The organism is Streptomyces sp. NBC_01306, from assembly GCF_026340465.1.
In the GTDB taxonomy this organism is placed as follows: domain Bacteria; phylum Actinomycetota; class Actinomycetes; order Streptomycetales; family Streptomycetaceae; genus Streptomyces.
In genome coordinates, this window is record NZ_JAPEPC010000001.1 from 5114442 (window position 1) to 5345127 (window position 230686).

The window sequence follows — 230686 nt, forward strand, 5'->3', positions numbered from 1 at the left end:
CTGGTTCTTCAAGACCGCCCACGAGTTCGGGCTCGGCAAGAAGACCGGTATCGACCTGCCCGACGAGCTGGCCGGCCGGGTCCCGGACCGCGAGTGGAAGAAGGCCTACTGGGAGGCCAACAAGGACGTCTGGTGCAAGCAGGGCAAGAAGAACGGCACCTACGTCGAGCAGATCGAGTACGAGAACTGCACCGACGGCAAGCAGGTCCGTGCCGGTGACTCCGTCAACTACGCCATCGGCCAGGGCGACACGCTCCTCACCCCGGTCCAGGAGGCGATGATCTACTCGGCCCTCGCCAACGGCGGCACGATGTACCAGCCGAGCGTCGGCAAGGCGATCGTCAGCGCCGACGGCAAGACGGTGCAGCCGATCAAGCCGAAGCGCGTCGGCAGGCTCCCCGACAGCAAGTCGACCGTCTCGTACATCAACAAGGCCCTGGAGGGCGTGGTCACCAGCGGTACGGCGGCCTGGCAGTTCGGCGGCTGGCCGCAGAACAAGATCCCCCTGCACGCCAAGACCGGCACCGCGGAGGTCGCGGGCAAGCAGACCACGGGGTGGCTGTCCACGTACACCAAGGACTACGCGATCGTGATGACGATCTCCCAGGGCGGTACCGGGTCCGGCGCCGCCGGACCCGCGGTCCGCAAGATCTACGAGGCCATGTACGGCATCGGCAAGGACGGCAAGCAGGACCCCAAGAAGGCCCTCCTGCCCCATCCGCAGACGAGCCTGCCGAAGATCAACAAGGACGGTGCGATCATCTCGCCCAAGATCACGCCGGCCAAGCCCGACCCGTCGCCGCCGGCGCCCTCGCCGTCGTCATCGGGCGGACAGCAGATCGCGGCCGGACCGGGCAGGAAGGACTAGGACATGGGCGGTTTCTCCGTAGCGCGGTACGCCCCGGAACAGGGCACCTGGTCCAAGCTGACCGCTCGCGACTCGCTGATGCGCAGGCTGGACTGGCCGCTGCTGATGTCGTCGCTCGCGCTGTCGTTCATCGGCATGCTGCTGGTGTACTCGGCCACCCGCGGGCGCACCTCCCTCACCCACGGCGACCCGTACTACTTCCTGCTGCGCCACGCCATGAACACCGGCATCGGCGTCGGCCTGATGATCGGCACCATCTGGCTCGGCCACCGGACCCTGCGCGGCGCGGTCCCGATCCTGTTCGGCATCTCCGTACTCATGATCCTCGCGGTCCTCTCGCCGCTCGGGCAGACCGTGAACGGCGCGCACGCCTGGATCGTCATCGGCGGCGGATTCTCGCTCCAGCCGTCCGAGTTCACCAAGATCACGATCATTCTGGGGATGGCGATGATCCTCGCCTCCCGGGTGGACGCGGGTGACCAGGACCATCCCGACCACCGCACGGTCGCCAAGGCGCTCGGGGTGGCCGCCATCCCGATCTTCATCATCATGCTGATGCCGGACCTCGGCTCGGTCATGGTGATCGCGATGATCGTCCTCGGCATCCTGCTGGCCTCCGGCGCCTCCAACCGCTGGGTGGTCGGGCTCATCGGCACCGGAGTGGTCGGTGCCATCGGGGTCTGGAAGGCCGGGCTGCTCGACGAATACCAGATCGCCCGCTTCGCCGCCTTCGCCAACCCCGCGCTCGACCCGGCGGGCGTCGGCTACAACACCAACCAGGCGCGGATCGCGATCGGTTCGGGCGGCCTGCACGGAACCGGCCTCTTCCACGGCTCCCAGACCACCGGGCAGTTCGTCCCCGAGCAGCAGACCGACTTCGTCTTCACCGTCGCCGGTGAGGAACTCGGCTTCGTGGGCGCCGGACTGATCCTGGTCCTGCTCGGCATCGTGCTCTGGCGCGCCTGCCGGATCGCCCGGGAGACGACCGAGCTGTACGGCACGATCGTCGCGGCCGGGATCATCGCCTGGTTCGCCTTCCAGGCGTTCGAGAACATCGGGATGACGCTCGGCATCATGCCGGTGGCAGGGCTTCCACTGCCGTTCGTCTCGTACGGAGGGTCCTCGATGTTCGCCGTGTGGGTCGCGATCGGGCTGCTCCAGTCGATCCGGGTGCAGCGGCCCATGTCGGCCTGACCCCCGGCGGATTCCCGGGCGGGCGGCGGAGGCCGGCCGCCGGGGTACGCTGGATGGTCATCCCTGCCCGCTCATGAGAGACACCACCATGCCTGTCGAGTCGGTCGAGTCGGTCTTCCCGCGACTGGAAGCGCTTCTCCCGCACGTCCAGAAGCCCATCCAGTACGTGGGCGGAGAGCTGAACTCCACCGTCAAGCCGTGGGAGAGCTGCGACGTCCGCTGGGCGCTGATGTACCCGGACGCATACGAGGTCGGACTGCCCAACCAGGGCGTCATGATCCTCTACGAGGTGCTCAACGAGCGCGAGGGTGTGCTCGCCGAGCGCACCTACAGCGTCTGGCCGGACCTCGAAGAGCTGATGCGCGAGCACAAGGTGCCGCAGTTCACGGTCGACGCGCACCGCCCGGTGAAGGCGTTCGACGTCTTCGGGCTGAGCTTCTCCACCGAGCTCGGCTACACCAACATGCTCACCGCCCTGGATCTCGCGGACATCCCGCTGGACGCCAAGGACCGGACCCTCGACGACCCGATCGTGCTCGCGGGCGGCCATGCGGCGTTCAACCCCGAGCCGATCGCCGACTTCATCGACTGCGCGGTCATCGGCGACGGTGAGCAGGCGGTCCTGGAGATCACCGAGATCGTCCGCGCCTGGAAGGCCGAAGGGCGTCCCGGCGGCCGCGACGAGGTGCTCTTCCGGCTCTCGAAGACCGGCGGTGTCTACGTCCCGCGCTTCTACGACGTCGAGTACCTGCCCGACGGACGTATCGGCCGTGTCGTTCCCAACAAGTCGGGCGTGCCGTGGCGGGTCTCCAAGCACACCGTCATGGACCTCGACGAGTGGCCCTACCCGAAGCAGCCGCTCGTCCCGCTCGCCGAGACCGTCCACGAGCGGATGTCCGTCGAGATCTTCCGCGGCTGCACCCGCGGCTGCCGTTTCTGCCAGGCCGGCATGATCACGCGCCCCGTGCGGGAGCGAAGCATCACCGGCATCGGCGACATGGTGGAGAAGGGTCTCAAGGCGACCGGCTTCGAAGAGGTCGGCCTCTTGTCGCTGTCGTCCGCGGACCACAGCGAGATCGGTGACATCGCCAAGGGCCTCGCCGACCGCTACACCGAGGACAAGGTCGGCCTCTCGCTGCCGTCGACCCGGGTGGACGCGTTCAACATCGACCTGGCCAACGAGCTCACCAGGAACGGCCGCAGGTCCGGCCTGACCTTCGCCCCCGAGGGCGGCTCCGAGCGCATCCGCAAGGTCATCAACAAGATGGTCTCGGAGGAGGACCTGATCCGTACGGTCTCCACCGCGTACGGCAACGGCTGGCGCCAGGTGAAGCTGTACTTCATGTGCGGCCTGCCCACCGAGACGGACGAGGACGTCCTCCAGATCGGCGACATGGCGGTCAACGTCATCGCCGAGGGGCGCCGCGTCTCCGGCCAGAACGACATCCGCTGCACCGTCTCCATCGGCGGTTTCGTGCCCAAGCCGCACACCCCGTTCCAGTGGGCGCCGCAGCTCTCCGCCGAGGACACCGACGCCCGGCTCACCAAGCTGCGCGACAAGATCCGCGGTGACAAGAAGTACGGCCGCTCGATCGGCTTCCGCTACCACGACGGCAAGCCCGGCATCGTCGAGGGCCTGCTCTCGCGCGGTGACCGCCGGGTCGGCTCGGTCATCCGCGCGGTGTACGAGGGCGGCGGCCGGTTCGACGGCTGGCGCGAGTACTTCAGCTACGACCGCTGGATGAAGGCGGCCGAGCAGACGCTCCCCGGCTTCGGCGTGGACGTCGACTGGTACACGACCCGTGAGCGCACGTACGAGGAGGTCCTGCCCTGGGACCACCTGGACTCCGGTCTCGACAAGGACTGGCTCTGGGAGGACTGGCAGGACTCGCTCGACGAGACCGAGGTCGAGGACTGCCGCTGGACGCCGTGCTTCGACTGCGGGGTGTGCCCCCAGCTCGACCTCGACATCCAGATCGGGCCGACCGGCAAGAAACTCCTGCCGCTGACCGTCGTCAACAAATAGCCCGTGCGTGTGTGTGGAGGCCCTGCCCCGAGGCAGGGCCTCCACGGCGTTCCGGGGCTGCTTCCGCGGCTTCGGGCCGATGTCCGGGAACCTGTCGTGCTCCGTGCGCGTACTCTGGGTGGTAGTACATCGACTGTCCCCGAAGCGGCAGCCGGACCAGAGATCTCCCAGCACGGCGCATACTCCGCCGGACTGGGGTGAGCCGACCGGATGCCCCGGGAACCCCGCCGTAGGGCGGCGCGCCCCCCGCGCCAGCCCCGCACCGAGGAGAAGAACCACTGGGCAAGCGACAGCCCGAAGGCCCGCCGCCCGCACCGGCAGTGCAGCGCATCCGACTGCGCTACACCAAGCGCGGCCGCCTCCGGTTCACCAGCCACCGTGACTTCCAGCGTGCCTTCGAGCGTGCGCTGCGCAGAGCCGAGGTGCCGATGGCGTACTCGGCGGGCTTCACGCCGCATCCGAAGGTGTCGTACGCCAATGCCGCACCCACCGGCACCGGCAGCGAGGCCGAGTTCCTGGAGATCGCCCTCACCGAGGCGCGTGACCCCGGGATGCTGCGGAAGCTGCTCGACGAGTCCCTCCCGGACGGGCTCGACATCACCGACGCGGTCGAGGCCCACACCTCGGGCCTCGCCGACCGGCTGACCGCCTCCGTATGGGAACTGCGCCTGGACGGCGTGGAGTTCGAGGAGGCGGAGAAGGCCGTTGCCGCGTTCAACGCCGCCGGGGAGGTCGAGGTCCAGCGCCGCACCAAGAACGGCGTACGGACCTTCGACGCCCGCAGCGCCGTGGCCGGTCTGGAGGCCGTCCGCCACGAGCCCGGCACGGACGCCGCAGCCGGCGGAGCCGACGGCACCGAGCCGGTCAATAGGCCGGGAGGTGAGCGCTGTGCGATACTGCGGCTGGTTGTTCGGCACGTGACACCTGCTGTGCGACCCGACGACGTCCTGTCCGGTCTCCGCGTTGTGGCCGACCTCGCGCCGCCGGTCCCCGCAGCGGTGACCAGGCTGGCGCAGGGGCTCTTCGACGAGGAGTCCGGCACGGTGACCGACCCGCTTTCGCCCGACCGCGAGGCAGCCCCGGCCGCTCCACCCACGGCCGCCGGAACCGCCACCCACCGGCTTCCCGCCGACGGGACACCCGCGACGGTGTGAGACGGACCTCTCGGGCCCCCGGGCCCCGGAGGCGGTCCCGCCGCGTAAGGACCAGTCGTTGTAGCGCAGCCCTCGTATCCGGGAGCCACCTGGGTCGGGCAGCGCACTGACCAGAAGACTTTCGCCAGGCCGTACGTACATCGCGTAGGGAACCGGCGAGCCAGACATCAGCTCCCGTGCGGCGCCCGCGCCCCGGACGAGCGGGACCGTGCATCTGACGCGGACCGTGCCGGACCGGACACAGACGCGGCGCCCGGGAGCGTGACGGGAGAACCGCCCGCAATGCTTGAGTCGAACGATTCCGGTACCACCGGAGCGAACGAAGAGACCAGTCCCAGCGACACGCTGCCCCCGCGCCGTCGGCGCAGGGCCGCGTCGCGCCCCGCAGGCCCCCCGGCCGGCGCGCAGAACGGCGCCGCCGAAGAGGCCGCAGTGGTGACGCCGGCCATACCGGCCGCGGAGGCCACCGAGGCCGACTCCGGCGCAGGTGAGACAGCGGCGCCGCCCGCCCGCCGCCGCGCCACCCGTAAGGCGACCGTTGCCCGAGCTCTCGACGACGCTCGACCAGGGGAGACCCCCATCGCGGGTCCCGCCACGGACGCCGCGCCCGCCGAAGCGGTGAGCGAGGAGCCCGCCGCCGAAGCGCCGCGCGGCCGTGCCCGCCGCCGTGCCTCCGCCCCTGCGGGCGCACCGCAGCCCGGTTCGGACGGTGCCACCGCAGTATCCGCCGTGGAAGCCGCAGAACCGTCAGGGCCGTCCGAAACGGCGGCGCCCACGAGGTCCCGCCGCCGCGCCACCCGGTCCACCGGCGCGCCCGTGGACGAGCCGCAGACCACCCAGGCCGTCGTGGCCGCTGCTGAGCCGGAGCCCGTTGTGGCCGATGAGACTGTGCGGAACACCGAGTCGTCCGAGTCCGCCGAGGCGCAGGACGCCGCCCCGGCGCGTACCCGCCGCCGTGCCACCCGTAAGGCCACCGCGCCCGCCGGCGCACCGAAGAGCTCCGAGGCCGCGGACCGGGCGAGCACCACGACTGAGACTGCCGGTGCGGCGGAGACCGCCCCGTCCGCCGGTTCCGATGAGCCGGCCGAGTCCGCCGTGACGCAGGACGCCGCTCCGGCGCGTACCCGCCGCCGTGCCACCCGTAAGGCCACCGCGCCCGCCGCGGCCGAGCAGCCCGCCGCCGAGCAGGCCGCCGAGCCCGCCGCCGAGGCCCCCGCCGCCGAAGCGCCGCGCGGCCGCGGCCGCCGCCGTGCCACCTCGCCCGCCGCCAGCCCGCAGTCCGGTCGGCAGTCCGATGCCGGCCAGCCCGAGGCCGCAGGCGAGAGCCTGCCCGAGGCCGTGGCCGAGGCGCTCGCCGAGGAGACCGAGGCCGCGCCGCGCGGACGCAAGCGCCGCAGGGCCGAGTCCCCGCAGTTCACCGCTGTCGGCGAGAAGGAGAAGGCGCAGCGCCCCGCGGAGCCCGCCGAGGCCGCGGAGCCCGGTCGCGGCTCGCGCCGCCGTGCGCAGCGCCCCGCCGTGGCCGTCTTCCAGGCCCCTGTCTTCGCCGAGCCGATGTTCCAGACGCCGGAGACCGCTGCCGCCGCTGCCGCCGCCCGGCCCGCCCAGTCCGCGGAAGAGGTCGAGGAGGACGAGGCGGCGGTCGAGGAGACCGCCAAGGCGCCCGAGCCCGCCGAGTCCGCGCCGCAGGGCGGCACGCGCGGCCGTCGCCGCCGTCGCCGTGGCGAGCCCGCGGAAGCCGAGAAGGCTCCGGAGCCGGTGGCCGCGCCCGTCGCCGAGCAGCCCGCGGCCGATGAGGCTGAGGCCGACGAGCAGTCCGCCGATGACGCGCAGCACGGCGACGAGTCCGACGAGTACGGTGACCGGCCCTCGCGCCGCCGTCGCCGGGGTGGCCGCCGCCGCCGTCGTGGCGAGTCCGGAGACACGGACGACAACGACAGCAACGACCGTGACGACCGCAGCGACCGCCGCGACTCCAGTGACACCGAGGCGGAGGGTCCGGACGAGGAGGAGGACGGCCACGCGGCCTCCGCCACGGGCACGGACGAGGAGGACGACGACCACGCGGCCTCCGGGTCCAGCAGCAGCCGGCGTCGCCGTCGCCGTCGCCGTCGCAGCGGTGACACCGGCACCGACGCCGACGCCGTGGCCGACGACCCGGAGCGCACGGTCGTCAAGGTCCGTGAGCCGCGCAAGAAGGAAGCAGCCGAGCGCGAGCCCGGCACCGGCTTCGACGAGGTCCAGTCCATCAAGGGCTCGACCCGGATGGAGGCGAAGAAGCAGCGCCGCCGCGAGGGGCGCGAGCAGGGCCGCCGTCGCGTCCCGATCATCACGGAGGCCGAGTTCCTGGCCCGCCGTGAGGCCGTCGAGCGGGTGATGGTCGTCCGCCAGCACGGCGAGCGCACCCAGATCGGTGTCCTTGAGGACAACGTGCTGGTCGAGCACTACGTCAACAAGGAGCAGGCCACCAGCTACGTCGGCAACGTCTACCTGGGCAAGGTCCAGAACGTGCTGCCGTCGATGGAGGCCGCGTTCGTCGACATCGGCAAGGGCCGCAACGCCGTCCTGTACGCCGGTGAGGTCAACTTCGAGGCGCTCGGCATGGCCCACGGGCCGCGCCGTATCGAGACCGCGCTCAAGTCGGGCCAGTCGGTCCTGGTCCAGGTGACCAAGGACCCGATCGGCCACAAGGGCGCCCGCCTGACCAGCCAGGTCTCGCTGCCCGGCCGCTACCTGGTCTACGTGCCCGAGGGCTCGATGACCGGCATCAGCCGCAAGCTGCCCGACACCGAGCGGTCCCGGCTGAAGACCATCCTCAAGAAGATCGTTCCCGAGGACGCGGGCGTCATCGTGCGTACCGCTGCCGAGGGCGCCAGCGAGGACGAGCTGCGCCGTGACGTCGAGCGGCTCCAGGCGCAGTGGGAGGACATCGAGAAGAAGGCGAAGAGCGGCGGCAGCAGCAATGCCCCGACGCTGCTCTACGGCGAGCCGGACATGACCGTCCGGGTCGTGCGCGACATCTTCAACGAGGACTTCTCGAAGGTCATCGTCAGCGGCAACGAAGCCTGGGACACGATCCACGGTTACGTCGCCCATGTCGCCCCCGACCTGGCCGACCGGCTCTCGCGCTGGACGTCCGAGGTCGACGTCTTCGCGACGTACCGCATCGACGAGCAGCTGATGAAGGCGCTGGACCGCAAGGTCTATCTGCCCAGCGGCGGGTCGCTGGTGATCGACAAGACCGAGGCGATGGTCGTGGTCGACGTCAACACCGGCAAGTTCACCGGCCAGGGCGGCAACCTCGAAGAGACGGTGACCAAGAACAACCTGGAGGCGGCCGAGGAGATCGTCCGCCAGCTGCGGCTGCGCGACCTCGGCGGCATCGTCGTCGTGGACTTCATCGACATGGTGCTGGAGTCCAACCGGGACCTGGTGCTGCGGCGTCTGCTGGAGTGCCTGGGCCGGGACCGTACGAAGCACCAGGTCGCCGAGGTCACCTCGCTCGGCCTGGTCCAGATGACCCGTAAGCGGGTCGGCCAGGGCCTCCTTGAGTCCTTCTCCGAGACCTGCGTCCACTGCAACGGGCGCGGCGTGATCGTGCACATGGAGCAGCCGACGTCGGCCGGTGGCGGCGGTGGCAAGCGCTCCAAGAAGCGCGGCCGCGGCGCGGGCGGCGACCACGAGCACACGGCTGACCACGAGCACACGTCGGACCAGGGTCACGACGAGGCACACGACCACGAGGCGGACACCGAGTACGTCGATGTGGTCCCCGTGGCGGACGAGCCGGAGAGCTTCGTACCGGACGAGGAGCTGTACAGCAGCCCCGCCGAGGCGGAGGCGGCCGCCACGCGCAGCCGCGGCCGCCGCAGGGCGACCCGCAAGGTGTCGGCCCCGGCCGGCGCCCCGAAGGGTTCGCAGCCCGAGCCCGAGCCCGAGCCGGTTGTCTCCGAACCGGCCGTCTCCGAGCCCGTGAGCGAGCAGCCCGCCGCTCCCGAGCCGGTCGCCGAGCAGCCCGCCGCCCAGCAGCCGGCCGCCGAGCCGGTCGCCGAGCCCGAGCCCGCCCAGGAGGCCGCTCCGGCCCGTGGGCGCCGTCGGGCGACCCGTAAGGCCACGGCCCCGGCCGGTGCGCCCAAGGCAGCCGACGAGACCGCGGAGATCGTGGTCGAGGAGGCCCCGGCCCCCGTGGCCGAGGAGCCGCAGGCCCCCGCCGAGCCGGCCGCCGAAGCCGCACCGCCGCGGGCCCGCCGCCGGGCGACCCGTAAGGCCACCGCCCCCGCGGGCGCGGCCGATGCGTCCGTCGTCGTGGTCGAGTCCCCGTCGGACGAGGCCCCCGCGTCTGCGGAGACCGAGGCACCGGCCAAGAAGACGGCCGCGCGCAAGACGGCCAAGAAGGCGCCCGCGAAGAAGGCGGCCGCCAAGAAGACCGCGGCGAAGAAGACCACCGCGGCCAAGAAGACGACGGCCAAGAAGGCGACCAAGAAGACGGTCGCCGCCGAGGAGCAGTCGGCGCCCGGAGTCACGGCCTCCACCGAGGACTGACCCGCGCCGGCCCGTCAGACGAAAGGTGCGGCCCTCCTCCGGGAGGGCCGCACCTGGCTGTCCGGCCGTCCTGCCCGGACCCCGTCAGGGGCCGGTTTGACCCCCCGGACCCCGCCCCGTAGCCTTACCCCTCGGCGTGTTTCCTTGCGCCACACCTCTGAGCAACTCCCTCCTGGCTCCGCCGGGAGAGGCCGCTCGTCCATTCCGGATCGTCGCGGGTCCCCGGACCCGTGTGAGCGGCTGGCATCAGAGGGCCGATTCCGAGCGAAAGAGAGATCCGCGTGTACGCCATCGTGCGCAGCGGTGGTCGTCAGCACAAGGTTGCTGTCGACGACATCGTTGAGGTTGACAAGATTCCCACCGCCAAGGTTGGCGACACGGTCGAGCTCTCGACCCTGCTCGTGGTCGACGGTGACGCGGTCACCAGCGACCCGTGGGTGCTTGCCGGTATCAAGGTCCAGGCCGAGGTCGTGGATCACCACAAGGGTGCGAAGATCGACATCCTTCGCTACAAGAACAAGACCGGCTACCGCCGTCGCCAGGGTCACCGCCAGCAGTACACGGCGATCAAGGTCACCGGTATCCCCGCGGCTGCGAAGTAAGGGACTGAGACATGGCACACAAGAAGGGCGCATCGTCCACTCGGAACGGGCGCGATTCCAATGCTCAGCGGCTCGGCGTGAAGCGCTTCGGCGGTCAGGTCGTCAACGCCGGTGAGATCCTGGTCCGCCAGCGCGGCACCCACTTCCACCCGGGCACCGGCGTCGGCCGTGGCGGCGACGACACGCTGTTCGCGCTGAACCCCGGTTCGGTCGAGTTCGGCACGCACCGCGGCCGCAAGGTCGTGAACATCGTTCCGGTCGCCTGATCTTTAGGCTGCCGTAGAGCGATCTGTCGAGGGCGGACCAGGTTTCCCGTTGCTTACGGGAAGCCGGTCCGCCTTTCGCGTGTTACAGGTAAGACCGGCCGGCAAATGGGGGGCGGGACAAGGAGCGGGGTGTGGTGAGTGCAGCTGCAAGGCGGAGGATTGAACCATGGCGGAGCCATGGTGATTGACGACAACGCCGCAGATGCGCGCACCACACCCCGTGACGCCGCCCCCCATTTGCCGGCCGGTCTAAGACAATTCCGTACGTTTCTGGAGGCACACCCATGACCACCTTCGTGGACCGCGTCGAGCTGCATGCCGCCGCGGGTAGCGGGGGCCACGGCTGCGCCTCCGTACACCGTGAGAAGTTCAAGCCGCTCGGCGGACCCGACGGCGGCAACGGCGGGCGGGGCGGCGACGTCATCCTCGTCGTGGAGCAGGCCGTGACCACGCTGCTCGACTACCACCACAGCCCGCACCGCAAGGCCACCAACGGCCAGCCCGGCGCCGGTGACAACCGCTCCGGCAAGGACGGGCACGACCTCGTGCTGCCCGTGCCGGACGGCACCGTCGTGCTGGACAAGGACGGGAACGTCCTGGCCGACCTGGTCGGTCAGGGCACCACCTTCGTCGCGGGCCAGGGCGGCCGCGGCGGCCTCGGGAACCACGCGCTGGCCTCGGCCCGCCGCAAGGCGCCCGGGTTCGCGCTCCTCGGCGAGCCGGGGGAGTCCCGCGACATCGTCCTGGAGCTCAAGACCGTCGCCGACGTGGCGCTCGTCGGCTACCCGAGCGCCGGCAAGTCCTCGCTGATCTCGGTGCTGAGCGCGGCCAAGCCGAAGATCGCGGACTACCCGTTCACCACGCTCGTCCCCAACCTCGGTGTGGTGACGGCCGGTTCGACCGTCTACACCATCGCGGACGTCCCCGGTCTCATCCCCGGCGCCAGCCAGGGCAAGGGCCTCGGCCTGGAGTTCCTGCGGCACGTCGAGCGCTGCTCGGTGCTCGTGCACGTGCTGGACACGGCGACGCTGGAGTCCGACCGTGACCCGGTCTCCGACCTCGACATGATCGAGGAGGAGCTCAAGCTGTACGGCGGCCTGGAGAACCGGCCCCGTATCGTCGCCCTCAACAAGGTCGACATCCCCGACGGCCAGGACCTCGCCGACATGATCCGCCCGGATCTGGAGGCGCGCGGCTACCAGGTCTTCGAGGTGTCCGCCGTGGCCCATCTGGGGCTGAAGGAGCTGTCCTTCGCGCTGGCCGGCATCATCGCCGAGGCGCGCGCGGCGAAGCCGGCCGAGGAGGCCACCCGGGTCGTCATCCGCCCGAAGGCCGTCGACGACGCGGGCTTCACGGTCAGCTTCGAGGAGGAGGAAGGCGTCTACCGCGTCCGCGGCGAGAAGCCCGAACGCTGGGTCCGCCAGACCGACTTCAGCAACGACGAGGCCGTCGGCTACCTCGCCGACCGGCTCAGCCGCCTCGGTGTCGAGGACCAGCTGATGAAGGCCGGTGCCCGTGCGGGTGACGGCGTGGCCATCGGCGCCGAGGACAACGCCGTGGTCTTCGACTGGGAGCCGACGATGATGGCGGGCGCCGAGATGCTCGGCCGCCGTGGCGAGGACCACCGCCTCGAAGCGCCCCGGCCCGCCGAGCAGAAGCGCCGGGACCGCCAGGCCGAACGGGACGAGTCGGACAAGGAGTACGACGAGTTCAAGCCGTTCTAGCAGAACCGCACACGTTCTGACGGAACCACCCAACAGCCCGGAGGCCCGGGAACGCCGACGCGTTCCCGGGCCTCCGGGCTGTTGCGCCGACTGTTCCGGGCCACCGCGCAGTCCGTTCCCGCGGCCGCTTCACAGAAATGCACAACCGATGGTTGCCAACAGGTGTCTTGTAAGCGGGTGGATGACCAACCACCCGTGAACGCGGGCCTGCGATGTCATGGCGGGGGTTGTGCACCGGCCCGGAGTAGCGGAAGCGGAGTTACGGGGCAGATGAAGATCTCCTTCCTCATCCACACGGTCTACGGGATCGGCGGCACGATCAAGACCACACTGAACCTGGCCGAAGAGCTCGCCGACCGGCACGAGGTCGAGATCGTCTCGGTCTTCCGGCACCGGGAGGTCCCGCTGTTCCGGATCGACCCCCGGATCACCGTCGTACCCCTGGTCGACACCGATCCCGCCTCGATGGCCAATGAACTGGAGCATCCGCTCCAGCAGCAGCCCTCGCAGTGCCTGCCGGCGGCCGAGGCGCGTTTCAAGGAGTACAGCAAGCTCTCCGACCAGCGGGTGCGCAAGCACTACGCCGCATCGGACGCGGACGTCGTCATCGGTACCCGGCCCGGTCTGGTGGCGTACGTCGCCCAGTTCGCCCCGGCCGGTGCGGTGCTCATCGGCCAGGAGCACATGACGCACAACCACCACAAGCAGGCCCTGCGCTCCCAGCTGTACGAGCACCTGGCCGCACTCGACGCCTTCGTGACCGTCTCCGAGGGCGACGCCGCGGTGTACCGCGAGAAGATGCCGCTGCCCGCGACCCGGGTGCTCGCGATCCCCAACAGCGTTCCCGAACCGCCCGTCGCGCCGTCCGACGGCAGCGGCACCACCGTGGTCGCCGCCGGACGGCTGGCGCCCGAGAAGCAGTACCAGGTACTGATCGACGCCTTCGCGGAGGTGGCCGCCGAACGCCCGGACTGGACCCTGCGGATCTACGGCGGGGGTTCCGAACGCCCGAAACTCCGGGAGCGCATCGAGACCAGGGGCCTGCACAACCGGGTCCATCTCATGGGCCCCCACTCGCCCATCGAGCCCGAGTGGGCCAAGGGCGCCATCGCCGTGTCCACCTCCCGCCACGAGTCCTTCGGCATGACGCTGGTCGAGGCGATGCGCTGCGGGCTGCCGGTCGTCTCCACGGACTGCGACTACGGCCCCCGCGAGATCATCGAGGACGGCGTGGACGGGCTGCTCGTGCCCGTCGGCGACAGCGCCGCGGTCGCCGCCGCGCTCCTGAAGCTCATCGACGACGAGGAACTGCGGCGCCGGATGAGCTCGGCGGCGCTCGCCAACGCCCGCCGCTTCGACCCCGGTCAGGTCACCGAGCAGTACGAGAAGCTCTTCACCGCACTGCGCCCGCAGGCCGCGAGCCGCGCCGGCCGGCAGGCTTTCGCACCGGAGGCGGACTGTGTGGTGCGTCCGGACGGCGAGCTGACCGTCACCCTCGTACCGGGCCCCGAGGGCCCCGAGGACTCCGATGCCCCCGCGCACCCGTCGGCGCACGACGGGCAGCGGCTGCTCTGCTCGCGCGCCGACGACCGGACCGACCAGCGCTCGTACCCCTTCGACGCGGACGGTGTCGCGGTCGTCCCGGCCGGCGAGGAGTTCGCCGAGGGGGTCTGGGACTTCTACGCCGAGGCGGCCGGCTCCGGACGGCGGGTACGGATCGCCGCCCGCTCCGTCGACCAGCGCGGCCCGCTGCGCGCCGCGCGGAACGACGGGGTGCGCAACCAGGTCGCCCACCGGCTCAAGGACAAGGGCTTCCTGACCATGCGCAGCTGGAACAGACCCGTGCACGCCGAAGCCGGGGACATCGGCGTCGACGGGACTCAACTCACCGTGTCGGGAACTCTGTTGGGGGCGGCCGCGCTCGCCGGGGACCCGGTCCTGCTGCTGCGCCGCCGCGGCGGTACGAGCGAGGAACTGGCCTTCCCCGGCAGCCGCGAGGGCACGGACGGCTTCCGGGTCACCTTCCCCGCGGCCGGCCCGGCCGCCCGTCTGCTCACCGGCAACGACTACTGGGACATATGGCTGCGGTACGCACCGCAGGCGCGGCCGGTGAAGATCGGCCGCATCCTCGACGACGTGGTGGACAAGAAGGCCGTCTACTCCTGTCCGCCGGCCCTGGTGCGCAAGAAGCGGCCCTGGGGGGCGCTGCGCAAGGCCGTACGGAAGGTCCGCGGCAGGCCGCAGCAGTGGGTCAGGGTGCGTCCGTACTACACCGTCAGCAATGACCTGGCCCTCGCCGTGGCCGAGGTCAAGCCATGAGTTACCCTCGCACCCTGTGGTGTCGGTCACTCACAGTGGCTGGGGGGATCCGAGTCACTTTCCTGCCCTTAGGGTGAACACGCGGTATCGCAAGGGTTGTGGAGGCTTGGCGTCCACCTTGCGAGACGGTCACGGAGAGTGCGACCATCACACCGTTCCCTCGTCATCGCAAGGTAGGTCGTCTGTGTCTGTGCAGCACAAAGCAACCAAGCCCCGGACTACAGCAGTCGTTCTCGCCGGTGGTACCGGCCAGCGCGTGGGTCTGTCGATCCCCAAGCAACTGCTGAAGATCGCCGGGAAGGCTGTGATCGAGCACACCCTGACGATTTTCCAGCAGGCCGATTCCATCGACGACGTGATCGTGCTGATGGCCCCGGGCTACGTACCGGACATCGAGAAGATCGTCGCCAAGTCCGGTCTCACCAAGGTCACCCGGATCATCGAGGGCGGTTCCACCCGCAACGAGACCACCGAGCGCGCCATCGCCGCACTCGGCGAAGGGCTGGCCGAGGGTGAGGACCGCAACGTCCTCTTCCACGACGCCGTGCGCCCGCTGCTCTCGCAGCGCGTGATCAAGGACTGTGTGGACGCGCTGGAGCGCTACCAGGCCGTCGACGTCGCCATCCCGTCCGCGGACACGATCATCGTGACCCGCACCCACGGCGAGGACGGCGAGTTCATCACCGAGGTCCCGGACCGCTCCCGGCTGCGCCGCGGGCAGACCCCGCAGGCCTTCAAGCTCTCCACGATCCGCCGGGCGTACGACGTCGCAGCGGGCGACCCGAACTTCCAGGCCACCGACGACTGCTCGGTCGTACTCAAGTACCTGCCCGACGTGCCGATCTACGTGGTCGCGGGCGACGAGTACAACATGAAGGTCACCCAGCCCGTCGATGTCTTCATCACCGACAAGCTGTTCCAGCTGGCCTCCACCGCGGCCCCGCGCCAGGCCGACGAGGCCGCCTACCGCGAGCTGCTGACCGACAAGACCCTGGTGGTCTTCGGCGGTTCGTACGGCATCGGCGCCGACATCGCCGCCATCGCCGAGTCCTACGGCGCGAAGGTGTACGCGCTGGGCCGCTCCACCACCGGTACGCACGTCGAGAACCCGGAGCACGTCGACGACGCGCTCTCCAAGGCGTACTCGGAGACGGGCCGGATCGACTACGTCATCAACACCGCGGGCGTGCTGCGCATCGGCAAGCTGGCCGAGACGGACAACACCACCATTCAGGAAGCGCTGAACGTCAACTACCTGGCGCCGGTGCAGATCGCGCGCGCCTCGTACAAGTACCTGGCGGAGACCAAGGGCCAGCTGCTGCTCTACACCTCCAGCAGCTACACGCGGGGTCGCGCCGAATACAGCCTGTACTCGTCCACCAAGGCGGCCATGGTGAATCTCACCCAGGCCCTCTCGGACGAGTGGGCCGGTGACGGTGTCCGGGTCAACTGCGTCAACCCGGAGCGCACGGCGACCCCGATGCGCACCAAGGCGTTCGGCCAGGAGCCCGAGGGCAGCCTGCTCTCTTCGGAGGCCGTGGCCCGTACCTCGCTGGACGTGCTGCTCTCCGAGCTGACCGGCCACGTCATCGACGTACGCCAGCAGGACCCGACGCGCGACGCCAGCGCGGAGGCGTCAGGGTTCGAGCAGGCGCTGGCCTCAGTACTGGACCGTCAGGAAGATGTGTAATACTTCCCCGGTATAAGTAGACGTTTCTTTTCGGGCCTCTGTGATCGCGTCGCGCGAATCGCAGAGGCCCGAATGCGTGAAGCCTCGCCTTCACAATTTCCCCAAATAAGTATCCGGAGAAATCCCGCGAAATCCCCGGATCGCACCCGATCGAATCAATCCCCCCAGAATAAAACCGGCACCCCCTGGAGCAGGTTCTTCGTGATTTCGACCGCCATTCGACTGGCGCGCGTAGGCAGCCGGTCCGAGCTGATCGCCGCAGCCTTCATGGGGCTCAGCTACCCGTGCGTGATGATCGCAGCGCTGATCCCCAATATCTGGTTCTTCGCCGCTGCCACCCTCGTGACCTATGTGTCCGACTGGTTCCTGCACCAGCGCCGCAGCTACCTCATCAACCGGCTGGCCAAGGTCCGCGCCGGCCTGTCGATCCGTTTCCTCCTGCGCGAACTGCTGCTTATTCTGCTGCTCGCCCGCCTTCAGCTCGCCGAGCAGCGGGTCTACTACGCCGCCGTCGCCTGTTTCCTGCTCTTCTACGGTCTCCAGGCCGCGCACGGCACGCTGACCACCCTCATCCGGCTGCGCCGCGTCATGCCGGTGGTCACCCGCAACGTCGACCTCGGCGCCATCCCGATTCCCGGGCCCCCGCCGCGCCGGCTGCTGAACCGTGCCGCCGAGAAGATGCTCCACCTGGACGTCTTCGCGATGGTCGGCCTGGTGATCGCGGCCAAGACCGGCACCGACGACTACGGCTACTTCGGCATCTTCATCACGCTGGGCCTCGCCGTCCTCTACATCGCCGCGCTGGTCCCGTACATCCTCAAGGGCCGCCGCGTCCCCTCCGCCGCCACGGTGCTCGCAGGGCTCGACGACTGGCTGCGCGAGTACCGGCCGACCGTCGCCCTCTACTTCTCGGGCTCCAGGGACTCCGCCTATCAGGTGAACATGTGGCTGGAGACGATGGCCCAGACCGAGGGGCGCCCGCTGATCATCCTGCGTGAGCGCGCCATCGTGTCCCAGCTCGCATCGACCACGGTGCCCGTGGTGTGCGTGCCCGGTGGTGTGCACCTGATGAACATGGACCTCTCCACCGTGCGCGTCGCGCTGTACGCGGCGAACGTCGGCAAGAACATCCACATGCTCCGCGTCCCGACCATCAAGCACGTCTTCATCGGGCACGGTGACAGCGACAAGCTCGCCAGCGTCAACCCGTACAGTAAGGCGTACGACGAGGTGTGGACCGCGGGCCGAGCCGGCCGGGACCGTTACGCGCTGGCCGACGTCGGCGTGCGCGACGAGGACATCGTAGAGGTGGGCCGCCCCCAGCTGGCCCCCATCGAGAGCTGGACCGGCACCCCGAAGCAGCAGATCCCGACCGTGCTGTACGCCCCCACCTGGGAGGGCTGGGACGACAACCCGGGCAACACCTCGCTGCTGCTGGCCGGGGAGAACATCGTCAAGCGGCTGCTCGGCGCCAAGCAGCCGGTCCGGGTGCTCTACAAGCCGCACCCCTTCACCGGCACCCGCAGCGCGAAGGCCAAGGCGGCCCACCTGCGGATCACGGCCATGGTCGAGAAGGCCGCAGCCGACCGCGCGGCCGAGCCCCGCTGGACCGAGCAGGCCGCGGCCGGTGCCGCCGACCGGGCCGCAGCGCAGGCCGAGCTGACCCGCATCGAGGCCAGGCTGGACGAGCTGGCGCAGGGCGGCCCGGCGGACGCCGACGAGTCCGAGGAGTCGCGGGCCTCGCTGGCCGACCCGGCGCGCGAGGACGAGACGACCACCCTGCGCTCCCAGTGGAACCGCACCTACTGGCGGACCTTCGGTTACTGGGAGCACCGCGTCATCACCGGCGGCCAGCCCCACCTGTACGACTGCTTCAACGAGTCGGACGGAATGGTCTCGGACATCTCCAGCGTCGTCTCGGACTTCATCGCGAGCGGCAAGCCCTACGCCGTCACCGACTCGGCCGAACTGGGCGCGGAGGAATTCAAGCGGCAGAACACCGCAGTACGTGCTGCCGTGATCCTCTCCAACTCCGCCAAGGAGATCGACCGGCTGCTCACGGCGATCACCGAGTCCTCGGCCGACCCGCTGGCCGACGACCGCCGGGAGCTGAAGGAGTATCTGCTCGGCCCCGACGAGCCCACCTCGATGGAGCAGTTCAACGCTGCTGTACGGGCGCTCACGGCCAAGGCCGACGCCCGCAACGCGGCCGTCGCGCAGCGCACGGGCGCCGCCGAACCGGAGGGCGCACCCGGCCTGAACGACTCGGACGCCACCCCCGTCGACTCGGCGGTCGGCGACTGACAGCGGCTCGGTCCGATCCCTTCGTACCGAACCTTTCGTACGGCCGTTCGCGCACCTCGCGCGGCGGCCGTACTGCATTTGTACTTACGGCTTCGCGACATGAGGATGGATAAAATCCCACAGGACGGATCAAGCCAGACCGACTGCTCGCAAGGGACCACAACGTGAAGGCTCTCGTCCTTTCCGGCGGTGCGGGCACGCGCCTGCGCCCCATCACACACACCTCCGCGAAACAGCTCGTGCCGGTCGCCAACAAGCCGGTGCTGTTCTACGGGCTCGAAGCGATCGCCGACGCGGGCATCACCGACGTCGGCATCGTCGTGGGTGACACCGCCGAGGAGATCCGTGCGGCCGTCGGGGACGGATCCCGCTTCGGCATCGAGGTCACCTACATCCCGCAGGAGGCACCGCGTGGCCTGGCCCACGCCGTGCTCATCTCCCGCGACTTCCTCGGCGACGAGGACTTCGTCATGTACCTCGGTGACAACTTCATCGTCGGGGGCATCACCGGCCTGGTCGACGGCTTCCGGGCCGCCCGCCCCGACGCCCAGATCCTGCTCACCAAGGTCCCCGATCCGACGGCGTTCGGCGTGGCCGAACTCGACGGTGAGGGCCGCGTCGTCGCGCTGGAGGAGAAGCCGGAGGTCCCCAAGAGCGATCTCGCGCTCGTCGGCGTCTATCTCTTCACCCCGGCCGTGCACGAGGCGGTCCGCTCCATCGGGCCCTCCCGGCGCGGCGAGCTGGAGATCACGCACGCCATCCAGTGGCTGATCGACCAGCAGCAGGACGTGCACTCCACGACGATCTCCGGCTACTGGAAGGACACCGGCAACGTCACCGACATGCTGGAGGTCAACCGCGCGGTCCTGGAGACCGTCGAGCCCTGCGAGGACGGCACGGCCGACGAGGCCAGCGAGATCATCGGACGCGTCAGGATCGAGAAGGGCGCCCAGGTCACCCGCAGCCGTATCGTGGGGCCCGCGATCATCGGCGCGTCCACGGTGATCAGCGACGCGTACATCGGTCCGTACACCTCGGTCTCCGAGGGGTGCCGGATCGAGGACAGCGAGATCGAGTACTCCATCGTCCTGCGCGACTCGTCGATCACCGGGGTCCGCAGGATCGCGGCCTCGCTGATCGGCCGGGGCGTCGAGGTGACACCCTCGCCCCGCAGCCCAGCAGCCCACCGACTCGTCCTCGGCGACCACAGCAAGGTGCAGATCTCTTCATGACGAACAGGATTCTGGTGACCGGCGGCGCCGGCTTCATCGGCTCGCACTACGTCCGCACGGTCCTCGGCCCCCAGGGCCCGGGCGACATCACGGTCACCGTGCTCGACAAGCTCACCTACGCGGGCAACCCTGCCAACCTCGACGAGGTCCGGGACCACCCCGGATTCTCCTTCGTACAGGGCGACATCTGCGATCCCGCGCTGGTCGGCAAGCTGATGGCGGAGCATGACCAGGTGGTGCACTTCGCCGCCGAGTCCCATGTCGACCGGTCGATCGACGGCGGCGCCGAATTCGTGCGGACCAATGTGCTCGGCACCCACACCCTGGTCGACGCGGCGCACCGGGCCGGCATCGGCACGTTCGTGCACATCTCGACCGACGAGGTGTACGGCTCGATCGACGAGGGCTCCTGGCCCGAGACCCACCCGCTCGAACCCAACTCGCCCTACTCGTCGGCCAAGGCGTCCAGCGATCTGATCGCGCTCTCCTACCACCGCACCCACGGCCTGGACGTGCGGGTGACCCGCTGCTCCAACAACTACGGGCACCACCACTTCCCGGAGAAGGTCATCCCGCTCTTCATCACCAACCTGCTGGACGGCAAGTCCGTCCCGCTGTACGGCGACGGGGCCAACGTCCGCGACTGGCTGCACATCGACGACCATGTGCAGGGCATCGAGCTGGTCCGTACGAAGGGCCGCGCGGGCGAGGTGTACAACATCGGCGGCGGCACCGAGCTCTCCAACAAGGAGCTCACCGGGCTGCTGCTCAAGGCCTGCGGGGCCGACTGGGACACCAGCGTCGAGTACGTCGCCGACCGCAAGGGCCACGACCGGCGGTACTCGGTGGACTGCGCCAAGATCCGTACGGAACTCGGGTACCGGCCGCGCAAGGACTTCGCGGACGGGCTCGCGGAGACCGTGCAGTGGTACCGCGACAACCGCGCCTGGTGGGAGCCGCTGAAGGAGCGCGCGGCACTCGCCTGACGCGGGCCGTCGGTCGTACGGCGGCCGGGGCGGCTGCCTCTGCGTACCACCGCGCGTACAACCAACTGCCCCTCCCGCCGGTCATGGTGAGCAACCATGGGAAAGCCGTCGGAAGGCTGCTCGCGATGAACGCACCCCGTCTGCGCTCCATACTCCTGACCGTGCCGGGGATCGCCGCCGCGCTGGCCGTCGGAGCTCCGGCCGGTCCTCCCGCGGCGGTGGCCGCGGCCCCGGCCACCGCCGCACACCAGGACTTCAACGGCGACGGCTACCAGGACCTGGTGGTCGGCGCGCCGGGCGGTACGGTCGGCGGCCGGGCCGGGGCCGGGTACATCACTGTCCTGTACGGCTCCGCGCACGGCGTCTCGGCCGCGTCCCACCTCACGGTCAGCCGCGCCACCGCCGGCGTCCCGGGCGACGCCACCGCGGGTCAGGGCTTCGGCGCCGACACCGCGGCGGCCGACCTGGACGGCGACGGCTACACCGACCTGGTCGCCGGCGGACCGCACAACGCCGACGCGGTCATCGTCTGGGGCGGCCCGGTCGGCCTGACCGGCGGCACCCCGGTCCCCGGCCACGGCAATCTGGTGCAGACCGGGGACTACAACGGTGACGGCCACCCCGACCTGGTGGCGCTCCGCACCGGAATCCCGGCCGGCGACGACCCGTCCGGCTCCGAGGGGCTGGTCTGGAACGGCCCGGTCAGCCGCACCGGGGTGCCGGCCACCACCTCGCTCTTCACCGGTGAGCAGTACCACGACCTGTACGGGGCGGCGTCCGGCGATGTGAACGGGGACGGGCGCGACGACCTCGCGTTCACCGAGTACACCGGCGACGGCGGGTTCGGCACCGCGCTGTTCCTCGGCGGCGCGGGCGGGCCGGGGGACCGGGGCACCCCCGTGAAGGCGGCAGCCGACTCGCACGCGGCCGTCACCATCGGCGACGTCAACGGCGACGGCCTGGGCGACCTCGTCCTCGGGAACACCGGCGGCGACGCGGGTGAGGTGACGGTCGCCTACGGCGCGCACACCGGGCTCAGCCCGGAGGCGGACTGGACCACGATCACCCAGGACACCCCGGGTGTTCCGGGCAGCGCCGAGCCGGGCGACGGTTTCGGTGCGGCCCTGTCGGCCGGGGACGTGGACGGTGACGGCATCGACGACATCGCGGTCGGCGCCCCGTACGAGGACCTGGGCACCGTCCGGGACGCCGGTTACGTCACCCTGCTGCGCGGCAGCGCCGCAGGCCTGACCGGGAGTGGTGCGCAGGCCTTCAGCCAGGACACCGCGAACGTCCCCGGCACGGCCGAGACTGACGACCGGTTCAGCAGCGCGGTCCGGCTGCTCGACATCAACGGCAACGGCTACGCCGACCTGGCGTCCGCCGCCGTGAACGAGGACGGCGGGAACGGCGCGGTCTGGGTGCTGCGGGGCCGCCCCGATGGGCTGGTCACGGACGCCGCGGTGGTGGCCGGACCGATCGGCGCCGGAGCACCGGCTGCGAAAGCCGCGTTCGGGCAGCACCTCGGGTAGCGTCGGCCGGGATCGGAAAGACGACGCGCCGGACGCAGAGAACAGGTGAGACATGAGCGGCAGTTGGCTGGTCACCGGAGCCGGCGGGATGCTCGCCCGGGACCTCCTCGCACGACTGGCGGACGACGGCACCCCCGCGGCCGGCCTGGACCGTGCGGCGCTCGACATCACCGACCCGGGGGCCGTACGCGGCGCGCTGGCGGAGCACCGCCCGGCGGTCGTCGTCAACTGCGCGGCCTGGACCGCGGTCGACGACGCCGAGTCCAAGGAGGACCAGGCGCTCGCCGTCAACGGCACGGGCCCCCGGGTCCTGGCCGAGGCGTGCCGGGAGACCGGCGCCGTGCTGCTCCAGATCTCCACGGACTACGTGTTCGCCGGTGACGGCACCCGGCCGTACGCCGAGGACGCCCCGGTGGCCCCGCGCAGCGCGTACGGCCGCACCAAGCTGGCCGGGGAGCAGGCCGTGCTGAGCGTGCTGCCCGAGCGCGGGTACGTGGTGCGCACGGCCTGGCTGTACGGGGCGGGGGGCGGCAACTTCGTCCGGACGATGGTCCGGCTTGAGGGCGTCAAGGACACCCTGGACGTGGTGGACGACCAGCGCGGCCAGCCCACCTGGACCGCCGATCTGGCGGATCTGCTGGTGCGGCTCGGCACGGGCGCCCTCGCCGGTACCGCGCCCGCGGGCGTCTACCACGGCACCAGCGCCGGTGCGACGACCTGGTTCGGGCTCACCCGGGAGATCTTCCGGCTGCTGGACGCCGACCCGGCGCGGGTGCTGCCCACCACCAGCGAGGCCTTCGTGCGGCCCGCGCCGCGCCCCGCGTACAGCGTGCTCGGGCACGACCGCTGGGCGGCCGCCGGCATCGAACCGCTCCGTGACTGGCGGCTCGCGCTGGCCGACGCGTTCCCCGCGGTGGTCGCCGCCGAGCGCTCCTGATCCGCCGGCTCGGCCCGGCAGGAGGAGAGCGTGCGGAGATTCCGTAGATATTCTGCCGCCTTCCGGGGTGACCCGGTCGGTGGATGTTTACATCAGCGCCGACGCTTTCACGGCCCGGCACTCATGATGTAGCTTCGCCGGGGATCGGACCAGTCGTTATTTTCGACGAAGGGCGCTCCCCGTGAACCGTCATGAATTCCTGCGCGGAATCCATCGCATATACCGTCCCCGCACGTATCTGGAGATCGGCGTCAATGACGGGCGCAGTCTGGCGCTTTCCCGGGTGCCTTCCATCGCTGTCGACCCCGCATTCAAGGTCGTGACATCGATCAGCTGCGACGTGCATCTGGTCAAGCAGACGAGCGACGCGTTCTTCGCCCGCAAGGACCCGCTGCTGCACCTGCGGCCCGGACGCAACCCCTTCCGGGCCCTCGCCCGCCGGGATCCGCTGGGGCTCCTGGGCGCCGACCCCCGCCTGGAGCTGTCGTTCATCGACGGCATGCACCTCTTCGAGTTCGCCCTGCGCGACTTCATGAACGTCGAGAAGCACGCCCGCTGGAACAGCGTGATCGTGCTGGACGACATGCTGCCGCGCAACGTCGACGAGGCGGCCCGCGACCGGCACACCGGGGCGTGGACGGGCGATGTCTACAAGGTCGCCGAAGTGCTGCGCCGGTTCCGCCCCGACCTGCTGGTGGTCGAGGTGGACACCAAGCCGACCGGAGTGGTCGCCGTCTTCGGCGCCGACCCGTCGAGCACCGTACTGAAGGACAACTACGACGCCATCCTCGCGGAGTACATCACCGAGGACCCGCAGGACGTCCCGGAGGCGGTGCTGAGCCGCAAGCGCGCGGTGGCCCCCGAGGCACTGCTCGGCGCGGGGTTCTGGCCCGGTCTCATCCGCGCCCGCAACCTCAACCGCCCGCGCTCGGCCTTCACCGGTCTGCGCAGGCAGATCGAGCGCGTCACCGGCTGACCACGCGGGACCGGACGGCCGCGCACCCCGTCAGGGGCGTGGCCGCCGTCCCGCGCCGGGTTCAGCCGCGCAGCTTCTCGGCGTACGCGACGCAGTCCGCGTACGAGGGCAGCAGCCCCTGGGCCTCGGCCTCGGCGAGCGTGGGAGCCGCCGCGTCCTTGTCGGAGAGCAGCGGGGTGACGTCCGCCGGCCAGTCGATGGCCAGGTCCGGGTCGAGCGGGTGGATGCCGTGCTCGCGCTGCGGGGCGTACCCGGTGGAGCAGAGGTAGACCACGGTGGCGTCGTCCGTCAGCGCCAGCAGCGCGTGGCCGAGCCCTTCGGAGAGGTAGACGGAGTGGTGGTCCACGTCGTCGAGCCGTACGGCCTCCCACTTCCGGTACGTGGGTGAGCCGACCCGGATGTCCACGACGACGTCGAGAATGGCGCCGCGCACGCACTTGACGTACTTGGCCTGGCTCGGCGGTACGTCGGCGAAGTGGATCCCGCGCAGCGTGCCCTTGCGGGACACCGAGCAGTTGGCCTGGGCCAGCCGCAGGCTGTGGCCTGCCGCCTCGGACAGATCGGGCTCCTTGAACCACTCGTGGAAGCTGCCGCGGCTGTCCGGGAAGACCTTCGGCTCATGGACCCAGGCTCCCTCGATGGCGAGCTGCCGCATCAGATCACGTCCTTGTCTGCAATTTCCGCTGCTGGGACATCAGGAATCTTTGGGGGGTTTCCACAGTGACCGGACGGGGGGAATTCCCACGGGACCGTAATTCGCCGCCCGCCTCTCGCCGCGCCCCTCGGCGCGCTTCGTGCCGTGCCGCTTCGTGCTGTCGGAGAGCCGTCCGCCGGGCGGTGACTATATCGGGTGCGGAGTGGTTCCCTCCGGCTGCCCCCGCCGTATGGGGAATATAAAATTCCGGAAGTGAGGGTGGGGGACACCGCCGCCGATGGGGTGTGATACCGCCACACGCGGCTCGAACTTGGCGAATATCAGTACGGCCTGTGAGGCAACCATGTGCCGTATCCACCGGTCTTGCTGTTGTGATGAGCACAAGTGAGCCCGATGTGACCGTTGTCGTCGGTGCCTATGAAGCAATGCCGTACCTCGTGAAGTGCCTTGAGTCCGTGGAGGCCCAGTCCCTGGGCGCGGACCGGATCGAGATCGTCGCCGTCGACGACGGATCGACGGACGGCACGGGGGAGTACCTGGAGGAGTTCGCCGCCCGATCGAAGATACGCACCACAGTGGTGCGGCAGAAGAACTCCGGGGGCCCCAGCGGACCGCGCAACGTCGGTCTCGGACTCGCTCGCGGCCGCTATGTGTTCTTCCTCGACGCGGACGACTACTTCGGCGATGAGGCCCTCGAACGCATGGTCGCGATGGGCGACCGCGCAGGTACGGACGTGGTGCTCGGGAAGGTCGTCGGCGTCAACCGCGGCGCCCCCAAGTCCATGTGGAGGGAGACCGTCGAGCGCGCGGACGTCTTCGACTCGCAGATCAAGTTCACCCTGAGCGCCCAGAAACTCTTCCGGCGCGCGCTGCTCGAACGCCTCGGGATCACCTTCGACGAGGGCCTCAAGACGGGCGAGGACGCTCTCTTCACCCTGGAGACCTATCTGCGCGGCGACGGGGTGTCCGTCATCTCCGACTACACCTGCTACTACCTGGTCGGACGCGACGACGGCAAACACGTGACGAAGAGCGGCAGTTACCTGCTGCGGTTCGACTCGGCGCGGGCCCTGATGGGGCTGATAGCCGAGTGCGTACCGCCGGGCACACAGCGCGACAAGCTCATGGTGCGTCCCTTCGTGGTCACCCTGCTCCCGCAGTTCGCCGCCGGCTTCCTCAAGCAGTCCGCCGCTGTGCAGCAGAAGCGCATGGAACTCGCGGCGCCGCTGATGGCCGCGTACTGGAACCCGGGCGTGGCCAGGAGACTCAAGCCGGCCGAGAGACTGCGGCTGCACTGCGTCGCGCTCGGCCGGACCGACCTCCTCACCGGTGTGCTCACCCAGCTCAAGCAGAACAAGCAGCCCGAGCGCGTCGGCCGGGGCCTCAACGGCACGTACTACCTCGACCTCCCGTACTTCAGGGATCCCTCCGCCGGAATTCCGGACCACATCTACGCCATGCCCTGCCCCCCGGTCTGGCGCCGGCTGCCCGCGGCCGGGCGGACCCGGCTGCGCAGGCTCCGCAAGTGGGCCGCCGCCAACCCTGTCCAGCGCGTGGAATCCCCGCGCACCGGCGAACAGGGCTGACGTAGATTCGGCCGTGTGACACAGGCAAGGCAACTCGTAACGGAAGCCCGCAGGATCGTCGTGAAGGTCGGATCCTCCTCCCTCACGACCGCGGCCGGCGGCCTCGACGCGGACCGGGTGGACGCCCTGGTCGACGTACTGGCCAAGGTCAGGAGCGGCGGCGAGAAGGAGATCGTGCTCGTCTCCAGCGGCGCCATCGCCGCGGGACTCGCGCCGCTGGGCCTGGCCCGCCGGCCCAAGGACCTGGCCAGGCAGCAGGCCGCCGCCAGTGTCGGCCAGGGGCTGCTCGTCGCCCGGTACACCGCGTCGTTCGCGCGCTACGGCGTCCGGGTCGGCCAGGTGCTGCTGACCTCCGACGACACCAGCCGCCGGGCGCACTACCGCAACGCCTACCGGACCCTGGACCAGCTCCTGACCATGGGCGCCCTGCCGGTCGTCAACGAGAACGACACGGTGGCCACGGACGAGATCCGCTTCGGTGACAACGACCGTCTTGCCGCTCTCGTGGCCCATCTCGTCCGGGCCGACCTGCTCGTCCTGCTCTCGGACGTCGACGGCCTGTACGACGGGGACCCGGCCACTCCGGGCGCCCGCCGGATCGCGGAGGTGGCGGGGCCCGGAGACATCGCGCACGTCTCCATCGGCTCGGCGGGCAAGGCCGGCGTGGGCACCGGCGGCATGGTCACCAAGGTCGAGGCGGCCAGGATCGCCGCCGCGGCCTCCGTCCCGGTGGTGCTGACCTCGGCATCGCGCGCCGCCGACGCCCTCGCGGGCCGGGACACCGGTACGTACTTCCACAGCACCGGCCGCCGTTCGGCCGACCGGCTGCTCTGGCTCCAGCACGCGTCGACCCCACGCGGTGCGCTCACCCTGGACGACGGCGCGGTACGGGCGGTCGTGGAGCGGAACTCCTCGCTGCTGCCCGCCGGAATCGCCGCCGTCGAGGGCGAGTTCAGCGCCGGGGACCCGGTGGAGCTGCGGGACACCGCGGGCCGCACCGTCGCCCGCGGTCTGGTGAACTTCGACGCCAAGGAGCTCCCCCAGCTGCTCGGCCGCTCCACCCGGGACCTGGCCCGGGAACTCGGTCCTGCCTACGAGCGGGAAGTCGTACACAGGGACGATCTCGTTGTCATGGCCCCCTGAAACGGCTGAAACACCAGCCTTTCAGCAGGGACCTTCCGGAAAACCGTCACGCGCCGGGCGCCGGGCTGGTCAACTTTGTCCCGGGAGCCCGCTCCCGACCGCTGCCCGGCCCGTCGCCGCGGGGCAGACGCCGCAACGCACACAGGAGGCCGCCGGTGAGACGAGCCCGTCCCGGGGCACCGCCCCGAGGAACCGGGGAGCGGACCCTGACGAGTGTCGGCGCGGGGGCCGGCTTCGAGGAACGCCCGGAAGCGGACGCGGACGGGGAACAGCGGCCCCAGCAGCCCCCGGAGGAAACCGCGCTGTCCAAGCTGTGGCACATCACCCTGAGCGTGTCGGGCCGTCCCGCCCCGCTCAAGGAGGTCAGACGCGGTCTCGAACAGCTCGCGCACGACCACCCCTTCCTGCTGACCAGCCGGTACGCCGACGACCACGCCGAGATCCGCTACTGGGAGGAGGCGCGGGACCTGCACGACGCCGCCGCGGTGGCCCTGCGGCTCTGGGGCGAGCACCGCTCGACGTCGCAGCTGCCGCCGTGGGAGATCGTGGGCCTGGAGGTCATCGACCGCGAGACCTACCACCTGCGGATAGCCGAGGGATACGGCCCGCCGCCCGCGGCGCCCGTCGGGGTGCACCCGTACTGACCACCCCCTGCCGGCACGCCCCCGCCGGCACGCCCCCGGGGAGCGGCCCGTACGGTCCCCGCCGGTCCCCGCTGTCTCGGAGCGTGGGATAGCGGACGGACGCCCGCAGACCGCGCATTAGTCTGCGGGCATGACCTCGCTCTCCCCGCTCTCCGACCAGTCCCCGGTCATCCAGGCCGCCTACCGGTCCCGCGCCGCCGCGGCCGACCTCGCGCCACTGCCGCGCGCGGCCAAGGACGACGCGCTGCTGGCCATCGCCGACGCGCTCGAAGTGCGTTCGTCCGAGATCGTCGAGGCCAACGCCGAGGACGTCGCGAAGGCCAGGGCCGCCGGTACCGCCGAGACGGTCATCGACCGCCTCACCCTCACCCCCGAGCGCATCCGCGCGATCGCCGGTGACGTACGGGACGTCGCGGCGCTGCCCGACCCGGTCGGCGAGGTCGTACGGGGCTCGACGCTGCCCAACGGAATCGACCTGCGCCAGGTGCGGGTGCCGCTCGGCGTCGTCGGGATCATCTACGAGGCCAGGCCCAATGTGACGGTGGACGCCGCCGCGCTCTGCCTGAAGTCGGGCAACGCTGTGCTGCTGCGCGGCTCCGCCTCCGCGTACGCCTCCAACACCGCGCTCGTACGGGTGCTGCGCGACGCCGTCGGGGGCTCCGGGCTGCCGGCCGACGCCATCCAGCTCGTGCCGGGGGAGTCCCGCGAGTCCGTACGGGAGCTGATGCGCGCCCGCGGCATGGTCGACGTGCTGATCCCGCGCGGCGGCGCGTCCCTGATCCGTACCGTCGTCGAGCAGTCCACCGTGCCGGTCATCGAGACCGGCACCGGCAACTGCCACGTGTACGTGGACGCGCAGGCCGACATCGACATGGCCGTCGCCATCCTCGTCAACTCCAAGGCCCAGCGGCCCTCCGTCTGCAACGCGGCCGAGACGCTCCTGGTCCACCGGGACATCGCGGACGCGTTCCTGCCGAAGGCGCTCGACGCGCTCGGCGAGGCGGGCGTGACCGTGCACGGCGACGAGCGGGTGCTCGGGTACGCCGACGGGACGAAGGCGACCGTCGTCGAGGCGACCGCGGACGACTGGGAGGCCGAGTACCTCTCGTACGACATCGCGGCCGCCGTCGTCGACTCGCTGGACGCGGCCGTCGCGCACATCAGGCTGTGGACATCCGGCCACACCGAGGCGATCGTCACCACCTCGCAGGCCGCGGCCCGCCGTTTCACCCAGCTGGTCGATTCCACGACGGTGGCTGTCAACGCGTCCACCCGGTTCACCGACGGAGGTCAGTTCGGATTCGGCGCCGAGATCGGCATCTCCACCCAGAAGCTGCACGCCCGGGGGCCGATGGGACTGCCCGAGCTGACCTCGACCAAGTACATCGTGACGGGAGACGGTCACATTCGGTGACTCCCTGACCGGTCGACTTCGCACTCTCCCTGCCCAAATCCACCCACCGGGTCTACTCTGATTCCGTGCCGGACGACGTGGGGGGCAGGCCGTTCCAGGACGGCTGGGAGCCTGACGACGACCGCGGAGGAGCGGACGAGGAATTCGCCTCCGTGGTCTTCGGCGAGGACTTCGTCAGGGCCGCCACCATCCACGAACCGACCGCGGTCGAACGGCTGCTGGCCGCCGCGGAGGCGCGCGCGGAGGCCGAGGCCGCCAGAGCGCGCGCGGGCGGCTCCGGCGGCGATGACTTCGACGAGTACGACGAGTTCCTCCGCGAGAACGCCGCGGACTACGGCCTGCTGTACGGGCCGGGCGACGCCGGGGAGTACGGCGTGGGCCCCGACGGCGCCGAGAGCGGCCCCTACGGGCCGCACGGCGGTGTGCTGCGCCCGTACCGCGGCCGGGCGCGCTGGCACCGGCCGGTGGCCTGGCTGCTGGCCCTCGTCATGGGGATCGGCATGGTGGCCCTGGCCTTCGCCGCGGTCTACCGGGGAGCGTCGGCCAGCCGGCAGGACCAGGTGCCCGCGCCGGTGACGACCGGGGTCGGCGCCGTGCCGGGCGGCACGGGCGTCACCGGGCCGTCCCCGGCGGAATCGGTTCCGGCGGGCCACGCGGCCGGCCGCTCGCTCGGCCATTCGGCCCCACCGGCCGCCGCGCTTCCGCGCACGCCCTGACCGCGGCAGCCGACCGCCCGGACCCGCCCCGGCCATGGCTGCCGCGCCGCCACGCGCGGACGGTGTGCCGGCGGCTCGGAAGTTGGCCCGTACCGGGGCGTTTACGCAGCCCCGCCGCGACCTACTCTCAAGGTATGGCGGGGCGCGATGAGCCACCCGAGGGGTCACCCGAGGGCCTGCCCAGCGGTGGCGAGGACGAGTACCGGTCCGTCGTCTTCGACGAATCGTTCATCAAGGCTGCCCGGCTCCAGGAGTTCTCCGCGCAGGAGCGGATGGGCCGGCACGCCCGGGCCGTCCGCAGCCGCTCCGGATGGCCCGGCAGAGGCCCTGTGCGCCTGCTCGTCGCACTGGCGCTGCTGGTGCTGGCCTTCGGCACCGCGGTCTTCATGGGCATCCACCACCCGTACCGGCCGCCGCAGGTCAGCCGCGCCGAACCGCTGCACACCACGGTGATTCCGCTCGCGCCGCGAGGCGCGGTGCCGGGCGGGACACCCGCTGAGCTCTTCGCGCACAGTCCGGCCGCCGAGTTCCGTACCGGCATCTCCGGAGTGAACCCGCCCGGGGCCCGGAGCACCGCGCACTTCGCGTACAGCGACGTACTGGCAGCACTGAAGATCGCCAAGGAGTACGTCGTGGAGTCCTCGCTGGACCCCACGGTGCTGATGGGCGGCTCTGCTGAGAAGGTCAGGGACCTGATCGCCCCGGACCAGTACCCGCAGTTCGACCAGAGCCTGACAGCGCCATCGGCGGACGGCCGTCACGCCGCGACCGGCTGGCTGGTTCGCTTCGACCCCGCACAGGTGGCGCTGGCCGGCTCCGATGTGCGGGTGGCGGGCGTCCTGCGGTACGCGGAGGCCACGGACCGGACGCTGGAGGTGACCGCGGACCACACCTTCGTCTACGCGCTCAGGCCGGCCGCCCCCCGGGGCACGAAGGCCGGACCCGCGAAGCCGGACGGCGCCTCGCTGTTCACCGTCCGCCGCGAGGTGCACTTCCGCTTCGGCGCGGAGGACCTGCGGCTGCACCAGGCGCAGGTGACCTTCGCCGATGTGCAGGCCGGGCCGCAGAGCTGCACGGCCGACGCGGCGAACCGGCTGCGCCCGCTGCTCGCCGGGCAGCACGCGGCCGACGGCGGTCCGGCCGGGACCGATCCGTACGCCACCGGCCCGGCCACCGCACTGTGCGGGACGCTCGCGGCCAAGGCCCTGGGATCGGATTAGGCCAGATCCCAGGGGCCCGGCACGATCCGGACGAGCGGCCCCGGGCCCGGACCCGGTGCCGCGGCTCTAGTCCGCAAGCGGTCCTTCCGTACCGGTGGCAGGGCCGTCGTCGGTGCTGCCGTCCGTGCCGCGCCCGCCCTTCCCGGCGTCGCCCCTGGCGCCGCCCGCTCCGCCACCGGTGAACTTCCCGCGCAGCTTTCCGCCCAGGTCGCCCGCACCGCCCGCGATATCGCCCACCAGCTTCATCAGCGGGTCCTTGCTGGTACGCACCGTGTCGGCGTAGTGCGATGCGGACTCCCGGAAGGACTCGCCGACCGACGCGTCCTTGTCCTCGTCGCGCCGGGGGTAGTGCCCGTCCATGATCCGCTGGAAGTCCCGGCTCTCCGCCCACTTCTTCAGCTCGGCTGCGCGCACGGTGGTGAACGGGTGGCTGCGCGGCAGCACGTTCATGATCTTGAGCACCGAGTCGCGCAGGTCGCCGCCCGCCTCGTACTCCTCGGCCTGCTCCAGGAACGCGTCCACGTTCATCTCGTGCAGATGGTTGCCACCGGCGATCTTCATCAGACCGCGCATCGACGCCCGGAGGTCCTGGCCCACGAGCAGCCCCGCCCGGTCCGCGGACAGCTCCGACTTGCGGAACCACTCGCGCAGCCCCGTCACCAGCGCCATGATCGCCACATTGCCCAGCGGGATCCAGGCGACCTTCAGCGCGATGCTCGTGAGGAAGAGCAGGATCGTGCGGTACACCGCGTGGCCGGAGAGCGCGTGGCCCGTCTCATGGCCGACGACGGCGCGCATCTCCTCCTCGTCGAGGAGCTCGACCAGCCCCGTGGTGACCACGATGATCGGCTCGTCCAGACCGATGCACATGGCGTTGGGCTGGGGATTCTGCGTGACGTACATGGCGGGGACCTTCTCCAGGTCCAGGATGTAGCAGGCGTCGCGCAGCATGACGTGGAGGTGCGCGAACTGGGCGTCGCTCACCCGCACCGAGTCGGAGAGGAAGAGCAGGCGCAGGCTCCGCTCGGGCAGCAGCCCGCTGAGCGCCTTGAGGACGGTGTCGAAACCGGTGAGCTTGCGCAGCGCCACCAGGGCCGACCGGTCCGCCGGATGCTCGTACGCCCGTGAGGAGATCCCCTCGAAGCGCCGGCGCTTCCTTCCCGGCACGTTCTCGTGACTGTTCTCGTGACCGCTGTCTGTCATGAATGTCCCCCTGCCTTCTGTCTTCGAGCCCTGCTCGTCCCCCTGGCGGGCCCCAGCGTATGCGGTGGGGCTACCGTGTGGCGGGGGTCCTACACCGAGAAGGAGCGCACCCGTCATGCCGGACGCGACCACACTGCTCGCCGCTGCCTCGAACCAGCAGGGGCCGGGCGACACCTTGCGGGTCCTGCTGGTCGTCCTGCTTGTCGGGGCTGTCCTGCTCGCCTGGTTTCTCCTGCGCGGATATCGCGACAACGACTGAGTCGGCGTGAGCGTGCCCAGCGGGCCCGCATACGATGTCCGCGAAGCCCCCGCTCCGACTCCCGGATAGGTCCTGCTGACCATGAGCCTCCACAGCACCGCTGCCAGCCTCGCCACTCTCGCCTCCGAGAGCGGACACGGCGGTAACCACCCCAGCCTCAGCCCCTACCTCACCGGTGGCGGTGCGTTCGTCGCGCTCCTGCTGCTGCTGTGGATCACCACCCGCTTCAACCGCGACCGCTGACCCGGGGCGCAGACGGGTAGGTGGCGGCCCAGTAGGGTCTGCACGCATGGGAGAGCAGAAGAGGCGTCTCGGCGTGATGGGCGGGACATTCGACCCGATCCATCATGGACACCTGGTGGCCGCCAGTGAGGTGGCCTCTCAGTTCCAGCTGGACGAGGTCGTGTTCGTGCCGACCGGGCAGCCGTGGCAGAAGAGCCACAAGGTCGTCTCCCCGGCCGAGGACCGCTACCTGATGACGGTCATCGCGACCGCGTCGAACCCGCAGTTCTCGGTCAGCCGCATCGACATCGACCGCGGCGGGCCGACGTACACCATCGACACCCTGCGGGATCTGCGCGGCCTCAACACCGATGCGGATCTCTTCTTCATCACCGGGGCCGACGCGCTCTCCCAGATCCTCACCTGGCGGAACGCCGAAGAGCTGTTCGCGCTCTCCCACTTCATCGGCGTGACCAGGCCGGGCCATGTCCTGACGGACGACGGCCTGCCGGAGGGCGGTGTCTCCCTGGTGGAGGTGCCCGCCCTGGCGATCTCGTCGACCGACTGCCGCGCCCGGGTCGAGCAGGGGGACCCGGTCTGGTATCTGGTTCCGGACGGTGTGGTGCGCTACATCGACAAGCGCCAGCTGTACCGCGGCGAATGAGCCGTGAGAGGGGCACCGTTGAACGACCGACAGAACCCGTACGTTCAGTACGACCAGTACGGGCAGCCGATGCAGCTCGTCGGGTACGACGAATACGGGCAGCCGGTGTACCAGCAGGTGCAGCCGCAGCAGCAGGATCAGCAGCAGTACGACCCGTACGGCCGGCAGCACGAGCAGGCTCCGGGGTACGGATACGACCCGTACGCGCAGCAGCAGCCCCCGCCCGCGCCGTACCAGGGGCAGAGCCAGGGCTACGACTACGACACCGGGCAGGCCGGGCAGACCGGGCAGCAGCCCGCGGTGGACACGGCCCAGCAGTGGATCCCGCAGCAGAGCCAGGCACCGCAGGCGCAGCCCCCTCGGACACAGCCCCCGCAGGCGGCCCAGCCCCATCAGCCGCAGCCCTCCGAGACTCAGGCGCCGCGGCAGCCCGGGCAGCCGCAGCGGGCCGTTCCCGGCCAGCGCCGGCCCGCCGCCCCGGGTGACGGCGAGTACAAGACCGAGCAGTTCTCCTTCATCGAGGAGCCCGACGAGGACTCCGAAGACGTCATCGACTGGCTGAAGTTCACCGAGAGCCGCACCGAGCGGCGCGAGGAGGCGAGGCGCCGGGGACGTACCCGCGTCGTTTCGCTGGTCGTCGTGCTGGCGCTCGTCGTCGCGGGCGGTGTCGGCTATCTCTGGTACGCGGGCAAGCTGCCCGGGATCTCCGGAGCGGGCGACGGCAGCGCCACGGCCTCCGGCGCGCAGCAGCGCAACGCGATCGTGGTCCATCTGCACAACACGAAGAGCGGCGGCACATCGACCGCGCTGCTCGTCGACAACGTCACCACCGGCAAGGGCACCACGCTCCTGCTGCCCAACTCCCTTGCCGTGTCGAACGATGACGGCACGGCGACCACGCTCGGCAAGTCCGTGGACGACGACGGCTCGGACGGCACCAGGGACGCGCTGGACACCCTCCTCGGAGCCAAGATCGGCGGCACCTGGCGGCTCGACACCCCGTATCTGGAGAACCTGGTCGAGATGGTCGGCAATATCGACATCGACACCGACGTCGACGTGCCGGACACCAAGAAGGGCGCCGAGCCGCTGGTGCACCGGGGCAAGGACCAGACGCTCAGCGGTCAGATGGCGGTCGCGTACTCCACCTACCGAGCGCCCGGCGAGCCCGAGGCGAAGCAGCTGGAGCGGTTCGGGCAGGTCATGCAGGGCGTCCTGAAGAAGATCTCGGACGATCCGCAGGCCGCGACGGCCACCGTGAAGAACCTGGCGCAGATCCTGGACCCGTCCCTGACCGACAAGGACCTGGGCGCGTCCCTGGCCAAACTCGCCGCACACGCGAAGAAGGGCGACTACAGCACGCAGCTGCTGTCCGTGCGGAGCGACGGCACGATCAGCCCGCAGGCGAGCGCCAGTGTGGTCAAGAACGTACTCGGCGGTTCGGTGAAGGCGCCCGACCAGGGCGATGCGGTGAGCGTGGCGATCAGCAACGCCAGCGGCCGGACGGCCGCGACGGAGAGCGCCAGGATCGCCCTCGTCAACGGCGGCTACTCGGTCGCGGTCGGCGGAACCGCAAGCGCCACCGCGTCGTCGCAGGTCAGCTATGGCGACCCGGCGCAGAAGGCCAAGGCGGAGGAAGTGGCGAAGACGCTGGGGCTGCCGGCCGGATCGGTCCACAAGGGCAAGGCCGCCGCGAACGCGGACGTCACCGTGGTGCTGGGGCAGGACTACAAGGTCACCTGAGTGCTGGGGGCCGTCCGGAGGCTGCCGGCCGCCGGGCGGTCATAAGAATTGCAGGACCGTCGGCGGTCCGTGAGACCCTTGGGTACTCCACGACCGCCGACGAAAGCCTGCCAGTGACCGCCACGGACCGTTCCATCGAGCTCATCAACGCCGCCGCTCAGGCGGCCGCCGACCGGCTCGCGCACGACATCACCGCGTACGACGTCAGCGATGTGCTGTCGATCACCGACGCCTTCCTGCTCGCATCGGCGCCCAACGACCGCCAGGTCAAGTCGATCGTCGACGAGATCGAGGAGCGGCTGAACAAGCAGCTCGGCGCCAAGCCGGTGCGCCGGGAGGGCGACCGCGACGCCCGCTGGATCCTCCTCGACTACGTCGACATCGTCGTCCACGTCCAGCACAGCGAGGAGCGGGTCTACTACGCGCTGGAGCGCCTCTGGAAGGACTGCCCCGAGATCGCCCTGCCCGAGGACGCCGTCAAGACCCGCGGCAAGGCCGAGGAGCACGCCAGGCTCAACGGCATCGAGGGCCCCGACGCCGACCTGGACGCCGACCTGGACGGTGAGCTGCACTGAACGGCACCAAGGGCGGCCGTGGCCGCCGCATCGTTCTCTGGCGGCACGGCCAGACCGCCTGGAACCTGGAGCGCCGCTTCCAGGGCTCCACGGACATCGAGCTGACCGAGACCGGTATCGGCCAGGCGCGCCGGGCGGCCCGGCTGCTCGCCTCGATGAAGCCCGACGCGATCGTGGCGTCCGACCTCAGCCGGGCGGCGACCACCGCCCGTGAGCTCGGGGCCGTGACCGGCCAGGACATCACGTACGACGCCGCCCTGCGCGAGACGTACGCGGGCAGCTGGCAGGGGCTCACGCACGACGAGATCATGGCGAGCTTCGGCGAGCAGTACGCGGCGTGGAAGCGCGGCGAGCCCGTGCGGCGCGGCGGCGGCGAACTGGAGTCCGAGGTCGCCGACCGGGCCGCCCCGGTGGTCCTCGCCCATGCCGACGCGCTGCCCGACGACGGGACGCTCGTCGTCGTCAGCCACGGCGGCACCATCCGCACCACCATCGGCCGGCTCCTCGGTCTGGAGTCGCGCCACTGGGAGAGCCTGGGCGGGCTCTCCAACTGCTGCTGGTCGGTACTGGGCGAGGGCGCCCGCGGCTGGCGGCTGCTTGAGCACAACGCCGGGACCCTCCCCGAGCCGGTGCTCGGCGACGACGACTGAGCACCCCGTGAGGGGCGTCCGGGCGGATTTCACTTTCCGGCTGGTCGCAGGCTAAAGTTCTTCTTGTTCGCGCCGCAGGACGCAGAGAATGCAGCGAGCGAAGCGAACAGCGGGGCTATAGCTCAGTTGGTAGAGCGCCTGCATGGCATGCAGGAGGTCAGGAGTTCAATTCTCCTTAGCTCCACAGTCGGAAGCTCCGGATTCGGAGCAAGGAGAAATCCCGTCCCCATCAGGGGGCGGGATTTTTCGTCCGCCCGTCCGCCCCCGGCTTGTCCGTCCGCCCGAACGCCGCTGCCCCTCTTGCGGGGCCATGGCAGAATCGGAGCGCCGGAGGGACGCCGGCCCGGAGGGAGGGGAGAGCGCGATGCCCGCGAGCATGCTCGATCGCGTTCACGCCCTGGCCAACGAGGCGAAGACCCGCACTCGCCCCCGCCACCGGGACCCGCTCAACTGCCCCTCGCTGTCCGTCCGTCCGGCCTTTCCCGAGCGCCCGCCCCGCGGCCACAGCTGGAGCTGACTGATGGGTGCACACAGGAGGAAATGCGACTGGTGCGGCAGTGGTACGCCCATCGTCAGGGACATGGATCCGGTCAACGCGGACTACCAGTACTGGTGCGAGGAGTGCGCGCGGGCGCTGATCATAAAGGGCGACCCGATCGAGACCTACCGTGAGCTGGAGGGGGAGCCGATCTACGGCCGGCTCCTGGAGGAGCACTGCACGCTCAAGCGGTTCTACTCCTTCGCCACCGCCTGACCGCGGAACGGATTTGGCGGAGCAACGGGGGACCGGTAATGTTGGCGGAGCCGAGGGGGCAACCCCGCAGAACGGCCGACAGTACGGGGCTATAGCTCAGTTGGTAGAGCGCCTGCATGGCATGCAGGAGGTCAGGAGTTCAATTCTCCTTAGCTCCACAGTGAGACCTCAGGTGAGGTCGACAGAAGCGGGTCATCCGAATCGGATGGCCCGCTTCTGTGTGTGCGGCCACCTTCCGCGTGTGCGCGGCCCGCTCCGTGCCGCCGCCGCAGCCAGGTGTCCGCGCGGGCCGTACGGTGCCTGCGGTACCCTGACGCCATGCGTGCCGTACGCCTCCTGCTTAGTGAGCCGCGCTGATCAGTCCCGACCGATGAAGTGTCCCCGGTCGGCATCAGCGCGGCGTCCCCTCCTGTGCGAGGGGCTTTTTCGTTTGGTGCCACAGGCACCACAGCCATGAGGATCGCGGGCAGAGACGACCGATGGAGCTTTGAGGATCATGACCGAGACGAATTCTTCCCCCGCTGCCGCAAGCGCGGGAGGGCCCTCATCCGAGGTGGCCGCAGCGCACCGATACACCGCTGCCATGGCCGCCGACATCGAGGCACGCTGGCAGGACTTCTGGGACGCCGACGGCACGTACGACGCACCGAACCCGACGGGTGAGCTGGCGGACGACCCGGTCATGGCGGCCAGGCCCAAGAAGTTCATCATGGACATGTTCCCGTACCCCTCCGGCACCGGCCTGCATGTCGGCCACCCGCTGGGCTACATCGCCACGGACGTCTACGCCAGGCACCAGCGCATGACCGGCCACAACGTCCTGCACACCCTGGGCTTCGACGCCTTCGGCCTGCCGGCCGAGCAGTTCGCCGTACAGACCGGCACCCATCCGCGGGCCTCCACCGAGGCCAACATGGAGAACATGAAGTCCCAGCTGCGCAGGCTGGGACTGGGCCACGACAAGCGCAGGTCGTTCGCGACGATCGACCCCGAGTACTACAAGTGGACCCAGTGGATCTTCCTGCAGATCTTCAACTCCTGGTACGACCAGGACGCGCAGCAGGCCCGCCCGATCGCCGAACTGGCCGCCCAGTTCGAGAGCGGTGAGCGCCCTGTCCCCGGCGGCCGTGCGTGGAGCGCGCTGGACGCGGTGGCCCGTGCCGACCTGCTGAGTGAGTACCGGCTGGCGTACGCGTCGGACGCCCCGGTCAACTGGTGTCCCGGCCTGGGCACCGTCCTGGCGAACGAGGAAGTGACCGCCGACGGCCGCTCCGAGCGCGGCAACTTCCCCGTCTTCAAGGCGAAGCTGCGCCAGTGGAACATGCGCATCACCGCGTACGCGGACCGGCTGCTGTCCGACCTGGACGCGCTGGACTGGCCCGAAGCGATCAAGCTGCAGCAGCGGAACTGGATCGGCCGCTCCGAGGGCGCCCGCGTGGACTTCGCGGTCGGCGGGGACTCCCGTCCGATCACGGTCTTCACCACCCGCCAGGACACGCTGTTCGGCGCGACCTACATGGTGCTGGCGCCCGAGCACGAGCTGATCTCCGGCGAGAAGCCGATTGTCCCGGACGCCTGGCCCGAGGGCACGCACGACGTGTGGACCGGCGGCCACGCGACCCCCGGCGAGGCCGTCGCCGCCTACCGGGCCTTCGCCGCGTCGAAGTCCGACGTCGAGCGGCAGGCCGACGCGAAGGAGAAGACCGGCGTCTTCACCGGTGTGTACGCGGTCAACCCGGTCAGCGGCGACCAGGTCCCCGTCTTCATCGCCGACTACGTCCTGATGGGGTACGGCACCGGCGCGATCATGGCTGTCCCGGCGCACGACAGCCGTGACTTCGCTTTTGCGCGCGCCTTCGAGCTGCCGATGCGCTGTGTCGTCGAACCGTCCGACGACCGCGGCACCGACCCCTCCACCTGGGACGACGCCTTCGCCTCGTACGACGCGAAGCTGGTCAACTCCACCCACGACGGCATCTCCCTGGACGGCCTGGGCGTCGCCGATGCCAAGGAGCGGATCACCGAGTGGCTGGCCGCGCGCGGCGCCGGTGAGGGCACGGTCAACTTCCGGCTGCGCGACTGGCTGTTCAGCCGCCAGCGCTACTGGGGCGAGCCCTTCCCGATCGTCTACGACGAGGACGGCATCGCGCACCCGCTGCCCGAGTCGATGCTGCCGCTGGAACTGCCCGAGGTGGACGACTACTCGCCGCGCACCTTCGAGCCGGACGATGCGGACACCTCTCCCGAGACCCCGCTGTCCCGCAACGAGGACTGGGTCAACGTCGAGCTGGACCTGGGTCTGGGCGACGGTGTCAGGAAGTACCGCCGCGAGACCAACACCATGCCGAACTGGGCCGGTTCCTGCTGGTACGAGCTGCGCTATCTGGACCCGCACAACAGCGAGAAGCTGGTCGACCCGGCCATCGAGCAGTACTGGATGGGCCCGCGCGACGGCCAGCCGCACGGTGGCGTCGACCTGTACGTCGGCGGCGCCGAGCACGCCGTACTGCACCTGCTGTACGCGCGGTTCTGGTCCAAGGTGCTGTTCGACCTGGGGCACATCTCGTCGGTCGAGCCGTTCCACAAGCTGTACAACCAGGGCATGATCCAGGCGTTCGTCTACCGCGACAGCCGTGGGATCGCGGTGCCCGCCGCCGAGGTCGAGGAGCGGGACGGCGCGTTCTGGTTCGAGGGCGAGAAGGTCAGCCGCGTCCTGGGCAAGATGGGCAAGTCCCTGAAGAACGCGGTCACTCCGGACGAGATCTGCGCGGAGTACGGCGCGGACACCCTGCGCCTGTACGAGATGGCCATGGGCCCGCTGGACGTGTCACGGCCGTGGGACACCCGCGCGGTGGTCGGCCAGTACCGGCTGCTGCAGCGGCTGTGGCGCAACGTCGTGGACGAGGAGACCGGCGAGGCCGGTGTCACCGACAGCGAGCCCGGTGAGGAGACGCTGCGCGCGCTGCACAAGGCGATCGACGGCGTCGGCCACGACATGGCGGGGCTGCGGTTCAACACCGCCATCGCCAAGGTCACCGAGCTGAACAACTACCTGACCAAGGCGGGCGGCCCGGTGCCGCGCACGGTGGCCGAGCAGCTGGTCCTGCTGGTCGCGCCGCTGGCGCCGCACATCGCCGAGGAGCTGTGGCGCAGGCTGGGGCACACCGAGTCCGTGGTGCACCAGGACTTCCCGGTGGCGGACCCGGCGTATGTCGTGGACGAGACCGTGACGTGTGTCGTCCAGGTCAAGGGCAAGGTGAAGGCGCGGCTGGAGATCTCCCCGTCGATCTCGGACGAGGACCTGGAGAAGCTGGCGCTGACCGACCCGGGTGTGGTCGCGGCGCTGGGCGGGGCCGGGATCCGCAAGGTGATCGTGCGGGCGCCGAAGCTGGTGAACATCGTTCCGGCCTGATCGGAGCTGATCCGGGCTGGTCCGGGCTGATCTGGGCTGATCTGGCTTGTTGTCGGTCCGATCAGGCCTGGTCCGGTCTGATCGAGGCTGGTCTGGTCTGATCGAGGCTGGTCTGGTCTGATCAAGGCTGGTCCAGTCTGATCGGGGCTGGTCCGGCCTGATCGGCGCGGGAAGCCCCGGGGTTTCCCCTACGGGCAGGTTGGGGGTTCTGATGGAACCCTCAGCCTGCCCTTTCCGTTTACCGTGGAGGTATCGAGTCCGACAACCGAGGGACGCTCCATGGAAGCCGTGATCCTGATCCTGGTGCTGCTGTTCCTCGTCTTCGTCGGCGTGGGGGCGTACGCGGCGGTCAAGGTGGTGGGAGCCGCGAGGCGGAGCGTGGACCGGACGATTTCGCAGGCCCGGCGCACCGTCGAGGACACCACGCTGCGGGCGAAGAGCTACGGCCAGCCGGGCGCCGCGGGAGAGGTGGCGCAGCTGAGGCTCTCGCTGCGCACGTCGATGCGGGCCACTCAGGACGCCCTGCACGCGGGCGTGGCCGAGGACGAGTCGCTGCGCGAGACGCTGGGCCTCTTCGAGCGGCTCAGCGCGCACGGCCTGGAGCTGGATGCTGAGCTGCGGCGGCTGGAGCGGGAGCCGGACAAGACCGGGCTCAGGCAGCGGCTGCCGGCCCTCCGGGAACGCACGGAGCAGATCACGCACTCGGCGGATGCGCTGCGCTGGGCGGCCCGGGACCGGGCGCGGAAGTTCGCCGACGACGATCTGATCGCGCTGAACGAGCAGATCGATGTGGAGGCGGGGGCGCTGCGGCACTGGACGACACCGGCGGCCGACGGGCATCCGCAGGGGCGGGCAGAGAGGGCCGGTTCCGGTTCCGATTCCGGTTCGCCGGCCGACTCGGGGTCCTGGTCCTCGGCCGGTGAAGGGGCCGCCGGTGCGAGCGACGCCGGACACCGGGCCGCGCCCGACGCGATCACCGGCAGGGACCCGAACCGACAGCAGCGCTACCCGTGGCAGAAAGCTGCGCGCCCGGAGAGCACCACCTGAGTGACCGTCGAAAGCACCTCAGGCACGGGGACAGGCGCGGGTACGGGCACCGGCGCGGGTACGAGTACCGGCACAGGCACGGATTCCGCCGGCTCTTCCGGTTCCGCTGGTTCCGCTGACGAGTCCGCCGGTTCCGCTGACGAGGGGTCGCACTGCCGGGCCGCCGCACCTGCGGGTAATCTCCGGCTCATGTCCCGCCATGTCGCGATCGTGACCGATTCCACGGCCTACCTGCCGCAGCAGACCCTGGCGCGGCACAACATCACAGCGGTGCCGCTGACGGTGGTCCTCGGAGACCGGGCCCTGGAGGACGGTACGGAGACCTCGGCCCGCGCCCTGGCGCTGGCGCTGCAGAAGCGGCGTTCGGTGACCACGTCCCGGCCCGGCCCTGAGGTGTTCGCCGCCACCTACCGGGCGGCAGCCGACGCGGGTGCGAGCGGAATCGTCTCGCTCCATCTGTCGTCCGAGTTCTCCGGTACGTACGACGCCGCGGTGCTGGCGGCGCGGGACGCCCCCGTCCCGGTCCGCGTGGTCGACACCGGCATGGTCGCCATGGCCCTCGGCTTCTGCGCGCTCTCCGCGGCCGGGACGGCCGGGTCGGGCGGTTCGCTGGACGAGGCGGTGGCGGCCGCGGAGAAGTGCGCCGGGGGGATGTCCGCGTACTTCTACGTGGACACGCTGGACTATCTGCGCCGCGGAGGCCGGATCGGCGCCGCACAGGCACTGCTCGGCTCGGCTCTCGCGGTGAAGCCGTTGCTGCAACTCGACGGTGGCCGTATCGAGATGCTGGAGAAGGTACGGACGGCCTCGAAGGCGATTGCCCGGCTGGAGGAGATTGCCGCCGACCGGGCGGGGGACGGCCAGGTGGACATCGCGGTGCACCATCTGGCGGCACCCGAGAGGGCGGCCGCACTCGCGGAGCGACTGCGGGAACGGGTGCCGGGGCTTGTGGACCTGCACGTCAGCGAGGTCGGCGCGGTCATCGGCGCACATACGGGCCCTGGGCTGCTCGGGGTTGTGGTCTCGCCCCGCTGAGTGGATCTCTCGGCCGGATCCGCTGAGTTGATCTGCTGTGTTGATCTGGCTGGGTCGATCTATTGGGCGGATCTGCTGAGTGGATCTGCGAGTTGATCTGCTGGGCGGACCGGAGGCGCTCGTTCGGGTGGCCGTGTTATCCACAAGTTCCGGTGTTTCCACCGTAATTGACCTTGATCAGCAAGGTTGTGCCGATCTCTCTACTGTCTCGTGGCATGACTTCCCGCACGCTCACGTCACGTTCCGCGACCAGCGGTCCCGGCCGGGCTCCGGCATCGGACGGCCGCACCCGTCACACCGGCTCGCGCCGCCGTATCCGGCTCAGGTATGCGCGGACGGTGCCGGACGCGGCGCTGCGCCTCCGCGCGGATGCGCTCCTTCCCGCGCGGTCGGCTGCTTCGGTCGCTCCGGTGGATGTGACGGCCCGATCCAGTAGGCCAGTTGCAGCGGACCAGGTGGGCGAGGCCGGCCGACCGGGTGGTGGGGTGCCTGGTGGTGATGAGCGGGACCGTGGGGTGCCGGGTGGTGGCGTGCCCGGTGGTGATGAGCGGGAACGTGGGGTGCCGGGTGGTGGCGTGCCCGGTGATGGTGTGCCGAATGGTGATGTGCCGCTTGGTGGTGCGCCCGGCAGTGGTGCCCCGGCTCCCGGCCGCATGGGCGCGGCGGTGGCCCGGGTGGGGGAGGCCCTGCGGGAGCGGCTGCCGCTCTGGGTACAGGCGCGCTGCGGGCTGACGCCCCGGACGCTCGCCGCTCTCGCGGTCGTGCTCGTCGTGGCAGCGGCTCTCGCCGCCCAGCACTTCTGGGCCGGGCGCCCGCGTTCCGTTCCGGCGCCCGCCGTGGTCAGCGCGGGTCTGCCCGCCGCCGGACCACGGCCCGCCGGGGAGCAGCCGCCGTCCGGGCCGCACCCGTCCCCGGAACCGCCGCCGTCCGGACCGCTGCCGCCCGGGACGGGGCCCACGCACCCCGGGGCGGCCGCCGCGCGGATCGTCGTCGATGTGAGCGGCAAGGTCCGGCGCCCGGGAATCCAGCGGCTGCCCGCCGGATCGAGGGTGACCGACGCGTTACGGGCGGCGGGCGGGGTGAAGGACGGTACGGACACGTCGGGGCTCAACCAGGCCCGGGTGCTCACGGACGGCGAACAGGTGGTGGTCGGCGGCCCGCCCGTTCCGTCGGACACGGCAGCGGGAGGCACCGGCAGCGGTGCGGGTGGCCCCGGTGTCCCCGCCGCGTCCACCACGGGACCGGTCAGCCTCAGCAGCGCCACCGTCGAGCAGCTGGACACCCTGCCCGGTGTCGGCCCGGTACTGGCGCAGCACATCATCGACTACCGCACGGAGCACGGCGGGTTCACATCCGTCGATGAGCTCCGGCAGGTCACCGGCATCGGCGACCGGCGCTACTCCGACCTCCAGCCCCTCGTACGGCCATGACGCGCGCGGCTGTTCACGCGGCATCCGGCCATCGGCTCGGCGCGGCCGATCCCCGGCAGGAGGGCCCTGCCGACCTGCGGCTGGTGGCGCCCGCCCTGGCCGCCTGGGCCGCGGCGGCCCTGTCCCTCGCGGTACCGGGACGGTGGTCCCTCTGCGCCACTGCGGTCTGTCTCTGCGCAGCGGCGGCGCTGATGGCAGTGGCATCGGCGCGGGGGCGCGGGGGTGGTGTCGACGGAGGGGTTGCCGGCCGGCCGGGGCGGCGGCTGAACGCGACAGCGGTGGCCGCCGCCCTGCTGTGCGGCGCAGCCGGGGCCGCGTCCGGCGGGCTGTACGCAGCCGACGTCCGGCGCGGGCCCGTGCCCGAGCTGGCGCGTGAATCGGCCCGGGTCACGGTGGAGTTGACCGTCACATCAGATCCCCGTCCGACGCGCCCCCGGATTCGTGGCGATCACGCGACCCGCGCATCCGTCGTCCTCGACGCCGATGTGACCCGGGTGCGGGCCCCGGACGGTACGACGTCCACGGTCCGCACGCCGGTCCTGGTGATCGCCCACACGCCCGAGTGGCAACGGCTGCTGCCGACCACCCGGCTGCGGTTGAGTGCCCGTCCGCAACCGCCGCTCCCCGGCGACCACCGCATCGCGGCCGTGCTCAGCGCGGAAGGCAGCCGGCCGCCCCAGATCATCGGTGCGCCGACCGGAGTGCAGCGTCTGGCGGGGCACCTGCGCGCCGGACTGCGCGAAGCAAGCGAAGGGCTCGCCCCGGACGCACGGGCGCTGCTCCCCGGGCTGGTGGTGGGCGACACCTCCCGGATCACGCCCGACCTCTCCGACGCCTTCAGGACCACCGATCTCACCCACCTGCTCGCGGTGTCCGGCAGCAACCTCACCCTGGTCCTTGCTCTGCTCATCGGCCCGCCGGGCACCGCACTGCGGGCGGAGAGGGGCGGACTCGCGCCACGGCTCGGGATCCCGCTGCGGACGACGGCCGTGCTGGGCGGGGCTCTCACTCTGGCCTTCGTGATCGTGTGCCGACCGGACCCGAGCGTGCTGCGTGCTGCCGCCTGCGGGCTGGTCACCCTGCTCGCGATCGGCACCGGCCGCCGGAGATCGCTGGTCCCCGCACTGGCCGCCGCGGTCCTGCTGCTGGTGCTGTACGACCCCTGGCTGGCCCGCAGTTACGGCTTTCTGCTCTCCGTCCTCGCCACCGGCGCCCTGCTCACGGTCGGCCCGCGCTGGAGCGCCGCACTGCGGCGGCGTGGAATGCCGCCGAGGCTCGCCGAGGTCGTCGCTGCCGCAGCCGCCGCGCAGGCGATGTGCGCGCCCGCGATCGTTCTGCTGGCGTCCCGTGTCGGGCTGGTGGCCATCCCCTGCAACCTCCTCGCCGAGCTAGCGGTGGGACCCGCGACGGTTCTCGGTTTCGCCGCCCTCGTCGTGGCTCCGCTGTGGGGCGCGGCCGCCACCGTGCTGGCCCACTGCGCCGGGTGGCCGGCCGGCTGGATCGCGGCCGTCGCCCGGCGGGGCGCCGCACTGCCCGGTGCGGAGATCGACTGGCCCGGCGGATGGCCCGGCGCGCTGCTGCTCGCAGCGGTCACCGTCGTCCTCGCAGCGGCTGCCCGCGGAGTGCGGCGCCACCCATGGGTCAGCGCGGCCTGCGTCCTCCTGCTGCTGCTCGCGGTCGTCCGGCCCGCTCCGCTCACCCGGGTCGTCACGGGCTGGCCGCCGCCCGGATGGAAGTACGCGATGTGTGACGTGGGACAGGGCGACGCGACGGTGCTCTCCACCGGTGCGGGGACGGCGGTCGTGATCGACACGGGCCCCGACCCCCGCCTCGTCGACCGCTGTCTCCGGGCCCTCGGAGTGACCCGCGTCCCGCTGCTCCTCCTCACCCACTTCCATGCCGATCACGTAGCCGGTCTGCCCGGTGTGCTGCGCGGCCGGACGGTCGGTGCGATCGAGACGACGAACCTCCAGGACCCACCGGACCAGAGCGCGTCCGTACGACGGGAGGCAGCGGCGGCGCGGATCCCTCTCGTCCGGGCGGGACCGGGGGAGCAGCGCCGTGTCGGGCAGCTGAGCTGGCAGGTGCTGTGGCCGCCCGCGGCACCGGCGCCCGTCGCCGACGGGCCGAACGACGCCAGTGTCACCCTGCTGGTCCGCACCGCGGGCCTGACCCTACTGCTGCCGGGCGATCTCGAACCGCCCGCCCAGCAGGCGCTGTTGCGGGCCTACCCGGCGCTCCCGCCGGTGGACGTGCTCAAGGTGGCGCACCACGGCTCGGCCTACCAGGACCCGGCACTGCTGCGTGCGCTGCGCCCCCGGCTCGCCCTGATCTCCTGCGGCGAGGACAACCCGTACGGCCATCCGGCACCGCGTACGGTCGCGTCGCTCCGGGCGGGCGGTGCCACGGTGCTGCGCACGGACACGGACGGCTCCGTCGCGGTGACGGGGACGGGGCCCGCGCTGCGGGCGATACCGGCGGGCCGGTGACACCGGGCCCACCGCCGTGCCCAGGACGGCGCGGGCGCGCGCGGTCCATGCCCAGGCCGGCGCGGGCGCGCGGAGCTCGTGCCCAGGACGGCGTGGACGCCCGTTCCGCCGTTCAGGGCAGCTCGGGGCGGGTGTGGTGTTCAGTCGAGCCAGGTGCCGTCGCGCATCAGGTCGCGCCCGGCGATCTCGTTCACCTCGCGCCAGGCCTGGACCACCCTCGGGGTGATGCGCAGATACACGTACCCTTTCTCGGCGCGCGGGTCCCAGGTGAGCTTCGCGGCGAAGGCGTCGGCTGCCGTGGTGCGGCTGTCGTCCGTCAGCAGTTCGCCCTCGCCCTCGATGAGTACCACGTCCCTGGTGCTGCCGAGCGTGACCCTGACGCGTCCGTCGCGCACCAGGTTGGCCCCGGTCGGGTTGGTGCGCCGGGTGCAGACCACCACGCCGTCCTCGTGCCACACGAACGACAGGGGTACGAGGCATGGTTCGCCGTCCGCGGCGGCCGTGGCCACCCAGCAGTCGACGTCCTGTTCCAGCCGGCCGAGGGTGTCCTGCCGTCGTTGCTGCCGGCTGCGCGCCGGTTGCGTGTTGGTCATGGCCGACCACGCTAGTGGTGACCGGCCGCCGGGGGATCGTGCTGCGGTCCTAGGCGTCAGGGCCTAGGCCGTCTCAGGTCTCGGGGAGGGCTCCGGGCAGCTCTCCGGGCAGGCCTCCGGTCAGCTCTGCTTGCTTTGGCGCGAGTCCGTACGCGGAGCGAGACTGCCTCCATGGACCGACAGCTGGAGACCCCGGGGGAGGACCCGCCCGGGACCCCGCCCGAGACTCCTCCCGGGACTCCATCCGAGACTCCTCCCGGGACCCCGCCCGGGGCCTCGCCGGAGCCCGCCTGGGTGGCCGCGTACCTCCGGCGCATCGGGTGCCGCCGTCCGGCCGTGCCGGACTCGGCGGCGCTCCGTGAGTTGCAGCTGCGGCATCTGCGGACAGTGCCGTTCGAGAACCTCTCCATCCACATCGGCGCGGCCATCGTGCTCGCCGACGCCCCGCTCATCGACAAGATCGTCGGTGCCCGGCGCGGTGGTATCTGCTACGAACTCAACGGCGCCTTCGCGGCGTTGCTGCGGGCTCTGGGCTTCCAGGTGACGCTGCTCCAGGCCCGGGTGCACAGTGCCGACGGTGGTTTCGGCATCCCGTACGACCATCTCGCCCTGCGGGTCGGGACGGCCGACGGTACCGGGCCCTGGCTCGCCGACGTCGGGTTCGGCGATCACAGCCACCACCCGCTGGTGTTCGGTGCGCGAAGCGGCCAGCAGGACCCCGGAGGCACGTTCCGGATCGCGAGCGCGGCCGGCGGCGACCTCGATGTCGTACGCGGCGGAAAGCCGCAGTACCGGCTGGAGCAGCGCCCCCGCGAGCTGGCCGACTTCGAGGCGGGAGCCTGGTACCACCAGACGTCGCCCGCCTCCCACTTCACCCGGTCGCTCGTCTGCACGCGGCTCAGCGACCACGGCCGGATCACGCTCAGCGGCAGCAAGCTCATCACCACCGTGCACGGCGAGCGGCACGAGCAGAACCTCGGAAGCGACCCCGCCGTTCTCGCCGCCTACCGCGACCACTTCGGGCTGGAATTCGACCAGGTGCCGACAGTAAAGGACCTTACTAAGGACATTACTTCGGAGTAAGTACAACTCGTGACACCTGCTCGCCAACCCCCACGACCAGCGCCGTTTGCCCAGAACGTGCCAACAGTGATCGAATGCATATTCGTCAGCGGGTCGCCGCCCCGGCAATGACGTCCGAGCGTGCGTGCGACCGAAGGCCGGCGTGATGCGCGGGGGGTTCTGCAGAAGTGTTCAGACGTTGGTTCGGTAACCGGTCGAAGGCCGGAGCAGGACGCAGTGGCGGCCCCCTCGGCGGACTGACATTGCCGGCTCATGCGGGAGTGCTGAGCTGCCGGGTGCTCGACCCCGTCAACGGGCCCGTACAGCAGGCCGAGTTCGTCCTCACGGACACCATGGGCCGCAGAACCGTCGGTGGCGAGGCCGATCCGTACGGCTCCGTTTTCGCCACTGTCCCGCCGGGCGAGTACCGACTGGCCGTCACCGCCGAGGGTTTCACCCCTTTCCACGGCAGTGCCACCGTCACCGAGGGCGGCCACTCCGGTCTGGGAGACGTCACGCTCCAGGTCGCCCAGCCCCCCTCGCTGCCGGAACCGGGCGAGTGGGAGATCGAGCCGATGCACTCGCAGATCAGCTTCACCGCCCGCCATATCGGACTGGCCCGTATCCACGGCCGGTTCAACACCTTCGCCGGTGCGGTCAGGATCGCGGACCACATGGAGAATTCCGCGATGCACGTCATCATCGACGCCGCGTCCATCGACACCAATGTCCAGATGCGCGACGACCATCTGCGCTCGGGGGACTTCCTCGATGTGGCGCGCTTCCCGGTCATGGAGTTCTACAGCGAGCGCTTCGTGCACCGCGGCGGCAGCCGCTGGGGCGTGACCGGCGCGCTCACCCTGCACGGCGTCAGCCGCACCGTCACGCTCGACACGCAGTACCTGGGCATCGGCAACGGCATGGAGGGCGAGGTGCGCGCCGCCTGCCGCGCCACCACCGAACTGCACCGTGACGACTTCACCATGCGCTGGCAGACCATGCTGGCCCGCGGTATCGCGGCGGTCGGCAACAGCATCACCATCGACCTGGACGTCCAGATCGTGAAGAAGCAGGACGGCTGAGCAGGGCCCGACTTGGGGGCCAGAACCTAAGGCGCCTCCAGCCACCCGTCGTACTCGGCGGCGAATGCGTCCAGCGCCCCGGGATCCAGCCGCTCCTGCGGGTCCTCGACGACGACCAGCCACTGCGCGTCCTCGGCGTCGTCCTCCCCGGCCAGCGCGTCCCGGACGAGCTGGGGCTCATCGGCCACCCCGAAACGGTCGGCGATCTCTCCGGCCACCTCATCGGCGGCATCGCGGTCGGGCAGCACCAGTACGTGTCTCACATCGCTCACCCGGCCATTCTCCGGCACCGCCCGGGGCTGTCAGTGCCGCGTGGGATGCTGGACCGCGATGATCCGGAAACAGAGTCAGCAGAACTCCGCAGACAACCCTCTCGTGCCGCTCACCCTCGCCGTGGGTCAGGAGGACCTGCTGCTCGACCGTGCCGTCCAGCAGGTGGTCGCCGCCGCCCGCGCGGCCGACGCCGACACCGACGTCCGCGATCTCACGTCCGACCAGCTCCAGCCGGGCACGCTCGCCGAGCTGACCAGCCCCTCGCTCTTCGCGGAGCGCAAGGTCGTCATCGTGCGGAACGCACAGGACCTCTCCGCCGACACGATCAAGGACGTCAAGAGCTACCTCGGCACCCCGGCCGACGAGATCACCCTGGTGCTCCTCCACGCCGGAGGCGCCAAGGGCAAGGGGCTGCTGGACGCCGCACGCAAGGCCGGCGCCCGCGAGGTCGCCTGCCCGAAGACGACCAAACCGGCCGAGCGGCTCTCCTTCGTACGGTCGGAGTTCCGGGCCCTGGGCCGTTCCGCGACCCCCGAGGCGTGCCAGGCGCTGGTCGACTCCATCGGCAGCGATCTGCGGGAGCTCGCGAGTGCGGTCTCCCAGCTCGTCGCGGACGTCGAGGGCACGATCGACGAAGCGATCGTCGGGCGGTACTACACGGGACGCGCCGAGGCCTCCAGCTTCACCATCGCCGACCGTGCCGTCGAAGGCCGCGCGGCCGACGCGCTGGAGGCGCTGCGCTGGTCGCTGTCGACCGGGGTCGCCCCCGTACTGATCACCAGCGCCCTGGCGCAGGGCGTCCGGGCCATCGGCAAGCTCTCGTCGGCCCGCGGCGGGCGCCCCGCCGATCTCGCCCGTGAGCTGGGTATGCCGCCGTGGAAGATCGACCGGGTACGGCAGCAGATGCGCGGCTGGACACCGGACGGGGTGGCGGTCGCGCTGCGCGCCGTCGCGGAGGCGGACGCCGGGGTCAAAGGGGGCGGCGACGACCCGGAGTACGAGCTGGAGCGCGCCGTGGTCACGGTGGCACGGGCGGCCCGGATGCGCCGCTGACGGCTGTTCCGCCGGTCCGCACTCCCGACGTAACGGGTCCCGACCCCTGCCCCCACGCGCCCACATGGGCGACCCCGGACATGCCGAAAGCCCCGCCTCCGTCCTGGGGAAGGACAGGGGCAGGGCCTCGGCTCAAGCGTTGGTGCGCCGCACCCGCGTGGCGAACGCAGGCCGTGTGCGGCGCGGGGTGTCGTACCGGAGCGGTAGAGGGGCCGCTGGGCCCGGGACGACGGGGTGGGGCTGGGGCTCGTGGAGAGCCCCGTAGGTCGAAGTCACGCGAAAGAAGTCACGCGAATACGGTCAGCCACGAGGGCGGACCGGTTCGGTCAGCTTCAGGCGGAGAGACCGGCGACGCGCTTGGCGATCGCCGACTTCTTGTTGGCCGCGGAGTTCTTGTGGATGACGCCCTTGCTGACAGCCTTGTCGAGCTGCTGCGAGGCCAGCCGAGCGGCCGCGGTGGCCTTCTCGACGTCGCCCGCGGCAACGGCCTCACGGGACTTGCGGATCGCGGTCTTGAGCGACGACTTGACGGCCTTGTTGCGCAGGCGCGCCTTCTCGTTGGTCTTGTTCCGCTTGATCTGGGACTTGATGTTCGCCACGAAAGAGCCTTTTCAGGTTCGATGAATTCGAAATTTCCATGAGTGCCACCGCACCGACCGCCATGAACCGTGTGGAGCGTTCATCCGGAAGGCCCAGGAGGCACAGCTGACCACGGTACCAGCCCGCCATCCACCGGCCCAAAACGGGATCGGCCCCCCGGTCATGGGACCATGGAGCCTACGTATCGATCCGCCATCGCCCGAGACGAGACGCCCGGCGTCTCAAGAATCAGGACCCTGCGTGCCCGCGACTCCTACCAACGTGCCCGAGCCGAGCCGTACCGACCCGGCGCTGATCCGCAATTTCTGCATCATCGCGCACATCGACCACGGCAAGTCGACCCTTGCCGACCGGATGCTCCAGCTGACCGGGGTGGTCGACCAGCGGCAGATGCGCGCTCAGTACCTCGACCGGATGGACATCGAGCGCGAGCGCGGCATCACGATCAAGTCCCAGGCGGTCCGGCTGCCCTGGGCGCCCACCACGGGCGGGGACCTGGGCACCACCCATGTCCTGAACATGATCGACACCCCTGGTCACGTGGACTTCACCTACGAGGTCTCGCGTTCCCTCGCCGCCTGTGAGGGCACGATCCTGCTGGTCGACGCGGCCCAGGGCATCGAGGCGCAGACCCTCGCCAACCTGTATCTGGCGATGGAGAACGACCTCACGATCGTTCCGGTCCTCAACAAGATCGACCTGCCGGCCGCGCAGCCCGAGAAGTTCTCCGAGGAGCTGGCGAACCTCATCGGCTGCCAGCCCGAGGACGTGCTCAAGGTCTCGGCGAAGACCGGCGTCGGCGTGGACGTGCTCCTCGACCGGGTGGTCAAGGACGTGCCCGCCCCGGTGGGCCAGGCCGACGCCCCCGCCCGCGCGATGATCTTCGACTCGGTCTACGACTCGTACCGGGGCGTCGTCACGTACGTCCGTGTCATCGACGGCCAGCTCAACAAGCGCGAGCGCATCCGGATGATGTCCACCAACGCCACCCACGAGCTGCTGGAGATCGGGGTCTCGTCCCCGGAGATGACCCCGGCCGACGGCATCGGCGTCGGCGAGGTCGGCTACATCATCACCGGCGTGAAGGACGTCAGGCAGTCGAAGGTCGGTGACACGATCACCTCGCTGCACAAGGGCGCCACCGAGGCCCTGGGCGGCTACAAGGACCCCAAGCCGATGGTGTTCTCCGGGCTCTACCCGCTGGACGGCTCGGACTACCCGGACCTCCGTGAGGCCCTGGAGAAGCTCCAGCTCAACGACGCCGCCCTGGTGTACGAGCCGGAGACGTCGGCGGCTCTCGGCTTCGGCTTCCGGGTCGGCTTCCTCGGCCTGCTCCACCTCGACGTGGTCCGGGAGCGGCTGGAGCGCGAGTTCAATCTGGAGCTCATCGCCACCGCGCCCAACGTGGTCTACCGCGTGGACATGGAGGACGGTACCGAGCACATCGTCACCAACCCGAGCGAGTTCCCCGAGGGGAAGATCGACAAGGTGCACGAGCCGGTCGTCCGCGCCACGGTGCTGGCCCCCAGCGAGTTCATCGGCGCGATCATGGAGCTCTGCCAGAACCGCCGCGGCACGCTGCTCGGGATGGACTACCTCTCCGAGGACCGGGTCGAGATCCGCTACACCCTGCCGCTCGCCGAGATCGTCTTCGACTTCTTCGACCAGCTGAAGTCGAAGACCCGCGGCTACGCCTCGCTCGACTACGAGCCCACCGGCGAGCAGGCGGCCCAGCTCGTCAAGGTCGACATCCTGCTGCACGGCGACAAGGTCGACGCGTTCTCCGCCGTCACGCACAAGGACAAGGCGTACGCGTACGGGGTGCGGCTCGTCGCCAAGTTGCAGAAGCTGATCCCGCGGCAGAACTTCGAGGTGCCGATCCAGGCGGCCATCGGAGCCCGGGTCATCGCCCGTGAGACCGTCCGCGCCATCCGCAAGGACGTCCTCGCCAAGTGTTACGGCGGTGACATCTCCCGTAAGCGGAAGCTGCTGGAGAAGCAGAAGGAAGGCAAGAAGCGGATGAAGATGGTCGGCAACGTGGAGGTCCCGCAGGAGGCCTTCATCGCGGTGCTCTCGACCGACGAGTCCGGCGAGAGCAAGAAGAAGTAGCCGGAGCAGTCGGTCCGAGAGGCAGAGGTGACCTGCGCGAACCGGCGGTAACCGGCGAGAACCGGAACGAGATTCGACAGACGGGCCCCCGCGCTGCGGCATGGGGGCCCGTTCGTTATGAAGCGCACGGCCGTTCCCTCTTACGTGGCGGACACAGGCGCTCTACTCTGATCACTAGTTACTCGCCAGTTTAAATAACAGCCACCAGCCAGTCGCGCAGAGCTGCCCGCAGGCCCGGAGGACGACGTCGTGAGCGACACACAGACCTTGATCGAGACCCGGCCGCCCTCCGTGGCGACCCTTTTCACCCAGCGGGTGGCCGAGACGCCCGATGCCGAGGCGTACCGCTATCCGGTACCCGCGGCCTCCGGCGACGGACCTGACGAGTGGAAGTCCCTGAGCTGGGGCCAGGCGGCCGAGCGGGTGTACGCCATCGCCGCCGGCCTCATCGACCTCGGCGTGCGGCCCGAGGAGCGCGTCGCGCTCGCCTCGTCGACCCGGGTCGAATGGATTCTGGCCGACCTCGGCGTGATGTGCGCGGGAGCCGCGACGACGACGATCTACCCGTCGACCAACACCGACGAGTCCGCGTACATCCTCTCCGACTCCGAGAGCCGGGTGCTGATCGCGGAGGATGCCGGCCAGCTCGCCAAGGCCCGGGAGCGGCGGGCCGAGCTGCCGGATCTCCACCATGTGGTGGTGATCGACAGCGCGGGCCTGGAGCCCGACCCGGCCGACGAGGACGGCTGGGTCCTCTCGCTGGCCGATCTGGAGGCCCGCGGAGCCGCGTACCTGGCGGCGAACCCCGGTGCCGTCAAGGAACGGATCGGCGCCATCACCTCCGATCAGCTCGCCACGCTGATCTACACCTCGGGCACCACGGGCAGGCCCAAGGGCGTGCGGCTGCCGCACGACAACTGGTCGTACATGGCCAGGGCCACGGTCTCCACCGGGCTGATCACCAAGGACGACGTCCAGTACCTCTGGCTGCCGCTCGCGCACGTCTTCGGCAAGGTGCTGACCTCCGGCCAGATCGAGGTCGGCCATGTCACCGCGGTGGACGGCCGGGTCGACAAGATCATCGAGAACCTTCCGGTGGTCCAGCCGACCTATATGGCAGCCGTCCCGAGGATCTTCGAGAAGGTCTACAACGGGGTCGCGGCCAAGGCGCGGGCCGGCGGCGGCGCCAAGTACAAGATCTTCCAGTGGGCCGCCGAAGTGGCACGCGAGTACGCGAAGGTCACCCAGGACAACTTCCGGCACACCGGCTCCGCTTCGGCGCCGTTCGCGCTCTCGGCCAAGCACAAGGTCGCCGACGCGCTGGTGTACGCCAAGATCCGCGAGGCATTCGGCGGGCGGCTGCGCGCCTGTGTCTCGGGCTCGGCCGCCCTTGCCCCCGACATCGGGCTGTTCTTCGCCGGTGCGGGCATCCACATCCTGGAGGGGTACGGCCTCACCGAGTCCAGCGCCGCCTCCTTCGTCAACCCCGGCGAGGCCTACCGCACCGGCACCGTCGGCAAGCCGCTGCCCGGCACCGAGGTCCGGATCGCCGACGACGGCGAGATCATGCTCCGCGGCCCCGGCATCATGGCGGGCTACCACCGGCTGCCGGACAAGACCGCCGAAGTCCTGGAGTCCGACGGCTGGTTCCACACCGGCGACATCGGCGAGCTGTCGTCCGACGGCTATCTGCGGATCACCGACCGCAAGAAGGACCTGATCAAGACGTCGGGCGGCAAGTACATCGCACCGGCCGAGGTCGAGGGCCAGTTCAAGGCGGTGTGCCCGTTCGTCTCCAACATCCTGGTGCACGGCGCGGACCGTAACTTCTGTACGGCCCTGATCTCCCTCGACGAGCCGACCATCCTGGGCTGGGCCGAGGAGAACGGCCTGGGCGGCCGGTCGTACGCCGACGTGGTGGCCTCCAAGGAGGTCGAGTCGCTGATCGACGGCTATGTGAAGCGGCTCAACGAGGGCCTCCAGCGCTGGCAGACGGTCAAGAAGTTCCGGCTGCTGCCGCGCGACCTGGACATCGAGCACGGTGAGCTGACCCCCAGCCTCAAGCTGAAGCGGCCGGTCGTGGAGCGGGAGTACAAGGCGCTCATCGACGACATGTACGCGGGCTCACGCGAGGCGTAGCCGCGGTCCGGGCGCGGAGCGGGACCGGCGGCGGGATCCGCCGCCGGTCCCCACCCGCAGCCACACCCGCCGTCACCCCCGATGGGCGGCTCCGCAGGACCGGATCCGTACCGGATTCCTGTCTCCGCCACCGCGCCCACCAGTGGTTTCTCTTTCCGACACGGCCCATTTGAGTAACTCGACGCATATGGGCGGGCTCAGTCTGTCACTCTGTCGGTGTCGTCATCGGCGCAAACGTCAGATCTGGTCAGGGAGCCACCGAGTGGGGTCCATTCCCGGGTCCATTCCCGTACAGAGGGAGACCGCGGTCCATACCGTGCGCCCCTCCGGGCCACCGGCAGGCGTGCCGTCGGTGGTCCGCACCAGCCTGCCCGGCAACCCGCTGTCCCCGTCCGCCGCGCGCCGGTTCGTCCGGGCCGCGCTCGCCGACTGGACCGCGCTCGGCCTGCCGGCCACCGGATTCACCGACCAGCTCGCCGACGACTCCGCCCTGATCGCCAGTGAACTCGTCACCAACGCCGTCGTGCACGCGGGCACCACGGTCGAGGTGCTCGTACGGCTGGAGGGCGCGGCGGGCGACGAGCCGCCCGCGCTGGTGATCGAGGTCTCCGACCACCACCCGTCGCGGGAGGTGCGCAACGACCCGGACGACCACCAGGACGGCCTGCCGGAGTACGGCCGCGGGCTGCGGCTCGTCTCGTCCCTGGCCGAGGCCTGGGGCATCACCTACCGCACCGGACTCAAGACGGTCTGGACCCGGCTGCCGCTCGACGGGGGCGACCCGCAGCCCGCCGCAGGCGGCGACCGCCGCCTGCGCCGCGGGCTGCGCGCCGCCGAGATCCTGGCCCCCGCGCCCCGGCACAGACAGGGCGCGGAGCGGGAGTGGAGCAGCAGCGGCGCGCTCAGCTTCCTCGCCGAGGCATCCGAACTCCTCGCCGGGCAGTTCGACGAGGACATGATCGCCGCACTGGCCGCGCAGCTCCTGGTGCCCCGGCTCGGCGACTGGTGCGCCGTCTGGCTGGACCCGGAGGCCGGCGGCCCGGGACGCAGACCGAGGCTGTCGCGGGTCTGGCACGCCCACGAGAGCCGGGTCGACGAGCTGCGGGCGGTACTGGAGAAGGAGCCGCCGCAGCTGCCCGAGTCCGCGCGGGGCGGCGCCGTGGCCCTGGAGTGGCCCTTCGCCGACGGGACGGCGGGCGCCGACGGCAGAGCGGGCGCCGACGGCACGGTGCTCGGCTACCGGCTGCTCGCGGCGGGCCGCCCGCTGGGCACCCTGCTGCTCGGCCGGGCCGCCGGGCGGCGCGCCCACGAGGAAGTCACCGCCCTGGTGGGCGACTTCGCACGCCGGGTCGCGCTGGCGATCGGTGCCGCGCGTCAGTACACCCGGCAGGCCACCATCAGCAGGGTCCTCCAGCGCGGCCTGCTGCCCAGCAGCGTCGCCGAGATCCCCGGCATGGACAGCGCCCTCGTCTACGAGCCGCGCGGCGAGGGCGTCGCGGGCGGCGACTTCTACGACGTCTTCCCCGGCGACAGCGCGGGCGGCCGCTGGTGCTTCGCACTCGGCGACGTCCAGGGCAGCGGCCCGGAGGCGGCCGTCGTCACCGGACTCGCCCGCCCCTGGCTGCGGCTGCTCGCCCGCGAGGGCTACCAGGTCTCCGAGGTGCTCGACCGGCTCAACAAGCTGCTGCTCGACGACGCGATGGAGACCGCCGAGGCGGCCGCCCGGATGGTCGCGATGGCCGGCGGCCAGGAACTGCACGAGGACCCCCAGTCCCGGTTCCTCTCGCTGCTCTACGGCGAGCTGGTGCCGCTGCCCGACGGTGCGGGAGTCCGGTGCACCCTGGCCAGCGCTGGCCACCCGCTGCCGCTGCTGCTGAGCCCCGACGGCGCCGTACGGGCCGCCGCCGCGCCCCAGATGCTGCTCGGCGTGATCGAGGGGGTCGCGTACGAGAGCGAGACGTTCGACCTGGTGCCCGGCGACACACTGCTCTGCGTCACCGACGGCGTCACCGAGCGGCGGGCCGGCCCGCGCATGTTCGACGACGGCGACGGCCTCTCGGCCGAGCTGGCGGGCTGTACGGGGCTGACCGCGCAGGGCGTCGCCGAGCGGATCAAGCAGGCGGTCTACGCGTTCGGCGTGGAGCCGCTGGACGATGACATGGCGCTCCTGGTGCTGCGGGCGGAGTAGTCCCCGGACCGGGGGACAATGGGGGCATGCCTTCCGTACTGCCCGATGGTGAGCCCATGCCCGATGACGGGGCGCTGCCCGGTCATGCCCTGGAGGGCGCGGGTGAGCGGCCGCTCGGGTTCTATCTGCACGTGCCCTACTGCGCGACGCGCTGCGGGTACTGCGACTTCAACACCTACACCGCGACCGAGCTGCGCGGCTCGGGCGGTGTGCTGGCCTCGCAGGACAACTACGCGTCGACCCTCACCGAGGAGATCCGGCTGGCCCGCAAGGTGCTCGGCGACGACCCGCGCCCGGTGAGCACCGTCTTCGTCGGCGGCGGCACGCCGACCCTGCTCGACGCCGCGGACCTGGTGCGCATGCTCGCGGCGGTCCGGGACGAGTTCGGCCTCGCCGACGGCGCCGAGATCACCACCGAGGCCAACCCGGAGTCCGTCGGCCCGGAGTATCTGGCGACGCTGCGGGCCGGAGGCTTCAACCGGATCTCGTTCGGGATGCAGAGCGCGCGGCAGCACGTCCTGAAGATCCTCGACCGGACCCACACCCCGGGCAGGCCCGAGGCGTGCGTCGCGGAGGCGCGCGCCGCGGGCTTCGAGCACGTCAATCTGGACCTGATCTACGGCACGCCCGGCGAGTCCGACGACGACTGGCGGGCCTCGCTCTCGGCGGCGGTCGGCGCCGGACCCGACCACATCTCCGCGTACGCGCTCATCGTCGAGGAGGGCACCCAGCTGGCCCGCCGGATCCGGCGCGGCGAGGTGCCGATGACGGACGACGACGAGCACGCGGACCGCTATCTGATCGCGGACTCGGTCCTGGCCGACGCGGGGTTCTCCTGGTACGAGGTCTCCAACTGGTCCACCACCGACGCGGGCCGCTGCCTGCACAACGAGCTGTACTGGCGCGGCGCGGACTGGTGGGGCGCGGGCCCCGGCGCGCACAGCCACATCGGCGGCGTGCGCTGGTGGAACGTGAAGCACCCCGGCGCGTACGCGGCGGCCCTGGCGGCCGGCAAGTCACCCGGCGCGGGCCGGGAGATCCTGCCCGCCGAGGACCGCCGGGTGGAGCGCATCCTGCTGGAACTGCGCCTCCGCGACGGCTGCCCGCTCGCCATCCTGGCCCCGGCGGGCCTGGCCGCGTCCCGGCGGGCCCTGGCGGACGGACTGCTTGAGGCGGTGGCCTATGAGGCGGGGCGGGCGGTGCTCACCCTGCGGGGGCGGTTGCTGGCCGATGCGGTGGTGCGGGACCTGGTGGACTGAGGCTGCGGCCGGCCGCGCAGGGTGCTGGTTGCTGCCGCCTGCACGGGGCTCCGCCCCGGACCCCGCTCCTCGATCTCCCCCAGGAGGGGCTTGAACTCTCCGGCGCTCGGTGGGCTGGAAATTCCGGCGCTCGGCGGGGCTGGGGATGCCCTGCGCCGAGCAGGTAGGGGCAATCCGTCGCCACGAGGAGTCGGGGAATCCGCGCTAGGGCCAGACGCCGCGCGGCAGGCGGCACTTTGACGACAGGCCCTAGTAGGGCTTGGTCATGTTGATGGTGGTGGAGCGTGTCCGTTGGGTGTGGTCCGGCGTTGAGAGGGTGTGACTCCGGACGAGATTGCCTGTGTGCGTGGTGAGTTGGAGACGTTTGCGGCGGAGGTGTTCGAGCCGTTCGCGAGAAAGGATCAACGTCGCTGGGGGCAGGTCTACCTGCGCGGGCTGTTGACCGACGGCAAGCGGAAGTCCGTCGAGCCGATGGCGGCCCGCCTCGGGGAGGAGGGGAACCGGCAGGCGCTGGCTCACTTCGTCACCACCAGTCCGTGGGACCCCTCACACATCAGGGCCCGGCTGGCGTGGAAAATGGAGGCGGCGATCCAGCCGAGCGCGCTGATCTTCGACGACACCGGCTTCCTCAAGGACGGAAATGCTTCGGCGTGTGTGTCGCGGCAGTACACCGGCACCGCCGGCAAGGTCACCAACTGCCAGGTGGGCGTTTCGCTGCACCTGGCCTCCGATCACGCCTCCTCGGCGGTGGACTGGCGGCTGTTCCTGCCCGAGACGTGGGATGCGGCCTCGCCGAAGGCGAACCCGGACAGGGTCGCCCGCCGCGCCTCCTGTGGCATTCCCGACGATGTCGGGCACGTGGAGAAGTGGCAGCTGGCCCTGGACATGCTGGACGAGACGCGCTCGTGGGGCATTGAGATCCCGTTGGCCATCGCGGACGCTGGATACGGCGACGCCACCGCTTTCCGGCTCGGTGTTCAGGCCCGCGGCCTGAATTACGTCGTCGGGATCTCCACGACGCTCACGGCCCACCCCGGCCAGGCCGTTCCCGTGGCCGTTCCGTACTCCGGAACCGGACGCCCACCGGTTGTGAAGTATCTGGACAAACCACAGTCGGTGAAACAACTGGCCATGGAAGCAGGCCGGAAGGCGGCCAAACCCGTGCAATGGCGGGAGGGCTCGCGGCCTGGCACCAGCCGCAGCGGCTTCAAGCGCATGTACTCGCGGTTTGTCGCCCTGCGGATTCGCCCCGCCGGACGCGAGATCCGTCAGGCGGTCCAGGGCCCGCAGTTGCCGGAGTGCTGGCTGCTGGCCGAGTGGCCGGCAAACGAACCCGAACCGGTCCAGTTCTGGCTCTCCGACCTGCCCACCGACACTCCACTGACCACGTTGGTCCGCCTCGCCAAGCTCCGTTGGCGCATCGAGCACGACTACCGGGAGATGAAACAGGCCCTGGGCCTGACCCATTTCGAGGGCCGCACCTTCAACGGCTGGCACCACCACGTCACACTCGTCTCCGTCGCCCACGCCTTCTGCACCCTGCAACGACTGGCCAGAGCCCCAAAAGACACGGCGCCGGTCTGAGCCTCTACCAAGTCGTCCGCGAGCTGCAGATACTCCTCGCGGTCTGGGCCGGCGCCTGCCCCACCTGCCACCGCGACATACCCACGCTCGTACTGACCTGACCAAGCCCTATCTAGGCGACGCTTGTATCCTCCGGCGCCGTCACGAAGTCGATCAGCTCCTCCACGCGCCCCAGCAGCGCGGGCTCCAGGTCCCGGTAGGAGCGCACCCCCGACAGGATCCGCTGCCACGCGGCCCCGGTGTTCTCGGGCCAGCCCAGCGCCCGGCACACACCCGTCTTCCAGTCCTGCCCGCGCGGTACGGCCGGCCACCCCGCGATGCCCACCGACGACGGCTTCACCGCCTCCCAGACGTCGATGTAGGGGTGCCCCACCACCAGTGCGTGGTCGCTGGAGACCTCCGCCGCGATACGGGACTCCTTCGAGCCCGGGACCAGATGGTCGACCAGCACCCCGAGCCGCGCGTCCGCCGCCGGGCCGAACTCCGCGACGATCGCGGGCAGATCGTCGATGCCGCCCAGATACTCGACGACGACGCCCTCGATCCGCAGGTCGTCGCCCCACACCCGCTCGACCAGCTCCGCGTCGTGCCGCCCCTCGACGTAGATCCGCCCGGCCCGCGCGACCCGTGCCCGCGCGCCGGGCACCGCCAGCGAACCGGACGCCGTCAGGTGGGTGCGCTGCTGCGCCGCTGTGGGACGTACGAGAGTGACCGGGCGCCCCTCAAGCAGGAAGGCGCGCGGACCCATCGGGAACACCCGGTGCTTGCCGAAGCGGTCCTCCAGGGTGACCGTCGGCCCCTCGGCCGTCTTCTCACAACGGATCACCGCACCGCAGAACCCGGTGGCGATCTCCTCGACCACCAGATCGGGCTCGGCCGCGACCTCGCGGGCGGGCGTCTGCTTCTTCCACGGCGGCGTGAAGTCCGGGCTGTAGCTGCGCATTCCGCAGACGCTACGACACCCTGGAGCGTGCTGCCAGCACATCACGTTGAGCGCGGACGAACGCGGCGTCGACCACGGCCCCGTGCCCCGGTACGTACAGCGCGTCCTCGCCGCCCAGTGCCAGCAGCCGGTCCAGCGCCGCGGGCCACTGGGCGGGCATCGCGTCCGGGCCCGCCTGCGGCTCGCCCGACTCCTCGACCAGGTCGCCGCAGAAGACGACGTCGCGGCCGTCCGCGCCGTTCCCGGAGGCGGCTTCCTGTCCGCCCGGGACGAGCAGAGCCAGATCGTGGCCGGTGTGCCCGGGGCCGCAGTTCACCAGGGTGACCCGGAGGCCGCCCAGGTCCAGGGTCAGTTCCCCGGACACCTGATGGTGCGGAGCGACCAGATGGGCCACCGCCTCGGCGGCCTCCGCCGCCGCGACGCCGTGGCGCACCGCGTCCTGGCGCAACTCCTCGGCGCCGCGCGAGCCCCGGGTGAGCAGCGCCTCCGTGCCCACCGCTCCGTAGACCTGGACACCCGCGAACACCGCGGTGCCCAGCACATGGTCGAAGTGCGGGTGGCTCAGCGCGATGTGCGTCACCCGGCGGCCGAGCACCGCCTCCGCGCGCATCCGGAGCTCCCGGCCCTCGCGCAGCGTCGCCCCTGTGTCGAAGAGCAGCGCACCGTACCGGCCCGCCACGAGCCCGGCTGTCGCGTCCCAGCGGGGGAGACGGCACCGGCCCACCCCCGCCGCCAGACGTTCCCAGCCATAGTCTTCCCAGGTGGAGTCTTCCCAAGTGGCGTCAGTGGCGTCCATACCCTGACGCTATCCCCGGTCGGCGGACAACGGCGCGATCGTGCGACGGGCCGCCCTTGCCAGCGGTGAACCTCTCCGCCGTACACTGGGACGCTGCTGGCACTCGAACATTCCGAGTGCCAGGAAGGCCCGGATCGACAGCTGGAGGTGTGCGCGGGTGCTCAGCGAACGCAGACTCGAAGTGTTGCGCGCCATCGTCCAGGACTATGTGGGCACCGAGGAGCCGGTCGGCTCCAAGGCGCTCACCGAGCGGCACCGGCTCGGTGTCTCACCGGCCACCGTCCGCAACGACATGGCGGCCCTGGAGGACGAGGGGTTCATCGCCCAGCCGCACACGAGCGCGGGCCGCATCCCCACGGACAAGGGGTACCGGCTGTTCGTCGACCGGCTCGCGGGCGTCAAGCCCCTCTCGTCGCCCGAGCGGCGCGCCATCCAGAACTTCATGGACGGCGCCGTCGACCTCGACGACGTGGTGGGCCGCACCGTGCGGCTCCTCGCCCAGCTCACCCGGCAGGTCGCCGTGGTGCAGTACCCGTCGCTGACCCGTTCCACGGTGCGGCACGTGGAACTGCTGGCGCTGGCCCCGGCCCGGCTGATGCTCGTGCTGATCACGGACACCGGACGGGTCGAGCAGCGCATGATCGACTGTCCGGCGCCGTTCGGTGAGACTTCTCTCGCCGACCTCCGTGCCCGGCTCAACAGCCGGGTGGTGGGGCGCCGCTTCGCGGACGTACCACAATTGGTGCAGGACCTTCCCGAGTCCTTCGAACAGGAGGACCGGGGTACGGTTTCCACGGTGCTCGCGACCTTGCTGGAAACGCTGGTCGAGGAGACCGAGGAACGGCTGATGATCGGCGGAACCGCCAATCTGACGCGATTCGGACATGACTTCCCACTGACCATCAGGCCGGTGCTGGAAGCGCTTGAGGAGCAGGTCGTGCTCCTCAAGCTGCTCGGTGAGGACTCGGGCATGACCGTACGCATCGGGCATGAGAATGCCCACGAGGGCCTGACGTCCACATCGGTCGTCGCCGTCGGCTACGGTTCGGGCGACGAGGCAGTCGCCAAACTCGGCGTGGTCGGACCGACCCGCATGGACTACCCCGGAACGATGGGAGCGGTACGCGCAGTGGCACGTTACGTCGGACAGATCCTGGCGGAGTCGTAAGTGGCCACGGACTATTACGCCGTTCTCGGCGTGCGCCGCGACGCTTCCCAGGACGAGATCAAGAAGGCATTCCGGCGATTGGCGCGCGAGCTCCACCCGGACGTCAACCCCGATCCCAAGACGCAGGAACGCTTCAAGGAGATCAACGCCGCCTACGAGGTGTTGTCGGACCCGCAGAAGAAGCAGGTCTACGACCTCGGGGGCGACCCGCTCTCGCAGGCGGGCGGCGGCGGAGCCGGCGGCTTCGGCCAGGGCGGCTTCGGCAACTTCTCGGACATCATGGACGCCTTCTTCGGTACGGCGTCCCAGCGCGGGCCGAGGTCGCGTACGCGGCGCGGCCAGGACGCGATGATCCGGCTGGAGATCGACCTCAACGAGTCGGCCTTCGGCACCACGAAGGACATCCAGGTCGACACCGCTGTGGTCTGCACGACCTGCAGCGGCGAGGGCGCGGCCCCCGGCACCTCGGCCCAGACCTGCGACATGTGCCGCGGCCGCGGTGAGGTCTCGCAGGTCACCCGGTCCTTCCTGGGCCAGGTCATGACCTCGCGGCCGTGCCCGCAGTGTCAGGGCTTCGGTACGGTCGTGCCGACCCCGTGCCCCGAGTGCGCGGGCGACGGGCGCATCCGCTCCCGCCGCACGCTGACGGTGAAGATCCCGGCCGGTGTCGACAACGGCACCCGCATCCAGCTCGCGGGCGAGGGCGAGGTCGGCCCCGGCGGCGGCCCCGCCGGTGACCTGTACGTGGAGATCCACGAACTGCCGCACGCGGTCTTCCAGCGGCGCGGCGACGATCTGCACTGCACGGTGACGGTCCCGATGACGGCGGCCGCGCTCGGCACGAAGGTGCCGCTGGAGACGCTGGACGCGCTGGAGGAGGTCGACATCCGGCCGGGCACGCAGTCCGGCCAGTCGATCCCGATGCACCAGCGCGGCATCACGCATCTGCGCGGCGGCGGCCGCGGCGACCTGATCGTGCATGTCGAGGTGCTCACCCCGACAAAGATGGACGCCGAACAGGAGCGCCTGCTGCGGGAGTTCTCCAAACTGCGCGGCGAGGAACGGCCCACCGGCCAGTTCCAGCCGGGGCAGCAGGGGTTGTTCTCGCGGCTGAAGGATGCGTTCAACGGGCGGTAGCCCCCGGCGTACTCGCGCCACCGATTCGGTGCGGTGCGGAGGACGTGGCACGATGCGGTCATGTCCTCCGTACTCGCCGATCTCTGCCGATATCCGATCGTGCAGGCCCCCATGGCGGGCGGTGCTTCAGGCCCGCAGCTCGCCGCAGCCGTCTCCGAGGCCGGTGGTCTCGGGTTCCTCGCCGCCGGGTACAAGACCGCGGACGGCATGTACGAGGAGATCAAGCAGCTGCGCGGGCTGACCTCCCTGCCCTTCGGCGTGAACCTGTTCATGCCGCAGTCCGAGCACCCCGATCCGGCAGCCGTCGAGGTCTACAGCCACCAGCTCGCCGGTGAGTCGACCTGGTACGAGACGCCCCTCGGCGACGTCCACGGCAGCTCGGACGACGGGTACGAGGCCAAACTCGCCGTCCTGCTCGACGACCCCGTCCCGGTGGTCTCCTTCACCTTCGGCTGTCCCTCCCGCGATGTGCTCGACGCCTTCGACCGGGTCGACACCTTCACCATCGTCACCGTCACCACCGCCGAGGAAGCGCAGACCGCCCAGTGGTGCGGCGCCGACGCGGTCTGTGTGCAGGGCATCGAGGCGGGCGGCCACCAGGGCACACACCGCGACGACCCGCAGAACGACGGCACGGGCATCGGCGTGCTGTCGCTCATCACGCAGGTACGGGAGACCGTGCAGCTGCCGGTCATCGCGGCCGGCGGGCTGATGCGCGGCGCACAGATCGCGGCGGTGCTCGCGGCGGGCGCGGAGGCGGCGCAGCTCGGTACGGCCTTCCTGATCTGCCCGGAGTCCGGGGCGAACAGCCTGCACAAGCAGGCCCTGACCAACCCGCTCTTCGTCCGAACGGACCTCACCCGCGCGTTCAGCGGGCGCCCGGCGCGCGGTCTCGTCAACCGGTTCATGCGCGAGCACGGACCGTATGCCCCCGCCGCCTATCCGCAGGTGCACCACCTCACGGCCGGACTGCGCAAGGCCGCGGCCGGGGTGGGCGACGCCCAGGGCATGGCGCTCTGGGCCGGCCAGGGCCACCGGCTCGCCCGTGAGCTGCCCGCCGGTCAGCTGGTCGAGGTGCTGGTGGCCGAACTGGACGCGGCCCGCGCGCTGTTGGCCGAGGACGGTACGTCATGACCGCCCCGGTCTTCGTCGTCGACGCGGCTCACGGCCTGGACACGGCGGCCCCCGGCGGCAGATTCGTCCTGGACGGTCCCGAGGGCCGGCACGCGGTGTCCGTGAAGCGGCTGCGGGCGGGCGAGGACGTCGTACTGACCGACGGCGCCGGCCGCTGGGCGCGGTGCGTGGTCCTGGCGGCCGAGGGCAAGGACCGCCTGGAGGTCCGGGTGGACGCGTGCACCGACGATCCGCCGCCCGTGCCCCGGATCACCGTCGTACAGGCGCTGCCCAAGGGCGACCGCGGCGAGGTCGCCGTCGAGACCATGACGGAGACCGGCGTCGATGTGATCGTGCCGTGGCAGGCGTCGCGCTGTATCACCCAGTGGCGCGGCGACCGGGGCGCCAAGTCCCTGGCCAAGTGGCGCAGTACGGCACGCGAGTCGGGCAAGCAGTCCCGGCGGACCCGCTTCCCCGAGATCACCGATGCGCTGAGCACCAAGCAGGTCGCCGCACTCCTCGCGGACGCGGACCTGGCCGGGGTGCTGCACGAGGACCAGGAGTACGGCAGCGAGCCACTGGCAGCGGCCGAACTCCCCACGCGGGGCGACATCGTGCTGGTCGTCGGCCCCGAAGGGGGAGTGTCGCCGGATGAGCTCGCGGCGTTCACGGCCGCTGGAGCCGGGGTGTACCGGCTGGGGCGCAGTGTGCTGCGTACCTCCACGGCGGGGACGGCCGCGGGAGCGCTGCTGCTGGCCCGCACAGGACGCTGGGGCTGACCAGGCCCGCACCACAACCGCCCCACCGCACCCCACAACCGCCCCACTCCACCCCGCGCCGGTCCACGCCCACACCACCCGACCGCGTACGCACCGCCACCCGCGAGAGTGAAGTGAGCGCGAAGAGGCTGCACATCGGCCCCTTTCAGTGGGAACCTGCCCTGTATGGGGGCATTGAGACGTGTATCGAGGCACGCACGGTACCGGTCGGTTCTCGCGACGATCGGCGCTGTCTGCACGGCAGTTGCGGGTCTCGCGGCCTGTGACCCGATCGACGGGGTCAACACCGGGTCCGTCGCCTACACCACCGACCGCACCGCCACCAGCGCCCTGGAGCACCACGGCGTCGGCGTCGACTGGCTGACCTGCACGGCAGACGCCGCGCCCGGTGCCTCGCCCGCGCCCGCCGCCACGCGTGACGTGGCGCAGGTCGACTGCCAGGGCAGGACCAAGGACAAGCAGGACATCACTGTCAAGGGCAGGGTGACCAGGACCGTCGACGGACGCTGTGTGCGGGGCAGTCTGACGAGCACGGTCGGCGGGGAACTGGCCTTCAGGGCCACGCTGCTGGGCAACTGCGCGGCCCCGCCCCCGGACGACACCACCACCGCCCCCGTACCCGGCCGGGGCGGATATACCGGCGGATACAGCGGCGGCGCGCAGCCGACGGCAACCGTCACGGTGACCGCCACCGTGACCCAGTACCCGGGCAAGTAGCGACCGCGCGAACCGGCAGGCAGCCCGGCCTGATCCGAACGGAAGACCACAACTAGGTATATCCCGCCTAGGTATCCCATCCACGGATTTAGGTGTACGGATCTTCGCCCCGGGCCCGCGCGCGGCGGCCCGTCGCCGGTCAGAGTGGGTCCATGGCTGCCCTTCCCGAACCGGACGTCCTTCCCGAGCCGGACCTCGGCGCGCTCGCCGAACGCCTTGCCGCCACCCGCCTCGTGACCCTCACCGGCCCCGGCGGCATCGGCAAGTCACGGCTGGCCGCCAGACTCAGTGAGGCGACTTCGTGCACCGGCACGCCCGTGCACCGGGTCGACCTCTCCGGCTGTCCGGACGCGGCGCTCGTCCCGTACATGGTGGCCACGGCGCTGCACACCGCGCCCGCACCCGGCACCGACCCGGTACGCGCGGTGCTCGACCTGCTCACGCACAGCCGGGGGCTGCTCGTCCTGGACACCTGCGAACATGTGCTGACCGGCTGCGCCTACCTCGTCGGCCGGGTGCACGACAGCTGTCCCGGGCTCCGGATCCTGACCACCAGCCGCAAACCGCTCGACGTACCGGGCGAACAGCTGGTGGAGGTCCCGCCGTTGCCCCGCCGGCGGACCGCCGGGCTGCTCCAGAAGCACGCCGCCTCGTACGGCGTCGAGCTGCCCGACTACTGGGCCGGGCAACTGGCCGATCGGCTCGACGGGGATCCACTCTCCACCCTGCTCGCCGCCCGGAGCCTGCGGCTGATGACCGCGCAGCAGTTGCACGGGTCGCTCTGCGCGCCCGGTGGGCGGTTCACCGTCCTCACCGACGGCCCCGGCGACCCCGCCAGGCACCGCACGCTCCTTGAGGCCGTCGAGTGGAGCCACGAGCTGTGCAGCAGGGCCGAACGGCTGCTCTGGGCCCGGCTGTCGGCGTTCACCGGTGAGTTCACCGCGGAGCAGGTCCGTACGGTCTTTCCCGACGGGTCCTCGCTCGTGTCCCTGGTGAGCTCGTCGGTGGTGCTCGCCCGGAGCGACGGGACCTACCGGCTGCCGCTGGCGCACAGGGAGTACGGACAACTCAGGCTCGCCGGGCTGGGCGACGCCCTAGGGTGATCCTTGTGAAGCAGCCTTCCTATCTCCGGTTTCCGCATGTCCAGGGCGATCTGATCGCCTTCACCGCTGAGGACGACGTCTGGATGGCCCCGCTCGACGGCGGCCGTGCCTGGCGGGTCAGCGCCGACAACAGCCCCGTCAGCCATCCCCGGATATCTCCCGACGGCCGCTGGGTCGCCTGGACCTCCACCAGGGACGGGGCGCCCGAAGTCCATCTCGCCCCGGCCGAAGGGGGCCCCGCCAGGCGTCTGACGTACTGGGGCGACGCACGGACGTCCGTCCGGGGCTGGACCCCGGACGGTGAGGTGCTCGCCATCAGCACCCACGGCCAGATCTCGCTGCGGCGCAGCTGGGCGCGGGCCGTTCCGGTCGACGGCGGCCCGGCGCGGACCCTGCCGTACGGACCGGTGGGCTCCCTCGCGTACGGGCCGGACCAGCGGGTGCTGCTCCTCTCGGCGACGATGGGCCGCGAGGCCGCCAGCTGGAAGCGGTACCGGGGCGGCACCGCGGGCAAGCTGTGGACCGGTGAGACCGGCGGCGACTTCGTACGGCTCCACGCCGACCTCGACGGGAACATCGAGTGCCCGCTGTGGGTGGGCGGCCGGGTGGCCTTCCTCTCCGACCACGAAGGCGTCGGGGCGCTCTACTCCTCGCTCCCGGACGGCTCCGAGCTGCGCAGGCACACCGCGACCGACGGGTTCTACGCGCGCCAGGCCGCCACCGACGGCACCCGTGTCGTCTGCATGGCGGCCGGCGAACTGTGGATCGTCGACGACCTCGAAGGCGCCGAGCCCCGCCGGATCGACGTCCGGCTCGGCGGCCAGCGCGCCGACCTCCAGCCCCACTCGGTGCGCGCCGGGCACCACATCGGCACGGTGTCCCCGGACCGTACCGGCCGCGGCAGCGCCGTCGAGTCGCGCGGCGCCGTGCACTGGGTCACCCACCGGGAGGGCCCGGTCCGCGCGCTGGCCGCCGAGCCGGGTGTACGGGCGAGGCTGCCCCGCACCTTCCGGGCCGACGGCGCCGAGCAGGTCGTCTGGGTCACCGACGCGGAGGGCGAGGACGCCCTGGAGTGCGCGCCCGCGACCGGCGCCGCCCCGGCCGCCGCCCCGCGCCGCCTCGCCCAGGGCCGTATCGGCCGGGTGCTCGGGCTCGCCGCTGCCCCGGACGGCAGCCGGTTCGCCGTCGCCGCGCACGACGGGCGGGTGCTGGTCGTCGAGCGCGAGTCCGGCGATGTGCACGAGGTGGACCGCAGCGAGGACGGTGACGCCTCGGGCCTGGTCTTCTCGCCCGACTCCTCCTGGCTGGCCTGGTCGCACCCCGGCCCCGAACCGCTGCGCCAGCTCAAGCTCGCGCACCTCGCCGACCTCTCCGTCGCAGAGGCGACCCCGCTGCGCTTCCGGGACTTCGACCCGGCCTTCACCACCGACGGCAAACACCTCGCCTTCCTCTCCGAGCGCGCCTTCGACCCGATCTACGACGCGCACGTCTTCGACCTGGCGTTCATCGGCAGCTGCCGTCCGCATCTGCTGACACTCGCCGCGGCCACCCCGTCCCCGTTCGGTCCGCAGCGGCACGGCCGCGCGACCGAGCGGGACAAGGACGCCGACGAGCACGACGCACCCACCGCGCTGCCCGTGACCCGTATCGACCTCGAAGGTCTCGCCGACCGGATCGTGCCGCTGCCCGTCGAGGCCGGCAGCTACTCGACGCTGCGCGCCGCCAGGGACGGGCTGCTCTGGCTCCGCCACCCGCTGCGCGGGGTCCTCGGCACGACCAGGGCCACCCCCGACGCGCCCTGGCCGCACACCGTCCTTGAGCGGTACGACCTGGAGAAGCTGCGCGACGAGGAAATCGCCCCGGACGTCGACCACTTCGAGGTCAGTGGCGACGGCAAGCGGCTCGTGCTGCACACGGACGGCAAGCTGCGCGTCGTCCCCTCGGACAGCCGGGTGGCCAAATCCGACGGGGACGAGGACAGCGACCGCAACGTCTCCGTCGACCTCTCCCGCATCCGCCGGATCCTCGACCCGGCCGCCGAGTGGCGGCAGATGTACGACGAGGCCGGGCGCATCATGCGGGACCACTTCTGGCGCCCCGACATGTCGGGCGTCGACTGGGACGGGGTCCTGGACCGCTACCGGCCGGTGCTCGCCCGGGTCGCCACCCACGACGACCTGGTCGACCTGCTCTGGGAGGTGCAGGGCGAGCTGGGCACCTCGCACGCCTATGTGACACCGCCGGGCGGCTGGCGCGACGACACCACCCGGCAGGGGCTGCTCGGCGCCGACATCTCCCGTACGGAAGAGGGCAGTTGGCGCATCGACCGGGTGCTGCCTTCGGAGACGTCCGACCCCGCGGCGCGCTCCCCGCTCGCCGCACCGGGTGTGGCCGTCCGCGCCGGTGACACCGTCCTGGCCGTCGACGGCCAGGCGGTCGACCCGCTCACCGGCCCCGCGCCGTTGCTCACCGGCTCGGCGGGCAAGCCCGTCGAGCTCACCGTCTCACCCGCGGACGGGGGCGATCCGCGCCATGTCGTGGTCGTACCGACCGGTGACGAGGAGGCGCTGCGCTACCACGCGTGGGTGGCCGACCGCCGGAGCTACGTCCACGAGCGGTCCGGCGGCCGGCTCGGCTATCTGCATGTTCCCGACATGGTCGGCTCGGGCTGGGCGCAGCTCCACCGCGATCTGCGGGTCGAGGTGGCCAGGGAGGGTCTGGTCGTGGACGTACGGGAGAACCGCGGCGGCCACACCTCGCAGCTGGTGGTGGAGAAGCTGGCCCGCCGCATCGTGGGCTGGGACCTGCCGCGGGGGATGCGGCCCTACAGCTATCCGCAGGACGCCCCGCGCGGTCCCGTGGTGTCCGTCGCCAACGAGTTCTCCGGCTCGGACGGCGACATCGTGAACGCGGCGATCAAGGCGCTGGGGATCGGGCCCGTGGTCGGCACCCGCACCTGGGGCGGAGTCATCGGCATCGACAGCAGGTACCGGCTGGTCGACGGCACTCTGGTGACCCAGCCCAAGTACGCCTTCTGGCTGGAGGGTTACGGCTGGGGCGTGGAGAACCACGGGGTCGACCCGGACGTCGAGGTGGTCCAGGCGCCGCAGGACCACGCGGCGGGCCGGGACCCGCAGCTGGACGAGGCGATCAGGATCGCGCTCGCCGCGCTGGAGGAGAACCCGGCGAAGACCCCGCCGGGCCTGCCGGACTGATGGCCGCGCCCCCGCCCGCGACCGGGCGGGGGCGCATGGCCGGGGGCGGAGCGCAGGCGCGCCGGCCGCCCACGGCTGGTGCCGCGGCAGGCAAGGTTCGCCCGTCAAGGAGCGGCGTTCGGTGCGTGCTCTCGGCGTGCCGGCCGGAAGCCCCCGTACTGGACGTACTTGGGCTTTCGGCCGGTGCGGCGAGAGTGTGTGCCGGGCGTCGCGACGGGGCAAACGTTGCCTGCCGTGGCACTAGCATGGCGGCGTACACGATGATCATCGACCGACACCATGACCGGCCGGCACGACGACCGGCCGGCACCGTGACCGAGGAGTGAGCGCATGGCGGGAGAGCCGCAGACCGACTGCCTGTTCTGCAAGATCGTCTCGGGGGACATTCCGGCGACCGTCGTCCGGGAGACCGACACCACTGTCGCCTTCCGTGACATAAACCCGCAGGCGCCCACGCACGTCCTGGTGATCCCCAAGGTGCACTACCCGGACGCGGCCTCCCTCGCGGCGGCCGAACCGCAGATCGCCGCGGACGTGCTGCGCGAGGCGGCCGAGGTCGCAGCGGAGGACAAGGTCGACGGGACCGGGTACCGGATCGTCTTCAACACCGGGTCGGGCGCCGGCCAGACCGTCTTCCACGCGCACGCCCACGTCCTGGGCGGCCGCGGGCTCAACTGGCCTCCCGGATAGTTCCGTTGTCCGTACGAGAACTCGTGGTGCTCGGCACCGCCAGCCAGGTACCCACCCGCCGCCGCAACCACAACGGCTATCTGCTGCGCTGGGACGGCCAGGGCATCCTCTTCGACCCCGGCGAGGGCACCCAGCGCCAGATGCTGCATGCCGGGGTGGCCGCGCACGACATCGACCGGATCTGCGTCACGCACTTCCACGGGGACCACTCGCTGGGCCTGGCCGGGGTGATCCAGCGGATCAACCTGGACCAGGTCCCGCACCCGGTCACCGCGCACTACCCGGCGAGCGGGCAGCACTTCTTCGACCGGCTGCGGTACTCCACCGCCTACCGCGAGTCCGTCGCCCTGGTGCAGTCCCCGGCCACCGGGGACGGAGGCGTCCTGGCGCGGACACCTGCGTACGAGCTGGAGGCGGTCAGGCTCTCGCACCCCGTCGAGTCGTACGGCTACCGGCTGACCGAGCCCGACGGGCGCCGGATGCTCCCGGAGAAGCTCGCGGAGCACGGGGTGTCAGGACCCGGCGTCGGACGGCTCCAGCGGGAGGGCGTACTCGACGGAGTCACCCTCGACCAGGTCAGCGAGGTACGGCGCGGCCAGCGCTTCGCCTTCGTCATGGACACCCGGCTCTGCGACGGCGTCCACCGGCTCGCGGACGGCTGCGACCTGCTGGTCATCGAGTCGACCTTCCTCGACGAGGACGCGAAGCTGGCGGCCGACCACGGCCATCTGACCGCCGGACAGGCGGGCCGTGTCGCACGCGACGCGGGCGTACGGCACCTCGTCCTGACGCACTTCTCGCAGCGGTACACCGACCCCGCGGAGTTCGGCAGACAGGCGCGCGCCGCGGGCTTCGACGGTGAACTCACCGTCGCCGACGACCTGATGCGCGTTCCGGTCCCCACCCGGCACACCACCACCTGACCGCCGTACTGCCCGGCCCGCAAAAAAGAGCCCCCATCCCACCCACACCACCGACCTGAGCGAGACCCCGATGCACCACCTTCCCAAGGCCGAACTCCACCTGCACATCGAAGGCACCCTCGAACCGGAGCTGGCCTTCGCGCTCGCCGCGCGCAACGGCATCGAGCTGCCGTACGCGGACACCGAAGCGCTGCGCAAGGCCTATCTCTTCAGCGATCTCCAGTCGTTCCTCGACCTGTACTACGGGCTGATGGCCGTGCTGCGCACCGAGGAGGACTTCGAGGAGCTCACCGAGGCGTACCTCGCGCGCGCCGCAGCGCAGGGCGTGCGCCATGCCGAGATCTTCTTCGACCCGCAGGCGCACTCCGCGCGCGGCGTGCCGATCGGCACCGTCATCGAGGGCATCTCGCGGGCGCTCGGGCGCAGCGAGGAGCGGCACGGCATCTCCACCCAGCTCATCATGTGCTTCCTGCGCGACGAGTCGGCCGACTCGGCGATCCGCACGCTGGAGGCGGCCAAGCCCCATCTGCACCGGATCGCGGCGGTCGGCCTCGACTCGGCCGAGGTCGGGAACCCGCCGTCGAAGTTCCGCGAGGTGTACGCGGCGGCCGGCGAACTGGGGCTGCGCAAGGTCGCGCACGCGGGCGAGGAGGGCCCCGCCACCTATGTGCGCGAGGCCCTGGACATCCTCGGGGTGGAGCGGATCGACCACGGGCTGCGCTCGATGGAGGACCCGGAGCTGGTGGAGCGGCTGGTCAGGGACCGGGTGCCGCTGACGCTCTGCCCGCTGTCGAACGTACGGCTGCGGGCCGTGGACACCCTGGAGCAGCACCCGCTGCCGCAGATGATGGCCGCCGGGCTGCTCTGCACCGTCAACTCCGACGACCCCGCGTACTTCGGGGGCTACGCCGGCGACACCTTCCACGCCGTGCACGAGGCGCTCGGCCTCGGGCACGAGGAGCTGCGGACACTGGCCCGCAACTCCTTCCTCGCCGCCTTCCTGGACCACGACGAGGAGCGCAGGGCGCGCTACTTGGCCGAGGTGGACGCGTACGACTTCGACGCGGACCTCGATCTGGGCTGAACGCCCCCGGTGAGCCGGTACTTGCGGCGGGGTACCGGCTCCGGCTCCTCCAGGGCGATCTCGGTGACGGTGAGTTCGGGCGCGCCGAGCTGGGGGACCGTGGACGCCACCGCGCCCAGGGTGCCCGCGACGACGGCCGCGGGGGCGCCGCCCCTGCGGCGTACCGAACCGGGCAGCAGCGGGCGGCCCGAGGTGTGCAGCGCCACCGCGGTCAGCGGGACCGCCAGCAGCAGAAGCAGTGCGCACAGCACCGCTCCCATCAGCGGGAAGCCGGTCCGCGCGGAGAGCAGACTGCCCGCGACCGGGCCGCAGGCCACGCCGAGCGAGGACGCCGAGCCGACCAGTACGGCCCAGCGGCCGCGCGGATCCAACGAGGCGGCCAGACCGATCAGATACGACAGGACCACCGGGTAGAAGGTGTTCCAGAGGATCTCGCCCGACGCGAACGAGCCGAGGCCGCTCGCCGATGAACTCAGCGCGATACACGCCGAGATGATCACCGTGCCGCCGCCGATCGGCAGCGCCCTGCCGAGCCGCGAGCCGAGCGCCCCGGCCCCGGCGACACCGATCAGTCCGGCGCCGAGCGACACCGCGAAGATCGCGCCGACCGCCACTTCGGAGAGCCCGGCCTGGTCCTGGCCGATCCGGCTGCTGACGCCCCAGAGCGAGTTCTGGGCCATGGCCCAGCAGACCATCGCCCCGGCCAGCACCGAGCCCGAGCGCAGATGAGGGATCCGGCCGCGTCCGGTCCCGGTGGCGGGCACATGCGGGCGGGTCCGGCCGAGCCGGCCGGTCGCGGGCCAGACGAGAGCGGCGACCAGGGCGATGGCGGCGAACGGCGCCCGGTGACCGCCACCGATCTGCGGCAGGACGAGGTAGAGGGCGCCGGCTGTCGCCGAGACCGTGAGCAGCCCGGTGGAGGAGGCCCGGTGGGGGTCGGGCAGGCCCGCGATGCCGCCCGCGGCCACCGCGGTCGCCGTACCGGAACCCACGCCGCCGATGGCGGCCCCCGCGATGACGAGCGGGAGGTACGCGGTGGTGGCGGCGGCGCCGTAGCCGGCGAGGGTGAGCAGCAGCCCGGCGCGGGCGACCCGCTGCGGGCCGATGCGCTCGACGTGCGAGGCCAGGACGAGACCGGCCCCCGCCGAGCAGAGGAGGAGGACCGAGCCGGCGACGCCGGCTTCGGCGGGAGAGAGACCGAGACCGGAGCCGAGGCGTCCGACGATGGTCGGGAGGAGGTACGAGGCGAGGTAACCAGCGGTGAACACGGCAATGAGAGGCCATGTGGCGCGTGAGCGCGAAGACACGGGCGTTCCTGACAGAGACATGCCTGTGACCAGGCAGAAGAGTGGGGGGAAGTGGGCGTCGTGTCATTGACAGGAGCGCGCGGCCAATGTGTATCAACCACGCGGAGCCAACGAAAAGCTGCCACTCTGTGATCTATAGCACTTTCGGTTTATAGTCACGCAGGCGCGGTCAACAGTGAGGTTTTTTCCCTCAGATCCAGTCAGGTGCGCCGGGCAGAGCGTGCGCCGCGGCCTCGATCTCCGCCCGTACCTCGCGCATCGTCGCGACGATCCGGCGCTCGCGCTCAGCGGTCAGCCGGGTCACCGGAACCGAGCAGCTGACGGCGTCCACCGCGGGCGTGTCGTACCGCAGCGCGAAGCCGAAACCGACGATGCCGGTGACGCCCTCCTCGCGGTCGACCGCGTAGCCCCGTTCGCGCACCAGCGCCAGATCGGCGTCGAGGGCGGCCCGGTCGGCCAGGGTGTTCGGGGTGAGCCGTTCCAGCTCGCCGACGGGCAGCCCGTCCGGCCCGTCAGCGGCTCGCTCGGCGAGCAGCGCCTTGCCCAGCGCGCTGACATGGGCGGGCAGCCTGCGGCCGACGCGGCTGAGGGTGCGCAGATACTCGTGCGACTCGCGGGTGGCGAGATAGACGACGTCACCGCGGTCGAACCGCCCCAGGTGGACGGTCTCGCCCAGTGCGGTGGACGCCTTGTCGAGATACGGCTTCACCGCGCGCACCCGGGGGTCCGTGTCGAGATAGCTGGTGCCGGTGAGCAGGGCGCGGATCCCGATGCCGTACAGCGATCCCGTGGCGTCGGTGCGGACCCAGCCGCGGTCGGTCAGCGTTTGCAGCAGGGCGTACATGGAGCTGCGGGGGACGCCGAGCTCATCGGCGAGTTCCCGCAGCCGGGCGGGCCGGTCGCCACGCGCGGCGAGGACCTCCAGCAGTTCGACGGTGCGGCCCGCCGACTTCACCTCGCGTACGCCCCCGGTCTCCGGCATGTCCAGAGCTTAGAGCCTCCCGCTCGGACCCCACGGAGCGGCGGGGTCGTGCGGGGGCGGTCGGCACCCTTGACGCCTCCCGTTCATGTACCTACTGTCCATTCCCATGCATGGACGTCATCTACATACGGAGACATGAATGGACACGGGGACCAACACGGGCACCGGCCCAGGGACGGATACGGGTGCCGGTCCGCGATCGGCTGAAGCGGCCGGGGCAGTGGCGCGGCTCCGGGAAGGCATGGCCCGCGGGGTCCTCTCCTTCCCGCTGACCCCCTTCACCGACGGCGGAGAGCTCGACATCGACGGGTACCGGGCCTACCTGGAAACCCAGTTGGCCGCCGCCCCCGGCGCGGTCTTCCCGGCCTGCGGCACCGGAGAGTTCTTCTCGCTGGACGAGGACGAGTACCGCAGCGTCGTCACCGCGACCGTCGAGGCGGCCGCCGGGCGGACACCCGTCGTCGCGGGCATCGGATACGGCTGGGCGCAGGCCGTCAGATTCGCCCGGATCGCAGAGGAGGCGGGCGCCGACGCGGCACTCGTCCTCCCGCACTACCTCGTGGCGGCCCCGCAGGACGGACTCGTCGCACAGCTGGAGCAGATCGCCGCCCGCACCCGGCTGCCGCTCATCGCCTACCAGCGCGGCCAAGTCGCCTTCACCGCCGATTCGCTGCGCCGCATCGCCGCCGTACCCGGCGTCATCGGGCTCAAGGACGGCCACAGCGACCTCGACCGGCTCCAGCGGCTGACCCTCGCCGCACCGGACGGCTTCCTCTTCTTCAACGGCGCGTCCACCGCCGAGATGCAGGCCCGCGCCTACGCCACCGTGGGCGTCCCCGCCTACTCCTCCGCCGTCCACGCCTTCGCCCCCGAGATCGCCGGAGCCTTCTTCACCGCCCTGCGCACGGACGACCAGGCACGCCTGGACGCGCTGCTGCGCGGCTTCTACGTCCCGCTGGTCGAGCTCCGCGACCGGGTCCCCGGCTACGCCGTCTCCCTGGTCAAGGCCGCCGCCCGGCTGCGCGGCCACCGGGTCGGCCCGGTGCGCGCACCCCTGACCGACCCCGGCCCCGACGACCTCGCGGCCCTGGACACCCTGCTGACCGCCGGACTCGACCTCGTAGGAGCGACACGATGACACCGAACACCCCGCGCGACCTGACGATCGCCGAGGTACGGCTCACCCCGGTACTGATCTCCGACCCGCCACTGCTCAATGTGCAGGGCGTGCACCAGCCCTACACCCCGCGGCTCGTCGTCGAGATCGTCACGGCGGACGGGGTCAGCGGTGTCGGCGAGACCTACGGCGACACCAGGTATCTGGACATAGCCCGGCCCTACGCCGAACTGCTGCCGGGCCGGTCCATCGCCGACCTCAACGGCCTCGCCGCACTCGCCCAGCACGTGGGCATCGGCGGCGCACGGGTGGACGACTCGGTCGACGTGGGCGGGCTCCGCGGCGTCCAGACCGCGGACAAACTGCGGCTCTCGGTCTTCTCCGCCTTCGAGGTGGCCTGCCTCGACGCACTGGGCAAGGTCCAGGGCCTGCCGGTGCACGCGCTGCTCGGCGGGAAGGTGCGCGACGCGGTCGAGTACAGCGCGTACCTCTTCTACCGCTGGGCCGAACACCCGGACGGTGCGGGGGAGTCCGACACCTGGGGCGAGGCCGTGGACCCGGCGGGCATCGTCGCGCAGGCACGGCGGTTCGTGGACGACTACGGCTTCACCTCCTTCAAGCTCAAGGGCGGCGTCTTCCCGCCGGACCAGGAGATCGCCGCGGTGAAGGCCCTGGCCGAGGCATTCCCTGGCCACCCGCTGCGGCTCGACCCCAACGGCGGCTGGACCCCGCAGACCTCGCTGAAGGTCGCCGCCGAGCTCGCCGGCGTACTGGAATACCTGGAGGACCCGGCCCCCGGCACCGCCGCCATGGCGGAGGTCTCCGCGGGCACCGACGTGCCGCTCGCCACCAACATGTGCGTGACCACGGTCCCGGAGATCCGTGCGGCCTTCCTGACCGACGCGGTCCAGGTGGTCCTCTCCGACCACCACTACTGGGGCGGACTGCACGCCACCCGTGAACTGGCCGCGATCTGCCGCACGTTCGGCGTCGGGCTCTCCATGCACTCCAACACCCACATGGGCATCAGCCTCGCCGCGATGACCCATGTCGCGGCCACCGTGCCCAACCTGGACTACGCCTGCGACAGCCACTACCCGTGGCAGACCGACGACGTGATCACCAACCGCCATGTCTTCACCGACGGTTGCCTCCCGGTCTCCGAGGCCCCCGGTCTCGGTGTCGAACTCGACCGGGACAAGCTCGCCGCGCTGCACCGGCGCTGGGCCGATGACGACGGCACCATGCGTGATCGTGACGACGTCACCGCGATGCGCAAGGCGAAGGGTTACGAGGACTGGACGTCCCCGGTGCTGCCCCGCTGGTGAACCACCGGGGGAGGGGGCCGCAACGACAAGGCCAGGGCGGCACGCCCGCGGAAGGCCTGAGCGGGCGGGCACGGCCACCGTCGGACGCCGCAGCCCGGGGCATGTCCGCGCTCCTGCCGAACCCGTGGTGCAGACTGGTCTCCAACCGCACCGTTGGCCAGTTCGCGACCCGTTGGAGCATACGGTGGCCATTCCTGCCGAGCCCGCCCTTGACCCGCTGAAGGAGACCCGCCGTCCCGACGATCCGCCCTGTGACGTCTATCTGACCGGCACGGTCTTCCTGGACATCATCTTCACCGGCCTCGACAGCGCACCGGTGCGCGGCACCGAGTCCTGGGCACGCGGCATGGGTTCGAGCCCCGGCGGGGTGGCCAACATGGCCACCGCGCTGGCCCGGCTCGGGCTGCACACCTCGCTCGCCGCGGCGTTCGGCGACGACCACTACGGCGAGTACTGCTGGGACGCCCTGGAACAGGGCGAGCAGATCGACCTGTCGCGCTCCCACACCGTGCCCGGCTGGCACTCCCCGGTCACCGTCTCCATGGCGTACGAGGGCGAGCGCACCATGGTCTCGCACGGCCACGAGGCACCACCCCCCTTCAGCAGCTACCCCAGCTGCCCGCCGCGCGCCCGCGCCGCCATCGCCTCACTGGGGCCCGGCAGCCGCGAGGAGTGGGTGCTGCACGCCGCCGACCGCGGTACGAAGGTCTTCGCCGACGTCGGCTGGGACGAGACCGGACGCTGGGACCTGGGGTGCCTCGCCGACCTGGAGCACTGCGAGGCGTTCCTGCCCAACGCCGAGGAGGCGATGCGCTACACCCGCACCGACTGCCCGCGCGCCGCGGCCCACGCCCTCGCCGAGAAGGTCCCGCTGGCCGTCGTCACACTGGGTGCAGAGGGGGCGTACGCGGTGGACGGATCCACCGGCGAGGCCGCTTCGGTGCCCGCCATCGAGGTCGAGGCACTCGACCCGACGGGCGCGGGCGACGTCTTCGTCGCGGGCTTCGTCACCGGGACGCTGGCGGACTGGCCGCTCGCCGACCGGCTGGCCTTCGCGGGGCTCACGGCGGCGCTCTCGGTCCAGGAATTCGGCGGCTCGCTCTCGGCACCCGGCTGGGCCGAGGTCGCCGCCTGGTGGCAGCAGGTGCGGACCTGCGCGGGCCAGGACCGGGCCGCGCTGCGCCGGTACGCCTTCCTGGAGGAACTGCTGCCCGCGGCGGCCCGTTCCTGGCCATTGCGCCGGGCCGTGCCGACGATCGGCTTCCGCACGCCGTAAAAACCCTGGCGTTGTCAGTGCGGCGTCGTAGGCTTGGAGATCCAGAGGTTGTCGAGCAGCGAGAACCCTGCAACGGGAGGTATGCGCAGGCCCGAGGGCCGGCCCATGACTCAGACACCTACACAGCCGCAGGCGCGTGCCCACATCACGGTCCCGGCCGCACACCCCATGGTGATGCTGCTCGGCTCGGGCGACTCGCTGTTGCGCGTGATCGAAACGGCGTTCCCGGCGGCCGATATCCATGTCCGGGGCAATGAGATCAGTGCCACAGGAGCGGCGGCCGATGTCGCCCTGATCCAGCGCCTGTTCGACGAGATGATGCTGGTGCTCCGCACCGGGCAGCCGATGACGGAGGACGCTGTGGAACGCTCGATCGCCATGCTCCGGGCCAGCGAGAACGGCGAGGGCGAGCCGGGGGGCGAGACCCCCGCCGAGGTCCTGACCCAGAACATCCTGTCCAGCCGCGGCCGCACGATCCGCCCCAAGACGCTCAACCAGAAGCGGTACGTCGACGCCATCGACAAGAACACCATCGTCTTCGGCATCGGTCCGGCGGGCACCGGCAAGACGTACCTCGCGATGGCCAAGGCGGTCCAGGCCCTGCAGTCCAAGCAGGTCAGCCGGATCATCCTGACCCGCCCGGCCGTCGAGGCGGGGGAGCGGCTCGGCTTCCTCCCCGGCACGCTCTTCGACAAGATCGACCCGTATCTGCGCCCGCTGTACGACGCGCTCCACGACATGCTGGACCCGGACTCGATCCCCCGGCTGATGGCGGCGGGGACGATCGAGGTGGCGCCGCTGGCCTATATGCGGGGCCGCACCCTGAATGACGCGTTCATCATCCTCGACGAGGCGCAGAACACCAGCGCCGAGCAGATGAAGATGTTCCTCACCCGCCTCGGCTTCGACTCGAAGATCGTCGTCACCGGTGACGTCACCCAGGTCGACCTGCCGAGCGGCACGAAGAGCGGGCTGCGTCAGGTGCAGGACATCCTGGAGGGCATCGACGACGTGCACTTCTCCCGGCTCACCACGGAGGATGTCGTCCGGCACAAGCTCGTCGGCCGTATCGTCGACGCGTACGAGAAGCACGACAACCAGAAGCAGGACAGCGAGAAACACGGCGGCGAGAAGCGCGCCGGCGAGAAGCGCGACAGCCGGAAACGGCTGTAGGCACAGACCGAAAGAGTCAGCAGGCCCCATGTCGATCGACGTCAACAACGAGTCCGGAACCGAGGTCGACGAGCAGGCGATCCTCGACATCGCCCGCTACGCCCTCACCCGGATGCGGATCCACCCGCTCTCCGAGCTGTCCGTGATCGTCGTGGACACCGAGGCCATGGAGCAACTGCACATCCAGTGGATGGACCTGCCGGGTCCCACGGATGTCATGTCCTTCCCGATGGACGAGCTGCGTCCGCCGGCCAAGGACGACGAGGAGCCTCCGCAGGGGCTCCTCGGTGACATCGTGCTCTGCCCCGAGGTCGCCAAGCAGCAGGGCGAGGAAGCCCCGACGCAGCACTCCATGGACGAGGAGCTCCAGCTCCTGACCGTCCACGGGGTGCTGCACCTGCTGGGCTACGACCACGAGGAGCCCGACGAGAAGGCCGAGATGTTCGGCCTCCAGGCCGCGATCGTCGACGGCTGGCGGACGGAGAAGGGACACACCGGCCCCTCACCGGCGCCGACCGTCTCATGACCGCGCAGCTGATCGTCGGTGCGGTCGCGCTGGTCGTGGTCGCCTGGCTGGCGGCCTGCGCCGAGACGGGTATCGCCCGTACATCGAGCTTCCGGGCCGCCGAGGCCGTACGGTCGGGGCGGCGCGGCAGCGAGAAGCTGGCGCAGATCGCCACCGACCCGACCCGGTATCTCAATGTGGCGCTCCTCGTGCGGGTCGCCTGCGAGATGGCGTCCGGGGTCCTCGTCACCTATGTCTGCCTCCAGGAGCTGTCCGAGACCTGGCAGGCGCTGGCACTGGCCATCGCCCTGATGGTGCTGGTGAGTTATGTGGCCGTCGGCGTCTCGCCGCGCACCATCGGCCGCCAGCACCCGCTGAACACGGCGACCGCTGCCGCCTATGTGCTGCTGCCGCTCGCCCGCGTGATGGGCCCGGTCCCGCAGCTGCTGATCCTCATCGGTAACGCGCTGACTCCCGGAAAAGGCTTCCGCAAGGGCCCGTTCGCGTCCGAGGCCGAGCTGCGCGCCATGGTCGACCTCGCCGAGCAGGAGTCGCTGATCGAGGACGACGAGCGCCGGATGGTGCACTCCGTCTTCGAGCTGGGCGACACCCTGGTCCGTGAGGTGATGGTCCCGCGCACCGACCTGGTCTGCATCGAGCGCTCCAAGACGATCCGTCAGGCCACCACGCTGGCGCTGCGCTCGGGCTTCTCACGGATCCCGGTGACCGGGGAGAACGAGGACGACATCGTCGGCGTCGTCTACCTCAAGGACCTGGTCAGGAAGACCCACATCAGCCGGGACGCGGAGACCGACCTCGTCTCCACTGCGATGCGCCCCGCCGTCTTCGTGCCCGACACCAAGAACGCCGGTGATCTCCTGCGCGAGATGCAGCAGGACCGCAACCATGTCGCCGTCGTCATCGACGAGTACGGCGGCACGGCGGGCATCGTCACCATCGAGGACATCCTCGAAGAGATCGTCGGCGAGATCACCGACGAGTACGACCGTGAGCTGCCGCAGGTGGAGGACGTGGGCGAGGGCCGCTTCCGGGTCACCGCCCGCCTGGACATCGAGGATCTGGGCGAGCTGTACGGCCTGGACGAGTACGACGACGAGGACGTGGAGACCGTCGGCGGTCTGCTGGCCAAGGCCCTCGGCCGGGTGCCGATCGCGGGAGCGTCCGCGACCGTCGACCTGCCGGACGGCAGGCGGCTGCGGCTCACCGCCGAGTCCCCCGCGGGCCGCCGGAACAAGATCGTGACCGTGCTGGCCGAGCCGGTCGCCGATGTGGAGGAGGCAGCGGGATGACACCGCAGCAGCTCAGGGCGTTCTGCCTGGAATTCAACGCCGCGGCCGAGGAGTTCCCGTTCGGTCCGGAGACCTCGGTGTTCAAGGTGTGCGGCAAGGTCTTCGCCCTGAGCCACCTCGACGGTGACCCGCTGCAGATCTCGCTCAAGTGCGACCCGGACGAAGCGGTCCGGCTGCGCGCCGAGTACGAGGCGGTCGTCCCCGGCTGGCATCTCAACAAGCGCCACTGGAACACGGTGACGGTCGGGCCGCTGCCCGACCGTCTGGTCCGTGAGCTCATCGAGGATTCGTACGACCTGGTGGTGGCCGGTCTGCCGAAGGCGGAGCGCCTGCGGCTCGACCGCGCCTGACCTCCAAGGCCTTTCAAGCGGTGCGGCCGCGGTCACGGCTGCGCCGGCTGAGCCCCGCCGCCACCAGCACCGCGGTCCCGACGAGAATCGCCGCCGCGATGCCCAGCACGGTCCGCACCCCGTCGAAGAGGTCGGTCCGGGTGGTGGCCAGGACCCCCAGCAGCGGGATGCCGATGGTGATGCCGACCTGCTGGGTGGTGGTGACGAGCCCGGTGGCCAGGCCCTGTTCGGCGTCCGGCACACCCGAGGTGACGGTCAGCCCGTACGAGATGATCGCGCCCAGGTGGGCCATGCTGGCCACCGAGACGGCGACCGTGGCCAGCCAGACCCCCGAGTGGGCGCCGAGTCCCACCATCGTGGCGATGAACAGGCCCTGGGCGAGCAGCGAACCGACCAGCACCCGGCGGGAACCGAACCGTCCGATGACCTTCGGGGCGGCCATTCCGGCGGCCACCGATGCCAGGCCCTGGACACCGAAGATCAGCCCTGTCCGGAAGCTCGACAGGTGCAGGACCTCCTGGAGGTACAGGGTCAGGACGAAGACCACCGTCGACATCATCGAGAAGGTGATGAGCCCGCCCAGGTTGCCCCAGGCCACGGTGCGCCGCTTCAGCATCGGCAGGGACACCAGCGGGGCGTCGGCGCGGGATTCGACGACCACGAAGCCGGCCAGCAGGGCGATGCCCAGCACCAGCGACACCAGGACCTCGGTGTGGCCGAAGCCGCGCTGGGCCGCCGTCGACAGTGCGTAGATCATCGCGAGCAGCCCGCCGGTGACGGTCACCGCTCCGGGGATGTCGAGCCGCGGCCGCTCGGAGTGGCGCGACTCGGTGAGCAGCCGGGGAGCCAGGGCGAGCACGATCACCGCTGCGGCGCCCAGCAGGCCCATGGTCGAGCGCCAGCCCAGTGTGTCCGTCAGGACGCCGCCCAGCACCATGCCGACGGTGAAGCCGAGCGAGAGCAGGGTGCCGCTGATGCCCAGCGCCCGGTCGCGCTGCGGGCCTTCGGGGAACGTGGTGGTCAGCAGGGACATCCCGGTCGGCACGATGACCGCGGCGCCCAGACCCTGGAGGGCCCGGCCGGTGAGGAAGACCTCCTGGTTCCAGGCGAAGGTCGCGACCAGCGAGGCCGTGCCGAAGACGGCGAGACCCGTGAGGAACAGCTTGCGCCGGCCGAAGAGGTCGGCGATCCGGCCGAAGAGCAGAAGGAAGCCGCCGGAGGGCAGTGCGAAGGCGGTGACGGCCCACTGGAGCCCGGCCCGGGTCATGCCCAGGTCCTGGCCGAGCACCGGGAGCGCCACGTTGAGTACGGAGAAGTCGAGCGCCACCATGAACTGGGCCGCGCACAGGACGAGCAGGACGAGCCTGGCCCGGCCGGTGAGCCGGTCGTCGGCTGCTGGTGGGGCGGGAGTCGGGGTGAGTGCGGGTGAGGTATCGATCGCCATGTCCCGAGCTTCGGGCTCCGGGAACAATCGTGGGGAGCGGGTACTTATGCTGGTGGCCGCACCACCAGGCAGCCGTACAGGGGGAGATGTAGTGGCGAGTCCGATCGAGAGCGGGGCGGAAGGGCCCAGGCCCGGCACCAAGGCACACCGGCTCAGTGAGCTGCGGGAGTTCCTGATGAGCCGGCGGGCCAGGATCACTCCGGCCGAGGCGGGGCTGCCCGACGGCGGCGGGCGGCGGCGTACACCGGGGCTGCGGCGCGAGGAGGTCGCCGTCCTCGCGGGGGTGGGCGTCTCCTGGTACCAGTGGCTTGAGCAGGGCCGGGACATCACGGTGTCGCCGCAGGTCCTGGACTCGGTGGGCCGGGTGCTGAAACTGAGCAGCGCCGAGCGCCGCCATCTCTATGTGCTGGCCGGGCTGAACCCGCCGCCGCAGGAGGTCGATCCGGCCAACGTCGACATGTGCGACGGGCTGAAGCGGCTGATCGACGCGTGGATGCCGTTCCCGGCGCACATCATGGACCAGTACTGGAACACGATCATGTACAACGACGCTGCGGCGATGACGCTGGCCATGCGCCCCGGCCTCGTGCAGAACTGTCTGATCGCGTTCTTCACCGACCCCGTCTACCGGGCCCGCGCCAAGGGCTGGGAGTCCATCGCGCACCAGGTGGTCGCGCAGTTCCGGGCCGCCTGCTCGGAGTGCCCCGACGACGACGGGTTCCAGGCGGTCGTCACCGAGGCGAAGGAGCGCAGCGCCGAGTTCGCCGAGCTGTGGGAGCGCCGGGACATCGCGCCGGGCGGGCAGGTCCGCAAGGAGCTGGAGCATCCGGTGGTCGGGACGCTGTTCGTCGAGTCCACCCAGCTGAGGGTCCCGGCCCGGCCCGATCTGGCGATCGTGCTGCACACCCCGCTGCCCGACACGGGGACGGAGGCCAAGCTCCAGTGGCTGGCGTCGCCCGAGGGCCGCAGGGGCTCGATGTACCCGGTCGCCAACTGACCGGTGCGGGCTCTTTATGCTCTGCCCATGAGCGACGACGCAGCGAACAGCGCAGACAGCGGTACGGGCAGCGGTACGGGTGTTGGTACGGGCGGTCCGGCGGCCGGGGCTCAGGTCCCGGACGCCGAGGACCGCAAGATCATCACGCTGGCGCGCAGCGCCCGGGCCCGTAACGGGGTGCCCGAGGGGGCCGCAGTACGGGACGAGACCGGGCGTACGTATGTCGCGGGCAGCGTCGAGCTCGACTCGCTGAAGCTCTCGGCGCTGCGGACCGCCGTCGCGATGGCGGTGGCGAGCGGGGCGCGGTCGCTGGAGGCCGCCGCCGTGGTCAGCGCCGCCGGCGAGGTGCCCGACGAGGACCGTGCCGCGGTGAAGGACCTGGGCGGAGCCGGTACCCCGGTGCTGCTGGCGGGCCCCGACGGCACCCTGCGGACGACGGTCACGGCGGGCTGAACCGCTTCGACTGCCTCCCGGGTGCCGCCGGCCGCGGTGGCGGGTCATGTCCGGAGTGCGGCGGCCATGTTCGGAGCGCGGTGGTCATGTCTCGGTGTGCGGCGGTCGTGTCTCAGAGCGCGTCGGGGCCGCGCTCGTCCGTCCTGACGCGTACGACCGTCTCCACCGGCACGGCCCAGACCTTGCCGTCACCGATCTTGCCGGTGTGGGCGGCCCGTACCACCGCGTCGATGACTGCCTCGCTCTCCTCGTCGCCGACGACCACCTCGATCCGGACCTTCGGGACGAGGTCGACGCGGTACTCGGCGCCGCGGTAGACCTCGGTGTGCCCGCGCTGCCTGCCGTATCCGCTCGCCTCGGTGACCGTCAGGCCGTTGACCCCGAGTTCCTGGAGGGCGGTCTTGACGTCGTCGAGCTTGTGCGGCTTGACGACCGCGGTGACCAGCTTCATGGCTTGACCTTCTGCAGCACGGAGGCGGAGAGCGGGGCTCCGTGGCCCAGCACGCCGTGATCGTAGGCGCTCTCGGCGTGCACCGTCAGGTCGAGGCCCTGCTGCTCGTGTTCCTCGTCGGCCCGGAAGCCGGTCAGCCGGTCGATTCCCTTGCCGATGCCGTACGTCACGGCGAACGCGTACACCGCGACCGCGAGCACACCGGCGCTCTGCCGGCCCAGCTGGCCGAGCCCGCCGCCGTACAGCAGCCCCCGCGCGCCGCCCGTCATTCCCGCGGTCGCGAACAGCCCGATCAGCAGCGTCCCGACGACCCCGCCCACCAGGTGCACCCCGACGACATCCAGGGAGTCGTCGTAGTTCAGCCGGAACTTCCAGCCGACCGCGTACGAGCAGAGCACCCCGGCCGCGAGCCCGACGACCAGCGCCCCGACCAGCCCGACCGCACCGCAGGACGGGGTGATCGCGACCAGCCCGGCCACCGCGCCGGACGCGGCGCCCAGCGTGGTCGGGTGGCCGTCCCGCTTCTGTTCGACGAAGAGCCAGCCGAGGAGGCCGGTGCAGCCGGCGGCGAGGGTGTTCAGGAAGGCGGCCGCAGCCAGCCCGTTGGCGCCGAGCGCCGAGCCCGCGTTGAAGCCGAACCAGCCGAACCAGAGCAGCCCCGCGCCCATCACCACCATCGGCAGGTTGTGCGGGCGCATCGAGTCCTTCTTGAAGCCGAGCCGCGGCCCGAGCACCAGACAGAGCGCGAGCCCCGAAGCGCCCGAGACGATCTCGACCGGCATACCGCCCGCGAAGTCCAGTGCCTTCAGATCGCTGAGGATCCAGCCGCCGGGCCCCCAGACCCAGTGCGCCACGGGGACGTATACGAGCAGCGTCCACACGGGGACGAAGACCAGCCACGCGCCGAACTTCGCCCGGTCCGCGATGGCCCCGCTGATCAGCGCGGCCGTGACGATCGCGAAGGTGAGCTGGAAGGTGGCGAAGAGCAGCGTCGGCACGGAGCCGTGCACACTGCCCGGGGCGATACCGGCCATCCCGGCATGGCCGAGCCCGCCGATCAGGCCGCCGAACGCGTCGGGGCCGTAGACCAGCGAATAGCCCGCAAGCAGCCAGACCACGGTGACGAGCGCGATCGACACGAAGCTCATCATCAGCATGTTCAGCACGCTCTTGGTGCGGACCATCCCGCCGTAGAAGAGTGCGAGGCCGGGTGTCATCAGCAGCACCATCGCGGTCGCGGCGAGCAGCCAGGCGGTGTCGCCGCTGTCGATACCGGCGGCCAGGGTGGTCAGCGATGGCAGGGGTGTCGCAGGCGTCGCATGCGTCACAGGGGGGTCACCTCTCCGGTTACGTTGCGGTAGAGGTTCCCGCTTTCGCGTTTCCACACGGCTGCACCCGTGTTTCGTCCGTATTTCGTGTCGCGGGACGGTTACCGGGAACTCACCGCGGGGCCACCTGGTCGGCGTCCACCGGACGATCGGGGAGAATGGGCGCCATGAGCGTTCACACCCAGTCATCCGAAGCCGCCCACCGGGCCGGTTTCGCCTGCTTCGTCGGCCGCCCCAACGCGGGCAAGTCCACTCTCACGAACGCTCTCGTCGGCAAGAAGGTGGCGATCACCTCCAGCCGGCCGCAGACCACCCGCCACACGGTGCGCGGCATCGTGCACCGCCCCGACGCCCAGCTGATCCTGGTGGACACCCCCGGCCTCCACAAGCCGCGCACGCTGCTGGGCGAGCGGCTCAACGACGTCGTACGGACCACCTGGGCCGAGGTCGACGTCATCGGCTTCTGCGTCCCCGCCGACCAGAAGCTCGGCCCCGGCGACAAGTTCATCGCCAAGGAACTGGCCGGGATCAAGAAGACCCCGAAGATCGCCGTGGTCACCAAGACCGACCTGGTCGACGGCAAGCAGCTCGCCGAGCAGCTCATCGCCATCGACCAGCTCGCCACGGAACTCGGCTTCGAATGGGCCGAGATCATCCCGGTCTCCGCCGTCGGTGACCAGCAGGTCTCGCTCCTCGCCGACCTCATCGCCCCGCTGCTGCCGCTGAGCCCCCCGCTCTACCCGGAGGGCGACCTCACGGACGAGCCCGAGATGGTGATGGTCGCGGAGCTGATCCGGGAGGCCGCGCTGGAGGGCGTACGGGACGAGCTGCCGCACTCCATCGCCGTCGTCGTCGAGGAGATGCTGCCCCGCGAGAACCGGCCCGCGGAGAAGCCGCTGCTCGACATCCACGCGAACGTATACATCGAGCGGCCGAGCCAGAAGGGCATCATCATCGGCCCCAAGGGCGCCCGTCTGAAGGACGTCGGCATGAAGTCCCGCAAGCAGATCGAGGCGCTGCTCGGCACGCCGGTCTTCCTTGACCTGCATGTGAAGGTGGCGAAGGACTGGCAGCGGGACCCGAAGCAGCTGCGGAAGCTCGGGTTCTGAACCGCTGATTCCGGCGCGGAGGGACCCGGCCCGCTACGCCCCGCCCGCTACGCACCCTCTTTCAGCACCCGCGAGATCAGCGACCGCTGCGCCTCGCTGAGCCGCGGGTCCGTGCAGTACACCGTCCGGTCGTCCACCGTGATCCGGTAGTTGAACCCGTCGGGCACCCCCTGGGGCGGTGCGTCGTGGCCCGCCGCCACCGCCTCTTCGGCCAGCTCGTGCCACTCGCCGGCATCGGGCCGGGCCGAGGTGTCCACCTCGGCCCGGCGCTCGATACCGGCGAAGCCTCCCGTGCGCCTTACCTGGATACGCATGGGACCTGTCTACCCACTATCTGCCTCTTACGCGATCGGTCCGTTACGCGATCGGCCTCCTACGAGCCGGTCGGGACGCCGACCGTGGACCACGCCTTGGTCACCGCCTCCTGCTCGTCGCCGCTGCCGAAGCGGGCCTGGGCGGCCTTGACCGTCAGCCGGGCGAAGTCCGCGAAGCTCGCGTCGGCCGGCAGGTCGCCGCCGGTCAGGGTGTCGTACCAGATCTGCCCGGCCCGCTCCCAGGCCTTGCCGCCCAGGGCGTCCGCCAGCAGGTAGAAGGCGTGGTTGGGGATACCGGAGTTGACGTGGACCCCGCCGTTGTCGTCGGTGGTCCTGACGAACCCCTTCATCGTCCCGGGCTGCGGGTCCTTGCCGAGGACATCGTCGTCGTACGCGGTGCCGGGCGCCTTCATCGAGCGCAGCGCGACCCCCGAGACGCGCGGCGCCAGGAGGCCGGCGCCGATCAGCCAGTCGGCCTGGTCGGCGGTCTGGCCCAGGGCGTACTGCTTGATGAGCGAGCCGAAGACGTCCGAGACCGACTCATTGAGCGCACCGGACTGGCCGGAGTAGGCCAGGTTCGCGGTGTACTGCGTGACGCCGTGGGTGAGTTCGTGGCCGATGACGTCCACCGGGATGGTGAAGTCGAGGAAGATCTGCCCGTCACCGTCGCCGAAGACCATCTGGCTGCCGTCCCAGAAGGCGTTGTTGTACTTCCGGTCGTAGTGGACGCTCGCGTCGAGCGCCAGCCCCTTGCCGTCGATCGAATACCGCCCGTACGCCTTGAGGTACAGCTCGAAGGTGGCGCCGAGGCCCGCGTACGCCCGGTTGACCGTCGCGTCCTTGCCCGGCTGCGCGCCCTCCGCGCGGACCTTGGTGCCGGGCAGCTGGGTGCCGTGCCCGGCGTCGTAGATGGTGCGCTTCGGTGTCCTGGGCGCCGGGTCGGCCGGTCCCGATACGCCGCCGGTGTCGCGCACGGTGGCGGCCACGGCCGTCCGGCGCCGGCTGCGGTGCGAGTCGTCCGCCTCAAGGGTGCGGCGGGCCGGACCGGAGAGCTCCGGGTCGTCGGCTTCGGCGAGCTTGCTGAGGATGTGCGGCGGAATGATCGTGCAGAAGACGGAACGAGTGGTCGGGCCGGTCGGGCCGGTGGTGCCAGTCATCTCAGGAGTGTCAGTCATGTCTCCGAATGTGGCACTGCGTAAGGAAGTTGTCACTGGTTGCGACGGTGATTGACGAGAAAGAGTGACCCGGCACCGCGCCGACGGTGACTGCCGGGTGTCCCGCATACTGATACGGGAGCGGCGTTCCAGGTGCCGCTGGGCTAGGCTGCGGAACATCATGCGTTTCGGGCTGCTTCTCCTTAGCTGCCGCGGCGAGGGCCTGTAGTCGTAGGTCGACCCCCTCCCCGCGGAGTCTGGTGCTGTAGCGGCACAGTCGGCCTTCCCCCGCTGGATCCCGAGGAGCCCTACGCAGATGTCGCACCCCACGCCGATCACCAACGCCACCCGGATGCAGAAGCCCTCCGGAATGCCGGTGCACAAGTACGGCCAGTACGAAGCCGTCGAGATCCCCGACCGCAGCTGGCCCGACAACCGGATCACCCAGGCCCCCCGCTGGCTGTCCACCGATCTGCGCGACGGCAACCAGGCCCTGATCGACCCCATGTCGCCGGCCCGCAAGCGCGAGATGTTCGACCTGCTGGTGAAGATGGGCTACAAGGAGATCGAGGTCGGCTTCCCGGCCTCCGGCGAGACCGACTTCAACTTCGTACGCTCGATCATCGAGGAAGAGGGCGCGATCCCCGAGGACGTGACCATCTCCGTCCTGACCCAGGCCCGTGAGGACCTGATCGAGCGCACCGTCGAGTCGCTGCGCGGCGCGCACCGCGCGACCGTGCACCTCTACAACGCGACCGCGCCGACCTTCCGCCGGGTCGTCTTCCGTGGCTCCAAGGACGACATCAAGCAGATCGCCGTGGACGGCACCCGTCTGGTGATGGAGTACGCCGAGAAGATCCTGGGCCCCGAGACGACCTTCGGCTACCAGTACAGCCCGGAGATCTTCACGGACACCGAGCTGGACTTCGCCCTGGAGGTCTGCGAGGCGGTCATGGACGTCTGGCAGCCCGAGGCCGGACGCGAGATCATCCTCAACCTGCCCGCCACCGTGGAGCGTTCGACGCCGTCCACGCACGCGGACCGCTTCGAGTGGATGTCGCGCAATCTGTCGCGCCGCGAGTTCGTCTGCCTGTCCGTCCACCCGCACAACGACCGCGGCACCGCCGTCGCCGCCGCCGAACTGGCCATCATGGCGGGCGCCGACCGTATCGAGGGCTGTCTGTTCGGGCAGGGCGAGCGCACCGGCAACGTCGACCTGGTGACGCTGGGCATGAACCTGTTCAGCCAGGGCGTCGACCCGCAGATCGACTTCTCGCAGATCGACGAGGTGCGCCGCACCGCCGAGTACTGCAACCAGATGGAGATCCACCCCCGCCACCCCTACGCGGGCGACCTGGTCTACACGTCCTTCTCCGGCTCCCACCAGGACGCCATCAAGAAGGGCTTCGACGCGATGGAGGCCGACGCGGCCGCCCAGGGCAAGACGGTCGACGACATCGAGTGGGCCGTCCCGTACCTGCCGATCGACCCCAAGGACGTCGGCCGCTCGTACGAGGCCGTGATCCGGGTCAACTCGCAGTCCGGCAAGGGCGGTATCGCGTACGTCCTGAAGAACGAGCACAAGCTGGACCTGCCGCGCCGGATGCAGATCGAGTTCTCGAAGATCATCCAGACGAAGACCGACGCCGAGGGCGGCGAGGTCACGCCGAAGGACATCTGGGCGATCTTCCAGGACGAGTACCTGCCCAGCTCCGTCGACGGCGACACCCGCTGGGGCCGGATCCAGCTGCGTTCCGGCCAGACCACGACGGACACCGACGGCAGGGACACCCTGACGGTCGAGGCCGTTGTGGACGGGGTCGAGACGGCGCTGTCGGGCACCGGAAACGGTCCGATCTCGGCCTTCTTCGCCGCGCTGTCCGAGACCGGTGTGGACGCCCGGCTGCTGGACTACCAGGAGCACACGATGAGCGAGGGCGCGAGCGCGCTGGCCGCCTCGTACATCGAGTGTGCGATCGACGGCAAGGTCATGTGGGGCATCGGCATCGACGCCAACACCACACGTGCCTCGCTGAAGGCGGTCGTCTCCGCGGTGAACAGGGCCGCCCGCTGACCCCTGGGCCCCGCCGCCCACTCCCGCACCACGCTCCGCCCGACCGGGGCCGTCCCGCAGATTCTTCTTACGGGTACGGCCCCGCCGTCGGTTTTTCGGCGGTCCCGGTCGTGCGGAACGCTTCTGACCTCTCCCTTCCCGGGTCCGCGTCGCTCTCGGCGATGGTCGGGACCAAGCCATCTCCTGTCAGGGTGCTGACGCCGCATCATCGATGTGGCTAACATCACGTCCACATGGCGGCCCCGTGTCCAACGGAACAACCGGGGGACACGGGCGTGGTGGAGCGCAGCGCAACGGAGCGTTGCCGGTGTTACGGAGGTGAGCCGTGCTGTCAGTCCGTGGACGAAGCGGCAAGAAGTCGATCATCTGGGCCGTCCGTACCTCCTGGGACACGGTCGGCGACGGCGAGTTCTTCTGTGCGGACTGCGGGGGAGACCGCAACTACCGCCGCCTGACAGGCCGCCGCAGGCTCACCGTGCTCGGCCTGCCACTCCTCTCGCGCGGCCGGACCGGCCCGGTGGTCGAATGCGCCGCCTGCTGGACGCAGTTCTCCACCGACACCCTCGACCGCCCGACCACGACGCGCTTCTCGGCGATGCTGCGCGACGCCGTCCACACCGTGACGCTCGCCGTCCTCACCGCGGGTGGCACCGGCTCCCACGCGGTGGTCGAGACCGCTGTCTCCACGGTCCGGGCCGCCGGATTCGACGAGTGCACCGAGGAGCAGCTCACCGCCCTGGTCGAGGCGCTCGCCGCGGACACCGGCCGGTTCGTCACGGACACCGAGCCGTGCGGGGCGGCGCTCACCATCGAGCTGCACGAGTCGCTGCAGCCGCTGGCGCCGCATCTTGCCCCGGTGGGCCGGGAGTCGATCCTGCTCCAGGGCGCCCGGATCGCCCTCGCCGACGGCCCGTACAGCCCGGCGGAGCGCGAGGTGCTCGCGACGGTCGGCGGCGCACTCCAGCTCTGCACGGAGGACACGGCCCGGCTGCTGGCGGCAGCGGCGCGGACACCTTCCTGAGGCGGCGCGCACACCGTACTGAGGACGCGCCCGTACCCGCGCGTCACGCCAACTCGTGCTCCGCGCACGTGCGGAAGGCCGTACGGAAGAACGTACGGAAGTCGCGCGGTGGGCGGCCGGTGAGCCGCTGGACGGTTTCGGTGGTGCGGTCCTCGGATCCCTCGGCGATGGCCCGGTCCAGACCGGCGAGCAGTTCGGCGAAGCCGGCAGGGACGACGCCGGTCAGCCGTTCCCGCAGCTGCTCGTGGCTCAGCTGCCGGTGGGTGACGCTCCGGCCGGTGATCTCTGTGATCAGGTCGGCGATCTCCCGGTGGCTCAGCGTCTCGGGCCCGGTGATGACCAGATCGGTGTTGGGGGCCTGGGCATCGGTCAGCGCGTGTACGGCGACGGCGGCGATGTCGTCCGCGTCCACGAACGCGACGCGGCCGTCGCCGGTCGCGGTCTCGATGGTCCCGCGGTCCCGGATGCTCTGTGCGTGGAGGTGGTCGCCGGTGAAGTTCTGCATGAACCAGGAGGGCCGCAGCACGGCCCATTCACCGAACAGATCCGGCAGCGCCTGGTGCACCTGCCCGACGGCCGGGCCGCCGGCCGGGATCGCCGAAGAGCTGAGCAGCACCGCGCGGCGCACACCTGCCGTACGGGCCTGCCGCAGGAAGGGCAGCATCACGGCGGCCGGATCGGGCGAGCCGGGCGGTGGGACCAGATAGACGCGGTCGGCGCCGGTCAGGGCTGCGCCGAAGGTCGCAGGGGAGTCCCAGTCGAAGCGGACGGCCTCGGCGCCGTCCACCGGGGTGGCGCGACGGCCGGCCGCCCCGACCCGGTGTCCGCCGGCCACGAGCCGGGCGGTGACACGGCTGCCGGTGGTGCCGGTCGCGCCGATGACGAGGGTGGTGCCGGATGTGGCCATCAGTTGCTCCCGGTGAAGACGGTCGTCGGGTCCTGGAGGACGGTGAGTGGGTTCCAGTAGTCGCGGTAGTGGGTGATGAGCCCGTCGGCGACGGTCACCACGGCGATATAGGTCATGTCGAAGGGGCTGCCGGTCTGCACCAGCCGGCCCACCCCGCGCATTTCGACCACGATGGTCTGCGGGGCGGTGGTCCGGTGGATCTCGACGGACGGGAAGTCGTGGAGGTCGATGTGGTCGGGGTAGCCGCGCATGTAGTCGGCGACCGCGGCCTTTCCCTCCAGCCGCTTGGGCCAGCCGTCCGGCGCGAACGGGAACTCGAAGACCCCGTTCTCGTCCCAGAGGCCGACCCAGCCGTCGATGTCCTTGTCCAGCAGCAGTCGAAGGCCGTGGCGGTACAGGTCCGCCGGTGCCGGTGCCGGTGCCGGTGCCGGTGCTGGTGCCGGTGCCGGTGTCGTGTCCGTGGTCATGGGTGCTCCGTCCCGTACGATACGGACCCTGGGTCCGTTTCATCGGACGATACGGACCACGGGTCCGCTTTGCAACTGGAGGAACCGATGCCCGAGCGCAAGCCACGCAAGGACGCGGCCCGCAACCGGGCGGCCGTCTTCGCCGCGGCCGACGACCTTTTCGCCCACTGTGAAAGCCCCGAGACCGTCACGATGGCCGACATCGCGGCGGCGGCCGGTGTGGGCAAGGCGACGCTCTTCCGGGCCTTCGGTGACCGCAACGGCCTGATCCGCGCGCTGTACGAAGCCCGGCTCGCGCCGGCCAGGAGCGCGGCCGAAGAGGGGCCTGCGCCCCTGGGGCCCGCCGCTCCGCCGCTGGTGCGCGTACCGGCCCTGCTCGACGCCCTGCTCTGCTTCAAGCTCGACAACCGCCACCTCGCGCTGGCTCTGGAAGGTGCGGGCTCGGCCAGTCCGTACCTGGCGGAGCACTACGAGCGGTGGCACGGTCTGCTGCGAAGTGCGCTGGAGGAGATCCCCGGCCCTGCCGGCAGTGGCTACACCGCGCACGCGCTGCTCGCCGCCATCCGTGCCGACCTCGTGGAACACCTCGTCGGCCAGGAGCGGATGAGCCGTGAACAGGTACGGGCGCATCTGGCGGACTTCACCGCAGGGGTGCTCGGATCCGGTGCGTCGCAGGGCTGAATGGCGCAGAGATTTCGGATGGTTTGCCCGTATTTAGTGGGTCATAACCCCAGAAGGGGACTTTTTATGGTGCGCTGAAAGTTGCCACAGCGCCGTCGATGGGTTTATAAGAGGGATGTGGCTGTGGCGATTCCGGGAATTCCGGAGAGTGCCGCCATGGAGGTTTCCCATGCTTCTCACTCCGTCCGACACGGAGAAATTGCTGCTGAGCGTAGCCGGAATGGTCGCCCGTGACCGGCGTGAACGCGGCGTACGTCTGAACTATCCCGAGGCAGTGGCGCTGCTTGCCTGCTGGGCGATGGAACGGGCCCGCGAAGGTGCCCGTGTCGTCGACCTCATGACGGCGGGCAGGAACGTTCTTACCCGCGCTGACGTGCTCGAAGGTGTGCCGGAGATGCTGCACGACGTTCAGGTCGAAGCGACCTTCCCCGACGGGCGCAAGCTCGTCACGATCACCTCGCCGATCCCGTGATCCCCGGGGAGATCCGCACCGGATCAGGCGTACTCGAAATCAATGAAACCCTCATGCAATTGCGGCTCGACGTGGTGAATGATGGTGACCGGCCGATTCAGATCGGCTCGCATTTTCATTTCTCCGATGTAAATCCCGCCCTTTCCTTCGACCGGGCCGCGGCCGAAGGATTCAGGCTCGATATTCCGTCCGGCACCTCGCTGCGCTTCGAACCCGGGGTCGGCGCCGAGGTGACGCTGGTGGAGCTCGGCGGGCGGCGGACGGTCCCCGGCCTCGCCCTGCCCGGAAGCCCCGCCCGCACAGCACCCACGGACCGCACAGCACCCACGGACCGCACAGCACCCACGGACCGCACAGCACCCACGGACCGCACAGCACCCACGGACCGCACAGCACCGGCAGAACCAACAGCACCGGCAGAACCAACAGGACCCGCAGAACCAACAGGACCAACAGAACCAACAGGACCAACGGCACCGGCACGGACGGAGGAAGGCTGAGATGGCCCGGATGACCCGCGCCGCCTACGCGGCGCTCTACGGACCCACCACCGGTGACCGGATCCGCCTCGCCGACACCGACCTCTGGATCGAGGTCGAGGAGGACCGCTGCTTCGGCGGCGACGAAGCCGTATTCGGCGGCGGCAAGTCCATCCGCGAGTCCATGGCCCAGGCCACCGACTCCCGTGCCGAGGGCGCTCTCGACCTGGTCATCACCAATGTCGTGGTCCTTGATCACTGGGGCGTCGTGAAGACCGACGTCGGAATCCGTGAGGGCCGGATCGTCGCACTCGGCCGCTCCGGCAACCCCGACATGAGCGACGGTGTCCACCCCGGCCTGGTGATCGGCCCCGGTACCGATGTGGTGTCCGGCGAGGGGCGCATCCTGACCGCCGGGGCCATCGACACCCATGTCCACTTCCTGATGCCGGAGACGCTGCACGAGGCGCTCGCCACGGGCACCACCACCGTGATCGGCGGCGGCACCGGCGCCAGTGAGGGGTCCAAGGCGACCACCGTCACGCCCGGCGCCTGGAACCTCGCGATGATGCACCGCTCCCTGGACCGGATCCCGCTCAACATCATGCTGTTCGGCAAGGGCTCCACCGTCAGCGAGGAATCCCTGCGCGAGGCCGCGCTCGGCGGCGCCGGTGGCTACAAGGTCCACGAGGACTGGGGCGCCACGCCCGCCGCCATCGACGCCGCCCTGCGCGCGGCCGACACCTACGGACTCCAGGTCGCGCTGCACGGCGACAGCCTCAACGAGGCCGGTTACGTCGAGGGCACCCTGGACGCCATCGCCGGGCGCGGCATCCACGTCTTCCACGCCGAGGGCGCGGGCGGCGGCCACGCCCCCGACATCATCACGGTCGCCTCGCACCCCAATGTGCTGCCGGCCTCCACCAATCCGACGCTGCCGCACACCGTGAACACCGTCGCCGAGCACCTCGACATGCTGATGGTCTGCCACCATCTCAACCCCCGGGTGCCCGAGGACCTGGCCTTCGCGGAGTCCCGTATCCGCGCCACCACCATCGCCGCCGAGGACGTCCTGCACGACATCGGCGCCCTCTCCATCACCTCGTCCGACGCCCAGGCCATGGGCCGTATCGGTGAGGTCATCTGCCGTACCTGGCAGGTCGCGCACGCCATGAAGCAGCGGTTCGGGGACCGCGGCACGGAGCTGCCCGCGGACAACGAACGCGCCCGCCGCTATGTCGCCAAGTACACGATCTGCCCGGCGGTCGCCCATGGCATCGACCATGTCATCGGCTCGGTCGAGCCCGGCAAACTCGCCGACCTGGTGCTCTGGGACCCCGCGTTCTTCGGCATCAGGCCCGCCGCGGTGCTCAAGGGCGGCATGGTGGTGAGCGCGGCGCTCGGCGATGCCAACGCCGCGATCCCCACCACCCAGCCGGTCCTGCTCCGGCACACCGCGGCGGCCGACGCGGCCCCGCACCTCTCGGTCAGCTTCGTCGCTCCGGCGGCCCTGGAGGACGGTCTCGCCGAACGGCTGGGTCTGGTACGGGAGTTGGTCGCCGTACGGCCGACCCGTCACCTCACCAAGGCGGATCTGCCCAACAACACGGCGCTCCCGGCGATCGACGTCGACCCCGAGACCTTCGCCATCCGTATCGACGGGGAGCTCGTGGAGCCCGCCCCGGCCACCGAACTGCCGCTCGCCCAGCGGTACAGCCTGTTCTGATGCGTACCTCCGGGTTCGCGCCCCTGCTGCTCGCGGACGGGCGCCTGCCGGTGGGCGCGTACACCTACAGCGCCGGGCTCGAACCTGCCGTGGCGGCCGGGCTCACCCGCGACCGGATCCCCGCACTGCTGCGGGCCAGGCTGCACACCACCACCGTCACCGAGGCGGCCGCCGCGGTGCTCGCACTGCGGGCCGCGCGACGGGACCCGGTGGACTACGCCCCCGTGCAGCGGGCGCTCGCGGCCAGGACGCCGGTGGCGCCGATGCGTGCGGCGTCGGCGACGCTCGGCAGGGGCGTGCACCGGCTCGCTCGCAGGCTCGCCCCCGGCCACCCGGCGGTCACGGCGCTCAGCACCGCGCACACGCCGTCCCTGCGCCCCCTGCGGCCCATCACGCTGGGCGCGCTCGGCGCGGTGCTCGACGTGTCGGACGAGGAACTGGCGTACGGCGTGGTCTACGACGAGCTCCAGACGGTCGCCGCCGCCGCGCTGAAGCTGCTGCCGGGCGACCCGCTCGACTCGGTGGCATGGATCCTCGCCGCCGAACCGGACGCGGCTGCCGCGGTGGCGGAAGCCCTCGCCGTACGGACACCCGACGGACTGCCCGCCAGGGCGGGCCTGCTCACCGAGGGGTGGGCCCTCGAACACGACCGACGAGAACGGAGACTCTTCCTTGCCTGAGAACGACCCCCGGACCGAGAACCAGCTTCCCCCGAACCGGCTCCCCCCGACCCAGCAGCGCCCGCACCCGCACTTCAACGAACCCCTGAACCAGCCGCGTGCCCTGCGCCTCGGTGTCGCGGGGCCGGTCGGCACCGGCAAGAGCTCGATCCTGGCGACCCTCTGCCGGGCGCTCGCCGGTGAACTCTCCATGGCTGTCGTCACCAACGACATCTACACCGACGAGGACGCCCGTTTCCTGCGTTCGGCGGGCGTCCTGCCCACCGAGCGCATCCGTGCCGTGGAGACCGGCGCCTGCCCGCACACCGCGATCCGCGACGACGTCAGCGCCAACCTCGACGCGGTCGAGGACCTCGAAGAGGCGTACGGGCCGCTCGACCTGGTACTCATCGAGAGCGGGGGCGACAACCTCACCGCCACCTTCAGCCCGGCGCTCGCCGACGCCCAGCTCTTCTGCATCGATGTGGCGGGCGGCGGCGACGTGGCACGCAAGGGCGGGCCCGGCATCACCGGGGCCGACCTTCTCGTCATCAACAAGACCGACCTCGCACCCTATGTGGAGGTCGACGTCCCGGCGATGGTCGCCGACGCGGAGGCGGCCCGCGACGGGCTCCGGGTGCTCGCCCTGTCCAAGCACGATGCGGCATCGGTGGCTGAACTCACCGACTGGGTACGGGCGTTGCTCGTACGCCACCGCTCCGGTACCCATGTGCCCACCGACCCGGGCCCGATGGCCCCGCACAGCCATGGTGACGGCCAGGGCCACAGCCACCCGTGACCGGGCCCGACAACGGCGTCACCGCGCCCGTCACCGCGCCCGTCACCGCGCCCGACGACGGCGCCGCCGACCCCACGGTCGTCGCCGTCGAGCGCGACGCGGCCGGCCGCCACCTGGCCCGCGAACTGAGCCCCGGCGCCTTCCTGGCGCCCCGCCCGCTGCGGCCGGGACCCGACGGGCTGCACATCGCCCTGGTCGGGACCCGCGCCGGACTCCTGGCGGGCGACACGCTGACCCTGCGCCTCACCGTGGGCCCCGGCGCCCGGCTGCACCTCGTCGAACCGGCCGGCCTCGTCGCGTACGACCACCGCGGCTCCACATCGGCCTGGCACGCCCGCGTCGACATCGCCGAGGGCGGCGAACTCACCTGGGACGCCAAGCCGTTCGTGGTCTCGTCCGGTGCGGACGTCCGGCGCACGATGGACATCACGCTGGCCGCCGGGGCCCGGATGCTCTGGCGCGACACCCTGGTCCTCGGGCGCTCCGGCGAACGGGGCGGCAGCGTACGGGCGACGACCCGTGCCACGTACGACGGCCAGGACCTGCTGGTCGAGGACCTGGACCTGCGCGCCCCGGACATCCGGGAGCTGCCCGGCATCCTCGGCGCCCACCGCGTCATCGGCTCGGTCACCGCACTCGGCGCCACCCCCGGCGGCCCGCCCCACCCGTACCGCACGGACCTGGCGGGCCCGGGAGCGCAGGTGCGGCTGCTGGACACGGTGGTTCCGGCGGTCGATGCGGAGCTCACGGGCGTGTGGGAGGAGTGGCGCCGGGCCTGAGCGGGAGCAGGCCCGGGCCCTGGGGCGCGAGCGGGCCCGGATCCGGGGCTCCCTGCGCAGGGGACCCGGCGCGTACGGGACAATGGATCCCATGAGTCTTTTCCGTGACGACGGGGTCGTCCTGCGGACTCAGAAGCTGGGTGAGGCCGACCGCATCATCACGCTCCTGACCCGGGGCCACGGGCGGGTGCGCGCCGTCGCGCGGGGCGTGCGGCGTACGAAGTCCAAATTCGGGGCGCGGCTCGAACCGTTCTCCCATGTCGACGTGCAGTTCTTCGCGCGCGGCAGCGAACTGATCGGGCGCGGGCTCCCGCTGTGCACCCAGAGTGAGACCATCGCTCCGTACGGTGGCGGGATCGTCAGCGACTACGCCCGCTACACGGCGGGCACGGCCATGCTGGAGACGGCGGAGCGCTTCACCGACCACGAGGGCGAGCCGTCCGTCCAGCAGTATCTGCTGCTCATCGGCGGGCTGCGCACCCTCGCCCGTGGTGAGCACGCCCCGAATCTGATCCTCGACGCGTTCCTGCTGCGCTCGCTCGCCGTCAACGGCTACGCGCCCAGCTTCGAGGACTGCGCGAAGTGCGGCCTGGAGGGACCGAACCGGTTCTTCTCCGTGGCGGGCGGCGGGGCGGTGTGCGGCGACTGCCGGGTGCCCGGCAGCGTCGTACCCTCTGCGGAGGCCGTCGGGCTGCTCAGCGCACTGCTGACGGGGGACTGGACGACGGCCGACGCGGCCGAGCCGCGGCACGTCAGGGAGGGCAGCGGGCTCGTATCGGCCTATCTGCACTGGCACTTGGAGCGCGGGCTGCGCTCGTTGCGGTACGTAGAGAAGTAGTGAGAGGGAGACGAGCACATGGCACGACGCGGGATTCTGGGGCGTAACCGGGGCGAGGACCGCGAGTACAAGGTCCCCGAGGTGCACCCGTCGGGCGCCCGGCCGCCGAAGATCCCCGGCGAACTGGTGCCGAACCATGTGGCGATCGTCATGGACGGCAACGGCCGCTGGGCCAAGGACCGCGGACTGCCGCGCACCGAGGGCCACAAGGTCGGCGAGTCCACCGTCCTCGAAGTGCTCAACGGCTGCATCGAGATGGGCGTCAAGAACCTCTCGCTGTACGCCTTCTCGACCGAGAACTGGAAGCGCTCGCCCGACGAGGTGCGCTTCCTGATGAACTTCAACCGCGATGTCATCAGGCGGCGCCGGGACCAGATGGACGAGCTGGGGATCAGGATCCGCTGGGTGGGCCGGATGCCCAAGCTGTGGAAGTCGGTCGTCGAGGAACTCCAGGTCGCGCAGGAGCAGACCAAGGACAACGACAAGATGACGCTGTACTTCTGCGTCAACTACGGCGGGCGCGCGGAGATCGCCGATGCGGCGCAGGCCATCGCCCGCGATGTGGCGGCGGGCAAGCTGGACCCGGGGAAGGTCAATGAGAAGACCTTCGCGAAGTACATCTACTACCCGGACATGCCGGATGTGGACCTCTTCCTGCGTCCCAGCGGCGAGCAGCGCACGTCCAACTACCTGATCTGGCAGAGCGCGTACGCCGAGATGGTCTTCCAGGACGTCCTCTGGCCCGACTTCGACCGCCGCGACCTGTGGCGCGCCTGCCTCGAATTCGCCCAGCGGGACCGGCGGTTCGGCGGCGCGATCGAGGAGACGACGACTGCCTGAGACGGCTCAGGCACGCACCGGGGTCCGCCCCGGCGAACCGAGAGCGGGATGGTCCGGCCGGACCATCCCGCTCTCGTCTCTCCGGGGCCGGACCCCGGACCGTCTCAGCTCTCCGTCGCGGACCCCGCGCACTCCGCGCAGGTCCCGAAGACCTCCATCGTGTGCGCGACGTTCACATACCCGTGCTGCGCCGCGATCGACTCCGCCCACTTCTCGACCGCGGGCCCCTCCACCTCGACGGCCTTGCCGCAGGTGCGGCAGACCAGATGGTGGTGGTGCTCACCGGTCGAGCACCGCCGGTACACCGACTCGCCGTCGCCCGTGCGCAGCACGTCGACCTCGCCGGCGTCGGCCAGCGACTGGAGTGTGCGGTAGACCGTGGTCAACCCGACCGAGTCGCCCCGGTGCTTGAGCACATCGTGCAGCTCCTGGGCACTGCGGAACTCGTCCACCTCGTCGAGTGCCGCGGCCACCGCGGCCCGCTGCCGGGTCGACCTGCCTCGTACTGGTGCTCCCGCAGTCACAGGTGCCTCCTCGCCGTGCGTCGCCCGCCCATGTGTCGGGCCATTGTGCCAGCTCCGTCAGGTCCCGGCCGATTCCACCGGCCGCCGCGTCGCCGGGACCCCGGGCCCACCCCCGGCCTCCGCCGCCCGGGCGACCCGTGCACGCCGTCTTGCGAGCGGTGCGGCGAGCGCGGTCAGTGCGACGAAGACCACGATGGCCAGCAGCACAATTGTCGCTCCCGGCGGGACGTCCTGGTAGTACGAGGTGATGGTGCCGGAGAGCGTCACCGCCGTGCCGATCACCACGGCCAGTACGAAGGTGACCGCGAATGACTTCGTCAGCTGCTGCGCCGCCGCCACCGGGACCACCATCAGGGCGCTCACAAGCAGCAGCCCGACCACCCGCATGGCGACGGTGACGGTGACGGCAGCCGTGACCGCGATGAGCAGGTTGAGCACCCGTACCGGCAGCCCGGTGACCCGGGCGAACTCCTCGTCCTGGCTGACCGCGAAGAGCTGCCTGCGCAGCCCGAGCGTCACCAGGATCACGAACGCGGCCAGTACGCAGATCGCGGTGACATCGCTCTGCGAGACGGTCGCGAGGGAGCCGAAGAGATACGACGAGAGGTTGGCGTTCGAGCCGGTCGGGGAGAGGTTGATCAGCAGCACCCCGCCCGACATACCGCCGTAGAAGAGCATCGCCAGCGCGACGTCCCCGCGCATCCGGCCGTAACTGCGGATCAGCTCCATCGAGACGGCGCCGACGACCGAGACCAGCGTCGCCATCCACACCGGACTGGAGTTGAGCAGAAAGCCGAGACCGACCCCGGTCATGGCGATATGGCCGATGCCATCGCCCATCAGGGCCTGGCGGCGCTGGACGAGGTAGATGCCGATGGCGGGGGCGGTGATGCCGACCAGGACGGCGGCGAGCAAGGCGCGTTGCATCAGGGGGCTCTGGAGAAGTTCCATGATCAGCTCAGCAGTCCTGTCCTGGCCGGCCCGGCCGGCGCGTGCGGGTGTACGTGGTCGTGGCCCGGCATGGGGGAGTGCCGGTCCAGGGCGTCGCCCATGGAGGGTGGGGGTCCGTCGTGCGTGACGCAGCCGTCGCGCAGGACGACGGCGCGGTCGATCAGCGGTTCCAGCGCCCCCAGCTCGTGCAGGACCAGCAGCACGGTCGTCCGGGCGGCCACCTGCTCGCGCAGCGTCGAGGCGAGGATCTCCTGGCTGGCCAGGTCGACCCCGGCCATCGGCTCGTCCATGATCAGCAGATCGGGCTCGGACGCCAGCGCCCGCGCGATCAGCACCCGCTGGTGCTGGCCGCCGGAGAGCGCGCCCACGGAGTCGCCCGCGCGGTCGCTGAGCCCCACCAGCTCGATAGCGCGTGAGACGGCCGCGCGGTCGGCCCTGGACGGCCACCGCAGCTTCGTACGGGCGAGCCGGCCGGACGAGACGATCTCGCGCACTGTCGCGGGCACCCCGCCGGCGGCGGTGGTGCGCTGCGGCACGTAACCGATGCGCGCCCACTGCCTGAACCGCCTCAGCGGGCTGCCGAAGAGTTCTATCGAGCCGCCGGTGAGCGGGACCTGGCCGATCACCGCGCGTACGGCGGTCGACTTGCCGGACCCGTTGGCGCCGAGCAGGGCGACGACCTCGCCGCGGTGCACGGTGAGATCGATACCGCGCAGCACCGGGCGCGAGCCGAGCGCGGCGGTGGCGCCGCGTACCGAGATGACGGGGTCGGAGATGACGGGTTCCTGTTCGGTGTCCATGGCGCGTGCCTCCGGTGCGGTCTCGGGTGCGGTGCTGGATGCGGTGCTGGGTGCCGGCGGACGGGCGTTCTGCGGGGTCACTCGGCGCCGAGCGCCTTCTGGAGCGCGACGAGGTTGGACTGCATGACCTGCAGGTAGTCGCGGCCCTTGGACTTGTCCGTGATCCCCTCCAGCGGGTCCAGCACGCCGGTCTTCACATGCAGGTCGCCTGCGAGCGTCCTGGCGGTGTCGGGGTTCGCGATGGTCTCGAAGAAGACCGTGTTGACGTGGTGCTTCGCGGCGAGTGCGTGCAGGTCCTTCATGCGCGAGACGCTGGGCTCGCTCTCCGGGTCGATCCCGCTGATGGCCTCCTCGGTGAGGCCGTAGCGCTCGGCGAGGTAGCCGAAGGCGGCGTGCGTGGTGACGAAGGTGTCGGACGTGCGGTTCTTCAGCCCGTTCACGTACTGCTTGTTGAGGGCGTCGAGCTTCCTCACCAGCGCGTCGGTGTTCTTCCGGTAGTCGGCCTTGTGCTTCGGGTCCGCCGCGGCGAGTGTTTTGTCCACACCCTTGGCGACCTGGGCGAACCGCACCGGGTCGAGCCAGATGTGCGGGTCGAGCCCGGCTTCGCTCTCCGAGTGGGAGTCGTTGTCACCGGTCGTGTGGTGGTGGCCGTCGACCTCGGTGCCGTGCTTTTCGAGCGTGGTCATCGAGGCGGCGTCCGCGGTGTACTTCACACCGGACTGCTTGATCGCCTCGTCGACGGCGGGCTGGAGGCCCTTGAGATAGACGATCGCGTCCACGCTGGAGAGGGCGACGGTCTGCTTCGGGCTCAGTTCGAGGTCGTGCGGCTCGACGCCCGGCTTCGTCAGGTTGGTGACGGAGACATGATCGCCGCCTATCTCCTGCGTCAGGTACTGGAGCGGATAGAACGACGCCACGACGTGCAGCTTGCCGTCCTTGTGGTCCGCGGCGGCGGAGGAACCGGAGCAGGCCGAGAGGCCGACCAGTCCGGCGGCGACCGCCGCGGAGACGGCTGTGACGGGTACGAGGCGTCGTATGTTCATGACAGTCATTTTCAACAAAAGTGGAAACGATTGTCAACAAGGGGTTCGGGGCGGGCCGGCGCCCGACTGCTCCGCGGGCGATCGGCGGCGGTCGCGGGGGCGATCGGCGATCGCTTCGGGGTGGATCTGCGGACGATCCCGGCAGGAACCGGGAACCGATTTGATCCGGGGGGTGCAGCCGCCGGTAACCTGAGGTATTCCGCTGTTCGCAATCGTCGTAATGAAGAGAGCACCGTGGCCGCCGACAAGATCGACACCATCGTCAGCCTGAGCAAGCGCCGTGGCTTCGTCTACCCCTCCAGTGAGATCTACGGTGGTCAGCGTGCCGCCTGGGACTACGGGCCGCTGGGTGTCGAGCTGAAGGAGAACCTCAAGCGCCAGTGGTGGCGTTACATGGTCACCGCGCGCGAGGACGTGGTCGGTCTCGACTCGTCGGTCATTCTGGCCTCCGAGACCTGGGAGGCGTCGGGCCACGTCGCGACCTTCTCCGACCCGCTGACCGAATGCACCTCCTGTCACAAGCGCTTCCGCGCCGACCACCTGGAGGAGGCGTACGAGGAGAAGCACGGCCACGCGCCCGCGAACGGCCTGGCCGACCTCAACTGCCCCAACTGCGGCAACAAGGGCACTTTCACCGAGCCCAAGAACTTCTCCGGTCTGCTCTCCACCCACCTCGGCCCGACCCAGGACAGCGGCTCCGTCGCCTACCTGCGCCCCGAGACGGCGCAGGGCATCTTCACCAACTTCGGCCAGGTGCAGCAGACTTCGCGCAAGAAGCCGCCGTTCGGCATCGCGCAGATGGGCAAGTCCTTCCGGAACGAGATCACTCCGGGCAACTTCATCTTCCGCACCCGCGAGTTCGAGCAGATGGAGATGGAGTTCTTCGTCAAGCCGGGCGAGGACGAGCAGTGGCAGGAATACTGGATGGAGCAGCGCTGGAACTGGTACCGCGACCTCGGTATGCGCGAGGAGAACATGCGGTGGTTCGAGCACCCGAAGGAGAAGCTCTCCCACTACTCGAAGCGCACCGCCGACATCGAGTACCGCTTCCGCTTCGGCGGCAGTGAGTGGGGCGAGCTGGAGGGCGTCGCCAACCGCACGGACTACGACCTCGGCGCGCACTCCAAGGCGTCGGGCACCGACCTCTCCTACTTCGACCAGGAGAAGGGCGAGCGCTGGACGCCGTACGTCATCGAGCCCGCGGCAGGCGTCGGCCGGGCGATGCTGGCCTTCATGCTCGACGCGTACATCGAGGACGAGGCGCCCAACGCCAAGGGCGTCATGGAGAAGCGCACCGTGATGCGCCTCGACCCGCGCCTGGCGCCGGTCAAGGTCGCGGTCCTGCCGCTCTCCCGCAACCCGCAGCTCTCGCCGAAGGCCAAGGGCCTGGCGACCGACCTGCGCCGCAACTGGAACATCGAGTTCGACGACGCGGGCGCCATCGGCCGCCGCTACCGCCGCCAGGACGAGATCGGTACGCCGTTCTGCGTCACGGTCGACTTCGACACGCTCGACGACAACGCGGTGACGGTGCGCGAGCGCGACACGATGAAGCAGGAGCGGGTGTCGCTGGACCAGATCCAGTCGTACCTCGGCGGCCGCCTGCTGGGCTGCTGACCCGGCGCGAGTCCTGTGTGACTCGCGCGTTGGCCCGTGTGTGACGTGCGCGCGGCCCGTGCATGACTGAGGGCCCCGGTCCCGCTTCGGCGGGGGCGGGGCCCTCAGCTGTGGGGAGGTGGGGCGGACCGGGGCGGAAGGTCATGCCCCTGCCACCGATGAGTTCCGGCCGGTTCGCGAGTCTGCCCGGGTGAGCGTCCGGAGGGCGGTAGAACGTCGTACGACGCCGCCCCGGCACGAGACCACCACGGAGGACACCATGACGACCACGCCGAACGAACCGTCCGCCTCACTGCCCGGCCGCCCGCCCGTGGTCGGCCAGGCCGCCTGGCAGGCCGCCCGTGACGAGCTCCTGGTCCGCGAGAAGGCCCATACGCGCGAGGGCGACGCCATCGCCGCGGCCCGCCGCCGGCTGCCGATGGTGGAGCTCGACGGGACGGCCGAGGTCGTCGGACCCGACGGCCCGGTCCCGTTCATCGACCTTTTTCAGGGCCGCGACGAGCTCGTGACCTACCAGCACATGTGGTACGACGGCACGCCGCACCAGGGGCAGTGCGAGGGCTGCACCATGATGGCCTGGCATCTGAAGGATGCCGTCTATCTCAACGCCCGCGGCGTCTCGTTCGCCATCCTGACCACCGGGTCGTGGGACGAGGTGGCGCCCTATATCGAGTTCATGGGGTACACCCAGCCCTGGTACTCGGTGCGGGACACGGCGGAGCCGATCGGCGGCGGAATGGGGCACACCTCCAGCTTCCTGCGCGACGGCGACCGCGTGTTCCTCACCTACTCCACGACGGGACGCGGCAACGAGCAGATCAACGGATCCTTCGGCCTGCTCGACATGACGCCCTACGGCCGCGGCGAGGCCTGGGAGGACGGTGCCGAGGGCCGGCCCGTGATCGGCGAGGTCCGTGAGGAGCGCCTGCCCGGGGGCAATCACCCCTGCTGGTACTGGCGCTCGGACGCCGACGGCGTCGCCACCTGGGGGGCGACCAGCCGCCCCGTGCCGCAGTGGACCCGCCCCGGCGCGCCCCCCGTGGAGACCCTCGGGCGGCACGGGGGCCCGCACTGACCTACAGAAACCGGCCTAAAATGGATGTGATGGCCCGGGGGACAGGTGCCGAAGAGGTACCGGAGACGAGGTATCCAACAGCCTGCCCAGGTGTGGGAGGTGGCTGTGGTGGACGGCCCACCGCTGTCGAAGGACGAACAGCAGACCCTCTCCGAAATCGAGGCAACACTGGCACAGGACCCGGAACTTGACCGTCGGCTGTCCGCCGCTGAGCTGCGACCGCTGGCCGGACGTCGAAAGCCGCGCCGGTCGGACATCTGGCTCATGGTCGTTCTGGGAGTGGCCTGGGTCTGTCTGCTGGCCGCATCGCTCCGTACCGGCTCACTGGCGGTCCTCGGCGCCTGCGCGTGCACGGGGACGGCCGCCGTGGCTGTGACGACCCACGTAGCCGCCAGGACGTGGCGCCGCCCTTCGGACCAGGACTGACACCGGGCGTGAGGCCAGGTGGCCCGAAGAGCGGCGGGATCAGCGGCCTGCCGGCCCCGCGGTCCCGGCCGCCCAGGCGATCTCGTAGTACTTCACCCGCTCGTCCTGCCCGACCAGCGTCATTCCCACAGCGGTCATGACGCGGTGGGACGCCGCGTTCTCGTGGTCGGCATCGCCCTTCACCCGGGCGAAACCCCGTTCGCGTGCGGAGACGAGCAGGGCACGGACGGCCTCCGACGCGTACCCCTTGCTCTGCGAGGCCGGGACCAGCCCATACCCGATGGTGACGCTGCCCTGCTCGTCCGGCGGACCGTGGAAGTCCACGCCCCCGATCGCGTAGCCGTCCTCGCGCCGCCGGATCTCGTACGAGCCGGGGTGCGCGGCACCGCCTTCCGCGCAGGCCCTGAGGAGCCGCCGGGCTGCGGAAACGTCCCCCTCCATGGGGTAACCGGGCGCCCACCGGTCGCCCACACCCGGCCGGCCCGCCACCAGCCGCTCGGATTCGTCGACGGTCAGCGGATGGAGTACGAGCCGCGCTGTCACAAGGTCACCCATGACATCGCTGAATATCACGCCGGCAGGCTGGAGGGCACCTGGGACGTCTTGTCCGCGGGCCGTGACCCGTGGATGTACTGGTCGGCCCAGGCGCTGATGATGTGGGCGGCACGCTGCGCCTGTCCCCGTGCGGTCAGGAGATGGTCCGCTCCTTCGAGCGAGACGAAGCTTCGCGGGTGTCGTGCCTCGCGGAAGATCTCCCCGGCGTTGTCGATGTCGACGGTGGAGTCGGTAGGCGAGTGCAGGACGACGAGTGGCAGGTTCAACTCGCTTATCCGGTCACGCAGATGAGCATGGTGGACGTCTTCGACGAAGGCGCGCTTGAGGACCAGGGTCCTCCCGCCGACGAACCACTCGTGCGCCCCTTCGCTGAGGACGCGGTCCATGACCGCGTCGTACTGCCGCTCGACATGGCTGGGGTCGATGGGCGCGCCGATGGTGGCGATCGCGCGGACGCCGGTTATCTCGGCCGCTGCGGCCAGAACGGCGGCGCCTCCCCATGAGTGCCCCACCAGCAGGTCCACCGGAGTCCCTCGCTCCGCCATCAGGGCTGCCGCACGGACCGTGTCCTGGACCTTGATGGTGAAGGAACCGTCGCCCCAGTCGCCGTCGGAGTCCCCGATCCCGAGGTTGTCGTAGCGCAGCATTCCGATCCCTTCGCGTGCCAGCTGCTTGCTGACGCGCGAGGCGGCCGGTGAGTCCTTGCCAAGGGTGAATCCGTGTACGAAGAGTCCCCAGCCCCGGGTCTCGCCCTCCGGCAGGTCGATCGATCCGGCCAGTTCGGGGCCGACGGTGCTCCGGAATCTCACTTTTTCGGGCATGTTGTGATCACCTAAGCGTGGACTGTTCGTGGACTGTTCGTGGGCATGCGCAGGGCAGAGGAGACGAGGGCGGTACCGGCCGGTGCCACGCACGTGCTCCGGGCAGGGAGAGCGGCGAGCGCGGTGCTCGTCGCCCTCCTGAGTGTCAGACGCCCGGCTTCGGCTCGGGGGCCGAATCGGTGGCGACCAGCGCGGTGATCTCATTGACGAGGTGCGGGCCGAGCTCGCCCCAGCCGTCCTTGTAGCCGTAGACGCCGGCCAGGGTGCGGGCGTCGTAATCGCCGTTCATGATCTCGATATCGTTGGCTGTGATGAGCGCCGGGTGGGCGACGCCGACGGCCCCCGAGATCTTCATCAGCTCCCTGCGCAGGGTGCGCAGGTAGACGGCGGCCCGGGTGGACTTCGATGTCGGGTCGATGCCGCGGGCCAGCCGCGGGTTCTGGGTGGCGATACCGGTGGGGCACTTGTCGGTGTGGCACTTCTGCGACTGGATGCAGCCGATCGACAGCATCGCCTCACGCGCCACATTGATCATGTCGGCACCCAGAGCGAAGGCGACCGCGGCGTTCTCGGGCAGGCCGAGCTTGCCGGAGGCGATGAAGGTCAGGTCGTCGGTCAGCCCCAGCTCGGCGAAGGTGCCGTAGACCCGGGAGAAGCCCATCCTGAACGGCAGCGACACCGAGTCGCTGAAGGTCAGCGGCGCCGCCCCGGTGCCGCCCTCGCCGCCGTCGATGGTCACGAAGTCGACACCGCGGTCACCCCGCGCCATCAGCGTGGCCAGCTCCTGCCAGAAGTCCATCTCGCCCACCGCGCTCTTGACCCCGACCGGCAGACCGGTCTCGGTGGCGAGCAGTTCGACGAAGTCGAGCATCGAGTCGACGTCGCTGAACGCGGTGTGCCGCGACGGGGACGCGCAGTCCTTGCCGAGCGGGATGCCGCGGATCTCGGCGATCTCCGGGGTCACCTTCGCGGCCGGCAGCATCCCGCCAAGACCGGGCTTGGCGCCCTGGGAGAGCTTGATCTCTATCGCCTTGACCGGGGCGCCGGCGACGACGTCCTTGAGCTTGTCGATGCTGAAGCTGCCGTCCTCGTTGCGGCAGCCGAAGTACGCCGTACCGATCTGAAGGATGAGGTCGCCGCCATTGCGGTGGTACGGCGAGAGGCCGCCCTCGCCCGTGTTCTGCAGCGTGCCCGCCAGCGCCGCTCCCTTGTTGAGCGCCGTGATCGCCGCGCCGGAGAGCGATCCGAAGCTCATCGCCGAGATGTTCACCACGCTCGCCGGCCGGAACGCCTTGGCGCGCCCGCGCGGCCCGCCCAGCACCTTGGCCGAGGGCAGCGGGGCCTGCGGGTCGTGCGCGTCGGGCAGCGGGCCGGCGAACGTGCGCTGCTTCAGGTATGCGTGGCCCTGCATGTGCTCGACGTCATTGTCGGTTCCGAACCCGAAGTAGTTGTTCTCCTCCTTCGCCGACGCGTAGATCCAGGTGCGCTGATCACGGCTGAAGGGGCGCTCCTCGTCGTTGGAGGTCACGATGTACTGCCGCAGCTCCGGCCCGATCGTCTCCAGCAGGTAGCGGGCGTGCCCGATCACCGGGAAGTTCCGGAGCAATGCGTGCTTCTTCTGGACGAGGTCGCGGGCTGCCACCAGCGCCAGTGCTGTTGCGGTGGCCGTAGCGATACTCCGGGCGCGCATGAACGTTCCTCTCCTCGGTGCTCGACTCCATCGCCGTGCGGTGGGGTCGTCGTGTCGGGCGTTGGGCGGCGGGCACGACCAAGCGGTGTCGGCGTCCGTCGGAGAACACGAGAGTAAATATTAGGAGTCCGCGAGGGCGGCCAGTGACCAGGGTCGTCGGGCGGGGCGGCAGCCCAGCGGTGGGCGGGCCGTGCCGACCGCACGGGCACAGAGCTACCTGGCGATCACGGGGCGTCGCAGCTCTGTGATCGTCGAGTGGCCGTTCTCAAGAACGCCGCGCCGGGTGAGGCGAACGCCGCGCCATCTCCGTTGTCTGCCATGCGCCCGGGCGCATGCCTGTCGCCTTCTGGAAGAACACCGAGAAGTTGGAGGCGTCGGGGAAGCCGAGTGTGCCGGCGCAGTGGGCCGCCGTGAGGCGGTCGTGCGCGAGGAGACGTCTGGCTTCCAGGGCGATCCGGTCGGCGATGTATGCCTTCGCGGTGCGGCCGGTGACCTGCTGCACCGCTCTGGAGAGGGTGCGGGGCGCGTATCCCAGGGCCCGGGCGTAGTAGCCGGCGTCATGGTGTTCCCGGAAGTGTGCTTCGACGCTGGACCGGAACAGCCGGAACACCGGATTCGACGGCTGTACTTCGCCGTGCGGTGGCCGGAGCCGGGCGATGAGCGCGGAGAGCAGGATCTCGGGCAGCTCCGTCGGCGTATCTCCGGGCGGGGCGGACGCTTCGAGGAGGAGATGGTTCCGTGCGGTGTCGACGAACGGCCAGTCGGCGTCGGGAATGCTCCACTGTGCGACCAGGTCCGGGGCCGCGACGAGTTCCCGGGTGGCCAGGGTGACCGGTGCGGTCGGGACGAACAGCACGACGTGCCCTGCCACGCGGGCGATGTCGTCCCATCGGTGCACCGCGCCAGGAGCGACCCAGACCGCGGACCGCTCCCTGAGCGGGTGCCGGAGGAAGTCCACCGTGACGGACCCGTGTCCGGCGTCGACGACGGCGAGGACGTGGAAGTCGGCACGTTGCGTGCCGCCGTCGTTCAGCTCGCGAAGGCGGCCGAACGTCATCGTCTCGACAGCGGCGGCACCGTGCCCGACGGGCTGATAGGTCATCTGCCGGATCGCGGTCATGTGTCCAGTTTCCACCATCGGGCGACCAGTCGTGCCGATGCCCTCGAAGAGTCATGGACCTTCAATGGGTACGCGGTAGTTCCGCCGCAGAACACTGATCGAGGGAATGGCGATGAACGCGACACAGCAGCCACAGCTGCCCGCTTATGACCACCGGCCGGGGACCGGACCGACCCTGGTGTTCCTGCACTACTGGGGTGGTTCCGCCCGTACCTGGGACCTGGTCGTCGACCGCCTCGCGGGTCGTGACGTACTGACTGCCGACTTCCGCGGGTGGAGCCGCTCAAGTAGTCTGCCCGGCCCCTGCACGCTCCGCCGGCTCGCGGACGACACGCTCGACGTGATCGCGGACGCCGGTGTCACCGACTATGTCCTCGTCGGACATTCCATGGGTGGCAAGGTCGCGCAGCTGATCGCGGCGACCCGGCCCACCGGCCTCCGCGGGATCATCCTCGTCGGCTCCGGTCCGGCGAAGCCCGCCGCGGAGATCACTCCCGAGTACCGGGAGGGTCTGTCCCACGCCTACGATTCCGACGAGTCCGTCGCCGGTGCACGGGACACCATCCTCACCGCGACCGAGCTGCCCGAATCGGTCAAGGCGCAGATTGCGGCCGATTCGCGTGCCGGTACCGATGCCGCCCGCATGGAGTGGCCGCTGCGCGGCATCGCGGAGGACATCACCGGGTATACCCGCATGATCAGCGTCCCCGCGCTCGTCGTCGCCGGAGAGAACGACCACGTCGAGCCCGTCGACGTGCTCCGCGACAACCTGGTGCCCTATCTCTCCGGAGCCGACTTCAGGGTGATCCCGGACTCGGGTCACCTGATCCCGCTGGAAGCTCCGGCCGAGCTCGTCGAGGCCATCACCACCTTCGCACCGGTGGGAGGCGCGAGGTCAGTTCGGTGACCGGACAGGACCTAGCTCTCCCGCGCCCAGGGCCGTAGCTTCTCCGGATTGCGGACCGCCCAGATCCGGGTGACCTGGCCGTCGGCGACATCGAACGAGGCCACGGTCATGACGACGCCGGCACGCCGGGCCACCAGGCCCGGCGTGCCGTTGACCGACCGCTCCAGGAGTTCGAGCCCCGGAGCCCTGTCGGCGATGGCCACCATGTACTGGGCGATGCGCGCGCCGCCTTCGACCGGGCGCAGGGCCGCACCGGCCGTGCCGCCGCCGTCGGCGGTCATCACGGCGGCCGGGTCGAGGAGGTCGACGAGGGCCGGGATGTTCTTCGTCTCCCAGGCCTCTTTGACGCGCCGCACCGCGTCGGCCTGTCCGGGCTCCGTCACCGGAGCGCGCGCGGTGCCCGCCCGCCGCCGGGCGGACGCCGCCAGCTGCTTGCACGCGGCGGGGGTCCGGCCGAGGACGCCGGCGATCTCGGCGAACGGGTAACGGAAGACATCGTGCAGGACCAGCGCCACCCGCTCGGCGGGCGTCATCGACTCCAGTACGACGAGGAAGGCCATGGTCACCGATTCGTCCAGGACCATCAGGTCGGCGGGGTCGGCGGGGTCCGTGCCATGGCCCTGGTCCCACTCGGCGCGGTCGGGCAGTGGCTCGGGCAGCCACGCGCCGACGTAGCGTTCACGCCGGGCCCGCGCCGAGCCGAGCACGTCCAGGCAGATGCGGCCGGTCACCGTCGTCAGCCAGGCGCCGGGGGACACGATCTCCTCCCGCCCGCTCCGTGACAGCGCGTACCAGCGCGTGTAGGCCTCCTGTACGGCGTCCTCGGCCTCGGCCAGTGAGCCGAGCAACCGGTAGGCGACATTGATCAGTTGGCGCCGCTCACCAGCTGCCTCACCGGCTGTCTCGCCGGCTGCCTCAGCGGCTGTCCCGTCGGTGCTCGTCCCCGCCATCCCCACGCCCCCGGCCGGCTGCTCGCCTTACCTTTCGCAGGCCCGCGTCGTCGGGCTGGTGAGACCCTATCGATCCACCGCCCCCGGGCGGAACAGGAGGACCGTGACATGGCCACCCAGGCGACGGCACCGCGCAGCTTCTCGTTTCTGCAGATCGCGATCGCCCTGCAGACCCTGACCATCTTCCTTCAAGCGGTCACCGCCGGGCTGCTGTTGACCTCGTCCTATGGCGAGACGCTGCACAGTGTCGGAGCCCGGGTGATGTACGGGGCGTCGATGCTGTACGTCCTCGCGGCGGTGCTGGCGTGGAAGCCGGGCGGCGGCTCGCCCCGCCCCGTTCTGCACGCGACCGGCTTCCTTGTCCTCGCCTCGGTCCAGGTGGTGCTCGGCATCGCGCACATACCGTCGGTCCATCTGCCCCTGGGAGTCCTGATGTTCGGGCTGAGCGTGCTGGCGCTGGCCCGGCGCTGAAGACTCCAGCGCTGAACCCTCCAGCGCTGGAGTCTCCGGTGCGCAGGGCCCGCCGCCCGCTTCAGAGCGCGGGCTCCGCCTCCGGCCGGGGGGCCGGAGTGGTGGCCGGAGGCCCGGTCGGCAGATCGCGGGTGCGCCGGATCGGGGAGAACCAGAGGAGCGACGCGGCGACGGGCAGCCCGGCGATGGTGATCCACAGTGCGGTGCGGGTCCCCAGCGCCTCGCCGAGCGCGCCGCCGAGGACCGCTCCGAGCGGGATGGTGCCGTAGTTGAGGAACGCGGCCGAAGCAGAGATCCGGCCCAGCATGTCCTTGGGGCAGTACTGCTGACGGAAGGTCGAGGCGATGATGTTCGCCGCGATCACCCCGATGGACACCGAGGTGTAGCCGATCACGAAGAGCACCAGGCCGAACCCCGGCGTCGTCAGCGGGATGAGGAGCGCCAGCGAGGGCACGGCCAGTTGGAAGAAGATCAGGGCGCGGGCGCTGCCGATCCGGGCGGCGACCCGGCGGGCGGCGAAGGCGCCGACGATGCCGCCGATGCCGCCTGCGGTCATCAGGGCGCCGATGGTCCCCGACGCGAGGTGGACCTCGCGGACCAGGAAGACCACCAGGATCGACTGGTACGCCATCAGCGCCAGGTTGGACGCACCGCCCGTTACGGCCATGGCGCGCAGATACGGGTCGCCGAAGGTCAGCCGCAGCCCGGTGCGGATCTCCCGGCCGAGCGCTCCCCGCGAACGCGTGACCTCCGGGCCGCGCGGCTCGCGGTGCTTGATGCGCAGGACGCAGAGGAAGGACACCGCGAACGTCGCCGCGTTCACGAACAGCCCGTTCGCCGCGCCGACCGCCTGGACCAGGAAGCCGCCCGAACCGAACCCGGCGAGCTGGGCCGCCGACTCGCTGCCGTGCAGCTTGGAGTTGCCCTCCGCCTGGTCCGCCGAGGCGACGAGATGGGGGAGCAGCGCGGTGTACGCGGTCTGGAAGAAGACGGTCGCCGTGCCGGCCAGTACCGCCGTGGCCAGCAGATAGCCGATCGAGAGCAGCCCCGTCCAGGCGGCGACGGGTATCCCGGCGAAGAGCAGCAGTGCGGCGGCGTCGGCGGTGAGCATGACCGGGCGGCGCGGCAGCCGGTCCACCCAGGCGCCGGCGGGCAGCCCGATGAGCAGCCAGGGCAGCCAGGTCGCGGCGGTGAGCAGGCCCACCTGGAGGGTGGAGGCGTGCAGCAGGGTGACCGCGACCAGGGGCAGGGCGACGGAAGTGACCGACGCGCCGTACTTCCCGGTGGTCGAGCCCGTCCAGAGGAGGCGGAAATCGCGGTTGCGCAGCAGGAGGCTGCGGGGGGTGGAGCGCGCTGGCGTACCCGAAGTCGGCATACGTATGAAGGTAGCTTGCAGAGGACTCTCTGCAAAGAGGTTTGCAGAGAGTCCTCTGCAATATTTTTCCGGGGCGGGGGTCTCTCGGATCCGGTGTCTCGGATCCGGCTTCTGCTCTAGCTCCTGCCCTCATAGCGCGCGAACGACTGGAGCTGGATGCTGATCGGCAGCGATCCGGGTGCGGGTGCTTCGCCCGCCGCCGGGTAGTACTTGTCGACCACGGCCATCAGCTCGTCGTTCAGCTCCCGCAGCCGTGCCGGTGTCAGCCGCAGATCGTCCCAGTTGGCGATGGTGCCCGCGCTCTCCCACTCGGCCGGCCACTCCTGGGCGGCATACGCGGACGCCCGCTGGAAGTAGAGCTGGAGGAGCTCCTGGACATACGCGTCCACGGCGACACGCGCCGAAGGATCCTCCTTGCTCAACTCCCCTGTGTGCAGCACCTGTCGGTCCTCCACCGCCCGCCACCAGCGCTCCCGCCTGGTGCCGCGCTCCACGTCCTCCTCGATGAAGCGGTGCTCGGCGAGCTGCCGCAGATGCCAGCTCACCGTGCCGGTGCTCTCGCCGAACTCCTCGGCCAGCGTGGTGGACGTCGCCGGTCCGTCGCGGCGCAGCGACTCCATGATGCGTACCCGCAGCGGGTGCGCGAGGGCGCGCAGACTGCGGGCGTCGATGGTACGTACGGGCTTCTGGCTGGCCATACCGGCAGCGTAACCGGGCCGGGGGAGCGGCCCGCCGTCACCTTCCTGGTCGCCCACGAGCTGCACCCGTCCTCCCGGCCGCGGTCGAGCCGCTACCCGATCACGATCTCCCGCTTGAGGATCTTGCCGGTCGCGCCCTTGGGCAGGCTCTCCGTGAGCGTGACGATACGGGGGTATTTGTACGGGGCCACCCGCTCCCGCACATAGGCGCGCAGCTCCTCGGCCGTCGCGCGGACACCCGGACGGAGCGTGACCGCCGCGGCCACCTCCTGTCCGTGCAGCTCGTGCGGTACGCCGACCACGGCGGCTTCGGCGACCGCCGGGTGCTCGTAGAGAACCTCCTCGATCTCGCGCGGGTAGACGTTGTAGCCGCCGCGGATGATGAGGTCCTTCTTCCGGTCGACGATGAAGTAGTAACCCTCCTCGTCGACCCGCGCCAGGTCCCCGCTCGCGAACCACCCGTCGCGGATGGCTTCCGCGGTCGCCTCGGGGCGGTTCCAGTAGCCCTTCATCACGTCGTCCCCGCGGATCGCGATCTCGCCGACCTCACCGGGGCCCGCGACGGTGCCGTCCCCGGTCACGAGCTTCATCTCGACCCCGCGGATCGGACGGCCGATCGACCCGGGCTTGCGCGGCCGGTCCACGGGGTTGAAGGAGACCACCGGCGAGGTCTCCGACAGCCCGTAACCCTCCAGTACGGGGACGTTGAACTCGCGCTCGAATCCGTGCAGCACCTCGACGGGCAGTGAGGCGCCGCCGGACACCGCCAGGCGCAGCGCGGGGAGCGCGGTGGCGGCCGGCGTCCCGGTGCGGAGCAGCGAGGTGTACATGGTGGGTACGCCGAGGAAGACGGTGACGGCGTCCCGGCGCAGGATGTCCAGCGCTCGCTGCGGCTCGAAGCGCGGGAGCAGCGTCAGGGATGCTCCGGAGGCGACGGCGGTGTTGAGCGCACAGGTCTGCCCGAAGGCGTGGAACAGCGGGAGGCCCCCGAACAGCACGTCGTCCGGGCCCAGTTGGAGTACGGTCTCGGTCGCCGTGGCCGCGTTGGTCATCAGGTTGCGGTGCGTCAGTTCCGCGCCCTTGGGGGTCCCGGTCGTGCCGGAGGTGTAGAGGATGACCGCGGTGTCGCTCTCCGACCGCTCGACGGTCTCCGGGCGGGGCTCGACGGCCCGCAACCGGGCGGCGCCCGCGTCCGAGTCCATGACCAGGCATTCGACCCCGGTCTGCGCCGCGGCCGCGGCGGCCTCTCCGGCCGCCTGCGAATGCGCCAGCACCATCGAAGCGCCCGAGTCGCGCAGGGCGAAGGCCGCTTCGCGCGCCTTCAGCAGGGGATTGAGCGGCACCACGACACCGCCGGCGCGCAGGACTCCGTAGTAAGCGACCGGGAAGTCGGGGGTGTTGGGCAGACAGAGCGCGACGCGGTCACCCGGTCCCACCCCGGCGGTACGCAGCAGCGCGGCCACCCGGGCACAGGCCGCGTCGAGCTGCGCATAGCTGAGCACGGTGTCGTCCTGGCGCACGGCCGGGCGGTCGCCGTAGGTGTGGGCCGAGGCCGCCAGCAGGGTGGCGAGGTTGGTCATGCGGATATCCCTTTCGCTCTCGCGATCACGTCGCGGGGTGCGACCCCGCCACGGCCGCGACGGTCGCAGGCGTCGTGCGGGTCGCCCCAGAAGTCCGCCGGCAGGTCGCGTTTCTGCCACGGGGTCAGCCAGAGCCGAAGCAGGTGGCGCTGCTCCTCGGGAACGTCGCCGTCCTCGAACTCGGTGCGGGCGTGCAGCGCCGCGTGGTTGTTGACCAGGAGCAGATCGCCGGCCCGGAGATCGAGGTCCAGCCGGAGGTCCTGGGCAGCTGTCAGCTCGTCCAGCAGGTCGAACAGCTCCCGGTCGGCCCGCGTCAGCCGCGGTACGTCGGGGAAGCGCTGCGCCGATTCGAGGTAGCAGCGGTGGTAACGCAGGCTGAGCCTGCCCTGGTGCCAGGACGCCAGCGGCGCCCGGTGGTAAGGGAGTTCACCGGCACTCTGCTCCTCCCGGCGGTCGAAGCAGTACCGGTGGTACAGGCGCTCGACCAGGTCGGGCCGCCGCGCCAGCACGCGATTGTGGACCGCTGCCGAGGAGACCAGGGACAGCTGGGCCCCGGAGCGGGCCGGGCGCAGGCACAGCAGTGCCAGCACATCGGCCGTGTCGGTGTGGAACGGCAGGCGCCCCCGGGTCTGATAGCCGCGCGTCGCGGGATCGGCCAGGGTGCGGCCGGTGTCGCGGACGTGGCCGAGCATCTGGCCTGCGGCGTTCTGCGAGACGGGGATGCCCAGATGCTGCCCGAGACCCCACAGGACAGTGCTCGCCGCCGCCTCGCCGTACTGTGCGACCGGCAGTCCGGAGATGAGCGCGAAACCTCGCCCGTGCTCCAGTACGTCGTTGATTGCGGCCAGTTCCCCCGCCAGGGACGGCAGGGGGAAGTCGGTGGTACGCAGTTTCAGGAGCGGGGTGCCTCGTGCGCGCGCGGCCCGCAGAGCCTCGTCGATCTCACGGAGCTGCGGCACCGAGAGACGCAGCCCCCACTGCGAGGTGTTGTGGAGATCCGGACCGTTCCATGCGGCCGGCCCGCTGAGGGGCCGGCGCAGCACACTGCTCACGCCGGTCATGACGGCCTCTCTGGCATCACGGTGGAGGGCTCCTCCACGGTCGAATCGGTGCCGCCACGCTAGGTCATGTTCTGCACGGAGTCTTGACCTGAAGTGACGATGGACTTATCACTTGGGGACATCGCTCAGAGGAGTGCACGAGGGAGTGCGTCTGTGAAGCCGCTGGTCCGCTATGCGTCATTGAGCAGCTATGCAGAGCTGTGCCGTTCGCTCAACATCGATCCACGGGCCCTGATGCGGAGCATGGGGCTGGACATCAGCGGCCTCGCGGTCCAGGACCGGTGGGCCCCGGGCGCTGCGGTGGTCCGGCTGCTCGAACGGTCGGCGGAGGTGTCCGGCCGGGAGGACTTCGGCCTGCGCCTGGCCGAGCGCCGCCGGTTCTCCAACCTCGGCCCGATCGGCCTGGTGGCCCGCGAGGAGCCGACTGCCCGGAGCGCGCTGGAGCTGCTCATCCGCTACGAGCGCATGTACAACGAAGCGCTGCACACCCGGCTGGCCGAGGCCGAGGGACTGGCCACGCTCAAGATGGATCTGGACCTGGGGGAACCGCTGCCCTGCCGGCAGTCCACCGAGCTCGCCGTGGGCGCGTACCACCATGTGCTCCGGCACTTCCTCGGCGACCGCTGGCAACCGCTGGCGGTGTGCTTCACCCATCAGCCGCCCGCGGACCTCGCCGCGCACCGGCGCTTCTTCGGCCCCGCCGTCGAGTTCGACCGCGAGTTCAACGGAATCCTCTGCTACTCCGGAGACCTGGACACCGCCAATCCGGAGCCCGACCCGCAGTTGCGAAGCTACGCGCGGCAGTACTTCGACTCGGTCGCGGTCTCCCGGGACACCTCCGTACAGGACCGGGTGGTGGCCGTGATCGAGGTGCTGCTGCCCACCGGCCGCTGTTCGATCGAGCAGGTGGCGCACAGCCTCAGCGTCGACCGCAGGACGGTGCACCGGCATCTGGCGGAATCCGGGGAATCGTTCTCCTCCCTGCTCAACGCGGTGCGCGCCCGCCTGGCGGAGCAGTTCGTGGCGAATCCGCGCCGCTCCTTCACGGAGATCTCCGATCTCCTGGGGTTCTCCGCGCCGAGCGCCTTCTCGCGCTGGTTCCGCGAGCGATTCGGATGCAGTCCCCGGGAGTGGCGGTCCAGGTCCCGAATGGGCAAGTGAATAGTCCCGCACGGTTAAGAATCGGGCGCTGCCGGGTCCTAGCGTGGCACCACCGCAAGGCCAGAGACCCACGGCTCCACCCGATGAAAGAGGGCCCACCGTGCACTTCCATGACGATTCCCTGCTGCCGGAGAACCAGGAGAAACTGGTGATCCAGGTCGCCCCCTACGGGCCCGAGTGGCTGCCGGGCGACGCGGACGACCTCCCGCTCACCATGGACGAGCATGTCCAGGCGGCTGTCGACTGCTACAACGCCGGCGCGACCGTGCTGCACATCCACGTCCGCGAGCTGAACGGCCACGGATCCAAGCGCATGTCCATGTTCAACGAGCTGCTCTCCCGGCTCCGCGAAGCCGTCCCGGACATGGTCCTCCAGATCGGCGGGTCGATCTCCTTCGCCCCCGAGGACGAGGGCGCCGACGCCAAGTGGCTCAGCTACGACACCCGCCACATGCTGGCCGATCTCACCCCCGCACCGGACCAGGTGACGATCGCGATCAACACCAGCCAGATGAACATCGTCGAGATCATGTCCGACGACGACCTCGAAGGCACCTCCATCGCCAAGCCCGACTTCTACCGGGCCTACCGCGACATGGTCGTCGAGGCCGGCCCGGACTTCTACCTCGAACACCTCAAGCGGCTGCACGCCAGCGGCATCCAGCCGCACTTCCAGCTCGCCACCCTGGCCCAGCTGGAGACCGTGGAACGGCTCATCCGCTCGGGTGTGTACACCGGCCCGATGGTCCTCAACTACGTTGCCATCGGCGGCGGTTTCGCCGGACGCCACCCCGCCGACCTGGTCGAATTCATCCGCCGCGTCCCGGACGGCGCCGTCCTCACCATCGAGAGCTCCATGCGCGCGGTGGCACCGATGAACGCCGTCGCGATCGCGCTGGGCGTGCACGTACGCGTCGGCAACGAGGACAACCTCTGGCGGCGCAAGGGCGAACGGATGAGCTCCGTCGAGCAGGTCGAGCAGATGGTCCGCATCGCCGACTCCGTGGGCCGCGACGTCGCATCCGGCCCGGAGGCCAAGCAGATCTACCAGATCGGCAAGCACTACAGCAGCACCGAAGAAACCCTGGACCGGCTCGGCATGGTCCCCAACCGCCGCCCCGGACAGCGCGGCTTCATGCTGCGCAACACCCAGGCCTGAGCAACACCCAGCCTTGAGCAACACCCAGGCCTGAGCAGAACCCAGATCTGAGCGGAGCCGGTCCCGAAGGCGGCGGTCGCGGGACCGGTCGCTCACTCCACGACCGCCGCAGTCCACACCGACACACCAGCACACGGAGCTCATTCATGGCACAGGCCATTCGCTTCCACGAAATCGGCGGCCCCGACGTCCTGCGATGGGAGGAGACCACCGTCGGCGACCCGGGCCCCGGCGAGGTCCGGATCCGGCACGAAGCCATCGGCCTCAACTTCGCCGACGTCTACTGGCGTACGGGTCTCTACCCCGCCCAGCGGCCCAGTGGGCTGGGCGTCGAGGCGTCCGGCGTGGTGGAGGCGGTGGGCGAGGGTGTCACACATGTCGCGGGGGGCGACCGGGTGACCTACACCGGCAGTCCGCTGGGGGCGTACAGCACTGAGCGGGTGATGCCCGCGGACACGCTGATCAAGCTGCCGGACGAGATCAGCTGCGAGACCGCCGCCGCGATGACCATGCGGGGTCTCACCGCCTCCTACCTCCTGCGCCGGATCTACCCGCTCAAGGCGGGCGACACCGTACTGCTGCACGCGGCCGCGGGCGGCGTCGGCCTGATCTTCTGCCAGTGGGCGAAGCTGCTCGGCGTCACCGTGATCGGCACCGTATCCAGCGAGGAGAAGGGCGAGATCGCCCGCGCCAACGGCTGCGACCACATCGTCTACTACCGCCGGGAGAACGTGGCCGAGCGGGTGCGCGAGATCACCGGCGGCGCCGGGGTGCCGGTCGTCTACGACAGCGTCGGCAAGGACACCGTCGCCGGGTCCATGGCCTCGCTCGCCCGCCGCGGGCTGCTGGTCTGCTTCGGCACCACCTCCGGGGTCCCGCCGCTGGACGCCATGCAACTCGCCCTGCACGGCTCGCTGTTCGCGACGCGGCCGGCGCTCGCCGACTACATCGCCGACCCCGCCGAGCGGGACGCCCTGGCCGGCGAACTGTTCGGGCATGTGGCGGCCGGCCGCATCAAGATCCAGATCAACCAGCGCTACGCGCTGAAGGACGCGGCGCAGGCGCACCGCGACCTGGAGGACGGGAAGACCACCGGGTCGTCCGTATTCACTGTCTGAGAAGGAGATCGCACCATGCTGCAAACGGTCCGCACAGCCATCCAAGTCGAGCCACTGACCTGCACCATCGGTGCCGAGCTGAGCGGGGTGCAGCTCGGTGACGCGGCGCAGGACGGCGAACTGTTCGCCCAGATCAGGGAATTGCTCCTCAAGTACAAGGTCCTGTTCCTGCGCGACCAGGAGATGACCCGCTCCGAGCACGTCGCCTTCGCCTCGCGCTTCGGCCCGCTGGAGGACCACCCGGTGGTCGTCGCCGACCCCGACCACCCGGGGCTGGCCCGGATCTACAAGGACCTGGACAGCAAGCCCGAGCACTACGAGAACGCGCTGCACTGCGACGCGACCTGGCGCGAGTGCCCGCCCATGGGCGCGGTGCTGCGCGCCGTCGAGACGCCGCCGGTGGGCGGCGACACGATCTGGGTCGACATGGGCGAGGCCTACCGCCGGCTGCCCGAGCACATCAAGACACAGATCGCCGGTCTGCGTGCGCGGCACAGCATCGAAGCGACCTTCGGTGCGGCCATGCCGGCCGAGAAGCGCCTCGCACTGAAGGAGCGCTACCCGGACGCGGAGCACCCGGTGGTGCGCACCCACCCGGAGACCGGCGAACAGATCCTCTTCGTCAACTCCTTCACCACTCACTTCGTCAACTACCACACTCCCGAGAACGTGCGCTTCGGGCAGGACTACGCACCCGGCGCGGCCAACCTCCTGAGCTACCTGATGAGCCAGGCCGCCGTGCCCGAGTACCAGGTGCGCTGGCGCTGGCAGAAGAACAGCGTGGCCATCTGGGACAACCGCTCCACCCAGCACTACGCCGTCCAGGACTACTGGCCCGCCGTCCGGAAGATGGAACGCGCCGGGATCGTCGGCGACAAGCCGTTCTAGAGCCTGACCCGGACGAAAGGTCCTGGGTCGTGTGTGAGAAGTAGCCCCGACCCCCCGGGAGCCCCAAAGGAGAGGTGACCCCACATGGGACTGCATACCGCCGGTCCGGCCGCACTGGACAGATCTCCGGTCCCACCGCGGCCCGCCGCCTCCCGCCGTTACGCCTGGGTGATCTTCGCCCTGAGCTTCGGGCTGCTGCTGTCGGACTACATGTCACGACAGGTGCTCAATGTGGTCTTCCCCGACCTCAAGGCCCAATGGCTGCTGTCCGACGGCCAGTTGGGCTCGCTCAGCGGCATCGTGGCCCTGATGGTCGGAGTTCTCACCTTCCCGCTGTCGCTGCTGGCGGACCGCTGGGGACGCAGCCGGTGTCTGGTAGCAGCCGCGGCGGTGTGGAGCCTGGCGACCCTGGGCTGCGCGATCTCGGCGAGCTACGGGGAGATGTTCGTGGCGCGGTTCTTCGTCGGTGCCGGGGAAGCGGCGTACGGCAGTGTGGGTATCGCGTTGGTGCTGAGCATCTTCCCCGCGCGCCTGCGGGCCACGCTCTCCGGGGCGTTCATGGGGGGCGGGGCGTTCGGGACCGTCCTGGGTGTGTCGGTCGGCGGTGTGCTGGCCCAGCATCTCGGCTGGCGCTGGGCCTTCGCCGTGATGGGGCTCTTCGGGCTGGCCCTGGCGGCGGTCTACGCGTTCGTGGTCACCGAGAGGAGACTCGCGGCGCAGGTGGCGATGGTCTCGGGCGCCGGCCGGGGAGGGGCCGACGAACGGGCGCCGTTGCGCACGATGCTGCCTCGGCTGTTCTCCTCGGTCTCGGTGGTCTGCGCCTACATCGGCAGCGGGCTGCAGATGTTCATCGCGATGGCCCTGCTCGCCTGGATGCCCACCTTCCTCAACCGCTCCTACGGTATGCCGTCCGCCAAGGCGGGCCTGGTGGCCGGGGCGTTCGCCCTGTTCACCGGTGTCGGCACGATCGTCGGCGGGATGGTGTCGGACAGGCTCAGCCGGACCGCGCCGATCCGGAAGTGGACGGTGTCGATCACCTGCAGTGTGGGCACCTTCGCCCTGCTGCTGTGCGGATTCGGCCTGCACGCCGGGCCGCTGCAACTCACCCTGGTCGCGGCCGGAGCCCTGCTGTCCAACGCCACTGCCGGGCCGGCCGCCGCCATGGTGGCCAATCTGACCCCGGCCGCCGTCGCCGCCACCGCCATGGCCACGCTCACCCTGGCCAACAGCCTGCTCGGCCTGGCCCCCGGCCCGACAGTGACCGGCATGCTCGCCGACCACGTCGGCCTGCTCGGCGCGCTGCGCCTCATCCCGCTGGTCGCGGTAGTGGCGTGCGCCGCCTTCGCGATCGGCCGACACTACTACCCACGAGACCTGCGCCGCCTGGGTTTGCTGCCCGAGGCCGCGCCGGCAGGACTGGAGTCCCAGCCATGAGCACCGTCGCACCGCCACCGGCCGTCCTGATCGTTCCCGGTCTGCGTGACCACGTACCGGAGCACTGGCAGACCGTCCTCGGCAACAAGCTGCCCGGCGCCCGTACCGTCGCACCGGTGACGACCGACCGGCTCAGCTGCGACGTGCAGGTCGCAGCCCTGGACGAGGCGCTGTCCGAGATCTCGGGTCCGGTCGTCCTGGTCGCGCACAGCGTCGGGGTGATCACGGTCGCGCACTGGGCGCAGCGCCACACGCGCCCGATCCAGGGTGCTCTGCTGGCCACCCCGCCGGATCTCGAAACACCCATGCCCGAAGGACATCCCAGCCGCGACGACCTGGGCGCCAACGGCTGGCTGCCGGTGCCGCGCGCCCCGCTGCCCTTCCCGAGCATCGTCGCGGCCAGCACCGACGACCCCCTGGCCGGCTTCGCACCGGTCGCCGCGCTCGCCCGGGCGTGGGGGAGCCGGCTGGTCGACCTCGGGCCGGTCGGACACCTCAACCCGGCGGCCGGGTACGGCGAGTGGCCCCAGGCCGAGCAGTACGTCCGCGAGCTCAGCGGGGAGGGCCGATGAGCACCGCCACCGACGTGTTGTGGTCCCCCGGTCCCAGCCAGACCGAGGGCTCCAACGTCGCCGCCTTCCTGCGCTGGCTGGACCGGACCAGAGGTCTGTCCTTCCCCGGCTACCCGGAGCTGTGGGAGTGGAGCACCACCGATCTGCCCGGATTCTGGTCCGCGGTCTGGGAGTTCTACGGGCTGGACGCCGTGACCGGCTACGACGAGGTGCTCGGCGACCCGTCGATGCCCGGGGCCACCTGGTTCCGCGGAGCACGCCTCAACTTCGCCGAACGCTGCTTCGCACAGGCCACCGACGCACGCCCCGCCCTGATCAGCGTGTCGGAGGGCGGGACGTCGGCCGAGACCTCCTGGGAGCAACTGCGCCACGAGACGGCGGCCCTCGCCGCAGCCCTCAAGGACATGGGGGTGCGCCCCGGAGACCGGGTGGCCGGCTATCTGCCGAACACGTCGCACGCCGTGGTCGCTCTGCTGGCCACCGCCGCCATCGGCGCGGTGTGGACGGTGTGTTCGCCGGACTTCGGCACACCGAGCGTGCTCGCCCGCCTGCGCCAGGCGCGCCCGACGGTGCTGCTGGCGGCGGACGGCTACCACCACGGCGGGAAGGAGTTCGACCGCCGTGCGGCGGTCTCCGAGATCGTGGACGGGCTGCCCACCCTCCGGCACCTGGTGGCGGTCGGCCACCTCCATCCGTCATCGGCCGCAGCGCCGTGGTCGCAGCGGCCCGAGGTGACACAGCACGTCTGGCCCGAGCTGCTCGCACGGCCGGGAGCCCAACTCGACTTCGCCGACGTCCCGTTCGACCATCCGCTGTGGATCCTGTGGTCCTCGGGCACCACGGGTGTGCCGAAGGGCATCGTGCAGGGGCACGGCGGCATCGTCGTCGAACTGCTCAAGGCCCTCGGCCTGGGCTCCGACCTGCGCGCCGACGACCGCTACTTCTTCCACACCTCCACCAGCTGGATGGTCTGGAACCTCATGGTCGCCGGCCTGCTGCACGGGTCCACCATCGTGCTGTACGACGGCAGCCCCGGCTACCCGGACATCAACGGGGTCTGGCGGGTCGCCGAGCAGACCGGCGCGACGATGGTCGGAGTCGGCGCGGCCTATCTGGCTGCCGCGGAGGCGGCGGGAGCGCATCCGGCGGCGGAGACCGACCTCAGCGCCGTGCGCTCGGTCCTGCAGACCGGCTCGGCGCTGCCGGTCAGCACCTGGCACTGGGCCGCCGAGCGCCTCGTCCCCGGCGCCTGGGTGCAGTCGATCTGCGGCGGGACCGACATCTGCTCGGTGCTCGCCGGCGGCAGCCCGCTGCTGCCGGTGCGCGCCGGACGTATCCAGTGCCCCGCGCTCGGGGTCGCGCTCGCCTCCTGGGACCCGGCAGGACAGCCGCTCGTCGGAGAACAGGGCGAGCTGGTGGTCACCGCCCCGCTGCCGTCCATGCCTCTGCACTTCGTGGACGACCCCGGCGGGGAGCGCTACCGCGCCAGTTACTTCGACGTGTATCCGGGGGTGTGGCGGCACGGGGACTGGGCCATCCTCGACTCCGACCTCACGGTGGTGGTGGCCGGCCGGTCGGACTCGACGCTCAACCGGATGGGTGTGCGGATGGGTTCGGGCGATATCTACGAGGTCGTCGAACCGCTGCCGCAGATCGCCGACAGTCTTGTCGTCGGCGCCGAGCTGTCCGACGGGCGGTACAGCATGCCGCTGTTCGTCGTCCTCGCCGACGGCGCCCGGCTCGACGACGCGCTGCGGAAGGAGATCACCACCGCGATCCGCAGCCGGCTGTCGCCGCGTCATGTACCGGACCGGATCGAGCAGGTGGCGGCGGTGCCGCGCACCCTGACCGGCAAGAAGCTGGAGGTCCCGGTGAAGCGCATCCTCCAGGGCGCCCGCGTCTGCGATGTGTCCGCGGAAGGCGCCGTCGCCCACCCCGAAATGCTGGAGTGGTTCGCGGAGTTCGCCGCCCAGCTCTGAGGGCCGCCGGTGAGGGTGTCAGCGGGCCCGGAGGCCGCCCAGCAGCAGATTCTGGACGGCGGTGAAGTCACCGTCGATGCCTGGGCGGCTCCACTCCGCCGCGTACACCGGGTCATGGAAGCGGCCGGTCGCATCGAAGACCGCGCGGGCCGTCGTCGGGAAGTCCACCTCGACCGGGGCGAACTCGCCCTGGGCGCAGCCGTCCTCGATGATCCGGGCGAGCTGCCCGACGAGCGCCCCGATATGGCTCTCCACCACTCCGCTGCTCTCCCCGGTCAGTACCCCGAAGGTGGCGAACAGCTCGGGGTCGCCGCCCGCCTTGCGGCGCTTGGCCGCGAAGAGGGCCGTGAGCCAGTTCGTCAGCCGGGCGGTCGCGGAGCCTTCCCGGTCGTCGGCGAACCGGGCCAGCTCGGCCTCCGACCTGTGCAGCCAGCGCTCGGTGACAGCCTCGCGCAGTGCCGCCTTGGTGCGGAAGTGGCGGTAGACGCTGCCGTGGCTGACCCCGAGCACCCGTGCCACGTCGACCACCGTGGCCTTGGCCGGGCCGTAGCGGCGCAGCACGTCCTCGGTCGCCTCAAGAATGCGCTCGGGTGTCAGGGCTTCGGGCGTCATCGCGTCTGCGCTGCCTTTCGGTGCCGCGCTGTCTTCCGGAGGACGCGCTGCCGTGCGGGGAGTGGGGGCCGGGGCGGGGGTGGAGCGCTACCGACCGTACCGGGGACTCAGCGCTCGCTGTCCAGGTGGGCCATCTGGGCGGCCGGGTAGCGGTCGCCCGCCGCGGATCCGGCCGGGACGGCCTCCTCGATGGCGGCGATGTCCGCGGCGTCGAGCGTGACATCGAGGGAACCCAGGGCCTCGGTCAGCCGGTCGCGGGTCCGGGCGCCGATCAGCGGGACGATGTCCTCGCCGCGTGCCGAGACCCAGGCGATGGCGGTCTGCGCGACGGAAACGCCCTTCTGGTCGGCGATCTTCCGCAACGCGTCGACCAGACCGAGGTTGTGCCGGAGGTTCTCGCCCTGGAAGCGGGGGCTCATGCTCCGGAAGTCTCCGGGTGCCAGCTCGCGGTCATGGGTGAAGTGGCCGCTGATCAGACCGCGGGAGAGCACCCCGTACGCGGTGATGCCGATGCCCAGCTCACGGGTGGTGGGCAGGATCTCCGCCTCGATGCCCCGGGAGATCAGTGAGTACTCGATCTGGAGATCCGTGATCGGCGCGGTGGCGGCGGCCCTGCGGATGGTGTCGGCGCCCACTTCGGAGAGGCCCACATACCGCACATGGCCCGCTTCGATCAGCTCGGCGATGGCGCCGACGGTCTCCTCGATCGGCACGTCCGGGTCGACGCGGGCGATCCGGTAGATGTCGATGTGGTCGGTGCCGAGCCGCTGGAGCGAGTACGCGGCGAAGTTCTTGACGGCGTTCGGGCGGCCGTCGTAGCCGGTGAAGCCCCCTTCGACGGTCCGCAGAGCGCCGAACTTGACGCTGGTGAGGGCCTGTTCGCGGTGGGCGGTGGGGGCGCTGCGCAGGGCTTCGCCGATCAGCAGTTCGTTGTGGCCCATGCCGTAGAAGTCGCCGGTGTCGAGCAGGGTGACCCCGGCGTCGAGGGCGGCGTGGATGGTCGCGATCGACTCGGCGCGGTCGGCGGTGCCGTACAGCGCGGACATGCCCATGCAGCCGAGGCCGAGGACGGAGGTCAGCGGTCCTGCGGTGCCCAGGGTGCGGGCGGGGACGGGAGTGGTGGCCATGAGGGTGCTCCTTCGCCGGAACAGAAGCTGACAGAAGTTCGGTGCACGGCGACTATGGCATGACGACTGACAGTTTTCAACATCTGTCAGTCGTCATGCCATAGTCGCCGTGTCAGGGTCGCCCTGTCATGGCCGGGGGGATGTCATGGCCCGGGGAGTCCGGGGAAGCGCGACGGCAGCTGCGGCGCTACGCGGGTGAGCCCGAGGTGAACCGGCGTACGAGCGGGGAGAGCACGAGCACGGACTTGGTGCGTTCGACGAACGGCTCGCCCGCGATGCGCTCCAGTACCCGCTCGAAGTGGCGTACGTCCTCGGCGTAGATCTGGATGACCGCGTCCGCGTCACCGGTGACGGTCGATGCGGACGCCACCTCCGGGTACCGCGCCATACCGCGCCGGATGTCCTCAGGGGAGGTGTTGTGCCGGCAGTGGATCTCGACGAACGCCTCCGTCTCCCAGCCCAGCGCCGCGGGGTCCACCCGCACGGTGAAGCCGGTGATGGCGCCGGATGCGAGCAGCCGGTCGACTCTGCGTTTGACGGCGGGCGCGGACAGGCCGACCCGGGTGCCGATGTCGGCGTAGGAGCGGCGGGCGTCCTCCGCGAGGGCGTGGACGATGCGTTCGTCAAGATCGTTCAGTCGCAAGGCGGGTGGATCACACTTCTTCTCGGGCGGTCACTTCTTCGCGGGCGAGCTGGGAGCGGCGCATCCCGTAGCCGAAGTACAGCACGAGCCCGGCGGCCATCCAGATACCGAACCACACCCACGTACTGGCGCCGAGGCTGGTCATCATCCACAGACACAGCGCGAAACCGATGGCAGGCGTCACCGGCGAGAACGCCACCCGGAAGTTCCGCGGCATGTCGGGCCTGGTCCGGCGGAGCACGATGACAGCCACGTTCACCAGCGCGAACGCGAAGAGCGTCCCGATGCTGGTGGCGTTGGCCAGCTCGCCGAGCGGGACGACCGCCGCGAGGATGCCGCAGAACAGCGAGACGATCACCGTGTTGGCGACGGGGGCGCCGGTCCGCGGGCCGACCTTGGCGAACACCTTGGGCACCAGGCCGTCGCGGGCCATGGAGAACAGGATGCGGGTCTGCCCGTAGAGCACGGTCAGCACCACGCTGGCGATGGCGATGACCGCCCCGGCGGCGAGGAGTACGGCCCAGAAGCTCTGGCCGGTGACGTCCCGCATGATCTGGGCGAGGGCGGCGTCAGCGTTGTGGAAGTGCTGCCACGGCATGGCACCGACGGCCATCAGGGCCACCAGGCAGTACAGCGCGGTGACGATCAGCAGCGAGAGCATGATCGCGCGCGGCATGTCGCGCTTGGGGTTGCGGGCCTCCTCGCCGGCCGTGGAGGCGGCGTCGAAGCCGATGTACGAGAAGAAGAGGCTGGCGCCGGCCGCGCTGACACCGGTCATGCCGAGCGGCATGAAGGGCTTGTAGTTGCCCGCCTTGATGCCCGACGCGGCCACCACGCAGAACAGGATCAGCGAGGCGATCTTCACGACCACCATGATCGTGTTGGCGCGGGCGCTCTCCTTGGCGCCGCCCAGCAGGAAGGCCATGGCCAGCAGGACGACGAGCAGTGCGGGGATGTTGACGATGCCGCCGTCCCCGGGCGGTGCGGACAGGGCGGTGGGGATCGTCACCCCGATCGTGCCGTCCAGGAACTCGTTGAGGTACTGGCCCCAGCCGACGGCCACGGCCGCCACGGACACGCCGTACTCCAGCATCAGGCACCAGCCGCAGATCCAGGCGATGAACTCGCCCATCGTGGCGTAGGTGTACGAGTACGAGGAGCCGGCGACCGGGATGGTGCCCGCCAGTTCCGCGTACGAGAGCGCGGAGAAGAGGGCGGTGAGTCCGGCGATCACGAAGGAGATCACGACGGCGGGCCCGGCCTTGGGGACCGCCTCGCCGAGTACCACGAAGATGCCGGTGCCGAGGGTGGCCCCGATGCTGATCATGGTCAGCTGCCACATGCCCAGCGAGCGCCTGAGCTGCCCGCCCTCACCCTGCCCGCCCTCGGCGATCAGCCGCTCGACGGGCTTGCGGCGCATCAGCCCGGAGCCGATGCCACCACCGCCGGACCTGGGACCGGGGCCCGGACCTGCCCGGTCCCGGGTGATCGGCGCTGCGTCAGGTCGTGCCACGGTGAGGCTCCTTCATCGCTGCCTGCTCCGGAGGCGGGAACCCGCGCGGACGGCGCCGCCCACGGGTGCGCGTCCCGGCGCACAGCAGGAGGGGACCGCCGAGCCGGGGGTCTCCACCGCTCCACGTACAGGGCAGAACACTACGAGGCGTGCGTAGTGGCCCGTAATGCAGGTTCCTTGTGCATCTGCGGCGATTCATTGCGCGCATCCCCGGGGAACGGTTGATCGTGTACGCCTCAGCCTGAGTTCGCCTCCGGCCGGAAAACCGGTGCACCCCCCTGGGGAGTGCCCGGTACTGTGACCGGCATGGCAAAGAGTCGCAACAACCTTCTTGGCGTCGGCGGGCAGCGCAAGAAGATGCCCCGCTCCGGGGCACAGAGCTCGGCCGCCGCAGGCGCCGAGGACCGCAGGTCAGCCGCTGACCAGAAGCAGGAACTGCTCCAGAAGATGCGCGAGCGGGCCGAGGGGGCCGGAGCTGCCGGAACCCCCGACGCCGAGAGCTGACCCACCGGGGCGCCACAGCGCGGTACAACCCGGCAGGGCAACAACTCACAGCACAGCACGGTGGGCCCGGATCGTCTCGACGACCCGGGCCCACCGTCATGTCCGCACCGGCCACACCCCCCGGCTACCGCACCGTGCGTGGCAGCCGCAGGCTGAGCAGCGCCGTCACGGCGACCGTGGCCAGCTGTAGCAGCAGCGTCACCGCCAGCGCCTCCCGCATCCCCAGCGACGTGCTCAGCGACAGGAAGAGTGTGCCGAGCGTGGCCACCCCCAGCGCGAGCGACGCCTGCTGCGTCGTGGTCATCATGCCGCCGCCGACCCCGGCCCGCTCCGCCGGTACGTCGGAGAGCACGATGCGGAACAGCACCGGCAGTTGGAGTCCCTGGCCGAACCCGGCAAGCGCCATACCGGGTGCGAGGGCCGCGATGCCGAGCCCGGACCAGTCCCACCACACGGTCGCCGCGATCACCGTGACGCCGACGGCCTGGATCACAGCGCCGGCCGTCACGACCCGGCTCGCGTACCTGCCGACCAGCCGGGGGCCCGCAAGCGACGCGGCGAAGAATGCCGCCGCCAGCGGTACGAGCGTGAATCCCGCCGTGACCGGACCCATCCGCAGCCCCTGCTGGAGCGCGACCGCGATGACGAACATGAATCCGCCGAAACCGATCGAGAACGGCACCACCAGCGTGAGCCCGCGCCGCAGCGAGTCGAGCCGCAGCAGGCTCGGCGGCACCAGCGGCACCTCGCCCCTGCGGTCGGCCGCCCGCTCGGTCAGGTAGAACGCCGCCGCCGCGAACGGGAAGACCCCCAGCGAGATCCAGGTCCACAGCGGCCACCCGGCGGCCCGGCCCTCGGTCAGTGGCGCGAGGAGCGTCACCAGCGAGAGCGCGAGCAGCAGGGTGCCGGGTACGTCGACGGGCGCGGGCTTCTCCGACCGGGTCTCCGGTACGGAGCGGACCGCCAGCACCAGGCCGAGGAGTGCCACCGGCACGTTGACGAGGAAGATCGACCGCCAGCCGGTGCCCGCCACGTCGGCGGCCACCAGGACACCGCCGAGGATCTGCCCGGCGACCATCGAGAGCCCGGCCGTGGCTCCGTAGAGCCCCATCGCCTTCGCCCGCCGCGGCCCCGCCGTGGTCGCCTGGATGGTGGCGAGCACCTGCGGGAGCATCAGCGCCGACGAGGCGCCCTGCGCCACCCGCGCGCCGACCAGCGTCCAGGCATTGGGCGAGAGACCGCAGGCCAGCGAGGTGAGACCGAACGCGGTCATACCGAGCAGGAAGAGCCTGCGTCGCCCTGCCATGTCCCCGAGCCGGCCGCCGAGCACGAGCAGCACCGCGTAGGCGACGCCGTATCCGGCGACGACGAGTTCCAGCATCGCGGGGCCCGCGGCCAGGTCGTGGTCGATGGTCGGCAGGGCGACATTGACGATGAAGAAGTCGATCAGCGGCAACGCCGCCCCGATCAGGACCGTGAACAGCCCCAGCGTGCCGAGCACCGGGGTGGGGTGGTCGTGCCGCTGGACGGCGCCGGGGACGGTGGATGGAGTCCGTACTGTCTGGCCTGTCGGGCCTGTTGTCTTGACTGTCGTGCCTGTCGTATTGCTCACGGAGACGAGAATGCTCCGTCGCTCAGCCTGGTACCAGAGTCTCCTTATCCTGGTACAAGGAGTACCTGGCAATGGGCTGCCGGGTGCTGCACTCTGGTTCCATGACCACAGTCGCGCCGGAGACCGACGTACGCAGGCACGAACTCGCCGACTTCCTGCGCAGCCGCCGTGAGCGCATCACGCCCGAGCAGGCGGGCCTGCCGCGCGGCGCCCGGCGCCGGACACCGGGGCTGCGCCGCGAGGAGGTCGCCCAGCTCTCCGCGGTGGGCGTCACCTGGTACACGTGGCTGGAGCAGGCGCGCGACATCACGGTCTCCCCGCAGGTCCTGGACGCCATCGCCCGCACGCTCCTGCTCGACCTGCACGAACGCGCGCACCTCTTCTCGCTGGCCGGTGCGGTCGACCCGTCGCCCGGCGCGGTCTGCCCCTCCATCACGCCGGCGCTCTCGGCGCTGATCGAGCAGCTGGACCCGGTCCCGGCCTGCATCCAGAACAGCCGTTACGACATCCTCGGGTACAACCGCACGTACGGTCGGCTGCTCTGCGACCTCGACGCCGTAGCCCCCGAGGACCGCAACTGCATGCTGCTCTCGTACACGAACGAGGACTGGCGGTCGTCGGTCGTCGACCTCGACGCCATGTGCCGGGTGATGGCCGCCAAGTTCCGTGCGTCGATGGCCGGGCATCTGGCGGAGCCCGCCTGGAAGGCGCTGCTCAAGCGGCTGGAGACGGCTTCGCCGGAGTTCCGCGAGATCTGGGCCCGGCACGAGATCGTCGGCCCCGGCAGCAGGACCAAGCGTTTCCACAACCGGCACGTCGGGCCGCTGCTCATGGACCACACCGACCTCTGGCTCGGCCCCGCGGCCGGTCCACGCATGGTGACCTACGTACCGGCCAACGCCGAGTCCCGCGAACGGCTGGAGCGGCTCTACGCGTTGGCGTCCGCGACCGTCTGAGGCAGCCCGTTCCTGTGACCGACCGGAGCGCGCGCTACGCGTTGGCGTCCGCGACCGTCTGAGCCGTCTCGGGGGCGTTCAGCCGCTCCGCGGTCCGCCGGGCCGAACGCTGCGCCCACTTCCCGCTGGTCAGCAGCCCGAAGACCAGGACGGCGAGACCGCACGCGGTGATGATCCACCAGGCGGTGCGGCTGGCTCCGGCGAAGCCCTCGGTGTGCGCCGCGCCGCTCACGCCCGAGGCCAGCACGGCCCCGATCACGGCGACACCCAGCGTCGATCCGATCTGCCGGCTGGTCGACGCGACGGCCGCCGCCACCCCGGCCTGCGCACGGGGCATCCCGGAGACCGCGGTGTTGGTGATCGGAGCGTTCACCATGCCGAAGCCGATCCCGAACAGTACGTAGCCGGTGAAGAGCAGCGCCGTGTTCGTCTCGGCGTCGAGAACCGCGAAGACCAGTCCGCTCAGCGCCATCGTCACCCCGGCGATCAGCAGCGAGAGCCGTGGCCCGCGGTTGCCCACCAGCCGTCCCGACAGCGGCGCGCAGACCAGGGTCAGCACCGCCATCGGCAGCATGTAGAGGCCGGCGTGCAGGGCGGAGAGGCCGCGGACGTCCTGGAGATAGAGCGTGTTCAGGAAGAGGAAGCCACCGAGCGCGGCGAAGCCGCAGACCGCGATGACGGTGGCCCCGCTGAACGGCGCGCTGCGGAAGAAGCGCAGGTCGATCAGTGGTTCGGGGCGCCTCGGCTCGTACAGCAAGAGTCCCACCAGGGCCAGCAGGGCCACCCCCGTGAAGGACAGGATCAGCGGTGACGTCCACCCGGCCGACGGCGCCTCGATGATCGCGTACGTCACCGAGCCCAGCAGCGCGATGACGAACAGCTGGCCCACCGGGTCCGGCCTGCGGCCCTTCGGAGCCCGCGACTCCGGTACGTAACGCCAGGTGAGGAGCAGAGCGGCCAGTCCCACCGGCAGATTGATCCAGAAGATCGAGCGCCAGCCCACCGAATCCACCAGCAGGCCCCCGACGATCGGGCCGGCCGCCATCGAGATCCCGACGACGCCGCCCCAGACGCCGATGGCGCGGGCGCGTTCGCGCGACTCGGTGAAGGTGTTGGTGATGATCGACATCGCGACCGGGTTGAGCATCGAGCCGCCGACCGCCTGCATCATCCGGAAGACGACCAGCGACTCCAGGTTGGGGGCGACCGAGCAGAGCGCCGAGCCGAGGGTGAAGATCACCAGGCCCGCCTTGAAGACTCTGCGGCGGCCTATCCGGTCGGCCGTCGAGCCCGCGAGCATCAGCAGCGAGGCCAGGACCAGGGTGTATGCGTCGATCGTCCACTGGAGTCCGGAGACCGATGCGTGCAGCTCCTTCTGCATCGAGGGGAGGGCGACGTTCAGGACGGTGTTGTCGAGGCTGACGATCAGCAGGCTCATGCAGCAGATCGCGAGCACCAGCATCCGCCGGCGGTGGTTGAGCTCGGGCATGTATGAATAGTACGGCTAACTAACGACTTCGGTGTACGCGGCAGGCAGATGTGTCACGGTGTACACGTCAAGCTGTACACGACAAGCGGTACGCGACAATGGGTGCATGACCACGCTCTCCATCGGCCCGCACTCCGTGCAGCCGCCCGTCGTTCTCGCCCCCATGGCGGGTATCACCAACGCCCCCTTCCGCACACTCTGCCGTGAATTCAGCGGCGGGAAGGGCCTGTTCGTCAGCGAGATGATCACGACGCGGGCGCTGGTGGAGCGCAACGCCAAGACCATGCAGCTGATCCATTTCGACAAGACCGAGACGCCGCGCTCGATCCAGCTGTACGGAGTGGATCCGGTCACGGTCGGCAAGGCCGTCCGCATGATCGTGGACGAGGACCTGGCGGACCACATCGACCTGAACTTCGGCTGCCCGGTCCCCAAGGTCACCCGCAAGGGCGGCGGCTCGGCGCTCCCGTTCAAGCGCCCGCTGCTGCGCGCGATCCTGAACGAGGCGGTCTCCAACGCGGGTGCCGTCCCGGTCACCATCAAGATGCGCAAGGGCATCAACGACGACCACCTCACCTATCTCGACGCGGGCCGGATCGCGGTCGACGAGGGCGTCACGGCCGTCGCCCTGCACGGCAGGACCGCCGCCCAGCACTACGGCGGGACCGCCGACTGGGACGCCATCGCCCGGCTCAAGGAGCACGTCCCGGAGATCCCCGTCCTCGGCAACGGCGACATCTGGTGCGCGGACGACGCGCTGCGCATGATGCGCGAGACCGGCTGCGACGGCGTGGTCGTGGGGCGCGGCTGCCTGGGCCGGCCCTGGCTCTTCGCCGACCTGGTGAGCGGCTTCGAGGGAACGCCGACCCGGCAGGCGCCGACGCTGCGCGAGGTCGCGGCGGTCATGCTGCGGCACGCGACGCTGCTGGGGGAGTGGATCGGCGACGAGACCCGTGGCGTGATCGACTTCCGCAAGCACGTGGCCTGGTACCTGAAGGGATTCTCGGTCGGCTCGGAGATGCGCAAGCGGCTCGCGGTCACCTCGTCGCTGGACGAGCTGGGCAGCCAGCTGCACGAGCTGAACCTGGACCAGCCGTGGCCGGACGGCGCGGACGGGCCGCGCGGGCGGACGTCGGGCAACAACCGGGTCGTCCTCCCCGACGGCTGGCTGAAGGACCCGTACGACTGCTCGGGCGTGAGCGCGGAGGCCGAACTCGACACGTCGGGCGGCTGAGAACGGCCCGAAACGTATCGCCCTCCCGCCGCCGCCTTTTCCGCCCCTCGCCCTCCGCTCATAAGAGCAGGGGCGGGGGGCGGAGGCTTTTCCGCAGGAGAGAGGGCGAATCCGGGGCCACCCGCCCCGCACGGACGCGGCACTGAGTGCACGCTGCACCGCTATGCGTAGATGTCTGTCCGGCTGGCGAACCACAAAGGTCCGAATAGTGGCCTCCGCGCCAGACGGATGGCGTGATTCTCGCCACCTCTGATCGCAGGGTTGCTCAGATGAGCGATTAAACCTGGGCTGTACTTCTCAAAGGCTGGCACTGGGTGCCAGTCGCCAACCGTTCCTGCTGTGAACCCGATATCGCCAAGTGTGGTCAAAATTGCAATCGCGCCGTCACATACAGCTGCGATGCCTTCAAGAGTTGAACGAATAGGGTAATGGACCCCGCTCTCCCGATCGCTTTCGATCTGCTGGCAGACGAGTGGTTACGGCCGTACGACGACCAGGTGGACGTACCCAGGAGCCTTCGATCTGGGTATGTTCCTCGCCGTCAGGGCAGCCAGTCCGCGAGGAGTCGAGTCCCGTGCCGGAATCGAAGAACGCAGAACCCCACGTAACTCAGGCGCAAGCGCCGCAGAAGTTCGTTTATGACTTCACCGAAGGCAACCGCAACCTCAAGGACCTGCTCGGCGGGAAGGGTGCGAACCTCGCCGAGATGACCAACCTCGGTCTGCCCGTCCCTCCGGGCTTCACCATCACCACCGAGGCGTGCAAGACCTACCTCGGCAGCGGCGACGAGCCCGTCGAACTCCGCGACGAGGTCAGTGCGCACCTCGCCGCCCTGGAGAAGACGATGGGCAAGAAGCTCGGCCAGGCCGACAACCCGCTTCTTGTCTCGGTCCGTTCGGGCGCCAAGTTCTCCATGCCGGGCATGATGGACACCGTTCTGAACATCGGCCTCTCGGACAAGTCCGTGGTCGGTCTCACGAAGCAGTCCGGCGACGAGCGCTTCGCCTGGGACTCCTACCGCCGCCTCATCCAGATGTTCGGCAAGACCGTCCTCGATGTCGACGGCGAACTCTTCGAGGAGGCCCTGGAGGCCGCGAAGAAGGCCAAGAAGGTCAGTGTCGACACCGATCTCGAAGCGGCCGACCTGAAGAAGCTGGTCACCCGCTTCAAGAAGATCGTCAAGCACGCCGCGGGGCGGGACTTCCCGCAGGACCCGCGCGAGCAGATGGACCTCGCCATAAGGGCCGTCTTCGAGTCGTGGAACACCGACCGGGCCAAGCTCTACCGGCGCCAGGAACGCATCCCCGGCGACCTCGGCACCGCGGTCAACATCTGTTCGATGGTCTTCGGCAACCTCGGCCCCGACTCCGGTACGGGCGTCGCCTTCACCCGCGACCCGGCCAGCGGGCACCAGGGCGTCTACGGCGACTACCTGCAGAACGCGCAGGGCGAGGACGTCGTCGCGGGCATCCGCAACACCGTTGCCCTCGCCGATCTGGAGAAGATCGACAAGAAGTCGTACGACCAGCTCATGCAGATCATGGAGACTCTGGAGACCCACTACAAGGATCTCTGCGACATCGAATTCACCATTGAGCGCGGCCAGTTGTGGATGCTCCAGACCCGCGTCGGCAAGCGCACCGCGGGCGCCGCGTTCCGGATCGCCACCCAGCTCGTCGACCAGGGGCTCATCGATGAGGCCGAGGCGCTCCAGCGGGTGAACGGCGCGCAGCTCGCGCAGCTGATGTTCCCGCGCTTCGACGACACCGCGAAGGTCGACAGGATCGGGCGGGGCATCGCGGCATCGCCGGGCGCGGCGGTCGGCAAGGCGGTCTTCGACTCGTACACCGCGATCAAGTGGTCGCGTTCGGGCGAGAAGGTCATCCTGATCCGCCGCGAGACCAACCCGGACGACCTCGACGGCATGATCGCCGCCGAGGGCATCCTCACCTCGCGCGGCGGCAAGACCTCGCACGCGGCCGTCGTGGCACGCGGCATGGGCAAGACCTGTGTCTGCGGCGCCGAGGAGATCGAGGTCGACACCAAGCGCCGCCGGCTGACCGCGCCGAACGGCGTGGTCATCGAGGAGGGCGACGTCGTCTCGATCGACGGCTCGTCCGGCAAGGTGTACGCGGGCGAGGTGCCGGTCGTACCGTCTCCGGTCGTCGAGTACTTCGAGGGCCGGATGCACGCGGGCGCCGACGACGCGGACGAACTGGTCGAGGCCGTCCACCGGATCATGGCGTACGCGGACCGGCGCCGCCGGCTGCGGGTGCGGGCCAACGCGGACAACGCCGAGGACGCCCTGCGCGCCCGGCGGTTCGGCGCCCAGGGCATCGGGCTCTGCCGTACCGAGCACATGTTCCTCGGCGAGCGCCGCGAGCTGGTCGAGCGGCTGATCCTGGCCGACACGGACGACGAGCGCGAGAAGGCGCTCGGTGCGCTGCTGCCGCTCCAGAAGAAGGACTTCATCGAGCTGTTCGAGGCGATGGACGGACTCCCCGTCACGGTCCGCCTGCTGGACCCGCCGCTGCACGAGTTCCTCCCGGACATCACCGAACTCTCGGTGCGCGTCGCACTCGCCGAGTCCCGCAAGGACTCCAACGAGAACGACCTGCGCCTCCTCCAGGCGGTGCACAAGCTCCACGAGCAGAACCCGATGCTGGGGCTGCGCGGGGTGCGTCTCGGACTGGTCATCCCGGGCCTGTTCGCCATGCAGGTACGGGCCATCGCCGAGGCGGCGGCAGCCCGCAAGGCCGCCAAGGGCGACCCGCGCGCGGAGATCATGATCCCGCTGGTGGGCACCGTCCAGGAACTGGAGATCGTCCGCGAGGAGGCCGACCGCGTCATCGCGGAGGTGGAGGCCGCCACGGGCACGGAGCTGATACTGACCATCGGCACCATGATCGAACTGCCGCGTGCCGCGCTGACGGCGGGCCAGATCGCCGAGGCCGCGCAGTTCTTCTCGTTCGGCACGAACGACCTCACCCAGACGGTCTGGGGCTTCTCCCGCGACGACGTGGAGGCCTCGTTCTTCACCGCGTACCTGGAGAAGGGCATCTTCGGGGTCTCCCCGTTCGAGACGATCGACCGGGACGGGGTCGGCTCCCTGGTCCGCAGCGCCTGCGAAGCGGGCCGCGCGACCCGCCCCGACCTCAAACTGGGCGTCTGCGGCGAACACGGCGGCGACCCGGAGTCGGTGCACTTCTTCCACCAGGTGGGCCTGGACTACGTCTCGTGCTCCCCGTTCCGCATCCCGGTGGCCAGGCTCGAAGCCGGCCGGGCAGCAGCCCAGTCGGACGGCAGCGACAGCCGCTGACAGACCCCCGGAGCCGCCGTCGGGTTCACCCCGACCCTCACCGACCCCGCCGGCGGCTCCGGTGCACCGGACGGAGGGGCGGCACCCGTGCGGGGATGCCGTCCCTCCTGGCGTGCGGGGGCGGGGTGGGTGCGTCTCAGAGGTCGTCGCAGTCGGCCTCGGCGGCCTCCTCTCCGCAGGCGCGGAGCCTCCGGCCCCGGCTCTCCGCGACTCGGAGAACATCGCGGAGCGATTCGGTCAGCCGGGCGGCCAGGTAGCGGAACTCGTCGGCGGACGCGCCCTGTTCGGCGACAAGAGAACGTGCGTGGCCGAGGAGTTGAGTGCCCATGCCCAGCTGGACCGCCTCCATGTTGTCGGCGAGCCGGGCCACAGGTCCTCTTCCGTCGGTCGACAGATAGCACGGCCTTCCTTCCGGGCCTGCCCAGGGGAGCAGCCGGAGGCTGGAAGCCCGGGCGGCGCCGAGAGGGGTTTCTGACATGCGGAGTTCTCCCTGCGTCGGGACGAAGAGAGACGTGTGTCTCCCTAGGGAGATTTCACTCCGGAATTCCCTAGGGAGGACGGGATTTCTCCGTGATGGCCCGCAGGGAGTGGGGTTCGGTCGGCTCTGTGTGCGATTCAGCTGTCGAAGTCGTACTGGAGCACGTACGACCCGGCGTCCAGCAGCATCCGGTTCAGTTCCACCGGCCGGCGGGCGGCGTCCCGGGCGGTGCGGCAGATGTCGACGACCGGTGTGCCGGTGAGCAGCGCCAGTTGCTCGGCTTCCTCCGGGCTGGGCATTCGTGCACGCAGTTCCTCGGTGAACCCGGCGGGCGCCGCCCCGAGCTCGGCCAGCCGGGCGTACGTTCCGCCGGGGCCGGGGTCCGGTTGCGCGATCCGGGTCTCCCTTACGAGCTCGGCCGGAAGGTAGGACGTGGCGAGCTGGACGGGCTTCTCGTCCACGAAATACCGGCGGCTGCGCACCAGCACCGCCGTGTCGTCGGCCAGGTCCAGGGCCTGGGAGACCCATCGCGGCGCGCGAGTCTCGTACACCTCGATGTCGCGGACCTCTGCCGTGCGACCGGCCGTCTCGGCCGCCCAGACCGACTGCCCCGAGGTCCAGCCGGGGCGGGACAGCCTCTGGTCCGCGATGCGGCGGATCGGCTGGAAGTCCCTTACGTAGGTACCGGATCCGGGGCGCGCGTAGGCGATGCCCTCGCTGATCAGCAGCTTCAGCGCTCCGCCGGCGGTCATCTTGGCCACACCGTACTGCTGGACAAGCGCAGGCTCACCGGGCAGCCGGGCGCCGGCCCCGAACTCCCCGGAGCTGATGCGTGCCCGCAGGTCGTCAGCGATCTGGCGGGCTGTCTGGGGCATCGCGCGTTCTCCGGTATCTCCCTGGGGTGTCTACGCCCAGACACCCTAACTTCCGGCCCGCTACTCCGGCCGCCGCCTCCGCACCCCACGGTGAAAAGGTGTGATCGGCCGACGGGACGGAGCGATGTCAGCCGTGCGCCTTCGCCATGGCTGCGACCGCCTTGATGACGACGTCCGGACGGTCAGCCGGAATGTCGTGCGAGCTTCCCTTCGCGACGACAAGGCTCCGGTTGGACGCGGCCTTCGCGAACCGGGTCTGGGCGTCCCGCCACAGCTGTGCGTCCGCGGGGGTGTCGAAGGGCGTCTTCGCTGACGCGATCACCGTCGCTGGGACACTCTGCGGCCAGGAGATCTGGTGGTAAGCGTGGTGCATCGGGCCGTAGTTGTCCGCCGTGGCCAGCAGCTGGCGGATTTCCTTCGTCGAGACCTGGCCGTCGAGTTGCGCCACCTGTGCCTGGTTCGCGGCCTCGATCCTCGCTGTTTCGCTGTCCGTGTAGAAATTCGGCAGGCTGGCGTCGACGAGGACGGCGCCCGAGACCCATTTCGGGTGCTTCTTCGCGAAGTACGTGGCGACCTCGCCCGCCTGGGAGTGCGAGACGAGAACCACGTCATGGGTGGCGCCCAGCTTGGTGAGGCCGGCCTCCAGGTCGGAAGCGGCGTTCTGCGGGTTCCAGGCGCCGACGACCTCGTCACTCTGCCCGATTCCGGAGCGGTCATAAGTGATGATCTCGGATCCGGTCTTCTTGGCCAGGGCAGGAGCGATCTTCTGCCACTGCGACGAGTCCAGGCCCCCGCCTGCGTCCAGGACGATGGCCGGAAGGTGGCCGGGCGTGACATGGAAGGCCAGCTTGTGGCCGTTGTTCGAAATCATGTGGAGTGAAGAACCCGCGGTAGCGGTGGCCGACGGCCGGCTCGACCTGGCCGGTGCGTCCGCGGCGGAAGCGGTGGAGTTCCCGCAGGCCACGAGGGCCCCCGTCACGACCGTGGCCAGGGCCGCTGTCGCGAACACTGCCGTACGGCGACGCGGTGTCGTGCGTGCACTCATGAGCTGGCTCCTGAAGGGTAAGTACCGTGCGCCGACCGGCTTGTTACCGGCTTTCGGCGGGTTCTGGTGAACGCCTTCAGTCTTGTCGGACGCCGGCCGTTGAACGATGGGGCTGCCGGGTGAGTACGGGTGTACCTGAACCCGAACCGTGGGTGGTGCTGCCCCCCCGGCGGAGGGGGCAGGACCGCCCCTCAGTCGTCGATCCCCGACCGCTCCACCCCCGCCACGATGTGCCGTTGCAGCAGCAGGAACACCACCAGTAGCGGCACGATCGACACCGCCGCCGCGATGAAAAGCTCGTGGATGTTGACCACTTGGCCCGTCGTGAAGGTCGAAAGGGCCACCTGCACCGTCCACGCGTTCTTGTCCTGGCCGATCACCAGCGGCCACAGGAAGGCGTTCCACGCGCCGATGAAGACGATCGTGCCGACCGCCGCGAAGACCGGTGCGGAGTTCGGGACCACGATGCGCCAGTACGTACGCCAGTAGCCGAGGCCGTCGACCTTCGCCGCGTCCTCCAGTTCCTGCGGAAAGCCAAGGAAGTACTGACGGAAGATGAAGCACGCGAACGCCGAGAACAGCGTCGGGATGATCAGGCCGCGCAGCGTGGAGATCCAGCCGAGCGTGGAGACCAGCACGAAGCTCGGTACGAACGTCACCGCCGCCGGGACCATCAGGGTGCCCAGGATCGCGTAGAACACCTTGTTCGCGTGGCGGTACGGGATGCGGGCCAGCCCGTACCCCGCGAGTGACGCCAGCAGGACCGTGCCGAGTGTGGTGGCCACCGCGATCAGCGTCGAGTTCAGCAGCGAGCGGGCCATCGGGACCGCCGGGTCGTCGAACAGTTCGCGGAGGTTCGACCACTGGAGGTGGGCGGGGAAGAACGTCCACGCAGGTGAGGTGATGTCCTGCTCGGTGGACAGCCCGTTCCGCAGCAGCAGATAGAACGGGATGAGGAAGAGCGCCGCCAGCGCGATCAGCAGGACGGTGCGCAGTGCGCGCCCGGCCCGTACCAGGGCGTCGTCACGGCGGGGTGCGCCGGTGCCGCGTGGCATGTCAGTCCTCCCTCCTGCCGAGCCCGAACCAGCGGGCCTGGACGATCGTCACCACCGCGATGATCAGGGCGAGAATGACCGCCCCCGCACTGCCCAGACCGAGGTTCTGCCCCTGTCCGAGGGCCGTGTAGTAGAGGTACACGAGCGGTGGCCGCGCGTACGGCGGATAGCCACGGGAGTCGCTCAGCAGGTTGTAGAACTCGTCGAACGCCTGGAACGCGTTGATCACCAGCAGCAGGACCACGGCGACCGAGGTCGCCCGCAGCTGCGGGAACGTGATGTGCCGGAAGACCTGCCAGCCGGGGCGCGCACCGTCGACGGCCGCCGCCTCGTACAGCTGCGGCGCGATCCGCTGGAGCCCGGCGAGGAACAGCACCATGTAGAACCCCGCCTGGAGCCAGAGCCGCAGGGTCACGATCACCAGCCAGTACCAGGGCGGGTGGGTCGTCGAGAGCCATGCGGTCTGGTCCGCGCCGAACCAGCCCAGCACGGTGTTCGCCAGCCCGAACCGGACCCCGTTGAAGACCGAGAGCTTCCAGATCATCGAGGCCACCACATAGGAGCAGGCCGCCGGGAGGAAGAAGACCGACCGGAAGAAGGACTGCGCGAACCGCAGCCGGTTCACCATCAGCGCCAGCGCGAGCGAGAGCACATAGGTCGCCGGGACGATGAACAGCGAGAAGACCGCGAACGTCCACAGGCTGGAGGTGAACGCGCCGTCGCTCAGCATCGACGTGTAGTTGCCGAGGCCGACGAAGTGCGTCGGGGAGACCGTGTTGTGGGCGTCGAAGAAGCTCAGATACAGACTCCACAGCAGCGGTACGTAGGTGAAGAGCGCGAGGCCGGCGGCGAAGGGCCCGACGAAGACCCAGAACCAGAGCGTGCGGTTTCTCACCGGTCCCTCACGACTTCTTCTTCTGTACCCGCTGGAGCTCACCGTTGGTCTTGCGGACGACCGCCTTGACCTCGGTCTCCGGGTTGGCGCCGTCCTTGATGATCCGGTTGAGGGCGTCCTGGTACGCGACCTGGCAGGCGGGTGTCCACAGCAGCGGCTGGGCCCACCCGCTGTCGGTGGCGTACCTGACCGCGTCCGCCGCCGCCCCCTCCCGCAACTTCGCCGCCTTCTTCGCGAGGGAGATCCGGGCCGGGATGTGGAAGCCGTAGGAGAGGGCGAAGTCCTCCTGGTACGCGGTCCGGTCGATCCACAGCCACTTGGCGAACGCCTTGGCCTCGACGCGGTGCTTGCTGCGTGCGCTGACCGCCGAGCTGTACGCGCCGACCGGCACCGAAGGCTTTCCGGCGGCGCCGTCCTCGGGGAAGGGCAGAACGCCGAAGTCGTCGCCCAGCGCCTTCTTGACCGCCGGAAGGGCCCACAGGCCGCACCACTGCATGGCGGTGAGCCCCTGGACGAACGCCGACGGGTCGGACCAGTCGGCCGGGGCGCCGAGCAGCAGCGACTTGTCGGCGTACAGCCGGTGGAACTTGGCCAGGGTGCGGGCCGCCGCCGGATCGTCGAAGCCCGCCTTCCCGTCCTCGGTGACGAGGCTGAGCCCGGCCGCGTAGAGCGGAGTGCCACCGAGGACGCCCGCTCCGCCGTCGTTGCCGAGGAATAGACCCTTGACCTTCTTGTCCGTCAACGCCTTTGCCGTGTCCACGAGTTCGTCGAGCGTCCGGGGCGGCTGGACGTTCGCGTCCTTGAGCAGGCTCTTGCGGTAGTAGAGGAGCTGGGTGTCGACGGTCTGCGGAACGCCCCAGATCTTCCCGCCGTAGGTCTTCGGCGCGAGAACCGCCTGGTTGAAGTCGTCCTTCACCCCGTCGAAGAGGTCGGTCAGATCGGTGACCTGGCCGCCCTGGATCTGGTCCAGGGTCGGGCCGTTCACCTCGAAGACATCGGGGCCCGACGAGGTCAGCAGCGCGGCGGCGGTCTGCTGGTCGTAATTGCCGGGCCGCCACTGGATCTTGACGGTCGCCTTGCGGTAGGCGGCCGCGTACCGCCGCACGGCCTGCTCGGTCCCGGCCTCGCCGTACTGGTGGTACCACTGCTGGAGCGTGGGTCCACCGCCACCCGAAGTGTCGTCGCCCCGGCCGGTGTTGGACCCGCACGCGGCGGCGAGTGCCCCGGTCAGTGCGAGGCTGCCACTGGTGGCGAGCAGTCGCCTGCGGCTGATGGTCATGGTGCGTCCCCCTGGCTCCGGCTGGTGTGGTCCTCAGTCTCTGGTGTTGTTGTACGCCCTAACGATCAACCATGGTGCGGAATTGCGACAGGGGGGTTGCGCGGGGATGTCGGCCCGGCCCGGTTCGGACGGGTTTCCGTACGACCGATGAGTTTCCGGGCGGCCGGACGTCTGTATCTCCGAAGGGCGCGCCGCTGGGCGGGCCACCAGGCCGAGATGAGAGAAGTCCCGCAATGCCTCAGATGATCTTCGTCAATCTGCCGGTCAAGGACCTTGAGGTCTCCAAGGCCTTCTTCACCGCGCTGGGGTACACGATCAACCCGCAGTTCACCGATGAGAACGCGGCCTGCGTCGTGATCAGCGACACGATCTACACGATGCTGATCACGGAACCGTTCTTCAAGCAGTTCACCAAGAAGGAGATCGCCGACGCGACCAGAACCACCGAGGTGCTGGTCTGTCTCAGCGCGGAGAGCAGGGAAGACGTCGACCGGCTGGTCGACACCGCGCTGGCCTCCGGTGGCTCGCCCGCGAACGAGCCCCAGGAGCAGGGGCCGATGTACGGGCGCTCCTTCCAGGACCCGGACGGCCACATCTGGGAGGTCATGTGGATGGACCCTGCCGCGGTCCAGGGCTGACCCGTTCCACCGATTCACGGCTGACCCCGGCAGGTGAGGTTCGGGGTCAGCCCTGAACGACCGGTCACATCAGGCTGTGCCGCGCTCCGGGGCGCCCAGGGTGTCCAGGCCCTGGTACGTCACCCCGGTGAGCTGCTCGGACGCTGTCCAGAGCCGCTCGCTCGCCACGTCGTTCGTCGTCCACTTCATCCGCAGGGACGGCCCGGGGGCGCCGCGCCAGCCCAGGAATTTCGGACCGGTGAAGGAATCGGGCAGGACGCAGGGTGCGGTGGCCGCGTAGAGCGTGGGCAGCGCGCCGGCCTCGGCCGGCTGGGCGAACACGCGGTTGCCGAGCTCCACCCACCGCTCCGCGCGCTTGCGGCCCTCCATCTTCACCCCGGCCGTCTGGAGGTTGGTCTCCGCGTAACCGGGATGCGCGGCGGCCACGACGAGGCCGGACCCGACGGCGGCCAGGCGCCGCGCCAGCTCGTGGACGAAGAGCAGATTCGCCGTCTTGGATCGGCCGTAGGCGAGCCAACGACGGTAGTTCCGCTCGCTGTTGAGGTCGTTGATATCGACGTTGCCGAGGACATGGAGCCCGCTGGACACCGTCACCACGCGGGCTTCCGGTGTGGCCATCAGTTTCGGGATGAGCAGCCCGGTGAGGGCGAAGTGCCCGAGGTGGTTCACGCCGAACTGTGTCTCGAACCCGTCGGTGGTCGTGCCGTACGGCAGGGCCATGACGCCCGCGTTGTTGATGAGCAGATCGAGGCGCTCGGCCCGGACGGCGGACGCGAACTCCCTCACGGACGCCAGGTCCGCGAGATCCAGTGGTACGAACTCGGCATCCGCGCCGGGGATTTCGTCGCGGATCAGGGCTTCCGCCTCGTTGCCGCGCGTCTCGCTGCGGCAGGCGAGGATCACGCGCGCGCCCCGCCTGGCCAGCTCACGTGCGGTCACGAGACCGAGGCCGCTGTTGGCCCCGGTGACCACCGCCGTGCGCCCGCTCTGATCGGGGATGTCGCCCGCGTTCCAGCCATTGGTCATGATTCCAGCGTACGACCGGGACCGCGGTCGGGCAGCCGCGCGCCCCGCCTTCCGCCGACCACCAGGTCAGCCCCGGCCTGCCGCCCGTACGGTCGTCGGCTACGGCGCCGCAGGGATCTCGTCCCAGGGGGCTGACGCATAGACCTCCGCCACCCGCCGCATCAGCTCTTCGTCCACCGCGAAGTCCGTGGAGTCGATCCGGCGCACCGGGCTGATGCCCCGCGAGTTGGTCACGAAGGCCGACCGGTACGCGTCCAGGCCGTCCAGGGTCACCCGGCGGCGTACCGACGGCAGCCCCGGCTCGATCAGTGTCATGGTGATCCCGGTCAGCGCGGGCGCGTCCGGCCAGACCACCGAAGTGCCGTCCCAGAAGGCGATGTTGGTGACGTCTCCCTCCGCGATCACCCCGCCGGGACCGGTCAGCAGCGCGGCGTCGAAGCCCGCGCGGACAGCGGCCCTGCCGTAGTGGATCTGGCCGAAACCGCCGAGGTGCTTGATGTGGGGGACCGGCCGTTGGTACGGGACGGACATCAGGCTCTGTGGTTCACCTGACGGCACGGCGGGCGGACGCACGGTGACCATCACGGTGGCGGCGTCGTCCCCGTCGGGCCAGTGCACGTACACCCGCGTCGACGCGTCCCGCACGCCCGCAGCGTCGAGCGCGTGCCGGATCAGCCGGCAGACGTGCCCGCCGTCGAGCCCCGCGCCGAACAGTTCGCGGGTCGCCGAGTCCAGCCTGGCGAGATGCAGTGCGAGGCCGCGTACCCGGCAGTCGCTGACCTGCATGGCGGTGAAATGGCCGTAGTTGAGGAAGGCGGGGGTGCTGAGCGAGGTGTCGGTGACGGGCCGGCCGTCGACCTCGATGTGCAGGGGCTCTTTCCGGGTGGCCTCCGTCTGCGGGGGCTCTGTCTGCATGTGCTCTGCCTGCGTGTGCTCTGCCTGCGTGTGCGTGGGCGCTGTCCGCGTGGGGTCTGTCCGCATAGGGGTCACGGTACGGAGGAGGGCCGGGTGCGCGGACCGGTTCTCCCGGACGGATGCGCGTCATCCACCAACCGTGCTTGACCTGAACAATGGTTGATGTATGACGCTGCGGTCATGGACATCACCACGCAGCCCACGCATCCCCTGAAGCTGGCCGTCGTCATCGCCAGCAACCGCACCGGCCGTTTCGGCCCCACCGTCGCCGACTGGTTCCTCTCCCGCGCCAGGCTCCGCGGCGACCTCACTGTCGAGGTGATCGACCTCGCCGACGTCGAACTGCCCACCGCGCTCTCCTACGACCCGTCGCCCGCAGTGCGCGAGGTGCTCGGCCAGGTCACCCCGAGGCTTGAGTCGGCCGACGCCTTCGTTGTCCTGACCCCCGAGTACAACCACTCCTTCCCCGCCTCCCTCAAGAACCTCATCGACTGGCACTACAGCCAGTGGCAGGCCAAACCGGTCGCGTTCGTCTCGTACGGCGGGATCTCCGGCGGGCTGCGCGCGGTCGAGCAGCTGCGGCAGGTCTTCGCCGAACTGCACGCGGTCACTGTCCGGGACACGGTGAGCTTCCACCACGCGCAGGGCCACTTCGACGAGGACGGCACCCACAAGGACCCCGAAGCCCCCGACGGGGCGGCCAAGGTCATGCTCGACCAGCTCGCCTGGTGGGGGCTGGCCCTGCGGGACGCGAAGGAGGTCCGCCCGTACGGAAGCTGACGGGCGCCGGTCCTCTGCGGGCGCGGGTGTTCTCGACGGGCGCGGGATACCCGGCCGTCAGTGGTTGCCCAGCGCTCGCGCGACGCCCTTCTCGCGGGGGCCGAGGAAGTGCGGATCGGGCTTGAAGGCGGCGTCGAGCGCCGCCTTCCCCGCCGCCAGGATCTCGCGGGTACTGCCGTAGTACCAGGTCACGTCGTGTGCGTCGGACGTGCCGATGCCGTACGACTCGATGCCGGCCGACCGGCACAGCGCGATGGCCCTGCGGATGTGGAACCCCTGGCTGACCAGGACGGCCCGGTGGACCCCGAACACCTTCCTGGCCCGCACACACGAGTCCCAGGTGTCGAACCCCGCGTAGTCGCTGACCACCTTCGCGCCCGGCACCCCGTGCCGTACGAGATAGGCCCGCATCGCGTCCGGCTCGTCGTAGTCGGTCCGGCTGTTGTCACCGGTGACCAGCACCACCTTCACCGTGCCCGCCCGGTACAGACCCGCGGCGGCGTCGAGCCGGTGCGCGAGGTACGGCGACGGCCGGCCCTGCCACAGACCCGCGCCGAAGACCACGGCAACATCGGCCGGGGGCACGTCGGCGGCCGTCCGCACCCGGTCGCTCGCGACGGCGAACATCCAGGTGGCAGGGGCGAGCGCCAGCACACAGCCGAGCATGACGGCCTGCACGGCGCGGCGCCGGCCGCGCCTGGCCCTCGGCAGCCGCAGACCGGGAACGCGCAGACCGGGGACGCGCAGACCGGACAGCCGCAGGTTCTTCGGCAGGCTCGGCCGCAGCCGTCGTATGCGGGACAACGCGGGTCTGCGCATGGGTGGGTGGCCTTCCGACGCCGGACGTGTCGGAAGGTCGGACGCGCAATGGGGGACGTCCGGTTCGCTCAGCCGGCCGCCTGGTCCGGTTCGCTCGGGCCGCCCACCGGCGTCACCTCAGGGTGTACGTCAGATGCGTCACGCCGTTCCCCTCGACCACCGTGGGCCCCTCCAGCGCGCGCGGCGCCTCCCGCAGGTTGTCGAGGAAACGCACGCCCGAACCGAGCAGCAGCGGCACCAGGTCGACATCCAGCTCGTCCAGCAGCCCGGCGTTGATGCACTGCTGGGTGAGGTCGGCGCTGCCGATGACGACTTTCTTTCCGCCCGCTGTCGCCCTGGCCTGCGCGATGGCGCTCTCGACGCCGTCGGTGACGAAGGTCAGCGGGGTGTCCGCACGGGGCCAGCCGTCCGGGATGCTGTGGCTGACGACGATCACCGGCCTGCCCAGGGGATGCCCGCCGATCCAGCCGCCCGCGTCGTCGAACGTACGCCTCCCGTAGACGAGCACACCGATCTCCGAAAGACCGCGGTTCAGCCGCTGGGCACTGGCCTCCGACACCTGGAAGGTCATGTTCGGGTCAGCGGTCCTGACCGTGACGTCCCCGTTCCCGTACCACCGGAACAGCTGATCGACCCCGTCGGACGGGTGTGAGACGAACCCGTCCAGCGACATGGACATGTTCGCGGTCACCTTGGCCATCGGTTCTCTCCGCTCTGGTCGGCCTCTCCCGTTCCACGTTCCTCCGATACGGACGGTCCGGCGACCCGGCGACCCGGAGGCCGCGTCCAGGGCCCGGGACTCAGTACTGTCGGAGCATGGAAGGCACCGCGTACACCCCGACCGACTGCGAACGCTGGGACACCGAGCCGGACAAGAGGCCGGGCCGCACCGCCTTCCAGCGCGATCGCGCGCGCGTGCTGCACTCCGGTGCGCTGCGCCGGCTCGCGGGCAAGACCCAGGTGGTCACACCGGGCTCGCTCCCGCAGGCGGGCGGCGCCGTCCGGGCGGGGGAGACCGCGTTCCAGATCTGGGACTCCAGCCCGCGCACCCGCCTCACGCACTCCCTGGAATGCGCCCAGGTCGGCCGGGAACTCGGCGCCGCGCTCGGCTGCGACCCCGATCTCGTCGAGACCGCCTGCCTCGCCCACGACCTGGGCCACCCGCCGTTCGGCCACAACGGCGAACTGGCGCTCAACGACTTCGCCGGGGACTGCGGCGGCTTCGAGGGCAACGCCCAGTCGCTGCGCCTGCTCACCCGTATCGAACCCAAGCGTTTCGTCCCGTCGGACGCCACCGGCGAGCCGGTCAGCGTCGGACTGAACCTCACCCGGGCCGCGCTCGACGCGGCCACCAAGTACCCATGGCCGCGCGGCGGACACCCCACCGAGCCCGGCTCGGTGAAATTCGGGGTGTACGAGGACGACCTGCCCGTCTTCGACTGGGCCAGGCGCGGCGCCCCGGCCGACCGCAAGTGCTTCGAGGCCCAGGTCATGGACTGGTCCGACGACGTCGCGTACTCCGTGCACGATGTCGAGGACGGGCTGCACGCCGGGCACATCGACCCCGGCTGTCTGACCTCCGGACCCGAGCGGGACGCCATCATGGCGGTCGCCATCGGCCGTTACGTACCCGGCGACACCGATCCGGCCGAACTCACCGACGCACTCGACGGCCTCCTCGCCCAGGAGTGGTGGCCGCACGGCTACGACGGGACCGCCGTCGCGCAGGCCCGGCTGAAGGACGCCACCAGCCAGCTCATCGGCCGGTTCTGCCTGGCCGCCGAGAGCGCGACCCGGGAGTCGTACGGCGCGGGGCCGCTCACCAGATACGCGGCGGAACTGGTCGTTCCACGCCGGGCGCGACTGGAGTGCGCCGTCCTCAAGGCCGTCGCCGACCTCTATGTGATGCAGCGGGCGGAGCAGGAGCGGCTCCGCATCGACCAGCGCGAAGTGCTCGCCGAGCTGGCCGAAGCGCTCACGGCACGCGCGCCCGAAGGGCTCGACCCGCAGTTCCGGGCGCTGTTCGAAGCGGCACCCGGCGCACGTGACCGCAAACGTGTGATCGTCGACCAGATCGCCTCACTCACGGACACCTCGGCCCGCTCGCTGCACGCGCGGCTGACCGTCCGTCACTGAGGATGACCGCCCGCGGTACGGCTGTCCCGCGCCGCCATGCCATCATGACCGGCCATTCCTGACCGTGCGTGAGCCTCAACACCTCACACCTCTTCCCCCATCACACTCCGTGCGGGACGCTCACAAGTGGCGCCAGCACTCCAAGGAGGCATCAAGTGGTCGACGCACATCTGACGTTCGTCATCATCGGCGGCGGGCTCGCGGGGGCGAAGGCCGCCGAAACCCTCCGCACCGAAGGGTTCGCGGGCCGCGTGATTCTCATCGGTGATGAACGCGACCACCCCTACGAACGCCCGCCCCTCTCCAAGGGCTTCCTGTCGGGGAAGGAGGAGCGCGACAGCGTCTTCGTCCACGAGACCGCCTGGTACGCGCAGGCCGACATCGAGCTGCATCTCGGCCAGACCGTCGTCTCCATCGACCGCGCCGTCAAGGTCGTACGCCTCGGTGACGACACGGCCATCCACTACGACAAGCTGCTGCTGGCGACCGGCGCCGAGCCGCGCCGCCTGGACATCCCCGGCACCGGGCTCGCGGGCGTGCACCATCTGCGCCGGCTCGCCCACGCCGACCGGCTGCGGAACGTCCTGGCCTCGCTCGGCCGGGACAACGGCCACCTGGTGATCGCGGGAGGGGGCTGGATCGGCCTGGAGGTCGCGGCTGCCGCGCGCGGCTACGGAGCCGAGGTCACCGTCGTCGAACCGCACCAGACCCCGCTGCACGCGGTGCTGGGCCCCGAGGTCGGCCAGATCTTCACCGACCTGCACGCCGAGCACGGTGTCCGCTTCCACTTCGGCGCGCGCCTCACCGAGATCACCGGCCAGGACGGCATGGTCCTCGCCGTCCAGACCGACGACGGCGAGGAGCACCCGGCCCACGACGTGCTCGCCGCGATCGGCGCGGCCCCCCGCGTCTCGCTGGCCGAGGCCGCAGGCCTTGAACTGGTGGACCGGGCGGACGGCGGCGGCATCGCCGTCGACTCCTCGCTGCGCACCTCCGACCCGGACATCTACGCGGCGGGCGACGTCGCGGCCGCCCAGCATCCGGTGCTCGGCACCCGGCTGCGCGTCGAGCACTGGGCGAACGCGCTCAACGGCGGCCCGGCGGCGGCCCGCGCGATGCTCGGCCAGGGCGTGGCGTACGACCGGATCCCGTACTTCTTCTCCGACCAGTACGACCTGGGACTTGAGTACTCGGGGTGGGCGCCGCCCGGCTCGTACGACCAGGTACTCATCCGGGGCGACGCGGGGAAGCGGCAGTTCATCGCCTTCTGGATGAAGGAAGGGCGGCTGCTGGCCGGGATGAACGTCAATGTGTGGGACGTCACCGAACAGCTCCAGCGGCTGATCCGCTCCGGCGCGACCCTGGACCCCGAGGCCCTCGCGGACCCGTCGGTGGACCTGGCCACGCTGGGCACCTGAGGGCTGTCCCGTACGGAGTGTCCGAGCCGGACCGTAGACTTCACCCGTGGCAGGCAGGATCAACGATGACGACGTGAAGGCGGTCCGGGACGCGGTCCCGATCGACGCCGTCGTTTCCGAGTACCTCCAGCTGCGGAACGCGGGCGGCGGGAATCTGAAGGGGCTCTGCCCCTTCCACGACGAGAAGTCCCCCTCCTTCCAGGTGAGCCCGGCCAAGGGCCTCTTCCACTGCTTCGGCTGCCAGGAGGGCGGGGACACTCTCGCCTTCATCATGAAGATCGACCACCTCTCGTTCTCGGAGGCGGTCGAGCGGCTCGCGGGCACGGCCGGCATCACCCTCCGGTACGAGGAGGGCGGCTACACCCCCAACAGCCAGCGCGGCGAGCGCATCCGGCTGGTCGAGGCGCACAAGGCGGCCGCGCGGTTCTATGTCGAGCAGCTCGACAGCGCCGAGGCCGAGATCGGCCGGAAGTTCCTCGCCGAGCGCGGTTTCGACCAGGCGGCGGCCACCCATTTCAGCGTCGGCTACAGCCCGGCGGGCTGGGACCATCTGACCCGCTACCTGCGCGGCAAGGGCTTCTCCGACAAGGAGCTCATCACCTCCGGCCTCTCCCAGGAGGCCCGCGGCGGCAAGCCCATCGACCGCTTCCGCGGCCGGCTGATGTGGCCGATCCGCGACATCAGCGGCGAGGTCGTCGGCTTCGGCGCGCGCAAGCTCCGCGACGACGACAACGGGCCGAAGTACCTCAACACCCCCGAGACATCGATCTACAAGAAGTCCCAGGTCCTCTACGGGATCGACCTGGCCAAGAAGGAGATCGCCAAGTCCAGCAGGGCCGTCGTCGTCGAGGGGTACACGGATGTCATGGCCTGCCATCTGGCCGGCGTGACCACCGCCGTCGCCACCTGCGGCACGGCCTTCGGCACCGATCACATCAAGATCCTCCGCCGGCTGCTGATGGACAACGGCAGCGCCCGCGTGATCTTCACCTTCGACGGGGACGCGGCCGGACAGAAGGCGGCCCTGCGGGCCTTCGAGGACGACCAGAAGTTCGCCGCCGAGACCTATATCGCCATCGCCCCCGACGGGATGGACCCCTGCGATCTGCGGCTCGCGCAGGGCGACGAGTCGGTGCGCAGCCTGGCCGAACCCCGTACCCCGCTCTTCGAGTTCGCGCTCCGCCAGATCATCTCGCGGTACGACCTGGAGACCCCGGCGGGCCGGGCGACGGCCCTCGACGAGGCCGCGCCCGTGGTGGCCCGGATCAAGAACAGCGCCTCGCAGCACGAGGTCGCCGTACAGCTGGCCGGCATGGTCGGCATCCTCGACACCCAGTTCGTGGTCAAGCGCATCAGCCAGCTCGCACAGTGGGCCCGCGGCCGGGGCAACGCACCGGCGCCTTCGCGCGGTGGCCGCCCCCCACAGCAGCAGGCCGAGGCGCCGCGCCCCCCGTCGAGCGGCCCCGCGCTCCACCTCCGCAGCCCCGCGCACCGCACCGAGCGTGAGCTGCTGAAGCTGGCACTGCAACGCCCCGAGCTGGTCTCACCGGCCTTCGACGCCTACGGGGCCGACGAGTTCACCGCCCCGCCGTATGCCGCCGTGCGCGAGGCGATCATGGAGGCGGGCGGCGCGGAGGCGGGCATCACCGACTCCTTCGAGTACCTCACCCGGGTCCGCGCGGCGGCGCCGAACGACACGGTCCGGGCCGTGGTCACCGAGCTGGCCGTGGAGGCGATCATGCGCCGTACGGTCGACGAGCTGTACGCGGGCGAGCAGCTGGTCCACGTCCGGCTGCGCGCGGTCGACCGGCGGATCACGGACGTCCAGGGCACCCTGGCCCGGGCCTCCACGCAGGGCGACGCCGAGCAGTACGCGGCGGTCCAGAGCGAGTTGTGGACCCTCCAGCAGTACGGGCAGTCCCTGCGCAACCACGGCGCCGAAGCGCTCTGACGGACGCGCTCTGACGGACGCTGACGGAGCCGGACCGGAGTGCTCTGAGCCGGACCGGAGCGGACTCAGCCCGGACCGGAGCGGAAGAAGCCGAGGCCGTGCGGTGGCGTTCCCATAACCGCCGGGTCACGAACCGGACTCAGAAAGTCACCGCACACCCCTCGTGGCCGCGCTGTGTCGTGCCCCACACTGGGCAGCGGCGCCTGAGACCGGCCGGCACATGGGGGACGGAAGGCAGCTCGGCCGCCGCTGTCCCGCTGCCGCACGCCCCCGATCCGGCAGTCATCCTGGAGGCCGCCCCCGTGCAGACCCGGACCCCGACCGAAACCGACGTGGCCCCGGTAGTCCCTCAGCAGGGCCCGGCCGCAGGTCACCCCGAGACCGTCCCCGGCCCTGCGAGGCCCGCACCCGCGGCCGTCCCCGAGGTCGTGGCCGAGGACCCGGACGAAGCGCCCGCACCCGCGCGTACCGGCGCCGCGGACACCGGCGGCCCCTCATCCGACCTCTTCCGCCAGTACTTACGGGAGATCGGCCGTATCCCGCTGCTCACGGCGGCCGACGAGGTGGAACTCGCACGCTGTGTCGAGGCGGGCCTCTTCGCCGAGGAACGGCTGGGGAGTTCGGCCGATCTAGACTCCCGCCTCGCCATGGACCTGGACCGCCTGGTGGTGCTCGGCCGGATGGCCAAACGGCGGCTGATCGAGGCCAACCTCCGCCTCGTGGTCTCCGTCGCCAAGCGGTACGTGGGCCGCGGGCTGACCATGCTCGACCTGGTCCAGGAGGGAAACCTCGGCCTGATCCGGGCGGTGGAGAAGTTCGACTACGCCCGCGGCTACAAGTTCTCCACGTACGCGACCTGGTGGATCCGCCAGGCGATGTCCCGGGCCCTGGCCGACCAGGCCCGGACGATACGGGTCCCGGTCCACGTGGTCGAGCTGATCAACCGGGTGGTGCGGGTCCAGCGCCGGATGGTCCAGGAACGCGGGTACGAACCGACGCCGGACGAGGTCGCGGCCCAGCTCGAACTCACCCCGGAACGCGTAGGGGAGGTGCTGCGGCTCGCCCAGGAACCGGTCTCCCTGCACGCCCCGGTGGGGGAGGAGGACGAGGTGGCGCTGGGCGACCTGATCGAGGACGGGGACGCGGCGTCCCCGGTGGAGTCGGCGGCGTTCCTGCTGCTGCGGCAGCACCTGGAGGCAGTGCTCTCCACGCTCGGTGAACGCGAGCGCAAGGTCGTCCAGCTCCGCTACGGCCTGGCGGACGGCAGGCCCCGCACGCTGGAGGAGATCGGACGGATCTTCGGGGTGACGCGGGAGCGGATCCGCCAGATCGAGTCCAAGACCCTGAACAAACTGCGGGACCACGCATTCGCCGACCAGCTGCGGGGCTACCTGGACTGAGCGCAACCCCGCAGCGACATACCCCGACCGCTGATCCCGACCTGCTGGCCCGGACCGACAGCCCCGGACCTGCTGATCCCGACCTGCTGGCCCGGACCGACAGCCCCGGACCTGCTGATCCCGACCTGCTGGCCCGGACCGACAGCCCCGGACCCGCTGATCCAGCGCCACTGGTCCGGACCGACAGCCCCGGACCCGCTAATCCACCTCCACCACCGCCTGCGCGAACTGCGCCGCATAGAGCCGCGCATACGCCCCGCCCGCAGCCAGCAACTCCTCGTGCGAGCCCTGCTCCACGATCGCCCCGTTCTCCATCACCAGAATCACATCCGCGTCCCGGATCGTGGAGAGCCGGTGCGCGATGACGAAGCTGGTGCGGCCGTGCGACAGCCGGGCCATCGCCTGCTGGATCAGCACCTCGGTACGGGTGTCGACGGAGCTCGTCGCCTCGTCGAGCACCAGGATCACCGGATCGGAGAGGAAGGCCCGCGCGATCGTGATCAGCTGCTTCTCACCCGCGCTCACCCCCGTGCCCTCGTCGTCGATGACCGTGTCGTACCCCTCGGGAAGGGTGCGGATGAACCGGTCGGCGTGGGCCGCCCGGGCCGCCTCCTCGACCTCCTCGCGGGTGACGGCGCGCGACGAGCCGTACGCGATGTTCTCCGCGATCGTGCCGCCGAACAGCCAGGTGTCCTGGAGCACCATGCCTATCCCGGAGCGCAGCTCCTCACGCGTCATTCTGGCGACGTCGGTCCCGTCGAGCGTGATCCGCCCGCCGGTCACCTCGTAGAACCGCATGAGCAGATTGACCAGGGTCGTCTTGCCCGCGCCGGTCGGTCCGACGATCGCGACCGTGTGCCCCGGTTCGACCGAGAGCGACAGATCGTCGATGAGCGGCTTGTCGGCCTCGTACCGGAAGGAGACCTTCTCCAGCGAGATGTTGCCGCGCACCGCCACCGGACGGTCGGCAATACGGGCACCGGGCACCGCGTCGGACACCGCGCCCGCTACCGCGTCGGATCCCGTAATGGATTCCGTCCCGGAGGAGTCCGTGTCGGGCGTCTGCTCCTCCGCGTCGAGCAGCTCGAAGATCCGCTCGGCGGACGCCACACCCGACTGCACCAGGTTCGCCATCGAGGCGACCTGGGTCAGCGGCTGCGAGAACTGCCGCGAGTACTGGATGAAGGCCTGCACATCACCGATCGACAGCGACCCGGAAGCGACCCGCAGCCCGCCGATGACCGCCACCAGCACGTAGTTGAGGTTGGAGACGAACATCATCAGCGGCTGCATGATGCCGCTGTTGAACTGGGCTTTGAACCCCGCCTCGTACAGCGCGTCGTTCTGCTCGCGGAAGGCCTCGGCCGACTCCTCCTGCCGCCCGAAGATCTTGACCAGGGCGTGCCCGGTGTACATCTCCTCGATATGGGCGTTGAGCTTGCCGGTGACCTTCCACTGCTGCACGAACTGCGGCTGGGACCGCTTGCCGACGCGCGTGGCCACCAGCACCGAGAGCGGCACGGTGACCAGCGCGACCAGCGCCAGGATCCAGGAGATCCAGAACATCATCGCCAGTACGCCGATGATGGTGAGCAGCGAGTTCATGAGCTGGCCCATGGTCTGCTGCATCGTCTGGCCGATGTTGTCGACGTCGTTGGTCGTCCGGCTGAGCACCTCACCGCGCTTCGCCCTGTCGAAGTACGACAGCGGCAGCCGCGAGAGCTTCGCCTGGATCTCCTCGCGCATCCGGTACATGGCCTCGTTGATGATCCGGGCCGCGAGCCGGGTGGTGACGAGCATCAGCAGACCCGCGCAGGCGAAGGCCGCCAGCGCGAGCAGCAGGATCTCTCCCACCTGGGTGAAGTCGATGCCCTTGCCCGGCGTGAAGTCCACACCGGAGAGCATGTCGGCCATCGCGCCCTGACCCCTGGCGTGCAGGCCCTTCAAGGCCTGCGCCTTGGTCGTGCCCGCGGGCAGCTGCCGGCCGATGATCCCGGCGAAGATCAGGTCGGTCGCCCGGCCGAGGATCTTCGGCCCGACGACCGAGAGCGCGACGCTGCCGACGACGGCCAGCAGCATCGTGAACAGAGCGGCACGGTCCTGCGCCAGCTGCCGCAGCAGCCGCTTGCCCGATCCCTTGAAGTCCATGGACTTCTGGGTCGGTCCTGCCATCATGCGTCCACCAGGACCGGCCATCAGGCTGCCTCCGCCTCGGTCAGCTGGGAGAGCACGATCTCCCGGTATGTCTCATTGCCGTCCATCAGCTCGTGGTGCCGGCCGGTCCCGACGACCTGGCCCTCGTCCATGACGACGATCCGGTCCGCGTCGCGGATGGTCGAGACGCGCTGGGCGACGATCACCACGGTCGACTCCGCCGTCTCGCGCCGCAGCGCGGTCCGCAGCGCCGCGTCGGTCGCGTAGTCCAGCGCCGAGAACGAGTCGTCGAAGAGATAGATCTCCGGCCGTTGGACCAGCGTCCTGGCGATCGCCAGCCGCTGGCGCTGCCCGCCGGAGACATTGGTGCCGCCCTGGGCGATCGGCGCGTTCAGCCCGCCTTCGAGCGCCTCGACGAACCCCTTGGCCTGCGCCACATCCAGCGCGTGCCACAGCTCATCGTCGGTCGCGTCCGGGTTCCCGTACCGCAGGTTCGTCGCGACGGTCCCGGAGAACAGATACGGCTTCTGCGGCACCAGGGACACGGTCTTCGCCAGCAGGACCGGGTCGAGTTCCCGTACGTCAGTGCCGTCCACCAGCACCGCGCCGCCCGTGGCGTCGAACAGCCGGGGTACGAGACCGAGCAGCGTCGACTTCCCGCTGCCGGTCGACCCGATCACCGCGGTCGTCTCACCGGGCAGCGCCTCCAGGGCGACCTCCCGCAGCACCGACGCCTCGGCGCCCGGGTACTTGAACCCGGCCCCGCGGATCTCCAGATGGCCGTGCCTGGCCAGCTCGGTGACGGGATTCAGCGGCGGCACCACGCTGGAGTCGGTGGAGAGGACCTCCTGGATCCGCTCGGCGCAGACCTCCGCGCGCGGCACCATCATGAACATGAAGGTGGCCATCATCACGGACATCACGATCTGCATCAGATAGGAGAGGAACGCGGTGAGCGCCCCGATCTGCATCGCGCCGCTGTCGATCCGGTGCGCGCCGAACCAGACCACCGCGATCGACGACACGTTCACCACGGTCATCACCGTCGGGAACATCAGGGCCATCAGCCGCGCGGTCCCCAGCGAGACGTCGGTCAGTTCGGCGTTGGCGCCCTTGAAGCGCTCCTTCTCGTACGCGTCCTTCACGAAGGCGCGGATGACCCGGTTGCCGGTGATCTGCTCACGCAGCACCCGGTTCACCGTGTCGAGCCGGACCTGCATCTTCCGGAAGAGCGGCCGCATCCGCCGGACGATCAGCGAGACCAGTACGAGCATGACCGGGACGACCGCGATCAGGACCAGCGAGAGCGGGACGTCCTGGCCGAGCGCCAGCACGATGGCGCCCACGCACATGATCGGCGCCGAGGCCATCAGGGTGAACGACATCAGGACCAGCATCTGGATCTGCTGGACGTCATTGGTCGTCCGGGTGATGAGGGACGGGGCGCCGAAGTGCCCGACCTCGCGGGCCGAGAAGGACTGCACCCGGTCGAAGACACCGGCACGGATGTCCCGGCCGAGCGCGGACGCGGTCCGGGCGCCGAAGTAGACGGCGCCCCCGTTGCAGATCACCTGAACCACGCTGATGGCGATCATGAGACCGCCGTAGCTCAGGATGTAACCCGAGTCACCCTTCACGACACCGTTGTCGATGATGTCCGCGTTGAGCGTCGGCAGATAGAGGGTGGCGCAGGTCTGGAGCAGCTGAAGCAGCGCCAGCAGGGCCATGGGTTTCTTGTACGGACGCAAATGGGTCCGCAGGAGCGATATGAGCACGTGCGTCTCTCGGGTCGGCGGTCCGGCGGGGCTTCCGGCAGGGCAGGTGAAGGCAGGGACGGTGTCCGGCCGTCCCAGTTTCCGGTACCGCGCAACCTGATACGAACCGTTTTCCTCAAACAGGGGTCAAGAAGGGGAAGGGGAAGGGGGTCAGGAACGAGGTCGGGACACAGCCGTCAGGACGGCGTGCCGAACGCTCCGGGATGGATCTGGTCACGCGTCGCCGCGTACTGCTTACGCACGGCCTGCCCCACCGCGAGCCCGTCGCCCGGTTCGAGTACCTGCGCCGCCGCGCCCTGCCAGGCGGGCGGGGTCTGCGGATCCAGCGTGCCCTCGGAAACACCGAGTGCCCAGGCCGCCTGCCGGGCGGCACCGACCGCCGCGTAGTCGGCGGGCTGCGGGACGACGACCTGTGCCCCGAAGATGCCGGGGGCGGCGGCCTGGACGGCGGGCAGTTCGGCGGCGGCGCCCAGCAGGAACACCCGGCGCACCTCGACGCCGCGGTCCCGCAGTACGTCCATGGCGTCCGCCAGCGAGCAGAGCATTCCTTCGAAGGCTGCCCGCGCCACATGCTCGCGCTTCATCGATTCGCGGCGCAGCCCGGACAGGGTGCCCGCGGTGTGCGGCAGCTGCGGGGTGCGCTCGCCCTCCAGATACGGCAGGAGCACCACCCCGGACGCGCCCGGGGTGGAGGTCAGCGCGAGTGCCGACAGGGCCTCAAGATCCTCGGCGCCGAGGAGCTCGGCGGTGCCGCGCAGCGCCCGTACGGCGTTGAGTGTGTGCACCACCGGCAGATGCATCCCGGTGGCGTCGGCGAACGAGGTGATCATCCCGGACGGGTCGGACAGCGCCTCGTGGTGCACGGCCATCACCGAACCCGACGCACCGAGCGACACGACCACGTCGCCGGCGGAGACCCCCAGTCCGAAGGCGGCGGCCATCGTCTCGCCGGTGCCGGCCGAGATCAGCAGCCCCTCGGGGGTGGTCCCCGCGGAGTCGGACGGGCCGAGCACCTCCGGCAGCGCGGCCGGGTGCCCGAGGGCCAGCTCCACCAGATCGGGGCGGTAGGCGCCGGTCGCAGCCGACCAGTAGCCGGTGCCCGACGCGGCGCCCCGGTCGGTGATCCGCCGGGCGGGCCGCCCGAGCAGCTGCCACACGAGCCAGTCGTGCGGCTGGAGCAGCGCGGCGATCTTCGCGGCCGCCTCCGGCTCCTGCCGCGCCAGCCAGCGCAGCTTCGACACCGGCTGCGCGGCCTGCGGTACGGAGCCGACCGCCTCGGCCCACGCGGACCGGCCGCCGAACGAATCGATCAGATCCGCCGCGGCGACCTGCGCCCGCTTGTCGTTGCCGATCAGCGCGGGCCGTACGAGATTGCCCTGCCGGTCCAGCGGCACCAGGCCGTGCTGCTGGGCGGACACGCCGATGGCCTGCACGCCTTCCAGCAGCCCGCCGGACGCGGCCTCACCGAGCGAGAGCAGCCAGCTCTGCGGATCGGCTTCGTGCTTGCCGGCCGCATTGGCGCTGTTGGTGCTCTCACCCGCCCCGTCCGTCTGTGGATGGGGCGCATACCCCTGGCGCAGCACGGCACCTGTGTCCGTGTCGCACACGACGATGCGCGTGAAGGCGGCTGAGCTGTCAAGACCGGCGACTATCCCCATACGGCCCGATTGTGCCGCACGCCGGAACGTCAGGTGTTGCTGGTGCCCCAGTCGTCCTCGACAGCCCCGTTCCGCTCCCGCAGCGAACGGACCCGGTGGGCCACCGCGTCGGGCATCCTGTCGCCCATCTTCGCGCTCACGGTGTGGAGCGCCTTGCCCGCGACATCCCGCCCGTTCTGCGCGGCGGCCTCGGCCGCGTTGCGTACGGCCGGGTTCTCCGCGACCTGGCGGGCGGACTTCTTCAACTGCTCGTAACGCTCCCGACCGGCACGTGTGCCGATCACATAACCGAGAGCGAGTCCCACGACGAACGTCAGCTTGTACCGCATGGCTGCCTTCCCTTGTGCCGGTGCTGCCCGCCTACCCGGCCGGCACGTGATCACCCGGGGCGGAACCGATTGGCGGAGCACCCCCCTGCTTGCGCTAATGTATGTGTCGCAGCGAGCACACGCCCCCCGGGAACGATTCGGTGGGTACGTTCGGTGCACAGCAGCAATCCCCTGTAGCTCAATTGGCAGAGCAGCCGGCTGTTAACCGGCAGGTTACTGGTTCGAGTCCAGTCGGGGGAGCGCGGTCCCCTGTAGCTCAATTGGCAGAGCATTCGGCTGTTAACCGGAGGGTTACTGGTTCGAGTCCAGTCGGGGGAGCATGACGGAAGAGGGCCCCTCAGGGGGCCCTTTTTCATGCTGTTTTCTTGCTGTTTTCCGCCGGGGTGGAACCGCCCCGTCCACGGCGCAGTCCTCATGGTCAGCGAAGCCGACCATCCGAGGCAGGAGATCGTATGAGCGGCTATGCTGCGGCAGACGGCGCGTACACGTGTACGCGCCACGCCGTAATGGGGCGGTAGCTCAGCCGGTTAGAGCAGCGGACTCATAATCCGTCGGCCGTGGGTTCGAGTCCCACCCGCCCCACACAGGGTTCGTCTAGGAGAACCGTTTCTACCTGGGCGAATGTGTGAAGGGGGGTCACCACGCCAGCGTGGTGACCCCCCTTCACACGTCCGGACCAAGATCCAGGGGACACACAGGGGACGCGGGGACGGTTCAGGCGACAGAAGCGCCTCACACCGCTTTGCGACGCCCGTTCGGAGCCCTGCGGGTGGTGCGGGATGTTGCCGGAGGCGGGCCGGTCGGCAGCACTGCCCGGTTCACCATCGACGTCGTCGCCGTGGACCCCAAAAGATCCCGAACCTGCCGACAGAGAATCGGGCGACCTCCGGCCCACCCGCCCCCTGCGCCGCACGTGTCCTCCGAGGTGCTGGGCGTAGCGCCGGAGGCTGGGCAGATCGGTAGTGCAGGTGGCCGCTTCGATCAGGTCGGAGCAATTGTGCAAGAGTCGTGGATCAACCGATCCGCGGTGGGGTACGTGGGCGTGATCAATAGAGGAAGGGCGGGCTGGGTAGCGCCCTGTAGTCCTCCACGGCGAGGTCGTTGCCCGGGGAGCGTCCCATCAGCCAGCTCAGGAGCGAGCTTTCTGCACCGTGGATCTCTGGTGCTGGCTGATCATCGCTGATGCGATACCAGGTGTCGGTGTCCGTGGCGTGCAACCGCATGGCAGGGGCATTCTCACGTGCGCTGAACGACTTGACTACCCGGTCCAGCATGTCGTGGACGAAGTGGGATGGCCACTGCACAGGGGTGTAGCCGGCGTTCAAGTCGACGTGGTGGACCAACACCTCGCACAGCCTGGAATCAGCGGCCCGTGCCGCAGGTAGTTCCTGACCTCGAGTCCAGCGGACCTTTCGATTCCACGCCTCGGTCGTCATCCGCCGATACTGTGCGGCGAACTGGGCGGCGCTGTCACGCAGGTCCGCCACGAGCGCATCGGCGCTGCGGCCCGCCCCATTCTCGATCTCCTCGTCCCTGGCGGTCAGGCTCGGGTACTCCGATGTCTCCACGCCGGTCCGAGCCCACATGAGCAGTCGATGGCCTCCGTCGGCGTTGCGGGCAAGGTGGGTCAAGACGTGTCCGCGGGACCAGTTCGGCAGCAGCGACGGCGCGCGTACGTCGCTTTCGGCGAACCGGGATGCTGTTTGCAGCAGATGCTCGGTGGCGGCATCGATCTGTTCCAGGACGGCAACGGGGTCGAAGTCGGCGGGGGTATCGGTTGTCACGCTGCCACCTCCTGGGGCTGATCGACCAGGATTCCTCGTTCGAAGCGGGCGCCGGCGTGGACGAGAGGCACAGGGCGGGCTCCGCTGACGGCCCGCCAGCGGGTCTGGGCGGACTCGACGAGTTTGCTGAGCATGAGCACGCCTTCCCAACCGACGGTGCAACGTCGGTCTACTCGGTGACCTATCGATCACTCGGGAAGGTACGCCCTTTCACGTCCCAGCCCGAGGCTGATCCACGGGTCTTGAGCCTTGCTCATCAGGTCGGCAACTGGTCGCCCGGAGGTGAGCGACCGTGTGTCCGAAGGCATGCACATGGCCGGAGAGTGCCGTCAGTTCGGGGCAGTTGGCCAGAGCCCCCTATCCGTACGCGAGGGCGTCATCCCCTCCTCCGCACTCACAATCGCACTCCCGCCGGAACCCGTTCTCCACTGGCCGACTGATCGGCTCCCGGCGGGATGTGATGTTGCATCAGATGTGGAACTACCGCTCTCCGGCGGACTGCCCGCGGCGAGTGGCGTGCAGGCTTCCGAGCAGGGTGAGCGCCCGGGCGTCGGCGCTTCCCGGTTCGGCGTGGTAGATGACCAGCAGTTGTCCCGGCGCTCCGCGGACATCGAAGGACTGGTAGGTGAGCGAGAGGGGCCCTACGTCGGGATGGTGGAGTTCCTGGGCGTCCTGAGTCTTTCCGTAGACGGTGTGTGATGCCCAGAGTGCGGCGAAGTCCTCGCTCGCCCTGGTCAGGGAGCCGATCAGCTCGTACAGACGCGGATAGTGGGGGCTGAGGCCCGTGGCGTGGCGCAGCCCGGCGACAATCGCCTCGGCCGATCTGTCCCAGGGGGTGAAGAATCCCCGTGCCGCTGGGTCGAGGAACGTCATGCGGGCGAGGTTGTCCACGGCTTCGAACGGGGAGAACAGCGCTTCGGCCAGGGCGTTGGCCGCCAGGAAGTCCTTCGCCGGGTTCAGGACGAACGCCGGGGCGTTCGTGTAGCCGTCGAGCAGTTGTCTCAGCGGTGTACCGACCGCTTCCCCCGGCAGGTCCCGGTTGTCGTCCCGTACCGCGCCTGCCAGCCGGTAGAGGTGCTCGCGCGCCGTGTCGTCCATGCGCAGGGCGCCGCTGATCGCGTCGAGGATCTGCGGGGAGGGGCTGCGCTCGCGGCCCTGTTCCAGCCGGGCGTAGTAGTCGCTGTTCATTCCGGCCAGGACGGCGACCTCCTCCCGTCGCAGCCCCGCCACCCGGCGCGGGCCGTAGGAGGCGAGGCCGACGTCACCGGGTTGCAGGCGTGCACGGTGGGCGCGCAGGAAATCTCCGAGATCGTTGCTGGTCACCAGCCCAGGCTAGGCCGCCCCGTGGTGGCGTGCCTGGGTACGCCGTACCCCGGCACAGCCTGTCCTGGCTCCCGCCTCCGCCGCGGCAGAGGCTTGCCCGCAGACACCTGCGAATGAATGAAGGGGAGCGTGGTGAGCCGGGAGTCGGAAGCACCGGCCGCTACGGCGTGCTCTTCCACCAGCACCTCGCCCTGCACAAGGAGGACCAGGCATGACACACACAGCCAAGACCTTTCTGATCACCGGCGTCAGCGGCGGCCTCGGCCGCGCGTTCGCCGGCGCCGCCCTGGAGGCCGGCCACACTGTCGTCGGCACCGTCCGCAACGGCACCGACGCGTCGGCCTTCACCGCCCTTCACCCGGAACGCGCTCACGCCCGCATCCTCGACGTGACCGACGACGAAGCCGTGTTCGCCGTGACGGGCGAGGTGGAGGAGGCAATCGGCCCCGTCGACGTACTGATCGCGAACGCCGGCTACGGCCTGGAAGGGACCTTCGAGGAAACCTCCCTGGACGACCTGCGCGCCCAGTTCGACGTCAACGTCTTCGGCGCCGCGGCGACCATCCAGGCCGTCCTGCCCTTCATGCGCCAACGGCGCCGCGGGCACATCCTGGCCGTCACCTCCATGGGCGGCCTGGCCGGCTTCCCCGGCGTCTCCGCCTACTGCGGCAGCAAATACGCACTCGAAGGCATCCTCGAATCCATCGGCAAGGAAGTCGCCGCCTTCGGCATCCACGTCACCGCCGTCGAGCCGGGCTCCTTCCGTACCGACTGGGCCGGACGCTCGATGATCCGCGCACCGCGCACCATCCCCGATTACGACGAACTCTTCGAACCCATCCGCGCCGCCCGCCAGAAGGCCGACGGACGACAGCTCGGTAACCCGGCCCGCGCCGCCGACGCGCTCCTGCGCGTCCTCGACACACCCGATCCGCCCGCTCACCTGGTTCTCGGCTCCGACGCCCTGCGCCTGGTCCGCGCTGGACGTGAAGCTGTCGACCACGACCTCGACACCTGGGAAGACCTCACTCTCTCCACCGACTTCCCGCAGACCGACGAGATGGGACAGCAGAGCTCCGTACCGCTACGGAAACCGGCTGCCTGCCGTGGGTAGAGCTGGGTAGAGCTGGGGGACTGCGCCCCGCTGCCGAGCCGAGGTCAGTAGCGTGTGCGCGAAGGTCGAGGGAGGGGGTGTCACCGTGACGGACAACGGCTTGGCGTGGATCGGCGAGCACTGGTGCAGCGGGGCGATCGTCAAGGACGGGATGCTCGCGGACATCAGCCTCACGGCGGTGCGTGGCGTGGACCCGGTGGACTTTGTGGTGCGCCTCGGCGCCGACCGGGGAATGGCCGAACGGCCGCCACAGTTCAAGGACTTCGACAGGCTGAGGGTGAGCCCGGGCGACAGTGTGGCGATGTTCGGCCGGAGCGGCGAGTGGACGTATGTCCTGGAGGTCGAGCGGTCCACCTGGCACCTCCTCTTCCTCGACCGGCTGGGCCAGGACACCTTGGTGGAGCCGGGTGGCGAACTCGTCTGCCTGGACCGGTTTCTGCACGAGTCCCCGTGGGTGTGTTACGTCGACGCAGCCGGCGAAGTGAGTTCCGGCGAGCCCGGTGACAGTCTGCTGGAGACGGCGGTCCCGCCCGGGGACCGGTTCGGGACGTTCGCCGCGCTGGACGCGGCCATGCGCCGGGCCGGGGCGGTGCGGGACACCTTCCCCGGCTGCGAGAACCCCGAGGATGAGGGCGAGGGCGTGGAGGAGGAGTTGGTGAAGCGGCTGTTCGCGGCGGTGGGCGGGCATCTCGGGCTGTCGCTGCCGCGTCGGGAGATCGAGCTGGGGCTGCTGCCCGCGGTGCACCTGCCCTCGCCGGTGTGAACCGGTAGCAGCCGGGAGGCGCCGCGCCCTCCCGGCTCCGCGCCCCCTGGAACGTCCGGATTCCCTCGGGTGGTTCGAGATTCGAGACGACGCGGGATCGCAGGCGGCAGGCCTGGTCGAGGCAGCGCGGTCGCAGTCCGGCATCGCTCTTGCCGGCCGGTCCGGGGGAGGGAGTCGGGCCTCGGGCGGCGCCCACCAGGTGTATGTCCCTGCGCCGGAAGGTCGTGCCGCAACTCTGTTCAAGTCCCCTACCGGATGGTAATTTCCGACGCTGTTACCGCTAGGTAACACGCGTTTGCCATCCCTGTGATCCATGAGACGAATCCGAGGGGACCATGCACCGCATCGCTATCCGGAAGCTGGCAACCGCAGTTGTCGCTGCTCTGACCGTCGCGGTCGTTCCAGCGGCCACGGCTGTGGCCACTCCTTCCGCCTCGTCGACAGCCACGGCGGAAGACCCCTTCTACACCTACGACGGCAGTACGCCCCTGTCCTCGTACGCACCGGGCGCCGTGCTCAAGACGCGGACGCTGCAGTACCACGTCCTCGGTATCCCGACGCCGGTCAAAGCGATCCAGCTGCTGTTCCGCACAGTCGATGCCCAGGGGCGCCCGTCCGCCGGGGTGACCTCGATCGTACGCAGCCCCAACGGCGATGGCGCCAAGGCCGTGTCGTACCAGTCGTTCTACGACTCCCTGAACCCCGCGGACTCACCGTCCCGGGCGATCGCTGGTGACGTCTCACTCGGTGGCCTGATCGCGAACGGAGAGTCCCTCCTCATGGCGCCCCTGCTGCTGGCGGGCTACAACGTCGTCATTCCGGACACTGAGGGGCAGACCGCCGACTTCGCAGCCGGGCCGGAGTACGGAACGAACACGCTGGATTCGATCCGGGCCGCGAGCCGGTCCCCGGAGACCGGTCTGAACTCCCGCACCCGGGTCGGTCTGGCCGGCTACTCGGGCGGAGCCATCGCTACCCACTGGGCGGCCGCGCTCGCGCCGAGCTATGCGCCGGACGTCGACAAGAGGCTGGTGGGCTTCACCGAAGGCGGTCTGCTCGTCGACCCGGCACACAACCTCAAGTACATCAGCGGCAGTTCCGTCTGGGCCGGCGTCGCGCCCATGGCGGTCATCGGAGCCGCGCGCTCCTACGACATCGACTTCACGCCCTACCTGAACAGCTACGGCATGCAGGTGTTCAAGAAGCTCGAACACGGGTCGATCACCAACGCGCTGGGCCAGTACCCGGGGCTGACGTGGAAGAAGATGGTGAAGCCGGAGTACGCGGACCCGAATTCGGTGCCCCCCTTCATCAAGGCGGTGAACAAGCTCAACCTCGGCTCGGCCGGCACCCCCGACATCCCCGGGTTCATCGTGCAGGGCGGCGGGGGTGTCCTGGAGGGCACTCTCAGTAACCTCCCGGGCATCGGAAGGGGCGACGGGGTGATGGTCGCAGGAGATGTGCGCGCGCTGGCCCGGCAGTACTGCGACAAGGGCAACACATCGATCAAGTACCAGCAGTACGACCTGCTCAGCCATGTCGGCGCCGCCGTACCGTGGGCGCCCGCCGCTCTGGGCTGGCTCAATGACAGGTTCGCCGGCAAGACACCCCCGTCGGACTGCGGCCGGATCCCCGCGGGCAACTCACTCGCGCCGGAGATACCGACAACGACGGCACCGACAACGACGGCACCGAAAACGACGGCACTGGGAACCACTGACTGACGCCCTGTGGGCGAGGTCTCCAGGGCGCACAGACCAAACCACCCCCGGCCCGGGCGCAGGCCCAGGCCGGGCGGGCGGCCGCTCGCACTCGGCTTGTCGCCGCGGGCTGCCGCTTCAGTCCCTCGTCCCACCGTGTGGTGACCATTTCCGTTGGCCACCACACGCTCGACAGGTGTTCACGCGCAGTTGATATCCAGTGGGTTCGATGAGCACGCTACGGCGTGCACCCCCCGACTGTCCGTGCCCCTGCGTGAGGAGCTTCCATGGCCCCCGATCCGGTCATCCCGACCGATCCGATCAACCCGACGCCCGAGTCCCAGCTCGGCGACAGACCCGATACCGCGACCGGCGCCACCCGCCGCCGTTTCCTCCAGGGAACGGGAGTTGCCGCGGGGACGCTGGTGCTCGGCTCGACTGCCGGGGCGGGCGCCGCGTACGCCGCTCCGAGCCCGAGGCACGCCCTGCCGAAGGGCTTCAAGGGCACCATCGCCGACCTGAAGCATGTCGTGATCCTGATGCAGGAGAACCGGTCCTTCGACCACTACTTCGGCTCGTTCCCCGGCGTGCGCGGCTTCAACGACAAGCAGGCGCTGCGGTTCCAGGACGGAACCACCGTCTTCCAGCAGAAGGACGCCAACGGCACCGTCGTCACCCCGCAGGTCGACGACGGCGCCTGGGGCAACGACCACGGTGCCTGGGGTGACGTCGACCACCGCAAGTGGGATCTGTGGGTGCAGCACAGCGGCACCAGTTGCATGAATTACCACAGCGACGCGTACATGGGCTTCTTCCACTCGGTCGCCGCCCAGTACACGATCGCCGACCAGACCTTCTGTTCCGAGTTCGGGCCGACCGACCCCAACCGGAAGTACCTGTGGAGCGGTACCGCCAACACCGAGACGGGCAACACGGACGAGTCCAACTACTCCCGTCCCTGGACCACGGTGCCCGAGCAGCTCCAGCAGGCGGGCATCGACTGGCGGCTCTACTCCGACAACAGCGGCGACGGGCGGCAGGGTTACATCAGCAGCTGGGTCGGCGACTACGGCGACAACGAGCTGAAGTACTTCAAGGGGTTCGACCCGGAGGGGCTGAGCGCCGACGACCCGAAGCTGCAGCCCGGCACCGGGCTGATCTGGCGCGGCAACGCCATGTACTACTCGGGTACGACCTCACCTGAGGACGACTCCGAGGCCAACCTCGACGCGGTCCTCAAGAACCTCCAGGACGCCTGCCGGCCCGGCGCGGAGCACCCGCTGCCGGCGGTCTCCTGGATCGTGGCGCCGTACAACTGGTGCGAGCACCCGGGTGCGGACACCCTGCACGGCGAGCGCTACGTCAAGAAGGTCCTCGACATCCTGCAGGGCAACCCGGACATCTGGGACCACACCCTCTTCATCCTCAACTACGACGAGAACGACGGGAAGTTCGACCATGTGCTGCCGCCGTGGCCCGAGCCGGGCACGGCGCGCGAGTACGCCGGCGACTATCCTCTCGGTTTCGGTCCGCGGGTGCCGATGCTGCTGGTCTCGCCATGGAGCCGTGGCGGGTACGTCGCATCGGAAGTCTTCGACCACACGTCGACGATCAAGTTCCTGGAGACCTGGGCGGCCCATCTCGGCAAGCCGTTCCGCTGCCCCAACATCAGCGACTGGCGGCGCTCGATCGCGGGTGACCTGACCAGCGCCCTGGACTTCGCCCACCCGCAACCGGGGCCCGCCACCTTCACGGCCCCGCTCGCCGAGCAGCCGGTGTCCATGGCCGCCGACCAGATGAAGCCGCGTCCGCTCAGCTTCCACCCGCACGCGGTGATCTCCGAGGACCCCGCGTCGGGGACGGTCACCGCCACGATGACCCTGACCGGCGGCCCGGAGGACAAGGCCCTGAGCTTCCAGGTCTTCCCCGACAAGTACCAGGCGTTCTCCAACACGCCGTTCACCGTCACGGCACGCAAGCCGCGCGAGTACACCTGGGACACCAAGGCCACCGACGGCAAGTACGCGTTCTCGATCTACTCCAACGACGGGTTCGTACGCTCCTTCGCCGGCCAGCTCGCGCCCGCCGGAGAGACGGCCGGCGGCCTCCCGCGAGTGGAGGCCGACCTGTTGAAGGGGGAGGGCGCCAGGCACGAGGCCCGGGTGAAGCTCACGTTGCACAACAGGGGCGGCGGCAGCAAGCCGGTGCATTACACGCTCGCCGCCCATGACTACCTCGGCCGCACCCAGAAGGTCACGGTGGCCCCCGGCAGGACGAAGGTCGTCATGTGGCCGACCCAGGAGGGCTACTACGACGTGGTCGTCACCGCCGACACCGACAGCACCTGGACGCAGCGCTACGCCGGCCGGCTCGCCACCACTGAAATAGCCCGCCACCACTGAAATGAACTGACCGGGCAAGAACTCCTTCGGCGCCGACGGCCGTTCCGGCCGTCGGCGCCGTGCTGCTCGCCATCACGTACGTACTTCCCGGGAGCGGACGCTCAGGGGGCTCTTCGACTGAGACGCGCGGTGCCCCGGTCAGCCGCGCGGCGCCCCGGTCCTGCGATCGCATCGGACGACTGTGGCCACGGTGCGGGGTGCTGCCCCGCTGACGCACCGGCGCTTCGTCCGAATGCCGCCCGGCGGCTCTCCGATTGCAGCGGTGCGCTCCTGGACCGAGTGTGTGAGGTGTGCCGTAATGCGGGCAGGCGCAGAGCAGAGCACGCATGGATAAGGAGAAATGTCATGCCGGCAGGATCCAGTCGCAAGCGCGAGCGCCAGTACGAGCACGTCAAGGAAAGCGCCGAAAAACGCGGTACGTCGGAGAGCCGGGCCGAGGAGATCGCCGCGCGCACCGTCAACAAGGAACGGGCACGGGCGGGCGAGGCCAAGTCGCCCGGCAAGGTTTCGACAAGGGACCCGAAATCGGCATCCCAGCGCGGCGGCGAGCGCTCGCACAGCGGCTCGCAGGGCCCGACCAGGGACCAGCTCTACGAAGAGGCGAAGAAGAAGAACGTCGAAGGCCGCTCGACAATGAACAAGCAGCAGCTGCGTAAAGCTGTCGGACGCTGACGCACCGCCCCGACGCACCGCCCCTCCCGGAGCAGCTCCGGGAGGGGCGGTGCGTCGGGGCGGGATTGCAGGCGGAGCCGGCCGGAATGTCAGTGATGGCCGTGGGCGCTGTCCGCGGCGCCGCCGAAGAGTCGTGCCACAGCCCTGAAAGGAAGGGTCACGACGGTGGCAATCGCCCCGCCGATCGACCTCAGAACATCTGCGATTGCAGTCAGCATGGGTAAATCCCCTTTCTCCGCAACCGGAGGAGCGGAACACATGATGAATTCTACCTAATATTCGTTGGCCGAGTCCGAAAGGGTGGTTTGCTGCCCTGCTCGACGGGCCCGCTCGGCAATGCTGGATTCCGTGATCGGGATCGGTGTCGATCGTCTGCCGTGCCCTGCCACGCTGTCCCGCCGCGCTGTCCCGTACCGCCTGCCCGTCCCTTGTCCGGGCATGCATGCCGTCTGCTGTCGTGATCACCGCCGTCATCGGCAGTCCGGCATGACGCGGCTCAACGCCCCCCGCTGTGACCTGCACGCGGACTGGATCCGCAATTTCGATCTTCGCTTGTACGCGACAGCTACGGGACGGTTACGCGACGGTACGGAAAGGGGTGCCTCAGGGGAGAGGCATACGTTCCGTACTCAGGGGCACGCGCTCTACAACCGCACAAGCGGTCACCGGACTTCTATTCGGGGTCGGTGAAGTCTTTCAGTGCGCGACAGGCGGGATGATGGCTACGACGGACAGTAAGGACAGTGAAAGCCGCGAGCGTCTCGATGTTCCTACCGCGATGCGGCGAGCCGCGGGTCAGCTCGGTGAATTGCTGCAGTGTGAGCCCAGTTCGGTCTCCGCCCTGAAGGCGGTGGACGACGGCTGGTCCGCGGACATTGAAGTCGTGGAGCTCGAAAAGGTTCCTGACACCGCCAGCGTGATGGCCACGTACCGGGTTTCCCTCGACCTGCAAGGGCAACTCGTGGGCTACGAGCGAATTCGCCGTTACGCAAAGGGGCAGATCGACCGCTGAGGTCGGATCAGGCCCGGCCAAGAGACCGCTGTGTCACAGCAGTTCACTTGGAGGGAGTTCAGCATGAGTGTTGTACAGCAATCAAATGCAAGTACCAGGTCATCGAGCGGGGGTGGCTCGGGGAATCTCTACGATGTCCTGGAGCTCATCCTGGACCGGGGACTCGTCATCGATGCCTTTGTCCGGGTATCTCTCGTCGGAATTGAGATACTCAAGATCGATGTGCGGGTGGTCGTCGCGAGTGTCGACACCTATCTGCGGTTCGCCGAGGCGTGCAACCGGTTGGATCTGGAATCCGGCCGCAAGGCGCCCAGCCAGCTCACCGACCTGGTGGGCGACATGACCGAGAAGGGCGCCAAGGGCAAGTCCAAGGGCGCCCTGTCAGGAGCGGTAGAGGCGTTCAGTGAGTCGCTTCAGGGCGGCCACGACGACTCGGAGGAGAAGCAGGAGCGTCCGGCGCGCAAGTCTGCTTCCAGCAGCAGCAGCCGCCGCAGTTCGAGCCGACGGGAGGAGTAGCCCGTGTCCACGTACATCTACGCCATCACCAGTGCGGCGCATCCCTTGCGCCTGGACAACATGGTCGGTGTCGGTCAGCCGCCGTCGGAGTTGCGCGTCGTCGGCACGGACGACCTGAGCGCGGTCGTGAGTGACGCGCCGGCGGATCTGCGGGCCAAGCGCCGTGACTTGGTCGCGCACCAGACGGTGCTGACGAGCCTTCTGGAGGACGGTGCCGCCCTGCCGATGCGGTTCGGCGTGCTGGGGCCCGACGACGATCAGGTGATCACGGCACTGGAGCAGCAGCATGACGACTACAGCGCCCGGCTCAAGGAACTCAACGGGTGCCTTGAGTACAACCTTAAGGTCGCCCGTGACGAACAGGATCTGCTGCGGCAGATCGTCAATGAGTCCGGTGCGGTGCGTGAGTTGCGTGAACGGACTCGCCAGAACCCGGGGGACCACGACGCGATGCTCGCCCTCGGAGAGCTGATCTCCCATGAGGTCCAGGCCCACGAACAGCAGGACCGGGAGGAGATCACTTCCAGGCTGGAGCGGTCCGCGGTACGCGTCGTGAACGGTGAGCCCACCAAGACGCACTTCCTGAACGTGTCCTTCCTCGTCGAACGCGACCGGGCGGCCGCCTTCACGCAGGCCGTGCACGAAGAGGCCGAACGCTGGGGTGACGCGTTCACGCACTCTCTGAACGGGCCGCTGCCGCCCTACAGCTTCGTCTGAGTCCGCGAACCGATCCCGGTCGAACGGAGGGCCCGGCATGGGCCTCATCACGGACATCCTGACTCTGCCCCTGGCACCGTTGCGCGGCACCGCATGGGTCGTCGACCAGGTGCTGGTGACGGCGGAGCGGGAGTACTACGACCCGGAGCCCGTACGCGCCGAACTGGTGGCGCTCGAACAGGAGTTGCTGAGTGGCCGTATCGAAGAGGACGAGTTCGATCGTCGCGAGGACGAGCTGCTGGACCGGCTGGAATGGCTCGAAGCCAACCAGCGGCGACTGCGGGCTCATTCCTGACAACAGGGAGAACGAGGTACACGACAGATGACAGGCAACGGCAAGATAGGCGTCGCCCTGGTGGGTGGCTACCTGCTGGGACGCACCAAGAAGGCGAAGCTGGCGATCGGCCTGGGCATGTTCCTGGCCGGCAAGAAGATGAGTCTGGATCCGGCGCAGCTGGGCAAGATGGTGGCCGGTTCTCCGGTGCTCTCCAGTCTCAACAGCCAGGTACGCAAGGAGCTGGTAGAGGCCACGAAGTCGGCGGCCACGTCCGCGCTGACGAAGCGCGCCAGTGGCCTGGCGGACTCTCTTCACGAGAGGGCGCTGGGGCTCGACGAGCAGTCCGGCCGCGGGAGCGACGACGAGGAGCCCGAGGAGGACGACGGCCGGGAGCGCGCCGCGGAGAGCGAAGAGAGCGAAGAGGACGCACCGGACGAGCCTGCACCTCGTAAGCGGGCTGCCAAGTCCACATCGGCCAAGACATCGTCCGCCGCGCGCGGCAAGGCGTCGCAGGGCGCTCGCAAGACGTCATCGCCGGCCCGCCGGGCTGCATCCGGAACCCGCAGGACGGCATCGCGGACGCACGCCAAGAACGGGGGTGGCCGCAGTGAGTGACTCCGCTTTCAGCAAGCTGAAGGACGAGGTGGTGCGGAATCCGGCCACCGACAGGCTCAAGGACGAACTGCAGAACTACCTGCATGCCCGGGCCGAACACGCGGTCACCCAGCTCGGACACAAGCTGGGCGAGGGCGTCAGCAAGCTGGCCGAGCCCGGCGAGGGCGGTCTGGCGGGCAGCCTGGCCAAGGGCGGGCAAGCCCTCAAGGAGGGCAAGTCGCCGGCCCAGGCCGCACTCTCCGCGGGCAGCGCCCAGCTCAAGGACACGCTCAAGGAGAAGGTCAAGGGCCTGTTCGGCAAGGGCCGCAAGGGCGGCGGGGGCAAGTCCAAGAGCGTGACGATCGTCGAGGACATCGACGTGGGCGTACCCGTCCGCGAGGCGTACGACCAGTGGACGCAGTTCCAGGAGTTCAGCACGTTCGCCAAGGGCGTCGTCAGCGTCGAGAAGGCCGATGACACCAGCAGTAACTGGAAGGTGAAGGTCGCCAAGTCCACGCGCAGTTGGAAGGCGAACGTCACCGAGCAGGTACCGGACGAACGGATCACCTGGACCACGGAGGGGGCGAAGGGCACCGTCAGGGGCGTCGTGACGTTCCACCCCATCACGAGCGACCTCACCCGTGTGCTGCTGGTCCTTGAGTACTTCCCCAAGGGGCTGTTCGAGAAGACCGGCAACATGTGGCGTGCTCAGGGCCGGCGCGCCCGGCTGGACCTCAAGCTCTACCGCAAGTTCATCATGATGCGCGGCGAGGCCACGGACGGCTGGCGCGGCGAGATCCGGGACGGCGAGGTCGTCGTGGAGCACGACGACGCCGTGGCGGAGGAGCAGGCGGACCCCGATAAGGAAGCGCAGGACGGCGGGCCGGCCGACTCGGCTGATCAGGACGGCGAGGACGGCGAGGACGGCGAGGACGACCGGCGCGACTCGCTCGACGAGGACGAGGACGAGTACGACGAGGAAGTCGACGACGAGGAGCTCCCCGATGAGGGTGAGCCCGACGCCGCGTACGACGACGAAGGCCTCGAAGCCCCCGAGGACGATGAAGCCCTCGAAGGAGAAGCGGAGATCGAGGACGGCCCCGGAACCGAGCCCGACTTCGCCGACGACGAGGAAGAAGAACACCGGCCGGCCCGCCGCTCCCGCCGCCGTACCGCCGCGGCCCGTTCCTGACCCGAGCGACATCACAGACAGGGGCTGATGAAGGTGCCCGACTCACTGGCCGGCCGTATGGGGGCTCCCTCCGGGGGGTCCCCATACGGCCAGCAAGGTTCCTCTGCCAATCTGGCCGACATTCTCGAACGTGTCCTGGACAAGGGCATCGTCATCGCAGGTGATATCCAGATCAACCTGCTGGACATCGAGCTGCTGACGATCAAGCTCAGGCTGCTGGTCGCCTCCGTGGACAAGGCCAAGGAGATGGGCATCGACTGGTGGGAGCACGACCCCTCCCTGTCCTCCCGGGCTCGTCCACCTCAGCAGACGGAGAAGCTGCACCCCTCTGCCACGAACGACCCATTGGCTCAGGAGAACGCCCGCCTCAAGGCTGAACTGGCCGAGCTGAGGCAGGCCGCAGGTCTCCCCGCAGGGTCTGCGCACGAGGCGGAGACCAGCGGGAACGCGGGCAGGAGGGACGAGCAGTGAACACCGGAATCTCCTATGTCTACGCCGTGAGCCGGGCCGGCACACTCAGTGGCGTGACCTCCGGCGCCGTATCCGGCCTGGACGGAGGCGTGCTGCGGACGGTGAGTGCCGACGGCCTTGAAGCCTTGGTTTCTTCCGTACCCGATGAGGCCTTCAGCTCGGAGGGTATGAAGGCACAGATGGAGGACCTGAAGAGGCTGGAGGAGATCGCCCGCGGCCACCACGCAGTGGTGGAAGCCGCCTACGGGGCCACGACGATCCTCCCCCTGCGACTGGCGACGGTCTGTCTCAGCGACGAGCGCGTGGCCGCCATGGTCCACGAACGGCACGGGGAATTCGCCGAGTTGCTCTCCTGGCTCGAAGGCCACGTCGAACTCGGCGTGAAGGTGTACGCGGACCCGCACCGCCCGGCGGAGGCTCAGCCTCCGAATGCCCCGGGCTCCGCCGCTCCGGCCAGTCCGGGGCGGGCGTACCTGCAACAGCGCAGGGCACAGCGCCGTAACCAGCAGGACGCCTACCGGGCCGCGGGGGATCTGGCCGCCGAGGTCCCTGGCCGGGTGGCCGACGTGGCACGCGCCAGGGCCCCTCACCGGCCGCAGCAGGGCGAACTGGCTTCCTCGCCGGGCGAGAACATCGCCAATGACGCTTACCTGGTCCCGGCAGCCCGGGTCGGGGAATTCCGGCGGGCGCTGGACACGCTGGCCGGCGATACGCCCGGTGTGCGGATCGAGGTCACCGGGCCCTGGGCCCCCTACTCCTTTGCCACGCCGCCCGCCGTGGCGCAGGGCGGCTCACAGTGAGCGGTGCGCCGGGCAATGCCGATACGGACATCGAGTCCCTGGCCGGGCGGCAGGTCGCACTCATCGATCTGCTGGACCGCCTGCTCAATGGCGGGGCGGTCCTCACCGGTGACCTCGTCCTCTCGATCGCCGATGTGGACCTGGTGCACATCAACTTGCGTGCCGTCATCCGCTCGATCACTTCCGACGAACCGGCACCGTGGTGAGGAGCCCCATGACGGCCGATAACCTCAGCAGCCCTTCGGAGAAGGGGAATTTCGGCGAGATCGGAAAGGCCGCTGCGCGCGCCTTCGATCTCCTTCCGGCAGGACCGGAGGAGACGCGCCCTCACCGGGGCAGCGCGCGGCGCCTGGAAACGGACCCGGAATCCGTGGAGCGCGATCTCATCAAATTGGTGCTCACTATTGTGGAGTTGCTGCGCCAGCTCATGGAACGCACGGCGCTGCACCGCGTGGATCAGGGTGACCTCAGCGAGGACCAGGAAGAGCGAATAGGGCTCACGCTGATGATTCTGCAGGACCGGATGACCGAACTCTGTGACCGGTACGGCCTCACCATGGATGATCTCAACCTGGATCTGGGGCCGTTGGGATCGCTGTTGCCTCAGTCCGGCTCCGGCTCCGGCTCCGTTCCGGAGTGAGTGTGTTCACCGTCAAGGAGAGGCGACCGGGTCGATACGCAGGCGAGGGCCGGTGACCGAAGAACGACCGGAGAGGCGGGGCCGTCGCCCCGCCTCTCCGGTACAGGCCTCAGCTCCCGAGGCCCCCGCTGCCGAAACTGCTGCCATCACCGAAGCCATCGGCGTCGTCGTCCGCCGGCGGCTTCTGCGAAGCGCTGCGGTGCGTGCTGGAACCCTTGAGTTCGTGCGGCAGCAGGCGTGAGCCGTCGTGGGGCATTTCCTCCGGCTCCCGGTATTCCCGGGTTTCGTGAACCGCGCCTTCCTTCGGAAGATGGGGCTGCTCGTTCGGCTTTGGTGGCGGGAGTTCCCGGGCGCGGATACGCCGCCCCCAGGCGAAAGCAGCCAGCAGTACGGCAACCACCACGATTCCGGTGAGAAGCATGAACAGGGCTGTGTTGGATGAGACGGCGAGCTGAAATTTCGAGGCGTCCATTCGACGTCCGTACCCGCATACCAGGATTCCGTACCGCTTGATAAGGGGCTGACCCTGCCGCAGGGGTGAGGAAGTCACCCTTGGGTGCAGTCGAGGGTTTATAGATCCGGCTGAACGGGAATTAGGCCCTCTTCTGGGTGCTGTCTCTTCGGGGGGGTCTGTTGTCCTTTCCGCTGGTTCCCCCGGTGAGTCGCAGGCCGCTACGGTGACCGCCATGACCGCCAATGACTTCTGGACCTCACCGGCCGATCGCATAGTGCGCGGCTCCATGGGTCACTGCAACCTGACTGTCCTTGAGCCTCGCTCCGGCCCTGGTGCGCTGCCTGTCAACGAAGCGGCGCGGGCAGCAGAGTTCGCCTCCTCGATCAGCACCGTCGAGGAGATCCTCGAAGATGCCGGGCCGTGCGCCGCGCTCCACACGCCCGAACCGGGCACCCGCGCCGAACTGGACATCATCCAGGCCGGCGCGTGGGGCCCCGCCCTCGGTATCAGTGATCCGGCGTTCGCCGGCAACGGCAACGACACGCCGCTCCTGTACGAGGCCGAGGCCTTGCGGGAGCGGTTCCCCGGTGCGCGGATCGTCGGCCGGGTCCACTTCCACGGAGGCGCCGACCACACCGAGGACATCGTGTGGTTGCCGGACGGTGCCATGTTCCACGCCAGTGGATGGCCCGGTGACGAACCGTTCGTCATCACCGGCGATCCGGAAGCGGTGATCGCTTCCCTGGGGCTGACGGCCGAGATGCTGGAAGACGCCGGGATCGACCTGGAAGAGGACGAGCCGGGAGATACCGAGTGGGCGGCTCTGGCCGCTCTGGCTCTCGGTCACACCGACCCTTGGAGCCGCCCCGGCATCGAGGCCACGGCGTTCCGCGTCCGGCACACCGAGGACGCCGTCGGCACGATGGAAGACCTCTACTTCATCTGATCAACTCCTGCACACCGTGGTGGAGTTGACACGCCGACACTCGATTGCCTCTTCTTTACTCGGTGGCCTCGGGCGCTAGGGTTCGCCGAGCGGCGCGTACATGTCACGGGGGCTTCGCGCGCCGCCCGGTACCCCTTGCCCCCGCCGAGGGAAGACACCCACGTTGAATCGCATACTCGGACTGTCCCGCAGATGGCGGGTCTTACGTCTGGCAGCAGCGGCCGGTCTGGCCGCCGCGGTCACCCTGACCGGTCTGCCGTCCATCGACACCGCCCAGGCTGCGGGCGGGCCGCCGGTCGTGGCCAGGCCCAAGCCCGGCACCGGCAAACGCTGCGATGTCCGTAACGGGCTACCGCCCGCCAAGAGCACTCCGGCGAACTCCGGATTCCCCGACGACCCGAGCGGGCTGATCCACAAGTCCACCGACCTGCCGAAGAACTTCGACTACGACCTCCCCGGCCAGGCGTACGACGGGCTGAAGGCTCCCACGGCGGCCGAGAAGCAGAAGGCCCTGTCCAAGGTCCCGGGGGACCCGACGAAGAACGTCGCCGCCTGGACCAGGCAGGCCAACAGCTCCGGGGCTCCGGCGGACCGGGCCATGGAGATCTACGCCCGGTTCCTCGCCAACAAGGAGAACCTGGCCTTCGACCACTGGTTCAAGTACCGCTACATCCGCAACCAGACCAACAACAGCAAGGGTTCCGGGTACGAACGGCAGCTCGTCAAGGACTACAACCTCATCGGCCCCGACTGGCTGTGCGAGTACTACGTCGAACTCTTCGACAAGGACGGCGACAAGGTCGGCGAGCGCCGCTACGACGCCTACAACCAGCGGACCAAGGAGTTCAACGAGTTCAAGTCCAACAGCCGGCTGGAGAACGCCCAGCTCGCCAAGGACCGAGTGGTCGCCAAGTCGATGTCCGACCACACCTTCCGCTACTCCGGCGCGAAGAGCTTCACCAGGGGTCAGGCCAAGAAGATCAGCGACCTGAACGAGGAGGTCGTCGCGGACCGGCCGGGCAAGACGAACCAGGTGCGCGGAAACCAGCGCCTCTACAACCCGGTCGCCAAGACCACCCCGGTCCCCGGCTACTCCCGTCAGGACCGGGCGTTCGCGCCCGGCTGCCAGAGCGCCGGTGCGCAGCTCGCCTCGGCCACCACGTCCAACTGCGGTGGCAGCCGTGGCCCGCTGAACGAGCGCATCAACGACTCCGGACGCACTCCGGCCGAGGCCAGGCGTATCCAGGCCGAGTCCCGACGCCTGGACAGCCGTGGCACTCTTCCCCGGGGCGGCCCGGGCGGCGTGGACTTCACCACCCTGGAGCTGCGCTATGTCGGCGGCCTCGGAAAGGGCAAGGGCATGCAGTACAGCATGCGCGCCGACCAGATGCCCGACCCGGACAAGAACCCGGGATACGGCGGCCAGGCCAAGATGCAGCTGGCATCCGACGCCCTGTTCACCTGGCTGGCCCTGACACCGGACAAGTTCTGGGTGAACCTGAACCCGGACCAGCCGGACCGGGTCATGGACGACAAGTTCGCCTCCACCGACGCCGGGCGTGTGCTGCTGGAGGCCGACCTCCAGATGAAGCACGACTTCTTCCGGACGATGGACCCCAAGACCGACCTCGGCCGCCGGTTCTGGGCCGCCCTCCCGAAGGTGGACGGGCGTCCCTGCTTCACCGGCATCCGTAACTGGATCGAGCCCAAGCCCGCCACGGTCCGCGAGCAGGACGGCGGCATCTACATCCTCGACGCCCCGCTCAGACTGAAGTCCACCGAGCAGGACACCATCACCCAGCCCGGCGGAGGCGAGGGCGTCTGCCACCCCACCAAGGCCCAGCGCGACCAGGCTCAGGGGGTCATCGACCGGATGATCGTCCCCGCGGTGGAGAAGACCATCAACACCACTCCCCAGTACGCCGATCTGCGCCGCGTCTACACCTCCCGCGTCGCAGCCGAGTACATCCGGCGTGAGGACGCCAAGAAGCCCACCGACTTCCACAAGTTCATCAACAGCAACAACGTGAAGGCGTGGCCGCTGCGCGCCCCGAACCAGAACTGGGACAAGGACAAGCTGTTCCAGGAGTACCGGAAGATCTTCATCAACGGCGAGTTCAAGTACAACGTGGACACCGCCAAGGGCGTCATGGTGTACATCGTCGGCGGCGTCGACTTCTCCAAGGCGCCGAAGCGGAACATCACCAAGGTCCGCTTCAACGTGGAGAACCGGGACCTGGACCACACCACCAGTAACTCCCTGCAGTCCGACGACACCTCCTACCGCGACACCGACACCCTCTACCTCGGTGGGGGACCGGTCACCGGCGGAGGCGGAAAGCCCACTCCGACACCCACCCCCACGCCCACCGGAAAGCCGTCCGCGCCGCCCAGCCACACACCGGGCCCCGGGACGAGCACCCCGCCGGCCGGCGGCGGACGGCCGGGCCACCCGCCGACCACTCCCGGCGGGGACCTCGCCCACACCGGATCCGACACCCCCATCGGCCTGATCTCAGGCATCGCCGCCGCGGTCATCGTCGTCGGTGGCGCACTGGTCTGGTGGATGCGCCGGCGCCGCACCGCGCAGGACTAGGTGTATTGCCCTGTGAGGTTGGGGACGCGGGTGGCGGGTGGTTTGCCCTTGAGCGCGGTGTGTCCGCGGTGGTGATTGTAGGTGTGTAGCCAGGCGGGGTAGGCGTCGCGTCGTTCTTGTTCTGACTGGTAGGGCTTTGCGTAGGCCCACTCGTCGAGGAGGGTGCGGTTGAGGCGTTCGACCTTGCCGTTGGTCTGTGGCCGGTAGGGCCGGGTTCGCTTGTGGGCGATCCCGGCTGCCGTCAGGGTCTCGTGCCAGAGGTGGGACTTGTAGCAGGCGCCGTTGTCGGTCAGGACGCGTTCGACGGTGATCCCGCACGAGGCGAAGTAGGCGTGTGCCCGCTGCCAGAACCCGGTGGCGGTCTCTTTCTTCTCGTCGGTGAGGATCTCGCTGTAGGCGAGGCGGGAGTGGTCGTCGACGGCGGTGTGGATGTAGCTGTATCCGGTGCCGGAGCGGGTCTTGCGGCCGGCCGGGCGTCCGAGGGTCTTGTGGCCGCCGCCGTTGGGGATGTTGCCGAGCTTCTTGATGTCGACGTGTACGAGTTCGCCGGGCCGGTCGCGTTCGTAGCGGCGTATGACGCGGCCGGTGGCCCGGTCCAGATGGGCGAGCCGGGCCAGGCCGAAACGGACCAGTATCCGGTGCACGGTCGAGGGCACCAGGCCCAGCAGGTGCGCGATGCGGGCCGGTCCCCACCTTCGTGAGAGGCGGACTTTGATGACCCGGCGTTCGGTCCGGGTCGGAGTGCGCCGGGGGCTGCGGTGAGGGCGGCTGGAACGGTCACTCAGCCCGGCCTCGCCGAGTTGGCGGTAACGCCCGGCCCATCGCTGGGCGGTGGTCGGCGAGACCTGGAAACGCTCCGCTGCCCGGCGCAGAGGCCATCCGTCATCGACCACGCAGCGGGCCACCCGCAGACGTCCGGTCTCGGTCAGAGGTGCATTACGGTGAGGCATGAGGGCCTTTCGGGCTGGTGTAGACGTCGCAATCCACACCGAACCCGGAAGGCCCTCCCCCTTCAAGATCCCTTAGCCGAGATCTCGCTCACCCGTCCACAACCTCCTCGGACAGAACAACTAGGGCCTCTCGCCCGACGCAGCGGATGGCTCTCCGAGGCCCCGCACCATCCGGTGCGGGGCCTCTCCCGTTCGGGTCCTATTCGGGCAGCTGCCCGTTGTCGCTTTCCCGGCCGCCCATCATGCGGAGCATCTCCCTGCCGCCGGTCCGGAAGAACCGCACCAGGAGCGCGGCGCCGAGGACCAGGAAGGCGATGTTGAGCCAGGTCGTGTAGTTCCAGCTGACTCCGCCCATCGGGACTCTCGCGTCGGCCCGGTCGGGGACGATTCCCAGGCCGCCGAAGGCGAACTCGACGACGTACCCGGCGACGACCATGGACACGTAGAAGGTGACGAGCAGGAAGGCCGTCATCCGCGCCCCGTAGTACTTCCGGTAGATGTTGAGGATCGGCAGGATCAGCAGGTCCGCGAAGATGAAGGCCAGCACGCCGCCGAAGCTGATGCCGCCCTTCCACAGCACGACCGCGAGCGGCACGTTCCCGATGGAGCAGACGAACGAGGCCATGGCCACCAGCGGGCCGATCACCGGGCCCCACAGCCGGGACGCCAGGGGGTGGCCGTCGAAGAAGAAGGTGCGCCAGAAGGAGTCCGGGACCCAGGCGGCGATCGCTCCGGCGACGAGCAGACCGATCACCAGATCGCGCAGGATGGCTGCCCACTCCATGACGAAGACGTGCGAGGTCGCGGTGAAGCCGTCCCGGGAGAACAGCCGCCGTGCGAAGGAGCCCTCCCGCCGGACGGACATGTCCATCGCCGCATGGCCCTCCATGGAACCGGCCAGACCCCGCTCCGCCTGGTCACGCGCCTGGCGCAGCAGCCCGTCCCGCAGGAGCAGCCGGAACAGCAAGGCCAGCACGACGATCATGAGGGGGCCACCGGCGAACTCCGCCGCGGTGAACTGCCAGCCCATCAACAGGGCCAGGATCACGCCGAGTTCGACCACCATGTTGGTCGAGGCGATCTCGAAGGCCATCGCCGCGGTGAAGTCCGCGCCCTTGCGGAACAGCGAGCGGGCGAGGGCCACCGCGGCGTAGGAGCACGAGGACGAGGCCATGCCGAGGCCGGTCGCCACGGCGAGGGTGCGGGGGCGGTCGTCGCCGAGCAGGGAGATGACGGTGGACTTGCGGACCACCGCCTGGACGACAGCGGACAGCGCGAAGCCGAGAATCAGGGCCCAGGTGATCTCCCAGGTCATGGAACCGGCGATCGACAGTGCGTGCAGTACGGCGTGCATCCGTGCAGCCTTCCTCCTGCTGCGCGTTCCGGGCCGTGGACACGCGGGGCCGGCCGGGCGGGCAGCCGGCGGGTGCCCGGCGGGGGATGCGCGGCACTGCGGACGCCCTCTCGGCCGAGGGGCCCGGGGCCCTTCCGGCTTCCCGACGCCGTAAACGCACCGGAGGCCGTGGTACGACACCTTCGTGTCGTACCACGGCCTCCGGCAGAGCCGCCTCCGCCGCCCCGACTCACCGCGCTCAGGGCGGAGTTACGGTCGGCTCCCGCCTCGTCTCAGTGCCCGGGCCGTCTCAGTGGCTCAGGTCCAGGTCGAGATCCTGACCGCCCTTGCGGTCCACCAGCAGCGAGTGGGCGCTGGGCGCGTATCCGCTGGCCACCACCGTGTAGTCGCCGGTGTCGAGGTCGTTGAACGTGTACACACCGTCCGTACCCGTGATGGTCGACCCCACCGTGTTCCCCGCGGCGTCGAGCAGCGTCACCCGGGCGTCGTCCAGTGGCTCGCCCGCGCTGTTGCGGATGGTGCCCTGGACCCGGGCGCCCGGGTCGAGCCGGACCTCGTAGCGGTTGGCGGAGCCGCTGACGACCTCCACCGGCACGGCCGTCGGCCGGTGCCCGCCGGCGCTCACCGCGAGGGTGTAGTTGCCGGGCACCAGGTCGCCGAAGCCGAAGTCGCCGGAGCCGTCGGCGGTGCCGGAGGCGACGACATCACCGCGCACGTCGGTGGCGATGACCAGCGCGCCGGGCAGCGGCCGGTTGCCCGGCGCAGCCAGGACCGTACCGGCGAGCCCGGCGGCACCGCTGAGCATCAGGTCGAAGTCGACGGGGCCGTCGGCGACCGCCACCGTCGTCGCCTGGGGCTGCCGTGCGCCCCCGGAGCCGATCAGGACGTACGTCCCGCCGGCGGGCGCCGCGACGAAGTACCGGCCGTCGGAGCCCGTCGTCGTACGGCCGAGCTGTCGCCCGCCCAGGTCGATCAGGGTGACCACGGCCTGTGGCACGGGGGTGCCGTCGCTGTCGCGGATGTATCCCCTGACGCCTGCGCCCGACGCGTCCGTCATCGCGGTGTCGACTGCGTCGGACACCTCTTGCCGGGGCACCGCCGCGTGGCGTCCCGTGGCGGAGGCCGGCAGCGGCTCGGGGGCGGCCGTGACGGCGGCCTCGGCCTCGATGGCGGCGGTCGCCGCGCCGTCCTCCTCGGCTGCGCGGGCCTGTAGGCCCGACACGTTCCGCAGCGGAACCTCCTTGGTCCACAGGACCATCAGGAAGCCGACCGCGACCACACCTGCGGCGATCAGGAAGACCAGGTGCATGGAGTCGGCGAAGCCCTGCTTGAAGGGCTCCGCCAGCCGCGGGTCGAGCTGCTGGATGAACGAGGAGTCGCTCAGCACGCTCGAACCGCCGCCCGCGCCGGGGTTCTTGACCATGTCGAGCACCGGCTTGTTGGCCGGGTTCGAGAGCACGTGCGGATCGTGCAGCGCGGCCTGGAACTGCGGGGTCTGCGCGGCCGACTTGAACGCCGAGGCGATCTTGCCCCCGACATTGCTGAACAGCACCGACAGGAAGATCGCGGTACCGGCGGTGGCGCCCATCTGACGGAAGAAGGTGGACGACGCGGTCGCCACACCCATGTCCTGCGGCGGCACCGCGTTCTGCACGGCGAGGACCAGCGTCTGCATACAGCCGCCGAGCCCGAGGCCGAAGATCAGCATGAAGACCATGGACTCCCACAGGGGGGTGTCCCACTGGATCTTGAAGTGGAACAGCAGCAGCGCCACGACCATCAGGGCGGTGCCGATGATCGGGAAGATCTTGTAGCGGCCGGTCTTCGCGGTGAGCTGGCCCGCCACGATCGACGCGATGATCATGCCGAGCATCAGCGGCAGCATCTCAAGGCCCGACCGGGTGGGGCTGGCGCCCTTCACGATCTGCAGGTACTGCGGGATCATCAGCATCCCGCCGAACATGCCCGCACCGATGAGCACGGACAGCAGACTGGTCTTGCTGAAGATCGAGTTGCGGAACAGCCGCATCGGGATCAGCGCGTCGTCGCCCATCCGGCGCTCCACGAAGATCCAGGCGATGATGCCCACCACGCCGATGCCGTAGCAGACCAGCGAGTTCGTGGAGCCCCAGCCCCACTCACGGCCTTGCTCGGCGACGAGCAGCAGCGGCACCACACCGACCGCGATGGTGACCGCGCCCCACCAGTCGATCCGGCGGTGCCGGCGGACGTGCGGGATGTTGAGGACCTTCGCGACGACGAACAGCGCGATGATGCCGATCGGGACGTTCACCAGGAACACCCAGCGCCAGCCGGTGACGCCCAGGATGCTGCTCTGGCCGGCCAGGAAGCCGCCGATCAGCGGTCCGGCGACACTGGAGGTGGCGAAGGTCGCCAGCATGTAGCCCTGGTAGCGGGCACGCTCACGGGGCGGCACGATGTCGCCGATGATCGCCAGGGCCAGCGACATCAGACCACCGGCGCCGATGCCCTGCAGGGCACGGAAGGACGCCAGCTCGGTCATCGAGGTCGAGAAGGTGCAGAGCACCGAACCGACGATGAAGACACTGATCGCGGTCAGGAAGTACGGCTTGCGGCCATGAAGGTCGGACAGCTTGCCGTACAGCGGTGTGGCGATGGTCGAAGTGATCAGGTAGGCCGTCGTCGCCCACGCCTGCTGGCTCAGGCCGTGCAGGTCGTCCGCGATGGTGCGGATCGAGGTGGAGACGATGGTCTGGTCGAGCGCGGCCAGGAACATGCCCAGCATGAGGCCGCTCAGGATGGTCAGGATCTGCCGGTGGCTCAGGCCGCCCGGGCTGGTGGGTATCGCTTTGGTCTGGGTGTCTCCGCGTGGCGCGGACACGGCCTCACTCATGCTTGTTTTGCTCCCTGCTTCGCCGCTGCTTCGGAGTGGTTTCCCGAGCAGTGACGTGCGTGTTCATGCTCTGCCAGGTCGTCGTTGAGGCGTGCCATCAGCCGGATGAGCTGGTACCGGTCCTCCGGTGGCCATGGCCTGAGGAGATCCGCCAGCTCTGCGTCGCGCTGCCGCCGGTACGCCTCGAACGCCGCTTGCCCGGCCTCGGTCGCGTGCAGCAACGCACCTCGCCGGTCCTCCGGGTCCGGGCGCCGCTCGATCAGGCCTCGCTCCACCATCGACCGCACCTGCCGACTGACTGTCGACAGGTCCAGGAAGGTGTCCGTGGCCAGGTCCGTGGCTCGCTGTTCGCCGTCGAGCACCAGCCGGGCCAGGAGCACGCGCTCGCCGGCTCCCTGCTCGATCTTGGTCCGGCGCCGGTGGGCTGTGAGCAGCCGGGAGAACCGTACGAGCTGGCTCCCGAGTCCGGCTGCGGCTTCCTCGGCACTGGCTTCACCGGTGACCGGGACCGCCTCTGTTGGGCGGTCATGGACCGTCCCCTTATCCATGCCTCCCGCCTCTCTATTCTTTTGTTGCTTGTATCGAGCAAGTTATTGTAGCCGCCCCGGAGCCGTGCTGGAACACAGTCCTCGCGCCGAGTGCGCAGACTCACACCGCGTACCGCTCGTTCTTCGGCCGGCCCGCGGTGCCGGTCACCCTTGAGGCGTCCGCCTGCGCCGGTCCGGTTACGCCGGCGTCCCGTAGAGGGTCAGCTCGGCGATGCCGGCGATGGTCTGGCCGCCGCCTCCGGTGACCCCGGTGATGACGGCGCGGACGGCGCGTACGCCGGTGGCGGTGAACGTCTCGGGGAGCGTGGTCTGGCCGCTGCGGGTGAGCTGCTTCAGGACCGTGGTCCAGGAACTGCCGTCCTCGGAGACCTGGAGGTCGTAGGTGTAGGTGCTGCTGTCCTTGCCCCAGTGGACCCGGACGCCCGCCAGGGTGAAGGGGGCGGCGAGCGCGGCGGTGAGGGTCTGCGGGGTGGAGGGATCGGCAGCGCTCCACCCGGTGCCGAAGGTGGTGTCGCCGTCGAATGCCTTCTCCGGTTCGAAGCCGGTGGCGTGGCTGGAGGCGGTCACGGTCGTGATCCGGTCGCGGGCGATCTCGGGGCCCGGTGCGACCGGCGGCGCACCGCCTGTGGTGCCCGGGGGTATCGCGCGGAACTCCCGGATGCCGGGCGGGTGTCCGGCCGCGGAGCGGATGTCGACGCGGACGTGGCGGGTCGTGGTGTGCACGGTGTGGGTGACCGTGGTGCCCTTGGTGGTGTTGGCGGTCTCGTCGACCGTGGTGGTCCAGGTCTTCGCGTCGTCGGAGGTGAGGATCGCGTACTGGCAGGCGGTCTGCTCCGTGGCCCAGACGATCTGGAAGCCGTCGAGCGGGAACCGCTGGTCGAGGTCGACCTGCCACCATGCGGCGCCGGTCGTGCCGGCGACCCAGTGGGTGGTCTCGTCGTCGTCCACGGCATGGCCGGGCACGCTGCCCGTGCCGGGTGCCGTACTCGACGCGGTGGTCTTCTTGAACAGCGCCGGGTTCTGGGTTCCCTGGTCGTCCAGGGTGGCGATGTCCTTCCACACGTGGTGGCGTCCGTCGGTGACGGATGGTGCCGTACCTGGCCGGGACTCCAGCGTGCGGTGGGCGGCGCCCAGCCCGTCCGCGGTGGCGGTGATGGTGAGCGGGCCGCTGCGGGTACCGGTGGCGACGAGCGCGTAGCCGATGCCGGCCCGCACTTTCCGGGTCTCCACCGCGATCCGCGGGATGCCCGCGCCCACCAGGGTGCCGTGGCCGGTGACGCTGACGGTGACGGCGTGCGCGGAATCCGGGACCACGGTGCCGTGTCGGTCGACGACCTTGAGGAAGACCGGGACCAGGTCATGGCCGTCGGCCACCGGCTGGATACGGGACAGCGCCACGGCGTAGGTGCGCAGCGTTCGCGCCCATGCGTCCGGCAGCGGGCTGCCGCGGAGGGCTCCCAAGTGGCGTATCAGGGCGGGAAGTTGGCCGGTGCTGATCCGGTCGACCAGCGGGGCGATGTCGTGGGACCGGGCCGCACCTTCCAGGCAGCGGGTCAGCAGTTCGGTCAGAGCGTCGCGTATCCCCGCGTCGTCGGGTTCGATCTCGATGTGGTGGGGAGCGCCGGGGGTGCGCACCGTGTGGGTGGCGACCCGCTTGCCGTTGAGGTACGCGTCGGCGGCGAGTTCACCGGCCCGGAAGGGCGGCAGGTCGAAGACGTAGTAGGGGCTGCCGCCCTTGGCGGCGATGTGCGGAGCGGTCGCGGCGTTCTGGGTCCGGGTCCTGGTCGCGAGCAGTTCGCCGTCCCGGTGGAGCCGGACGGTGTCGGCGTTGCTGAACACCATGACCTGCCGGCTGGACGACGCGGTGTACGCGCAGGCGATGTGGACCATGGGCCCGAGGCCGGTGGTGTCATCGGCCGGGCGCATCGACTTGAGCCAGTGGTAGCAGTACTTGGGGTAGCGGTCGATGTCGACCGCGCCGGACTTCTGGTAGACGTCGTTGGTTCCGTAGTCCTCGAAGACCCACAGGAAGTAGCCGCCGATGCGGTCGTTGGCGTCCAGACCGCCCCAGTCCCAGTATCCGTCGCCGTTGAGGTAGCGCTGCCGGATCTTCACCTGCTCGACGAGGGCGCTCTCGCCGTCGTCCCGGTCGGCTCGGGACGGGTCCTCCCAGTCGCCCCACTCGCGGGTCAGGAACGGTTTGGTGGGGGCCGGGTCGGAGCCGTCGGGATTGACGACCTTGTAGTTCACGTCGTAGTACTGCCGGCCCCACTCACCGAAGTCGGCGGCGGTGAACATCTGGTCGGACGGCATCTCCGCGTGCGCGATGGCAGTGGCCTGCCGGGCCCAGGACTCCGGCACCGCGGTCTCGTTGAGCGCGGTCTCCCACAGGATGACCGAAGGGTGGTTGCGGTCGCGGCGGATCATACGGGCGATGTCCGCGTGCGTGCGCTCGGTGAACGTCTTGTCGTCGTTCCAGAACTGCCAGCCGGGCTCGCAGGCCACCACCAGCAGGCCGAGTTCGTCCGCCGCGTCGAGGAACGCGGGGTCGTGCGGATAGTGCGCCGCCCGTACCGCGTTGAAGCCGCCCAGCTTGAGCCGCAAGGCCTCGCGGTACTGGAGCGACGCCGGTGCCGCGTCACCGATGTAGGCATAGTTCTGGTGGCAGTTGGCGCCGCGCAGATAGAGCCGTTCGCCGTTGATCCAGAAGCCGTCCGCCCGGTAGTCGATACGGCGGATGCCGGTCATCGTGGTCAGGGAGTCGACGCGCTCGCCCTCGCAGGAGACCCGGCTGTCCAGCCGGTAGAGGTGCGGGTGGTCGGGGTGCCACAGGTCGGGCCTGCGGACGGTGAGTTGGTGGACGAAGTCGTGTCCCTGGCCCGATGCGGTGCCCGCTGTCGTGGTGGCGTCGGCCACGGCCGTACCGTCCGGCGCGAACAGAGTGGAGGTCAGGGTCACATCGCGGACCGCGCCGGCGTCGTTGCGTATGTGTGTCTTCACCTCCAGCCGCGCCGAGTCGGCGCTCGCTGCCAGACAGGTGACGAACACGCCGCCGCCCGCGACCCGGTCCTCCTGCAGCGGGTCGGTGATCCGGACCTGGTCGGTCACCCGCAGCGTGACGTCCCGGTAGATCCCGCCGTAGGTGAGGAACCCCAGTTCGTCGCGGGGCTTGCCCGGTGGCGTCAGCGGATCGTCGGCGTTCGACACGCGGACCGCGAGGACGTTGTCCCGGTCGAAGAGGGCGCACTGGCCGATGTCCACGCCGAAACCGAGGTAGCCGCCGTGGTTCTCGGCGAGTCTCACCCCGTTGAGATAGACCTCGCAGTCGGTCTGCACGCCGTCGAACCACAAGGTCAGCCGCCGGCCCCGGTCGCGCGGATCGAGCCGGAAGTACCTCCGGTACCAGCCGACGCCGGCGAACATGCCGTACACGGAAGGGCGTTCGCGTTCCAGCCGCATCGTGTGCGGGACCGACACCGCCGCCCACCGGGAGTCGTCGAACCCGGCGGCCTGGGCTCCCTCCGTGTCCTCGCGCCAGAAGGCCCAGTCGGTGTTGAGGCTGAGCTCGCGGCGCTCCGGGGAAGGAGAACGGCCGACGGCGCCGGCCGGACCGCCGGACATCAGGGCCACACCGATGCCGGCCAGGCCGCCGAGGAGTGCGTGCCGCCGGGTGATGTCGAGTGGATCTCTGTTCATGGTGTCGCCGCTCTCCGTCTGTGCGTCGAGGGTTTCCGGAGCAGGCCAGGGCAGGATTCAGCACCACTGGGCGGGTACCGGCGGTGCAATCGGCGCGAGCGATCCTGTTCGATACTGGCCAGCATCGCGCAGATTCGCGCAAATTTTGACGGACTGTCAAGGGAATCGACACAGAAACCTCTACGCTGCCGGGCATGACAGACAACCCCGTGGACCTGGTGATTTTCGACTGTGACGGTGTGCTCGTGGACAGCGAGCGCATATGTATCAAAGTGGACGCGATGATCATGGCCGACCTGGGATGCGACTTCACCGAGGCGGAGATCATCGAGCGATTCGTGGGCTCGTCCACGGAGGTCTACACGGCTGCGGTGGAGGAGCGGCTCGGGCGGCGGATGGAAAAGGGCTGGCAGCTGCGGTACGAGCATCTCTACGAGGCGGCCTTCGCGGCCGAACTGACGGCCGTGGACGGCATTGCGGAAGTCCTGGACGGCCTCACCACGCTCCGGTGCGTCGCCTCCAACGGTGATCACGACGGCATCCGGCGCAATCTGGAGACCGTCGCGCTGACCGACCACTTCAAGGGGTGTGTCTTCAGCGCCGACGATGTCCCCAGGGGCAAGCCCGCACCGGACCTCTTTCTGCACGCGGCCCGCTCCATGGGGGTGGACCCCGTGCGGTGCGTGGTGATCGAGGACAGCGCGTACGGAGTCCAGGCCGCCCGCGCCGCCGGAATGCGGTCGTTCGGCTACTGCGGCGGTCTGACGCCGGCCTCCCGGCTGGCGGGGCCGGGCACGGTCGTGTTCGACGACATGCGCGGACTGCCGGAGCTGCTGACGGCCGCCGCCCGGTAGGAATCGCCCCGCCCGGCAGGAATGGCCTGCTCGGCAGGGATCGCCGGCCCGGCAGGAATCGCCAGGCTTCCGACCAGGAGAAATGGTGCCTCTCATCCGCTCGTGCTACTTTTAGACCATGCGGTCGAAAAAGAGTGTGGACGGTCAGGACGAAGGCACGTTCGTGAACCGTGCCCGCCGGCGCCAGTTCGTCGAGTGCGCGATCGAGGGCCTCGTCGAGCTGGGGTACGCGGCGACCACGATCGCTGAGGTCGCCCGTCGGGCCGGGGTGTCGAAGAGCGTGGTGCTCTACCACTTCACCTCCCGCTCCGAGCTGATGGAGGCCGTGATGGAGCAGGTGTACGCCGATGCCGTGCCCCCGCTGCGGGCGGCGCGGGCGGCGGCGTCCACCGAGCGCGAGCGCGTACAGATCTATGTGCGCTCATCCGTGAACTTCACCTGGACCCATCAGAAAGAAGCGCAGGCCGTGCTGGAGATCAGCCGGAATCTGCGCGACGACGACGGCACGCTGCGGTACACCAGCCAGGGCAACGACGGCCTGATCGCCGTTGCCCAGCAGCTGCTGGAGGCGGGCCAACAGGCCGGTGAGTTCGGGGAGTTCGACACCTGGACGGCAGCGGTGCTGCTGCGGGCGACCATCGACGCGCTCTCCGAGCAGTTCATGACCAACTCCGACCTGGACGGCCGCGAAGTGGCCGAACACCTGGTGCACCTGGTCGACCGGATGATCCCGGCCGCCCGTACGGAATGAACGCGGTCCCCACCCGGCGGCACCCCGGCCGGGCGGGGGCTGACCGGACCCGAGGACCTCAAGGAGGCCGAGCACGATGAACACGCCGAGTTCGCGGAGCCTGGAACAGCCTCGTACCAAGGAGACGTTCCGGAGAATCAAACTGCTGGTCGGCACCTACCTCGGCCTGAGCGTGCTGACGCTCCTGGCGGTCGTGCTGCTGCGCAACGACCACGCGGCGGTGAACTCCGCCGTATGGATCCGCGGTTCGATCGTGGCGGCCAGCTCCGTGCTGCTGTACGCCTTCGCCGCCCGCGCCGCACGAGGCGCCCGGGGAGCCTGGCGCCGTCTGACGGTGATCTCGTCCGTGATGATCGCGGTCATCGTCGTCATCGTCGCGCTGCCCGGGGGCTTCCCCGAGTGGATGAAGATCGAACAAGGCGTCTGCGGACTCCTGCTCATCGGAGTCGTGGGCTACGCCACCACCCTGCGCTCGGTGTTCACGCGCAGCCAGAGCCAGGCCTGACGCACCACCGGCGCGACCGACCCGACGGCACGAGGACTCAACGGCCCGAGGACCCAACGGCCCGAGCCCCTCTAACGCAGCCGCGCCGTCGCGACATTGACCGTGAAGACGCACGGAACCTGCCCGTCCGGCGTCGTCATCTCCCTCACCTCGGCGAAGAAGGCCGCCCGCAGACGCTCCACGGTGGCCCGGTCGAGGGGGCCGAGGTCGTAGAGACCGGACACGGAGCCCCACACCTGCTCCACCGGACCACTCAGATCGATGGGAACGCTCTCCCAGTCCACCGCTGTGAAGCCCGCCGGCCCGAGGATCTCGTCGAGCCCGTCACGACTGCGGGTCCGCCGGTCTCCCAGCGGTGGAACGCGCCGCGATGCGGGCAGCTCCCGCACCGCGGACCGCAGCAGCCCGATGAAGCGCTCATAGGCTTCGCCGCCCAGAGCGCCCTTCCCCAGCACACAGGCCAGCACCCCGCCCGGAGACAGTACGCGGGCGACCTCGGCCACGACCTCGTCGATCTCGGCCATCAGCATCAGCGCCATATGGGAGACGCAGGCATCGAAGCTGCCGTCCCCGAAGGGGAGTTGCTGGGCCCGGCCCTCCTCCAGCCTCGCCCCGGACAGCGACGGCCGGCGCCGTGCCAGCGCCAGTGACTGCGGGGACAGGTCCACCCCGGCGAGCTCTCTCCCGTCGGTCCTGGCCAGGAGTTCCAGCAGCGGGCCATCGCCACAGCCGAGGTCCAGTACGCGCCTGCTTCCGGCCACCCGGTCGCACAGGATCTGGTAACTGGACCGGCCGTCCGGAGCCCGGCCGCCGCCGAACGCCTCTGCGGTCACTGCCGGGTGCTCGGCGTGGAAGGACTGGAGGAACGCTTCCTGCGATGCGGTGGTCGTCACCCGCCCACCCAACCACGGCGCCGTCGTAACGCCGCCCCTACGACCGTCCTCGGCGCAGGAGGTGAGGGCCGCCCGGCGCTCAGCGCGGCAGTCCCGGCGGAGTTCTCAGCAGGACGCCCAGTTCCGTGCGGGACCGGACGCCCAGTTTGCGGTAGATCCTGGTGAGGCTCGACTCCACTGTCTTCACCGCCAGGAACAGACCCGTGGCCACCTCCCGGTTGGTCGAGCCCGCGGCGACCATGGTGGCGATCCGGTGCTCGATGCCCGTCAGCGTGGGGGCGGGGTCGCCCTCCATGCCACCGTGAGGGCCGGCCGTGGGGCGTCCGGTCCTGGACAGTTCGGCCGCCGCCTGACGCAGCCAGGGGTGTGCGGCGCAGTCCCGGAATACGGTGGCCGCCCGGCGCCATGCGGTGGCCGCTGCCGTCGTGTGCCGCTGGCGCCATTCGACCGTGCCCAGTGCCAGCAGGTCACGGCCGTATTCGATCAGCAGCCCGGCGTCCCGGTGGCAGTCGGCCGCCCGGTGGAGTTCGGTCACCGCCTCGCGGGCCGCCGCACGGTCCGTACCCGCTGCCCGGCACAGCGCTCTCGCGCGGCGCAGCGACGCCGACACCCCGTGCCGCGACAGCCGGTCCGCCGTCAGGAGTGCCTCACCGGCCACGGATTCGGCCCGCTCGTGGTCCCCGACGGCGACCAGCGCCTCGGTGAGGTCGACGGCCCACGGGACGGCCAACGGGTCGACGATTCCCCGCCGTTCGGCTATGTCCCGCGCCTGGCCCAGGGTCTCGACTGCGCCTGCCGGATCCTGGGAGCGCGCCTGCACATGACCCAGGGCGCAGAGGGCCAGCGGCAGGAAGATCTGGTCGTGCCGGGAGCGGGCGACCGCCACCCCCTCGCGGGCCAGCGCGGCCGCCCGGGACAGCTCGCCGCCCGCCGCCTCGGCGAGCGCCAGGCTGTGCGGCACCGGGCCGAGCCGGACCCCGATCTCCCGGCTCAGCCGGGACACCTCACCGGCCGACGCCAGAGCCGCCGCACTCCGTCCGGCCCGCAGATCGACATCGATCGACGCGCAGAGCAGGAAGATCACGTCCTCCACCGTGCCGCTGTCCCTGGCCCGCTGGAGCAGCAGCGTGAGTGCACCGGCGGCCTCCTGATGGCGGTCGGCGAACAGGTCGAGCCTCGCCTTGATCGCTCTGGGACCGTTGTGACCGCCCGAGAGGCCGCTGTCCTGCGGGGTCGACAGCGCCCGTGCCAGCGGCTCGGCCGCGTCGGCCCGGCCCAGCACCGCTGCCGTGAACGCCTCAAGGGACAGCGCCATCAGCTCGGTCGTACGGTCGGTGGCCCGGCGGGCCAGCGCCGCCGCCCGCGCCGCCTCGACCCGGGCCAGCGCCGTCTCGCCGTCCGTGATGTGCGCCCGCAGCGCCCGCGCGTAGTGCAGTTGGGCATGCAGCCCCAGGTCGTCGCCGACGCTCACCAGCATCTCGTCGAAGACCTCCGCCGCCTCGTGCAGCGCCTGGTTGGAGGCGTGGATGACGAGCAGACACGCCTGGACGCGCTGAGCGGGTGATGCCGCGCCCCGCAGCGCGGAACGCGCCAGCTCGCGGGTCAGCTCGTAGTCGGCCGCGTCGTACGCCAGTTGGGCTCCGGCGAGGGCCCGCTCGACGAGTACTGCGCCCTGCGTGGCGGGAGTCCGCAGGAGCGCCAGCCGCCCGAGCTGCGCCGCGGTCTCCTTGGCCCCCCGGCGGCGCGCCTGTTCCGCGCCCGCGGCCAGCGCGTCTGCCAGCGCCCCGTCCGGGCCCGTGGCGGCCAGCGCGAGATGGCGTACGCGTTCGAGCGGATCGGTCACGGCCCCGCCGAGGCAGGCGTGCGCGGCACGGAGGTCGGCGGCGGGGCAGCTCCGCAGCGCGGCGGCGAGCATCGGATGGGCGAACCGGAGCGCATCCCCGTCCCCGGTGAGGAGCCCGGCCCGGCACGCCCCGGAGACGACCGGATCGACGTCCGCGGCGGACAGCCGGGGCCCCGGTGTCACGGGGTCGGTGACGGCCCGGCGCAGCAGACCGGGCGTCGGCTCCGTCGTGAGCGCCGCCAGCAGCAGGACCCACCGGTCGTCCGGTCCCGGATCGCCCAGCCGCCGCCCCAGCAGCACATGCAACCGCTCCGTCAGCGGCAGCGGATCGTCCCTGGCCGGCGGCTCCGGCAGGGCGGTGGCGGCGCGGATCAGCTCCAGCGCGAACAGTGGGTTGCCCGCGCTCGTTCCGTACACCTCGCGCAGCAGCCAGTGGGGGAGTCCGTGGTTCCCGGGCCATCCGGACAGTTCCGTGAGGGACAGCGGCGGCAGTACGAACTCCCGCGCCGTCCGCGGACACAGCGCGGGCCCGGCGGCGGGAGCGGCGCCGGGTGCGGTGGTCTCGGTGACCAGCGTCCGCACCCGTGCCGGGTCCGTCCTGCGGGCGGCGAAGGCCAGGAGCTGCGCGCTGGCCGCGTCGACCAGCTGCGCCGAGTCGATCACCAGCAGCACCGGGCGGCCCGCGCCGAGCGAGACCAGCAGCGTCACCACGGCCAGGCGCAGCGCCACGGGATCGGGCCCCTCCGGAGCTGCCGGCTCACGGCGCAGCACGCCGCGCAGGGCCGAGCGCTGCGGGGCGGGGAGTGCGTGCAGCTGACCGTCGTTCAGCGTACGGAAGAGATCGGCGACCGCCGAGTACGGCAGCAGCCGCTCGGCCTCCTCGGGGCCCGTGAGAAGAACCAGGTCACCACGGGTCCTGCCGCGGTCGGCGAGCGCGTGGGCCACGAAGGTCTTGCCGATGCCGGCGGGGCCGTGCAGCAGAACGCCACCGTGGGCGGCGAGTTCACTGTCGAGCCGGTCGATGATCTCCCGGCGCTCCCCCTGCACGGTGTTGGGCATGGGCTTCCTCGTCGTCGCCGGCCGGGTTCGGCTCGTCCCAGGACCGGTGGGGAGCATGGTGGCCCTCGCCCTGACGGGCGTCAAGAGGTGCGGGCAAGCACCGGTCCCGCCCCGTGACCGGCCGCCGGACGGCTCCCGGCCCGATCCGGACGGAAGGCCCCAGGGGGCGGTGGGTACGGGGGAACCCCTTGCCTTCGGTCAGCAGGGGTGCTGCGCGGGGCCGGCCGCTCCTATGGTCCAGACGTTCCTCACCCGCACCTTCCTCCGTACCCGCACCTCCCTCAATCCCCCCACTCGAAGCGCCTGCTCCCCGGGCGTCGAGTTGACCGAGTCAGGAGTGACGATGACCCTCCGGAAACGCGGTACCCCACCGGATCGAGCCGCTTCCCCGCCCCCCACGGCGCAGTTGTCCGGTCGCCGTACGCGGAACCTGCTCCTGGCGGCCCTCGCCGCCGTCGGGCTGCTCATACCCTGCGCGGCGTCCGCCTCCGCAGCCTCCTCCGGTTCCGCCCAGGCCGCCGGGCGCGGCACGTCGTACGGCGCGTCCGGGCAGCTCGACTTCACCGAGCAGACCCAGCAGCAGGACGAGTGGTGCTGGGATGCCACCGGCCTGTCCATCGCGCAGTTCCTCGGCCACGGCAGCGGCGTCAGCCAGAACACGTTCTGCGACTACGCCCGCGGCCTTCCGGCCGGTACCCCCTGCCCCAACCAGCCCGGTGAACTGACCGATGTGCAGAACGCCTGGGCCGGAACCGGGATGACGAGCGTCGGCCAGGTCACCGGCGCCGCGTCCTTCAGTACCGTCGCCCGGTCCATCGACGCCGGTTCGCCCGTGGAGGCCGGCATCTACTGGACAGCGGGCGGCGGGCACGCGAACGTCCTGTACGGGTACGACGCGAGCAGTCAGACCCTCCTGTACGCCGACCCGTGGCCGTCCAACCCCCGCTACGGGCAGATGAATTACAGCAGCTACGTCAGCAACTCCCAGTTCCAGTGGGGCCAGTCCCTGTACGGGGAGAGGTGAGGCGCGCGATGACCACCACCGAATCGAACTCCCGTGTACGGTCGCGGCTGCTCGCCGCGCCACTGGCCGTGATCGCTCTGGCGCTGGCCTCCGGAACGGCGTTCGCGGCGCCCGCTCCGGCCGGGCCCGCAGCTCCGTCCCCGGCCGAGCTGGCCGGTGCCGCTTCGGCGGCGTCGACCGGTCCTGCGGTCAGCGGTCTCGCCACGTTCTTCGCCCAGCTCGACGCGCGGACCGCGGGCGACAAGGGCCTGGTACCGCACGCCGAGAAGGCGCTCGCCGCTGCCGCCGCCAAGGAGAACCCCCGGGTCTCCCGTACGGCTCAGGCGGTGTACGTCCTCAACCCGGCCTTCGTCAAGGGTGGTTCGGCGTCCGTGCCGGTCGCCCGGTTCGCCTTCGCGGCCGTCGGGGCGACCTCGGCCAAGGGCGTGCCGGCGAGCGTCTGGATCGGCCGGGACCAGCACTCGGGCCACTGGTCCGTCATCAACACGATCTCCGGCTCGGACGAGGTCTCGTACCCCGGCCGGGCCCACGGCGACCTGGTCTTCTCCGAGCCGCAGACCACGGCCTGGTACCGGGTCCACAGCGGCGACGTCCTGCCGCTGAACGGCCCGGCCCGCGCCGAAGTCGGCAAGGCGGGCGTGCCGCTCGCCACGTACCGGAAGCTCGTCCACAGCCGGTACGCCGACAAGCTCCCCGGCTCCGGCTACCGGAAGGCGGGCATGATCGGCGGCTTCCCGACGGGTGCCTCGGCTTCTTCGGCGGGCCCGGACCACCGCACATCGGCGACGGCGAGCACATCCGCGAGCACACCGGCGAGCACACCGGCCGCGCTCGCGGGCGGCGGTCTGGCCGCGGCCGTTGCCTGCTGCGGGGCCTGGCTGATCCGCCGAAGGTACCGGTCGTCCGTCTGATCCGGTCGGTTCCCATCGCCCCGCTCCCTCTCCGCGGTCTGCCGGAGGGGGAGCGGGGCGCGGTGCTCAGGGGCGGCGGGCGGCCCACACCGTGCGCTCGGTGCGTACGGTCAGGTCGTCGCGGCGCAGGATGCTGTGGGGGCTCTCGGTGTCGAGCAGTCGGTCGAGAGCGGCGAGGTCTTCGGCCGGCAGCGTCTCGGCGACGCCGCCGCGTATGCGGGTCAGGCTGCCGAGTGCGTAGCGGCCGACGGCCTCGGTGTGGGGTGGGCCGATGTTGACGGTGACGACGCGTTCGCCCTCGACGGTGAAGCCCGCGGCGGTCAGCTTCGGCCCCCAGTCGGCGCCGCGGTGGGGCACCTGCTCGGCATGGTGGCGGTCGAGTGCGGTGTGGCAGCGTTCTTCGAGTCCGGGACGGTCTGCCGGGGCGTTCTCGGGCAGGAAGCGCGGGAAGCCTGCCAGTTCGACGACGGCGAACAGCCCGTTGGGGGCGAGTGTGTCGTGGACCCGGCGCAGGGTGCGGTCGGGGTCGGCCATGTGGTGCATGGAGGCTGATGCCCACACCAGTTCGGGCGTGCCGAGCTCTGGCCAGGCCCTGTCGAGGTCGGCCTCCACGGTGTGCACCCGGTCGGCGAGGCCCGCTGCCCCGGCCTTGTGCCGCAGGCGTTGCAGGTGGTCGGCCGAGGTGTCGACCGCGGTCACAACGGCCCGGGGAAAGCGCTTGAGCAGTGCGAGGGTGCCGGCTCCCGTTCCGCAGCCCAGATCCACGATGTGGCGGGGGTCGGCTGCGACGGGCAGCCATGCGGTGATGGAGGCGGTGTGTTCGGCGAGCACCTCGGCGTCCAGGTCGAGAAGCTCCGCCTGGCCGTCGGTGTCGTGCTCCGGTGCGTGGGCCGGGTGGGCGCCGTGGTCGTGCGCCGCGTGCGGGGAGGGGTGTGTCATGGCGCCCACGCTACGAGGATCACGTGGGTGCGGCCCGGTCGCTTCCCGGAAGAGCAAGAGGGTGGACGCTTTCCGTGCCGGCCGCGCAAGCAGCCGGCACGGAATGGGCTACGGAATGAGCTAGGGAGGCGCCGCGGCGAGGAGTCGCCGGGGGCCGCAGGGGGGGCGGCCGGGATCAACGCGACGGGCTGTCCGGGTCCCCGGTGCTGTCGTCGTCGCGCTGGTGGCCGCGGCGGGCGTCGCGGTCGAAGATGCCGAGGACCTCGCACGGCCCGCCTGCGGCACCGATGGCGTGCGGGACCATCGTGGGGAACTCGGCGGCCTGGTTGGTCTCCACCCGCAAGCGCCGGTCGCCCAGGAGCAGCACGGCAGTGCCGGAGAGGACGACGAACCATTCGCGCCCCGGGTGGGCGCGCATACGTGACGGGCTGTCGGGCGGTGGGTTCGTCATGCGCCGGCGTACGACGCTCATGCCCGGGTCCGCCCGGACGGGCCAGCGCATCAGCTGGTGGGCGGAGTCGATCACCGGGCTGGAGATGACGTCGTCCGTGGCCGTCTCGATCAGTTGGTCGAGCGTGGTGTCCAGCGCGCGGGCGAGGGTGAAGAGCTGGTCCAGAGCGAGGCGGCGCTGACCGTTCTCGATCCGGCTGAGCGTGGAGGGGCTGAGCCGGGCGCGGGTGGCCAGCTCGTCCAGAGACCAGCCCTGCGCCACGCGCAGCGCGCGGATCCGTTGGCGTACGAGGCGGTCGAACTCCCCATCGTCTTGCGGCACGGGCAACATGCTATGCCGGATACGCAAGCCCTGCCCGGTGCGGCCGGTGCGGCCGCACCGCCGACACCGGTGCCGCCCTCGTCGCCGCGCGCACAGCGGAACGTGCCGACACCACCCGCACCATGACGCCGTCGTCCGCCATCGGGACGGGAGGCTCTAGGGTGCTGGAATGCCGTCGTACAGCATTGGCCAGGCAGCGGGACTGCTCGGTGTGAGTCCTGAGACCGTCCGCCGCTGGGCCGACGGGGGGCAGATCGCCATGGACCGGGACGGTTCGGGGAACCGCGTCATCGACGGGGTGAGCCTCGCCGCCTTCGCCAAGGGGCGGGCCGAGGGCCTGCATCCGGTGCCGGGGGAGGTCCACACCTCCGTACGGAACTCCTTCGCGGGGATCGTCACCCGGGTCGTCGTTGACGACGTGGTCGCCCAGGTCGAGATCCAGTCCGGGCCGCACCGGCTGGTCTCCCTGGTGAGCCGGGAGGCCGTCGATGAGCTGGGGCTCGTCGTCGGGGTGACCGCGACGGCGCGCGTGAAGTCGACCAACGTTCATATCGACAGGCAGTAGCCGGTAGCCGGTAGCCGGTGGATCAGTGGGCGGCACGGGCCGAACGCCAGACCCGCACCCTGGCGCAGTTCCCGCCCGCCGAACGCACCCGGCTCGCTCGCCAGTTGCACCGCCTGGCCGATGCCATCACCGCCCTGGACGCCTGAGAGACCGCAGGCCGTGAGAGCCGGCGACGGAGGGCGTCAGCGGCGGTCCGTCAGCGGCACTTCAGTGCCGCGTGCAGATCGAGTTTGTCGTCCAGGTTGGAGAGCCCGCGGCCGGTCAGGGCCTCCACGCGCTGGATGCGGTAGTGCACCGTGTTGACGTGCAGATGCAGGGCCTCCGCGGTGCGGGTCCAGGAGCAGTTGTGGTCGAGGAAGGCCTCCAGTGTCTCCAGCAGCACCCGGTGCGAGCTGCTGGAGCTGTCGGACAGGGGGCCCAGGGCGTTGGCGCTGAAGGCCGTGCGTACGTCGGTGGGGATGCCCGCCAGCAGTGCGTCCAGTGAGGTGAGGTCGTCGACCGCGGTGACCCGGTCGGCTCCGGCGTCGGCGGTGGCGGCCGCCGCCAGGGCGTAACGCGCCTGCCCGAGAGCGGAGTTGAGGCCGCTGGGCCCCGGGGTGCTGTCGCTGATGCCGGCGTGCAGCGGTGTCTCCGGGGCGCAGGCGTGCAGCAGTGACCATGCCTGGTCGACCGCGGGCCGCCCGGCGGTGCGGCGGTCGCCGTCCTGGCCGGTGTGCAGGACGGCCACCGCCGCGCCGCCCGGCCGCAGCCCCACGGCGAACGGGCCGGCCGCGGCATGGCTCAGCGCCTCGGTGAGCGCGGCCCGCGCGCCGGTCCCCTCGTTCTGCTGCGATCCGTAGGCACCCAGCGTGGCGACGATCACGCGGTAGTGGCCGTGCGCCGGGAGCCCGCAGGCGGTCAGCGCGGAGTCCAGCGCCGTCGCGTCGGCCACCGGGGAGTCGACCAGGGCCAGCAGTTCGTCGGCCGTCCGCCGCTCCGCCGCCCGGTGGCGGTCGAGGGCGTGACGGTACTGGGCCATCACGTCGGCGATCTCGTGGAGTACGCGCGGCGGGGCCTCCGCCGGGTCGGGGAGGTAGAGGTGCCAGGTGTCGTAGGGGCCCGAGTCCGCCTCGATGCGCAGGGCGACCCGGGTGGTGTCCCGGGCGGTGTCCCGCAGCAGCCCGGCGGCCCGCTGTACGGGCAGCTCGGGGGCGGACGGCGTACGGCCGAGGGTGCGGCCCCCGGCCGCGAGCAGGTAGCAGGGCAGCCGGCCGAGGTGGGCGAAGGCGCGGTCCAGGAGTTCGTCGGGGCCCGCGCCGTCCGCGAGCAGCCTGGCCAGCTCCGTCCGGACGTTCTCGGGCAGCGCGTAGTGGTGGGCCGGGCGGCGGCTGAGGTCGCCCCACTGGCGCAGATAGACCGCCTCGGTGATGGCGCGGAAGCTCGTCTGGGCCGGTACGGAGAGCAGCGGGACGCCGTGTTCGCGGCAGGAGTCGACCAGGACTCCGGGGACGGTGCCGTGGGTCTCCTCCCCCGCGAGGAGCGCTGTCGCCCCGGCCGAGCGGAGCGCCGAGACGAAGTGGTCGGTCTTCGCCGGGCTGTCGCCGGGGCTCCACCAGACCAGCCCGCTCAGCACGATCTCGCCCTGCTGGAGGAAGCGTGCCGGGTCCTCCAGGTCCGTCGCGGTGACACCGCTGATTTCCCGGGTGAGGAGCGGGCGCTCCCCCCAGAGCAGGGCCAGATCGAGCGATTCGAGCTGGAGAAGTTGTTCGACGTGCATGCTCTGGCTCCTTGTGCGGCGCCCGACCTGAAGATCCGGCATCTCACATTCACTAGGCGAGTGCGAGTGGAGCCATCGTAAATGCTAGGGAGCCGTGCCGGAATGCCTCTTGGTTGATCATCCAACCATCGTGCTGGGGACCTGGCGGATTTCCGTGGCTGAAACCAGTCGTGCCGGACCGTGGCGCGTTGCTTCACTGACGGAGTACGTGCCAACGGTGCGGGCGCCGGACACAGTCCAGGCGGCCCGCGGAGCGCCGCCCGAAGCGGCGGCGGCCCGAGAAGCGGAAACCCCGAGCAGCACGAACCGGGAGCACGAGCCGGGAGCGCGAAGAGCCCGGAGAAGGAAAAAGGGGGAGCGGTATGGACCTCAACACAGTGGCCGACGTGTGCGACGCGCGCACCAAGCCGGTATGGCGGCCCGGCGACTACTGGCTGGGCGGCGGCACCTACCTCTTCTCCGAGCCCCAGCCCCGGCTGCGGCGGCTGATCGACCTCAGCCGGATGGGCTGGGAGCCGCTGAAGGAGCTGCCGAACGGCGATCTGGAGATCGCGGCGACCTGCACGATCGCGCAGCTCTCCCGGTTCGGGAAGTCCTGGCAGGCCCCCGCGGCGCCACTCGTCGAGCAGTGCTGCCGGGCCTTCCTCGCCTCGTTCAAGATCTGGAACATGGCGACCCTCGGCGGGAACCTCTGCAACGGTCTGCCGGCCGGCCCGATGATCTCGCTCACCGCCGGGCTCGACGGCGTCTGCCTGCTCCGCGCGCAGGACGGATCCCTGCGCCGCCTGCCGGTCACCGACTTCATCATCGGTGCCGGGGTCAAGAACCTGGGCCAGGGGGAGTTGCTCCGCTCGGTCACCCTGCCCGCCCGCGCACTCGCCTCCCGTACGGCGTTCCGGCAGGCGTCGCTCTACGGGCTCGGCCGCTCCGGCTCGCTGATCGTCGGTGCGCTCGACCCGCTGGACGGCTCGCTGGCCATCACCGTCACGGCCTCGACCGTACGGCCGTTCCGGTTCTGGTTTCCGCTGCCGCCGACAGCGGCCGAACTGCGCGCGGCGATCCTGCGGAAGATCCAGGGCGACGACTGGTTCGACGACATTCACGGGCTCCCCGAGTGGCGCCGCCACATGGCGCTGCGCCTCGCCGAGGAGATCCGTTCCGAACTCACCGAGGGCGGTGCGCGATGACCTACGAGATCGAAGTGAACAAGAAGCGGTTCGATGCCGAGCCCCGCCCCGGACAGTGTCTGCGGACCTATCTGCGGGACCGCGGCTGGTTCGGTGTGAAGAAGGGGTGCGACGCGGGGGACTGCGGGGCGTGCACGGTGCATGTGGACGGTGAGCCCGTGCACAGCTGCCTCTACCCCGCCGTACGCGCCGAAGGCCGTTCGGTCACCACCGTGGAGGGGCTGGCGGAGGACGGTGAACTCCACCCCGTACAGCAGAAGTTCCTCGACGCGCAGGGCTTCCAGTGCGGGTTCTGCACCGCCGGGTTCCTGATGACCACCGCGGCGCTCGACGAGGACCAGCTGACCGACCTGCCCAGGGCGCTCAAGGGAAACCTGTGCCGCTGCACCGGCTACCGGGCGATCGAGGACTCCATCCGCGGGGTCAAGCACGCGGAGGCGCCCTGCGCGGGCAAGGCCGTCGGCCGCAGCCTGCCCGCCCCGGCGGGACCGCAGGTGGTCACCGGTACCGCGCGCTACACCTTCGACATCGAGGTGCCGGGACTGCTGCACATGAAGCTGCTGCGCTCCCCGCACGCGCACGCCCGCATCGTCTCCATCGACACCTCGGCCGCACTGCGGGTGCCCGGCGTGCACACCGTCCTGACCCACTACGACGCGCCGGAGCGGCTGTACTCCACCGCCCGCCACGAACACTCCGAGGAGGACCCGGACGACACCCGGCTGCTCGACGACACCGTGCGTTATGTCGGCCAGCGCGTCGCCGCGGTCGTCGCCGACAGCGAGGGGGCCGCCGAGGAGGGGTGCCGCCGGATCGAGGTCGTCTACGAGGTGCTGCCCGCCGTGTTCGACCCGGAGGAGGCGATGCTGCCGGGCGCCCCCGTCGTACACGCCAAGGACGCGAAGAAGGCCCGTATCTCCCGCCCGCAGGACAACGTCGTCGGTGAGGCGCACGGGGAGATCGGCGACGTCGAGGCCGGGTTCGCCGAGGCCGATGTGGTGTACGAGCAGGACTTCCGCACCCAGCGGGTGCAGCACGCCAGCCTGGAGACGCATGGGGCGGTCGCCTGGTTCGAGCCCATGAACGAGGGCCCGGGCGGCGAGGTGGGCTCCGCCGTGGGGGTCGACAGGATCAGCAGGGCAGGCGAAACGGACGAGGCCGGCCGCGCCGACAGCGCCGACAGCGCCGAGGGGAAGCAGCCCGAGGGGAAAGAGCCCGAAGGGAAGGAGCCCGAGGCGGAAGAGTCCGAGAGGGAAGAGGAGGAAGGGTCCACCGGCCGCACGGCCGGGATTCCCGCTCCGCCCGAAGGACAGCGGCTGATGGTACGGACGAGCAGCCAGACCCCGTTCCTGACCCGGCGCGCCCTCTGCGTCCTCTTCGAACTGCCGCTGGAGAAGGTGCGCGTGGTCGCGGGCCGGGTCGGCGGCGGGTTCGGCGGCAAGCAGGAGATGATCGTCGAGGACATCGTCGCGCTCGCCGCGATGCGGACGGGCCGCCCGGTCAAGCTGGAGTACACCCGGGCAGAGCAGTTCTACGGCGCCACCACCCGCCATCCGTTCCGTATCCGCATCAAGGCCGGGGCCCGGCGCGACGGCACGCTCACCGCGCTCCAGCTGCGGGTGGTCTCCAACACGGGGGCGTACGGGAACCACGGCCCGGCCGTGATGTTCCACGCCTGCGGCGAGTCCCTGTCGGTGTACCGCTGTCCCAACAAGAAGGCGGACGGTTACTCGGTCTACACCCATGCCGTTCCGGCGGGCGCGTTCCGGGGGTACGGGCTCGGGCAGGTCGTCTTCGGTATGGAGTCCGTGCTCGACGAGCTGGCCAGGCAGCTGGACATGGACCCGATGGAGCTGAAGGCGCGCAACATCATCAAGGCGGGCGAGCCGATGATCACCGCCGACGGTGAGGAGGAGGACCTGCACATCGCGAGCTACGGGCTCGACCAGTGCCTGGGTATCGTCCGCGCGGCACAGGAGCAGGAGCAGGAGCAGGAGCAGGAGCAGGAGCAGGAGAAGGGGCAGACGAAGGGTCCGCTGGCCTCGCCGCCGGGCGGTTCCGTGCCCGCCGGATGGCTCGTCGGCGAGGGCTCGGCCCTCTCGATGATCGCCACCGGACCGCCCGGCGGCCACATCGCCGACGCGCGCGTCACCCTGCTCGCCGACGGCACCTTCGACCTCGCCGTCGGTACGGCCGAGTTCGGCAACGGCACCACCACCGTGCACCGGCAGGTCGCCGCGGGCGAACTCGGCACGACCGTCGAGCAGATCACCATCCGCCAGTCGGACACGGATGTGGTGCGCCACGACACGGGCGCTTTCGGCTCGACCGGCACCGTGGTGGCGGGCAAGGCGACCCTGCGGGCATCACAGGCGCTCGCGGCGTCGCTGCTCTCCTTCGCCGCCGCCCATCTCGGGGTGGCCAAGGAGGACTGCCGGCTGGTCGAGGAAGCCGTGGAGTGCGGTGAACGCCGCCTGCTGCTCAAGGAGTTGTACGCGGCAGCGCAGGCCGCGGGCCAGGAACTCGCCGAGGACGGCCACTTCGGCGGCACGCCCCGCTCGGTGGCGTTCAACGCCCAGTGGTTCAAGATCGCCGTCGACCCGGGCAGCGGAGAGATCCGCATCCTGCGCAGTGTGCACGCGGCGGACGCGGGCAAGGTGATGAACCCGATGCAGTGCCGCGGCCAGGTCGAAGGAGGTGTGGCCCAGGCGCTGGGTGCCACGCTCTTCGAGAACGTACGGCTCGGAGACCGCGGCCAGGTCACCACGCCCGCCTTCCGTATGTACCGGCTGCCCGCCTACGCCGATGTGCCCCGTACCGAGGTGCACTTCATGGAGACCGACGACGCGATCGGCCCGCTGGGCGCGAAGTCCATGAGCGAGAGCCCGTTCAACCCGGTCGCCCCGGCCCTGGCGAACGCGCTGCGGGACGCCACCGGCATCCGCTTCACCGAGCTTCCGGTCACCCGCGACCGCGTATGGCTTGCCATGGACCGGCGGGCGCGGGGCCTGGATGAGTAGCACCACCCCGCCAGGAATCTCGCGTATGCCGCCTTTCAGGGCTCTCTTCACTCCTATCAGCGAGCCTGATGGGCCGAATCGTCCCGCATATGTGGTTCAGGGGCTGGCGCGGTGGGCATCATGGGCTCCAGGCAAGGGCGGACGCCGAGTGGCCCGCCTGGAGGGGGAACCCCATGAGTGGAATCAGCGCACCGTCTCGCTCCGTCCGTGCTGCCCCGTTGGCGCCCAAGAGCTTTGTGCTCAAAGGCGAGTTGATCCGGCCCATAGCGCTGACGGTGGCGGATCTGCGGGCCCGGTGGGGGCAGCACCGGGCGGATGTGGTCTTCGACTGCGCCAAGAACGGCCCGCAGCACCACACCTTCGAAGGGCCGCTGCTGCGCGACGTCGTCGGCGACGCGCGGCCGGCCTTCGATCCGGTGCGGCGCAAGGACCGCTCCCGCTTCCTGCTGGCCGTCACCGGCGGGGACGGGCACCGTACGGTGCTGTCCTGGGCGGAGATCGACGCGGACTTCGCCGACTCGCCGATCCTGCTGGCGACCGCCCTGGACGGGCGCGGCCTGGACATGGCGGGCAGTCAGCTGGTGGTCCCGTCCGACCGCTGCGGCGCGCGCTACATCAGCGCGATCACGAGTGTCTGGGTCGGCAGCTGCGCCTTTGCCGACCTGTAGCCGTAGCTGCCGTACCCGTACCCGTACTCGTGTCCGTTCCCGCCGCAACCGCTCCCGCCGGGGCCGCTGTCGCAGTGGCGGGAGCGGAGGCCGTCACGCCGTGGCGAGGGAGACCTCGGTGGACTTGATGAGTGCGATGACGGACGAGCCCGGTGCGAGACCGAGCTCGGCGGCCGACTCCTTGGTGATGGCCGCCGTCAGCTCGGCTCCTTCGACGGAGACCTTGATGCTCGCCATGGCTCCGCCCGTCGTGACGTCGGTGACCGTGCCCGGAAGCCGGTTGCGGATGCTCAGCCCGGTGACCGTGCCGGTCGCCAGGGAGATCTCGGTGGACTTGATCAGGGCCTGTACGGCGACCCCCTCGGCGATCCCCAGCTCCCGCGCGGCCTCCAGAGTGATCGCTGCGGTGACCTCCTGGCCGCCGCCGAGGTGCACCTTGACGGTCGCCATGACCGCTCCGTCGGTGACGCCGGTGACGGTGCCGGGGAGCTGGTTGCGGATGCTCAGAGACATGGAGGAACCTCGCAGGAAGAGTGGGATGTCGGATTTGCGATGCTACGTCCCCCTCCTTCCGCTCGCGTTCCCACGCGCCCTCCCTGTCCCCGAACGGTACTTCGGGTCTTCCTCCAAGGGCTGCGGCATCTGCCATATAGCTTCGCCTGATGAATTGCAAATGCGAGCCAACTGGGCATATCTTTCCGCATATGCAGTCCTACACGATCGGTCAGGCGGCTCGTCTGCTCGGCGTCAGCCCCGACACCGCTCGTCGTTGGGCGGATGCCGGCAGAGTCGCGACCCACCGCGATGAAGCCGGCCGCCGACTCATCGACGGACGCGATCTGGCCGCCTTCTCGATCGAGATCGGGCAGAACGCAGCAGGCGAGGACGGTGCGTCCTACACCTCGGCGCGCAACGCCTTCCCGGGCATCGTCACCGCCGTGAAACTCGGCGATGTGGCAGCCCAGGTGGAAATCCAGGCCGGCCCTCACCGGATGGTCTCCCTCCTCACCAGGGAGGCCGTCGAGGAACTCGGCCTGGAGGTCGGCATGCAGGCCACCGCCCGCGTCAAGTCGACCAGTGTGCACATCGACAGGACCTGAGCCCCGTGCCGGCTCAGGTGCCCGCTCCCGCAATCAGCTCCCCAACACAGCGGCGTCGCCCTTCCCCGAATCCTCGGAGCAACCCGAGCCGGGAGGCCCCCATTCGGCGTGGCTCATCCCCATCCGCTCGGGCAGCAACCTCTGCCGCCCGTCCCTCAAGGAGTTCCACCCTCATGTCTCGCATCTTCACCCGCCGCCGTACCGCGACCGCGATCGTCACGGCAGCCCTGCTGCTGCCGCTGGCCGCCTGTGGCGGCAAGGACGACAGCAAGAAGGACACCGGCGCGAAGGCCGCTGCCTCCGGTACGCCGAAGGCCGATCTGACCGTCCTCGCGGCCTCCTCGCTGACCGATGTGTTCGGCACCGCGAAGAAGGTGTACGAGAAGGAGCACCCCGGCACGACGATCAAGTACTCCTTCGCCGGCTCCCAGGACCTCGCCACCCAGGTGAAGCAGGGTGACCCGGCCGACGCTCTGGTCACGGCGGACACCAAGACCATGGACGGTCTCAAGTCCGAGGTCGGCAAGCCGGAGATCATCGCCAAGAACCGTCTGGTCATCGTCACCCGCAAGGGCAACCCGGACAAGGTCCACAGCCTGAAAGACCTCTCCAACAGCAAGCTGAAGGTCGTCCTCGCCGCACCCCAGGTGCCGGTGGGCAACTACAGCCAGAAGGTGCTGGACGCGCAGAAGATCAAGGTGAAGCCGGTCTCGCAGGAGGTGAACGTCCGCGCCGTCCTGTCCAAGGTCGAGCTGGGCGAGGCCGACGCGGGCATCGTCTACAAGACGGACGCCGCCACGGCGCCCGGCAAGGTCGACACGGTCACCATCCCCGACGCGCAGAACGCCGTCGCCTCCTACCCGGCGGCGACCGTCAAGGGATCGAAGAACTCGGCCGCGGCCGCCGCGTTCGTCACCTGGCTCGACAGCCCCGAGGCGCAGAAGATCCTCCAGGGCGCGGGCTTCCAGAAGCCGTAGTACGCGCGCTGCCTCCAACACGGCCGTACGGGGCTGTCCTTGTCGCACGGACGGTGGACAGCCCCGTACGGATTCGCCTTGTATGGACCCCGCCTTGTACGGAGCCGCCTTGTACGGACTCGCGGCCGCGGCTCCGGCACTCCGTCCGTCGGCATCCGGAATTCGGTACCCGACATCCGGTAACCGATATCCGGCATCCCGATCACAGGAACCCCGATGAGAAGCATCCGCACCCGCGTCCGTACACCGCGCACCGGCTCTCCCATAGCCCTCGCGGTGCCCGCGCTGATCGGGGTCGGTTTCCTGCTGATGCCGCTGATCGGCATTCTGGCGCGCACCTCATGGGGTGAGCTCGGCGCCAATCTGACCAGCCCGGACACGACGCAGGCGCTGCGGCTGTCGCTGGAGGTCTCCTTCTGGGCCCTGGGCGTCTCGCTGCTCCTGGGGGTGCCGCTGGCCTGGGTGCTCGCGCGGGTCGACTTTCCCGGCAAGGCGCTCGTACGCTCTCTCGTCCTGCTGCCGATGGTGCTGCCGCCGACCGTCGGGGGAGTGGCGCTGCTGCTCGGGTTCGGCCGCCGGGGTGTGCTCGGCCCCTGGCTGGAGAACACCTTCGGCATCACGCTGCCCTTCCATACCTCGGGCGCGGTGGTCGCGGCGACGTTCGTGGCGATGCCGTTCCTGGTCATCAGCCTGGAGGGCACGCTCGCCGGGCTGCGGCCCCGTTACGAGGAGACCGCGGCCTCGCTCGGTGCCTCGCCGGTCCGGGTGTTCTTCACCGTCACCCTGCCCATGGTCGCGCCGGGGCTGGCCGCGGGCGCCGCGCTGACCTGGGCGCGGGCGCTCGGTGAGTTCGGGGCGACCATCACCTTCGCCGGGAACCTGCCCGGTGCCACCCAGACGCTGCCGTTGCAGGTGTATCTGCTGCTGCAGGACTCACCCACGGCCGCAACCTCCGTATCGCTGCTGCTTCTTGTCATCGCGATGGCGGTCCTGGTGGCCCTGCGCGGGCGCTGGACCGGCGGGACGTCCGCGCGTTCCGGGAAAGCCGTACGCCCGGCCGACGACACGGACGACACCGACCGGCCGCTCCCCGGCTTCGGACCGGCCGACACCACGGCGGGCGGCGCACCGGGCGCGGACGGGACCGGCCCGAACGCCGGGAGCAAGTCCCCGGCCCCGCAGGAGCGCTGGCCGCTGCACGCGGTGGTCACCGGCTTCAACGAGCTGACGCTCGACGCGGAGCCGGGCACCACCATCGCGGTGGTCGGCCCCAACGGCGCGGGCAAGACCACCCTGCTGCGCGCCCTCCTCGGCCTGACCCCGCGCGCCCGCGCGGAGCTGCGGCTCGGCGACATCGACGTCAGCCCGCTGCCGCCGCACCGCCGGGGGGTGGCCTGGGTTCCGCAGGACGGCGCGCTCTTCCCGCATCTGAGCGCGCTCACCAACACCGCGTACGGCCTGCGTTCGCGCCGGGTGCCGCGCGCCGAGGCGCGCCGGGAGGCCGGCCAGTGGCTGGACCGGCTCGGCGTCGGCCATCTCGCCGCCCGCAAGCCCTCCCAGCTCTCCGGTGGCCAGGCCCAGCGCGTCGCGCTCGCCAGGGCGCTCGCCGCCCGCCCCCGGCTGCTGTTGCTCGACGAGCCCCTCGCGGCGCTCGACCAGACCACCCGGGCCCATGTGCGGCACACCCTGCGTACGCATCTCAGCGGCTTCGCCGGGGTCTGCCTGATCGTCACTCACGACCCGGTGGAGGCGGTCTCGCTGGCCGACCGGGTCCTCGTACTGGACGACGGCCGTACGCTCCAGGACGCCCCGCCCACCGAAGTGACCCTGCACCCGCGGTCGCCCTGGGTGGCCCGGATGCTCGGCCGCAACGCCTGGACCGGCACCGGTTCGGCGGACGGTCTGACTCTCACCGGCGGCGGACGGCTCGTCGTCGCCGACGGGCTCGACGAGGGCGTCAGGGCGCTGGCGATCATCGCGCCCGAAGCCGTCTCCGTCCACCGGGACAGGCCGTCGGGCAGCCCGCGCAACGTCTGGCCCGGCACCGTACGGGAGATCACCTCGGCCGGCAGCAGGCTCCGCGTTCTCATCACATCGGCCGAGGCGCCCGACCTGGTAGCGGAGATCACTCCGCAGGCCGCACTCGAACTCGGCCTCGCAGACGGCGTACCGGTGTGGACCAGCGTCAAGGCCACCGAGATCACTCTGGTCGAGGTCTAGTACTGCAACGGTGTTTGGTGTGACTGGTGGTCAGGTGTCATGGGCTGTGTCCGCGTCGTTTGTGGTGGCTGAGGCGGGCTTGTTGTTGTCGTCTGCGTCGCCAGACCGACCAGTGCATGACGTGGTCGATCGATGGAGCTCGGCGTTGGGTGAGGCGGCTGATCAGGCGTCTGATCTCGGCCAGGCTGAGGGGGATGAGCTGGGAGGATCCGTTTCTGCGCTTTCCTCGTCCAGCTCCTGGGCCCGCAGGACGGTCAGGCAGGCGTGCGCGGCCATGGCCAGGGTCATGTGGCGGTGCCAGCCGGGATAGCGGCGGACCTGGTAGTCGTCGAGGCCGCACTCCTGCTTCGCGGTCTGGAAGCACTCTTCAACAGCCCACCGGCTGCCCGCGATCTGGATCAGCTGGTCCAGGGTGGTGTCGGTGGGGCAGTAGGCGATGTAGTACGAAATCTCCTGGGGCCGGCTGACGCTGCGGCGGGCGATGACCCAGTGGCGGCGGTCCTCGCGGTGCCAGGGGCGGACCTCGACGCGCGCCCAGTCGAAGATGCGCGGGCCGTGAGCCCCAGCTCCGCAAGAACGATGCTTCCATTTCTGCCGTGGCAAGCCGGGGAACAGGTCGTGGACGGGATGATCCATGGCCCAGCGGGTCACGACCGTGTCGTGGCGGGTGGTGGCCATGACGTGGAAGACGTCGGCCTGTTCCAACTCGTGGCGCCAGCCCTTGCTGTAGCCGTAACCGGCGTCCGCCGTTACCCACCGGAAGGGGATCTTGTCCTGGACCGCCCGGCGGAGCATGGACTTGGCCATGGCGACTTTCGTCTCGAACGCGATGCTGTCGTCGATCCCGGCCGCGCGGCACCTCTCGCGGTCGTCGGTCCAGGACGTGGGCAGATACAAGCGGCGGTCGATCAGCGTGCGTCCGCGGCCCGTGGAGTAGGCGAGGAACACGCCGACCTGGCTGTTCTCGGTGCGTCCCGCGGTGCCGGAGTACTGCCGTTGCACGCCTGCCGAGCTGATGCCCTTCTTGAGGAACCCGGTGTCATCCACGATTAGCACGGCGTCCGGATCTCCGAGATGCTCCACGACGTACTCGCGCACGTCGTCCAGGACCTCCTCGGCATCCCACTCGATCCGGTTCAGTAGCCGATGGATGCGATCAGGGCCGGTGTGTCCCGCTTCCTCCGCGAGCGTCCAGCCGTTCTTCCGCTCCAGCGGAGCGATCAGCCCCCGCATATACGCAAGTGCCGAATCCCGAGGCTCCTGCCGACTGAACCGGTGCACGAACCGCTCGTGCACCGCGCCCAGTTCAAGCGCCCACAACCTGACATCAGCAAGGTCCCCACCCATAACCAGACCAACGACGAACCTGGCCACCAGTCACGCCAAACACCGTTGCAGTACTAGGGCCTGTCGTCAAAGTGCCGCCTGCCGCGCGGCGTCTTCCCCTTCCCCCCAACCCCCTGGTGATCCGTTCGACCAGGGGGACACAGCCATGCCTGGGCCCCCTGTGCCCGCAGCGGCTCAGCAGCACCTCCACCGCACCGCATCCGGATCCGCATCCGGATCCACACCGGGCTTCAGCGATTGACATAGGGCTCACTATCCGAATAGCGTTGGCTATATGAAGTCCTCATCGAAAGTCATCCGCTACGTGCTCGGCGGCCTGCTGATCGGCGGGTTCTGGTACCTCAACCGCGGCAGGCCGGTGTGGGAGGAGGCGCTGCGCACCATCGCCGTCTTCGCCGTGGTGATGTTCCTGCTCAGGTCCCGGCTGAAGCGCAGGTTCATCGAGGTGCACCTGGTCCCGCTGGTCGCGTCGAAGGCCGTCCTGGTGTTGATCGCGGCCGTGGTCGAGTACGAGTTCAGGGATTCCGTCAGCAGCCCCTCGCTGGTCGTCGCGGGCGGACTCGGGCTCGCCGTCATGCTGCTCGGCCCGCTGGGCGACAGGCACTTCTTCACCCCACTGACACCGCCCGCGCCCGCGAGGCTCACTCCTCATGTCCGGTAGCGCGACCCCGCCGGTCAATTGACGTAATTAGCGCTATTTCGATAAAGTTCGCTATATGACAGACGACGAGGCCCGTCCGCGACGCCTGACCCGGGCAGAGACCAAGGCGCGCACCCGGGCCCTTCTCCTGGAGGCCGCCGCCCAGGTGTTCGCCCGCAAGGGCTTCGCGGGAGCGTCGGTCGACGACATCGCGGAGAGTGCCGGTTTCTCCACCGGCGCCCTGTACTCGAACTTCGCCGGCAAGGACGAGCTGTTCGTCGAGCTCCTCTCGAACCGGAGCGGCAGCCGTCTCGCCGAGGCCGCCGCGATCGTGTCCGATCAGAGCGGCAGCGTCGAGGACGCGCAGGCGCTGCTGTCCCGCTTGCTGGTCGACGTCGCGGGCGAGGACATGGATCTGGCCCCGCTCCAGGCGGAGTTCTGGCTGTACGCGATCCGCCGCCCCGAGTTCCAGGAGCGCATGGCCTCGCAATTCCGCGCCAACCGGGACGCGTTGACCACGGTGCTGGCCGACCGGGCCAAGGACCGGGGGCAGTCCGGCGACGTTCCGTTCGACGGCGTGGCCACGGTCGTGATGGCTCTGTTCCAAGGACTTGTCCAGCTCCGCCGGATGGACCCGGAGCTGGTTCCCGAGAACCTCTACGGCGACGCCGTCCACTGGCTGTTCAGCGGGATCAGCGCATCGCACCGGGCGAAGGAGTGACGCCGGTCCTGGTGTGAGCGACTCGCGGCCGGCCGGGGCGGACACCGCCCGCGTCAGCTGTCGCAGATCACCAGGAGGAACACGCAGTGCAGCACATACCCGCAGCGACGGCCCGCAACGGCCGTCGACCCGGCCGTCGTTCCCGCCCTCGAATCCGGTTGGCAGCCGCGCTTGTCGCCGCCGTCGGCCTGTCCACCCTCGGATGCTCCTCGTCCGGCACATCGCCCAGCGCTTCGTCCAGCACACCGTCCGGCGGTGCGCCGCCACACCCGTCCCCCACTGCGGACAGCGGCATCCGCCCGCTGACGGACCCCGGGTCGAAGGACCCCGGTGCCTATTACTCCGACCCCTATCCCATCCACCGCGCCGCGCGGTATCGCGGTACCGGCAGCCAGTACTTCTCCGGCACCACCAAGTCGCTTCTCGACTGTCCGACCGGGACCGCCGCCCACTGCACGGCCGGGGAGAAGGTCAAGGTCACCGCGGGGCCCGCCCTGATCCAGGCCGCGAAACGGTACGGATCCCGGACGACGGTCGTCGACAACTGCAACATCTACCAGTCGGATTCAGGCACTTGGTACATGGCGGCGACCATGTACGTGAAGAATCCGGCCCACCCCCATGCCGCCCCGTGGACCGTGGTGGTCCACGCGCACGCTCCGCACGCGTCACCGTCCACCGTTCCGGCGAAGTGGGTCGCCGACGCTCTGCTGGCCGGGTCCTTCAAGCATCCCGAGAAGGCCAACTACGACGGGAAGTACTTCGAGGACGGCGGCAAGCTGTATCTCATCTACAGCAAGATGCTCACCGCGTCGCCCGTCGAGGACGGGATCGTGGCGCAGGAGATGGCGTCCCCCTCCCGCCCCGCGAAATCCGGCCCGGCACTGCTCCTCGGGCCGCAGAACGCGGACGGCGGCTACAACTCGGAATACTTCTTCGGCCTCCACCAGCCCAAGAAGTTCAAGCTGATCGAGACGGGCAACATCACCAGGATCGACGGGAAGTACGTGATGGCCTACTCGACCGGTGCGTTCAACGAGCGCGACTACAAATCGGGGCTGGCGTGGTCCGACACCCTGATACCGCCCCACGGCTCCTCGTACCGCAGGATCCTCCGCAAGGACACGGCCGGAGTGTGGGGGAAGCCGGGTGGCACGGAGGTGGACTATCTCCTGCAATCCCAGGAGAAGGCGTGGCCGCACTACGCGGCGGACCGTGTCGTCGCACCGGGCGTGCCCTCCGTCGTCGACAACGGAGGGAAGTGGAATCTCTACTTCGCCGGATACCTGCCGACGGACGCCCCGGTCCTGCCCGACGGTCATTTCGATGCGAGTCACCGACGCCCGTACGCCATGCCGTTGAAGGTGGACATTCCGGGCAGCGCCAGTGTGCGGAAGGCGTCCGACGCGGAGCTGGCCCGCTGGGTGACGGAGGCTCCCTGAGCTGCCGGCAGCCGGTGCCGGCCGGGCCCCGCCCGCCCCCCGCCCGACCAGGGGCGGGGGGCGAAGGCGCGGCCGGTTAGCATCCCCTGTGACCCCGATACCCGCACCCAAGGAGACGCCGATACGTCGGCGCATACTCGCCGACCTCACCCCGCTGCGCACATCCCCCGACTTCCGGCGGCTCTGGTTCGGCAACACCGTCTCCTGGGTCGGGCAGGGCATGACCGCCCTGGCGATCTCCCTCCAGGTCTACGACCTCACCCGCTCCAGCTTCTCCGTCGGCCTCGTCGGCCTCTTCTCACTGGTGCCGCTGGTCGCGTTCGGCCTGTACGGCGGGGCCGTCGCCGACACCCTCGACCGCCGCAAACTCGGGCTCTACAGCGCGCTCGGGTCCGCCGTCCTCTCGGTCGGGCTCTCGTCGGCCGCGTTCGCCGGCTTCCACCATGTCTGGTTCCTGTACGGCATCGTGGCCCTCCAGTCCGTCTGCGCCGCGCTCAACGCCCCGGCCAGATCCGCGATGATCCCCCGGCTGCTGCCCGGCGACCAACTGCCCGCGGCCAACGCCCTGTCCTCGATGACCAGTACCTTCGGGACGCTGATCGGACCGATGCTCGGCGGCCTCATCGTCGGCTTCTGGGGCTACCAGGCCGCGTATCTGATCGACGCCGTCTCCTTCGTCGCCGCCCTGTACGCGATGTGGCGGCTGCCCTCGATGCTCCCCGACCGGGCCGCCGGGTCGAAGAGCCGTGCCTCGGTCCTGGACGGGCTGCGCTTCCTGGCCACCCGCCCCAACCTCCGGATGACGTTCTTCTCCGACTTCTGCGCCATGATCCTGGCCCAGCCGCGAGCGCTGTTCCCCGCGGTGGCCGTCCTCTGGTACGGAGGCGACGCCCGCACCACGGGGCTGCTGGTCGCGGCGCCCGCAGTGGGCGCGCTGCTCGGCGGGGTCTTCTCCGGCTGGCTCGGCGGCATCCACCGGCACGGCCTCGCGATCGTGCTCGCGGTCGCCGGATGGGGGCTCGCCATCGCGGTGTTCGGCCTCACCAGGAACCTCTGGCTCGGCCTGGTCTTCCTCGCGCTGGCGGGTGCGGCGGACACCGTGTCCATGGTCTTCCGCAACACGATGATGCAGGTCGCGGCGCCCGACGAGATGCGCGGCAGGCTCCAGGGGGTCTTCATCGTGGTCGTAGCGGGCGGCCCGCGCCTGGGCGACTTCCTCGCGGGCTCGGCGGGCGACCTGGCCACCCCGACCGCGGCCGTGGTCGGCGGCGGCCTCGCCTGCGTCGTCGCGGTCACCCTGCTCGGCCTGACCCGGCGCGGCTTCCTCCGCTACGACGCACGGTCACCGGTCCCGTAGGCCCTGTCGCCCGGATCAGGGGGGCGGCCCGCTACGGCGCCTCCCACACCACCGTGTTCCCGTCCTCGCCCTCCGGTGTCCCGTCGTGCGTGACGGTCAGCCGTACCGGGTCCTCCCGCGCGTCGACCACCACCGCGACCTGTGAGACGTCCGGCAGCCGGTGCGCGCGGGCGAGGGCCCGGCGCAGGGTGGCCAGCAGGTCCTCGCCGACCTGCTCCGTGATCCGCGAGTCGACCGGGCCGAGGAAGTGCACCGACGGGGCGAAGCCCAGCAGCACCCGTGCGCCGTCCGTCTCCCGCAGCACCTGGCCGCGCAGCGTCGACGGTGCGTCGGCGGGCGGCTGCTGGAGGGCGAAGATCGCGGTGCGGACGTCCTGGATGGTCGAGTCGAGTTCGTCGACCGCCCGGCCGATCAGCTCACCGAGCTCGGTGCCCGCCGCCCGCCGCCGGGTCGACTCCAGCATCATCTCGGTCGCGAAGAGCCGCTGGACGACGAGGTCGTGCAGATCGCGGGCGATCCGGTCGCGGTCCTCGTACACCGCGAGCCGCTCGCTGTTCTGCCGGGCATCGGCCAGTACGAGCGCGAGCGCGGCCTGCGAGGCGAACTGCAGGGCCAGCGTCCGGTCCGCCGCGTTGTAGGGGCGGCCGCTGCGCCGCCTGGGCAGCGCGAGCGTGCCGATCAGCTTGCCGCCGCTCTGCAGCGGCAGCATCATGCTCGGCCCGAAACGGGCCCGTACGTGGGTGGTCATCCGGGGATCGGTCGAGGAGTCCTCGATGTACACCGGGTCCCCGCTGAGCAGCTGGACCAGGACGGGGGAGCCCGGCGCGATCGTGGCGCCGATGAGGTCGCCCGGGTCCTCGAAGGTGGAGGCGGCGACGATCTCCATGCCGCCGCTGCCGGTCGGCAGGAGCACCACACCGGCGACCGCGTCGGCGAGGCTCCTGGCCTGTTCGGCGACCGTGGTCAGCGCGTCGGTCGCGCTCTCGCCGGTGAGCAGCGCGTTGGTGACGGCCGCCGCCCCCTTGATCCAGCGCTCCCGGAGCCTGGCCGTCTCGTACAGCCGGGCGTTGCCGATCGCGATGCCCGCCTGCGCGGCGAGCACCCGCAGCAGCGCCTCGTCGTCCCGGTCGAAGCTGCCCTCGCGCTTGTCCGCCAGATGGAGCGTGCCGAAGACCTGCTGGTGGACCCGGACGGGGAGCCGCAGCAGACCTGGGGTGTCGTCCGGGAGGCCGATCAGCGCGTCGCCGTCGGAGCCCGTCGCGAACAGGTCGCTGAGGCGGTCGCGCTCGGGGTCGACCACCCCGAGCGCCCCGCGCCGCGCGCCCGTCAGCCGGGTCGCCGAGTCCACGATGTGCTGGAGCGTGCCACGCAGTTCGAGATCCGTGCCGATGCTCAACACCGCTTCGAGGAGCAGCGGCAGCCGCGTGTCACCGGTCATCGTGGTCCCCCCGGTCCGGATCGTCGCAGCCCCGCGGTGCCGCCTGGCCGTTCCCGTGGCCCGCCCGTGAGCGTGCCGTCAGCTGTTCAGCGGGGCCAGCGTCATGGGCGCGATCTTTCCCTCCAGCATGGCGCCGAGTCCGAGTACCGAGCAGACGTCGGGCCGCTCGGCGATGTGCACCGGCATCCCCGTCGCATTGCGCAGCATCTGTTCCAGACCGGGGAGCTGGGCGCTCCCGCCGACCATCATGATGCCGCGGTCCGACAGATCGGCGACCAGATCCGGCGGGCAGTCGCGCAGCACCCGGCCGATACCGTCGAGTACGGCGGTCAGCGGGGTGTGGATGGCCTCCCGTACGGCCGCGGTGTCGACCCGGACCGAACGGGCGAGACCGGTGGCCACGTCCCTGCCGTGGATCTCGGTGAACTCGGGCCCGTCCAGGGACAGCCCGTTGCCGCTGAGCGCCAGTTGCAGCGGCCGTACGGACTGGCTCGGCAGCAGCAGCTCGTGGTGCTGGCGCAGGTGCTGCACGACGGCCCGGTCGATGGCCTCGCCGCCGACCGGGATCCGCTCGGCTGTCACGATCGAGCCGAGCGAGAGGACGGCGATCTGCGTGGTCGCCGCGCCGCAGACCATGATCATGGTGGCGGTCGGCTGCTCGACGGGGAGCCCGCAGCCGACGGCGGCGGCGATGAGGGTGTCGACCAGCTCGACCCTCCGGGCGCCGAGACCGATCAGGGTCTCGACCGTGGCGCGCTGCGCCAGCGGGTCGGACTCGTGCGGGGTGCACGCGGCGGCGCGCAGCATCGGGGTGCGGCGCAGCCTGCGCCGCAGCTTGTCGCCGAGCAGGTGTGCCAGCATCCGCCGGGCCAGGTCGATGTCGACGACGGTGCCACCGGATACGGGGCGCGCCACCCGGATGTAGCCGGGGGTACGGCCGGTCATCTGCTCGGCGAAGGTGCCGACGGCGATGAGCGCGTCCGTGCGGCTGTTCACCGCGACGACGCTCGGCTCGTCCACGACGAGACCCATGCCCTTGACGAACACCCGGGTCCGAGCGGCCCCGAGGTCGACGGCTACCTGGCAACGGCGCAACTGATCAAGACTGACGGTCACGGCACAATCTCCCGAGAAACGCTGAGGCGGAGCACCGGCGGCAGCCGGTCCTCATCGCATCGTGCGACGGCCGCAACCGGTGCGCGCGCTGGGCTGAGCCGCCCGGGTGGTTGCCTGCCCCCGGGGGAGGCCCTCGCCGGAAAGCAAGCTCCTAGTGGGGTGTGTCGGCGGGCTGTACGTCCTGGAGCAGTCCCCAGGTGAATTCGGCGACGGCGGGGTGTCCGCCGGGCAGCGTGAGGGCGAGCCGCCAGCGGGTCGGCGCGGTGCCCTCCATCGGGCGTGCGGGGGCGAAGGCGCGGGCCGCCTCGTCCACCGTGCACGACCACGGCCGCAGGTCGTCCGCCGTGTGCAGGGGCGGTGCGGCGGCGCCGGGGGCGCGGACCAGCCACTCGTTCCACACCGCGCCGCCGGGCCCGGTCAGCACCTCGAACCGCAGTCCCGGCCAGAGCGGCACCGGCCACTGGAGGGCGTCGCACTCCAGGTCGCCGATCTTTCTGCGGGCGGTGGCGGAGGGTACCCCGAGCACCGAGCGGTAGCGCTGCGCGGCTCCGCGGGACCGGGGCGAGCGGACCATCGCCTGCCAGCGCCGGTTCGCCTCGCGCATCTCGGCGAGCGTGACGCCCAGCTCGCGCCGGGCGTCCTCGACGAGGCCCGGCTGATGGTCGGCCATCCGGCGCAGCAGTACCAGCTGGAAGTCGAGCGGTCCGAACGGGCTCCCTGATCGCGGCATACACCCATCCTGCCCGTACGGCACGCGCACCCGGCCCCTCGGGGTCGGACGGCTCCGGGCCCCCGTCGGTACGGCTACTGAAGAGGGCCCCGGTATCCGGACGGCTCCCGACGCTGCGAGGCCCCTACTCCTCCGTACGTCCCAGCATCCGCTTCAGCAGGTCCCGCAGTACGGTCCGCTCCCCGGCCGACAGCTCGCCCAGCGGCTCACGCGCGAAGTCCATCGTGGCGCGCAGCTCCCGGGAGGTCCGCCGGCCCGCATCGGTGGCGGCGGCGAGTTTGATCCGGCGGTCGGCGGGGTCGGGGCGGCGCTCGGCCAGGCCGCGGGCTTCGAGACGGTCGACGATCCCCGTGACGTTCGACGGCTCGCACTTGAGATGCCCGGCGAGACGGCGCATGGGCATCGCCTCGATGGACAGCAGTCCCAGTACCCGCGCCTGGGCCCCCGTGAGCGAGTGCACGGCGGCCGCCTCGTCGTACTCCTGGTGGTACCGGGCGACGACGTCACCGATCAGCTCGACGACTTCCAGGGTCAGCGGGTCTGTACGAGTGGCCATGCTCCCCATCGTACCCACATGCTTGACAATCTAAAATATCCAGGAGCATGGTTGTTTCAGGCAGTACATATTTCATGGCATGAAGCTTTGCTCAGGAGGCTGTAACCGATGTCCGCACTCCCCACGACCGGCCGCGAATGGCACCTCACCGCCCGTCCGAACGGCTGGCCCACCCCGGCGGACTTCGCGCTGCGCGAGGTCCCGGTGTCCGAGCCCGCCGAGGGCCGGATCCTGGTCCGCAACCTCTACTTCTCGGTCGACCCGTACATGCGCGGCAGGATGAACGACGTGAAGTCGTACACACCGCCCTTCCAGCTCGACAAGCCGATGGAGGGCGGCGCGGTCGGCGAGGTCATCGCGTCGAACGCCGAGGGCTTCGCGGTGGGCGACCATGTCCTGCACTTCCTCGGCTGGCGTGAGTACGCGCAGGTGCCCGCCCAGCACGCCACCAAGGTGGACCCCTCGGCCGCCCCGCTCTCCGCCTACCTCGGCGTGCTCGGCATGACGGGCCTCACCGCCTACGCCGGTCTCTTCGACGTCGCCTCCTTCAAGGAGGGCGATACGGTCTTCGTCTCCGGCGCCGCGGGTGCTGTCGGCAACCAGGTCGGCCAGATGGCCAGGATCAAGGGCGCCGCACGCGTCATCGGCTCGGCGGGCTCCGACGAGAAGGTCAGGCACCTTGTCGACGACCTCGGCTTCGACGCGGCATTCAACTACAAGAACGGCCCCGTGGCGGAGCAGCTGCGTGAGGCCGCCCCCGACGGCATCGACGTGTACTTCGACAACGTGGGCGGCGAGCACCTCGAAGCGGCCATCACCTCGTTCAACGTGCACGGCCGCGCCACGATCTGCGGAATGATCTCGCAGTACAACAGCACCGAGGCCACCCCGGCCCCGCGCAACCTCGCCCTGGTCATCGGCAAGCGGCTGCGGCTCCAGGGGATGCTCGTCGGCGACCACGCCGCGCTCCAGCCGCAGTTCGTCAAGGATGTCGCCGGCTGGATCGCCTCGGGGGAGCTGAAGTACCAGGAAACGGTCGTCGAAGGCGTCGAGCAGGGCGTCGAGGCGTTTCTCGGTCTGCTCCGCGGTGAGAACACCGGGAAGATGATCGTCGCCGTCAACCAGTAGTCTCGACCCCAGGCCGCCGCGGTCGTGGGCGCGAGACGCGGCGTACACAACAGAAGGAACTCGCATGGCAATCCAGAAGATCGACGTCGCGTACACCGCTGTCGCCACCGCCGAGAACGGCCGTGACGGCCGGGTCGCCTCCAACGACGGCAACCTCGACGTCGTCGTCAACCCGCCGAAGGAGATGGGTGGAAGCGGCGCGGGCACCAACCCGGAGCAGCTCTTCGCCGCCGGCTACAGCGCCTGCTTCCAGGGTGCGCTCGGTGTCGTCGCCCGCCAGGAGAAGGCCGACATCTCCGGCTCGACCGTGACCGCGGCCGTCTCCATCGGCAAGACCGAGCAGGGCGGCTTCGGCCTGGAGGTCACCATCACGGCCGCCATCCCGAACGTCGACGCCGCCACCGCGCAGTCGCTGATCGAGAAGGCGCACCAGGTGTGCCCGTACTCGAACGCCACCCGCGGCAACATCAAGGTCGACCTGGCCGTCGCCTGATCATGACCGGCTGATCCCGGCTCCGGCCGGGACCAGGAAGGGCCGCAACCGCTCCGGCGGGACGCATCACCAGCGTTCCGCTCCAGCGGGGGCGGCCCTTTGTCCGTGTATCAGGGGGTTGCGTCGTCATTCTTCCCTGGGGCACCGCCTTCCTGCCGCCGCCACCGCAGTTGCAGCCATTGCCCGCCGAACTGCGCTGTGCGTACCGTGTGTTCGTGATTCCGGTCATCGGCCGGAGTTTCGAACGCTGGAGCAATGAACAGAAGGGTTGGGTGGACCACCATGGGACGACTGGTCCCGGCGGTGACCAGGGCGCTGGACATGCTTGAGCTCTTCCTCGAAGGGGACGGTTCGCTCTCCGCGCCCGATGTGACCCGCAGGCTTCAGCTGCCGCGCACCACGGTGCACGAACTGCTCACCACCCTCGCGGCGCGTGCCTATCTGGTGCCGGTACCCGAGCAGCCCGGCCACTACCGGCTCGGCGTACGGACGTACCAGCTCGGCAGCCGGTACGCGGAACAGCTCGATCTCGCGGCCGAGGGGCAGCGGGTCGCCCGCGCGGTCGCCGAGACCTGCGACGAGACCGTCCATGTCGCCATCCTGGAGGACACCGACGTCATCTACATCGCGAAGGTCGACTCCACCCACGCGGTCCGGATGGTCTCGGCCGCCGGGCGGCGGCTGCCCGCGCACTGCACGTCCGTCGGCAAGATGCTGCTCGCCTCGCTGCCCGACGCCGAGCTGACCGCGCGGATATCCGGGCGGGAACTCGCCGCGATGACGCCGGACAGCGTGACCGACCCCGCCGCCCTGCGGGAGGCGCTCGCCGTCGTCGGAGAGCGCGGTGTCGCGTCCGAACACCGGGAGTCCAATCCGGATGTGAGCTGTGTGGCGGCTCCGGTGCGCGACGGATCGGGGCGGGTGGTCGCCGCACTCTCCATCTCGGTCCCGATGATCCGCTGGAGCGAGGAGCGCGAGAGCGAGCTGGAACAGCTGGCGCTGGACGGCGCGGCGGAACTCTCCACCCGGCTCGGCCACCGGGGGCGGGCGTGAACCGTCCGGACGTGGCGGTACGGGAGCGGGCCGCGCTCGGCGAGGGCCCCACCTGGGACGCGGCGGCCGGCCGGCTGATCTGGGTGGACATCCTCTCCGCGCGCGTCCACACCTACGACCCGGCGACCGGCCGCCGCACGGTCCAGGTCACCGAACAGCACGTCGGCGCCGCGAAGCCGCGCGCCGGCGGCGGTCTTGTGGTCAACCTCCGGGACGGCGTGGGGCTCTACGCACCCGGGGGCGGTGCCTTCTCCTGGCTGGTGCACGACCCGGTGCCGGGGAGGCGGGCCAACGACGCGGCGGTCGCCCCCGACGGCGCGCTCTGGGCCGGGACCATGCGGTATGCGGAAGGCGACCCCGGCGGCGGCACACTGAGCCGGATCGCCCCGGACGGCGCCGTCTCCGGCACCCTGGCCGTCGGCGTCTCCAACGGAACCGGCTGGAGCCCGGACGGCTCGCTCATGTACTACGTCGACACGCCCACCCGCCGCATCGATGTCTTCGACTTCGACGGTGAACTGCCCCACAACCGCAGGGTGTTCGCCACCGTCGAGCCCGGCGCCGGCTTCCCGGACGGGCTCACCGTCGACGCGGACGGCTGTGTCTGGGTGGCGCTCTGGGACGGCGCGGCCGTCCGCCGCTACACCCCGGCCGGCGCCCTGGACCGTACCGTCGCCCTGGCCGTACAGCGCCCCACCGCCTGTGCGTTCGGCGGCCGGGAGCTGCGCGACCTCTACATCAGCACGGCCCGCGGCGGACTCACCGCCCCGCACCCGCTCTCCGGCTCACTGCTGGTCGTCCCGGGTGCGGGCCAGGGCCTGCCGCAGCCGCCCTTCGCGGGCTGAGCTGCGGGTAAAGGGGTTACGAACCGACCCGGCGCTTGTTGTAGACATCGAAGCCGACCGCGGCCAGCAGCACCAGGCCCTTGATGACCTGCTGGTAGTCGCTGCCGATGCCCACAAGAGACATGCCGTTGTTGAGCACGCCGAGCACCAGACCGCCGATGACCGCACCGAGAACCGTGCCGACACCGCCGCTCATCGAGGCACCACCGATGAACGACGCGGCGATGGCCTCCAGTTCGAAGTTGATGCCGGCGTTGGGGGTGCCCGCGTTGAGGCGGGCCGCGAAGACGATGCCCGCCAGTGCCGCCAGCAGGCCCATGTTCACGAAGACCAGGAAGGTCACCCGCTTGTCCTTGACGCCGGACAGTTTGGCCGCGGGGCGGTTGCCGCCGAGCGCGTACACATGACGCCCGATGACCGCGTTGCGTATCACGAAGCCGAGGCCGATGAGCAGGCCGCCCAGCACCAGCAGCACCACCGGCACACCGCGGTAGCTCGCCAGGGTCATGGTGAAGGCCACCACGGCAGCGACCATCGCCACGCACTTGGTGACGAAGAGCCCGCGCGGGAGGATGTCGAGTCCGTACGCCTTCTCACGGCGGCGCGAGCGCAGCTCCTGCACCAGCACGACCGCGATCAGCACAAGTCCCAGCAGGAGCGTGAGGTTGTGGTAGTTCGTGTCCGGTCCCACCGCGGGCAGATAGCCGGTGGCGATCTTCTGGAACCCCTCGGGAAACGGGCTGAGCGACTGCGAGCCGAGCAGGATCTGCGTGGCGCCCCGGAAGATCAGCATCCCGGCGAGCGTGACGATGAAGGACGGTATCCCCACGTACGCGATCCAGAAGCCCTGCCAGGCCCCCGCGACCACGCCGATGAGGAGGGCGACGACCAGCGCGAGCACCCAGGGGACCTTGTGCTGGACCATCATCACGGCGCCGGCCGCGGAGACGAACGCCGCCAGGGAGCCGACGGACAGATCGATATGGCCCGCGATGATGACGATCATCATGCCGATGGCCAGCACCAGGATGTAGCTGTTCTGGAGGACGAGGTTGGTGACGTTGTTCGGCTTGAGCAGTACGCCGCCGGTCCAGATCTGGAACAGGACGACGATCAGGCCGAGCGCGATCAGCATCCCGTACTGGCGCATGTTGCGGCGTACGGCCTCCATCAGGAGGGCTCCGGTGGCGGAGCGCGGCGGGTTCGGCGCCGGTGGGGCGCCCTTCGGGGTGTCGGTGGTGACCGGGCCCATGGCGGTTACCTCTTGTCCGTGGTCATGTGGCGCATCAGCACTTCCTGGTCCGCTTCCGCCCGCGTGACCTCACCGGTGAGCCGGCCGGCCGCCATCGTGTAGATGCGGTCGCACATGCCCAGCAGCTCGGGGAGTTCGGACGAGATGAAGATGACGGCTCTGCCTTCGGCGGCGAGCTGGTCGATGACGGTGTAGATCTCGTACTTGGCACCGACGTCGATACCGCGCGTCGGCTCGTCGAGGATGAGCACATCAGGACCCGCGAAGATCCACTTGCTCAGGACGACCTTCTGCTGGTTCCCGCCGGACAACCGTCCGACCTGCTCGAAGACGGTCGGGGCCTTGATGTTCATGGACCTGCGGTACGACTCGGCGACCCGGGTCTCCTGGTGCTCGTCGACCACACCGCGCCGGGAGACCTTCGGCAGCGCGCTCATGGTGATGTTGCGGCTGATGGTGTCGATGAGATTGAGGCCGTACTGCTTGCGGTCCTCGGTGACATAGGCGATGCCGTGCCGGACCGCCTCGGGCACGGTCCTGGTACGGATCTCCTTGCCGTCCTTCAGCACGGTCCCGCTGATGCCGCGCCCGTACGACCGCCCGAAGAGGCTCATCGCCAGCTCGGTGCGGCCCGCGCCCATCAGTCCGGCGATGCCGACGATCTCACCCCTGCGCACCTGAAGCGATACGTCGTCGACCACCTTGCGCTGCTGGTCGATGGGGTGGTGCGCGGTCCACCCCCGCACTTCGAGCGCCGGGTGCGCGCCGGGATCGCCCGCGTAGGGGGTGCGCTCGGGGAAGCGGTGGTCGAGGTCGCGGCCGACCATGCCCCGGATGATGCGGTCCTCGGTCATCTCCGGGGCCTTCACATCGAGGGTCTCGATGGTGCGGCCGTCCCGGATGATGGTGACGGAGTCGGCGACCGCGGAGATCTCGTTGAGTTTGTGCGAGATGATGATCGAGGTGATGCCCTGGTCCTTCAACTCCAGTATGAGTCGCAGGAGTTGTGCCGAGTCCTCGTCGTTCAGTGCGGCGGTCGGCTCGTCCAGGATGAGGAGTTCCACCTCTTTGGAGAGCGCCTTGGCGATCTCCACGAGCTGCTGCTTGCCGACCCCGATGTCCGCCACCCGGGTCTGCGGATGCTCATGGAGACCGACCCGCCGCAGCAGCTCCGCCGCGTGTTTCAGCGTCTCGTTCCAGCTGATGACACCGCGGGTGGCGTGCTCGTTGCCCAGGAAGATGTTCTCGGCGATCGAGAGATACGGGATGAGCGCCAGCTCCTGGTGGATGATGACGATGCCGCGCGCCTCGCTGGCCCTGATGTCCTTGAAGGCGCAGCCCTCGCCGCGAAAGAGGAT

The 230686-nt window shown here is 70.3% G+C and carries 206 protein-coding genes and 5 tRNA genes (2 of these 211 only partly in view); 139 read left to right on the top strand and 72 right to left on the bottom strand.

The features are described from left to right. The 16 genes from mrdA to OG385_RS22555 form a co-directional block, all read left to right on the top strand. Positions 1-868 carry the end of a penicillin-binding protein 2 gene (gene mrdA, locus OG385_RS22480; RefSeq protein ID WP_266857042.1) on the top strand. It extends 1313 nt beyond the left edge of the window, so 868 of the gene's 2181 nt are visible here — the last part of the coding sequence; its start codon lies beyond the left edge, outside the window; the stop codon is at positions 866-868. Between the two features lie 3 nt (positions 869-871). Next, positions 872-2062, top strand: a complete 1191-nt coding sequence (rodA, locus tag OG385_RS22485) for a rod shape-determining protein RodA (protein ID WP_266857044.1) — start codon at positions 872-874, stop codon at positions 2060-2062. A gap of 88 nt (positions 2063-2150) precedes the next feature. Further along, positions 2151-4088 carry a TIGR03960 family B12-binding radical SAM protein gene (locus OG385_RS22490; RefSeq protein ID WP_266857046.1) on the top strand — a complete coding sequence of 646 codons (1938 nt, stop codon included), beginning with the start codon at positions 2151-2153 and terminating at the stop codon, positions 4086-4088. A 320-nt stretch (positions 4089-4408) separates the two neighbouring features. Beyond that, entirely contained in the window at positions 4409-5242 is an 834-nt protein-coding gene (locus tag OG385_RS22495) for a TIGR03936 family radical SAM-associated protein (protein ID WP_266857048.1), read from the top strand. 282 nt (positions 5243-5524) lie between these two features. After that, complete coding sequence (locus tag OG385_RS22500) at positions 5525-9781, top strand: Rne/Rng family ribonuclease (protein ID WP_266857050.1); 4257 nt, start codon at positions 5525-5527, stop codon at positions 9779-9781. A 281-nt stretch (positions 9782-10062) separates the two neighbouring features. Continuing rightward, the gene (gene rplU / locus OG385_RS22505) at positions 10063-10383 is read left to right on the top strand and encodes a 50S ribosomal protein L21 (RefSeq protein WP_164265538.1); all 321 of its coding nucleotides are present in this window, start codon (positions 10063-10065) and stop codon (positions 10381-10383) included. A gap of 11 nt (positions 10384-10394) precedes the next feature. Then, positions 10395-10649 (top strand): 50S ribosomal protein L27, encoded by a 255-nt coding sequence (rpmA, locus tag OG385_RS22510; protein WP_164265539.1) that lies wholly within the window; start codon positions 10395-10397, stop codon positions 10647-10649. 284 nt (positions 10650-10933) lie between these two features. Beyond that, the gene (gene obgE, locus OG385_RS22515; protein WP_266857053.1) at positions 10934-12373 is read left to right on the top strand and encodes a GTPase ObgE; all 1440 of its coding nucleotides are present in this window, start codon (positions 10934-10936) and stop codon (positions 12371-12373) included. A gap of 270 nt (positions 12374-12643) precedes the next feature. Beyond that, positions 12644-14692, top strand: a complete 2049-nt coding sequence (locus OG385_RS22520) for a glycosyltransferase family 4 protein (RefSeq protein WP_266857055.1) — start codon at positions 12644-12646, stop codon at positions 14690-14692. A 184-nt stretch (positions 14693-14876) separates the two neighbouring features. After that, positions 14877-16382 carry a bifunctional cytidylyltransferase/SDR family oxidoreductase gene (locus tag OG385_RS22525; RefSeq protein WP_266857057.1) on the top strand — a complete coding sequence of 502 codons (1506 nt, stop codon included), beginning with the start codon at positions 14877-14879 and terminating at the stop codon, positions 16380-16382. Positions 16383-16583: 201 nt separating this feature from the next. Continuing rightward, positions 16584-18686 carry a hypothetical protein gene (locus OG385_RS22530; protein ID WP_266857058.1) on the top strand — a complete coding sequence of 701 codons (2103 nt, stop codon included), beginning with the start codon at positions 16584-16586 and terminating at the stop codon, positions 18684-18686. A 164-nt stretch (positions 18687-18850) separates the two neighbouring features. Beyond that, entirely contained in the window at positions 18851-19918 is a 1068-nt protein-coding gene (locus OG385_RS22535; protein WP_266857059.1) for a glucose-1-phosphate thymidylyltransferase, read from the top strand. Further along, positions 19915-20904 carry a dTDP-glucose 4,6-dehydratase gene (gene rfbB, locus OG385_RS22540; RefSeq protein ID WP_266857060.1) on the top strand — a complete coding sequence of 330 codons (990 nt, stop codon included), beginning with the start codon at positions 19915-19917 and terminating at the stop codon, positions 20902-20904. The genes OG385_RS22535 and rfbB overlap by 4 nt, the downstream gene beginning before the upstream one ends. 125 nt (positions 20905-21029) lie before the next feature. Next, a complete protein-coding gene (locus OG385_RS22545) occupies positions 21030-22436 on the top strand; it encodes an FG-GAP-like repeat-containing protein (RefSeq protein ID WP_266857061.1) in 1407 nt (468 codons plus the stop codon). A 52-nt stretch (positions 22437-22488) separates the two neighbouring features. Beyond that, positions 22489-23373 carry a dTDP-4-dehydrorhamnose reductase gene (rfbD, locus tag OG385_RS22550; RefSeq protein ID WP_266857062.1) on the top strand — a complete coding sequence of 295 codons (885 nt, stop codon included), beginning with the start codon at positions 22489-22491 and terminating at the stop codon, positions 23371-23373. A gap of 181 nt (positions 23374-23554) precedes the next feature. Then, on the top strand, positions 23555-24349 hold the full coding sequence (locus tag OG385_RS22555; protein WP_266857063.1) for a class I SAM-dependent methyltransferase: 795 nt from the start codon (positions 23555-23557) through the stop codon (positions 24347-24349). A 61-nt stretch (positions 24350-24410) separates the two neighbouring features. On the opposite strand, the gene rfbC is transcribed toward OG385_RS22555, so the two are convergent. Beyond that, positions 24411-25004 carry a dTDP-4-dehydrorhamnose 3,5-epimerase gene (rfbC, locus tag OG385_RS22560; RefSeq protein ID WP_266857065.1) on the bottom strand — a complete coding sequence of 198 codons (594 nt, stop codon included), beginning with the start codon at positions 25002-25004 and terminating at the stop codon, positions 24411-24413. Between the two features lie 374 nt (positions 25005-25378). On the opposite strand from rfbC, the gene OG385_RS22565 reads away from it, so the two are divergent. The 6 genes from OG385_RS22565 (at position 25379) to OG385_RS22590 (ending at position 31727) form a co-directional block, all read left to right on the top strand. Then, positions 25379-26590 carry a glycosyltransferase family 2 protein gene (locus OG385_RS22565; RefSeq protein ID WP_266857067.1) on the top strand — a complete coding sequence of 404 codons (1212 nt, stop codon included), beginning with the start codon at positions 25379-25381 and terminating at the stop codon, positions 26588-26590. Between the two features lie 15 nt (positions 26591-26605). After that, positions 26606-27733 carry a glutamate 5-kinase gene (proB, locus tag OG385_RS22570; RefSeq protein ID WP_266857069.1) on the top strand — a complete coding sequence of 376 codons (1128 nt, stop codon included), beginning with the start codon at positions 26606-26608 and terminating at the stop codon, positions 27731-27733. A 155-nt stretch (positions 27734-27888) separates the two neighbouring features. Next, positions 27889-28377: a hypothetical protein gene (locus tag OG385_RS22575; protein WP_266857071.1), complete on the top strand. Its 489-nt coding sequence runs from the start codon at positions 27889-27891 to the stop codon at positions 28375-28377. A 130-nt stretch (positions 28378-28507) separates the two neighbouring features. Beyond that, positions 28508-29791, top strand: coding sequence for a glutamate-5-semialdehyde dehydrogenase (locus OG385_RS22580; RefSeq protein WP_266857073.1), 1284 nt, complete (start codon positions 28508-28510; stop codon positions 29789-29791). Positions 29792-29856: 65 nt separating this feature from the next. After that, the gene (locus OG385_RS22585; protein ID WP_266857075.1) at positions 29857-30507 is read left to right on the top strand and encodes a hypothetical protein; all 651 of its coding nucleotides are present in this window, start codon (positions 29857-29859) and stop codon (positions 30505-30507) included. A 134-nt stretch (positions 30508-30641) separates the two neighbouring features. Beyond that, positions 30642-31727, top strand: coding sequence for a hypothetical protein (locus OG385_RS22590; protein ID WP_266857077.1), 1086 nt, complete (start codon positions 30642-30644; stop codon positions 31725-31727). Positions 31728-31793: 66 nt separating this feature from the next. On the opposite strand, the gene OG385_RS22595 is transcribed toward OG385_RS22590, so the two are convergent. Beyond that, positions 31794-32930 (bottom strand): M48 family metallopeptidase, encoded by a 1137-nt coding sequence (locus OG385_RS22595; protein ID WP_266857079.1) that lies wholly within the window; start codon positions 32928-32930, stop codon positions 31794-31796. A gap of 115 nt (positions 32931-33045) precedes the next feature. Between OG385_RS22595 and OG385_RS22600 the strand changes: the two genes are divergently transcribed. The 15 genes from OG385_RS22600 (at position 33046) to OG385_RS22670 (ending at position 47210) form a co-directional block, all read left to right on the top strand. Continuing rightward, positions 33046-33189: a hypothetical protein gene (locus OG385_RS22600; protein ID WP_266857081.1), complete on the top strand. Its 144-nt coding sequence runs from the start codon at positions 33046-33048 to the stop codon at positions 33187-33189. An 81-nt stretch (positions 33190-33270) separates the two neighbouring features. Beyond that, positions 33271-33432: a hypothetical protein gene (locus OG385_RS22605; protein WP_266857083.1), complete on the top strand. Its 162-nt coding sequence runs from the start codon at positions 33271-33273 to the stop codon at positions 33430-33432. A gap of 46 nt (positions 33433-33478) precedes the next feature. Then, on the top strand, positions 33479-34075 hold the full coding sequence (gene nadD / locus OG385_RS22610) for a nicotinate-nucleotide adenylyltransferase (RefSeq protein WP_266857085.1): 597 nt from the start codon (positions 33479-33481) through the stop codon (positions 34073-34075). A gap of 18 nt (positions 34076-34093) precedes the next feature. Further along, positions 34094-35818, top strand: a complete 1725-nt coding sequence (locus OG385_RS22615) for a LytR C-terminal domain-containing protein (protein ID WP_323183830.1) — start codon at positions 34094-34096, stop codon at positions 35816-35818. Positions 35819-35931: 113 nt separating this feature from the next. Further along, positions 35932-36393, top strand: a complete 462-nt coding sequence (gene rsfS / locus OG385_RS22620) for a ribosome silencing factor (protein ID WP_266857087.1) — start codon at positions 35932-35934, stop codon at positions 36391-36393. Next, positions 36390-37043, top strand: coding sequence for a histidine phosphatase family protein (locus OG385_RS22625; protein ID WP_266861078.1), 654 nt, complete (start codon positions 36390-36392; stop codon positions 37041-37043). Before rsfS ends, OG385_RS22625 begins: the two co-directional genes overlap by 4 nt. 111 nt (positions 37044-37154) lie before the next feature. Beyond that, positions 37155-37227 (top strand) — tRNA-Ala (locus tag OG385_RS22630). Positions 37228-37407: 180 nt separating this feature from the next. Continuing rightward, complete coding sequence (locus OG385_RS22635; protein WP_266857089.1) at positions 37408-37560, top strand: hypothetical protein; 153 nt, start codon at positions 37408-37410, stop codon at positions 37558-37560. Positions 37561-37563: 3 nt separating this feature from the next. Beyond that, the gene (locus OG385_RS22640; protein WP_018103228.1) at positions 37564-37797 is read left to right on the top strand and encodes a hypothetical protein; all 234 of its coding nucleotides are present in this window, start codon (positions 37564-37566) and stop codon (positions 37795-37797) included. Positions 37798-37882: 85 nt separating this feature from the next. Further along, a tRNA-Ala gene (locus OG385_RS22645) sits at positions 37883-37955 on the top strand. A gap of 338 nt (positions 37956-38293) precedes the next feature. After that, positions 38294-41209 carry a leucine--tRNA ligase gene (leuS, locus tag OG385_RS22650; RefSeq protein ID WP_266857092.1) on the top strand — a complete coding sequence of 972 codons (2916 nt, stop codon included), beginning with the start codon at positions 38294-38296 and terminating at the stop codon, positions 41207-41209. 279 nt (positions 41210-41488) lie between these two features. Then, the gene (locus OG385_RS22655) at positions 41489-42256 is read left to right on the top strand and encodes a hypothetical protein (RefSeq protein WP_266857094.1); all 768 of its coding nucleotides are present in this window, start codon (positions 41489-41491) and stop codon (positions 42254-42256) included. 189 nt (positions 42257-42445) lie between these two features. Beyond that, positions 42446-43291 carry a DegV family protein gene (locus OG385_RS22660; protein WP_266857096.1) on the top strand — a complete coding sequence of 282 codons (846 nt, stop codon included), beginning with the start codon at positions 42446-42448 and terminating at the stop codon, positions 43289-43291. 215 nt (positions 43292-43506) lie between these two features. After that, entirely contained in the window at positions 43507-44721 is a 1215-nt protein-coding gene (locus tag OG385_RS22665) for a ComEA family DNA-binding protein (protein WP_266857098.1), read from the top strand. Further along, positions 44718-47210, top strand: coding sequence for a ComEC/Rec2 family competence protein (locus OG385_RS22670; RefSeq protein ID WP_266857100.1), 2493 nt, complete (start codon positions 44718-44720; stop codon positions 47208-47210). Before OG385_RS22665 ends, OG385_RS22670 begins: the two co-directional genes overlap by 4 nt. A 140-nt stretch (positions 47211-47350) precedes the next feature. Here OG385_RS22670 and OG385_RS22675 read toward each other — a convergent pair whose 3' ends face one another. Further along, positions 47351-47803 carry a pyridoxamine 5'-phosphate oxidase family protein gene (locus OG385_RS22675; protein ID WP_266857103.1) on the bottom strand — a complete coding sequence of 151 codons (453 nt, stop codon included), beginning with the start codon at positions 47801-47803 and terminating at the stop codon, positions 47351-47353. A 171-nt stretch (positions 47804-47974) separates the two neighbouring features. Here OG385_RS22675 and OG385_RS22680 point away from each other — a divergent pair, with 171 nt between their 5' ends. Next, positions 47975-48886 (top strand): arylamine N-acetyltransferase, encoded by a 912-nt coding sequence (locus OG385_RS22680; protein WP_266857105.1) that lies wholly within the window; start codon positions 47975-47977, stop codon positions 48884-48886. A 167-nt stretch (positions 48887-49053) separates the two neighbouring features. After that, on the top strand, positions 49054-49947 hold the full coding sequence (locus OG385_RS22685; RefSeq protein WP_266857107.1) for a YceI family protein: 894 nt from the start codon (positions 49054-49056) through the stop codon (positions 49945-49947). A 26-nt stretch (positions 49948-49973) separates the two neighbouring features. Here OG385_RS22685 and OG385_RS22690 read toward each other — a convergent pair whose 3' ends face one another. After that, the gene (locus tag OG385_RS22690; protein ID WP_266857109.1) at positions 49974-50219 is read right to left on the bottom strand and encodes a hypothetical protein; all 246 of its coding nucleotides are present in this window, start codon (positions 50217-50219) and stop codon (positions 49974-49976) included. A gap of 58 nt (positions 50220-50277) precedes the next feature. Between OG385_RS22690 and holA the strand changes: the two genes are divergently transcribed. Next, the gene (holA, locus tag OG385_RS22695; protein WP_266857111.1) at positions 50278-51273 is read left to right on the top strand and encodes a DNA polymerase III subunit delta; all 996 of its coding nucleotides are present in this window, start codon (positions 50278-50280) and stop codon (positions 51271-51273) included. 332 nt (positions 51274-51605) lie between these two features. On the opposite strand, the gene rpsT is transcribed toward holA, so the two are convergent. Next, the gene (gene rpsT / locus OG385_RS22700) at positions 51606-51872 is read right to left on the bottom strand and encodes a 30S ribosomal protein S20 (protein WP_266857113.1); all 267 of its coding nucleotides are present in this window, start codon (positions 51870-51872) and stop codon (positions 51606-51608) included. A gap of 241 nt (positions 51873-52113) precedes the next feature. Between rpsT and lepA the strand changes: the two genes are divergently transcribed. The 5 genes from lepA to OG385_RS22725 all read left to right on the top strand — a co-directional run bounded on the left by lepA (position 52114) and on the right by OG385_RS22725 (position 61152). Next, complete coding sequence (gene lepA, locus OG385_RS22705) at positions 52114-53982, top strand: translation elongation factor 4 (RefSeq protein ID WP_266857115.1); 1869 nt, start codon at positions 52114-52116, stop codon at positions 53980-53982. A 249-nt stretch (positions 53983-54231) separates the two neighbouring features. Continuing rightward, positions 54232-56121 carry a long-chain fatty acid--CoA ligase gene (locus OG385_RS22710; protein WP_266857117.1) on the top strand — a complete coding sequence of 630 codons (1890 nt, stop codon included), beginning with the start codon at positions 54232-54234 and terminating at the stop codon, positions 56119-56121. Positions 56122-56437: 316 nt separating this feature from the next. Next, a complete protein-coding gene (locus tag OG385_RS22715; protein WP_266861080.1) occupies positions 56438-58309 on the top strand; it encodes a SpoIIE family protein phosphatase in 1872 nt (623 codons plus the stop codon). A 56-nt stretch (positions 58310-58365) separates the two neighbouring features. Then, on the top strand, positions 58366-59568 hold the full coding sequence (gene hemW, locus OG385_RS22720; protein WP_266861082.1) for a radical SAM family heme chaperone HemW: 1203 nt from the start codon (positions 58366-58368) through the stop codon (positions 59566-59568). A gap of 318 nt (positions 59569-59886) precedes the next feature. Then, positions 59887-61152: an IS701 family transposase gene (locus OG385_RS22725; protein ID WP_266850846.1), complete on the top strand. Its 1266-nt coding sequence runs from the start codon at positions 59887-59889 to the stop codon at positions 61150-61152. Positions 61153-61264: 112 nt separating this feature from the next. Here OG385_RS22725 and OG385_RS22730 read toward each other — a convergent pair whose 3' ends face one another. Together OG385_RS22730 and OG385_RS22735 are read right to left on the bottom strand one after the other, a co-directional pair. Beyond that, entirely contained in the window at positions 61265-62095 is an 831-nt protein-coding gene (locus tag OG385_RS22730) for a DUF3097 domain-containing protein (protein ID WP_266857119.1), read from the bottom strand. Positions 62096-62105: 10 nt separating this feature from the next. Then, the gene (locus OG385_RS22735) at positions 62106-62891 is read right to left on the bottom strand and encodes an MBL fold metallo-hydrolase (RefSeq protein ID WP_266857121.1); all 786 of its coding nucleotides are present in this window, start codon (positions 62889-62891) and stop codon (positions 62106-62108) included. Between the two features lie 157 nt (positions 62892-63048). Between OG385_RS22735 and hrcA the strand changes: the two genes are divergently transcribed. From hrcA to OG385_RS22785, 10 genes are all read left to right on the top strand, one after another. After that, the gene (gene hrcA / locus OG385_RS22740) at positions 63049-64059 is read left to right on the top strand and encodes a heat-inducible transcriptional repressor HrcA (RefSeq protein WP_164267318.1); all 1011 of its coding nucleotides are present in this window, start codon (positions 63049-63051) and stop codon (positions 64057-64059) included. Next, entirely contained in the window at positions 64060-65196 is a 1137-nt protein-coding gene (dnaJ, locus tag OG385_RS22745) for a molecular chaperone DnaJ (RefSeq protein WP_266857124.1), read from the top strand. A 60-nt stretch (positions 65197-65256) separates the two neighbouring features. Next, entirely contained in the window at positions 65257-66330 is a 1074-nt protein-coding gene (locus OG385_RS22750; protein ID WP_266857126.1) for a nitronate monooxygenase, read from the top strand. Continuing rightward, entirely contained in the window at positions 66327-67088 is a 762-nt protein-coding gene (locus OG385_RS22755) for a 16S rRNA (uracil(1498)-N(3))-methyltransferase (protein ID WP_266857127.1), read from the top strand. The genes OG385_RS22750 and OG385_RS22755 overlap by 4 nt, the downstream gene beginning before the upstream one ends. 165 nt (positions 67089-67253) lie before the next feature. Further along, on the top strand, positions 67254-67805 hold the full coding sequence (locus tag OG385_RS22760; RefSeq protein WP_266857129.1) for a hypothetical protein: 552 nt from the start codon (positions 67254-67256) through the stop codon (positions 67803-67805). Between the two features lie 152 nt (positions 67806-67957). Further along, positions 67958-68908, top strand: a complete 951-nt coding sequence (locus OG385_RS22765) for a hypothetical protein (RefSeq protein ID WP_266857131.1) — start codon at positions 67958-67960, stop codon at positions 68906-68908. A 5-nt stretch (positions 68909-68913) separates the two neighbouring features. Beyond that, complete coding sequence (locus tag OG385_RS22770) at positions 68914-72123, top strand: S41 family peptidase (RefSeq protein ID WP_266857133.1); 3210 nt, start codon at positions 68914-68916, stop codon at positions 72121-72123. Positions 72124-72453: 330 nt separating this feature from the next. Further along, on the top strand, positions 72454-72813 hold the full coding sequence (locus tag OG385_RS22775) for a histidine triad nucleotide-binding protein (RefSeq protein WP_266857135.1): 360 nt from the start codon (positions 72454-72456) through the stop codon (positions 72811-72813). A 5-nt stretch (positions 72814-72818) separates the two neighbouring features. Next, positions 72819-73736: a ribonuclease Z gene (locus OG385_RS22780; protein WP_266857137.1), complete on the top strand. Its 918-nt coding sequence runs from the start codon at positions 72819-72821 to the stop codon at positions 73734-73736. A 70-nt stretch (positions 73737-73806) separates the two neighbouring features. Beyond that, entirely contained in the window at positions 73807-74820 is a 1014-nt protein-coding gene (locus OG385_RS22785; protein WP_266857139.1) for an adenosine deaminase, read from the top strand. Here OG385_RS22785 and OG385_RS22790 read toward each other — a convergent pair. Together OG385_RS22790 and OG385_RS22795 are read right to left on the bottom strand one after the other, a co-directional pair. Further along, complete coding sequence (locus OG385_RS22790) at positions 74766-76127, bottom strand: MFS transporter (RefSeq protein WP_266857141.1); 1362 nt, start codon at positions 76125-76127, stop codon at positions 74766-74768. The genes OG385_RS22785 and OG385_RS22790 overlap by 55 nt on opposite strands. Positions 76128-76317: 190 nt before the next feature. Further along, on the bottom strand, positions 76318-77109 hold the full coding sequence (locus OG385_RS22795; protein WP_266857143.1) for an IclR family transcriptional regulator: 792 nt from the start codon (positions 77107-77109) through the stop codon (positions 76318-76320). A gap of 241 nt (positions 77110-77350) precedes the next feature. Here OG385_RS22795 and OG385_RS22800 point away from each other — a divergent pair, with 241 nt between their 5' ends. The 7 genes from OG385_RS22800 (at position 77351) to OG385_RS22830 (ending at position 84168) form a co-directional block, all read left to right on the top strand. Next, the gene (locus OG385_RS22800) at positions 77351-78247 is read left to right on the top strand and encodes a 5-dehydro-4-deoxyglucarate dehydratase (protein ID WP_266857145.1); all 897 of its coding nucleotides are present in this window, start codon (positions 77351-77353) and stop codon (positions 78245-78247) included. Next, entirely contained in the window at positions 78244-79554 is a 1311-nt protein-coding gene (locus OG385_RS22805; protein WP_266857147.1) for a glucarate dehydratase family protein, read from the top strand. Before OG385_RS22800 ends, OG385_RS22805 begins: the two co-directional genes overlap by 4 nt. Before the next feature lie 190 nt (positions 79555-79744). Beyond that, positions 79745-80830, top strand: a complete 1086-nt coding sequence (locus tag OG385_RS22810) for a carbohydrate kinase family protein (protein WP_266861084.1) — start codon at positions 79745-79747, stop codon at positions 80828-80830. Positions 80831-80935: 105 nt separating this feature from the next. After that, a complete protein-coding gene (locus OG385_RS22815) occupies positions 80936-82003 on the top strand; it encodes a PhoH family protein (protein ID WP_266857149.1) in 1068 nt (355 codons plus the stop codon). Between the two features lie 28 nt (positions 82004-82031). Next, the gene (gene ybeY / locus OG385_RS22820) at positions 82032-82529 is read left to right on the top strand and encodes an rRNA maturation RNase YbeY (RefSeq protein WP_266857151.1); all 498 of its coding nucleotides are present in this window, start codon (positions 82032-82034) and stop codon (positions 82527-82529) included. Further along, entirely contained in the window at positions 82526-83818 is a 1293-nt protein-coding gene (locus tag OG385_RS22825; RefSeq protein ID WP_266857153.1) for a hemolysin family protein, read from the top strand. The genes ybeY and OG385_RS22825 overlap by 4 nt, the downstream gene beginning before the upstream one ends. After that, positions 83815-84168, top strand: coding sequence for an MmcQ/YjbR family DNA-binding protein (locus tag OG385_RS22830; protein WP_266857155.1), 354 nt, complete (start codon positions 83815-83817; stop codon positions 84166-84168). The genes OG385_RS22825 and OG385_RS22830 overlap by 4 nt, the downstream gene beginning before the upstream one ends. A gap of 13 nt (positions 84169-84181) precedes the next feature. On the opposite strand, the gene OG385_RS22835 is transcribed toward OG385_RS22830, so the two are convergent. After that, the gene (locus OG385_RS22835; RefSeq protein ID WP_266857157.1) at positions 84182-85612 is read right to left on the bottom strand and encodes an MFS transporter; all 1431 of its coding nucleotides are present in this window, start codon (positions 85610-85612) and stop codon (positions 84182-84184) included. Between the two features lie 175 nt (positions 85613-85787). Here OG385_RS22835 and OG385_RS22840 point away from each other — a divergent pair, with 175 nt between their 5' ends. Together OG385_RS22840 and OG385_RS22845 are read left to right on the top strand one after the other, a co-directional pair. Then, a complete protein-coding gene (locus OG385_RS22840) occupies positions 85788-86609 on the top strand; it encodes a helix-turn-helix transcriptional regulator (RefSeq protein ID WP_266861086.1) in 822 nt (273 codons plus the stop codon). 27 nt (positions 86610-86636) lie between these two features. Further along, positions 86637-87062 carry a cytidine deaminase gene (locus tag OG385_RS22845; RefSeq protein WP_266857159.1) on the top strand — a complete coding sequence of 142 codons (426 nt, stop codon included), beginning with the start codon at positions 86637-86639 and terminating at the stop codon, positions 87060-87062. A gap of 112 nt (positions 87063-87174) precedes the next feature. Here OG385_RS22845 and OG385_RS22850 read toward each other — a convergent pair whose 3' ends face one another. Next, positions 87175-87513, bottom strand: a complete 339-nt coding sequence (locus OG385_RS22850) for a P-II family nitrogen regulator (protein ID WP_266857161.1) — start codon at positions 87511-87513, stop codon at positions 87175-87177. Further along, positions 87510-88805, bottom strand: a complete 1296-nt coding sequence (locus OG385_RS22855) for an ammonium transporter (protein ID WP_323183944.1) — start codon at positions 88803-88805, stop codon at positions 87510-87512. The genes OG385_RS22850 and OG385_RS22855 overlap by 4 nt, the downstream gene beginning before the upstream one ends. A 203-nt stretch (positions 88806-89008) precedes the next feature. Between OG385_RS22855 and era the strand changes: the two genes are divergently transcribed. Next, entirely contained in the window at positions 89009-89950 is a 942-nt protein-coding gene (era, locus tag OG385_RS22860; protein WP_266857163.1) for a GTPase Era, read from the top strand. 47 nt (positions 89951-89997) lie between these two features. Here era and OG385_RS22865 read toward each other — a convergent pair whose 3' ends face one another. Together OG385_RS22865 and OG385_RS22870 are read right to left on the bottom strand one after the other, a co-directional pair. Further along, on the bottom strand, positions 89998-90264 hold the full coding sequence (locus OG385_RS22865) for a protealysin inhibitor emfourin (RefSeq protein ID WP_266857166.1): 267 nt from the start codon (positions 90262-90264) through the stop codon (positions 89998-90000). Positions 90265-90323: 59 nt separating this feature from the next. Then, positions 90324-91421 carry a M4 family metallopeptidase gene (locus tag OG385_RS22870; protein WP_266857168.1) on the bottom strand — a complete coding sequence of 366 codons (1098 nt, stop codon included), beginning with the start codon at positions 91419-91421 and terminating at the stop codon, positions 90324-90326. A 313-nt stretch (positions 91422-91734) separates the two neighbouring features. Between OG385_RS22870 and leuA the strand changes: the two genes are divergently transcribed. Both leuA and OG385_RS22880 read left to right on the top strand, forming a co-directional pair. Further along, a complete protein-coding gene (gene leuA / locus OG385_RS22875) occupies positions 91735-93492 on the top strand; it encodes a 2-isopropylmalate synthase (protein WP_266857170.1) in 1758 nt (585 codons plus the stop codon). Between the two features lie 325 nt (positions 93493-93817). Beyond that, positions 93818-94513 carry a TerB family tellurite resistance protein gene (locus tag OG385_RS22880; RefSeq protein WP_266857171.1) on the top strand — a complete coding sequence of 232 codons (696 nt, stop codon included), beginning with the start codon at positions 93818-93820 and terminating at the stop codon, positions 94511-94513. 43 nt (positions 94514-94556) lie between these two features. Here OG385_RS22880 and OG385_RS22885 read toward each other — a convergent pair whose 3' ends face one another. Next, positions 94557-95420 (bottom strand): NAD(P)H-binding protein, encoded by an 864-nt coding sequence (locus OG385_RS22885; RefSeq protein ID WP_266857173.1) that lies wholly within the window; start codon positions 95418-95420, stop codon positions 94557-94559. Beyond that, complete coding sequence (locus OG385_RS22890) at positions 95420-95887, bottom strand: nuclear transport factor 2 family protein (RefSeq protein ID WP_266857175.1); 468 nt, start codon at positions 95885-95887, stop codon at positions 95420-95422. The genes OG385_RS22885 and OG385_RS22890 overlap by 1 nt, the downstream gene beginning before the upstream one ends. An 87-nt stretch (positions 95888-95974) precedes the next feature. Here OG385_RS22890 and OG385_RS22895 point away from each other — a divergent pair, with 87 nt between their 5' ends. The 9 genes from OG385_RS22895 to OG385_RS22935 all read left to right on the top strand — a co-directional run bounded on the left by OG385_RS22895 (position 95975) and on the right by OG385_RS22935 (position 103160). Then, positions 95975-96568, top strand: coding sequence for a TetR/AcrR family transcriptional regulator (locus OG385_RS22895; RefSeq protein WP_266857177.1), 594 nt, complete (start codon positions 95975-95977; stop codon positions 96566-96568). A gap of 169 nt (positions 96569-96737) precedes the next feature. Continuing rightward, entirely contained in the window at positions 96738-97040 is a 303-nt protein-coding gene (locus OG385_RS22900; protein ID WP_266857179.1) for an urease subunit gamma, read from the top strand. Continuing rightward, positions 97037-97540 carry an urease subunit beta gene (gene ureB / locus OG385_RS22905; protein ID WP_266857181.1) on the top strand — a complete coding sequence of 168 codons (504 nt, stop codon included), beginning with the start codon at positions 97037-97039 and terminating at the stop codon, positions 97538-97540. The genes OG385_RS22900 and ureB overlap by 4 nt, the downstream gene beginning before the upstream one ends. A 1-nt stretch (position 97541) precedes the next feature. Then, positions 97542-99245 (top strand): urease subunit alpha, encoded by a 1704-nt coding sequence (locus OG385_RS22910; RefSeq protein ID WP_266857183.1) that lies wholly within the window; start codon positions 97542-97544, stop codon positions 99243-99245. Continuing rightward, the gene (locus OG385_RS22915; RefSeq protein ID WP_266857185.1) at positions 99245-99925 is read left to right on the top strand and encodes an urease accessory protein UreF; all 681 of its coding nucleotides are present in this window, start codon (positions 99245-99247) and stop codon (positions 99923-99925) included. Before OG385_RS22910 ends, OG385_RS22915 begins: the two co-directional genes overlap by 1 nt. Before the next feature lie 85 nt (positions 99926-100010). Then, positions 100011-100703, top strand: a complete 693-nt coding sequence (gene ureG / locus OG385_RS22920; RefSeq protein WP_266861090.1) for an urease accessory protein UreG — start codon at positions 100011-100013, stop codon at positions 100701-100703. A 113-nt stretch (positions 100704-100816) separates the two neighbouring features. Beyond that, entirely contained in the window at positions 100817-101482 is a 666-nt protein-coding gene (locus OG385_RS22925) for an urease accessory protein UreD (RefSeq protein WP_266861091.1), read from the top strand. 91 nt (positions 101483-101573) lie between these two features. Beyond that, a complete protein-coding gene (recO, locus tag OG385_RS22930) occupies positions 101574-102320 on the top strand; it encodes a DNA repair protein RecO (protein ID WP_266857187.1) in 747 nt (248 codons plus the stop codon). Between the two features lie 18 nt (positions 102321-102338). Continuing rightward, positions 102339-103160, top strand: a complete 822-nt coding sequence (locus tag OG385_RS22935) for an isoprenyl transferase (protein ID WP_266857188.1) — start codon at positions 102339-102341, stop codon at positions 103158-103160. Between the two features lie 104 nt (positions 103161-103264). Here the strand turns inward: OG385_RS22935 and OG385_RS22940 are convergent, their stop codons facing one another. The 4 genes from OG385_RS22940 to OG385_RS22955 form a co-directional block, all read right to left on the bottom strand. Then, entirely contained in the window at positions 103265-103684 is a 420-nt protein-coding gene (locus OG385_RS22940; RefSeq protein WP_266857190.1) for a Fur family transcriptional regulator, read from the bottom strand. Between the two features lie 57 nt (positions 103685-103741). Then, positions 103742-104641 carry a metal ABC transporter permease gene (locus OG385_RS22945; protein ID WP_266861092.1) on the bottom strand — a complete coding sequence of 300 codons (900 nt, stop codon included), beginning with the start codon at positions 104639-104641 and terminating at the stop codon, positions 103742-103744. Further along, positions 104638-105435, bottom strand: coding sequence for a metal ABC transporter ATP-binding protein (locus OG385_RS22950; RefSeq protein ID WP_266861094.1), 798 nt, complete (start codon positions 105433-105435; stop codon positions 104638-104640). The genes OG385_RS22945 and OG385_RS22950 overlap by 4 nt, the downstream gene beginning before the upstream one ends. 77 nt (positions 105436-105512) lie before the next feature. Continuing rightward, positions 105513-106478, bottom strand: a complete 966-nt coding sequence (locus OG385_RS22955; protein ID WP_266857192.1) for a metal ABC transporter substrate-binding protein — start codon at positions 106476-106478, stop codon at positions 105513-105515. Positions 106479-106712: 234 nt separating this feature from the next. On the opposite strand from OG385_RS22955, the gene OG385_RS22960 reads away from it, so the two are divergent. From OG385_RS22960 to OG385_RS22970, 3 genes are all read left to right on the top strand, one after another. After that, the gene (locus OG385_RS22960; RefSeq protein WP_266857194.1) at positions 106713-108095 is read left to right on the top strand and encodes a glycine--tRNA ligase; all 1383 of its coding nucleotides are present in this window, start codon (positions 106713-106715) and stop codon (positions 108093-108095) included. Positions 108096-108354: 259 nt separating this feature from the next. Continuing rightward, the gene (locus OG385_RS22965; protein WP_266857196.1) at positions 108355-109170 is read left to right on the top strand and encodes a DUF899 domain-containing protein; all 816 of its coding nucleotides are present in this window, start codon (positions 108355-108357) and stop codon (positions 109168-109170) included. 108 nt (positions 109171-109278) lie between these two features. Continuing rightward, positions 109279-109596, top strand: a complete 318-nt coding sequence (locus OG385_RS22970) for a DUF3040 domain-containing protein (RefSeq protein ID WP_266857198.1) — start codon at positions 109279-109281, stop codon at positions 109594-109596. 39 nt (positions 109597-109635) lie between these two features. Here OG385_RS22970 and OG385_RS22975 read toward each other — a convergent pair whose 3' ends face one another. From OG385_RS22975 to OG385_RS22990, 4 genes are all read right to left on the bottom strand, one after another. Beyond that, positions 109636-110151 carry a GNAT family N-acetyltransferase gene (locus OG385_RS22975; protein ID WP_266861096.1) on the bottom strand — a complete coding sequence of 172 codons (516 nt, stop codon included), beginning with the start codon at positions 110149-110151 and terminating at the stop codon, positions 109636-109638. 14 nt (positions 110152-110165) lie between these two features. Further along, entirely contained in the window at positions 110166-110972 is an 807-nt protein-coding gene (locus OG385_RS22980) for a S9 family peptidase (RefSeq protein WP_266857200.1), read from the bottom strand. Positions 110973-111117: 145 nt separating this feature from the next. Beyond that, positions 111118-112662 (bottom strand): FMN-binding glutamate synthase family protein, encoded by a 1545-nt coding sequence (locus OG385_RS22985; protein ID WP_266857201.1) that lies wholly within the window; start codon positions 112660-112662, stop codon positions 111118-111120. 265 nt (positions 112663-112927) lie between these two features. Next, positions 112928-113782 carry a helix-turn-helix transcriptional regulator gene (locus OG385_RS22990; protein WP_266857202.1) on the bottom strand — a complete coding sequence of 285 codons (855 nt, stop codon included), beginning with the start codon at positions 113780-113782 and terminating at the stop codon, positions 112928-112930. 112 nt (positions 113783-113894) lie between these two features. On the opposite strand from OG385_RS22990, the gene OG385_RS22995 reads away from it, so the two are divergent. Continuing rightward, entirely contained in the window at positions 113895-114689 is a 795-nt protein-coding gene (locus tag OG385_RS22995; RefSeq protein WP_266857204.1) for an alpha/beta fold hydrolase, read from the top strand. Positions 114690-114700: 11 nt separating this feature from the next. On the opposite strand, the gene sigJ is transcribed toward OG385_RS22995, so the two are convergent. Beyond that, positions 114701-115639, bottom strand: a complete 939-nt coding sequence (sigJ, locus tag OG385_RS23000; RefSeq protein ID WP_266857205.1) for an RNA polymerase sigma factor SigJ — start codon at positions 115637-115639, stop codon at positions 114701-114703. Positions 115640-115747: 108 nt separating this feature from the next. Between sigJ and OG385_RS23005 the strand changes: the two genes are divergently transcribed. Beyond that, positions 115748-116110: a hypothetical protein gene (locus OG385_RS23005; protein ID WP_266857207.1), complete on the top strand. Its 363-nt coding sequence runs from the start codon at positions 115748-115750 to the stop codon at positions 116108-116110. 61 nt (positions 116111-116171) lie between these two features. Here the strand turns inward: OG385_RS23005 and OG385_RS23010 are convergent, their stop codons facing one another. The 4 genes from OG385_RS23010 to OG385_RS23025 all read right to left on the bottom strand — a co-directional run bounded on the left by OG385_RS23010 (position 116172) and on the right by OG385_RS23025 (position 120824). Continuing rightward, on the bottom strand, positions 116172-117485 hold the full coding sequence (locus OG385_RS23010) for an MFS transporter (protein ID WP_266857209.1): 1314 nt from the start codon (positions 117483-117485) through the stop codon (positions 116172-116174). Between the two features lie 116 nt (positions 117486-117601). After that, positions 117602-118183, bottom strand: coding sequence for a transcriptional regulator (locus OG385_RS23015; RefSeq protein WP_266857211.1), 582 nt, complete (start codon positions 118181-118183; stop codon positions 117602-117604). A gap of 92 nt (positions 118184-118275) precedes the next feature. Next, positions 118276-119763 carry a long-chain fatty acid--CoA ligase gene (locus OG385_RS23020; RefSeq protein WP_266857213.1) on the bottom strand — a complete coding sequence of 496 codons (1488 nt, stop codon included), beginning with the start codon at positions 119761-119763 and terminating at the stop codon, positions 118276-118278. Further along, complete coding sequence (locus OG385_RS23025) at positions 119760-120824, bottom strand: TauD/TfdA family dioxygenase (protein WP_266857215.1); 1065 nt, start codon at positions 120822-120824, stop codon at positions 119760-119762. Before OG385_RS23025 ends, OG385_RS23020 begins: the two co-directional genes overlap by 4 nt. 153 nt (positions 120825-120977) lie before the next feature. On the opposite strand from OG385_RS23025, the gene OG385_RS23030 reads away from it, so the two are divergent. The 7 genes from OG385_RS23030 (at position 120978) to OG385_RS23060 (ending at position 129135) form a co-directional block, all read left to right on the top strand. Further along, positions 120978-121985 (top strand): AraC family transcriptional regulator ligand-binding domain-containing protein, encoded by a 1008-nt coding sequence (locus OG385_RS23030; protein WP_266857217.1) that lies wholly within the window; start codon positions 120978-120980, stop codon positions 121983-121985. Positions 121986-122085: 100 nt separating this feature from the next. Then, positions 122086-123144 (top strand): 3-keto-5-aminohexanoate cleavage protein, encoded by a 1059-nt coding sequence (locus OG385_RS23035; protein WP_266857219.1) that lies wholly within the window; start codon positions 122086-122088, stop codon positions 123142-123144. Positions 123145-123290: 146 nt separating this feature from the next. Further along, a complete protein-coding gene (locus tag OG385_RS23040; protein ID WP_266857221.1) occupies positions 123291-124262 on the top strand; it encodes a quinone oxidoreductase in 972 nt (323 codons plus the stop codon). A gap of 15 nt (positions 124263-124277) precedes the next feature. Beyond that, complete coding sequence (locus OG385_RS23045) at positions 124278-125150, top strand: TauD/TfdA family dioxygenase (RefSeq protein ID WP_266857222.1); 873 nt, start codon at positions 124278-124280, stop codon at positions 125148-125150. An 84-nt stretch (positions 125151-125234) separates the two neighbouring features. Then, the gene (locus OG385_RS23050; protein WP_266857224.1) at positions 125235-126584 is read left to right on the top strand and encodes an MFS transporter; all 1350 of its coding nucleotides are present in this window, start codon (positions 125235-125237) and stop codon (positions 126582-126584) included. Next, on the top strand, positions 126581-127156 hold the full coding sequence (locus OG385_RS23055) for an alpha/beta hydrolase (RefSeq protein WP_266857226.1): 576 nt from the start codon (positions 126581-126583) through the stop codon (positions 127154-127156). Before OG385_RS23050 ends, OG385_RS23055 begins: the two co-directional genes overlap by 4 nt. Then, positions 127153-129135, top strand: coding sequence for an acetoacetate--CoA ligase (locus OG385_RS23060; protein WP_266857227.1), 1983 nt, complete (start codon positions 127153-127155; stop codon positions 129133-129135). Before OG385_RS23055 ends, OG385_RS23060 begins: the two co-directional genes overlap by 4 nt. Before the next feature lie 18 nt (positions 129136-129153). Here the strand turns inward: OG385_RS23060 and OG385_RS23065 are convergent, their stop codons facing one another. From OG385_RS23065 to OG385_RS23080, 4 genes are all read right to left on the bottom strand, one after another. Then, positions 129154-129747, bottom strand: coding sequence for a TetR/AcrR family transcriptional regulator (locus OG385_RS23065; RefSeq protein WP_266857228.1), 594 nt, complete (start codon positions 129745-129747; stop codon positions 129154-129156). A gap of 107 nt (positions 129748-129854) precedes the next feature. Further along, positions 129855-130874 carry an aldo/keto reductase gene (locus OG385_RS23070; protein WP_266857230.1) on the bottom strand — a complete coding sequence of 340 codons (1020 nt, stop codon included), beginning with the start codon at positions 130872-130874 and terminating at the stop codon, positions 129855-129857. Positions 130875-131061: 187 nt separating this feature from the next. Then, positions 131062-131517: an Lrp/AsnC family transcriptional regulator gene (locus tag OG385_RS23075; RefSeq protein ID WP_266857232.1), complete on the bottom strand. Its 456-nt coding sequence runs from the start codon at positions 131515-131517 to the stop codon at positions 131062-131064. Between the two features lie 10 nt (positions 131518-131527). Continuing rightward, positions 131528-133006, bottom strand: coding sequence for an amino acid permease (locus OG385_RS23080; protein ID WP_266861098.1), 1479 nt, complete (start codon positions 133004-133006; stop codon positions 131528-131530). A 330-nt stretch (positions 133007-133336) separates the two neighbouring features. On the opposite strand from OG385_RS23080, the gene OG385_RS23085 reads away from it, so the two are divergent. After that, the gene (locus tag OG385_RS23085; protein WP_266857234.1) at positions 133337-133534 is read left to right on the top strand and encodes a DUF6243 family protein; all 198 of its coding nucleotides are present in this window, start codon (positions 133337-133339) and stop codon (positions 133532-133534) included. 124 nt (positions 133535-133658) lie between these two features. On the opposite strand, the gene OG385_RS23090 is transcribed toward OG385_RS23085, so the two are convergent. Continuing rightward, positions 133659-135035 carry an MFS transporter gene (locus tag OG385_RS23090; protein ID WP_266861099.1) on the bottom strand — a complete coding sequence of 459 codons (1377 nt, stop codon included), beginning with the start codon at positions 135033-135035 and terminating at the stop codon, positions 133659-133661. A 212-nt stretch (positions 135036-135247) separates the two neighbouring features. On the opposite strand from OG385_RS23090, the gene OG385_RS23095 reads away from it, so the two are divergent. Then, positions 135248-136102 carry a helix-turn-helix transcriptional regulator gene (locus tag OG385_RS23095; protein ID WP_266857236.1) on the top strand — a complete coding sequence of 285 codons (855 nt, stop codon included), beginning with the start codon at positions 135248-135250 and terminating at the stop codon, positions 136100-136102. 34 nt (positions 136103-136136) lie between these two features. On the opposite strand, the gene OG385_RS23100 is transcribed toward OG385_RS23095, so the two are convergent. Beyond that, positions 136137-137591, bottom strand: coding sequence for an MFS transporter (locus OG385_RS23100; RefSeq protein WP_266857238.1), 1455 nt, complete (start codon positions 137589-137591; stop codon positions 136137-136139). Positions 137592-137697: 106 nt separating this feature from the next. Between OG385_RS23100 and dusB the strand changes: the two genes are divergently transcribed. Further along, positions 137698-138825, top strand: coding sequence for a tRNA dihydrouridine synthase DusB (gene dusB / locus OG385_RS23105; protein ID WP_266857240.1), 1128 nt, complete (start codon positions 137698-137700; stop codon positions 138823-138825). A 574-nt stretch (positions 138826-139399) separates the two neighbouring features. Beyond that, positions 139400-142144 (top strand): pyruvate, phosphate dikinase, encoded by a 2745-nt coding sequence (gene ppdK, locus OG385_RS23110; RefSeq protein ID WP_266857242.1) that lies wholly within the window; start codon positions 139400-139402, stop codon positions 142142-142144. 136 nt (positions 142145-142280) lie between these two features. Here the strand turns inward: ppdK and OG385_RS23115 are convergent, their stop codons facing one another. From OG385_RS23115 to OG385_RS23140, 6 genes are all read right to left on the bottom strand, one after another. Next, positions 142281-142622 (bottom strand): hypothetical protein, encoded by a 342-nt coding sequence (locus OG385_RS23115; protein WP_266857244.1) that lies wholly within the window; start codon positions 142620-142622, stop codon positions 142281-142283. A 137-nt stretch (positions 142623-142759) separates the two neighbouring features. Beyond that, positions 142760-143497: a GntR family transcriptional regulator gene (locus OG385_RS23120; protein WP_266857246.1), complete on the bottom strand. Its 738-nt coding sequence runs from the start codon at positions 143495-143497 to the stop codon at positions 142760-142762. A 127-nt stretch (positions 143498-143624) separates the two neighbouring features. Further along, on the bottom strand, positions 143625-144542 hold the full coding sequence (locus OG385_RS23125; RefSeq protein WP_266857248.1) for an alpha/beta fold hydrolase: 918 nt from the start codon (positions 144540-144542) through the stop codon (positions 143625-143627). Positions 144543-144733: 191 nt separating this feature from the next. Next, positions 144734-145597, bottom strand: coding sequence for a carbohydrate ABC transporter permease (locus tag OG385_RS23130; protein ID WP_266857249.1), 864 nt, complete (start codon positions 145595-145597; stop codon positions 144734-144736). 1 nt (position 145598) lies between these two features. After that, positions 145599-146534 carry a carbohydrate ABC transporter permease gene (locus OG385_RS23135; protein ID WP_266857251.1) on the bottom strand — a complete coding sequence of 312 codons (936 nt, stop codon included), beginning with the start codon at positions 146532-146534 and terminating at the stop codon, positions 145599-145601. Then, the gene (locus OG385_RS23140; protein ID WP_266857253.1) at positions 146500-147771 is read right to left on the bottom strand and encodes an ABC transporter substrate-binding protein; all 1272 of its coding nucleotides are present in this window, start codon (positions 147769-147771) and stop codon (positions 146500-146502) included. The genes OG385_RS23135 and OG385_RS23140 overlap by 35 nt, the downstream gene beginning before the upstream one ends. A 233-nt stretch (positions 147772-148004) precedes the next feature. On the opposite strand from OG385_RS23140, the gene OG385_RS23145 reads away from it, so the two are divergent. Then, complete coding sequence (locus OG385_RS23145) at positions 148005-148409, top strand: VOC family protein (protein ID WP_266857255.1); 405 nt, start codon at positions 148005-148007, stop codon at positions 148407-148409. 69 nt (positions 148410-148478) lie between these two features. Here OG385_RS23145 and OG385_RS23150 read toward each other — a convergent pair whose 3' ends face one another. Together OG385_RS23150 and OG385_RS23155 are read right to left on the bottom strand one after the other, a co-directional pair. After that, positions 148479-149435, bottom strand: a complete 957-nt coding sequence (locus OG385_RS23150) for an oxidoreductase (RefSeq protein WP_266857257.1) — start codon at positions 149433-149435, stop codon at positions 148479-148481. Between the two features lie 99 nt (positions 149436-149534). Then, positions 149535-150350 (bottom strand): aminotransferase class IV, encoded by an 816-nt coding sequence (locus OG385_RS23155; protein WP_266857259.1) that lies wholly within the window; start codon positions 150348-150350, stop codon positions 149535-149537. 180 nt (positions 150351-150530) lie between these two features. On the opposite strand from OG385_RS23155, the gene OG385_RS23160 reads away from it, so the two are divergent. Next, positions 150531-151130 (top strand): NADPH-dependent FMN reductase, encoded by a 600-nt coding sequence (locus OG385_RS23160; RefSeq protein WP_266857261.1) that lies wholly within the window; start codon positions 150531-150533, stop codon positions 151128-151130. A gap of 57 nt (positions 151131-151187) precedes the next feature. Here the strand turns inward: OG385_RS23160 and OG385_RS23165 are convergent, their stop codons facing one another. Together OG385_RS23165 and OG385_RS23170 are read right to left on the bottom strand one after the other, a co-directional pair. Then, positions 151188-151877, bottom strand: a complete 690-nt coding sequence (locus OG385_RS23165) for a vancomycin high temperature exclusion protein (protein ID WP_266861100.1) — start codon at positions 151875-151877, stop codon at positions 151188-151190. 184 nt (positions 151878-152061) lie between these two features. After that, on the bottom strand, positions 152062-152649 hold the full coding sequence (locus OG385_RS23170) for a dihydrofolate reductase family protein (protein ID WP_266857262.1): 588 nt from the start codon (positions 152647-152649) through the stop codon (positions 152062-152064). A gap of 116 nt (positions 152650-152765) precedes the next feature. Here OG385_RS23170 and OG385_RS23175 point away from each other — a divergent pair, with 116 nt between their 5' ends. From OG385_RS23175 to OG385_RS23190, 4 genes are all read left to right on the top strand, one after another. Continuing rightward, on the top strand, positions 152766-154085 hold the full coding sequence (locus OG385_RS23175) for a deoxyguanosinetriphosphate triphosphohydrolase (protein WP_266857264.1): 1320 nt from the start codon (positions 152766-152768) through the stop codon (positions 154083-154085). A 155-nt stretch (positions 154086-154240) separates the two neighbouring features. Further along, on the top strand, positions 154241-155503 hold the full coding sequence (locus tag OG385_RS23180; protein ID WP_266857266.1) for an NAD(P)/FAD-dependent oxidoreductase: 1263 nt from the start codon (positions 154241-154243) through the stop codon (positions 155501-155503). A 46-nt stretch (positions 155504-155549) separates the two neighbouring features. Continuing rightward, positions 155550-157454 (top strand): DNA primase, encoded by a 1905-nt coding sequence (dnaG, locus tag OG385_RS23185; protein ID WP_266857268.1) that lies wholly within the window; start codon positions 155550-155552, stop codon positions 157452-157454. 203 nt (positions 157455-157657) lie between these two features. Next, positions 157658-158854, top strand: a complete 1197-nt coding sequence (locus OG385_RS23190; RefSeq protein ID WP_266861102.1) for an RNA polymerase sigma factor — start codon at positions 157658-157660, stop codon at positions 158852-158854. A 198-nt stretch (positions 158855-159052) separates the two neighbouring features. On the opposite strand, the gene OG385_RS23195 is transcribed toward OG385_RS23190, so the two are convergent. The 4 genes from OG385_RS23195 to OG385_RS23210 all read right to left on the bottom strand — a co-directional run bounded on the left by OG385_RS23195 (position 159053) and on the right by OG385_RS23210 (position 164770). Next, positions 159053-161050: an ABC transporter ATP-binding protein gene (locus OG385_RS23195; protein WP_266857270.1), complete on the bottom strand. Its 1998-nt coding sequence runs from the start codon at positions 161048-161050 to the stop codon at positions 159053-159055. After that, positions 161050-162783, bottom strand: a complete 1734-nt coding sequence (locus OG385_RS23200; protein WP_266857272.1) for an ABC transporter ATP-binding protein — start codon at positions 162781-162783, stop codon at positions 161050-161052. Before OG385_RS23200 ends, OG385_RS23195 begins: the two co-directional genes overlap by 1 nt. A gap of 176 nt (positions 162784-162959) precedes the next feature. Next, positions 162960-164441: an FGGY family carbohydrate kinase gene (locus OG385_RS23205; RefSeq protein ID WP_266857274.1), complete on the bottom strand. Its 1482-nt coding sequence runs from the start codon at positions 164439-164441 to the stop codon at positions 162960-162962. Positions 164442-164470: 29 nt separating this feature from the next. Then, complete coding sequence (locus OG385_RS23210) at positions 164471-164770, bottom strand: YtxH domain-containing protein (RefSeq protein ID WP_266857276.1); 300 nt, start codon at positions 164768-164770, stop codon at positions 164471-164473. 167 nt (positions 164771-164937) lie between these two features. Here OG385_RS23210 and OG385_RS23215 point away from each other — a divergent pair. From OG385_RS23215 to OG385_RS23225, 3 genes are all read left to right on the top strand, one after another. Further along, positions 164938-165010 (top strand) — tRNA-Asn (locus OG385_RS23215). Positions 165011-165015: 5 nt separating this feature from the next. After that, positions 165016-165088, top strand: a tRNA-Asn gene (locus tag OG385_RS23220). Positions 165089-165278: 190 nt separating this feature from the next. Beyond that, positions 165279-165352, top strand: a tRNA-Ile gene (locus tag OG385_RS23225). Positions 165353-165816: 464 nt separating this feature from the next. On the opposite strand, the gene OG385_RS23230 is transcribed toward OG385_RS23225, so the two are convergent. The 3 genes from OG385_RS23230 to OG385_RS23240 form a co-directional block, all read right to left on the bottom strand. Further along, positions 165817-166554 carry a maleylpyruvate isomerase family mycothiol-dependent enzyme gene (locus OG385_RS23230; RefSeq protein WP_266857278.1) on the bottom strand — a complete coding sequence of 246 codons (738 nt, stop codon included), beginning with the start codon at positions 166552-166554 and terminating at the stop codon, positions 165817-165819. Beyond that, a complete protein-coding gene (locus OG385_RS23235) occupies positions 166551-166688 on the bottom strand; it encodes a hypothetical protein (protein ID WP_266857280.1) in 138 nt (45 codons plus the stop codon). Before OG385_RS23235 ends, OG385_RS23230 begins: the two co-directional genes overlap by 4 nt. Before the next feature lie 346 nt (positions 166689-167034). Beyond that, positions 167035-167877, bottom strand: a complete 843-nt coding sequence (locus OG385_RS23240; RefSeq protein ID WP_266857282.1) for a helix-turn-helix transcriptional regulator — start codon at positions 167875-167877, stop codon at positions 167035-167037. Between the two features lie 211 nt (positions 167878-168088). Between OG385_RS23240 and OG385_RS23245 the strand changes: the two genes are divergently transcribed. From OG385_RS23245 to OG385_RS23265, 5 genes are all read left to right on the top strand, one after another. Next, a complete protein-coding gene (locus tag OG385_RS23245) occupies positions 168089-168991 on the top strand; it encodes an oxidoreductase (protein WP_266857284.1) in 903 nt (300 codons plus the stop codon). A gap of 85 nt (positions 168992-169076) precedes the next feature. Further along, complete coding sequence (locus OG385_RS23250; protein ID WP_266857286.1) at positions 169077-169754, top strand: hypothetical protein; 678 nt, start codon at positions 169077-169079, stop codon at positions 169752-169754. Between the two features lie 335 nt (positions 169755-170089). Next, positions 170090-171478 (top strand): lipase family protein, encoded by a 1389-nt coding sequence (locus tag OG385_RS23255; protein WP_266857287.1) that lies wholly within the window; start codon positions 170090-170092, stop codon positions 171476-171478. A gap of 263 nt (positions 171479-171741) precedes the next feature. Next, positions 171742-173856, top strand: coding sequence for an alkaline phosphatase family protein (locus tag OG385_RS23260; RefSeq protein WP_266857288.1), 2115 nt, complete (start codon positions 171742-171744; stop codon positions 173854-173856). A 345-nt stretch (positions 173857-174201) separates the two neighbouring features. Beyond that, positions 174202-174528, top strand: a complete 327-nt coding sequence (locus OG385_RS23265) for a plasmid stabilization protein (RefSeq protein ID WP_266857290.1) — start codon at positions 174202-174204, stop codon at positions 174526-174528. Between the two features lie 89 nt (positions 174529-174617). Here the strand turns inward: OG385_RS23265 and OG385_RS23270 are convergent, their stop codons facing one another. Then, on the bottom strand, positions 174618-174746 hold the full coding sequence (locus OG385_RS23270) for an LPFR motif small protein (RefSeq protein WP_266857292.1): 129 nt from the start codon (positions 174744-174746) through the stop codon (positions 174618-174620). A 500-nt stretch (positions 174747-175246) separates the two neighbouring features. Here OG385_RS23270 and OG385_RS23275 point away from each other — a divergent pair, with 500 nt between their 5' ends. From OG385_RS23275 to OG385_RS23320, 10 genes are all read left to right on the top strand, one after another. Then, positions 175247-175540: a gas vesicle protein gene (locus OG385_RS23275; RefSeq protein WP_266857293.1), complete on the top strand. Its 294-nt coding sequence runs from the start codon at positions 175247-175249 to the stop codon at positions 175538-175540. Between the two features lie 63 nt (positions 175541-175603). Continuing rightward, the gene (locus tag OG385_RS23280) at positions 175604-176056 is read left to right on the top strand and encodes a gas vesicle structural protein GvpA (RefSeq protein WP_266857295.1); all 453 of its coding nucleotides are present in this window, start codon (positions 175604-175606) and stop codon (positions 176054-176056) included. Positions 176057-176059: 3 nt separating this feature from the next. After that, positions 176060-176773 carry a GvpL/GvpF family gas vesicle protein gene (locus OG385_RS23285; protein ID WP_266857297.1) on the top strand — a complete coding sequence of 238 codons (714 nt, stop codon included), beginning with the start codon at positions 176060-176062 and terminating at the stop codon, positions 176771-176773. 37 nt (positions 176774-176810) lie between these two features. Beyond that, positions 176811-177068 (top strand): gas vesicle protein GvpG, encoded by a 258-nt coding sequence (locus tag OG385_RS23290; protein WP_266857299.1) that lies wholly within the window; start codon positions 176811-176813, stop codon positions 177066-177068. A gap of 27 nt (positions 177069-177095) precedes the next feature. Further along, a complete protein-coding gene (locus OG385_RS23295; protein WP_266857301.1) occupies positions 177096-177665 on the top strand; it encodes a hypothetical protein in 570 nt (189 codons plus the stop codon). After that, complete coding sequence (locus OG385_RS23300; RefSeq protein WP_266857303.1) at positions 177658-178836, top strand: SRPBCC family protein; 1179 nt, start codon at positions 177658-177660, stop codon at positions 178834-178836. The genes OG385_RS23295 and OG385_RS23300 overlap by 8 nt, the downstream gene beginning before the upstream one ends. A gap of 27 nt (positions 178837-178863) precedes the next feature. Then, the gene (locus OG385_RS23305) at positions 178864-179307 is read left to right on the top strand and encodes a gas vesicle protein (RefSeq protein WP_266857305.1); all 444 of its coding nucleotides are present in this window, start codon (positions 178864-178866) and stop codon (positions 179305-179307) included. 26 nt (positions 179308-179333) lie between these two features. Beyond that, a complete protein-coding gene (locus OG385_RS23310; protein ID WP_266861104.1) occupies positions 179334-180107 on the top strand; it encodes a GvpL/GvpF family gas vesicle protein in 774 nt (257 codons plus the stop codon). Then, positions 180104-180313, top strand: coding sequence for a gas vesicle protein (locus tag OG385_RS23315; RefSeq protein WP_266857307.1), 210 nt, complete (start codon positions 180104-180106; stop codon positions 180311-180313). Before OG385_RS23310 ends, OG385_RS23315 begins: the two co-directional genes overlap by 4 nt. Before the next feature lie 8 nt (positions 180314-180321). After that, positions 180322-180747 carry a gas vesicle protein K gene (locus OG385_RS23320; protein WP_266857309.1) on the top strand — a complete coding sequence of 142 codons (426 nt, stop codon included), beginning with the start codon at positions 180322-180324 and terminating at the stop codon, positions 180745-180747. A 109-nt stretch (positions 180748-180856) separates the two neighbouring features. On the opposite strand, the gene OG385_RS23325 is transcribed toward OG385_RS23320, so the two are convergent. Next, the gene (locus OG385_RS23325) at positions 180857-181219 is read right to left on the bottom strand and encodes a DUF6479 family protein (RefSeq protein WP_266857311.1); all 363 of its coding nucleotides are present in this window, start codon (positions 181217-181219) and stop codon (positions 180857-180859) included. Positions 181220-181433: 214 nt separating this feature from the next. Here OG385_RS23325 and OG385_RS23330 point away from each other — a divergent pair, with 214 nt between their 5' ends. Both OG385_RS23330 and OG385_RS23335 read left to right on the top strand, forming a co-directional pair. After that, complete coding sequence (locus OG385_RS23330) at positions 181434-182147, top strand: DUF6333 family protein (protein WP_266857313.1); 714 nt, start codon at positions 181434-181436, stop codon at positions 182145-182147. A 163-nt stretch (positions 182148-182310) separates the two neighbouring features. Further along, positions 182311-184743 carry a hypothetical protein gene (locus tag OG385_RS23335; protein WP_266857315.1) on the top strand — a complete coding sequence of 811 codons (2433 nt, stop codon included), beginning with the start codon at positions 182311-182313 and terminating at the stop codon, positions 184741-184743. Here the strand turns inward: OG385_RS23335 and OG385_RS23340 are convergent. The 5 genes from OG385_RS23340 to OG385_RS23360 form a co-directional block, all read right to left on the bottom strand. Then, entirely contained in the window at positions 184740-185693 is a 954-nt protein-coding gene (locus OG385_RS23340; RefSeq protein WP_266855514.1) for an IS481 family transposase, read from the bottom strand. The genes OG385_RS23335 and OG385_RS23340 overlap by 4 nt on opposite strands. A 199-nt stretch (positions 185694-185892) precedes the next feature. Then, a complete protein-coding gene (locus OG385_RS23345; RefSeq protein ID WP_266857317.1) occupies positions 185893-187047 on the bottom strand; it encodes a permease in 1155 nt (384 codons plus the stop codon). A 289-nt stretch (positions 187048-187336) separates the two neighbouring features. Then, positions 187337-189922: an MFS transporter gene (locus OG385_RS23350; RefSeq protein WP_266857319.1), complete on the bottom strand. Its 2586-nt coding sequence runs from the start codon at positions 189920-189922 to the stop codon at positions 187337-187339. Next, positions 189919-190470 (bottom strand): MarR family winged helix-turn-helix transcriptional regulator, encoded by a 552-nt coding sequence (locus tag OG385_RS23355; protein WP_266857321.1) that lies wholly within the window; start codon positions 190468-190470, stop codon positions 189919-189921. Before OG385_RS23355 ends, OG385_RS23350 begins: the two co-directional genes overlap by 4 nt. Positions 190471-190647: 177 nt before the next feature. Then, positions 190648-194166, bottom strand: coding sequence for a discoidin domain-containing protein (locus OG385_RS23360; protein ID WP_266857323.1), 3519 nt, complete (start codon positions 194164-194166; stop codon positions 190648-190650). A 194-nt stretch (positions 194167-194360) separates the two neighbouring features. Here OG385_RS23360 and OG385_RS23365 point away from each other — a divergent pair, with 194 nt between their 5' ends. The 3 genes from OG385_RS23365 (at position 194361) to OG385_RS23375 (ending at position 196276) form a co-directional block, all read left to right on the top strand. Continuing rightward, complete coding sequence (locus OG385_RS23365; RefSeq protein WP_266857325.1) at positions 194361-195020, top strand: HAD family phosphatase; 660 nt, start codon at positions 194361-194363, stop codon at positions 195018-195020. 118 nt (positions 195021-195138) lie between these two features. Next, on the top strand, positions 195139-195771 hold the full coding sequence (locus tag OG385_RS23370) for a TetR/AcrR family transcriptional regulator (protein WP_266857327.1): 633 nt from the start codon (positions 195139-195141) through the stop codon (positions 195769-195771). Between the two features lie 76 nt (positions 195772-195847). Beyond that, a complete protein-coding gene (locus OG385_RS23375; RefSeq protein WP_266857329.1) occupies positions 195848-196276 on the top strand; it encodes a hypothetical protein in 429 nt (142 codons plus the stop codon). A 71-nt stretch (positions 196277-196347) separates the two neighbouring features. On the opposite strand, the gene OG385_RS23380 is transcribed toward OG385_RS23375, so the two are convergent. Both OG385_RS23380 and OG385_RS23385 read right to left on the bottom strand, forming a co-directional pair. Then, positions 196348-197169, bottom strand: a complete 822-nt coding sequence (locus tag OG385_RS23380) for a class I SAM-dependent methyltransferase (RefSeq protein ID WP_266857331.1) — start codon at positions 197167-197169, stop codon at positions 196348-196350. A gap of 79 nt (positions 197170-197248) precedes the next feature. Next, positions 197249-200071, bottom strand: coding sequence for a LuxR family transcriptional regulator (locus OG385_RS23385; RefSeq protein WP_266857333.1), 2823 nt, complete (start codon positions 200069-200071; stop codon positions 197249-197251). A 343-nt stretch (positions 200072-200414) separates the two neighbouring features. Between OG385_RS23385 and OG385_RS23390 the strand changes: the two genes are divergently transcribed. Further along, entirely contained in the window at positions 200415-201095 is a 681-nt protein-coding gene (locus OG385_RS23390; protein ID WP_266857335.1) for a papain-like cysteine protease family protein, read from the top strand. 8 nt (positions 201096-201103) lie between these two features. Then, positions 201104-202006 carry a hypothetical protein gene (locus OG385_RS23395; protein ID WP_266857336.1) on the top strand — a complete coding sequence of 301 codons (903 nt, stop codon included), beginning with the start codon at positions 201104-201106 and terminating at the stop codon, positions 202004-202006. A 66-nt stretch (positions 202007-202072) separates the two neighbouring features. On the opposite strand, the gene OG385_RS23400 is transcribed toward OG385_RS23395, so the two are convergent. Then, positions 202073-202945 carry a trans-aconitate 2-methyltransferase gene (locus OG385_RS23400; protein WP_266857338.1) on the bottom strand — a complete coding sequence of 291 codons (873 nt, stop codon included), beginning with the start codon at positions 202943-202945 and terminating at the stop codon, positions 202073-202075. Between the two features lie 175 nt (positions 202946-203120). After that, positions 203121-203726, bottom strand: coding sequence for a helix-turn-helix domain-containing protein (locus tag OG385_RS23405; protein WP_266857340.1), 606 nt, complete (start codon positions 203724-203726; stop codon positions 203121-203123). A gap of 160 nt (positions 203727-203886) precedes the next feature. Here OG385_RS23405 and OG385_RS23410 point away from each other — a divergent pair, with 160 nt between their 5' ends. Both OG385_RS23410 and OG385_RS23415 read left to right on the top strand, forming a co-directional pair. Then, positions 203887-204282 (top strand): molybdopterin-binding protein, encoded by a 396-nt coding sequence (locus OG385_RS23410; protein WP_266857342.1) that lies wholly within the window; start codon positions 203887-203889, stop codon positions 204280-204282. 17 nt (positions 204283-204299) lie between these two features. Next, entirely contained in the window at positions 204300-204428 is a 129-nt protein-coding gene (locus OG385_RS23415; protein ID WP_266857344.1) for a hypothetical protein, read from the top strand. Between the two features lie 50 nt (positions 204429-204478). On the opposite strand, the gene OG385_RS23420 is transcribed toward OG385_RS23415, so the two are convergent. After that, a complete protein-coding gene (locus OG385_RS23420) occupies positions 204479-206038 on the bottom strand; it encodes a PucR family transcriptional regulator (protein ID WP_266857346.1) in 1560 nt (519 codons plus the stop codon). Between the two features lie 362 nt (positions 206039-206400). Between OG385_RS23420 and OG385_RS23425 the strand changes: the two genes are divergently transcribed. The 3 genes from OG385_RS23425 (at position 206401) to OG385_RS23435 (ending at position 210913) form a co-directional block, all read left to right on the top strand. Next, complete coding sequence (locus OG385_RS23425; protein WP_266857347.1) at positions 206401-207225, top strand: xanthine dehydrogenase family protein subunit M; 825 nt, start codon at positions 206401-206403, stop codon at positions 207223-207225. After that, a complete protein-coding gene (locus tag OG385_RS23430; RefSeq protein WP_266857349.1) occupies positions 207222-210245 on the top strand; it encodes a molybdopterin-dependent oxidoreductase in 3024 nt (1007 codons plus the stop codon). The genes OG385_RS23425 and OG385_RS23430 overlap by 4 nt, the downstream gene beginning before the upstream one ends. A 173-nt stretch (positions 210246-210418) precedes the next feature. Then, positions 210419-210913 (top strand): molybdopterin-dependent oxidoreductase, encoded by a 495-nt coding sequence (locus tag OG385_RS23435; protein WP_266857351.1) that lies wholly within the window; start codon positions 210419-210421, stop codon positions 210911-210913. A gap of 93 nt (positions 210914-211006) precedes the next feature. On the opposite strand, the gene OG385_RS23440 is transcribed toward OG385_RS23435, so the two are convergent. Next, positions 211007-211426: a molybdopterin-binding protein gene (locus OG385_RS23440; protein WP_266857353.1), complete on the bottom strand. Its 420-nt coding sequence runs from the start codon at positions 211424-211426 to the stop codon at positions 211007-211009. 191 nt (positions 211427-211617) lie between these two features. Here OG385_RS23440 and OG385_RS23445 point away from each other — a divergent pair, with 191 nt between their 5' ends. The 3 genes from OG385_RS23445 to OG385_RS23455 all read left to right on the top strand — a co-directional run bounded on the left by OG385_RS23445 (position 211618) and on the right by OG385_RS23455 (position 215210). Next, a complete protein-coding gene (locus tag OG385_RS23445) occupies positions 211618-212013 on the top strand; it encodes a molybdopterin-binding protein (protein WP_266857355.1) in 396 nt (131 codons plus the stop codon). A 173-nt stretch (positions 212014-212186) separates the two neighbouring features. Then, the gene (modA, locus tag OG385_RS23450; RefSeq protein ID WP_266857357.1) at positions 212187-212990 is read left to right on the top strand and encodes a molybdate ABC transporter substrate-binding protein; all 804 of its coding nucleotides are present in this window, start codon (positions 212187-212189) and stop codon (positions 212988-212990) included. 216 nt (positions 212991-213206) lie between these two features. Then, the gene (locus OG385_RS23455; protein WP_266857358.1) at positions 213207-215210 is read left to right on the top strand and encodes an ABC transporter permease; all 2004 of its coding nucleotides are present in this window, start codon (positions 213207-213209) and stop codon (positions 215208-215210) included. Positions 215211-215372: 162 nt separating this feature from the next. Here the strand turns inward: OG385_RS23455 and OG385_RS23460 are convergent, their stop codons facing one another. Continuing rightward, complete coding sequence (locus tag OG385_RS23460; RefSeq protein ID WP_266857360.1) at positions 215373-216557, bottom strand: IS701 family transposase; 1185 nt, start codon at positions 216555-216557, stop codon at positions 215373-215375. A gap of 274 nt (positions 216558-216831) precedes the next feature. Between OG385_RS23460 and OG385_RS23465 the strand changes: the two genes are divergently transcribed. The 4 genes from OG385_RS23465 (at position 216832) to OG385_RS23480 (ending at position 220717) form a co-directional block, all read left to right on the top strand. Beyond that, entirely contained in the window at positions 216832-217218 is a 387-nt protein-coding gene (locus OG385_RS23465; protein WP_266857362.1) for a hypothetical protein, read from the top strand. A gap of 55 nt (positions 217219-217273) precedes the next feature. After that, positions 217274-217918, top strand: coding sequence for a TetR/AcrR family transcriptional regulator (locus OG385_RS23470; protein ID WP_266857364.1), 645 nt, complete (start codon positions 217274-217276; stop codon positions 217916-217918). Positions 217919-218076: 158 nt separating this feature from the next. Continuing rightward, a complete protein-coding gene (locus tag OG385_RS23475; protein WP_266857366.1) occupies positions 218077-219360 on the top strand; it encodes a hypothetical protein in 1284 nt (427 codons plus the stop codon). Positions 219361-219448: 88 nt separating this feature from the next. Continuing rightward, positions 219449-220717, top strand: coding sequence for an MFS transporter (locus OG385_RS23480; protein ID WP_266857367.1), 1269 nt, complete (start codon positions 219449-219451; stop codon positions 220715-220717). Positions 220718-220748: 31 nt separating this feature from the next. Here OG385_RS23480 and OG385_RS23485 read toward each other — a convergent pair whose 3' ends face one another. The 4 genes from OG385_RS23485 to OG385_RS23500 form a co-directional block, all read right to left on the bottom strand. Next, a complete protein-coding gene (locus tag OG385_RS23485) occupies positions 220749-222155 on the bottom strand; it encodes a GAF domain-containing protein (RefSeq protein ID WP_266857369.1) in 1407 nt (468 codons plus the stop codon). Between the two features lie 78 nt (positions 222156-222233). After that, on the bottom strand, positions 222234-223271 hold the full coding sequence (locus OG385_RS23490) for a rod shape-determining protein (RefSeq protein ID WP_266857371.1): 1038 nt from the start codon (positions 223269-223271) through the stop codon (positions 222234-222236). A 151-nt stretch (positions 223272-223422) separates the two neighbouring features. Next, positions 223423-224001 (bottom strand): hypothetical protein, encoded by a 579-nt coding sequence (locus OG385_RS23495; RefSeq protein ID WP_266857372.1) that lies wholly within the window; start codon positions 223999-224001, stop codon positions 223423-223425. A gap of 124 nt (positions 224002-224125) precedes the next feature. After that, the gene (locus tag OG385_RS23500; RefSeq protein WP_266857373.1) at positions 224126-224557 is read right to left on the bottom strand and encodes a MarR family winged helix-turn-helix transcriptional regulator; all 432 of its coding nucleotides are present in this window, start codon (positions 224555-224557) and stop codon (positions 224126-224128) included. A 108-nt stretch (positions 224558-224665) separates the two neighbouring features. On the opposite strand from OG385_RS23500, the gene OG385_RS23505 reads away from it, so the two are divergent. From OG385_RS23505 to OG385_RS23520, 4 genes are all read left to right on the top strand, one after another. After that, on the top strand, positions 224666-225685 hold the full coding sequence (locus OG385_RS23505; protein WP_266857375.1) for an NADP-dependent oxidoreductase: 1020 nt from the start codon (positions 224666-224668) through the stop codon (positions 225683-225685). Between the two features lie 64 nt (positions 225686-225749). Then, entirely contained in the window at positions 225750-226178 is a 429-nt protein-coding gene (locus OG385_RS23510; protein WP_266857377.1) for an organic hydroperoxide resistance protein, read from the top strand. Positions 226179-226460: 282 nt separating this feature from the next. Further along, on the top strand, positions 226461-227231 hold the full coding sequence (locus OG385_RS23515) for an IclR family transcriptional regulator (RefSeq protein WP_266857378.1): 771 nt from the start codon (positions 226461-226463) through the stop codon (positions 227229-227231). Then, complete coding sequence (locus OG385_RS23520) at positions 227228-228076, top strand: SMP-30/gluconolactonase/LRE family protein (RefSeq protein ID WP_266857380.1); 849 nt, start codon at positions 227228-227230, stop codon at positions 228074-228076. Before OG385_RS23515 ends, OG385_RS23520 begins: the two co-directional genes overlap by 4 nt. 16 nt (positions 228077-228092) lie before the next feature. On the opposite strand, the gene mmsB is transcribed toward OG385_RS23520, so the two are convergent. Together mmsB and mmsA are read right to left on the bottom strand one after the other, a co-directional pair. Beyond that, positions 228093-229328: a multiple monosaccharide ABC transporter permease gene (mmsB, locus tag OG385_RS23525; protein ID WP_323183835.1), complete on the bottom strand. Its 1236-nt coding sequence runs from the start codon at positions 229326-229328 to the stop codon at positions 228093-228095. 5 nt (positions 229329-229333) lie between these two features. Next, positions 229334-230686, bottom strand: partial view of a multiple monosaccharide ABC transporter ATP-binding protein gene (gene mmsA, locus OG385_RS23530; protein WP_266857381.1) — the 3' portion only. It continues 198 nt past the right edge of the window; the window shows 1353 of its 1551 coding nt (coding positions 199-1551); its start codon lies beyond the right edge, outside the window; the stop codon is at positions 229334-229336.

Excerpts from the sequence above, each read along its gene's own strand:
- OG385_RS22580 (WP_266857073.1), top strand. The coding sequence starts at position 28,508 with ATGACCTCGCTCTCCCCGCTCTCCGACCAGTCCCCGGTCATCCAGGCC.
- hemW (WP_266861082.1), top strand. The coding sequence starts at position 58,366 with ATGCCCGATGACGGGGCGCTGCCCGGTCATGCCCTGGAGGGCGCGGGT.
- rodA (WP_266857044.1), top strand. The coding sequence starts at position 872 with ATGGGCGGTTTCTCCGTAGCGCGGTACGCCCCGGAACAGGGCACCTGG.
- OG385_RS22815 (WP_266857149.1), top strand. The coding sequence starts at position 80,936 with ATGACTCAGACACCTACACAGCCGCAGGCGCGTGCCCACATCACGGTC.
- OG385_RS23145 (WP_266857255.1), top strand. The coding sequence starts at position 148,005 with ATGCCTCAGATGATCTTCGTCAATCTGCCGGTCAAGGACCTTGAGGTC.
- OG385_RS22840 (WP_266861086.1), top strand. The coding sequence starts at position 85,788 with ATGAGCCGGCGGGCCAGGATCACTCCGGCCGAGGCGGGGCTGCCCGAC.
- nadD (WP_266857085.1), top strand. The coding sequence starts at position 33,479 with ATGGGAGAGCAGAAGAGGCGTCTCGGCGTGATGGGCGGGACATTCGAC.
- OG385_RS22885 (WP_266857173.1), bottom strand. The coding sequence starts at position 95,420 with ATGGCCACATCCGGCACCACCCTCGTCATCGGCGCGACCGGCACCACC.
- era (WP_266857163.1), top strand. The coding sequence starts at position 89,009 with ATGAGCGTTCACACCCAGTCATCCGAAGCCGCCCACCGGGCCGGTTTC.
- OG385_RS22795 (WP_266857143.1), bottom strand. The coding sequence starts at position 77,109 with ATGCCGGAGACCGGGGGCGTACGCGAGGTGAAGTCGGCGGGCCGCACC.
- OG385_RS23470 (WP_266857364.1), top strand. The coding sequence starts at position 217,274 with ATGACAGACGACGAGGCCCGTCCGCGACGCCTGACCCGGGCAGAGACC.
- OG385_RS23260 (WP_266857288.1), top strand. The coding sequence starts at position 171,742 with ATGGCCCCCGATCCGGTCATCCCGACCGATCCGATCAACCCGACGCCC.
- OG385_RS23295 (WP_266857301.1), top strand. The coding sequence starts at position 177,096 with ATGACAGGCAACGGCAAGATAGGCGTCGCCCTGGTGGGTGGCTACCTG.
- OG385_RS22985 (WP_266857201.1), bottom strand. The coding sequence starts at position 112,662 with ATGCGCGCCCGGAGTATCGCTACGGCCACCGCAACAGCACTGGCGCTG.
- OG385_RS23170 (WP_266857262.1), bottom strand. The coding sequence starts at position 152,649 with ATGGCCAAGGTGACCGCGAACATGTCCATGTCGCTGGACGGGTTCGTC.
- OG385_RS23430 (WP_266857349.1), top strand. The coding sequence starts at position 207,222 with ATGACCTACGAGATCGAAGTGAACAAGAAGCGGTTCGATGCCGAGCCC.
- OG385_RS23130 (WP_266857249.1), bottom strand. The coding sequence starts at position 145,597 with ATGCCACGCGGCACCGGCGCACCCCGCCGTGACGACGCCCTGGTACGG.
- OG385_RS22665 (WP_266857098.1), top strand. The coding sequence starts at position 43,507 with ATGACTTCCCGCACGCTCACGTCACGTTCCGCGACCAGCGGTCCCGGC.
- OG385_RS22825 (WP_266857153.1), top strand. The coding sequence starts at position 82,526 with ATGACCGCGCAGCTGATCGTCGGTGCGGTCGCGCTGGTCGTGGTCGCC.
- OG385_RS23265 (WP_266857290.1), top strand. The coding sequence starts at position 174,202 with ATGCCGGCAGGATCCAGTCGCAAGCGCGAGCGCCAGTACGAGCACGTC.
- OG385_RS23355 (WP_266857321.1), bottom strand. The coding sequence starts at position 190,470 with ATGGATAAGGGGACGGTCCATGACCGCCCAACAGAGGCGGTCCCGGTC.
- mmsB (WP_323183835.1), bottom strand. The coding sequence starts at position 229,328 with ATGGGCCCGGTCACCACCGACACCCCGAAGGGCGCCCCACCGGCGCCG.
- OG385_RS23210 (WP_266857276.1), bottom strand. The coding sequence starts at position 164,770 with ATGCGGTACAAGCTGACGTTCGTCGTGGGACTCGCTCTCGGTTATGTG.
- leuS (WP_266857092.1), top strand. The coding sequence starts at position 38,294 with ATGACCGAGACGAATTCTTCCCCCGCTGCCGCAAGCGCGGGAGGGCCC.
- OG385_RS23115 (WP_266857244.1), bottom strand. The coding sequence starts at position 142,622 with ATGTCAGAAACCCCTCTCGGCGCCGCCCGGGCTTCCAGCCTCCGGCTG.
- OG385_RS23460 (WP_266857360.1), bottom strand. The coding sequence starts at position 216,557 with ATGGGTGGGGACCTTGCTGATGTCAGGTTGTGGGCGCTTGAACTGGGC.
- OG385_RS23120 (WP_266857246.1), bottom strand. The coding sequence starts at position 143,497 with ATGCCCCAGACAGCCCGCCAGATCGCTGACGACCTGCGGGCACGCATC.
- OG385_RS23320 (WP_266857309.1), top strand. The coding sequence starts at position 180,322 with ATGACGGCCGATAACCTCAGCAGCCCTTCGGAGAAGGGGAATTTCGGC.
- OG385_RS22910 (WP_266857183.1), top strand. The coding sequence starts at position 97,542 with ATGGCCCGGATGACCCGCGCCGCCTACGCGGCGCTCTACGGACCCACC.
- OG385_RS22870 (WP_266857168.1), bottom strand. The coding sequence starts at position 91,421 with ATGACTGGCACCACCGGCCCGACCGGCCCGACCACTCGTTCCGTCTTC.
- OG385_RS23140 (WP_266857253.1), bottom strand. The coding sequence starts at position 147,771 with ATGACCATCAGCCGCAGGCGACTGCTCGCCACCAGTGGCAGCCTCGCA.
- OG385_RS22850 (WP_266857161.1), bottom strand. The coding sequence starts at position 87,513 with ATGAAGCTGGTCACCGCGGTCGTCAAGCCGCACAAGCTCGACGACGTC.
- OG385_RS23350 (WP_266857319.1), bottom strand. The coding sequence starts at position 189,922 with ATGAGTGAGGCCGTGTCCGCGCCACGCGGAGACACCCAGACCAAAGCG.
- OG385_RS23505 (WP_266857375.1), top strand. The coding sequence starts at position 224,666 with ATGTCCGCACTCCCCACGACCGGCCGCGAATGGCACCTCACCGCCCGT.
- OG385_RS23010 (WP_266857209.1), bottom strand. The coding sequence starts at position 117,485 with ATGCCGACTTCGGGTACGCCAGCGCGCTCCACCCCCCGCAGCCTCCTG.
- OG385_RS23025 (WP_266857215.1), bottom strand. The coding sequence starts at position 120,824 with ATGACCGGCGTGAGCAGTGTGCTGCGCCGGCCCCTCAGCGGGCCGGCC.
- OG385_RS23175 (WP_266857264.1), top strand. The coding sequence starts at position 152,766 with ATGGAAGGCACCGCGTACACCCCGACCGACTGCGAACGCTGGGACACC.
- OG385_RS23275 (WP_266857293.1), top strand. The coding sequence starts at position 175,247 with ATGGCTACGACGGACAGTAAGGACAGTGAAAGCCGCGAGCGTCTCGAT.
- OG385_RS23155 (WP_266857259.1), bottom strand. The coding sequence starts at position 150,350 with ATGCAGACAGAGCCCCCGCAGACGGAGGCCACCCGGAAAGAGCCCCTG.
- OG385_RS23330 (WP_266857313.1), top strand. The coding sequence starts at position 181,434 with ATGACCGCCAATGACTTCTGGACCTCACCGGCCGATCGCATAGTGCGC.
- OG385_RS23515 (WP_266857378.1), top strand. The coding sequence starts at position 226,461 with ATGGGACGACTGGTCCCGGCGGTGACCAGGGCGCTGGACATGCTTGAG.
- OG385_RS23400 (WP_266857338.1), bottom strand. The coding sequence starts at position 202,945 with ATGACACACCCCTCCCCGCACGCGGCGCACGACCACGGCGCCCACCCG.
- OG385_RS23305 (WP_266857305.1), top strand. The coding sequence starts at position 178,864 with ATGAAGGTGCCCGACTCACTGGCCGGCCGTATGGGGGCTCCCTCCGGG.
- dusB (WP_266857240.1), top strand. The coding sequence starts at position 137,698 with ATGACCACGCTCTCCATCGGCCCGCACTCCGTGCAGCCGCCCGTCGTT.
- OG385_RS22765 (WP_266857131.1), top strand. The coding sequence starts at position 67,958 with ATGGCTGCCCTTCCCGAACCGGACGTCCTTCCCGAGCCGGACCTCGGC.
- OG385_RS23050 (WP_266857224.1), top strand. The coding sequence starts at position 125,235 with ATGGGACTGCATACCGCCGGTCCGGCCGCACTGGACAGATCTCCGGTC.
- rfbB (WP_266857060.1), top strand. The coding sequence starts at position 19,915 with ATGACGAACAGGATTCTGGTGACCGGCGGCGCCGGCTTCATCGGCTCG.
- OG385_RS22680 (WP_266857105.1), top strand. The coding sequence starts at position 47,975 with ATGGACCGACAGCTGGAGACCCCGGGGGAGGACCCGCCCGGGACCCCG.
- OG385_RS23280 (WP_266857295.1), top strand. The coding sequence starts at position 175,604 with ATGAGTGTTGTACAGCAATCAAATGCAAGTACCAGGTCATCGAGCGGG.
- modA (WP_266857357.1), top strand. The coding sequence starts at position 212,187 with ATGTCTCGCATCTTCACCCGCCGCCGTACCGCGACCGCGATCGTCACG.
- OG385_RS22635 (WP_266857089.1), top strand. The coding sequence starts at position 37,408 with ATGCCCGCGAGCATGCTCGATCGCGTTCACGCCCTGGCCAACGAGGCG.
- OG385_RS23445 (WP_266857355.1), top strand. The coding sequence starts at position 211,618 with ATGCAGTCCTACACGATCGGTCAGGCGGCTCGTCTGCTCGGCGTCAGC.
- OG385_RS23385 (WP_266857333.1), bottom strand. The coding sequence starts at position 200,071 with ATGCCCAACACCGTGCAGGGGGAGCGCCGGGAGATCATCGACCGGCTC.
- OG385_RS23100 (WP_266857238.1), bottom strand. The coding sequence starts at position 137,591 with ATGCCCGAGCTCAACCACCGCCGGCGGATGCTGGTGCTCGCGATCTGC.
- OG385_RS22865 (WP_266857166.1), bottom strand. The coding sequence starts at position 90,264 with ATGCGTATCCAGGTAAGGCGCACGGGAGGCTTCGCCGGTATCGAGCGC.
- OG385_RS23455 (WP_266857358.1), top strand. The coding sequence starts at position 213,207 with ATGAGAAGCATCCGCACCCGCGTCCGTACACCGCGCACCGGCTCTCCC.
- OG385_RS23245 (WP_266857284.1), top strand. The coding sequence starts at position 168,089 with ATGACACACACAGCCAAGACCTTTCTGATCACCGGCGTCAGCGGCGGC.
- OG385_RS23160 (WP_266857261.1), top strand. The coding sequence starts at position 150,531 with ATGGACATCACCACGCAGCCCACGCATCCCCTGAAGCTGGCCGTCGTC.
- OG385_RS23150 (WP_266857257.1), bottom strand. The coding sequence starts at position 149,435 with ATGACCAATGGCTGGAACGCGGGCGACATCCCCGATCAGAGCGGGCGC.
- OG385_RS23270 (WP_266857292.1), bottom strand. The coding sequence starts at position 174,746 with ATGCTGACTGCAATCGCAGATGTTCTGAGGTCGATCGGCGGGGCGATT.
- OG385_RS22655 (WP_266857094.1), top strand. The coding sequence starts at position 41,489 with ATGGAAGCCGTGATCCTGATCCTGGTGCTGCTGTTCCTCGTCTTCGTC.
- sigJ (WP_266857205.1), bottom strand. The coding sequence starts at position 115,639 with ATGGCGGGGACGAGCACCGACGGGACAGCCGCTGAGGCAGCCGGCGAG.
- OG385_RS23485 (WP_266857369.1), bottom strand. The coding sequence starts at position 222,155 with ATGACCGGTGACACGCGGCTGCCGCTGCTCCTCGAAGCGGTGTTGAGC.
- OG385_RS22975 (WP_266861096.1), bottom strand. The coding sequence starts at position 110,151 with ATGGGTGACCTTGTGACAGCGCGGCTCGTACTCCATCCGCTGACCGTC.
- OG385_RS23005 (WP_266857207.1), top strand. The coding sequence starts at position 115,748 with ATGGCCACCCAGGCGACGGCACCGCGCAGCTTCTCGTTTCTGCAGATC.
- OG385_RS23065 (WP_266857228.1), bottom strand. The coding sequence starts at position 129,747 with ATGACGCCCGAAGCCCTGACACCCGAGCGCATTCTTGAGGCGACCGAG.
- OG385_RS22800 (WP_266857145.1), top strand. The coding sequence starts at position 77,351 with ATGGCCCGCGGGGTCCTCTCCTTCCCGCTGACCCCCTTCACCGACGGC.
- OG385_RS22605 (WP_266857083.1), top strand. The coding sequence starts at position 33,271 with ATGAGCCTCCACAGCACCGCTGCCAGCCTCGCCACTCTCGCCTCCGAG.
- OG385_RS23095 (WP_266857236.1), top strand. The coding sequence starts at position 135,248 with ATGACCACAGTCGCGCCGGAGACCGACGTACGCAGGCACGAACTCGCC.
- OG385_RS23235 (WP_266857280.1), bottom strand. The coding sequence starts at position 166,688 with ATGCTCAGCAAACTCGTCGAGTCCGCCCAGACCCGCTGGCGGGCCGTC.
- OG385_RS22830 (WP_266857155.1), top strand. The coding sequence starts at position 83,815 with ATGACACCGCAGCAGCTCAGGGCGTTCTGCCTGGAATTCAACGCCGCG.
- OG385_RS22520 (WP_266857055.1), top strand. The coding sequence starts at position 12,644 with ATGAAGATCTCCTTCCTCATCCACACGGTCTACGGGATCGGCGGCACG.
- OG385_RS22775 (WP_266857135.1), top strand. The coding sequence starts at position 72,454 with ATGGCGGGAGAGCCGCAGACCGACTGCCTGTTCTGCAAGATCGTCTCG.
- rfbC (WP_266857065.1), bottom strand. The coding sequence starts at position 25,004 with ATGCGGCAGCTCGCCATCGAGGGAGCCTGGGTCCATGAGCCGAAGGTC.
- OG385_RS23390 (WP_266857335.1), top strand. The coding sequence starts at position 200,415 with ATGACCCTCCGGAAACGCGGTACCCCACCGGATCGAGCCGCTTCCCCG.
- OG385_RS22670 (WP_266857100.1), top strand. The coding sequence starts at position 44,718 with ATGACGCGCGCGGCTGTTCACGCGGCATCCGGCCATCGGCTCGGCGCG.
- OG385_RS23345 (WP_266857317.1), bottom strand. The coding sequence starts at position 187,047 with ATGCACGCCGTACTGCACGCACTGTCGATCGCCGGTTCCATGACCTGG.
- OG385_RS23500 (WP_266857373.1), bottom strand. The coding sequence starts at position 224,557 with ATGGCCACTCGTACAGACCCGCTGACCCTGGAAGTCGTCGAGCTGATC.
- OG385_RS22900 (WP_266857179.1), top strand. The coding sequence starts at position 96,738 with ATGCTTCTCACTCCGTCCGACACGGAGAAATTGCTGCTGAGCGTAGCC.
- OG385_RS22995 (WP_266857204.1), top strand. The coding sequence starts at position 113,895 with ATGAACGCGACACAGCAGCCACAGCTGCCCGCTTATGACCACCGGCCG.
- OG385_RS22600 (WP_266857081.1), top strand. The coding sequence starts at position 33,046 with ATGCCGGACGCGACCACACTGCTCGCCGCTGCCTCGAACCAGCAGGGG.
- OG385_RS23290 (WP_266857299.1), top strand. The coding sequence starts at position 176,811 with ATGGGCCTCATCACGGACATCCTGACTCTGCCCCTGGCACCGTTGCGC.
- OG385_RS23360 (WP_266857323.1), bottom strand. The coding sequence starts at position 194,166 with ATGAACAGAGATCCACTCGACATCACCCGGCGGCACGCACTCCTCGGC.
- OG385_RS22950 (WP_266861094.1), bottom strand. The coding sequence starts at position 105,435 with ATGGACACCGAACAGGAACCCGTCATCTCCGACCCCGTCATCTCGGTA.
- OG385_RS23055 (WP_266857226.1), top strand. The coding sequence starts at position 126,581 with ATGAGCACCGTCGCACCGCCACCGGCCGTCCTGATCGTTCCCGGTCTG.
- OG385_RS23340 (WP_266855514.1), bottom strand. The coding sequence starts at position 185,693 with ATGCCTCACCGTAATGCACCTCTGACCGAGACCGGACGTCTGCGGGTG.
- OG385_RS22990 (WP_266857202.1), bottom strand. The coding sequence starts at position 113,782 with ATGACCGCGATCCGGCAGATGACCTATCAGCCCGTCGGGCACGGTGCC.
- OG385_RS22805 (WP_266857147.1), top strand. The coding sequence starts at position 78,244 with ATGACACCGAACACCCCGCGCGACCTGACGATCGCCGAGGTACGGCTC.
- OG385_RS22890 (WP_266857175.1), bottom strand. The coding sequence starts at position 95,887 with ATGACCACGGACACGACACCGGCACCGGCACCAGCACCGGCACCGGCA.
- obgE (WP_266857053.1), top strand. The coding sequence starts at position 10,934 with ATGACCACCTTCGTGGACCGCGTCGAGCTGCATGCCGCCGCGGGTAGC.
- OG385_RS22935 (WP_266857188.1), top strand. The coding sequence starts at position 102,339 with ATGGCACGACGCGGGATTCTGGGGCGTAACCGGGGCGAGGACCGCGAG.
- OG385_RS23495 (WP_266857372.1), bottom strand. The coding sequence starts at position 224,001 with ATGCCGCGATCAGGGAGCCCGTTCGGACCGCTCGACTTCCAGCTGGTA.
- OG385_RS22760 (WP_266857129.1), top strand. The coding sequence starts at position 67,254 with ATGGGGGCATTGAGACGTGTATCGAGGCACGCACGGTACCGGTCGGTT.
- OG385_RS22590 (WP_266857077.1), top strand. The coding sequence starts at position 30,642 with ATGGCGGGGCGCGATGAGCCACCCGAGGGGTCACCCGAGGGCCTGCCC.
- OG385_RS23045 (WP_266857222.1), top strand. The coding sequence starts at position 124,278 with ATGCTGCAAACGGTCCGCACAGCCATCCAAGTCGAGCCACTGACCTGC.
- rpmA (WP_164265539.1), top strand. The coding sequence starts at position 10,395 with ATGGCACACAAGAAGGGCGCATCGTCCACTCGGAACGGGCGCGATTCC.
- OG385_RS22660 (WP_266857096.1), top strand. The coding sequence starts at position 42,446 with ATGTCCCGCCATGTCGCGATCGTGACCGATTCCACGGCCTACCTGCCG.
- OG385_RS23020 (WP_266857213.1), bottom strand. The coding sequence starts at position 119,763 with ATGACCAACCTCGCCACCCTGCTGGCGGCCTCGGCCCACACCTACGGC.
- OG385_RS22595 (WP_266857079.1), bottom strand. The coding sequence starts at position 32,930 with ATGACAGACAGCGGTCACGAGAACAGTCACGAGAACGTGCCGGGAAGG.
- OG385_RS23435 (WP_266857351.1), top strand. The coding sequence starts at position 210,419 with ATGAGTGGAATCAGCGCACCGTCTCGCTCCGTCCGTGCTGCCCCGTTG.
- OG385_RS22750 (WP_266857126.1), top strand. The coding sequence starts at position 65,257 with ATGTCCTCCGTACTCGCCGATCTCTGCCGATATCCGATCGTGCAGGCC.
- OG385_RS23085 (WP_266857234.1), top strand. The coding sequence starts at position 133,337 with ATGGCAAAGAGTCGCAACAACCTTCTTGGCGTCGGCGGGCAGCGCAAG.
- OG385_RS22835 (WP_266857157.1), bottom strand. The coding sequence starts at position 85,612 with ATGGCGATCGATACCTCACCCGCACTCACCCCGACTCCCGCCCCACCA.
- OG385_RS22845 (WP_266857159.1), top strand. The coding sequence starts at position 86,637 with ATGAGCGACGACGCAGCGAACAGCGCAGACAGCGGTACGGGCAGCGGT.
- holA (WP_266857111.1), top strand. The coding sequence starts at position 50,278 with ATGATCCGGAAACAGAGTCAGCAGAACTCCGCAGACAACCCTCTCGTG.
- OG385_RS22965 (WP_266857196.1), top strand. The coding sequence starts at position 108,355 with ATGACGACCACGCCGAACGAACCGTCCGCCTCACTGCCCGGCCGCCCG.
- OG385_RS22895 (WP_266857177.1), top strand. The coding sequence starts at position 95,975 with ATGCCCGAGCGCAAGCCACGCAAGGACGCGGCCCGCAACCGGGCGGCC.
- OG385_RS23125 (WP_266857248.1), bottom strand. The coding sequence starts at position 144,542 with ATGAGTGCACGCACGACACCGCGTCGCCGTACGGCAGTGTTCGCGACA.
- OG385_RS23410 (WP_266857342.1), top strand. The coding sequence starts at position 203,887 with ATGCCGTCGTACAGCATTGGCCAGGCAGCGGGACTGCTCGGTGTGAGT.
- OG385_RS22785 (WP_266857139.1), top strand. The coding sequence starts at position 73,807 with ATGCACCACCTTCCCAAGGCCGAACTCCACCTGCACATCGAAGGCACC.
- leuA (WP_266857170.1), top strand. The coding sequence starts at position 91,735 with ATGTCGCACCCCACGCCGATCACCAACGCCACCCGGATGCAGAAGCCC.
- OG385_RS22675 (WP_266857103.1), bottom strand. The coding sequence starts at position 47,803 with ATGACCAACACGCAACCGGCGCGCAGCCGGCAGCAACGACGGCAGGAC.
- OG385_RS23370 (WP_266857327.1), top strand. The coding sequence starts at position 195,139 with ATGCGGTCGAAAAAGAGTGTGGACGGTCAGGACGAAGGCACGTTCGTG.
- OG385_RS22730 (WP_266857119.1), bottom strand. The coding sequence starts at position 62,095 with ATGCGCAGCTACAGCCCGGACTTCACGCCGCCGTGGAAGAAGCAGACG.
- OG385_RS22545 (WP_266857061.1), top strand. The coding sequence starts at position 21,030 with ATGAACGCACCCCGTCTGCGCTCCATACTCCTGACCGTGCCGGGGATC.
- OG385_RS23070 (WP_266857230.1), bottom strand. The coding sequence starts at position 130,874 with ATGGCCACCACTCCCGTCCCCGCCCGCACCCTGGGCACCGCAGGACCG.
- OG385_RS22500 (WP_266857050.1), top strand. The coding sequence starts at position 5,525 with ATGCTTGAGTCGAACGATTCCGGTACCACCGGAGCGAACGAAGAGACC.
- OG385_RS23425 (WP_266857347.1), top strand. The coding sequence starts at position 206,401 with ATGGACCTCAACACAGTGGCCGACGTGTGCGACGCGCGCACCAAGCCG.
- OG385_RS23195 (WP_266857270.1), bottom strand. The coding sequence starts at position 161,050 with ATGGCCGGTCCTGGTGGACGCATGATGGCAGGACCGACCCAGAAGTCC.
- OG385_RS23375 (WP_266857329.1), top strand. The coding sequence starts at position 195,848 with ATGAACACGCCGAGTTCGCGGAGCCTGGAACAGCCTCGTACCAAGGAG.
- OG385_RS23365 (WP_266857325.1), top strand. The coding sequence starts at position 194,361 with ATGACAGACAACCCCGTGGACCTGGTGATTTTCGACTGTGACGGTGTG.
- OG385_RS22755 (WP_266857127.1), top strand. The coding sequence starts at position 66,327 with ATGACCGCCCCGGTCTTCGTCGTCGACGCGGCTCACGGCCTGGACACG.
- OG385_RS22980 (WP_266857200.1), bottom strand. The coding sequence starts at position 110,972 with ATGCCCGAAAAAGTGAGATTCCGGAGCACCGTCGGCCCCGAACTGGCC.
- OG385_RS23015 (WP_266857211.1), bottom strand. The coding sequence starts at position 118,183 with ATGGCCAGCCAGAAGCCCGTACGTACCATCGACGCCCGCAGTCTGCGC.
- OG385_RS23325 (WP_266857311.1), bottom strand. The coding sequence starts at position 181,219 with ATGGACGCCTCGAAATTTCAGCTCGCCGTCTCATCCAACACAGCCCTG.
- OG385_RS23510 (WP_266857377.1), top strand. The coding sequence starts at position 225,750 with ATGGCAATCCAGAAGATCGACGTCGCGTACACCGCTGTCGCCACCGCC.
- OG385_RS23255 (WP_266857287.1), top strand. The coding sequence starts at position 170,090 with ATGCACCGCATCGCTATCCGGAAGCTGGCAACCGCAGTTGTCGCTGCT.
- OG385_RS23465 (WP_266857362.1), top strand. The coding sequence starts at position 216,832 with ATGAAGTCCTCATCGAAAGTCATCCGCTACGTGCTCGGCGGCCTGCTG.
- OG385_RS22955 (WP_266857192.1), bottom strand. The coding sequence starts at position 106,478 with ATGAACATACGACGCCTCGTACCCGTCACAGCCGTCTCCGCGGCGGTC.
- OG385_RS23440 (WP_266857353.1), bottom strand. The coding sequence starts at position 211,426 with ATGTCTCTGAGCATCCGCAACCAGCTCCCCGGCACCGTCACCGGCGTC.
- OG385_RS23060 (WP_266857227.1), top strand. The coding sequence starts at position 127,153 with ATGAGCACCGCCACCGACGTGTTGTGGTCCCCCGGTCCCAGCCAGACC.
- OG385_RS23420 (WP_266857346.1), bottom strand. The coding sequence starts at position 206,038 with ATGCACGTCGAACAACTTCTCCAGCTCGAATCGCTCGATCTGGCCCTG.
- recO (WP_266857187.1), top strand. The coding sequence starts at position 101,574 with ATGAGTCTTTTCCGTGACGACGGGGTCGTCCTGCGGACTCAGAAGCTG.
- ybeY (WP_266857151.1), top strand. The coding sequence starts at position 82,032 with ATGTCGATCGACGTCAACAACGAGTCCGGAACCGAGGTCGACGAGCAG.
- OG385_RS22490 (WP_266857046.1), top strand. The coding sequence starts at position 2,151 with ATGCCTGTCGAGTCGGTCGAGTCGGTCTTCCCGCGACTGGAAGCGCTT.
- OG385_RS22565 (WP_266857067.1), top strand. The coding sequence starts at position 25,379 with ATGAGCACAAGTGAGCCCGATGTGACCGTTGTCGTCGGTGCCTATGAA.
- OG385_RS23205 (WP_266857274.1), bottom strand. The coding sequence starts at position 164,441 with ATGGGGATAGTCGCCGGTCTTGACAGCTCAGCCGCCTTCACGCGCATC.
- OG385_RS22640 (WP_018103228.1), top strand. The coding sequence starts at position 37,564 with ATGGGTGCACACAGGAGGAAATGCGACTGGTGCGGCAGTGGTACGCCC.
- rfbD (WP_266857062.1), top strand. The coding sequence starts at position 22,489 with ATGAGCGGCAGTTGGCTGGTCACCGGAGCCGGCGGGATGCTCGCCCGG.
- OG385_RS23395 (WP_266857336.1), top strand. The coding sequence starts at position 201,104 with ATGACCACCACCGAATCGAACTCCCGTGTACGGTCGCGGCTGCTCGCC.
- OG385_RS22735 (WP_266857121.1), bottom strand. The coding sequence starts at position 62,891 with ATGGACGCCACTGACGCCACTTGGGAAGACTCCACCTGGGAAGACTAT.
- OG385_RS23040 (WP_266857221.1), top strand. The coding sequence starts at position 123,291 with ATGGCACAGGCCATTCGCTTCCACGAAATCGGCGGCCCCGACGTCCTG.
- OG385_RS23405 (WP_266857340.1), bottom strand. The coding sequence starts at position 203,726 with ATGTTGCCCGTGCCGCAAGACGATGGGGAGTTCGACCGCCTCGTACGC.
- OG385_RS22915 (WP_266857185.1), top strand. The coding sequence starts at position 99,245 with ATGCGTACCTCCGGGTTCGCGCCCCTGCTGCTCGCGGACGGGCGCCTG.